The sequence below is a fragment of the Flavobacterium sp. 120 genome (genome assembly GCF_003633605.1).
Lineage (GTDB): Bacteria > Bacteroidota > Bacteroidia > Flavobacteriales > Flavobacteriaceae > Flavobacterium > Flavobacterium algoritolerans.
In genome coordinates, this window is record NZ_RBKZ01000001.1 from 3,287,276 (window position 1) to 3,517,961 (window position 230,686).

205 protein-coding genes and 2 tRNA genes (2 of these 207 cut by a window edge) are annotated in these 230,686 nt (G+C 34.6%); 95 read left to right on the forward strand and 112 right to left on the reverse strand.

From position 1 onward, the window contains the following. Both C8C87_RS14095 and uvrC read right to left on the reverse strand, forming a co-directional pair. Nucleotides 1-1,054, reverse strand: partial view of a patatin-like phospholipase family protein gene (locus C8C87_RS14095; RefSeq protein ID WP_121343019.1) — the start only. 1,145 nt of this gene lie to the left of the window's left edge; only the first 1,054 of its 2,199 coding nucleotides appear in the window; its start codon is at nucleotides 1,052-1,054; its stop codon lies off the left edge, out of view. 74 nt (nucleotides 1,055-1,128) lie between these two features. Next, nucleotides 1,129-2,928: an excinuclease ABC subunit UvrC gene (gene uvrC / locus C8C87_RS14100; protein WP_121343020.1), complete on the reverse strand. Its 1,800-nt coding sequence runs from the start codon at nucleotides 2,926-2,928 to the stop codon at nucleotides 1,129-1,131. A 127-nt stretch (nucleotides 2,929-3,055) separates the two neighbouring features. Between uvrC and C8C87_RS14105 the strand changes: the two genes are divergently transcribed. The 3 genes from C8C87_RS14105 to C8C87_RS14115 are packed head-to-tail and all read left to right on the forward strand — an operon-like array spanning nucleotide 3,056 to nucleotide 4,833. Continuing rightward, on the forward strand, nucleotides 3,056-4,039 hold the full coding sequence (locus tag C8C87_RS14105) for a succinylglutamate desuccinylase/aspartoacylase family protein (protein WP_099714112.1): 984 nt from the start codon (nucleotides 3,056-3,058) through the stop codon (nucleotides 4,037-4,039). Then, entirely contained in the window at nucleotides 4,029-4,595 is a 567-nt protein-coding gene (locus tag C8C87_RS14110) for a 5-formyltetrahydrofolate cyclo-ligase (RefSeq protein WP_121343021.1), read from the forward strand. Before C8C87_RS14105 ends, C8C87_RS14110 begins: the two co-directional genes overlap by 11 nt. Before the next feature lie 43 nt (nucleotides 4,596-4,638). Then, nucleotides 4,639-4,833: a hypothetical protein gene (locus C8C87_RS14115; RefSeq protein ID WP_099714110.1), complete on the forward strand. Its 195-nt coding sequence runs from the start codon at nucleotides 4,639-4,641 to the stop codon at nucleotides 4,831-4,833. Between the two features lie 70 nt (nucleotides 4,834-4,903). On the opposite strand, the gene C8C87_RS14120 is transcribed toward C8C87_RS14115, so the two are convergent. The 6 genes from C8C87_RS14120 to gdhA all read right to left on the reverse strand — a co-directional run bounded on the left by C8C87_RS14120 (nucleotide 4,904) and on the right by gdhA (nucleotide 14,262). Continuing rightward, nucleotides 4,904-5,500, reverse strand: coding sequence for a lipoprotein signal peptidase (locus C8C87_RS14120; RefSeq protein ID WP_099714109.1), 597 nt, complete (start codon nucleotides 5,498-5,500; stop codon nucleotides 4,904-4,906). An 85-nt stretch (nucleotides 5,501-5,585) separates the two neighbouring features. After that, a complete protein-coding gene (locus tag C8C87_RS14125) occupies nucleotides 5,586-5,966 on the reverse strand; it encodes a TraR/DksA C4-type zinc finger protein (protein WP_099714108.1) in 381 nt (126 codons plus the stop codon). Nucleotides 5,967-5,973: 7 nt separating this feature from the next. After that, nucleotides 5,974-9,432, reverse strand: a complete 3,459-nt coding sequence (gene ileS / locus C8C87_RS14130) for an isoleucine--tRNA ligase (protein WP_121343022.1) — start codon at nucleotides 9,430-9,432, stop codon at nucleotides 5,974-5,976. A gap of 129 nt (nucleotides 9,433-9,561) precedes the next feature. Then, nucleotides 9,562-10,275, reverse strand: coding sequence for a DNA repair protein RecO (gene recO / locus C8C87_RS14135; RefSeq protein WP_121343023.1), 714 nt, complete (start codon nucleotides 10,273-10,275; stop codon nucleotides 9,562-9,564). 57 nt (nucleotides 10,276-10,332) lie between these two features. Continuing rightward, nucleotides 10,333-12,621 (reverse strand): T9SS type A sorting domain-containing protein, encoded by a 2,289-nt coding sequence (locus C8C87_RS14140; RefSeq protein WP_121343024.1) that lies wholly within the window; start codon nucleotides 12,619-12,621, stop codon nucleotides 10,333-10,335. A 297-nt stretch (nucleotides 12,622-12,918) separates the two neighbouring features. Next, nucleotides 12,919-14,262, reverse strand: a complete 1,344-nt coding sequence (gdhA, locus tag C8C87_RS14145; RefSeq protein ID WP_099714104.1) for an NADP-specific glutamate dehydrogenase — start codon at nucleotides 14,260-14,262, stop codon at nucleotides 12,919-12,921. Between the two features lie 276 nt (nucleotides 14,263-14,538). Here gdhA and C8C87_RS14150 point away from each other — a divergent pair, with 276 nt between their 5' ends. Then, a complete protein-coding gene (locus C8C87_RS14150) occupies nucleotides 14,539-15,342 on the forward strand; it encodes a glutamate dehydrogenase (RefSeq protein WP_099714103.1) in 804 nt (267 codons plus the stop codon). Nucleotides 15,343-15,431: 89 nt separating this feature from the next. On the opposite strand, the gene C8C87_RS14155 is transcribed toward C8C87_RS14150, so the two are convergent. Beyond that, the gene (locus C8C87_RS14155; protein WP_121343025.1) at nucleotides 15,432-16,577 is read right to left on the reverse strand and encodes a cystathionine gamma-synthase; all 1,146 of its coding nucleotides are present in this window, start codon (nucleotides 16,575-16,577) and stop codon (nucleotides 15,432-15,434) included. Nucleotides 16,578-16,680: 103 nt separating this feature from the next. Here C8C87_RS14155 and C8C87_RS14160 point away from each other — a divergent pair, with 103 nt between their 5' ends. After that, nucleotides 16,681-17,424 carry a DUF3298 and DUF4163 domain-containing protein gene (locus tag C8C87_RS14160; RefSeq protein ID WP_121343026.1) on the forward strand — a complete coding sequence of 248 codons (744 nt, stop codon included), beginning with the start codon at nucleotides 16,681-16,683 and terminating at the stop codon, nucleotides 17,422-17,424. 161 nt (nucleotides 17,425-17,585) lie between these two features. Here the strand turns inward: C8C87_RS14160 and C8C87_RS14165 are convergent, their stop codons facing one another. After that, on the reverse strand, nucleotides 17,586-18,044 hold the full coding sequence (locus tag C8C87_RS14165) for a DinB family protein (protein ID WP_199716386.1): 459 nt from the start codon (nucleotides 18,042-18,044) through the stop codon (nucleotides 17,586-17,588). 77 nt (nucleotides 18,045-18,121) lie between these two features. Here C8C87_RS14165 and C8C87_RS14170 point away from each other — a divergent pair, with 77 nt between their 5' ends. From C8C87_RS14170 to C8C87_RS14200, 7 genes are all read left to right on the forward strand, one after another. Further along, nucleotides 18,122-18,478: an arsenate reductase family protein gene (locus C8C87_RS14170; protein WP_099714098.1), complete on the forward strand. Its 357-nt coding sequence runs from the start codon at nucleotides 18,122-18,124 to the stop codon at nucleotides 18,476-18,478. Further along, entirely contained in the window at nucleotides 18,471-19,358 is an 888-nt protein-coding gene (locus C8C87_RS14175) for a DMT family transporter (protein ID WP_121343028.1), read from the forward strand. The genes C8C87_RS14170 and C8C87_RS14175 overlap by 8 nt, the downstream gene beginning before the upstream one ends. A 175-nt stretch (nucleotides 19,359-19,533) precedes the next feature. After that, nucleotides 19,534-20,394 (forward strand): YicC/YloC family endoribonuclease, encoded by an 861-nt coding sequence (locus C8C87_RS14180; protein ID WP_121343029.1) that lies wholly within the window; start codon nucleotides 19,534-19,536, stop codon nucleotides 20,392-20,394. Between the two features lie 116 nt (nucleotides 20,395-20,510). Next, nucleotides 20,511-21,086, forward strand: a complete 576-nt coding sequence (gene gmk, locus C8C87_RS14185) for a guanylate kinase (protein WP_121343030.1) — start codon at nucleotides 20,511-20,513, stop codon at nucleotides 21,084-21,086. A 35-nt stretch (nucleotides 21,087-21,121) separates the two neighbouring features. Beyond that, on the forward strand, nucleotides 21,122-21,487 hold the full coding sequence (locus tag C8C87_RS14190) for a four helix bundle protein (RefSeq protein WP_121343031.1): 366 nt from the start codon (nucleotides 21,122-21,124) through the stop codon (nucleotides 21,485-21,487). Between the two features lie 32 nt (nucleotides 21,488-21,519). Further along, nucleotides 21,520-22,131 (forward strand): nicotinate (nicotinamide) nucleotide adenylyltransferase, encoded by a 612-nt coding sequence (gene nadD / locus C8C87_RS14195; protein ID WP_121343032.1) that lies wholly within the window; start codon nucleotides 21,520-21,522, stop codon nucleotides 22,129-22,131. Then, the gene (locus C8C87_RS14200; RefSeq protein ID WP_121343033.1) at nucleotides 22,132-22,836 is read left to right on the forward strand and encodes a hypothetical protein; all 705 of its coding nucleotides are present in this window, start codon (nucleotides 22,132-22,134) and stop codon (nucleotides 22,834-22,836) included. Here C8C87_RS14200 and C8C87_RS14205 read toward each other — a convergent pair whose 3' ends face one another. Next, nucleotides 22,837-23,733 carry a LysR family transcriptional regulator gene (locus C8C87_RS14205; protein WP_121343034.1) on the reverse strand — a complete coding sequence of 299 codons (897 nt, stop codon included), beginning with the start codon at nucleotides 23,731-23,733 and terminating at the stop codon, nucleotides 22,837-22,839. 86 nt (nucleotides 23,734-23,819) lie between these two features. Here C8C87_RS14205 and C8C87_RS14210 point away from each other — a divergent pair, with 86 nt between their 5' ends. From C8C87_RS14210 to C8C87_RS14230, 5 genes are all read left to right on the forward strand, one after another. After that, complete coding sequence (locus C8C87_RS14210; protein WP_199716387.1) at nucleotides 23,820-24,584, forward strand: type 1 glutamine amidotransferase domain-containing protein; 765 nt, start codon at nucleotides 23,820-23,822, stop codon at nucleotides 24,582-24,584. Between the two features lie 4 nt (nucleotides 24,585-24,588). Continuing rightward, the gene (locus C8C87_RS14215) at nucleotides 24,589-25,752 is read left to right on the forward strand and encodes an iron-containing alcohol dehydrogenase (protein WP_121343035.1); all 1,164 of its coding nucleotides are present in this window, start codon (nucleotides 24,589-24,591) and stop codon (nucleotides 25,750-25,752) included. Between the two features lie 313 nt (nucleotides 25,753-26,065). Further along, complete coding sequence (locus tag C8C87_RS14220; protein WP_099716241.1) at nucleotides 26,066-27,061, forward strand: NAD(P)H-dependent glycerol-3-phosphate dehydrogenase; 996 nt, start codon at nucleotides 26,066-26,068, stop codon at nucleotides 27,059-27,061. A gap of 37 nt (nucleotides 27,062-27,098) precedes the next feature. Continuing rightward, nucleotides 27,099-27,317: a hypothetical protein gene (locus tag C8C87_RS14225; RefSeq protein ID WP_121343036.1), complete on the forward strand. Its 219-nt coding sequence runs from the start codon at nucleotides 27,099-27,101 to the stop codon at nucleotides 27,315-27,317. Nucleotides 27,318-27,321: 4 nt separating this feature from the next. Continuing rightward, on the forward strand, nucleotides 27,322-27,570 hold the full coding sequence (locus C8C87_RS14230) for a hypothetical protein (RefSeq protein ID WP_121343037.1): 249 nt from the start codon (nucleotides 27,322-27,324) through the stop codon (nucleotides 27,568-27,570). Here C8C87_RS14230 and C8C87_RS14235 read toward each other — a convergent pair. The 3 genes from C8C87_RS14235 to C8C87_RS14245 all read right to left on the reverse strand — a co-directional run bounded on the left by C8C87_RS14235 (nucleotide 27,541) and on the right by C8C87_RS14245 (nucleotide 29,594). Beyond that, a complete protein-coding gene (locus tag C8C87_RS14235) occupies nucleotides 27,541-27,948 on the reverse strand; it encodes a hypothetical protein (protein ID WP_099714088.1) in 408 nt (135 codons plus the stop codon). The genes C8C87_RS14230 and C8C87_RS14235 overlap by 30 nt on opposite strands. Before the next feature lie 109 nt (nucleotides 27,949-28,057). Further along, nucleotides 28,058-29,077 carry a phenylalanine--tRNA ligase subunit alpha gene (gene pheS, locus C8C87_RS14240; RefSeq protein ID WP_099716240.1) on the reverse strand — a complete coding sequence of 340 codons (1,020 nt, stop codon included), beginning with the start codon at nucleotides 29,075-29,077 and terminating at the stop codon, nucleotides 28,058-28,060. A gap of 160 nt (nucleotides 29,078-29,237) precedes the next feature. Continuing rightward, entirely contained in the window at nucleotides 29,238-29,594 is a 357-nt protein-coding gene (locus tag C8C87_RS14245) for a hypothetical protein (protein WP_099714087.1), read from the reverse strand. Between the two features lie 143 nt (nucleotides 29,595-29,737). Between C8C87_RS14245 and C8C87_RS14250 the strand changes: the two genes are divergently transcribed. Then, nucleotides 29,738-30,241: a CvpA family protein gene (locus tag C8C87_RS14250; protein ID WP_121343038.1), complete on the forward strand. Its 504-nt coding sequence runs from the start codon at nucleotides 29,738-29,740 to the stop codon at nucleotides 30,239-30,241. A gap of 21 nt (nucleotides 30,242-30,262) precedes the next feature. Here C8C87_RS14250 and C8C87_RS14255 read toward each other — a convergent pair whose 3' ends face one another. The 8 genes from C8C87_RS14255 to C8C87_RS14290 form a co-directional block, all read right to left on the reverse strand. Next, nucleotides 30,263-31,006, reverse strand: coding sequence for a tetratricopeptide repeat protein (locus C8C87_RS14255; protein WP_121343039.1), 744 nt, complete (start codon nucleotides 31,004-31,006; stop codon nucleotides 30,263-30,265). 79 nt (nucleotides 31,007-31,085) lie between these two features. Further along, nucleotides 31,086-32,840 carry a BatD family protein gene (locus C8C87_RS14260; protein WP_121343040.1) on the reverse strand — a complete coding sequence of 585 codons (1,755 nt, stop codon included), beginning with the start codon at nucleotides 32,838-32,840 and terminating at the stop codon, nucleotides 31,086-31,088. A gap of 20 nt (nucleotides 32,841-32,860) precedes the next feature. Beyond that, nucleotides 32,861-33,601 carry a tetratricopeptide repeat protein gene (locus C8C87_RS14265; protein WP_099714083.1) on the reverse strand — a complete coding sequence of 247 codons (741 nt, stop codon included), beginning with the start codon at nucleotides 33,599-33,601 and terminating at the stop codon, nucleotides 32,861-32,863. A gap of 71 nt (nucleotides 33,602-33,672) precedes the next feature. Beyond that, nucleotides 33,673-34,710 carry a VWA domain-containing protein gene (locus tag C8C87_RS14270; RefSeq protein ID WP_121343041.1) on the reverse strand — a complete coding sequence of 346 codons (1,038 nt, stop codon included), beginning with the start codon at nucleotides 34,708-34,710 and terminating at the stop codon, nucleotides 33,673-33,675. A 99-nt stretch (nucleotides 34,711-34,809) separates the two neighbouring features. Beyond that, a complete protein-coding gene (locus C8C87_RS14275; RefSeq protein WP_099714081.1) occupies nucleotides 34,810-35,811 on the reverse strand; it encodes a VWA domain-containing protein in 1,002 nt (333 codons plus the stop codon). Beyond that, complete coding sequence (locus tag C8C87_RS14280; protein WP_121343042.1) at nucleotides 35,811-37,442, reverse strand: hypothetical protein; 1,632 nt, start codon at nucleotides 37,440-37,442, stop codon at nucleotides 35,811-35,813. The genes C8C87_RS14275 and C8C87_RS14280 overlap by 1 nt, the downstream gene beginning before the upstream one ends. Nucleotides 37,443-37,459: 17 nt before the next feature. Next, nucleotides 37,460-38,323 (reverse strand): DUF58 domain-containing protein, encoded by an 864-nt coding sequence (locus tag C8C87_RS14285; RefSeq protein ID WP_099714078.1) that lies wholly within the window; start codon nucleotides 38,321-38,323, stop codon nucleotides 37,460-37,462. Nucleotides 38,324-38,403: 80 nt separating this feature from the next. Beyond that, on the reverse strand, nucleotides 38,404-39,408 hold the full coding sequence (locus tag C8C87_RS14290) for a MoxR family ATPase (RefSeq protein ID WP_121343043.1): 1,005 nt from the start codon (nucleotides 39,406-39,408) through the stop codon (nucleotides 38,404-38,406). Nucleotides 39,409-39,620: 212 nt separating this feature from the next. On the opposite strand from C8C87_RS14290, the gene C8C87_RS14295 reads away from it, so the two are divergent. Genes C8C87_RS14295 through C8C87_RS14310 form a run of 4 tightly spaced genes read left to right on the forward strand, consistent with a single transcriptional unit; the run spans nucleotide 39,621 to nucleotide 42,923 of the window. Next, nucleotides 39,621-40,493, forward strand: coding sequence for an aldo/keto reductase family oxidoreductase (locus C8C87_RS14295; protein ID WP_099714076.1), 873 nt, complete (start codon nucleotides 39,621-39,623; stop codon nucleotides 40,491-40,493). Nucleotides 40,494-40,542: 49 nt separating this feature from the next. Then, the gene (locus tag C8C87_RS14300) at nucleotides 40,543-41,295 is read left to right on the forward strand and encodes an SDR family NAD(P)-dependent oxidoreductase (protein WP_121343044.1); all 753 of its coding nucleotides are present in this window, start codon (nucleotides 40,543-40,545) and stop codon (nucleotides 41,293-41,295) included. A 46-nt stretch (nucleotides 41,296-41,341) separates the two neighbouring features. Continuing rightward, the gene (locus C8C87_RS14305; RefSeq protein ID WP_121343045.1) at nucleotides 41,342-41,731 is read left to right on the forward strand and encodes a four helix bundle protein; all 390 of its coding nucleotides are present in this window, start codon (nucleotides 41,342-41,344) and stop codon (nucleotides 41,729-41,731) included. 52 nt (nucleotides 41,732-41,783) lie between these two features. Then, nucleotides 41,784-42,923 carry an ATP-binding protein gene (locus C8C87_RS14310; protein ID WP_121343046.1) on the forward strand — a complete coding sequence of 380 codons (1,140 nt, stop codon included), beginning with the start codon at nucleotides 41,784-41,786 and terminating at the stop codon, nucleotides 42,921-42,923. A gap of 20 nt (nucleotides 42,924-42,943) precedes the next feature. Here the strand turns inward: C8C87_RS14310 and C8C87_RS14315 are convergent, their stop codons facing one another. Further along, a complete protein-coding gene (locus C8C87_RS14315; RefSeq protein WP_121343047.1) occupies nucleotides 42,944-43,720 on the reverse strand; it encodes an alpha/beta hydrolase in 777 nt (258 codons plus the stop codon). A gap of 419 nt (nucleotides 43,721-44,139) precedes the next feature. On the opposite strand from C8C87_RS14315, the gene C8C87_RS14320 reads away from it, so the two are divergent. Together C8C87_RS14320 and C8C87_RS14325 are read left to right on the forward strand one after the other, a co-directional pair. Next, the gene (locus C8C87_RS14320) at nucleotides 44,140-44,865 is read left to right on the forward strand and encodes a metallophosphoesterase family protein (RefSeq protein WP_121343389.1); all 726 of its coding nucleotides are present in this window, start codon (nucleotides 44,140-44,142) and stop codon (nucleotides 44,863-44,865) included. Nucleotides 44,866-44,908: 43 nt separating this feature from the next. Next, on the forward strand, nucleotides 44,909-45,406 hold the full coding sequence (locus C8C87_RS14325) for a DUF6646 family protein (protein ID WP_099714072.1): 498 nt from the start codon (nucleotides 44,909-44,911) through the stop codon (nucleotides 45,404-45,406). Between the two features lie 94 nt (nucleotides 45,407-45,500). Here the strand turns inward: C8C87_RS14325 and C8C87_RS14330 are convergent, their stop codons facing one another. From C8C87_RS14330 to C8C87_RS14340, 3 genes are all read right to left on the reverse strand, one after another. Next, a complete protein-coding gene (locus tag C8C87_RS14330) occupies nucleotides 45,501-47,048 on the reverse strand; it encodes an aldehyde dehydrogenase family protein (RefSeq protein WP_099714071.1) in 1,548 nt (515 codons plus the stop codon). Nucleotides 47,049-47,279: 231 nt separating this feature from the next. Further along, nucleotides 47,280-47,819: a 3-hydroxyanthranilate 3,4-dioxygenase gene (locus tag C8C87_RS14335; RefSeq protein ID WP_099714070.1), complete on the reverse strand. Its 540-nt coding sequence runs from the start codon at nucleotides 47,817-47,819 to the stop codon at nucleotides 47,280-47,282. A gap of 40 nt (nucleotides 47,820-47,859) precedes the next feature. After that, nucleotides 47,860-48,969, reverse strand: a complete 1,110-nt coding sequence (locus C8C87_RS14340) for an endonuclease/exonuclease/phosphatase family protein (protein WP_121343390.1) — start codon at nucleotides 48,967-48,969, stop codon at nucleotides 47,860-47,862. Nucleotides 48,970-49,236: 267 nt separating this feature from the next. On the opposite strand from C8C87_RS14340, the gene C8C87_RS14345 reads away from it, so the two are divergent. The 10 genes from C8C87_RS14345 (at nucleotide 49,237) to C8C87_RS14390 (ending at nucleotide 63,480) form a co-directional block, all read left to right on the forward strand. After that, nucleotides 49,237-50,133: an LD-carboxypeptidase gene (locus C8C87_RS14345; RefSeq protein ID WP_199716400.1), complete on the forward strand. Its 897-nt coding sequence runs from the start codon at nucleotides 49,237-49,239 to the stop codon at nucleotides 50,131-50,133. 69 nt (nucleotides 50,134-50,202) lie between these two features. Further along, nucleotides 50,203-50,562, forward strand: coding sequence for a YraN family protein (locus tag C8C87_RS14350; protein WP_099714068.1), 360 nt, complete (start codon nucleotides 50,203-50,205; stop codon nucleotides 50,560-50,562). A 116-nt stretch (nucleotides 50,563-50,678) separates the two neighbouring features. Further along, nucleotides 50,679-51,335: an aspartate kinase gene (locus C8C87_RS14355; RefSeq protein ID WP_099714067.1), complete on the forward strand. Its 657-nt coding sequence runs from the start codon at nucleotides 50,679-50,681 to the stop codon at nucleotides 51,333-51,335. 438 nt (nucleotides 51,336-51,773) lie between these two features. Beyond that, nucleotides 51,774-52,337 (forward strand): RNA polymerase sigma factor, encoded by a 564-nt coding sequence (locus C8C87_RS14360; RefSeq protein ID WP_121343049.1) that lies wholly within the window; start codon nucleotides 51,774-51,776, stop codon nucleotides 52,335-52,337. Nucleotides 52,338-52,578: 241 nt separating this feature from the next. Then, nucleotides 52,579-53,748, forward strand: coding sequence for a FecR family protein (locus C8C87_RS14365; protein WP_121343050.1), 1,170 nt, complete (start codon nucleotides 52,579-52,581; stop codon nucleotides 53,746-53,748). A gap of 132 nt (nucleotides 53,749-53,880) precedes the next feature. Next, entirely contained in the window at nucleotides 53,881-57,150 is a 3,270-nt protein-coding gene (locus C8C87_RS14370; RefSeq protein WP_121343051.1) for a TonB-dependent receptor, read from the forward strand. 9 nt (nucleotides 57,151-57,159) lie between these two features. After that, nucleotides 57,160-58,653: a RagB/SusD family nutrient uptake outer membrane protein gene (locus C8C87_RS14375; protein ID WP_121343052.1), complete on the forward strand. Its 1,494-nt coding sequence runs from the start codon at nucleotides 57,160-57,162 to the stop codon at nucleotides 58,651-58,653. A gap of 12 nt (nucleotides 58,654-58,665) precedes the next feature. Beyond that, a complete protein-coding gene (locus tag C8C87_RS14380; RefSeq protein ID WP_121343053.1) occupies nucleotides 58,666-59,742 on the forward strand; it encodes a SusE domain-containing protein in 1,077 nt (358 codons plus the stop codon). Nucleotides 59,743-59,866: 124 nt separating this feature from the next. Beyond that, complete coding sequence (locus C8C87_RS14385; RefSeq protein ID WP_121343054.1) at nucleotides 59,867-61,243, forward strand: alpha-amylase family glycosyl hydrolase; 1,377 nt, start codon at nucleotides 59,867-59,869, stop codon at nucleotides 61,241-61,243. A gap of 56 nt (nucleotides 61,244-61,299) precedes the next feature. Next, nucleotides 61,300-63,480, forward strand: a complete 2,181-nt coding sequence (locus tag C8C87_RS14390) for a glycoside hydrolase family 97 protein (RefSeq protein WP_233550041.1) — start codon at nucleotides 61,300-61,302, stop codon at nucleotides 63,478-63,480. A 70-nt stretch (nucleotides 63,481-63,550) separates the two neighbouring features. On the opposite strand, the gene C8C87_RS14395 is transcribed toward C8C87_RS14390, so the two are convergent. The 5 genes from C8C87_RS14395 to C8C87_RS14415 form a co-directional block, all read right to left on the reverse strand. Continuing rightward, nucleotides 63,551-64,318, reverse strand: a complete 768-nt coding sequence (locus C8C87_RS14395) for an SDR family NAD(P)-dependent oxidoreductase (RefSeq protein ID WP_121343055.1) — start codon at nucleotides 64,316-64,318, stop codon at nucleotides 63,551-63,553. 101 nt (nucleotides 64,319-64,419) lie between these two features. Next, entirely contained in the window at nucleotides 64,420-65,349 is a 930-nt protein-coding gene (locus C8C87_RS14400; protein ID WP_121343056.1) for an AraC family transcriptional regulator, read from the reverse strand. 86 nt (nucleotides 65,350-65,435) lie between these two features. Then, the gene (locus tag C8C87_RS14405; RefSeq protein WP_121343057.1) at nucleotides 65,436-65,795 is read right to left on the reverse strand and encodes a VOC family protein; all 360 of its coding nucleotides are present in this window, start codon (nucleotides 65,793-65,795) and stop codon (nucleotides 65,436-65,438) included. Nucleotides 65,796-65,886: 91 nt separating this feature from the next. Beyond that, complete coding sequence (gene mfd / locus C8C87_RS14410; protein ID WP_121343058.1) at nucleotides 65,887-69,252, reverse strand: transcription-repair coupling factor; 3,366 nt, start codon at nucleotides 69,250-69,252, stop codon at nucleotides 65,887-65,889. Beyond that, on the reverse strand, nucleotides 69,245-69,850 hold the full coding sequence (locus C8C87_RS14415; RefSeq protein WP_121343059.1) for a hypothetical protein: 606 nt from the start codon (nucleotides 69,848-69,850) through the stop codon (nucleotides 69,245-69,247). The genes mfd and C8C87_RS14415 overlap by 8 nt, the downstream gene beginning before the upstream one ends. A 313-nt stretch (nucleotides 69,851-70,163) precedes the next feature. Between C8C87_RS14415 and C8C87_RS14420 the strand changes: the two genes are divergently transcribed. Next, nucleotides 70,164-71,102, forward strand: coding sequence for an L-threonine 3-dehydrogenase (locus tag C8C87_RS14420; RefSeq protein ID WP_121343060.1), 939 nt, complete (start codon nucleotides 70,164-70,166; stop codon nucleotides 71,100-71,102). 72 nt (nucleotides 71,103-71,174) lie between these two features. Here C8C87_RS14420 and C8C87_RS14425 read toward each other — a convergent pair whose 3' ends face one another. From C8C87_RS14425 to C8C87_RS14435, 3 genes are all read right to left on the reverse strand, one after another. After that, a complete protein-coding gene (locus tag C8C87_RS14425; RefSeq protein ID WP_121343061.1) occupies nucleotides 71,175-73,049 on the reverse strand; it encodes a M1 family metallopeptidase in 1,875 nt (624 codons plus the stop codon). Between the two features lie 62 nt (nucleotides 73,050-73,111). Beyond that, entirely contained in the window at nucleotides 73,112-74,740 is a 1,629-nt protein-coding gene (locus C8C87_RS14430; protein WP_121343062.1) for a S8 family peptidase, read from the reverse strand. A gap of 76 nt (nucleotides 74,741-74,816) precedes the next feature. Continuing rightward, a complete protein-coding gene (locus C8C87_RS14435) occupies nucleotides 74,817-75,677 on the reverse strand; it encodes an MBL fold metallo-hydrolase (protein WP_121343063.1) in 861 nt (286 codons plus the stop codon). 168 nt (nucleotides 75,678-75,845) lie between these two features. On the opposite strand from C8C87_RS14435, the gene C8C87_RS14440 reads away from it, so the two are divergent. From C8C87_RS14440 to sufD, 4 genes are all read left to right on the forward strand, one after another. Then, entirely contained in the window at nucleotides 75,846-76,175 is a 330-nt protein-coding gene (locus tag C8C87_RS14440) for an iron-sulfur cluster assembly accessory protein (protein WP_099714058.1), read from the forward strand. Between the two features lie 89 nt (nucleotides 76,176-76,264). Next, the gene (gene sufB / locus C8C87_RS14445) at nucleotides 76,265-77,713 is read left to right on the forward strand and encodes a Fe-S cluster assembly protein SufB (protein WP_121343064.1); all 1,449 of its coding nucleotides are present in this window, start codon (nucleotides 76,265-76,267) and stop codon (nucleotides 77,711-77,713) included. A 32-nt stretch (nucleotides 77,714-77,745) separates the two neighbouring features. After that, nucleotides 77,746-78,498 (forward strand): Fe-S cluster assembly ATPase SufC, encoded by a 753-nt coding sequence (sufC, locus tag C8C87_RS14450; protein ID WP_099714056.1) that lies wholly within the window; start codon nucleotides 77,746-77,748, stop codon nucleotides 78,496-78,498. An 81-nt stretch (nucleotides 78,499-78,579) separates the two neighbouring features. Beyond that, the gene (gene sufD, locus C8C87_RS14455; protein WP_121343065.1) at nucleotides 78,580-79,896 is read left to right on the forward strand and encodes a Fe-S cluster assembly protein SufD; all 1,317 of its coding nucleotides are present in this window, start codon (nucleotides 78,580-78,582) and stop codon (nucleotides 79,894-79,896) included. A 93-nt stretch (nucleotides 79,897-79,989) separates the two neighbouring features. Here the strand turns inward: sufD and C8C87_RS14460 are convergent, their stop codons facing one another. After that, nucleotides 79,990-81,336: a serine hydrolase gene (locus C8C87_RS14460; protein WP_121343066.1), complete on the reverse strand. Its 1,347-nt coding sequence runs from the start codon at nucleotides 81,334-81,336 to the stop codon at nucleotides 79,990-79,992. A 232-nt stretch (nucleotides 81,337-81,568) separates the two neighbouring features. Between C8C87_RS14460 and C8C87_RS14465 the strand changes: the two genes are divergently transcribed. The 7 genes from C8C87_RS14465 (at nucleotide 81,569) to C8C87_RS14495 (ending at nucleotide 86,377) form a co-directional block, all read left to right on the forward strand. Further along, nucleotides 81,569-82,783 (forward strand): aminotransferase class V-fold PLP-dependent enzyme, encoded by a 1,215-nt coding sequence (locus C8C87_RS14465; RefSeq protein ID WP_121343067.1) that lies wholly within the window; start codon nucleotides 81,569-81,571, stop codon nucleotides 82,781-82,783. A gap of 96 nt (nucleotides 82,784-82,879) precedes the next feature. After that, nucleotides 82,880-83,314 (forward strand): hypothetical protein, encoded by a 435-nt coding sequence (locus C8C87_RS14470; protein ID WP_121343068.1) that lies wholly within the window; start codon nucleotides 82,880-82,882, stop codon nucleotides 83,312-83,314. Beyond that, the gene (locus C8C87_RS14475; RefSeq protein ID WP_121343069.1) at nucleotides 83,315-83,734 is read left to right on the forward strand and encodes a SufE family protein; all 420 of its coding nucleotides are present in this window, start codon (nucleotides 83,315-83,317) and stop codon (nucleotides 83,732-83,734) included. Nucleotides 83,735-83,853: 119 nt separating this feature from the next. Then, entirely contained in the window at nucleotides 83,854-84,180 is a 327-nt protein-coding gene (locus tag C8C87_RS14480; RefSeq protein WP_121343070.1) for an SUF system Fe-S cluster assembly protein, read from the forward strand. Nucleotides 84,181-84,247: 67 nt separating this feature from the next. Next, a complete protein-coding gene (locus C8C87_RS14485; protein ID WP_121343071.1) occupies nucleotides 84,248-84,760 on the forward strand; it encodes a DUF2480 family protein in 513 nt (170 codons plus the stop codon). 50 nt (nucleotides 84,761-84,810) lie between these two features. After that, entirely contained in the window at nucleotides 84,811-85,659 is an 849-nt protein-coding gene (locus tag C8C87_RS14490; protein WP_099714047.1) for a DUF3078 domain-containing protein, read from the forward strand. 172 nt (nucleotides 85,660-85,831) lie between these two features. Then, nucleotides 85,832-86,377, forward strand: a complete 546-nt coding sequence (locus C8C87_RS14495) for a nuclear transport factor 2 family protein (RefSeq protein ID WP_121343072.1) — start codon at nucleotides 85,832-85,834, stop codon at nucleotides 86,375-86,377. Nucleotides 86,378-86,637: 260 nt separating this feature from the next. Here C8C87_RS14495 and C8C87_RS14500 read toward each other — a convergent pair whose 3' ends face one another. The 7 genes from C8C87_RS14500 to hflX all read right to left on the reverse strand — a co-directional run bounded on the left by C8C87_RS14500 (nucleotide 86,638) and on the right by hflX (nucleotide 94,061). Further along, nucleotides 86,638-87,537 (reverse strand): S9 family peptidase, encoded by a 900-nt coding sequence (locus C8C87_RS14500; protein ID WP_121343392.1) that lies wholly within the window; start codon nucleotides 87,535-87,537, stop codon nucleotides 86,638-86,640. A gap of 212 nt (nucleotides 87,538-87,749) precedes the next feature. Then, entirely contained in the window at nucleotides 87,750-88,271 is a 522-nt protein-coding gene (locus tag C8C87_RS14505) for a hypothetical protein (protein WP_121343073.1), read from the reverse strand. 188 nt (nucleotides 88,272-88,459) lie between these two features. Next, nucleotides 88,460-89,935: a serine hydrolase domain-containing protein gene (locus tag C8C87_RS14510; RefSeq protein WP_121343074.1), complete on the reverse strand. Its 1,476-nt coding sequence runs from the start codon at nucleotides 89,933-89,935 to the stop codon at nucleotides 88,460-88,462. 234 nt (nucleotides 89,936-90,169) lie between these two features. Further along, nucleotides 90,170-90,682 carry a hypothetical protein gene (locus C8C87_RS14515; RefSeq protein ID WP_121343075.1) on the reverse strand — a complete coding sequence of 171 codons (513 nt, stop codon included), beginning with the start codon at nucleotides 90,680-90,682 and terminating at the stop codon, nucleotides 90,170-90,172. 161 nt (nucleotides 90,683-90,843) lie between these two features. Continuing rightward, on the reverse strand, nucleotides 90,844-91,257 hold the full coding sequence (locus C8C87_RS14520) for a hypothetical protein (protein ID WP_121343076.1): 414 nt from the start codon (nucleotides 91,255-91,257) through the stop codon (nucleotides 90,844-90,846). A gap of 256 nt (nucleotides 91,258-91,513) precedes the next feature. Then, entirely contained in the window at nucleotides 91,514-92,455 is a 942-nt protein-coding gene (locus C8C87_RS14525) for an NADP-dependent oxidoreductase (RefSeq protein WP_121343077.1), read from the reverse strand. Nucleotides 92,456-92,819: 364 nt separating this feature from the next. Next, on the reverse strand, nucleotides 92,820-94,061 hold the full coding sequence (hflX, locus tag C8C87_RS14530) for a GTPase HflX (protein WP_121343078.1): 1,242 nt from the start codon (nucleotides 94,059-94,061) through the stop codon (nucleotides 92,820-92,822). 314 nt (nucleotides 94,062-94,375) lie between these two features. Here hflX and C8C87_RS14535 point away from each other — a divergent pair, with 314 nt between their 5' ends. Together C8C87_RS14535 and C8C87_RS14540 are read left to right on the forward strand one after the other, a co-directional pair. Continuing rightward, entirely contained in the window at nucleotides 94,376-96,022 is a 1,647-nt protein-coding gene (locus C8C87_RS14535; protein WP_121343079.1) for a DUF6377 domain-containing protein, read from the forward strand. Nucleotides 96,023-96,336: 314 nt separating this feature from the next. Further along, nucleotides 96,337-98,454 carry a glycoside hydrolase family 97 protein gene (locus tag C8C87_RS14540; RefSeq protein ID WP_121343080.1) on the forward strand — a complete coding sequence of 706 codons (2,118 nt, stop codon included), beginning with the start codon at nucleotides 96,337-96,339 and terminating at the stop codon, nucleotides 98,452-98,454. Nucleotides 98,455-98,513: 59 nt separating this feature from the next. Here the strand turns inward: C8C87_RS14540 and C8C87_RS14545 are convergent, their stop codons facing one another. From C8C87_RS14545 to C8C87_RS14570, 6 genes are all read right to left on the reverse strand, one after another. After that, nucleotides 98,514-98,975 carry an FKBP-type peptidyl-prolyl cis-trans isomerase gene (locus C8C87_RS14545; protein ID WP_099714037.1) on the reverse strand — a complete coding sequence of 154 codons (462 nt, stop codon included), beginning with the start codon at nucleotides 98,973-98,975 and terminating at the stop codon, nucleotides 98,514-98,516. 60 nt (nucleotides 98,976-99,035) lie between these two features. After that, on the reverse strand, nucleotides 99,036-100,385 hold the full coding sequence (locus C8C87_RS14550) for a DUF5689 domain-containing protein (RefSeq protein WP_121343081.1): 1,350 nt from the start codon (nucleotides 100,383-100,385) through the stop codon (nucleotides 99,036-99,038). 10 nt (nucleotides 100,386-100,395) lie between these two features. Then, nucleotides 100,396-103,233, reverse strand: a complete 2,838-nt coding sequence (locus C8C87_RS14555; RefSeq protein WP_121343082.1) for a carboxypeptidase-like regulatory domain-containing protein — start codon at nucleotides 103,231-103,233, stop codon at nucleotides 100,396-100,398. A gap of 485 nt (nucleotides 103,234-103,718) precedes the next feature. Then, nucleotides 103,719-104,930 (reverse strand): MFS transporter, encoded by a 1,212-nt coding sequence (locus C8C87_RS14560; protein WP_121343083.1) that lies wholly within the window; start codon nucleotides 104,928-104,930, stop codon nucleotides 103,719-103,721. Nucleotides 104,931-105,111: 181 nt separating this feature from the next. Further along, entirely contained in the window at nucleotides 105,112-106,152 is a 1,041-nt protein-coding gene (locus C8C87_RS14565; protein ID WP_121343084.1) for a Gfo/Idh/MocA family oxidoreductase, read from the reverse strand. Between the two features lie 103 nt (nucleotides 106,153-106,255). Beyond that, a complete protein-coding gene (locus C8C87_RS14570) occupies nucleotides 106,256-107,326 on the reverse strand; it encodes an NADH:flavin oxidoreductase/NADH oxidase (protein ID WP_121343085.1) in 1,071 nt (356 codons plus the stop codon). 198 nt (nucleotides 107,327-107,524) lie between these two features. Here C8C87_RS14570 and rseP point away from each other — a divergent pair, with 198 nt between their 5' ends. The 3 genes from rseP (at nucleotide 107,525) to C8C87_RS14585 (ending at nucleotide 110,185) form a co-directional block, all read left to right on the forward strand. After that, nucleotides 107,525-108,868, forward strand: coding sequence for an RIP metalloprotease RseP (rseP, locus tag C8C87_RS14575; protein ID WP_121343086.1), 1,344 nt, complete (start codon nucleotides 107,525-107,527; stop codon nucleotides 108,866-108,868). Nucleotides 108,869-109,007: 139 nt separating this feature from the next. After that, nucleotides 109,008-109,081: transfer RNA gene (locus C8C87_RS14580), tRNA-Asn, on the forward strand. 150 nt (nucleotides 109,082-109,231) lie between these two features. Further along, the gene (locus tag C8C87_RS14585; protein WP_121343087.1) at nucleotides 109,232-110,185 is read left to right on the forward strand and encodes a sugar phosphate isomerase/epimerase; all 954 of its coding nucleotides are present in this window, start codon (nucleotides 109,232-109,234) and stop codon (nucleotides 110,183-110,185) included. Nucleotides 110,186-110,331: 146 nt separating this feature from the next. Here C8C87_RS14585 and C8C87_RS14590 read toward each other — a convergent pair whose 3' ends face one another. Then, complete coding sequence (locus C8C87_RS14590) at nucleotides 110,332-110,676, reverse strand: helix-turn-helix domain-containing protein (RefSeq protein ID WP_099714018.1); 345 nt, start codon at nucleotides 110,674-110,676, stop codon at nucleotides 110,332-110,334. 99 nt (nucleotides 110,677-110,775) lie between these two features. Between C8C87_RS14590 and C8C87_RS14595 the strand changes: the two genes are divergently transcribed. The 7 genes from C8C87_RS14595 (at nucleotide 110,776) to C8C87_RS14625 (ending at nucleotide 118,126) form a co-directional block, all read left to right on the forward strand. Further along, entirely contained in the window at nucleotides 110,776-111,297 is a 522-nt protein-coding gene (locus C8C87_RS14595) for a DinB family protein (protein WP_121343088.1), read from the forward strand. 12 nt (nucleotides 111,298-111,309) lie between these two features. Further along, nucleotides 111,310-112,173 (forward strand): alpha/beta fold hydrolase, encoded by an 864-nt coding sequence (locus C8C87_RS14600; protein ID WP_121343089.1) that lies wholly within the window; start codon nucleotides 111,310-111,312, stop codon nucleotides 112,171-112,173. 11 nt (nucleotides 112,174-112,184) lie between these two features. After that, complete coding sequence (locus C8C87_RS14605; protein WP_121343090.1) at nucleotides 112,185-112,880, forward strand: hypothetical protein; 696 nt, start codon at nucleotides 112,185-112,187, stop codon at nucleotides 112,878-112,880. Between the two features lie 262 nt (nucleotides 112,881-113,142). Next, nucleotides 113,143-114,201 carry a sensor histidine kinase gene (locus C8C87_RS14610; RefSeq protein WP_121343091.1) on the forward strand — a complete coding sequence of 353 codons (1,059 nt, stop codon included), beginning with the start codon at nucleotides 113,143-113,145 and terminating at the stop codon, nucleotides 114,199-114,201. Next, the gene (locus tag C8C87_RS14615; RefSeq protein WP_121343092.1) at nucleotides 114,198-114,950 is read left to right on the forward strand and encodes a LytTR family DNA-binding domain-containing protein; all 753 of its coding nucleotides are present in this window, start codon (nucleotides 114,198-114,200) and stop codon (nucleotides 114,948-114,950) included. Before C8C87_RS14610 ends, C8C87_RS14615 begins: the two co-directional genes overlap by 4 nt. A gap of 149 nt (nucleotides 114,951-115,099) precedes the next feature. Then, entirely contained in the window at nucleotides 115,100-117,586 is a 2,487-nt protein-coding gene (locus tag C8C87_RS14620) for a TonB-dependent receptor domain-containing protein (protein WP_121343093.1), read from the forward strand. Nucleotides 117,587-117,733: 147 nt separating this feature from the next. Next, nucleotides 117,734-118,126 carry a Dabb family protein gene (locus C8C87_RS14625; RefSeq protein ID WP_199074759.1) on the forward strand — a complete coding sequence of 131 codons (393 nt, stop codon included), beginning with the start codon at nucleotides 117,734-117,736 and terminating at the stop codon, nucleotides 118,124-118,126. A gap of 108 nt (nucleotides 118,127-118,234) precedes the next feature. Here C8C87_RS14625 and C8C87_RS14630 read toward each other — a convergent pair whose 3' ends face one another. Together C8C87_RS14630 and C8C87_RS14635 are read right to left on the reverse strand one after the other, a co-directional pair. After that, complete coding sequence (locus C8C87_RS14630; RefSeq protein WP_121343094.1) at nucleotides 118,235-119,302, reverse strand: SDR family oxidoreductase; 1,068 nt, start codon at nucleotides 119,300-119,302, stop codon at nucleotides 118,235-118,237. Between the two features lie 95 nt (nucleotides 119,303-119,397). Beyond that, entirely contained in the window at nucleotides 119,398-119,961 is a 564-nt protein-coding gene (locus C8C87_RS14635) for a Crp/Fnr family transcriptional regulator (protein WP_121343095.1), read from the reverse strand. A 293-nt stretch (nucleotides 119,962-120,254) separates the two neighbouring features. Here C8C87_RS14635 and C8C87_RS14640 point away from each other — a divergent pair, with 293 nt between their 5' ends. The 4 genes from C8C87_RS14640 to C8C87_RS14655 all read left to right on the forward strand — a co-directional run bounded on the left by C8C87_RS14640 (nucleotide 120,255) and on the right by C8C87_RS14655 (nucleotide 125,431). Then, nucleotides 120,255-120,995, forward strand: a complete 741-nt coding sequence (locus tag C8C87_RS14640) for a DUF1080 domain-containing protein (protein WP_121343096.1) — start codon at nucleotides 120,255-120,257, stop codon at nucleotides 120,993-120,995. Between the two features lie 326 nt (nucleotides 120,996-121,321). Then, a complete protein-coding gene (locus tag C8C87_RS14645; protein WP_121343097.1) occupies nucleotides 121,322-123,652 on the forward strand; it encodes a glycoside hydrolase family 3 N-terminal domain-containing protein in 2,331 nt (776 codons plus the stop codon). A gap of 207 nt (nucleotides 123,653-123,859) precedes the next feature. Then, nucleotides 123,860-124,984 carry a PQQ-dependent sugar dehydrogenase gene (locus tag C8C87_RS14650; RefSeq protein ID WP_121343098.1) on the forward strand — a complete coding sequence of 375 codons (1,125 nt, stop codon included), beginning with the start codon at nucleotides 123,860-123,862 and terminating at the stop codon, nucleotides 124,982-124,984. A gap of 3 nt (nucleotides 124,985-124,987) precedes the next feature. Further along, nucleotides 124,988-125,431 (forward strand): cytochrome c, encoded by a 444-nt coding sequence (locus C8C87_RS14655; protein ID WP_121343099.1) that lies wholly within the window; start codon nucleotides 124,988-124,990, stop codon nucleotides 125,429-125,431. Nucleotides 125,432-125,452: 21 nt separating this feature from the next. Here the strand turns inward: C8C87_RS14655 and C8C87_RS14660 are convergent, their stop codons facing one another. Beyond that, complete coding sequence (locus C8C87_RS14660; RefSeq protein ID WP_121343393.1) at nucleotides 125,453-127,531, reverse strand: TonB-dependent receptor domain-containing protein; 2,079 nt, start codon at nucleotides 127,529-127,531, stop codon at nucleotides 125,453-125,455. Nucleotides 127,532-127,838: 307 nt separating this feature from the next. Between C8C87_RS14660 and C8C87_RS14665 the strand changes: the two genes are divergently transcribed. From C8C87_RS14665 to C8C87_RS14685, 5 genes are all read left to right on the forward strand, one after another. Beyond that, nucleotides 127,839-128,864 carry a hypothetical protein gene (locus C8C87_RS14665; RefSeq protein ID WP_121343100.1) on the forward strand — a complete coding sequence of 342 codons (1,026 nt, stop codon included), beginning with the start codon at nucleotides 127,839-127,841 and terminating at the stop codon, nucleotides 128,862-128,864. A gap of 14 nt (nucleotides 128,865-128,878) precedes the next feature. Next, a complete protein-coding gene (locus tag C8C87_RS14670) occupies nucleotides 128,879-129,727 on the forward strand; it encodes a polysaccharide deacetylase family protein (protein WP_121343101.1) in 849 nt (282 codons plus the stop codon). 404 nt (nucleotides 129,728-130,131) lie between these two features. After that, a complete protein-coding gene (locus C8C87_RS14675) occupies nucleotides 130,132-131,568 on the forward strand; it encodes a circularly permuted type 2 ATP-grasp protein (protein ID WP_099714003.1) in 1,437 nt (478 codons plus the stop codon). A gap of 41 nt (nucleotides 131,569-131,609) precedes the next feature. Continuing rightward, nucleotides 131,610-132,563 (forward strand): alpha-E domain-containing protein, encoded by a 954-nt coding sequence (locus C8C87_RS14680; RefSeq protein ID WP_099714002.1) that lies wholly within the window; start codon nucleotides 131,610-131,612, stop codon nucleotides 132,561-132,563. A 5-nt stretch (nucleotides 132,564-132,568) separates the two neighbouring features. Continuing rightward, nucleotides 132,569-133,540: a transglutaminase family protein gene (locus C8C87_RS14685; RefSeq protein ID WP_121343102.1), complete on the forward strand. Its 972-nt coding sequence runs from the start codon at nucleotides 132,569-132,571 to the stop codon at nucleotides 133,538-133,540. Between the two features lie 98 nt (nucleotides 133,541-133,638). Here the strand turns inward: C8C87_RS14685 and C8C87_RS14690 are convergent, their stop codons facing one another. The 20 genes from C8C87_RS14690 to C8C87_RS14785 all read right to left on the reverse strand — a co-directional run bounded on the left by C8C87_RS14690 (nucleotide 133,639) and on the right by C8C87_RS14785 (nucleotide 152,998). Further along, nucleotides 133,639-134,856: a murein hydrolase activator EnvC gene (locus tag C8C87_RS14690; RefSeq protein WP_233550042.1), complete on the reverse strand. Its 1,218-nt coding sequence runs from the start codon at nucleotides 134,854-134,856 to the stop codon at nucleotides 133,639-133,641. A gap of 59 nt (nucleotides 134,857-134,915) precedes the next feature. Further along, nucleotides 134,916-135,704 carry a DUF4292 domain-containing protein gene (locus C8C87_RS14695; RefSeq protein ID WP_121343104.1) on the reverse strand — a complete coding sequence of 263 codons (789 nt, stop codon included), beginning with the start codon at nucleotides 135,702-135,704 and terminating at the stop codon, nucleotides 134,916-134,918. After that, the gene (locus tag C8C87_RS14700; protein WP_121343105.1) at nucleotides 135,704-137,053 is read right to left on the reverse strand and encodes a tetratricopeptide repeat protein; all 1,350 of its coding nucleotides are present in this window, start codon (nucleotides 137,051-137,053) and stop codon (nucleotides 135,704-135,706) included. The genes C8C87_RS14695 and C8C87_RS14700 overlap by 1 nt, the downstream gene beginning before the upstream one ends. 53 nt (nucleotides 137,054-137,106) lie before the next feature. Further along, complete coding sequence (locus C8C87_RS14705) at nucleotides 137,107-138,117, reverse strand: sugar phosphate nucleotidyltransferase (RefSeq protein ID WP_121343106.1); 1,011 nt, start codon at nucleotides 138,115-138,117, stop codon at nucleotides 137,107-137,109. A gap of 183 nt (nucleotides 138,118-138,300) precedes the next feature. Continuing rightward, nucleotides 138,301-138,735 (reverse strand): dUTP diphosphatase, encoded by a 435-nt coding sequence (dut, locus tag C8C87_RS14710; protein WP_121343107.1) that lies wholly within the window; start codon nucleotides 138,733-138,735, stop codon nucleotides 138,301-138,303. 182 nt (nucleotides 138,736-138,917) lie between these two features. Further along, complete coding sequence (locus tag C8C87_RS14715) at nucleotides 138,918-140,384, reverse strand: lipopolysaccharide biosynthesis protein (RefSeq protein WP_121343108.1); 1,467 nt, start codon at nucleotides 140,382-140,384, stop codon at nucleotides 138,918-138,920. Nucleotides 140,385-140,507: 123 nt separating this feature from the next. Next, nucleotides 140,508-140,969: a hypothetical protein gene (locus tag C8C87_RS14720; protein ID WP_121343109.1), complete on the reverse strand. Its 462-nt coding sequence runs from the start codon at nucleotides 140,967-140,969 to the stop codon at nucleotides 140,508-140,510. A gap of 10 nt (nucleotides 140,970-140,979) precedes the next feature. Beyond that, nucleotides 140,980-141,423, reverse strand: a complete 444-nt coding sequence (locus tag C8C87_RS14725) for a GNAT family N-acetyltransferase (protein WP_121343110.1) — start codon at nucleotides 141,421-141,423, stop codon at nucleotides 140,980-140,982. Between the two features lie 90 nt (nucleotides 141,424-141,513). Then, nucleotides 141,514-142,374 carry an ATP synthase F1 subunit gamma gene (atpG, locus tag C8C87_RS14730; protein ID WP_099713993.1) on the reverse strand — a complete coding sequence of 287 codons (861 nt, stop codon included), beginning with the start codon at nucleotides 142,372-142,374 and terminating at the stop codon, nucleotides 141,514-141,516. Nucleotides 142,375-142,446: 72 nt separating this feature from the next. Then, on the reverse strand, nucleotides 142,447-144,024 hold the full coding sequence (atpA, locus tag C8C87_RS14735; RefSeq protein WP_099713992.1) for a F0F1 ATP synthase subunit alpha: 1,578 nt from the start codon (nucleotides 144,022-144,024) through the stop codon (nucleotides 142,447-142,449). Nucleotides 144,025-144,062: 38 nt separating this feature from the next. Further along, the gene (gene atpH, locus C8C87_RS14740; protein ID WP_099713991.1) at nucleotides 144,063-144,596 is read right to left on the reverse strand and encodes an ATP synthase F1 subunit delta; all 534 of its coding nucleotides are present in this window, start codon (nucleotides 144,594-144,596) and stop codon (nucleotides 144,063-144,065) included. A gap of 5 nt (nucleotides 144,597-144,601) precedes the next feature. Then, nucleotides 144,602-145,102: a F0F1 ATP synthase subunit B gene (locus tag C8C87_RS14745; RefSeq protein ID WP_099713990.1), complete on the reverse strand. Its 501-nt coding sequence runs from the start codon at nucleotides 145,100-145,102 to the stop codon at nucleotides 144,602-144,604. A gap of 116 nt (nucleotides 145,103-145,218) precedes the next feature. Next, nucleotides 145,219-145,410 (reverse strand): ATP synthase F0 subunit C, encoded by a 192-nt coding sequence (gene atpE / locus C8C87_RS14750; RefSeq protein WP_073353856.1) that lies wholly within the window; start codon nucleotides 145,408-145,410, stop codon nucleotides 145,219-145,221. A gap of 102 nt (nucleotides 145,411-145,512) precedes the next feature. Further along, complete coding sequence (atpB, locus tag C8C87_RS14755; RefSeq protein WP_121343111.1) at nucleotides 145,513-146,646, reverse strand: F0F1 ATP synthase subunit A; 1,134 nt, start codon at nucleotides 146,644-146,646, stop codon at nucleotides 145,513-145,515. 120 nt (nucleotides 146,647-146,766) lie between these two features. Continuing rightward, nucleotides 146,767-147,159: a hypothetical protein gene (locus C8C87_RS14760; RefSeq protein WP_121343112.1), complete on the reverse strand. Its 393-nt coding sequence runs from the start codon at nucleotides 147,157-147,159 to the stop codon at nucleotides 146,767-146,769. 105 nt (nucleotides 147,160-147,264) lie between these two features. Beyond that, nucleotides 147,265-147,492: an AtpZ/AtpI family protein gene (locus C8C87_RS14765; RefSeq protein WP_121343113.1), complete on the reverse strand. Its 228-nt coding sequence runs from the start codon at nucleotides 147,490-147,492 to the stop codon at nucleotides 147,265-147,267. Next, complete coding sequence (locus tag C8C87_RS14770) at nucleotides 147,458-147,868, reverse strand: polymer-forming cytoskeletal protein (protein WP_121343114.1); 411 nt, start codon at nucleotides 147,866-147,868, stop codon at nucleotides 147,458-147,460. Before C8C87_RS14770 ends, C8C87_RS14765 begins: the two co-directional genes overlap by 35 nt. A gap of 2 nt (nucleotides 147,869-147,870) precedes the next feature. Then, a complete protein-coding gene (locus C8C87_RS14775; protein ID WP_369869813.1) occupies nucleotides 147,871-150,498 on the reverse strand; it encodes a tetratricopeptide repeat protein in 2,628 nt (875 codons plus the stop codon). A gap of 286 nt (nucleotides 150,499-150,784) precedes the next feature. Beyond that, entirely contained in the window at nucleotides 150,785-151,480 is a 696-nt protein-coding gene (locus C8C87_RS14780; protein WP_099713984.1) for an ABC transporter ATP-binding protein, read from the reverse strand. A gap of 48 nt (nucleotides 151,481-151,528) precedes the next feature. Then, nucleotides 151,529-152,998 carry a DUF5687 family protein gene (locus C8C87_RS14785; RefSeq protein ID WP_121343116.1) on the reverse strand — a complete coding sequence of 490 codons (1,470 nt, stop codon included), beginning with the start codon at nucleotides 152,996-152,998 and terminating at the stop codon, nucleotides 151,529-151,531. 125 nt (nucleotides 152,999-153,123) lie between these two features. Between C8C87_RS14785 and C8C87_RS14790 the strand changes: the two genes are divergently transcribed. Then, nucleotides 153,124-154,176, forward strand: coding sequence for a ferredoxin--NADP reductase (locus tag C8C87_RS14790; protein ID WP_121343117.1), 1,053 nt, complete (start codon nucleotides 153,124-153,126; stop codon nucleotides 154,174-154,176). Nucleotides 154,177-154,427: 251 nt separating this feature from the next. Here C8C87_RS14790 and C8C87_RS14795 read toward each other — a convergent pair whose 3' ends face one another. The 4 genes from C8C87_RS14795 to C8C87_RS14810 form a co-directional block, all read right to left on the reverse strand. Next, complete coding sequence (locus C8C87_RS14795; RefSeq protein WP_121343118.1) at nucleotides 154,428-155,189, reverse strand: GLPGLI family protein; 762 nt, start codon at nucleotides 155,187-155,189, stop codon at nucleotides 154,428-154,430. A 169-nt stretch (nucleotides 155,190-155,358) separates the two neighbouring features. Beyond that, nucleotides 155,359-158,139: an outer membrane beta-barrel family protein gene (locus tag C8C87_RS14800; protein WP_121343119.1), complete on the reverse strand. Its 2,781-nt coding sequence runs from the start codon at nucleotides 158,137-158,139 to the stop codon at nucleotides 155,359-155,361. A 246-nt stretch (nucleotides 158,140-158,385) separates the two neighbouring features. Beyond that, nucleotides 158,386-159,396 carry a glycosyltransferase family 9 protein gene (locus C8C87_RS14805; protein ID WP_121343120.1) on the reverse strand — a complete coding sequence of 337 codons (1,011 nt, stop codon included), beginning with the start codon at nucleotides 159,394-159,396 and terminating at the stop codon, nucleotides 158,386-158,388. Nucleotides 159,397-159,444: 48 nt separating this feature from the next. Further along, the gene (locus C8C87_RS14810; protein ID WP_099713978.1) at nucleotides 159,445-160,050 is read right to left on the reverse strand and encodes a DUF4254 domain-containing protein; all 606 of its coding nucleotides are present in this window, start codon (nucleotides 160,048-160,050) and stop codon (nucleotides 159,445-159,447) included. A gap of 87 nt (nucleotides 160,051-160,137) precedes the next feature. Between C8C87_RS14810 and upp the strand changes: the two genes are divergently transcribed. After that, nucleotides 160,138-160,791, forward strand: a complete 654-nt coding sequence (upp, locus tag C8C87_RS14815; RefSeq protein ID WP_121343121.1) for a uracil phosphoribosyltransferase — start codon at nucleotides 160,138-160,140, stop codon at nucleotides 160,789-160,791. On the opposite strand, the gene C8C87_RS14820 is transcribed toward upp, so the two are convergent. Beyond that, nucleotides 160,786-161,715 carry a DUF6427 family protein gene (locus C8C87_RS14820; RefSeq protein ID WP_099713976.1) on the reverse strand — a complete coding sequence of 310 codons (930 nt, stop codon included), beginning with the start codon at nucleotides 161,713-161,715 and terminating at the stop codon, nucleotides 160,786-160,788. The genes upp and C8C87_RS14820 overlap by 6 nt on opposite strands. Nucleotides 161,716-161,859: 144 nt before the next feature. Between C8C87_RS14820 and C8C87_RS14825 the strand changes: the two genes are divergently transcribed. Continuing rightward, on the forward strand, nucleotides 161,860-162,090 hold the full coding sequence (locus tag C8C87_RS14825; protein WP_099713975.1) for a uracil phosphoribosyltransferase: 231 nt from the start codon (nucleotides 161,860-161,862) through the stop codon (nucleotides 162,088-162,090). 31 nt (nucleotides 162,091-162,121) lie between these two features. Here the strand turns inward: C8C87_RS14825 and purD are convergent, their stop codons facing one another. Beyond that, entirely contained in the window at nucleotides 162,122-163,396 is a 1,275-nt protein-coding gene (gene purD, locus C8C87_RS14830) for a phosphoribosylamine--glycine ligase (protein WP_121343122.1), read from the reverse strand. 132 nt (nucleotides 163,397-163,528) lie between these two features. Between purD and C8C87_RS14835 the strand changes: the two genes are divergently transcribed. Beyond that, complete coding sequence (locus C8C87_RS14835; RefSeq protein WP_121343123.1) at nucleotides 163,529-164,839, forward strand: phenylacetate--CoA ligase family protein; 1,311 nt, start codon at nucleotides 163,529-163,531, stop codon at nucleotides 164,837-164,839. Here the strand turns inward: C8C87_RS14835 and C8C87_RS14840 are convergent. From C8C87_RS14840 to C8C87_RS14860, 5 genes are all read right to left on the reverse strand, one after another. Continuing rightward, the gene (locus C8C87_RS14840; RefSeq protein ID WP_121343124.1) at nucleotides 164,823-165,596 is read right to left on the reverse strand and encodes a glycosyltransferase family 2 protein; all 774 of its coding nucleotides are present in this window, start codon (nucleotides 165,594-165,596) and stop codon (nucleotides 164,823-164,825) included. The genes C8C87_RS14835 and C8C87_RS14840 overlap by 17 nt on opposite strands. Before the next feature lies 1 nt (nucleotide 165,597). After that, complete coding sequence (locus C8C87_RS14845; protein WP_121343125.1) at nucleotides 165,598-166,965, reverse strand: undecaprenyl-phosphate glucose phosphotransferase; 1,368 nt, start codon at nucleotides 166,963-166,965, stop codon at nucleotides 165,598-165,600. Between the two features lie 51 nt (nucleotides 166,966-167,016). Further along, nucleotides 167,017-168,000, reverse strand: coding sequence for a UDP-glucuronic acid decarboxylase family protein (locus C8C87_RS14850; RefSeq protein ID WP_121343126.1), 984 nt, complete (start codon nucleotides 167,998-168,000; stop codon nucleotides 167,017-167,019). Between the two features lie 148 nt (nucleotides 168,001-168,148). Further along, nucleotides 168,149-168,877 carry a class I SAM-dependent methyltransferase gene (locus tag C8C87_RS14855; protein WP_121343394.1) on the reverse strand — a complete coding sequence of 243 codons (729 nt, stop codon included), beginning with the start codon at nucleotides 168,875-168,877 and terminating at the stop codon, nucleotides 168,149-168,151. Nucleotides 168,878-168,912: 35 nt separating this feature from the next. Next, nucleotides 168,913-170,028, reverse strand: coding sequence for a glycosyltransferase (locus C8C87_RS14860; protein ID WP_121343127.1), 1,116 nt, complete (start codon nucleotides 170,026-170,028; stop codon nucleotides 168,913-168,915). Nucleotides 170,029-170,257: 229 nt separating this feature from the next. On the opposite strand from C8C87_RS14860, the gene C8C87_RS14865 reads away from it, so the two are divergent. Further along, nucleotides 170,258-170,644, forward strand: coding sequence for a hypothetical protein (locus C8C87_RS14865; protein WP_121343128.1), 387 nt, complete (start codon nucleotides 170,258-170,260; stop codon nucleotides 170,642-170,644). Between the two features lie 29 nt (nucleotides 170,645-170,673). Here the strand turns inward: C8C87_RS14865 and C8C87_RS14870 are convergent, their stop codons facing one another. The 7 genes from C8C87_RS14870 to C8C87_RS14900 form a co-directional block, all read right to left on the reverse strand. Further along, nucleotides 170,674-171,798 (reverse strand): O-antigen ligase, encoded by a 1,125-nt coding sequence (locus tag C8C87_RS14870; RefSeq protein WP_233550043.1) that lies wholly within the window; start codon nucleotides 171,796-171,798, stop codon nucleotides 170,674-170,676. A 130-nt stretch (nucleotides 171,799-171,928) separates the two neighbouring features. Next, nucleotides 171,929-172,999 (reverse strand): hypothetical protein, encoded by a 1,071-nt coding sequence (locus tag C8C87_RS14875; protein ID WP_121343130.1) that lies wholly within the window; start codon nucleotides 172,997-172,999, stop codon nucleotides 171,929-171,931. 76 nt (nucleotides 173,000-173,075) lie between these two features. Continuing rightward, entirely contained in the window at nucleotides 173,076-174,326 is a 1,251-nt protein-coding gene (locus tag C8C87_RS14880) for an MATE family efflux transporter (protein WP_233550044.1), read from the reverse strand. Between the two features lie 148 nt (nucleotides 174,327-174,474). Next, nucleotides 174,475-175,461 carry a hypothetical protein gene (locus C8C87_RS14885; RefSeq protein ID WP_121343132.1) on the reverse strand — a complete coding sequence of 329 codons (987 nt, stop codon included), beginning with the start codon at nucleotides 175,459-175,461 and terminating at the stop codon, nucleotides 174,475-174,477. Nucleotides 175,462-175,470: 9 nt separating this feature from the next. Beyond that, nucleotides 175,471-177,150, reverse strand: coding sequence for a hypothetical protein (locus C8C87_RS14890; protein ID WP_121343133.1), 1,680 nt, complete (start codon nucleotides 177,148-177,150; stop codon nucleotides 175,471-175,473). A 36-nt stretch (nucleotides 177,151-177,186) separates the two neighbouring features. Further along, entirely contained in the window at nucleotides 177,187-178,698 is a 1,512-nt protein-coding gene (locus tag C8C87_RS14895) for a GH3 auxin-responsive promoter family protein (RefSeq protein WP_121343134.1), read from the reverse strand. A 37-nt stretch (nucleotides 178,699-178,735) separates the two neighbouring features. Next, the gene (locus C8C87_RS14900; protein WP_121343135.1) at nucleotides 178,736-179,233 is read right to left on the reverse strand and encodes a peptidase; all 498 of its coding nucleotides are present in this window, start codon (nucleotides 179,231-179,233) and stop codon (nucleotides 178,736-178,738) included. A gap of 212 nt (nucleotides 179,234-179,445) precedes the next feature. On the opposite strand from C8C87_RS14900, the gene tatA reads away from it, so the two are divergent. Then, nucleotides 179,446-179,622, forward strand: a complete 177-nt coding sequence (gene tatA / locus C8C87_RS14905; protein WP_099713958.1) for a twin-arginine translocase TatA/TatE family subunit — start codon at nucleotides 179,446-179,448, stop codon at nucleotides 179,620-179,622. Between the two features lie 38 nt (nucleotides 179,623-179,660). Here tatA and C8C87_RS14910 read toward each other — a convergent pair whose 3' ends face one another. Next, nucleotides 179,661-181,784: a Tex family protein gene (locus C8C87_RS14910; RefSeq protein WP_121343136.1), complete on the reverse strand. Its 2,124-nt coding sequence runs from the start codon at nucleotides 181,782-181,784 to the stop codon at nucleotides 179,661-179,663. Between the two features lie 64 nt (nucleotides 181,785-181,848). Here C8C87_RS14910 and C8C87_RS14915 point away from each other — a divergent pair, with 64 nt between their 5' ends. Next, nucleotides 181,849-182,118 carry a DUF1294 domain-containing protein gene (locus C8C87_RS14915; protein ID WP_099713956.1) on the forward strand — a complete coding sequence of 90 codons (270 nt, stop codon included), beginning with the start codon at nucleotides 181,849-181,851 and terminating at the stop codon, nucleotides 182,116-182,118. Here the strand turns inward: C8C87_RS14915 and C8C87_RS14920 are convergent. The 3 genes from C8C87_RS14920 to C8C87_RS14930 all read right to left on the reverse strand — a co-directional run bounded on the left by C8C87_RS14920 (nucleotide 182,097) and on the right by C8C87_RS14930 (nucleotide 184,775). Beyond that, nucleotides 182,097-183,239, reverse strand: coding sequence for an ATP-binding protein (locus tag C8C87_RS14920; RefSeq protein WP_099713955.1), 1,143 nt, complete (start codon nucleotides 183,237-183,239; stop codon nucleotides 182,097-182,099). The two genes, C8C87_RS14915 and C8C87_RS14920, sit on opposite strands and share 22 nt — an antisense overlap. Before the next feature lie 129 nt (nucleotides 183,240-183,368). Next, a complete protein-coding gene (rpiB, locus tag C8C87_RS14925; RefSeq protein WP_099713954.1) occupies nucleotides 183,369-183,797 on the reverse strand; it encodes a ribose 5-phosphate isomerase B in 429 nt (142 codons plus the stop codon). 744 nt (nucleotides 183,798-184,541) lie between these two features. Continuing rightward, nucleotides 184,542-184,775, reverse strand: a complete 234-nt coding sequence (locus C8C87_RS14930) for a hypothetical protein (RefSeq protein ID WP_099713953.1) — start codon at nucleotides 184,773-184,775, stop codon at nucleotides 184,542-184,544. Nucleotides 184,776-184,893: 118 nt separating this feature from the next. Here C8C87_RS14930 and rnr point away from each other — a divergent pair, with 118 nt between their 5' ends. Genes rnr through C8C87_RS14945 form a run of 3 tightly spaced genes read left to right on the forward strand, consistent with a single transcriptional unit; the run spans nucleotide 184,894 to nucleotide 188,527 of the window. Next, complete coding sequence (rnr, locus tag C8C87_RS14935; protein WP_121343137.1) at nucleotides 184,894-187,086, forward strand: ribonuclease R; 2,193 nt, start codon at nucleotides 184,894-184,896, stop codon at nucleotides 187,084-187,086. Nucleotides 187,087-187,091: 5 nt separating this feature from the next. Then, complete coding sequence (locus C8C87_RS14940) at nucleotides 187,092-187,808, forward strand: head GIN domain-containing protein (RefSeq protein WP_233550045.1); 717 nt, start codon at nucleotides 187,092-187,094, stop codon at nucleotides 187,806-187,808. Between the two features lie 41 nt (nucleotides 187,809-187,849). Further along, nucleotides 187,850-188,527 (forward strand): LysE family translocator, encoded by a 678-nt coding sequence (locus tag C8C87_RS14945; protein WP_099713951.1) that lies wholly within the window; start codon nucleotides 187,850-187,852, stop codon nucleotides 188,525-188,527. A gap of 475 nt (nucleotides 188,528-189,002) precedes the next feature. Here C8C87_RS14945 and C8C87_RS15820 read toward each other — a convergent pair. Both C8C87_RS15820 and folB read right to left on the reverse strand, forming a co-directional pair. Continuing rightward, nucleotides 189,003-189,073: transfer RNA gene (locus C8C87_RS15820), tRNA-Cys, on the reverse strand. Nucleotides 189,074-189,177: 104 nt separating this feature from the next. Continuing rightward, complete coding sequence (folB, locus tag C8C87_RS14950; RefSeq protein WP_099713950.1) at nucleotides 189,178-189,537, reverse strand: dihydroneopterin aldolase; 360 nt, start codon at nucleotides 189,535-189,537, stop codon at nucleotides 189,178-189,180. 124 nt (nucleotides 189,538-189,661) lie between these two features. Here folB and C8C87_RS14955 point away from each other — a divergent pair, with 124 nt between their 5' ends. From C8C87_RS14955 to C8C87_RS14970, 4 genes are all read left to right on the forward strand, one after another. Then, nucleotides 189,662-191,764, forward strand: a complete 2,103-nt coding sequence (locus C8C87_RS14955) for a glutamine--tRNA ligase/YqeY domain fusion protein (RefSeq protein WP_121343138.1) — start codon at nucleotides 189,662-189,664, stop codon at nucleotides 191,762-191,764. A gap of 304 nt (nucleotides 191,765-192,068) precedes the next feature. Next, complete coding sequence (locus C8C87_RS14960) at nucleotides 192,069-192,398, forward strand: YtxH domain-containing protein (protein ID WP_121343139.1); 330 nt, start codon at nucleotides 192,069-192,071, stop codon at nucleotides 192,396-192,398. A gap of 40 nt (nucleotides 192,399-192,438) precedes the next feature. Next, entirely contained in the window at nucleotides 192,439-192,789 is a 351-nt protein-coding gene (locus C8C87_RS14965) for a phage holin family protein (protein WP_099713947.1), read from the forward strand. Nucleotides 192,790-192,792: 3 nt separating this feature from the next. After that, nucleotides 192,793-193,047 (forward strand): DUF6327 family protein, encoded by a 255-nt coding sequence (locus C8C87_RS14970; RefSeq protein WP_099713946.1) that lies wholly within the window; start codon nucleotides 192,793-192,795, stop codon nucleotides 193,045-193,047. A gap of 26 nt (nucleotides 193,048-193,073) precedes the next feature. On the opposite strand, the gene C8C87_RS14975 is transcribed toward C8C87_RS14970, so the two are convergent. Continuing rightward, nucleotides 193,074-194,063 carry an SPFH domain-containing protein gene (locus tag C8C87_RS14975; RefSeq protein WP_121343140.1) on the reverse strand — a complete coding sequence of 330 codons (990 nt, stop codon included), beginning with the start codon at nucleotides 194,061-194,063 and terminating at the stop codon, nucleotides 193,074-193,076. Between the two features lie 79 nt (nucleotides 194,064-194,142). On the opposite strand from C8C87_RS14975, the gene C8C87_RS14980 reads away from it, so the two are divergent. Then, complete coding sequence (locus C8C87_RS14980) at nucleotides 194,143-194,784, forward strand: outer membrane beta-barrel protein (protein WP_099713944.1); 642 nt, start codon at nucleotides 194,143-194,145, stop codon at nucleotides 194,782-194,784. A gap of 49 nt (nucleotides 194,785-194,833) precedes the next feature. Here the strand turns inward: C8C87_RS14980 and C8C87_RS14985 are convergent, their stop codons facing one another. Genes C8C87_RS14985 through gltX form a run of 3 tightly spaced genes read right to left on the reverse strand, consistent with a single transcriptional unit; the run spans nucleotide 194,834 to nucleotide 197,579 of the window. Further along, a complete protein-coding gene (locus C8C87_RS14985; RefSeq protein ID WP_121343141.1) occupies nucleotides 194,834-195,133 on the reverse strand; it encodes a hypothetical protein in 300 nt (99 codons plus the stop codon). A 56-nt stretch (nucleotides 195,134-195,189) separates the two neighbouring features. Continuing rightward, the gene (locus C8C87_RS14990) at nucleotides 195,190-196,074 is read right to left on the reverse strand and encodes an ATP-binding protein (protein WP_121343142.1); all 885 of its coding nucleotides are present in this window, start codon (nucleotides 196,072-196,074) and stop codon (nucleotides 195,190-195,192) included. After that, nucleotides 196,071-197,579: a glutamate--tRNA ligase gene (gltX, locus tag C8C87_RS14995; RefSeq protein ID WP_121343143.1), complete on the reverse strand. Its 1,509-nt coding sequence runs from the start codon at nucleotides 197,577-197,579 to the stop codon at nucleotides 196,071-196,073. Before gltX ends, C8C87_RS14990 begins: the two co-directional genes overlap by 4 nt. Before the next feature lie 154 nt (nucleotides 197,580-197,733). Between gltX and C8C87_RS15000 the strand changes: the two genes are divergently transcribed. The 6 genes from C8C87_RS15000 to C8C87_RS15025 all read left to right on the forward strand — a co-directional run bounded on the left by C8C87_RS15000 (nucleotide 197,734) and on the right by C8C87_RS15025 (nucleotide 207,825). Next, nucleotides 197,734-201,036 carry a hypothetical protein gene (locus C8C87_RS15000; protein ID WP_121343144.1) on the forward strand — a complete coding sequence of 1,101 codons (3,303 nt, stop codon included), beginning with the start codon at nucleotides 197,734-197,736 and terminating at the stop codon, nucleotides 201,034-201,036. Further along, the gene (gene ybeY, locus C8C87_RS15005) at nucleotides 201,033-201,452 is read left to right on the forward strand and encodes an rRNA maturation RNase YbeY (protein ID WP_121343145.1); all 420 of its coding nucleotides are present in this window, start codon (nucleotides 201,033-201,035) and stop codon (nucleotides 201,450-201,452) included. The genes C8C87_RS15000 and ybeY overlap by 4 nt, the downstream gene beginning before the upstream one ends. A 142-nt stretch (nucleotides 201,453-201,594) precedes the next feature. Beyond that, nucleotides 201,595-203,466, forward strand: a complete 1,872-nt coding sequence (gene mnmG, locus C8C87_RS15010; RefSeq protein ID WP_121343146.1) for a tRNA uridine-5-carboxymethylaminomethyl(34) synthesis enzyme MnmG — start codon at nucleotides 201,595-201,597, stop codon at nucleotides 203,464-203,466. Between the two features lie 218 nt (nucleotides 203,467-203,684). Beyond that, on the forward strand, nucleotides 203,685-204,533 hold the full coding sequence (locus C8C87_RS15015; RefSeq protein WP_121343147.1) for a bifunctional 2-polyprenyl-6-hydroxyphenol methylase/3-demethylubiquinol 3-O-methyltransferase UbiG: 849 nt from the start codon (nucleotides 203,685-203,687) through the stop codon (nucleotides 204,531-204,533). A 244-nt stretch (nucleotides 204,534-204,777) separates the two neighbouring features. Beyond that, nucleotides 204,778-205,389 carry an OmpH family outer membrane protein gene (locus C8C87_RS15020; RefSeq protein WP_233206852.1) on the forward strand — a complete coding sequence of 204 codons (612 nt, stop codon included), beginning with the start codon at nucleotides 204,778-204,780 and terminating at the stop codon, nucleotides 205,387-205,389. A gap of 168 nt (nucleotides 205,390-205,557) precedes the next feature. Further along, the gene (locus tag C8C87_RS15025; protein WP_121343148.1) at nucleotides 205,558-207,825 is read left to right on the forward strand and encodes a helix-turn-helix domain-containing protein; all 2,268 of its coding nucleotides are present in this window, start codon (nucleotides 205,558-205,560) and stop codon (nucleotides 207,823-207,825) included. A 56-nt stretch (nucleotides 207,826-207,881) separates the two neighbouring features. On the opposite strand, the gene C8C87_RS15030 is transcribed toward C8C87_RS15025, so the two are convergent. Then, a complete protein-coding gene (locus C8C87_RS15030) occupies nucleotides 207,882-208,829 on the reverse strand; it encodes an SPOR domain-containing protein (RefSeq protein WP_121343149.1) in 948 nt (315 codons plus the stop codon). A gap of 199 nt (nucleotides 208,830-209,028) precedes the next feature. On the opposite strand from C8C87_RS15030, the gene dprA reads away from it, so the two are divergent. After that, nucleotides 209,029-210,129, forward strand: coding sequence for a DNA-processing protein DprA (gene dprA / locus C8C87_RS15035; RefSeq protein WP_121343150.1), 1,101 nt, complete (start codon nucleotides 209,029-209,031; stop codon nucleotides 210,127-210,129). 425 nt (nucleotides 210,130-210,554) lie between these two features. Here the strand turns inward: dprA and C8C87_RS15040 are convergent, their stop codons facing one another. The 4 genes from C8C87_RS15040 to trpS form a co-directional block, all read right to left on the reverse strand. Beyond that, the gene (locus C8C87_RS15040) at nucleotides 210,555-211,166 is read right to left on the reverse strand and encodes a hypothetical protein (RefSeq protein WP_121343151.1); all 612 of its coding nucleotides are present in this window, start codon (nucleotides 211,164-211,166) and stop codon (nucleotides 210,555-210,557) included. Continuing rightward, nucleotides 211,142-211,588 carry a hypothetical protein gene (locus C8C87_RS15045; protein ID WP_121343152.1) on the reverse strand — a complete coding sequence of 149 codons (447 nt, stop codon included), beginning with the start codon at nucleotides 211,586-211,588 and terminating at the stop codon, nucleotides 211,142-211,144. The genes C8C87_RS15040 and C8C87_RS15045 overlap by 25 nt, the downstream gene beginning before the upstream one ends. Before the next feature lie 174 nt (nucleotides 211,589-211,762). After that, complete coding sequence (locus C8C87_RS15050; protein WP_147402382.1) at nucleotides 211,763-212,341, reverse strand: hypothetical protein; 579 nt, start codon at nucleotides 212,339-212,341, stop codon at nucleotides 211,763-211,765. 170 nt (nucleotides 212,342-212,511) lie between these two features. Next, entirely contained in the window at nucleotides 212,512-213,486 is a 975-nt protein-coding gene (gene trpS / locus C8C87_RS15055; protein WP_121343154.1) for a tryptophan--tRNA ligase, read from the reverse strand. 137 nt (nucleotides 213,487-213,623) lie between these two features. On the opposite strand from trpS, the gene C8C87_RS15060 reads away from it, so the two are divergent. Further along, nucleotides 213,624-214,385 (forward strand): 1-acyl-sn-glycerol-3-phosphate acyltransferase, encoded by a 762-nt coding sequence (locus C8C87_RS15060; RefSeq protein ID WP_121343155.1) that lies wholly within the window; start codon nucleotides 213,624-213,626, stop codon nucleotides 214,383-214,385. Here the strand turns inward: C8C87_RS15060 and C8C87_RS15065 are convergent. From C8C87_RS15065 to C8C87_RS15095, 7 genes are all read right to left on the reverse strand, one after another. Continuing rightward, nucleotides 214,369-215,814, reverse strand: coding sequence for a hypothetical protein (locus tag C8C87_RS15065; RefSeq protein ID WP_121343156.1), 1,446 nt, complete (start codon nucleotides 215,812-215,814; stop codon nucleotides 214,369-214,371). The genes C8C87_RS15060 and C8C87_RS15065 overlap by 17 nt on opposite strands. Continuing rightward, nucleotides 215,811-216,353, reverse strand: a complete 543-nt coding sequence (locus C8C87_RS15070; protein ID WP_099716227.1) for an RNA polymerase sigma factor — start codon at nucleotides 216,351-216,353, stop codon at nucleotides 215,811-215,813. Before C8C87_RS15070 ends, C8C87_RS15065 begins: the two co-directional genes overlap by 4 nt. An 18-nt stretch (nucleotides 216,354-216,371) precedes the next feature. Then, nucleotides 216,372-216,782: a lipoprotein gene (locus tag C8C87_RS15075; RefSeq protein WP_121343157.1), complete on the reverse strand. Its 411-nt coding sequence runs from the start codon at nucleotides 216,780-216,782 to the stop codon at nucleotides 216,372-216,374. Between the two features lie 135 nt (nucleotides 216,783-216,917). Next, complete coding sequence (gene recA / locus C8C87_RS15080; RefSeq protein WP_099716226.1) at nucleotides 216,918-217,925, reverse strand: recombinase RecA; 1,008 nt, start codon at nucleotides 217,923-217,925, stop codon at nucleotides 216,918-216,920. Nucleotides 217,926-218,124: 199 nt separating this feature from the next. Continuing rightward, the gene (locus C8C87_RS15085; RefSeq protein WP_099713930.1) at nucleotides 218,125-218,634 is read right to left on the reverse strand and encodes an acyl-CoA thioesterase; all 510 of its coding nucleotides are present in this window, start codon (nucleotides 218,632-218,634) and stop codon (nucleotides 218,125-218,127) included. Nucleotides 218,635-218,682: 48 nt separating this feature from the next. Then, complete coding sequence (locus tag C8C87_RS15090) at nucleotides 218,683-219,066, reverse strand: DoxX family membrane protein (protein WP_099713929.1); 384 nt, start codon at nucleotides 219,064-219,066, stop codon at nucleotides 218,683-218,685. A gap of 4 nt (nucleotides 219,067-219,070) precedes the next feature. Further along, nucleotides 219,071-220,219 carry a DNA polymerase III subunit delta' gene (locus C8C87_RS15095; RefSeq protein WP_099713928.1) on the reverse strand — a complete coding sequence of 383 codons (1,149 nt, stop codon included), beginning with the start codon at nucleotides 220,217-220,219 and terminating at the stop codon, nucleotides 219,071-219,073. 467 nt (nucleotides 220,220-220,686) lie between these two features. Here C8C87_RS15095 and C8C87_RS15100 point away from each other — a divergent pair, with 467 nt between their 5' ends. From C8C87_RS15100 to C8C87_RS15120, 5 genes are all read left to right on the forward strand, one after another. Next, nucleotides 220,687-221,130 (forward strand): hypothetical protein, encoded by a 444-nt coding sequence (locus C8C87_RS15100; protein WP_099713927.1) that lies wholly within the window; start codon nucleotides 220,687-220,689, stop codon nucleotides 221,128-221,130. Nucleotides 221,131-221,328: 198 nt separating this feature from the next. Further along, nucleotides 221,329-222,618, forward strand: coding sequence for a hypothetical protein (locus C8C87_RS15105; RefSeq protein ID WP_099713926.1), 1,290 nt, complete (start codon nucleotides 221,329-221,331; stop codon nucleotides 222,616-222,618). 104 nt (nucleotides 222,619-222,722) lie between these two features. Further along, nucleotides 222,723-224,174 (forward strand): gliding motility-associated C-terminal domain-containing protein, encoded by a 1,452-nt coding sequence (locus C8C87_RS15110; protein WP_121343158.1) that lies wholly within the window; start codon nucleotides 222,723-222,725, stop codon nucleotides 224,172-224,174. A gap of 1 nt (nucleotide 224,175) precedes the next feature. After that, complete coding sequence (locus tag C8C87_RS15115; RefSeq protein ID WP_121343159.1) at nucleotides 224,176-227,049, forward strand: type IX secretion system membrane protein PorP/SprF; 2,874 nt, start codon at nucleotides 224,176-224,178, stop codon at nucleotides 227,047-227,049. Between the two features lie 155 nt (nucleotides 227,050-227,204). Beyond that, nucleotides 227,205-230,686 carry the 5' portion of a T9SS type B sorting domain-containing protein gene (locus C8C87_RS15120; RefSeq protein WP_121343160.1) on the forward strand. It continues 10,537 nt past the right edge of the window, so the window shows 3,482 of its 14,019 coding nt (coding positions 1-3,482); the start codon lies at nucleotides 227,205-227,207; its stop codon lies off the right edge, out of view.

Sequence of the window (230,686 nt, forward strand, 5' to 3'; positions counted from 1 at the left end):
CTGGCTTAAACCTTAATTTACCAATCACATATTCTTTGGTATAATTATCTAATTCATTGCTATTGATATCTACAATTTGTAAGCTGTCTGATGCTAATTTTAGATTCGGTTTCCTGTACGGATTGGAATCATCAACCAATAATTTAATTTTTTCATAAACAGAGAACGTAGCTTCTTCTCCTTTCCTAATGATTTCCTTTCCTTTATCGAAAGATACTACGCCATAATTTTTAATATCCGGTTTTATATAGACATCCGTTTGTTTTACATTTTTCTTCATCCTTTCAATGGATTGAAGATTTGTAATTTGAACCAAAATTCTCGTTGCATCTTTAAGCTGGTTTCTGTCTAATAAATCATCCTGAACATCAACTCCTATGATAATTTCTGCGCCTAATTTACGAACTTCCTCAATTGGATAATTATTAATCACACCACCATCTACAAGCAATTTCCCGTCAATTTCCACAGGAGAAAACAAAGATGGAAACGCAGAACTCGCAATCATAGCCTGCGCCAGATTTCCTTTATTCAGTAAAACCTGTTCTCCAGTTTCTATATTAGTTCCAATGCACAAAAACGGAATTGGAAGTTTATTAAAATCCCTTATGTGCCTGACATTTCTTGTAATTCTGCTCAATAAATTATAATTGTACATCCCTTTTGACAATGCTTCCGGAATACCTATTTTGAGTTTGTTAAACGGCAAAACGAGCGCGTATAATTCGTCATTTCTTTTTTCGTAAAAATTTTTAGAAGATCTAGGAATGAAATCGTTTAGTAATTCATTGAAATTTGTGGCTTGAAAAATGGAATCAATTTGGCTGGCATTATAACCTGATGCGTAAAGACCGCCGATAACGGCTCCCATACTTGTTCCGCCAATGTAATCGATCTTGACACCCGCTTCTTCCAATACTTTCAAAACACCAATGTGCGCAAATCCTTTTGCTCCGCCGCCACTTAAAACTAAACCAATTTTTGGTTTCTTTTGCTCTTGCGAAAACACAGACAAACTAGCAAAAACAATCAGTAACAGCATGATTTTCTTCATAAATAGCAATTTGGTGGTAATAGAATTTAGCAAGATCAAATATCATTTGCCCAAATATCAATAATCTAAATTAATCATTCATTTGTAGCCTTGTAAAATTCGGTAATTTTTTTGGCTTTAGACATACCTATAACGTCCGAAATTTCTTTTTCTGACGCTAATTTCAATCTTTTAACACTTTTAAAATGCTGAATTAAAGTCAGCATCGTTTTTTCTCCAATGCCAGGAATGCTTTCTATCGAAGAATTCAGTGCTGCTTTACTCCTTTTATCTCTGTGATGTGTAATCCCAAAACGGTGTGCTTCGTTCCGTAATTGCTGGATTACTTTCAAGGTTTCTGATTTTTTGTCTAAATACAACGGAATAGAATCTCCCGGATAAAAAAGCTCCTCCAGTCTTTTGGCAATTCCAATTATAGCAATCTTTCCTCGTAATCCCAATTCATCAATACTTTTCAACGCTGATGACAATTGCCCTTTCCCACCATCAATAATTATCAAATTGGGCAATGGTTCGTTTTCATCCAGCAATCGTTTGTATCTTCTGTAAACTACTTCGGTCATCGAAGCGAAATCATCCGGTCCTTCGACCGTTTTTATATTAAAATGGCGGTAATCTTTTTTGCTTGGTTTTCCATCTTTGAAAACCACGCAGGCCGCAACAGGATTTGTTCCTTGAATATTTGAGTTATCAAAACATTCTATGTGTCTTGGCTCCACCGGCAATCGCAAATCTTTTTGCATTTGCGCCATAATCCTTTTCGTATGTCGATCCGGATCGACAATTTGCAGTTGTTTCAACTGTTCGATTCGGTAAAATTTAGCATTCCGAATAGACAAATCCAAAATTTGCTTTTTGTCTCCCAATTGAGGAATCGTAATTTTTATGTTTTCACCCAAGTCAACGTGAAAGGGAACAATCACTTCTCGTGACAACAATTGAAAACGTTCTCTCAACTCGACAATCGCCAATTCTAATAATTCTTCGTCGGTTTCGTCGAGTTTCTTTTTGATTTCCATCGTGTGCGAACGAATAATCGAACCGTGAGAAATTTGCAGGAAATTCACATACGCCGCACTTTCATCCGAAACTATCGAAAAGACATCAATATTGGTGATTTTTGGATTTACTATTGTAGAACGCGATTGGTAGTTTTCAAGAACTTCTATTTTCTCTTTTATTTTTTGGGCTTCCTCAAAATGCATATCGGCGGCCAGATTGGTCATGACACGCTTGAAATCTTTCATGCTTTCCTTGAAATTTCCTTTCAAAATTTCGCGAATCGCATCAACTTGCTTTTGGTAATTTTCTAAGGTTTCGTGACCTTCACAAGGCCCCATGCAATTCCCAATATGGTATTCGAGACAAACCTTGAATTTCCCACTTTCGATATTGCTTTTACTCAAATCATAGTTGCAAGTTCGCAGCGGATACAATTCTTTTATCAGCTCCAAAATAGTGCTTACGGTTTTGAAACTGGTATACGGTCCAAAATATTCTGATCCGTCTTTGACCATTCTTCGGGTTGCGAAAATGCGCGAAAAAGGTTCTTTCTTGATACACAACCACGGGTAACTTTTATCATCTCGCAACAAAACGTTATAACGCGGTTGCAAGGTTTTTATCAAGTTGTTTTCCAATAAAAGGGCATCGGTCTCCGTAGGAACCACAATGTGTTTTATGGTGACAATTTTCTTTACGAGCACATTGGTTTTGGCCGTATCATGAATTTTATTAAAATACGAAGCAACTCTTTTTTTTATGTTTTTGGCTTTGCCCACATACAAAATCTTCCCTTCCTTATCGTAATATTGATATACGCCGGGACCATCCGGCAAGGTTTGAATTTGTAAGGCTAAAGTTGTTGGATTCATGTAACAAAGTTAATCTCTAAAATCCCGAAATACAAATCAATATTCTTGAAATCTTTCTGGCAAAATTTTTATCAGAATTTTAGTTTCTAATTCGTTATTATCGTTATTTTTATCTTTTCAAGAATCTATGATAAAAACCAATACCACACCAATCGTAATTTTCGGCGAAAGCATTATTCCCGGAGAGAGCAAAACTATCAATGTCGAAATTGCCAGACTACACACCACAACAAAACTGAACATCCCCGTTATTGTTAGACGGTCTAAAATTGATGGTCCCGTGGTACTTTTCTCAGCAGGAATTCATGGAGATGAAATTAACGGCGTCGAGATCGTAAGACAACTCATTCACAAAAAAATAAACCGACCAAAAAAAGGTACAATCATTTGTATTCCAATAATAAACGTGTACGGATTTGTCAACAAATCAAGAGAATTTCCAGACGGAAGGGATTTAAACCGTGTTTTTCCGGGAAGTAAAACCGGTTCATTGGCCAGTCGATTTGCGTTCCATATTTTAGCCGAAATCATGCCAATTGTGGAATATGCCGTTGACTTTCACGCCGGTGGTGCGAGCCGTTTCAACGCACCACAAATTAGAATAGCTCATAGCAATGCCGAATTAAAAATACTGGCAGATGTATTTAATGCTCCATTTACCTTATATTCCAGAAATATAATCGGGTCATTTAGAAGTTCAAGCGAAAGAATGGATGTCAAAATGTTACTTTTTGAAGGCGGAAAATCACTTGACATTAATAATTCCGTTGCCGATGAAGGGGTTAATGGCGCAAAACGCCTATTGTCTCACCTTGGTATGTTAGATCCAAAACATACTGTAATCAAACCAAAATCGCCTTCCATCTATATTGAAAAATCAGGCTGGATTAGAGCCAAATGTTCCGGATTGTTGCACGATTATAACACTATTGGTAATTTTGTAAAAAAGGGAACAATTCTAGCCACCATAACTGATCCGTACGGAAAGTTTGAGCGAAAAGTTAAAGCACCAAATGATGGTTACGTAATCAACGCCAATCATTCCCCTATTGTTTACGAAGGCGATGCTATTTACCACATGTCAAACACTAATGAAGAGGATGAAGAATAAAAAAGAATTGCGACTCAAATCCAAAACCTTACGAAATGCACTTTCCGAAAATGAAATTGAGGAAATGAGTTTGGCTGTAGCCAATAAAATACTGACACTGCCTATTTGGGAGAAAACCTATTTTCATATTTTCTTACCTATTACAGAACAAAAAGAAGTCAATACCGAATTCATTCTTCACTTATTATCCGGAAAAGACAAAGAGATTATTGTCTCCAAAGCTGATTTTGAAACCCGAAACATGACTCATTTTCTATTGACTGACAACACCCGAATCAAGAAAAACGCATACAATATCCCAGAACCCGTAGATGGCATTGAAGTTCCTTCGCATAAAATTGATGTGGTTTTTGTACCGCTTTTGGCTTTCGACAAAAAAGGACATCGCGTGGGGTACGGCAAAGGGTTTTACGATAAATTTTTATCAGAATGTAAACCGGATGTAATCAAAATTGGTCTTTCCTTTTTTGACCCCGAAGAATTGATTACCGATGTTTTTGAAGGTGATGTAAAACTGGATTATTGTGTGACCCCGGATGAAGTTCACTCATTTTAATTTTTAATCCGTACTTTAGCAACAGATAAAATCTAATCAAGTTATGAGAACATTTAAAAATTCAAGATTTGCCGTAAGCGTTATGGTTATTCTATTTGCAGTTTCATTTTCAAACTGTAGCATTCACACCGGAACCAGCAGATCTACTTATAAAGCTAAAAAACTTCCTCCGGGTCAAGCTAAAAAAATATACGGCGGAAAAAGCGCTAAACGTTATGCTCCTGGGCAAAACAAATAAATCCAATAAAAGAAAAAGACCTGTTCAAATTATGAACAGGTCTTTTTTTATATTGTGAATAATTTTGAATCTAATTGTGATGAAATGCTTTTTTGTTGAAAAAAATTAAGATTCCAACTCCTGTAGAAATTGCCATATCGGCAACATTGAAGATAGCGTTGAAGAAAGTAAATTCTTTTCCGCCCCAAATAGGCAACCAACTTGGTAAAGTTCCATGCCAAAAAGGGAAATAAAGCATATCAACTACTTTTCCATGAAACCAAGTTCCGTAAGGTTGATCCGAAAACAAAGTAGCTAATTGTTGTTGACTGTCATCAAAAATAACTCCGTAAAAAACAGAATCGATGATGTTCCCGAAAGCTCCAACGAGAATTAAAGAAATAGCAACAATTAAATAATCTGAACTCTTCTTTTTCACTGAATCCCACAACCAATATCCAATTCCGCCAACAGCGGCGATTCTAAATAGAGTTAAAAACAACTTTCCATAAGCTCCCGGGATTTGAACCCCCCAAGCCATTCCCTCATTTTCAATGAACAGAATTTTGAACCATTTGAATACTTCAACTTCTTCTCCTAAAATAAAGTTAGTTTTAATATAAATTTTAGAAACTTGATCAACAAGCAATAAGATAAAAATAAGGAGATACGCTTTTCGTAATGACATTTTATAAATTTTAATGGCGCAAAAATAACAATTTAATCAAAAAAAACGCTCCCAATGGAGCGTTAAATCTTGTTTAACAAGAGGTTTATCGTTGCAAGTTCTTTGCTTCGATACTCATTGTTGCATGAGGAACGATTTTTAATCTTTCTTTCCCAATTAATTTGCCTGTAACTTTACAAACTCCGTATGTTTTATTTTCTACACGGAAGAGTGCATTTTTCAAATCACGGATAAACTTCTCCTGACGAATCGCCAGTTGTGAGTTTGCTTCTTTTGACATTGTTTCGCTTCCTTCTTCAAAAGCTTTGAATGTTGGCGAAGTATCGTCAGTTCCGTTATTTAAATCATTCATATACGCACTTTTTATCAAATCTAAATCTAATTGTGCTTTTTGAATTTTGTTAAGGATTATCTCTTTGAACTCTGCTAAATCAGCTTCAGAGTATTTTGTAGCTTCATCTACCATCTTTGTATTATTTTGAAATTAATATCATTGTTTTTATATCGTCAAACTCAATTTCTGTACCGTTTTCTATTTCATCTACAAAAACCAAATCGCTGGTTAATGTTTCTGATTTTATATACGCTTCATTTTTAAGAATCGCCTCTTCTAGAATTCCATTTCTTTTCAATTGAACTTTAATTTTATCAGTAACTTCAAATCCGGAATCTTTACGGATATTCTGAATTCTGTTTACTAATTCTCTGGAAATTCCTTCTTGTTTTAATTCTTCAGAAATTGTAATGTCAAGCGCAACCGTTATTCCGTTTGAGTTGGCTACTAACCAACCTTCAATATCCTGTGATGTTATTTCTACATCTTCTAAAGTTAAAATTACGTTATTTCCTGCAATAACAATATTCAGGCTTCCTTCCTTATCCAACTGACTGATTTGCTCTTTCGAAAACCCTTGTATTTCCTTAGAAATCAAGCCCATATCCTTTCCAAAACGGGGTCCTAGTGTCTTAAAATTAGGCTTAATCTGTTTCACCAAAACACCGGAAGCATCGTCCAAAAGTACGATTTCTTTCACATTTACCTCTGCTTTTATAAGGTCAGAAATAGCCTCAATTTCAGCTCTTTGATTGTCGTCAAGTACTGGAATCATTACCTTTTGCAACGGTTGGCGTACCTTTATCATTTCCTTTTTTCGGAGTGATAAAACCAATGATGAAATGGTTTGTGCTTTCTGCATTTTGCTCTCTAACATTTTATTAACATAGTTTTCAACCGAAATTGGAAACTCCGCCAAATGTACACTGTCATATTTTTCCGACTGTGTTGCTAAAGTTAAGTCTCTGTAAAGTTTGTCCATAAAGAACGGAGCGATTGGCGCACCTAGTTTACTTATGGTTAACAAACAGGTATATAAAGTTTGATATGCCGCGATTTTGTCTTGTGCATATTCCCCTTTCCAGAAGCGTCTTCTACACAAACGAACGTACCAGTTACTCAAGTTTTCCTGTACAAATTCAGAGATTGCACGAGCTGCTTTTGTTGGTTCGTAATCCGCGTAATAACTGTCAACGTCTTTTATCAAAGTATTCAATTCTGAGATAATCCATTGGTCAATTTCCGGTCTTTCGTTTAACGGAATTTCCGCTTCTTCAAATTTGAAACCATCAATATTAGCATACAAACTAAAGAACGAATACGTGTTGTATAAGGTTCCAAAGAATTTTCTGCGCACCTCAGTAATTCCTTCTAAATCAAATTTCAAGTTGTCCCAAGGATTCGCATTGGAAATCATATACCAGCGCGTCGCATCTGGACCGTATTCTTTTAATGTTTCGAATGGATCTGCGGCATTCCCTAAACGTTTGGACATTTTTTGTCCGTTTTTGTCCAAAACCAATCCATTAGAAACTACATTTTTATAAGCTACTTTATCAAAAACTAATGTTCCAATAGCGTGCAACGTATAAAACCAACCACGCGTTTGATCTACTCCTTCTGCGATGAAATCAGCAGGGAAATCTTTGTTTTGATCAATTTTATCTTTATTTTCAAAAGGATAATGCCATTGTGCATAAGGCATGGAACCTGAATCAAACCAAACGTCAATCAAGTCCGCTTCACGTGTCATTGGCTTTCCAGAAGCTGAAACCAAGGTAATTTCATCAACTACATTTTTATGTAAATCAACTAAATCATAATTGGATTCTGCCATATTTCCAATTTCAAAACCTTTGAAAGGATTTTCTTTTTGGAAACCTGCAGCGATTGATTTTTCAATTTCGTTGTATAATTCTTCTACTGAACCAATCAGAATCTCTTCGGTTCCTTCTTCGGTTCTCCAAATTGGCAATGGAATTCCCCAATATCTTGAACGCGATAAATTCCAGTCATTGGCATTTTTCAACCAATTCCCAAAACGCCCTTCTCCAGTCGCTTTTGGCTTCCAGTTGATGGTTTCGTTCAAGTCAAACATTCTGTCTTTAACTTCTGAGATTTTTATAAACCAAGAATCTAAAGGATAGTATAAAATAGGTTTGTCTGTTCTCCAGCAATGCGGATAACTGTGGACATATTTCTCTACTTTAAATGCTCTGTTTTCTTCTTTTAATCGAATGGCGATTTCAACATCTACGGAACGTTCCGGAGCTTCACCTTCGTTATAATATTCATTTTTCACATATTTACCGGCATATTCCCCTACATGCGAAGTGAATTTTCCTTGCAAATCTACTAACGGAACCGGAGTTCCATTTTCGTCCAAAACTAACATTGGCGGGATTTCTGGTGTAGCTTCTTTAGCCACTTTTGCATCATCAGCACCAAAAGTAGGTGAAGTATGCACGATTCCCGTTCCATCTTCCGTAGTTACAAAATCTCCTGAAATTACTCTAAAAGCATTTTCAGCATTTTGATACGGAAGCACTAAAGGCATTAATTGTTCGTAACGAATGTCAACCAAATCAGCTCCTTTACATTCGGCTAAAACCTGATACGGGATTTTTTTATCACCTTCTTTGAAATTTTCAAAATCAGCAGGTTCTGTACTTTCGAAGAAACCTTTTCCGAATTGTTTTCCAACTAAATTCTTAGCCAAAATCAATGTTGCCGGACGAAATGTATATTGATTGAATGTTTTTACTAAAGCATATTCGATTTTTGGACCTACTGTCAAAGCAGTATTACTTGGCAATGTCCAAGGTGTTGTTGTCCAAGCCAAGATAAAAACTTCGTCTAAATCCAAAGCTTCTAACTTATAATGCAGTAAATTATTCGAACTGATGTAATCATAAAACTTAGAAAATAACAGCTCTTTGTGCGCATCAATCACTTTAAATTGTGCCACAACAGTCGTGTCCGTTACATCTCTATAACTTCCCGGTTGGTTTACTTCATGCGACGATAATCCTGTTCCTGCTTTTGGAGAATACGGCTGAATGGTGTAACCTTTGTACATCAAATCCTTGTTGTAAATTTGTTTCAAAATCCACCAAACCGTTTCCATATATTTGGATTTGTAAGTCACATACGGATCTTCCATATCTACCCAATACCCCATTTTTTCAGTCAAATCATTCCATACATCCGTATAACGCATTACGGTTTTTTTACACGCTTCGTTATATTCTTCGATAGAAATTGATTTTCCAATATCTTCTTTGGTAATTCCTAATTCTTTCTCGGTACCTAATTCCACAGGTAAACCATGTGTGTCCCAGCCCGCTTTACGCTTTACTTGAAACCCTTTTTGAGTTTTATATCTGCAAAAAATATCTTTAATCGCACGCGCCATTACGTGGTGAATTCCAGGCAATCCATTTGCCGAAGGCGGACCTTCAAAAAACACGAATGGTTGGTTTCCTTCGCGAGTGGTTACGCTTTTCTCAAATATATTTTCTTTCTTCCAAAAATCAAGTACTTCTGACGCTACAGTTGGTAAGTCAAGTCCTTTGTATTCAGTAAATTTTGTGCTCATTTTATCCTTTTCTAAATCGAGGTGCGAAAGTAAGGAATTTTGAATAAAAGAAAGAAAAGAAGAGAAAAAATAGACGAAATTGGTCAGATAATTCGATAAAATGGAATCAAAATATCCTTTTATTGCTTTCTAAGAGAAAACTTCTTTCAAAACGTCTAATGATTTTGGTTTTTTAAAGCCGTCCAAGTGAAAACTATAGTAATCAATCAGTATTCTTAAAACAATTTGTCTTTCAATGACATGGAATATTTTTTGATTGTTATCGAATTTCAAATCAATCAGTTTTTTGAATAAATTGCTTTCATGTTCCGTGAGTGAACTGATGGCATGAAAGGGTGTAAAAATACCTTCGGTCATTTCAAAAAAAGGCATATACATATCAGAAATATCAGGATAAAAACCCAAATATTTTGTGGTTTCCAATAATAAAATCAAATGAAAATTGGCAATTTCATCATGATTATCCAACCAATGCAATGCTGTTTCCAGAAAGGTAAAAAGATGCTCATTCGTTTCTTCTTCGTGAATAGAATGGTGCAACATTTCTGAAATGAACATCACAATCGTACTCTTATAAATATCCGAATGTATCGAATGAAAAGCCGAGGCAATTTTTATTTCCTTGAAATTTTCTAAAGTACCTTTGTTTTTGTGAACCGCTTCAATTTCGAGAATGGTCAACGGTTGAAAATAGGCGATTTTCTGATTCGCTTTTCGGCTCGAAAAAGCATCCCGAACGAAGTATGATTTCAAACCATGAGACAGCGTAAAGCATTTCACAATCAGACTTTTTTCCTGAAATTTTAAGGATGAAAGGACAATGGCTTTGGTTTTTACTAACAAGTTTAGGTTTTTAGATTTTTAGACTTCTTAGATAATTAGACTTCAGAGAACTGACCACTATCTGATTATCATTACTTTTTTAACTTTGGTTTCCACTCCGTCTTGTGCCGAAATAAAAATCATATACACGCCCGAAGCGACTTTATATTTCCCAAAAGCGGTGGTATCCCATTCTATTGTTCCGCCTTCGGAAATGGTTTCATATACCAGATTTCCTTCGATATCTGTAATTTTAATATTGGCTTTATCCAGTAATCCGGCAATTTTAACCGTTCCTTGGTATTCCGGCCGCACTGGATTTGGATACACATACGCGTTACTTAAATCATCATTTGGCGCAGTCGCAGTTCCTTTGAAAGAAACCAAACCTTTGGCAGTAGCTATAAAAACTTCGCCCGTGGCGCTATTAATACCAATATCATTTATAACATTGCTAGGCAACGGCGAATTATTTATCGTAAAATGATATTTGGTTTCCTGACCGTTTGGCGAGACCAAAAACAAACCTGAATCGGCAGTACCAATCCATTTATTGTTTGCACCATCAACAGCAATATCAGTAATAAATTGTTCATACAAAAGCTCTTGCGCCAGATTATCCTCTAAAATAATGATGGGATTCGTGGTCATTTGGTCATCTGTTTGAAAACTGCCTACATTCGGCAAAACCCGCAATCCTTTTGTGGTTCCTATCCAAAGCTGGTTTCTATTATCCACCGCAACTACTTTTACATTTGAAACAGGCAAATTCCCGGCATCAGAACCAGTTGTTATTTTCTTGAATACATTGGTACTTTCATTAAAACCAACAACCCCATCTTCACTTGTAGAAAGCCATTTCGTTCCATTTTTATCAATGGCAATTGTACCAAAATTATTATCAATAGCCGAATCCAGGATATTTTCCATAACATAACTTTGCCATTGACCATTGGATTTAAACACTTTCAGTCCATTTTTTATTCGGCTGGTGGTAACCCAAAGATTTCCTGATTTATCAAATGCCGTTCCATTAACCCTTATGTCTATATAAGTAGGACCCACAAAGATCAAAGACTCTAAGCCACTATTGGTTTGATTGTATAAAATTGTAGGAATGTCATTTTCAATTTTTAGTAAACCCGAAAAAAAAGAACTCGCATATACTTCGTTTTCATTGCTTGGATTTACCGTAATTCTGGTCATCGATTGTGCTCCTAAAACTTCTTCATACGGAATATTCAGCCATCCTGTTTCACTAAATTTACTGATACCATAATTGTCTAAAGGATATGGATTATAATCTGCTGAATAATCCCCATAAACTGTCCAAAGTACACTTGTCGTGGCTTGAAGCGCAAATATATTGTTACGCGAAGGACCAATAGGCGTTATGTTTTCGAAAGTTACTGTCGAAGAAAGCGAAGCAGTAATCAATCCATTTTCTTTTGTTCCAATAAAAATTGCATCCCCTATTATTGTGGCACACGTAAAACTTGGGTTACTGTCCGGGATTTGATTTGTATTTATTTGGCGCACCAATACCATCTGATTGTTGTAAATATAAATACTGCTTGAAGTCGTTACAATTACATAATCTGCTGTTGCTCTCATATCCAATGAAGGCTGAGAAAGCTGGATAAATCCTGTAAAGGAATTAGACCCAGAATTAAATTTATGAATGTATCCCGCAGCATTAATGGCATACAAATCTGTACCAAAAGTCACTACACTTGACCAGTTTCCCGTAGCAATTGTTCCCCATTGATTGTAATCGATTAGGTTTTTATTAGAAATATCTGCTCTTCTTATCCCGTTATTTGTAGCGGCATAAATAAATCCGTTAAAAAGTGCTGTTTGGTTCACTCTGATTTCGGCTCCATTGTCGCCAATAAAATAAGTGTCTCCAAATTGCATGGTAGCCAGATTAAATTGAACAATCGCAAAATCACAGGAGACATAGGCAATACCTTCAAACTCCATGAAGTGATTGACTTTTTTTATATTAGGAGGAAGTTGTTTATTAATAATATCGACTACATTCAGGATGCTTCCATCGGCTTCGTTAATCACGATTATCAGTCCGTTTTCGTATCCTACAATTGTTTTATTGAATGTTGCACTGTAGTATAGCGCCGAAATTGTTTGTCCGGAAAGCCCGTCAATAGTATTCGTTGTTTTAATTACGTTTGTCGCTAAATTTTTTGAAAACAGAGCATTTTCGGAAGCAGCAAAAACAGCCGTTCCAGATTCTGATACATCTTTAATTTCATTGTAAGAGAAATAACCTTGCCACGACAAGTTGCTTTGGGCAAAACCCATTTGGATAAAAAGTAAAAGCAAAAAATATAAAACGCTCTTTTTCATTATTTGCATTAATATTGGTTTACAAATATAGAACAAACGAAAGTCTTAGCATTTTGTTACGCAAAAAAAAGCCTTTCATCCAATCCCGAGCTTCGGAATGGTGAAAGGCTTTTAAGTAAGAGATTTTTGAGTGATGATTAACGATTTTTGATTTCAGATTTATTTTAAAATTAACGAGCCATTTTATTATAAAAATTAAATTTTTAAATAATTCCATCTTTTTGCAAATCTGAAATCAAAAATCGTTAATCAAAAATCTTAAATATAAAGTATCAAAATTCCTTAATCAAAACAATATTACACCACTCCTTGAGCAAGCATAGCATCAGCTACTTTTACAAATCCGGCAATGTTTGCACCTTTTACATAGTTCACATAACCTTCTTCGTCAGTACCGTATCTTTTACATTGATTGTGTATTCCAACCATGATTTCTTTTAATCTGGAATCCACTTCTTCACTGGTCCAGTTTAAACGAATAGAGTTTTGTGTCATTTCTAATCCTGAAGCTGCTACACCTCCAGCATTTGCTGCTTTACCTGGAGCAAAAAGTACTTTCGCTTTCAAGAACAATTTGATCGCTTCTAAAGTACATGGCATATTTGCCGCCTCAGTTACACAAATAACTCCATTAGCAATTAAATGTTTGGCATCTTCCTCGTTCAACTCATTTTGAGTAGCACAAGGTATTGCAACATCAACTTTTACTTCCCATACGCTTTTTCCTTTGTGGAAAACTGCATTTGGATATTTTTCTAAATAAGCCTCGGCTCTATTATCTCCTCTTGCTCTTAATTCAAGCATAAAGTCAATTTTATCTCCTGAGATTCCTTCTTCATCATAAATATAACCATCAGGACCAGAAATAGTAACTACTTTCCCTCCAAGATCATTTACTTTCAAGGCTACACCCCAAGCAACGTTTCCAAAACCAGAAATAGATACTCTTTTTCCTTTGATGTTTTGACCAATAGTATTCAGCATTTGTTCTGCAAAATAAACTACTCCGTAACCTGTTGCTTCCGGTCTGATTAAAGAACCACCATAAGCCAATCCTTTTCCAGTTAAAACTCCGGTAAATTCATTTCTTATTCTCTTGTATTGACCAAATAAATATCCAATTTCTCTGGCTCCAACTCCAATATCTCCAGCAGGAACGTCTAATTGTGGACCGATGTGTCTGCACAATTCAGTCATGAAAGACTGGCAAAAACGCATCACTTCCCCATCAGATTTTCCTTGTGGATCAAAATCAGATCCTCCTTTTCCTCCACCCATTGGCAAAGTAGTCAAACTGTTTTTGAATACTTGTTCAAAGGCTAAAAATTTAAGTACTGATAAGTTTACAGTATGATGAAAACGAATTCCACCTTTGTAAGGTCCAATTGCTGAATTCATCTGAATTCTGAAACCTCTATTTACCTGAATTTCCCCTTTATCATCTACCCAAGGAACACGAAAAATAATAGAACGCTCCGGCTCGGCTATTCTAAGAAGCAAATTTTTTCCGTCGTATTTTTTTTGCTCTGCAATAAATGGAATTACAGTCTCTGCAAATTCCCTAACAGCTTGAATAAATTCAGGTTCATTTGGATTCTTGGCCTCAACTTGAGCCATAAAATCATTTATTTTTAGTAACATAGATTATAAATAATTAATTAAGAAAACGATTTCGTTATAATTTACAAAGATACATTTTATAAAAATATTCGGACTCTGTTTTTTCTAATTTCTAAATAGAATTATCTTTTTATTAAGCATTTTTAGACAATAGTGTTTATGATATCCTCATTTAAACCAAATGGCTACCACTTTCGTAAGTAAATAAGAATTTGTCTGATTATTTTTAATTTTCATTTTATTTTTATATGTGTATGATGTTTTTATATATTTGTCAAGATTAGAAAAACAACCCTAATGGTCAAACAAACAATCCTCTTTTTATTAATCTGTTTTGGATTTTCACCTGATTCTAATGCGCAATTCGGTGGTTTTTCGCATGAAATAGGGGTAATAGCGGGACCTGTTGCTTTTCAATCTGATTATGGGGAACGTCATGATCTTTCTACAAACTCAGGGAATACGGGAATTGGAATCGGAATTATTCATTATCTCAACTTTTCGTACAAAGCAGAATGTAACTGCTACACTCCTGAAACTTATTTTAACGACCATTTTAAATTAAGATCGGAACTCTCTTATAATAAAACCGAATTAGAACATTTTGGACAATGGACTGAAGGCAAACCTTCGCTAGGAAAAGAGCAATTGAAAGCAATGACAGGAAGTACAGCCGTAACTAATATCGGGATGCAACTTGAATTTTTCCCTTGGAGTATTCGTGATTTCACTGCAAGAACAGGAAGTCTTGGGCCCTTTGTCAGCCTTGGAGGACAGTTCAGTTATTACAATGCCGAAGCTTCATCAACACTAGGGCCATTAGGAACTCCATTGACTACCTTTCCGAAATATTTAACTCCAACGGACGGACGTCCTTATGGTTTTTCTACCGAAAGTGGAACCGTTTGGTCTGTAATAACCAGTGTGGGAACTCGCTATAAATTAAGTCCATTACGCGATTTAATGGTTGATTTAAGATTTCAATACTTTTTCTCCAATTGGGTAGATGGTTTAAATCCTAATCCGGAACTTTACAAAGAAAACAAAGCAAACGATTGGTTGGTTTGGTTCAATGTGGGTTATATTTATTACTTGCAATAGCATTTAAACAACCGTTATGAAAATAAAAAACCCCCAATTCTAATCCCGACACTTCGGGATAGAATTGGGGATTTTATTTTTATATTAATTTATGCTAATGCTTGTTTCAAATCTTCAATCAAATCATCAGCATCTTCTATACCTACGCTTAATCGAACCAAATCGTCAGTGATTCCAACTTCTTTTCGTTTGTCTTCCGGAATAGATGCATGTGTCATCAAAGCCGGATGATTCGCTAATGACTCCACTCCGCCTAAAGATTCAGCCAAAGTGAAAACTTTTAGTTTTTCCAGAAAATCAATTGCATCTTCTTTTTTGCCCGAAACAAAAGTAAAGGAAACCATTCCTCCAAAACCGCTCATTTGCTTTTTGGCAATTTCATGATAAGGATGGCTTGGTAATCCCGGATAATATACTGTTTTAACTTTTGGGTGGTTATTCAAAAACTCCACCACTTTTCCTCCATTTTCACAATGTCTTTCCACGCGAAGATGCAAGGTTTTAATCCCTCTTAACACCAAGAAACTGTCCATTGGTCCCAATGTTGCTCCTGTCGCAAATTGTTGAAAATGCAATTGTTCTCCCAGCGCTTCGTCTTTTACAATCAAAGCACCGGCAATAACATCAGAATGGCCTCCCAAATATTTCGTCGCCGAATGCATCACGATATCAGCTCCTAAGTCTAATGGTTTTTGTAAATAAGGCGTTGCAAAAGTATTATCAACTGCAAAAAGGATTTTATTTTCCTTTGTAATTTTGGCAATTTCTTGAATATCTGCCAATTTCATCAAAGGATTCGTTGGTGTTTCTACCCAAACCAGTTTCGTGTTTTCATTAATTAATGACTTGAATTTCTCGATGTCATTCATATCCACAAAATGGAATTTTATACCTGAATTTTTATAAATACGGGTAAACATTCGATACGTTCCACCATACAAATCATCCATAGCAATGATTTCATCACCCGCTTTAAAAGAACGCAAAACACAATCTGTAGCTGCTAATCCTGATGAAAAAGCCAATCCTCGCGTTCCATTTTCAATACTTGCTAATGCATTTTCAAGTGCGCTTCTGGTAGGATTTGCGGCTCTACTGTACTCATAATCTGGATTTATAGGTTGTCCCGGGCTGGTTTGTACAAATGTTGACGTTTGATATACTGGTGGCATAACTGCTCCCGTACTTGGATCATGATGCTGACCTCCGTGAATAACCTTCGTATTGAATTTCATATCTTTTTAATTTTAAATGCTAAATAACTTCACAAATTTACCCTTTAATTTATTTTAACCAAGCCACAAGTTGATACCTTTGTATATAATTAACAATTTTGAGATGAAACACTTTATAATTTTTGCGGCATTCCTTTTTTTACTAACGGGTTGTTCGAACGAATTGGCTTTTAAAGACCAATCTTTTCAGAAAAAAACAACGTTACCCTGCAAAGAAAATTGTCCTGAAATAACCGTAAAAATTCCTGTTGCAAAAAACGATCCTATTGTAGCGGACAGCATCAATAAAAAAGTGTTTTCAGTATTGAAAGAGATTATTTATTTTGGCGAAAAACCATATACATCAACAGATTATAATGGATTATTAACCTCTTTTATTGATTCCTACGAGAAACTCCAAAAAGAATTTCCGAATGACACCTTTGGCTGGGAAGCGAAAATCAAAGGAAGCATAAAATACCAGTCCGAAAGTGTTTTGAATATAGAAATCAACCATTACACCTATACCGGTGGCGCTCACGGATACCAAGGATTGCGTTCACTACTTTTTGACCCAACTACCGGAAAATCTATTCCGAATGCCGAATTGTTCAATGATAAAGAGGCTTTCAAGGCTTTCGCCGAAAAAAAATTCAGAGCCAAATATAAAATCCCTGCAAACAAATCGGTCAATGCAACCGGATTAATGTTTGAAGACGAAAAATTCAGTCTCCCCCAAAATATTTTCTATACCGATAAAGGATTACTGCTTTATTACAATTCCTATGAAGCCGCATCGTATGCTGACGGACCTAAAGAATTGTTATTGCCTTATACTGAAGTGAACGAATATTTGGCGGTTAAATAATAGATGGTCTTTAAAAAATGAAACGTTATTTAAAGACCAAATAATTTTTTAACGAATCGATAGCCCCGATGGAAGCGGATATCCTTTTACTTTTTTCTTTAAAAAGGAAAAGATATGAGCAAATAGCGGGATTAAGCTCCTAAATATTTATAGGCATTAACCTAAATAAATTTTCGGATATTCATCATAATCCCAATGTGAAGCCCTTCATGAAAATTACTGAAAGCCATTGCATCCTCGGCGGTTCTTAAAACGTGATCGCCAGTTGAAGTGGTATATTCCATATAATTTTTGAAAATTTTATTGTCATAATCTACTTTGGTCTGGCTGATTGTTTCAAACAACAACGATTTTATTTCGTCCACTTCGGCTTGTGTGGCAATGTGTTCCGGCTTGGTTCCCTTTTTGTATTTCTCTACCAATTCATCAGAAACCATCATGGGCAAACCAGAAAGCTTGTACACTAACATTTGTTGTGACACGATAATATGCCCGATGTTCCAAATCAAATTATTGCTAAATCCTTCCGGAATCGTGTTGAGTTGGTCAAGATTGTATCCCGATAGAAATTTTGAAACCATATTTCTGCTTGTAGTGCTAACGTCGAATAATTGATTCATTTTTTTATTTTTTTTGATAAAAATAATCATTTTCCGTATCAAATGATTTTTCTTTGCACAAAGAAATTGCTATTTACATGGACAAAATATACTATCTCGCTTCTTGCGATACCTGCAGAAAAATCATAAAATCATTACCAAAAGATCATAACTTGAAGTTTCACGACATCAAACAAGATCCAATTACAGTAGAAGAACTGGAACAAATGCGTGAACTTTCCGGAAGTTACGAAGCGCTTTTCAGCAAAAAAGCACAGTTGTATAAATCGATGGATTTAAAGAATAAATCGTTAACCGAAGACGATTACAAAAAATACATTTTAGAACATTACACGTTCTTAAGTCGTCCCGTTTTTATTATTAAAGGCAAAATTTACATTGGCAACACCCAACAAAACATGCATCAAGTAATGCTTGCTTTTGCAAATGTCTAGAAGGAATCTCGCACTTATTGCCGCTACAATTGTCTCCATAATTTACGGAGTTACGTTTACCATTGCCAAAGATGTCATGCCATTATACATTGACGCCTATGGCTTTATCTTGTTGCGCGCCGGCGGTTCGATGCTTTTATTTTGGCTGGTTTGGTTGTTTACACCGAAAGAAAAAATTGCGCTGAATGATTTCCCTCGAATTATTGCGGCTGCTTTCTTTGGCGTGGCATTTAATATGCTTACTTTTTTCAAAGGATTAAGTCTTACTTCTCCCATTAGCGCTGCGGTAATCATGGTTTCAACACCAATGATTGTTTTGACACTTTCGGCATTAATCATGAAGGAACGCATGCAAAAACGAATGGTTTTTGGGATTATCCTTGGGTTAATCGGGACTGCTTTTCTCATTCTGTATGGAAAATCCATTGGCAGCGCCACAAATGCCGGATTAGGAAATTTTCTGGTTTTGGTCAACGCCATTTCCTATGGTTTTTACCTGATTATCGTCAAGAAATTAATGGACAAATACAATGCGTTTACGTTTGTAAAATGGATTTATTTGTTTGGATTTATTATGGTTTTGCCTTTTGGCTGGAGCCAATTTCAAGCTGTTGAATGGGCTTTGGTTCCCATCGATATTTGCTGGAAAATAGGATTTGTGGTTGTTTTTTCGACTTTCCTGACGTATTTGCTGAATTTGCTTTCGATGAAAGAATTAAAACCAACCACGGTTGCCGTTTTTATTTATTTACAACCGCTATTCGCCACTATTTTTGCGATAAGCTTGGGCAAAGACGAATTGAGTTTGGTGAAAATTGGTTCGGCAGTTTTGATATTTGTCGGCGTTTATTTGGTGACACAGAAGAAGAGTGCTCAGTAATCAGCTAGTAGTGTTCAGCGCACAAATCGTAGATTATAGTATTCATTAAACTTATTATTAGGAATGCAAAAATTAAAATCTGATTACTAAACATTTACTTATACCGAGTCACTGAATACTAAAAACGGACCACTGACCACTTTTTTATTATCTTTGACCTCTTTTAGAAAATTATATGATACAATCAATGACGGGTTTTGGTAAAGCGACTTTGCAATTACCAACCAAAAAAATCACGGTAGAAGTAAAATCTTTAAACAGTAAAGGTTTAGATTTAAATGTGAGAATGCCTTCGCTGTACCGCGAAATGGAATTGGGTTTACGCAACCAAATTGCACTAAAACTGGAAAGAGGAAAAGTAGATTTTTCTATTTTTATCGAAAGTACCGCCGAACAAACTTCTACGAAAGTGAATGTGCCGATTGTAAAAGCATACATCAGCCAGTTAAGAGAAGTCTATGCCGATGCTGATGAAACTGAACTTATGAAAATGGCTGTTCGCATGCCGGACACCATGAAAATAGAACGTGATGAAATCGATGAAAACGACTGGGTACAAATCCAAACCGTTATCGAAGAAGCGTTGCAAAACATCCTGAACTTTAGAAGAGATGAAGGCGCTTCACTTGAAAAAGAATTTCAATTGCGAATTGGTAATATTCGTCAATACATGACCGAAGCTTTGGCACTTGATCCAGAACGCGTTCAAGCGATAAAAGACCGTTTGCAAACTGCAATTTCAGAACTTAAAGTGAATGTAGATGAAAATCGTTTTGAGCAGGAATTGATTTATTATTTAGAAAAATTAGACATCACCGAAGAAAAAGTACGTTTAACCAATCACTTGGATTATTTCTTGGAAACCATCAACGGAACCGAAGCTAACGGTAGAAAATTAGGTTTTATTACCCAAGAAATGGGACGCGAAATCAACACGATGGGTTCTAAATCCAATCACGCACAAATGCAAAAATTAGTCGTTCAAATGAAAGACGAATTGGAAAAAATCAAGGAACAAGTATTAAACGTATTGTAATTATCAACCTGCACTGTTTTTAACTTTGCAGGTTTATTAATTTTACAACATACCTACAAGGTTTTTGAAACCTTGCAGGAAAACATAAACAGATACTGAAATAAATTCAGCATAAAATGAGCACAGGAGGAAAATTAATCGTTTTTTCGGCACCATCAGGATCAGGGAAAACTACTATCGTTAGACATTTATTAAGCAAAGAAGATTTAAATCTTGAATTCTCAATTTCAGCAGCTTCCCGCGCACCAAGAGGCGAAGAAGTAAACGGAAAAGACTATTATTTCATGTCTACTGAAGAATTCAAAAAACACATCAAGAACGAAGACTTTTTGGAATGGGAAGAAGTGTACCGAGATAATTTCTACGGAACCCTGAAAAGTGAAGTGGAGCGTATTTGGGCCAAAGGCAAAAATGTAATTTTTGATATTGATGTGTCTGGCGGATTGCGTATCAAACATAAATTTCCTGAAGAAACTTTAGCCGTTTTCGTGAAACCACCAAGCGTGGATGAACTAAAAAGAAGATTAAAGGAACGCTCTACCGAAAGTGATGACAAAATCAATATGCGTATTGCAAAAGCTTCTGTAGAACTGGCAACAGCACCACAATTTGATGTGATTATAAAAAACTACGATTTGCCTATAGCTCTTGAAGAGGCATATCAATTGGTAAAGAATTATGTGAAAAAATAGTAATTAGTAAAAAGTTACTAGTAATTAGCTTAAAAATGGGTGAGATAAAATCATACAAAGATTTATTGATTTGGCAAAAAGAGATTAAAAAAGTCTGTTTAGTTTATCAATTCGTAAAATCATTTCCTCAAGAAGAATTATATGCTCTGTCAAGTCAGTTAAAAAGAGCTTCAGTATCTATTCCTTCGAATATTGCTGAAGGCTATGGAAGAAATACGGATAAATCATTCAGTCATTTTTTAGATATTTCAAGAGGCTCATTATTCGAAATTGAAACTCAGTTATTAATTGCTAATGAACTTGGCTTTATAACAAGCAAGACTTTGTATACAGAAATTTTAAGTCAAATTGAGGAAGAATCCAAAATGATTAATGCTTTCTCTAAAACCCTCAAAAACTAATTACTTTTTACTAATCACTAGTCACTAAGTCAATGAAAATAGGTCTGTATTTCGGAACGTTTAATCCCATTCATGTTGGGCATCTCATTATTGCCAATCACATGGCGGAGCATGCCGATTTAGACCAAGTATGGATGGTCGTTACGCCTCACAATCCTTTGAAGAAAAAAAGCACCTTGCTCGATGATTACCATCGCTTGCAAATGGTGCATCTTGCTTCAGAAGATTTTCCTAAAATCAAACCTTCGGATATTGAGTTTAAATTGTCGCAACCCAATTACACCGTGAATACTTTAGTTCACTTACAGGAAAAATATCCCAATTACGATTTCTCTTTAATCATGGGCGAAGACAATCTCAGGTCGTTGCACAAATGGAAAAACTACGAAGCTATTCTGGCGCATCATGAAATTTATGTCTATCCACGACTCGAGACCAAAGGCCGAACAGGTGAAGCAACTGCTTTGGAAACAGAAAATACAACTTTCAATAATCACCCAAAAATCCATATGATTGACGCTCCAGTTGTAGAAATATCGTCGACATTTATTCGGGACAATATAAAAAAAGGAAAAAATGTGCAGCCGTTATTGCCAGCAAAAGTTTGGGAATACATTGATCACAATAACTTTTACAAGAAGTAAATGACACTGTACTTTAGAATTTTTCATCCTATAAAAAAGAAAGGTTGGAATCTGACTTTTTCAGAAAAGCTTTCAAATTACTCCTTAGCTATAGCTTTCTGTCTTGGAACAGCACTTTACTTTATCGAAGACAAATGGAATATAAAGATACCTTACTATTTTAGCTGGATTTTATTAACTGCTTTTTTTGGCCATATTATAAGTTTTATAATTCGATTAAAAGAACATGAAAACGTAAATGGTTTTTTTGAAGGAAACATACGATTTGAGAGCGAATATATAGAAACCGATAATACACGTTTTTTTTATAAAGACATTTCTAATTTAAAAGTTTCTGTTGGCGATTATTATGGAAAGCCCACAGGAAATTATAAATATGGACCAAGTTATACAAATGGACTCTCCAATTTTATTTCTTTTACTCTTGATAATGAGTACAAGGAATTTTATTTTGAAATAAATACTGAATATTATGTTGAATATTTTTACGATAATTTAGTTAACATCATCTGTATGGAAAAAATAAAATACAATAGAAATTATTTAGATTTTATACCAAGTAGTCATAGAGATAACACTCAATTTCGAAACTTCATAACAAAGTTATTACAAGAAAAAAAGATTGGTTGCACTGAAGGATTACTCATCATGGGATATTCTTCAGATGAAGAAGCCAAAGAAATGAGAGCAAAATATTGTTCTTAATTACCCCAAAATTCTTTTCAATTCTACTTCAATATTTTCAAAAATAATATTCAAATTATCGTTTTTACCGGATAATAAAAACACTTCGGTACTTGGCATTTGCTTGCTGTTCCACAACAATTGAATTTTATTTTCTACTATTAAACTTTTTACATTGCAATCCCAAACGACAGCGATTCCGGTGTTTTTCGAAATTATTTCGAGCATTTCATATTCAGATGGAATGATATAATTCGGAATCATCGAAGGTCGTTTTTTATTAAAAACATGCAGCCAGAACAATTTAATATGCGGAATTTGCGCATTGTGGCTGAACCATTTTTGGTCGTTCAACCAATGCTCAATTGCTGGGAAATCTTTTATTTTGATATTGGATTTTAATTCAGAAGCACCAATATTGTTTGAACCAACAATCACTTGTTTAATTTCTCCTACCTTTTTCTGAATGGTGTCAAACGTATCATATTGCTTGGTGACAATTGCAAAATCTAATTTTTTAGAATCCACCAATTCAAAAAGTGTGTCATTTTCATGAAAACTAAAATCGATAAATTCAAATTTTGAAACTAGGGCACTTCCCAAACTGCTCATCAAATGTTTGGAGATTCCAATTGAAATTAATCGATTGGCATTGAACGCCTTGGCACGAAAACCATTCTCCACATTTTCCAATCGGTCTAAAGCCTCAATGATTAAATTATTGAGTAACTTAGCGTATTCCGTTGGCTCCACGCCTTTTGACTTTCGATTGAAAAGCTTATACCCTACATGCGCTTCCAACATGGATATTTGCTGACTAACAGCAGGTTGACTGATAAATAATTCTTTGGCAGCCAAAGAAAAGTTACCATTTTTATAAACGGATTTAAACGTTCGGTACCATTCGAGATTGACCATGATATAAATATATTTATCACAAACATAATTTAAATTATTTTTACTAATAGCATATTCGCCCTAAATTTGTACAAACAAAATTAGAAATGAAAAAAACAGCACTATTTGCCATTATAGCATTAACCGCAAGTTGCATTACTGCAACTGCACAAAATAAAAAAAATATGAAAAAGGTATTATTTGTTGTTACCAGTCACGATAAATTAGGTAACACGGGAGAAAAAACAGGATTTTGGACAGAAGAATTTGCTGCACCTTATTACGAATTATTAGATAAAGGAGTAACTATTGATGTTGCTACTCCGCTAGGTGGACAACCGCCGATTGATCCAAAAAGTGAAGATCCATCAGCTGCAACGGAGGATACTAAAAGATTTGATGCCGATACTGAGTTATTGGCAAAACTGAAAAACACAAAAAAATTAGTGGATGTAAAAGAGTCTGACTATGATGCGGTTTTTTATCCTGGAGGTCACGGTCCGTTATGGGATTTGACCACTGATGAAACTTCAATTGCTTTAATCGAAGCATTTTATACAAACAAAAAACCCGTTGCTTTTGTTTGTCATGCGCCTGCCGTTCTTAAAAGTGTGAAAGCAAATGGAGAATTTCTAGTGAAAGGTAAAAAAGTAACCGGTTTTTCTAACACCGAAGAAGCTGCTGTAGGTTTAACTGATGTCGTTCCATTTTTATTGGAAGATGCTTTACAGGCTAATGGCGCAACCTATTCAAAAGGTGCAGACTGGCAGCCGTACGCAGTGGAGGATGGTTTATTGATTACAGGTCAAAACCCGGCTTCGTCCAAATTAGTTGCCGAAAAATTATTAAACCAATTGAATTCAAAAAAATAAAAACATGTTAAATTTCGAATTATACAATCCTACCAATTTAGTTTTTGGAAAAGGACAAATTGAGAAACTTTCCACACTAGTTCCACAAGGAGCAAAAATTCTTCTCGCGTATGGTGGGGGAAGTATTTTTAAAAATGGAATTCACGAACAAGTAATCAATAATTTAAAAGGTTTTGAAATCGTGGAATTTAGTGGAATTGAACCAAATCCACATTTTGAAACATTGATGAAAGCAGTTGCGATTATCAAAGAACAAAAAATAGATTTTATCCTTGCCGTAGGTGGTGGTTCCGTAATTGATGGGGTAAAATTCATTTCGGCTGCCGTACATTTTGACGGAAACCCAATTGACATTCTTCAAAAAAGAGTATTGACCAAAGATGTCTCTAAAATTATTCCTTTTGGAACTGTTCTGACATTACCGGCAACTGGGAGTGAAATGAATTCCGGTGGAGTTGTTACTATTGAATCTACGCAAGAAAAATTATCATTTGGCGGTAGCGCTTTGTTTCCAAAATTTTCTATTTGTGATCCAACCGTAATTGAATCTTTGCCAAAAAGACAATTGCAAAACGGAGTTGTTGATGCCTACACCCACGTTTTAGAACAATATTTAACGTATCCGCACGAAGGATATCTTCAAGATAGAATTGCCGAAAGTATTCTACAAACCTTGATTCAAGTAGGTCCTGATGTTGTTGAAAAACCTACTGATTATGCTTTGGCGTCTAACTTTATGTGGAGTTGCACCATGGCTTTGAATGGATTAATCCAAAAAGGAGTTCCTTCTGATTGGGCAACGCACATGATTGGTCATGAATTAACTGCTTTATACGGAATTGATCATGCCAGAACTTTAGCAGTTGTGGGTCCAAATTTATACCGAGTGATGTTTGAAACTAAAAAGGGAAAATTGGCACAATACGGAAAACGTATTTTCAATTTAACTGGAACTGAGGACGAAATTGCAAATGAAGCTATCAACAAAACGGTAGAATTTTTCCATACGATGGGGATGGAAACCAAATTATCCGATTACACTAAAGAGTTTGACAAAACGGCTGATTTCATTGTAAATCGTTTTGAAGAAAGAGGTTGGTTAGGATTGGGAGAAAAACAAAATATTACTTTAGAAAAGGTGAAATCTATTGTTGAAATGAGTTATTAATTCAAATCACCAGATAACTGATAGAGTCAGTATAAAATAAAAGGCGTTCTCATTTTATTGGGAACGCCTTTTAAAATTCTAAATTATAACTAACTAACTCAATTCGCATTATTTTGTTAAATTATTAAACAATAAGTAACAAGAACGAAATAGCGATACTTATATTGTGTTAAAAAACAAAAAAAATTAAAATTATTTTTTGCTTGTTAGAATTGTAATATTTCCAACACGTTTAAAAATCAACCTTCTTGTTCTAATTTTATTTGTATAATCAGTACTTTTTTAAGTACTTTTGATTAAATTCAATAAAAAAATGGCTGAAAATATAAAATTCGCAGTAATAGGTGGTGGAAGTTGGGCGACAGCGATAGCAAAAATGTTATGTGTAAATCTTACCGAAATTTCATGGTATATGCGCAATGAAGCTGCTATAGAACACATTAAAGCATACAAACACAATCCAAACTATTTGAGTTCTGTAGAATTCGACATCAATAAACTGAAACTGACCAGCGATATCAATGAAGCTGTAGCGTATGCAGACTACATCATTTTTGCAATTCCATCTGCTTTTTTGGATGGTGAGTTAGAAAAATTAACGGTTTCATTAAAAGATAAAATCATTTTTTCAGCGATTAAAGGAATTGTTCCGGAAACGAGTTTAATTGTAGGAGAACATTTCCATGTAAAATATGATATTCCTTATTACAACATCGGTGTAATCACTGGTCCTTGTCACGCAGAAGAAGTAGCTATGGAGCGTCTTTCTTACCTTACCATTGCGTGTGGCGATCCCGATAAAGCAAAAACTGTAGCTAAAAATTTATCCGGAAATTACATCAAGACTAAAATTACAGATGATATTATAGGAACGGAATATGCAGCCATGCTTAAAAACATTTACGCTATTGCAGCGGGAATTGCCCATGGTTTAGGTTATGGTGATAATTTCCAGTCGGTATTGATGAGTAATGGGATTCGAGAAATGAAAAAATTCATCAAGAAAGTTCATAGAATGAAACGCAACATCAATGATTCTGCTTATTTAGGCGATTTATTGGTTACGGGTTATTCTATATTCTCCAGAAATAGAATGTTTGGAAATATGATTGGTAAAGGCTACACCGTTAAATCAGCAATGATGGAAATGAGTATGGTTGCCGAAGGATATTATGCTGCAAAAAGCGCGTATAAACTCAACCAGGCTTATGGTGCCAAAACGCCAATTATAGATGCCGTTTACAGTATTTTATACGAAGGACAGGATGCCAAGTCCGTGTTTAAGAAACTTACTGATAAACTAGATTAATTCAGCTACAGATTTAATAACCAAACACAATCACTTCATGAGCGAAAGATGGAAATACCAGATTAAAACTGGTGGGATTTGGGGTCTATTTATGACGGTTTTCAATGTATTATTCGACATTAAAGAAATTCCTTTTTCAGAACAGGTTGCTACACCTAATTTTTATATTCGCGCAGCTGCTTATATCCTTGTAGGGATATTTGTTTTAGGGTATTTTACCTGGAAATCCAAAGTTAAACAACAAGCCGCTAAATAATTTTATGAATGAAAGATGGAAATTCCAACTTAAAAATGGGCTGATTTGGGGATTTATGGTTTCTTTTATCATGGCCGCATTTGACCTATCCGAACTGTCTTTCAAAGATGCTTTTTTGTCCAAAGAAAATCTATTCCGAACACTTTATTTTGTTTTGGCGGGAATATTTATTGTTGGATATTCGAATTGGAAGAAAAAAATAAAAAGAGAAAATAGTGTTGAATTATCTCACGATAACCCCGTCAACAAATAGAATAGGCACTTCTTCAACGAAATCCTCATGGATGGAATGTGCCTTGAAAATGAACTTTTTATCGTATAATTTGTCTCCAATAAAAAACGTTAGCATGAACTCATTGTTAAGTGCTAAAACACTTTTTTCAATCATTTCAATTTTCACCACTGAAACCGCTGGCACTTCTACAAAAGCATGGCGCAAAAGCGATGTTTTCTTCATTTCGCCGTCAATAGTTCCAAAAGCTTTGGAAACCACCATAACACTTTCGATTAAGTAATCGCTATCATTTACTAAATAAGCATACCACACTTTTTCCATGAAATCGTCACTCCATTCTTGAACTACAGCAAGAAATACGTTTTCTACTTCGGGGATGATGATGTCGGCTTTCATTTATTTGATTATTGATTGATGATTAACGATTTTTGATTGCAGATTTAAACTTCTAAAATGCTTCGCCAGTTCGCTCTCGCTTGGGTCAAAAATCGCTAATCTTAATTTTTTATATGCTTGATTTGAATTGCTCTAAGAAACGAACGTCATTTTCGTAGAACATACGGATATCGCCGATTTGATACAACAACATGGCAATTCTTTCGATTCCCATCCCGAATGCAAAACCGTTGTATTCGTCAGGATTGATGCCACAGTTTTTCAAAACATTAGGATCTACCATTCCGCAACCCATGATTTCTAACCAACCAGTTCCTTTGGTGATTCTATAATCGGTTTCTGTTTTCAGACCCCAATAAATATCAACCTCAGCACTTGGCTCAGTAAATGGAAAATAGGACGGACGCAAACGGATTTTTGATTTTCCGAACATCTCTTTGGTGAAATATAAAAGCGTTTGTTTTAAGTCGGCAAAAGAAACGTCTTTGTCAATATACAAACCTTCCACTTGGTGAAAAATACAGTGTGAACGTGACGAAACAGCCTCGTTACGGAATACTCTTCCCGGAGAAATGGTACGAATAGGTGGTTTGTTGTTTTCCATGTAACGCACTTGCACTGATGATGTGTGCGTACGCAACAAAATATCAGGATTTGTTTGAATGAAAAACGTGTCTTGCATGTCACGTGCCGGATGGTATTCCGGTAAGTTTAATGCGGTGAAATTATGCCAGTCATCTTCGATTTCCGGACCTTCAGAAACGTTGAAACCAATGTTTGAAAAGATGTCAATAATTTGATTTTTTACCAATGAAATAGGGTGACGAGAGCCAATAGTTATTGGTTCAGCCGAACGCGTCAAATCACCATAAAAACCTTTAATTTCTTCTTTACTTTCTAAAGCTTCCTGTATGGTTTTTACTTTGTCTTCGGCAGAAGTTTTAAGCAAATTGATTACTTGTCCAAATTCCTTTTTTTGGTCGTTAGGAACGTTTTTAAATTCAGCGAAAAGGTCTTTTAAAAGTCCTTTGCTTCCCAGAAATTTAATTCGGAATGTTTCTAATTCTGCTGCATTTTGCGTTGAGAAAGCTTGTGCTTCACCAATATATTCTTTTATCTTATCTATCATTTTCATCCAATAATTGAGAGTGCAAATTTAGGAAATTTGTTCCAAGTATACTCTTTAAAGTTTAAAGTTTCCATTCTAAATTGTTAGATTCCTTTTTACCGCTGTTATGCTTCTTTTTAAATCCTAAAAGTTCGTTTAAGCCGAGTATTTTTACTGAACACTATTCAATAAGTTCTCTTTCGAGGAAATAATTCACAATGGCTTCTTTCATTAAAACCGACTGTTCTCCAGCTTTTAAAGGTGGTAATTCCTCTTTTACTTTGTAATGTGGCCAGCCTTCTTCGTCAAAAAACTCAAATTCATAGAAACCATAAGGCTCTAACAACCTGCAAATCGCAATGTGCATCAGGTTTAATTTTTCGTCTTTTTTGTATTCACTGTGTACTTTTCCAAGTTCTTGTACGCCAATTAGATAAATAATAGCGTCGAGATCTAAATCCTCACCTTGAGAAAATTGATTGGAAAGTATATTTACAAGCTGTTCCCAGCGTTCTTTAAGTTGTGTGTCTCTTGACATTTCTTTAATTATGAGTGACAAATTATGAACTATGAGTCCATAATCTATGAAATTATTTTGAGCAAAGATAAGAACTTGAAAATTGGCAATGGTAAAGAACAATTCTTTTATATTTGCACTTTTATTTTTCTTAATTAAGTATCATGGGATTTTTGGATATTGTTTTGGGCGTACTACTTGCTTTTGCTTTATATAAAGGCATTAGAAATGGTCTTTTTGTGGAATTAGCTTCTTTGGTTTCGTTATTGGCAGGGATTTATTTTGCCATAAAATTTTCGTCATTTATCAAAGAAATCTTAGCCGGATTTGTGAAATGGAATCCCAATACAATCCAGGTAATTGCTTTTATACTCACATTTATACTCGTAGTAATTGGAATATCCCTTTTGGGTAAATTCCTCACCGGAATCGCTGATTTTGCCTTTTTAGGATGGCTAAACAAACTAGGTGGTGGCTTCTTCAGGGTGCTAAAAACAATTTTGATAATAGGAATTGTTTTCAAGGTTTTCGAAAAAATAAACTACCATAATTTTTTAGCCAAAAAAGAAACCTTAGACAAGTCTCTTTTTTATAATCCAATCCAAAAAACAGCAGGATTCATGTATCCTTCGATAGAAAATTGGTATGACGGTTTGAAGAAGAAGTAATCAGTGGTCAATTGAACACTATTATTTCACTTCCTTAATTGCATTGCTTTCAATCCAGCCTTCGGTTCCATCCGTTAGTTGTACTTTTTTCCATTTTCCAATGGTTTCCCCCACATAGACTTTTGTTCCTTCGTGCAACACAAATATTGGCTGACCGCCATTTCTGGGTTCGCTCTTTACATTGGCCATTTCGGCAAAAACAATAGCCGGTTTTTCAGTATCAAAATGACTTTTCTCAAAAATGGTAGACGAAACACTGATTAGAATTAGAAAAAAAAGCACAAACATTCCAAAAAAGAAAATCCTTTTTGAAAGTGTAATTTGTGAAAAATAATACCCAATAAAAAACAACAGGAACGCCGTTGCCAGTCCAACAGAAATCCATGCCCACGTATTGTAATGATAGATTCCCGTAAAATCACGAATCAGCTTTGCAAAACCTACTTTTGGGATTACTTTGATTTCATCGATAGTTCGTTTTTGAGCGAATTTCAAGTTGTTAATAGCATCAGTATTATTTGGATTTAAAACCAATGCTTTTTCATAATTATAAATAGAAGGTGCTACTTTATTCAATTTATAATACACATTCCCTAAATTAAAATACAATTCAGAAGAGTGTTTGCTCTCTGTCAAAACACTTTCATAAGCCGCAACCGCTTCATTATATTTCCCTTTTTGATAATACTCGTTTCCTTTTTCAAAGCCACTTTGGGCAAAGAAAACTTGGGTTGTCAATAATAATATATAAAGTATGTTTTTCATTTTAATGTTATAAGTTGTCGATTAACCATTCTTGCAAATCTACATGAGATTGCTTCGTTCCTCGCAATGACATCGTTGGTTAAGCAATTTGTTTTTCTAAATCTGAAATAATCACTACCGCTTTATCAAAATCCTTTTGTATCGTAACACTTGATGATGGTGCATATCGAGCGATTTCACAGTTTTCCGTAAGTGCAATAAAATCAGTCACCGCTTCAGGATTTGCATTTCTTGACAATAACAATTCTTGAATATTATCCTTACTCATTTCTGAAGTTTCAATATGCAACTTGGCTTTCAAGAAATTATGCATTGCTTTCTCCAGCGCAATGTAAAACAGTTCTTTGTTATTGATTTGTTTCTTGGCTTCCGATAAATATTTCTTTGCCAATCTATTATTCATTCGAATTCTGTTTCCGGTAATATCACCATCAATAGCTTCTTTTTTCTTTTTAAATAATACAATTAAAGGCAACATTAAAAATGGAAAAAAGAACAATCCGTAAAATAAATTAGACCCAAAGAAGTCTTTCTTATTCATTGTCAAAAGATTGCTTTTTAACTTTATGAATTTGAATTGCTCTACTTTGTCTATTTTATTCTTGTTTGTATCCGCACCAGAAGCTATTGTTGCATCAGTAGGAGAAGGACCGTCAAGAACATTAATCATGATCTCTTGAGAACTTAGCGTTTTATAGGTTTTGGAACCCAAATCAAAATAGGTAAATTTTAATGGTTTTATTGGGTAATTCCCTTTGTATTGCGGAACGATGGTGTAGCTGTCCGAAATTTTTCCGGTCATTCCTGAAAGTGGCGTGTTTACTTGTTCGCTATGAACAGCTTCATACATTTCCAGCGCATTGGGAGCTATCGGTTTTGGTAAACTGAATAATTTCAGATTTCCTTTTCCGGTTACACTTACTACTAAGTCCAGGCTTTCTCCGTTTTTTAAATTAGTTTTGGTTGGTGTTACTTTGAAATCAAAATTTCCAACAGCACCCGAGAAATCTTCCGGTTTCCCAGCTTCGGGAAGAGCTTTTACATTTATGGTTTTAGCTCCTGCAGAAACTCTCTTGCTGCCCTCGGTGACAACCATTCGACCAAACATATCCCTGCGATTCGACGGCAATTGAACATCAATATCTAATGACAATGGTTCAATGACCAACTTTCCTGATTTTTGAGGGTACAAAACTATTTTTTTAAGCACTATAAAACGGTATTGTTCCCCTTTAAACATGCCTTCTTCAGCAACAAATCGTTTTATATCAATGTTCTGACTCCAGAAATCATTGTATTTTGGCTTACTAACTTCGTTAGAATTTGTGATTCCGATATTGTTAAAATACAATTTATAAACCACCGTAATGGGCTCGTTTATATATGGATTTGTTTTAGAAATATCAGCAACTAAATAGAGATTTCCATCTGCAGAAACACTGGTATCATTTGGATCTCTAGGCTGTTCCGTTGCTGCGGTAACATTTATTTTTATAGGCGATGTTTTATAGATTTGCCCGTTGTATTCTATAGCGGCTTGCTTGATAACCAACGTCCCTTTTTGATTTGGCAAAAGAAAATAAGAATATATTTTCTCAAAAGAGCTTCTTCCGTTCACCCAAGATTGACTCACTTGCTGACTTGGTCCGGCAATAATTCTAAATCCTTCAAAAGACGGTTGGACAAAATTATCTCCGTCTACATTCATCATAAAATCGATACGAAGTCTCTCGTTTATACCTAGCGTAGCTTTACTCACTCTAGCCTCAAATTGTACTTGAGCACTAAGTAAATTGCACACCATTAAAACTAGTACTGCTATAAATTTTTTCATTTTCAAATTATCTAATTCAACTACCAATCTTTCTCCGTCTTAACTGGTTTTCCTTGTACTTTTTTGGCGTTTACTTTATCCTGTACCTTCTTCTCTTCTTTATTCACTGCATTCAACAAGTTTTCCAGACGTTCTTTAGAAATTCCTCCGGGAGCTGGTTTTGGCTCTCCATTTTCATTTGGCTTAGGATCTTTATTTTGCTTGTCTTTATCTCCCTTATCGTCTTTCTTTTCTTTATCCTTATTGTCTTTTTTATCTTTTTCTCCGTCTTTCTTATCGTCCTTCTTGTCTTTATCGCTCTTTTTGTCGTCTTTTTTATTGTCATCCTTTGGAGGATTTTCTTTCAGCATTTTTTTTGCCAAAGCATAATTATAACGCGTTTCCTCATCTGTTGGATCGTTCCTTAAGGCATTTTTATAGGCTTCAACTGCTTGCGTATAATCCTTTTCATTCATGAAAACATTTCCTAGATTATGAAAGGCTCTATGTTTTTGTGGTCTTGTTTTTGAATTTTTTAAAGATTTAGCGTATGCAAATTTTGCTTCCGAAGATTGTTTTTGTTTATAAATAGTATTTCCAAGATTGAAAGGTGCAGTTGCTTTATTAGGAAATTTTGAATCCGAAATTCTATAATTAGCTTCGGCATCTACAAATTTATTTTCGGCATATTCCTCGTTTGCTTTAGGCAATATTCTATCTTTCTGTTGTGCGTTTGCAACAAAAGAAAAAAGCAATAACAGATATAAAATTATGTTTTTCATTGTGTTTTTAAATGTAAGTGTCAAAGTATACTTAGTGTTTTTGTTCCAATAATGGAGCGCAACTTTATACTTTAAACTTTTTTATTCTCGTTAAATAAATTCAATTTGTTTACCCAACTTGTTTTTCGTTCCAAAAGGAAAATATCCAGAAATAAGAAAACAAAAGCAAAACCTAAAAACCATTGAAATTGCGATTGAAAATCAGCCATTTCTGTCGCTTCAAATTCTGTTTTTTGAATATTATTCAATGCATTCTTAATATATTCAAGCACTTCTTTAGTGTTGTTTCCGTTTACATAACCGCCTTTTGTCGCTTTAGCAATCGCCGTCAGGCTTTCTGGAACTCGTTTCGTTATAACAACCTCATTGTTATTATCTCTTTTGAAACCTTCGACAATTCCATTTCTTTTCAATGGAATCGTACCTCCTTTTTCAGTTCCAACACCAATTGTAATAATTTTAATTCCTAGTTTATTGGCCTCTTCCGCTGCTTCTTCTGCACCTTCATTATGGTCTTCACCATCAGAAATCATAATCAAGAGCTTGCTCGTTTTTTTATCATCAAAATACGTTGATGATAATTTGATGGCCTCGTTGAATGACGTTCCTACCGAAGAAACCATATCCGTATTCATGCTTTGCAAAAACATTTTTGCAACACTATAATCCGTAGTAATCGGCAATACCGGGAAAGCGCTTCCGGCATACGCCACAATTCCTATTCTATCGCTTCCCAATTGATTGATAATTTGCGAAACAATTTGCTTGCTTTTATCCAAACGATTTGGCGCTACATCTTCGGCCAGCATACTTTTGGACACATCCACTGCAAAAACAATGTCGATTCCTTCCCTTTTTACGGTTTCCATTTTGGTACCAATTTTTGGATTTACCAATCCAAGAATTAATCCGGTCAATGCCAAAAGCAATACTCCTAATTTCAAAACCGGTTTAAAAACAGAACTTTCCGGGCTCAGTCTTTTCACCATTTCTAAATCCCCAAATTCGCGCTGTTTTTTTCTTTTCCAATATAAATTAGCCAGAAAAACCAACACCAAAAGTGGCAGTATAAAAAGGAGGTATAAATATTTTTTTTCGTCTAATTCCATAATTTTTTTTAACCGCTAAGTTCACAAAGAAGGCGCAAAGTTTACTAACTATCTAAACTCATTCCCTTAAAGACTTCTAGTCTTTTTTGTTTTTAAATATTATATAAAGCTTTTAAAAACTGTATTTCGCAATCCTAATTCAAACAATAATAAAAAACCGGCTAACCATACAAATGGCCTGAATTTTTCATCATAATCATAAAATTTCAATTCTTCGATTTCAGTGGTTTCAAGCTTGTTTATTGTTGCATAAATTTCGGCTAATTTGCTGTTGCTCGTTGCTCTAAAATATTTTCCACCAGTATTATTAGCAATTTTTCTCATCATTTGCTCATCAATCTCCACTTTCATCATTTGGAAAAGAAATTTTCCATTTGGCGCAATAGCATAAGGAAACATCGCCATTCCGTTTGTCCCAATTCCTATTGTATATACTTTTATTCCGTATTGTTTTGCAATGTCAGAAGCTGTATCCGGTTCAATAAATCCGGCATTATTTACCCCGTCAGTCATCAAAATAACTACTTTACTCTTTGCTTTACTGTCTTTTAATCGGTTTACGGCCGTGGCCAATCCCATTCCTATTCCCGTTCCGTCCACTAAAACATTATCGTATTTTATACTTCTGATAGCATCCAGAATAACTGCTTTATCGCTGGTTACCGGTGTTTTTGTATACGCTTCCGAAGCATACACCACAAGCCCAATTCTATCGTTTGGTCTTTCTTCAACAAAGTCTGACGCCAGTTTTTTAAGTGCTTGCATTCGATCCGGTTTCAAATCTTTAGCAAGCATACTTCCAGAAACGTCAATTGCCATAACAATATCAATTCCTTTGGTCGTTTTTGTTTTATTACTTACATCAACTGTTCTTGGTCTTGCCATAGCAATAATCAAAGAGCACAAAGCCAGAATTCTAAGTACATTCAACATCGGCTTTAACTTTGTCAAATACGATTTCGAACCTTTAAATCCTTGTAACGAACTTATTTTTAATGTGGCTGATTGATGGTTCTTTTTCCGTAACAACCATACAATTGCTACTGGAATCAGAAGAAACAACCAAAAAAACTCTGGGTTTAAAAAAGTTACTTTAGTCATTATTTACTTGCTTGTTTTAATTCGACAGAGTTCAAAACTCGTTCTGATATTTCATTTGCATAGGTATCTCCTTCTTCATGAAAAAGTAAAATCTGTTGTAATCCACCTTCCTGACTAAACAGTAATGCTTCATAATACATTTTTGTACTTGACTTATCATCTCCATTAATTTGCGAAAAAGTACCATAGGCTTTAATGCCTTTAACCCCTTCTTTGGTTTCAAATTCCTCTTGCTTCACAATCATATTTTGGGCGCCTTGAGCTTCCATTGATTGCAATATTCCATCCATAGATTTAGCCAAATCTATTTGTGTCTCCTGTTTAAATTTTAAAGCAGAAACCATCAGATAAAAAGGATCCAAAGCACTTCCATACGCAAAAGACTGCATTTCTTTGATCAAAGCCATTCCATCTTTAGGAAGTGTTTTTGTCAAATCTACTCTCTTAAGCACTTTTGGTGTTTCTATAATAACTCCCGGATTTCCATAATCACTTTTTACCCACTCTCCTTCCAATAATTCTTTGGTAGGATGACCAATGATATTGTCTTTTACATAACTAAATCCTTTGGTTACAACGAAAAAAGTTGTTGTTGCTGCCAATAAAAATACAACAGATGCTACGGCAGTAACAATACGTTTATTTCTTTGTTTGCGCAATTGAATTTGTATCTGCTTTTGTCTTTGCGCTTCATTCAACAACACATCTTCTTCAACTGGTACTTCCACAGGAATTGAATTGTCTAATGTCAGAATTGCTTTTTGAATCTTATTTCGATCCTCGGTAATTTCAAAATCCAGTGGTTTTGACTTGGCAAATTTCACTAAATCGGCTTGTTTCAAAACACGTTCCAGATTTTCGATGATTTCCTGTGAAAGCGTCATTTTCTTTTTGACAGAAGCCGCTCTAAGTCCTTGAATCAATTCTGAAGTCGTACTTTCCATTGCTGGAATTTCTATCGCTTCTTCGATATAATTTCTGGCGATATCCGTCAATTCACTATAATAGGCTTTGACTTCGCCTTTTTGCCAAAGTTCTTTTTTCTCTAAAGTATCCAGCAAACTAGTCGCTTTCTCGATTGGCGTTTTATAAATTTCTTCCTGTAGTTTCTTTTCTTGGCGTTTTTTAATGAACCAATAAACAAACGCTCCAATACCAATAATCAAAGCAAAAATTAACAGGTATTTCCACCAGTCGCCTATTGGATTATCTGCTGGTGCAATGTCCTTAATGTCGAACATTTTTTGTTTCAAAGTATCCACTTGAACATTTGCCACTTCAACCAAAAGCGAATCCGTCATAAACGGCTTGCTGTCGATAAAAATCTTGATACTTGGAACAACATATCTACCGGAATCAAATTGGGTTAAACCGTATTTTTTGATTAACTCATAACGACCATCCATTTTTACAGTATCAATAGGATATGACTGAATCACCTCTAAAGCACCAAAGTTTTTTAGTTTTGGAAAAATCACTTTTGAAGCAGTATCTACCGTTGTTTTTATAGACAGTTTAAACTCGGCACCAATTTTATTTTTAGTTGTATCAATGCTCGTAACTACTTGTTTTTGTTGTGCAAAAACAGCTGTAGAAAGCAGCAATAGTAGTAGGTATAATTGTTTTTTCATCTTTTATTATTGAACCCTTATCTCGATTTAAAGTAACTCAGCAATTTTGTCACATAACTTTCGTCAACTCTAGTGTTTACAACACCTGAACCTGATTTGCTGAATGTTTCTTTAAAATAGTTGACTTTATCGTGGTACTGTTTTTCATAATTCATTCGCACTGCTTTCGAACCGGTATTTATCAATTCGATTGCTCCGGTTTCGGCGTCAAGCATAGAAACCATTCCTAAATCCGGCATTTTTTCTTCTCGAATGTCGTACACGCGAATTCCAGTTATATCGTGTTTTTTAGAGGCTATTTTTAATGTTTGCTCGTAATCTTCTGACATGAAATCAGAAATTACAAACACAATCGCTTTCTTTTTTTGGGTTCCTGATAAAAATTTCAAGGCTTGGGCAATATCTGTCTTACGACTTTTAGGCTGAAATTCTATTAATTCCCGGATGATTCGCAACACGTGTGATCTTCCTTTTTTTGGCGGAATGTATAATTCGATTTCATCCGAAAACAAAATCAAACCTATTTTATCATTGTTTTGAGTTGCCGAAAAAGCCATCGTTGCAGCAATCTCCGTAACAATATCTTTCTTGAATTGATTTTTTGAACCAAAACTTTCTGAACCCGAAATATCAACCATTAACATCATGGTCAATTCGCGCTCTTCCTCAAAAACTTTTACGTGCGCTTCGTTGTAACGCGCAGTTACATTCCAATCAATCGCACGAATATCATCTCCGTACTGGTATTGACGCACTTCACTGAACGTCATTCCACGTCCTTTGAAAGACGTATGATACTCTCCCGAAAAGATGTGATCGCTCAATCTTCGGGTTTTGATTTCTATTTTCCGTACTTTTTTTAAGAGGTCTTTTGTATCCATTTCTTTAGTAATTAGTAATTAGTGAATAGTGAATAGTAACCAACCAAGGCTAATTACTATTCACTTATTACTATTCACTTTTAGGGTACTTCTACTTCGTTTACGATTTTGTTGATGATGTCTACTGAAGTAATATTTTCTGCTTCTGCTTCGTAGGTAACTCCAATTCTGTGACGCAACACATCATGAACTACAGCACGAACATCTTCTGGAATTACATAGCCACGACGTTTGATAAAAGCGTAGCATTTTGCGGCATTCGCCAAATTGATACTTCCACGTGGCGACGCTCCAAAACTGATTAATGGTTTCAAATCAGCCAATTTATATTTCTCTGGGTAACGAGTGGCGAAAATGATATCAAGTATGTATTTTTCTATTTTTTCATCCATATAAACCTCACGAACTGCTTCTTGAGCACGTAAAATTTGTTCTACTGAAACCACAGGATTTACTTTTTCATAACTCCCTTTTAGGTTTTGACGAATCACTAAACGCTCGTCTTCCATTTTTGGATAATCAATAACTGTTTTCAACATGAAACGATCGACTTGAGCTTCAGGCAATTGGTATGTTCCTTCTTGTTCAATTGGATTTTGAGTAGCCAAAACCAAGAATGGTCGGTCTAATTTGAAAGTAGTATCACCAATAGTCACTTGCTTTTCCTGCATGGCTTCCAGTAATGCCGATTGTACTTTGGCAGGCGCACGGTTAATCTCATCGGCAAGGACGAAATTAGCGAAAATTGGTCCTTTTTTTATCGAAAATTCATTGGCTTTAATGTTATAAATCATAGTCCCAACAACATCGGCTGGCAATAAATCCGGGGTAAACTGTATTCTGCTGAAAGATCCGTGTACCGCTTGTGAAAGAGTGTTTATCGCTAATGTTTTTGCTAATCCGGGAACTCCTTCCAGCAGAATGTGCCCCTGACCCAAAAGTCCAATTAACAAACGCTCCACCATATGCTTTTGACCCACGATAACCTTGTTCATTTCCATTGTGAGAAGGTCTATAAAAGCACTCTCTCTTTCTATTTTTTCATTGATTGCTCTGATGTCTAAAGTCGCTGTATTTTCTTCCATTTTATTATTTTTAAAACCTTGAATTTAATGCCCTCGTTTTGATGGTGCAAATTGAATTTTTTTTTAGAAGTAAGATGTTAAAAAATGGTTAAAACTTCGACAAAAGCCCTAATTTTAAGGACGAATTATGATACAATTTTTATATTTTTAAGAACTTTGAAAAATATACCTTGAAATAGCAGATTAATGAATTTCAATAAAAAATAAAAACCATGAATAAAACAAAATTATCACCTATTGTAGCGGGTGTCATGAATTGGGGAATATGGGATAAAAATCTCAATACCAAAGAAATGGAAAACATGATTAATGTATGTTTGGAAAACAAAATTACTACTTTCGATCATGCCGATATATATGGTGATTATACCACCGAATCTGATTTTGGAAAAGCCTTTGCCTCTAGTAAAATTGCCAGAGAAAAAATACAATTAATATCCAAATGTGGTATTCAAATGGTGACGGAAAACCGCATCAACACTATAAAACATTATGAATATTCGAAAGATTATATTATCTGGTCCGTTGAAAATTCATTAAAAAATCTACACACTGATTATCTGGATGTTCTTTTACTCCACAGACCCAGCCCGTTAATGCAAGCGGATGAAATTGCCGAAGCAGTTTTGAAACTAAAATCAGATGGTAAAATCATTGATTTTGGTCTTTCTAATTTCACGGCTTCACAAACCGAATTGATCCGTCAAAAAACAGAAATTTTGTACAATCAAGTGCAGTTTTCGGCCACTAATTTTGAGCCTATGGTGGATGGAAGTTTTGATTATATGCAAGCAAACAACATTCGCCCGATGTCTTGGAATCCGCTTGGATCCGTTTTTAGAGAAGACATTCCACAAACCAGACGTTTGAAAAAATTACTGGCGACCTTAGTTTCAAAATACCATTTTGGGTCAGATACTATTTTGCTTTCCTGGATTTTAAAACACCCTGCTAATGTGATTCCTATTGCCGGAACGGTAAATGTAGCCCGAATTCAATCGCTGATGAAAGCGGTCGAATTAGAACTAGACAAAGAAGATTGGTTTGCCATTTGGGCAGCAAGCATGGGAAATGATGTAGCCTAGAATTAGTGTTCATTTCAGCAACTTTAGAATCTAAAATAGAAAAAAACTCATGACTAAAACAGCCTTAGTGACTGGAGCAACCAGCGGAATTGGTAAAGCGACTGCACAAATATTAGCTAAAAACAACTATAAAATTATTCTTTGCGGACGCCGTGAAGACCGGTTAATCGCTCTTGAAAAAGAACTTTCAGCATTTACTGAAGTGCATACTTTGACCTTTGATGTTCGGGATAAAAAAGCGGTTTTTGAGAGTATCAATTCCATTCCGGAAGCTTTTTCTAAAATTGATGTTTTAATTAATAATGCCGGAAATGCCCATGGTTTAGATCCCATTCAAAACGGAGATTTAGACGATTGGGACGCCATGATTGACATCAATGTAAAAGGGCTTTTATATGTTTCAAAAGCTATAATCCCACAAATGATTGAACTAAAATCAGGTCATATTATCAACATTGGTTCCATCGCCGGAAAAGAAGTATACCCAAACGGAAACGTTTATTGTGCTTCCAAACATGCGGTTGATGCCTTGAACCAAGCCATGCGCATGGACTTAAATCCTTATGGAATTCGGGTGGGAGCAATTCATCCCGGCGCAGTAGAAACCGAATTTAGCGAAGTGCGTTTTAAAGGCGATGCAGACAGAGCGGCCAATGTTTATAAAGGTTTTGAGCCATTACATCCAGAAGATATCGCTGATATTATTCATTTTGTAGTTTCCAGACCGTATCATGTAAATATTGCCGATTTGATGGTCTTGCCAACAGCACAAGCCGCTGCTACAATTTTAAAAAGAGATTGATTATTGTTAATTTTTTATTTCTATTATTATTTATAAACCTTTAAATATGGCGAATTACAATTCTTTTGAGGAAATGGGAATCTATCAATTAGCTAGAGAACAAAGTAATCACGTTTGGCATTTAATTCAAAACACAACTCTTGGTCAAGATTATAAATTAAGGGATCAAATCAATGGTTCTTCTGGGTCAGTTATGGATAATATTGCTGAGGGTTTTGGCCGGGGAGGAAACAAAGAATTTATTACTTTTTTGAGTTATTCAAGAGGTTCATGTTGTGAAACAAAAGCACAATTACAAAGGTCCTTCGATAGAAAACATATCAACGAAGAAAACTATTTGGAGTTAACTTTAAAATCTCAAATTATAATCGACCAAATTTCAAAATTCATGAATTTTTTAAAAAGTTCTGATAGAAAAGGATCAAAATATGATTAATAAATATGTCTTAACAACAATAAAAAATAGAAATAAATAATAAACAATACCAATGATCAACAAACGCATTCTTATTAAAAACCTGCTCGCTCACAATGATGAGAGTAGTTTTTATGATAAAAAGCGCCAGTTGAATTTGCATACACGGGAAGGAAAAGCCAAGTTTTTAAAACACATTTGCGCGCTGTCCAATTCAAATCCCACGAACAATTCCTATATCGTTGTGGGTGTTGAAGATCAAGATAACACTATTGTGGGCGATGACTTTTTTGACGATAGTCGGATTCAGAATTTAGTGAATGCCTATCTGGAAAATCCTCCGAAAATTCAGTACGAAAACGTGCCTTTCCCAAACTTGCCAAAAGATAAAGTTATTGGGCTGGTTACGGTCAAGCCAAAAAGCAAAACTTCCCATTTCAAAAAAGGAATTCACACGATTCCTGCCAACAGTATTTTTATACGGCGAGGCAGTAACACGATGCCTATTGAAGGCGAAATTGAAAAGAATTACCAGAATACGGAAACCGTAATTGGCATCGAAAACAACTCTCGAAACAGCATCGAATACACACTCGATGGCGTGATTGATTTTATGAATTTTCGCCACAAGGATATGGCGCCAAAGTATAAAGTATTCAAAGAATTATTTGTGATTTGCTGGGCAGGAATTGCAAAAAAATCGCGGGACAAAACCTATTTATCACGTGTGGATATTGAATTGATCAATGAACAAATCAAGCTGTTTTATTCGGCTCAGGATGTAGTCGAAATTGTTTATAATGAAGATACTTTCACTATTATTGAATATGTTCCTTTGGGTTTGAATGACAAAACAAGCTATTATCCTTTAGAAAAACAAACGATTCATTTTCATGATAATGGCTATTATAAAATAGAAAGAGAGATGCTTTTTCAGCCGCCGGAATTCAACAAAAAAATGTTATTTCATATTTACAATGCCAATATTACTTTGCTGAACAAACTCCAAAAAGGACTTTCATTATCTGAGCGGGAACACAAAGATTTAGAAAACTTGCCCTCAACATTTATGATTTGTTACCTCAACGGTTTTGAAGAAGCCAAACAAAAACTGATAGATGCAAAAACACTGATAAAACCTTTCAATCAAGTGTATTTATCGTTTAAAGAAGCATTACGGATTTTGAGAAAGATGAAATATGATGTACAGTAAATACACTTATTTTATAGATTTTACTCGGCAAGAAAATCCAATATATAAGCATTAATTTCTTTTTTCTGCCTTTTATTTCCTCTGTCATTCATGTCATTATGAATGGTATTGGGGAGTTTAATAATTTTTATTCCGAACTTTTTCTGCTCTTCAACAGTAGGTAAAACTCCCTCGTCAGCAGGCTGGTCACTAGAACGAAGCGAGTAGATTTTAGGCTGAAAAGTTCTGGGTAATTCCATTCTGCGGTTGTCCAATGAAATTATTTTATTGGCCAAATTTGGGTATTTATGAGCAAATAAAACCGTCAAATCACCTCCATTGGAATGTCCAACTAGGTTTACATGTTTGAAATCTAATTCTGGTTTTATTCTTTTCAGTTCATTAAAAACAAACAGGATATTCTCTGCTCCTCTTTCCCAATTTGATCGTCGTACCACTTGAGGAATTCCTGTCAAAGGCAACAAATCATCAGTTGGTAATTCATGCTGAATACTCACTACAAAATAGCCTTTGGACGCTAATTTTTTCGTCAGATAGGAATACGATTTATTTGCGCTTGGTTTATTTTCTCCATAACCGTGACTCACAATTACCAATTGTTGATTTGAAATTTTATCCTTTACAATTGGGGAATAAAACGCAACCGGAATCAACCTGTTTCTGGAACTGTCCAACCAACTGGCACTATCTGATTTGACCTCAAATGCTTGGTTATTGAGTTTGGTATTGGTTGTGTTTTTATGGGATGTACAACTTAACAAAAAGAGACAAAATAGTATTTGCAGGTATATTTTCATGTTAATTTGGAGCATTTATCTGATTGAAAAATGGTTTTTAAAATGACAGTATTGATTTATTATTCTAAATCAAAGCCAACAATTCTTTTAAAACCTGACTGATTATTTTAGCCAAAAGTAACGATAACGCAAGAAGTGCACTCATTTTATAGCGGTTTATTTTTTGTAAAGTTAATCTTAAAAAATAAAAAAAACATCACCTAAAACAGTGATATTTTGTTCCCTGATTAAAACAGCATTCTGAAGAAATTCCTATTCTGTTTTTCATAAAAATTACAATCTTTAAAATACCGTTTCTTTTAATTTATTTAAAAAAATAAGTTAAAGTAGCATACTTCATCACTCTTTTACTTAATTTTATGACTTGGAAACAGCGTTATTTTTTGGCTGTTTTTACACTAATAAAGAACATTTTGTACATGAGAACACTTGTTATAGGCGATATCCACGGTGGTTTACGAGCATTACACCAAATTATGGAGAGAGCCAACGTTACTAAAAACGACACTCTGATTTTTCTGGGAGATTATGTTGATGGCTGGAGCCAATCCCCTCAGGTACTCGATTTTATAATTGATTTAAAAACCAAACAAAATTGCGTTTGCATTCGCGGGAATCATGATGATTTATTGCTGGAATGGCTTGACGAAAGTAAAGACAATCTGTTGTGGTACAAACATGGTGGTGAAGCGACTGTTTTGGCCTACGAATCCGTTAGCGCTGAAACTAAGCAAAAACATATTGAATTCTTGAAATCATTACAAAATTTTTATCTGGACGAGCAACGCCGTTTGTTTGTTCATGCTGGTTTTACCAATATGAACGGTGTCGATTTTGAATATTTTCCAGGGCTTTTTTATTGGGATAGAACCTTATGGGAAACAGCTTTGGCATTAGACAAAACTCTGAAAACGGATGACATTTTCTACCCAAAACGTCTTACGCTATACAACGAAATTTATATTGGTCACACGCCCGTTACGCGAATAGGCGAAACAACCCCAATTCAAAAAGCAAATATTTGGAATGTGGATACTGGCGCTGCCTTCAAAGGTCCATTAACCATTATGGATGTTGACACCAAGGAATTCTGGCAAAGCGAACCCTTGAATCAATTGTATTTTGACGAAAAAGGAAGAAATTAGGTTTTATTGCGCTACTTTTGCACCCACTTAAAAAATTAAAAGTATGAAAAAGATTACCACATTAGTATTGCTATTGACAGTTGGTTTGATCAATGCACAGGCTTTCAAAGGAAAAGGAGATGTTAAATTTGATGTTGGAGGCAACTTTCAAAACGGAGGATCTGGAATTCGTGTTTCTTCTGATTTTGGAGTTGGAGAAAACATGTCTTTCGGATTTGTGACTTCTTATTTGTTATCCGTTTCTAATGATGATTTAGGAAACAAACCTGATTTTGGAGACAGAGTAGATATTAAAGGACGATTCAATGCAAACTTGGGAAATGTTTTTCAATTTGATCCAAAAATGGATATTTACCCGGGATTGGATTTAGGGCTACGAAATTTTGGTGCGCATTTAGGATTCCGTTATTTCTTTACGGAAGGTTTTGGTATTTTCTCCGAAGCTGGAATTCCAATCGCAACTTATAAAACGGATGCCGTAGGTTTTGATAAATTAAACAACCAATTTACGTTTAATATTGGCGCTTCTTTCAATCTGTAAAAAAGATTATTTGCAACGTTTACGAAGCAATTTGAATAAAAAAAGGCAATTTGAATAGTTCAAATTGCCTTTTTTAGTTTGTTCTATTTTGTTTCTACAAATCAAATTTGATTCCTTGTGCCAATGGCAATTGGGTTCCGTAATTGATCGTATTAGTTTGTCTTCTCATGTAGGCTTTCCAGGCATCAGAACCAGATTCGCGTCCACCACCAGTTTCTTTTTCACCACCAAAAGCACCACCAATTTCTGCTCCTGAAGTACCAATATTTACATTGGCAATTCCACAATCAGAACCCGATTGAGAAAGGAACAATTCCATTTCTCTCATGCTGTTTGTAAAAATAGAAGATGAAAGTCCTTGTGGAACTCCGTTTTGCAATGCAATCGCTTCTTCAATTGTGCTGTACTTCATTACATATAAAATAGGGGCAAAAGTTTCTGTTTGAACGATGTCAAAGTGATTCTCAGCTTCAATGATACATGGTCTTACATAACAACCACTTTCATATCCTTCGCCTTCAACCAATCCGCCTTCAACGATGATTTTTCCGCCTTCTTTTTTGGCGCTTTCAATCGCATCCAAATAATCCTTAACAGCTCCTTTATCGATAAGTGGCCCAACGTGATTATTCTCATCTAATGGATTTCCTATTTGCAATTGACCGTACGCGTTTTTCAATACGCTGATGGTTTTGTCATACACACTTTCGTGAATGATTAAACGTCTGGTCGATGTACAACGTTGTCCTGCTGTTCCTACCGCTCCAAAAACGGCTCCAACCAATACCATACTGATATCCGCATGTTCCGAAACAATAATCGCATTGTTTCCTCCTAATTCAAGGATGGTATTTCCAAAACGTTCTGCAACGGTTTTTGATACGTGACGTCCTATTCTGGTTGATCCTGTAAAAGAAACCAACGAAATTCTTTTGTCATTATTGATTAAATCTCCTGATTCGTTACCTGTTACTAAACAACTAACACCTTCGGGAACGTTATTTCTTTTTAAAACTGTTTTGATAATATTTTGACAAGCCACTCCACATAAAGGTACTTTTGAACTTGGTTTCCAAATCGCAACATCACCACAAACCCAAGCAATCATTGCGTTCCAACTCCAAACTGCTACCGGAAAGTTAAACGCCGAAATAATTCCAACCGTTCCTATTGGATGGTATTGCTCATACATTCTGTGCAAAGGTCTTTCAGAATGCATGGTTAATCCGTACAATTGACGGGATAATCCCACCGCAAAATCACAGATATCAATCATTTCTTGTACTTCACCATATCCTTCCTGAAGACTTTTTCCCATTTCATAAGAAACTAGTTTCCCAAGAGGCTCTTTGAATTTTCTTAATTCATCTCCCATCTGACGAACGATATCACCTCTTTTAGGAGCTGGAACCATACGCCATTCTAAAAACGCTTCCGAAGCTTTTTGCATTGCTTTTTCATAATCTTCTTTAGAAGACGTTTTTACTTTTCCAATTAAAGTCCCATCTGCTGGCGAATAACTTTCGATGATTTTTCCGTTGGCAAAATTAGCTGCTCCAGTTGATGTTCCTTCATTTATCTCCTCAATCCCTAATTGCTTAAGGGCTTCTTTGATTCCGAATTGATCTGCTATTGTTATCATTGTAACTTTTTTATTAAAAATTGTTATATTTTTTTACAAATATATTGATTTAAGGTGAAAAACTAAACATTGCTACTTTTATTTTACGCTTTTTAGCCGCAATAGTAGTGGCATCCTTTTGTAGTTTCGTTTTTTTACGAGACCACAAAAGATAAAACGGATAGCGGGGCACGAGCGAAGCGAACTGACGAAGTAAATAGCTCCTAAAACTGAAATAAATTCAGCATTAAATTATTTCTTGGCAACAAATCTTGGATCTGTTTCCATTACACTGCCACATTTTTCGCAGGTTCTCAACTTTTCTGAATTGTAAAAATGTTCAAAATGAGGCAAGAAATCATTCTCGATATTATGCAGTTCAAAATAAACCTCATGTAGCTTGTGATTGCAGGTATCACAAAACCACAATAACCCATCCGTATATCCTTTTCCGGCTCTTTTTCGTTCGATGACAAGTCCTATAGAACCTTCGGAACGTACAGGAGAATGCGGAATTTTAGCAGGATTAAGGTACATATCACCGGCACGCAATTCCATTTCTTTGCGCACACCATCTTCTTGAATAATCACTTTGATGGTGCCTTCAAGTTGGTAAAATAACTCTTCGGTTTCGTTGTAATGATAGTCTTTTCGGGCGTTTGGACCCGCAACAATCATAACGATATAATCACCGGATTCCCTGTACAAGTTTCTATTACCAACTGGTGGTTTTAGGAGATGACGGTTTTCGTTAATCCATTTATTGAGGTTGAAAGGTTTTGCAATTGCCATGATTTTTATTTTAAATGTAAAGTTATGAAATAATAAATCGTTATTTTTTTTCCTTAATCAAATAAATATACACCGGAAAATGGTCGCTAAACCCTATTTCGGTGTTAGAATGTCGCAACGGATACCCTTTATATTGTCCGCTGGTTTGAATCAAAAATGACTTATTATAAATTCCGGCTTTCCAATATCGAAAGCTCGAATAATCTGATTGCAGTAAAGTTTCGGAAACCATTATTTGGTCAAAAACATCCCATGCATCCCGAAATGCGATGGTTCCAAATCCTTTTTTGGCCATTTCTTCGAATGGATTGTAAATCCCAAAAGGAAGTACTTCTGCTTTTTTTGCTTTGGCTCCAAGCCCAATTTTGACACTTTTATTATACGGACCGTCATTTAAATCGCCCAAAGTAATCACTTTTGCATTTGGATTTATACGTTGCAACGAATCGACTATTTTTCGGTTTAATGCTCCGGCGGCTTCCCGAAACGGACTTGATTTTTTCTCTCCGCCAGAACGGGATGGCCAGTGATTGACAATAATATTGATTTCCTCGCCGTCCAGGAATCCGGTTACCAACAATTGATCTCGTGTATAGACCCGATAATTTTTCGTGCTTATTTGCAATTCATCATCTGTTTTTTCTTCGAAACTGGCTTTCGAACTTTCATTCGTATTTCCGCTTTCTTTATAAATGTATAACGGAATATTACTGTAACTCGTGGGTTGAAATTTCTTTTTTTGATACAACAGCGCCACATCAATTCCTCTTTTGTCAGGCGAATCAAAATGGATGATGCCGTAGTCTTTCTCGATTAATTTGGGCTGTTTGACTAAATCTTCCAAAACGCTTCTGTTCTCAATTTCGCAACCGCCAATAAAAGTGGGCGAATCAGTATTTTCAGCAGAACCAATCTCAGATAAAACGCGGGCTAAATTTCCCAGTTTCTTTTCGTATTTATCAAATGTCCAGCGTTGCAAACCTGTTGGCGTCCATTCTTCATCAAAAGTGGCAGGGTCATTTATAGTGTCAAAAAGGTTCTCGAAATTATAAAATGCGACGGTATGAATGACGTATTTTTTCTGTTGTGCAGTAGATTTTACTATTGGAAAAAATAAAAAAAGAACAGGAATCCAGTACGTAATTCTCATAGGCATCATTTATTTCCAGTAGTTGATTAGATTCCTTTTTGAATCTCTTTATTGTAAAAATAGTCATTTGGGCGTGAACTTAAACTTATTTTCTAATTGTCTATCTTTGTTTTTGTCTTTTAAGACTCCATGATTCCAATTATTTTAGAAAAACAATAAAACATGAATGCAAACCGATTTACTTTTACACTACACCATTCTGTTTTATATAAATTTCTATTCCTTATTTTTGTTTTACAATCTTTCAACAGTCAAGCCCAATACAAAATGATTACACCACCAAGTTTACAAAAAGGAGATACCGTAGCAATTTTGGCAACTGCCAGAAAAAATATAGATGACAACTTGAAACCCGCCATCGATTTGTTGCACAGTTGGGGACTGGAAGTTGTTATTGGCAGCACCATAGGTTTAGACAACGATCAATTAGCCGGAACTGACGAACAACGCGCTGCCGATTTTCAGCAACAACTGGACAACCCAAATATCAAAGCCATTTGGTGTGTAAAAGGCGGATATGGAACTGTACGAATGATTGATTTATTGGATTTTACTGCGTTCAAAAAAAATCCAAAATGGATTGTTGGATTTAGCGATGTCACCGTTTTACACAATCATTTGAATACTATGGGTTACAAATCCATTCACGGAATCATGCCAATAACCGCTCCTAGAGCAACTCCTCAAGCCATAGAAACACTGCGAATTGCGTTATTTGGCGAAAAATTGTCGTACGAAATAGATCCTTTCCTGATGAACAGACCCGGAAAAGCTACCGGAGAATTAGTGGGCGGAAATTTATCGATTCTATACAGTTTGTTTGGCTCACCATCAGCGATTGACTGCGCTGATAAAATCTTGTTTATAGAAGATTTAGACGAATATTTGTATCATATTGACCGCATGATGATGAATTTAAAACGAAACGGTTGTCTCGAAAGCATTAAAGGAATTGTTGTGGGTTCCATGACAAAAATGAAGGATAATGATATTCCATGGGGGAAAAATGCCATTGAAATTATCGAGGATGTTACCAAAAAATACAATATTCCTATCTTGTATAATTTTCCAGCCGGTCATATTCAAGACAATAGAGCTTTAATTTTAGGGAATAATGTCACTATTAATGTCAATGAAAAATGCAGTACGGTGGTTTTTGAATAATGGCAATTTGATTTTTGATTGCAGAAGTTTATAAACTGAATAATGCAACTGAACACTGAAAACTTTTTTATGGCAGAACACAACGAGCTCGGAAAACTTGGAGAAGAAATGGCAGTTGAATTTCTTAGGAAAGACGGCTATACTATTTTAGAAACCAACTGGACCTTTCAAAAAGCCGAAATAGACATTCTCGCCCAAAAAGAAAATACACTCGCCGTTGTCGAAGTCAAAACACGTTCCTCTTTGGAATTTGGTTTGCCTCAGGATTTTGTAAAACCAAAAAAAATTCAGCTACTTGTAAAGGCCGTAGACGCTTTTGTAAACGAAAGAAATTTAGATGTTGAAGTCCGTTTTGACATAATTGCTATCCATAAAGAAGGTAAATCTTTTGTAATTGAGCACCTTATAGATGCTTTTTTTCATTTTTAAGTAATTTTTTGAATGTTATATTTGTAACAAATTGTTTTTTTATTTACATTTGCCATGTTTTTAACACACAACTAACTAAACTTACAAATCTAACTAACTAAAAAAACTTAGAAATTATGAAAACTGTTTCTTCTATTGTAGAAAATTACATCAAAACAAAGCCTTTCTTGTTGAATGCTTTATCACTTGGAATTATCAATTTAACGTCATTATCCAGAAATATAATGACCGAATTAGAAAGTGAATTTGGCAAAGAAGTAAAACAAGGCGCTGTTGTAATGGCTTTAAAAAGATTAACGGAAGAATTAGACTTCAGGTTAAACCATAAAATTAATAAAGTCATTAAAAATATTGGGGAAATCACCGTTCGTTCTGCTTTGACTGATTATACTTATGCTGCATCAGAAACCGTTTTGAACAAGCAAGCCGACTTAATTACTGACATCAATGCTTTTCCGGATATTTTTTACACTTCCTCCAGAGGTGTGAATGAAACTAATATCGTGGTAAGCAATAGCATCAATCACTTAGTTGACAAGCATTTTGCAAATGAAAAATTGATTCAAAAACTAGACAATCTGGCTTCGATTACGGTAAAATTACCTAAAGAAAATATTGTCGTTCCAGGGATTTACTATTTCATTTTTCAACGTTTGGCTTGGGAAGGAATCATCATCAATGAAGTAATTTCGACTTCTAATGAGTTTACCATTTTAGTAAGCGAAGAACAAGTGGATGTAGCTTTCAAAGTTATTAAAGACCTGAAAAATTAGAATACTTTCAGTAGTAATTTAAAAATTTGCTCCTAGAATAGCTTTAAATTTAAAAATAATGAAATCTCTTTGTCTAATTTAATGGAAATTAAGACCAAAGGGATTTTGTGTTTTAAATACTACTTTTAGCAATTCAGGTCCTGAAAAATCAATTCTAACCTAGAATCAAGAGCCGTCAATTCTATAACAAAAATTAAATTTTTAGTTATAAAGTTTGAATTAGCAAACCTACAATTCAAGCTCATTTACAGCCATTTACAAGGGTTTTACAGGATTATTTAAAGCTGGTATTTTTAATAAAATGAGAATCAAGTTTTTTGTCAAAGAAAAGAATGCGAATAATATTTTTATATATTTGCCAACTCTTCAATAAATTAAGATACTCTAATTGTGGTTATCATAATTTTATCAACTGTAAATTAAAGGGTAATCAAATTAATGTCAGAAACAAAAAATTATAGCGAGCAATTATTAGTTAGTGAACTTAAAAGTCACAACGAAAATGCTTTTCGTAAACTTTTTGATCTTTATTACCAAGACATTTATGGATATAGTATTAGCCTTCTTAAATCCAAAGAGCTTGCCGAAGAGAATGTACAAGAAGTCTTTTTGAAAGTTTGGTTGCACAGAGAAAATCTTAACCTTGATCAATCTTTTAAATCCTATTTATTTACGATCGCCAGAAACCAAGCGTTCAATTCTTTGAATAAAGCATCTAATGATGAAATTCTGAAAGAAGAAGTTTTTTATAGAAGTCAAAAATCATACGACGAAGGCGATTACTCTATTCGGGAACTTGATTGCAAAAAATTAAAAAAAGAAGCTCTAAAACTACTTCCGCCAAAACGCAAACAAATTTTTAAAATGTCGCGTAAACAAGGCAAAACTTACGAAGAAATCAGTCAAGAATTAGGAATTTCGGTAAATACGGTCAAAAGCCAAATGAGTAAAGCACTCGAATCATTACGGCTTTTTTTTCAGCTTCATGATCGTGTATTATAAATCATAGAACTATTTGAAACAGCAATCACTCACTATTGGGTGATTTTTTTTGCATTTATTTTAAAAAATAATACAGCATCACAAAAACCATTTAAAATACTCAATAACAAAGTTTTACGTTTATAAATTCAAATTTTTAAAATTATTTTATGTTAAAATTTAAAAATTTACAACGTTTGAGTAGTAGTCAACTCCACTTCAACTGTATTATATAGTACAGGATCAAAAAACCCAATTCAGAATGAATGAAAATTCAGAAATACAAAAGTTACTTCATAAATTTATTTTAAATAAATGCAATTCGGAGGAAAGCAATGAGGTCGTAGCATACTATAGACAAAACAAGCTTACTGATGATTTTCCAACAGTTGAAGACATACAATTATTGGCAGATGAAGTTCCTGAAATGGATAAAGCCAAAGCTGACGCCATTTTTTCTAAAATTTTGATTGATGCAAAAGAAGCAAAGGAAACAACAATCGAAACGAAAAAGATTCCACTAGTACGATACCTTTCTATTGCGGCATCAATTCTAGTTTTAGTATCGCTTGGATGGTCTTATCAGCAGGGATTTTTCCAAGAGAAAAACAATGTGGTTATAGACCCTAATGCAATCACTTTGCAGTTAGCAAATGGAGATGTTCAAGTTATTTCAGAAACTAAAAAATCTCAAGTAACCGATTCTAAAGGAAATGTTGTAGCAAGCCAAAATGGAAATAAGATTGTTTATGATACTCAAACAACTTTGGAAAATCTGGTTTACAACACTATCAAAATCCCATACGGAAAGCGATTTGAATTGCAATTATCAGACGGAACAATAGTACACCTAAACTCAGGTACCACGATGAAATATCCAGTGAAATTTATAGCTGGTGAAAACAGACAGGTTTTTCTGGATGGAGAAGCTTTTTTTGACGTATCAAAAGATAAAAAACATCCTTTTGTGGTTCATGCAGACAACTTGAATGTTTGTGTTTTAGGAACTCATTTTAATGTTTCTAATTATCCTGAAGATGATTTAACGGATGTTGTTTTAGTAGAAGGTTCTGTAGGGTTACAAACCGCAAATGAAAAATTTGACTCTGAGAAAAACACCATTCTAAAACCTGGATTCAAAGGTAGTTTTAGTAAAAAAGACAACCGCATTGAAACCAAGCCTGTGCTTACTGAAGTTTACACGTCATGGATACAAGGCGGCTTGACGTTTAGAAACATGACTTTTAGAAACATAACCAAAAAACTGGAAAGACGCTACAATGTTACGATTGAAAATCAAAACAGCAAACTGGCTGATGAAAAATTTAATGCCAGTTTTGGAGAAGAACCAATAGAAAAAGTACTGAGTTACTTTAACGACATTCACGGCATTAATTACACTATAAAAAACAATAAAATACTAATTAAATAACCACTAAAAACCAATGAAACAGCATGAAAAATTGAAAGCAGGAAAATAAAAAAATCGGAAAGAGCTGCGAACAATTTCCGATTGAATAAGTGATTGAACCTAACAGATTAAATACAATCAATTAACAAAATTATGAAAAAAAAATCAAAGAATAGCGGAAGACAATTTCCGTTGTTCCAAAATGACCTAAAATTGAAACTAACTACTCTACTTCTTTTGGTCGCCATGTTTACTATTCGAGCCAATACTTCTTATGCCCAAAAAACAAAAGTAAGTTTGGAATTGAACAATACTACCGTGGAAAAGGTTATCGAGACCATTGAACAAAAAACAGATTTCCGATTTATTTACAAAATGAGCGATATCGATTTAGATCGTGTTATTTCAATTCGTGTAAAAAATCAAATGATTGGTGTTGTTTTAGATAAAATATTTAAAGGAACAGCTACTGACTTTAAAGTTCGTGATACTCAAATTATTTTGAAGAGACCACTTGTTACAAAAACAGAAACTATTGTCTCTGTACAACAAACCATAAAAGGTAAAGTTATGGACGAAAACGGCTTGCCTTTACCAGGCGCATCTGTACTTGAAGAAACTACCAAGAAAGGCGTTATTACTGATTCTGATGGGAATTTTGAAATTTCTGTTGAAAGTAAAAATGCTGTCCTTGTCATTTCCTACATTGGCTATAAAGATCAAAAAGTATCTGCTAACAGTACTAATTTCAACATTCGATTAGTGCCAGATTCTACAACATTAGCAGAAGTTGTGGTAATAGGATATGGCTCTACAACTAGGAAAGATGTTACTGGAGCCGTTTCTTCGATTGCTGCAAAAGACATGAATCAAGGTGCTGTTGTCAATCCATTACAATTAATTTCGGGTAAAGCAGCCGGGGTAAATATCACACAAATTGGTAGTGAGCCGGGTTCTGCCCCAAGCGTTAGAATACGTGGAGTATCTTCTTTAATTGGAGGAAGTGATCCTTTAGTGGTTGTTGATGGTGTTCAGGGAAATATGGATTTATTAAACCAAATTCCGCCAAGTGAAATTGCCTCGATTGACATCTTAAAAGACGCATCAGCTACTGCTGTTTACGGTTCAAGAGGTGCGCCAGGTGTTATCATTGTTACTACAAAGAAAAACAAAGCAGGAAGAACATCTATTGAATATGCTGCCTCTACTGCTATCGATTATATTCCAAAAAAACTAGACATGCTTAATGCAAGTCAATGGTGGGAACAAGCACAACTAGTAGGAGTACCAGCTTCTGCAAATCATGGCTCAGATACGGATTGGTTTGGAATTCTTACTAAAAATGGCGCTACACAAACGCATACTTTATCTTTTGGAGGAGGAACGGACAAATTTAGCTACAGAGCTTCCATAAGTGCCATTTTACAAGATGGTGTGGTGATTAATTCAAGTAATCAAAAATACATTGGAAGAATCCAAGCGACACAATCGGCTATGGATGATAAATTAAAACTAAACTTCAATCTTAATACGGGTATCACAAATGCTACTAACAGTATTGGAAGCATAGGAAGAGCTGCATTTACTTCTAATTTAATTACAAATTCTTACGTAATGCGTCCTACTGATCCAGTCTATAACACCGATGGAAGTTATTATACTGATCCAAATGTTTTTCAATATTTAAATCCTTATGCAGCTGCTCAAACGGTTACAAACGAAGGGCAATATGACAACTTATTTGGTAGTCTTAAAGCTGATTTAGATTTATATGAAGGATTGACGGCTGGCTGGTTTGGAAGTTGGAGAAAAACGAATGGTACAAACGGATTCTATCTTCCGGCAGAATCAACAAATGCTTCAGCAATTGACCAAAAAGGTTTTGCAAACATTAGCAACAGCAAGCAAAATGAAAGGTTAATGAATATTAGCCTTACGTATAAAAAAACATTTGGAGACCACACTATAAATGCACTCGCATTATACGAATGGCAAAACCAGTTATACCAGGGTAATTATGCGCAAGTTAGAGGGTTTATCAATGACATTGCCACTTACAATGCATTACAATTAGGGGATTTATCAAAAGTACAGCCCGGTGATTTTTCTTCGTATAAAAATGACCGAACTTTAGTTTCTTATTTAGGACGTGTAAATTATTCATTTTTAAACCGATATTTATTTACCGCCAGTTTAAGAAGAGATGGTTCTTCAGTATTTGGAGCCAATAATAAATGGGGAGATTTCCCATCTGCATCTGTGGCTTGGCAAATAGACCAAGAATCTTTTATGGCAAACCAAACCATTATTAACGAATTAAAATTACGAGGAGGATATGGTGTAACCGGTAACCAGCAAGGTTTAGGACCACAAAACTCGATTTCATTAGTTGGTGGATCTGGAGTAACTTATTTTGGAGGTTCACAAATCACTAACTTCAATGTGATTCAAAATGCCAATGCTGATTTACGTTGGGAAACCAAAAAACAAACGAATATTGGTTTAGATTTTGCCCTTTTGAATAGCAGATTGAGAGGTTCTGTAGATGTTTATACTGCAACTACTGATAATTTATTATTTGACTATACGGTACCTCAACCTCCTTTCCCGTTTAATAACATCAAGGCCAATGTTGGAAGTTTATTAAACGAAGGATTAGAAGTTTCGTTAGGTTATGATTTGATAAAATCAGAAAACACAACACTTACACTTGCCGGTAATGTATCCTTATTAAAAAACAAAGTATTGAACTTAAGCGGAAGCATTAACGGAGTACCATTAAACACAAATTATGTATCCTGGGGAACCGGCGCATACTTGATAACTGGGCAACCTATTGGTACATTTAACATTTTACACCACACCGGGAAAGACAATGCTAATTCTGAAACCGTACTTGATGTGGACGGAAATGGCATTATAGATCAAGGAAATACAAGTCCTGACCGTATTATTCAAGGTTCGGCTTTACCAACTTACACCTATGCTTTTAATCCAACTTTCCAACATAAAAATTTAGACATTTCTATGCTGTGGAGAGGATCAGGAGGAAATAAAATTTACAATGGCTTGAGATCAAATTTAAGTTATTTGGAAAACATTGGTAAGTCAAATGTTTTAGAAAGTGCTATTCCTTTAGGATTGTATACGTCTAAATACGGTTCTGACTTATGGCTTGAAGATGGTTCGTTTTTGAGATTAGAAAATGTAACTGTGGGATACAACTTTCATTTTGAAAAAGTTAAATACATTGAATCAATCCGCCTTTCTGTTACCGGAAATAACTTACTGCTCATTACTCCTTATTCAGGAATGGACCCTGAGTTGAATATCAGTGGAGGTGGTGATAACTTTGGAGGCGATAATGGTATTTATCCACGTACCCGAAGTTTCGCATTAGGTTTGAATGTAAAATTTAAATAGTAAAAGAAAATGAAAATCAAAAATATAGCAATAATAGCAAGCTTAAGTTTGCTGTTGTTTATTGGATGTACCAATATCGATGAGAATGTTTACGATAAATATCCTGCTGATGACTTTTATGGATCAGCTGAAGGTGCCGATATTGCTCTTGCTGGTGTATATGCACAAATTGGCGGGAACTGGGGCGGTGTTGGATATGCCGGGGCTGATAATGGCTGGTACGATTTAAACTCCATGAGTGCTGATGAGCAAGTAATCCCACATAGAAACACAGGGGATTGGCAATTAGACTTTGCCCGTTTATACAAACATGAGTGGTTGCCTACTGACTTAATGATTAACAACACTTGGAACTGGTTGTACAAGTCAATATTCAATGCGAATTTAGCAATAGATCAATTACAAAAATCAAATGCTGAAGCTTCAAAAATTGCTGAAGCAAAAGTATTAAGAGCCTTTTTCTATTATTTACTGATCGATGATTATGGAAATATTCCTTTTTATACCGATAATAATATTACTGTGGATAAAATTCCACAAGCAAGTCGTCAGGAAGTATACACTTTCATTGTAAAAGAATTAACGGAGAATGTTGAATCACTTTCAGCTTCTAAGGGAGGAAATTATTACGGACGCTTTAACAAATGGGCAGGTTACACTTTATTAGCCAAAGTATATTTGAATGCCGAAGTGTATACTGGTACACCTAAATGGCAGGAATGTCTTGCTGCTTGCGAAAAAGTAAGCCAAGGAGGATTTACACTTCATGCCGGCGGAGCCAATGCTTCAAGTCCATTGGGATATAAGTACTATGAGTTATTTGGTGATGTACTTCCGGAAGACGAAACTATTTTAGCCATGTTTGCTACTGCAAATGTAGTGTCGCGTAACATATTTACCGTTCGTAGTTTATATGGTCCGCATGCACAAGCTTTATTTGGTTACAGCGGATGGAATGGTACAATTGTTCCTAAAGACTATTTCTTGAAATTCAACGATGCTGACATTCGAAAAAAACAATTCCTTTATGGAGAACAACCGGGAGGCTTCAATTACACTATTGATGTAGCTTCATTAGATAATCCGGGTGCTGCACCACAAGCTGGTGTTCGTAATACTAAATTTTACCCTGTTACACCTATGAACGGTGGCGGAGCATCAAATGATTTTCCTATTTACAGGTATGCCGATGTGTTGCTAATGACCGCAGAATGCAATGTGCGTCTTGCTAATCCTGCCGCTGCAAAACCAATAGTAGATGCAGTAAGACAACGTGCCGGACTTGGAATATTAGCCGCAAACCCAACACTTGATGATATTTATAATGAAAGAGGATTTGAGCTAAGCTGGGAAGGACACCGCAGACAAGACATGATTCGTTTTGATAAATTCTTATTATCAAATGATTTCAGAGGTGCTTCAGCTGCATACAGAAAATTGTTTCCGATTCCAACAGCCGCTTTAGATGCAAATAAAGGACTAAAACAAAATCCAGGTTACTAAAATCGAACTATCATGAAAAAATATATAAATAAGTTACTCGTAATTTGCACTTTGCTAATCCTTAGTGCCTCCTGTGAAAATGATGCTATACTAACCACTTTAAAAGAAGTTAGTTTTTCAGGACCTATCGAAGCTTCGCCAAATACTGTAGTACTTTCTACAGACAATGAAAATGAATCTGTGGTAACTATTTCTTGGCCCGCAGTTGTATATCCTGTTAATGCTCCTGTGAGTTATGCCATACAATTTGATGTTGCATCAGATACTATTGGCGCAACCGCTTGGGAAAAATCTGTGCGTGTTGAAGCGGGAGAAGAGGTTTTAAGTAAATCATTCTTAGGGACTGACCTGAATAAAATGGCAATTAAACTAGGGCTTCCAGTAGATGTTGCGGGGAAAATGGTGGTTCGTGTCGAATCTACTTTGGATAGAAAAATCTATTCAAAAGCAATCGCTTTAACTGTTACTCCTTTTGCAAAACAAGTAGTCTTTGGACAAATCTATATGCCTGGAAGTTACCAAGATTGGGACATCAATACGGCAGCAGCTTTGGACGCAGTCAGCTCTGGAATATACCAAGGCTATGTAACGTTTCCGGAAACGAAAGGATTAGGCTTCAAATTTAATACCGAAAGAAATTGGGCTCAATTTTACGGGGCTGATGCCAATGGGAATCTGATGGACCATAGCGATACTGATTTTCAAATTGCTGCGCCTGGGTCATATCAAATGACCGTAAATCTAAACACATTGAAATGGACCGCAGTTGCTTTTTCTTGGGGCGTTGTTGGGGATGCAACTGACGGAGGTTGGGATAATTCTACCAATATGTCTTATGACCACCAACTAAAAATATGGAAATTTAAAGGCGCTTTGAAAGTTGGAAATGTAAAATTCAGACTTAACAACGCTTGGACAATAAATTATGGACCAAAAAACAATGATGAAGGAAAAGTGTATCTGGACAATCCGGGCGCTCATTATATAAGCGAAGCCGGCACATACGAGATAATTTTTTCTATACAGGAAAAAGATCCTACAACCGGTATTTATCCTGCTACTGCCATTTATACTGTTAAAAAAATCTAACAAATAGAATACTTGTTTCGCTTATAAAATGGTTTAGTCAATACTTAAAAAAGCATCCCTCTTCATTCAAAAACGGAGGGATGTAACTATTCCTAAAAAACATTTATTACTAAAAAATAAAAAAATGAAAATATATATCAACATTGTTTTTGTACTGATCTTCTCTTCAGTATTAGCTTCGTGCAGTTCATCAGATGACAATTCGAAATCAGATTCGATTTATCAACAATACGGAACCCCATTTGAAAAAATGCCCAGTAAAGAAGATGCCATAATCTATCAAGTTAATATCCGTGCTTTTAGTTCAGAAGGAACGCTGAAAGGAGTTCAGGCAAGACTTGACGCTATTAAGGAACTTGGAGCTAATGTTATTTATTTAATGCCTGTATTCCCTGTTGGGTCAGTTCGATCAGCAGGCGGATTAGGTTCTCCGTATGCGGTTAAAGATTACAAAGCAATTAATCCTGATTTTGGAACTTTAGAAGACCTGCGTGTTTTGGTGGAAGAAGCCCATAAAAAAGATATGGCTGTTGTATTGGATTGGGTTGCAAATCACACCGCATGGGATAATGCATGGATTACCACGCATCCAAACTGGTACCAAAAAGATGCTAGTGGAGCTATAATTATTCCTCCTGGAACTAATTATAATGATGTGGCACAACTGGATTTTAATAATATTGAAATGCGAACTGCCATGATTGATGCCATGTCGTATTGGGTTTACAATGCAAACATTGATGGGTTTAGATGTGATTATGCTGATTTTGTCCCTCAAAATTTTTGGTCAGATGCAATTACCGCTTTAAGAAAAATTAAAAACCAAAAAATATTAATGCTTGCCGAAGGTTCTAAAGTGAATCATTTTGCGGCTGGTTTTGATTATACTTTTGGTTTCAACTTCTTCAGTGCTATGGAAAAAGTATTTAGCGAAAGCAAGCCCGCAACTAGTTTACAAGATTCGAATGCTATTGAATATACTAACAATTATGACAATTCACAACGAGTAGTACGCTATACTAGCAATCATGATGTCAACCTTTCGGATGGAACACCTTTAGAGTTGTTTGGCGGAAAACAAGGTTCTATTGCTACATTTGTAGTCGCAGCTTACATGAAATCAGTCCCTATGATTTATAACGGACAAGAAATAGGGTACAACAAAAGAATCGACTATTTCAGACGCACACCTATTGATTGGAGTACCGCAGACGCAAGTATGTTAGCAGAATATAAAAAGATAATCGCTTTTAGAAATACAAGCAATGCCATAAAAAAAGGAACTTATAAAGGATATAGCAGTGATGCCGTAAGTGCTTTCACGATGGAAACTGAAACCGAAAAAGTCTTGGTTCTTTCTAATCTAACAAATGCTACGGTTAAATACATTGCTCCTTCTGCATTGAAAACAACTTGGAAAGATGCTTTTAGCGGAGCTGCAACAACAATAACTGCCGAAATAAGCTTAGCCCCTTTTCAATACATAATCTTGAAGAATTAACAATAGAATAATTTTAAAATTAAACTTTAGCTTTGCAAAAACTAAAACTAAAAACAATGAATTTTCAATCCACAAAAATGTTGCTTAGACTTTCTGTAAGCAAAAAAATAGCACTTTTGCTGTTTGTATGTGCAAGTCCGTTATGGATACAGGCGCAAGTGATGACTTCTCCAAACAAGAATCTCACTTTTCAATTTGAGCTTACTGCAAACGGAACACCTACTTATCAATTAAGCTTTAAAGGAAAACCGGTTGTAAAAACCAGTACTTTAGGATTAGAAATAAAAAATGCTCCATCGTTTATGGATGGTTTTAGCATCACGAATTCGGCACAAAAATCAGTTGACGATTCTTGGAATCCTGTTATGGGTGAGGAAAAAACAATTCGTAATACTTATAATGAGCTGGTTGTTACTTTAGCGCAAGCCAAAAACAACAATCGATACATTCGGATTCGTTTCCGCTTATTTAATGATGGTTTAGGTTTTCGATATGAATTTCCAAAACAAAATGATTTAAACTATTTTGTAATTAAGGAAGAGCATTCTGAATTTCAATTGGCTGGAGATCATAAAATTTTCTGGATTCCGGGCGATTATGACACCAATGAATATGCGTACACCACATCTAAGATTTCCGAAATTCCTTCGTTGATGAAAAAAGCGACTATCGAAATCAATTCGCAATTTCCTATCAAAAACTTGGCGGTACAAACACCTTCCATGATGAAATCTTCAGATGGATTATACATAAACATTCACGAAGCGGCGTTGATTAATTATCCTGCAATGTCTTTGAACCTTGATGCCACTACTTTCAAAATGAGCAGTCATCTTACTCCTGATGCCGTAGGAAATAAAGGATACATGCAAACAGATGCGCAAACACCGTGGAGAACCATTGTGGTAAGTGATAAAGCAACGGATATTTTGGCTTCAAAATTAATCTTAAACCTTAACGAACCGACGAGTTATAAAGATGTTTCTTGGATAAAACCAGTAAAATATATTGGGATTTGGTGGGAATATTTTGTGGCCGGAAAAAGCACTTGGGCGTATGGTAAAGAAAACAATGTAAAGCTAGATCAGGATTTTACAAAGCTTACGCCAAATGGAAAACACGGAGCGACAACAGAACACGCCAAAGAATACATTGATTTTGCTTCTGCAAATGGTTTTGATGCCATTCTTATCGAAGGATGGAATATTGGTTGGGAAGATTGGATCAACAACTGGAAAGAAGAAGTTTTTGATTTTGTAACTGCTTATCCTGATTTTGATGTAAAAGCAGTACAAGCATACGCTGCTTCCAAAGGAGTAAAAATCATCATGCACCATGAAACTTCAGGAGCCGCCACAAATTATGAGCGTCGTTTAGACCGAGCTTTCGAATTCATGAATGAAAATGGCTATGATGCTGTAAAAACAGGTTATGTAGGTCAGATTATTCCACGTGGTGAACACCATGACGGACAATGGATGGTGAATCATTACATACACGTAGCCAACCGTGCTGCCGATTATAAAATAATGATAAACAGTCACGAAGCCGTTCGCCCGACTGGATTAAACCGTACGTATCCAAACTGGATTGCACAGGAATCTGCCAGAGGAACTGAGTTTGAGGCCATGGGCGGATTAGCACCGGAACATACAACAATCCTACCATTTACCCGATTGATGGGCGGACCAATGGATTATACGCCTGGTATTTTTCAAACCGATCTTACGTATTACAAAACAGGTGGAAATCAACGCGTCAATACCACTTTGGTAAAACAATTGGCGTATTACGTGACTATGTACAGTCCGTTGCAAATGGCAGCAGACCTTCCGGAGAATTACAACCGTTTTCCAGATGCTTTTCAGTTTATAAAAGATGTTGCCGTGGACTGGGACAACAGTTATATCCTGGAAGCTGAGCCGGGAGATTATATCAGTATTGCACGTAAAGCAAAAGGTAAAAATGAATGGTTTGTAGGTGGAATCACCGATGAAAATTCAAGAACAGCAACCCTTACTTTTGATTATCTTCCTAAAGGCAAAAAATTCATCGCTACAATTTATGCTGATGCAAAAGATGCAAACTGGAACGAGAAACCACAAAACTATACCATTCGTAAAGTTGTTGTAACTTCAAAAAGTGTGTTGAAACAATACATCGCTCCGGGCGGTGGTGTTGCAATAAGCATCAAAGAAGGAACTGCATCTGATATGAAAGGTCTGGGTAAGTTATAAAACATATTTTTGCATAAAAAAAGGGCTTGGTTTACTGAAAACCAAGCCCTTTTTTTATGCAAATAATTAACTATAAATTCGTTCCTCCCGAAACTTCTAAGCGTTGTCCATTCACCCATTTAGCATCGTCTGTACACAAAAATGCTACAACGCTTCCAATGTCATCCGGCAAACCTACTCTTCCTAAAGCCGTTAATGAAGCTATCAATTGGTTTAATTGTTCGTTATCACGAACGGCACCTCCGCCAAAATCAGTTTCTATTGCACCCGGAGCCACAATATTGACTCTGATTTTTCTTTCGCCCAATTCCTTTGCCTGATATTTCGTCAAGGTTTCCATTGCTCCTTTCATACTCGCATAAGTTGAATATCCCGGAAATGAAAAACGGGTCAATCCTGACGAAATATTTACAATTCCACCACCATCATTCAATACTTCCAAAGCTTTTTGAGTCAGAAAAAAGGGTCCTTTGAATTGAATATTAACCATATCATCAAATTGAGCTGTACTTGTTGTCGCAAAACTTTCGTGAAGTCCAACACCCGCATTGTTGATTAAAAAATCAATTTTTTCAGCACCAAAAGTGCTTTTCAAAGCGCTCGCTACATTTTGAAAAAACAAATCAAAACTACTCACATCAGCAACATTCAATTGAATGGCTGCTGCTTTTTGTCCCAGTTTTTCGATTTCGGCAACAACATCATCCGCTTCGGCTTTTTTGCTGTTGTACGTTAGGATAACATCAAGCCCTTTTTGGGCAAGATTCAAAGCCATATCTTTTCCTAATCCACGGCTTCCTCCGGTAACTAATGCTATTTTATTGTTCTTGATTTCCATGTTTATTATTGTTTTAAATTAATACCACAAAATTAATTCAGATGTAAAGCTTGCCAATTGTAAATATCAATCCAGAGTTTGCGAAATTCAAATCAATCTCTTTATACTCGAAAAGCGATAGGTGTCAACGTTGTTTGTTTTTTGAAAAAATTAGAAAAATGTGCCAACTCTTCAAAACCGAGTGAATACGCAATTTCCGAAATATTCCAATCGGTTTCTTTTAAAAGAATCTTGGCTTCATGTATTAATCGGTCACTGATTAACTCAGTAGTCGTTTTACCTGTGTTCTCTTTTAAAACTTTATTCAAATGGTTGACATGAATGGACAATCGAGTGGCAAAATCTTTGGCAGATTTCAATTCCAACCGTTGTCGAGGCGACTCTATCGGGAATTGTCTTTCGAGTAATTCCACAAATAAGGAAGAAACTCTGGCTGCCGAATTGTGTTTTGAATATAAGGCAGTTACCGGTTGTAGTTTCTGTCCAAAGTGTATTAACTCCGCTACATAATTCCGAATCAAATCGTATTTATACACATAATCAGAATTGATTTCTTTATGTATCTTTTTGAATATCAAATCAATTTCTATTGCCTCTTCATCAGAAAGCTCAAAAACAGGATAGCCGTCTGATTTAAAAATAGGAAGCTCGTCAAGTACAATTCCGCTTTTATCTTTTGTTAAAAACTCGCTCGTAAAAACACAAAAATTTCCCGATTGCTGCGTGTCTTGCGGTACATAATGATAGGGAATTTTTGGCGTAGCAAATAAAAGGGCATTCTTTTCAATGTCAATTACTTTATCTGCGTATTCCGCTCTGTTTTTTCCTCGTATCAAGCTTATTTTATAATACGCTCTCCGATCATAAGGCATAAAAGACTTGTCCTTTAGCCTTTCATAAAGTTCTTTGATATTAAAAACATTGAAATGACCAATCTCTTTTTGGATGCCTTTAGGTAATAATGTATTTGGTTCCGTACCCGAGTCTCCAGAGATTTCCTGGTAAAACTCGTCTATTGATTTTAATTTCATTGAGAATGAATTTGTAAAAATCAAATATACAAATTAAAACCAAAGCCTTCATCCTCTAAAAGGTTAAACGCTTTCGCCAAAATAATTTAGTATATACTCTGCCCAAAAGTCAGCAGATTATTGTCTGGATCAAGTAATGAAAATTCTTTTTGTCCCCAAGGTTTAATCTCTAAAGGTCCATTTGGGTGGATGCTTGTTTTTTTGTCCAATAATGATTGGTACAATTTGTCAATATCATCCGTTCTGATATAAACTTGTCCGTAATTTTCTTTTGGATCAAGTTCTTTAAATTCAAAAAAATGAATTTGAATACTGTCTTTTTGCACCATAAGGTAGCCGTCAAAATCAGCATTCCCATATTCCTCAAAACCCAATTCGTTCAAATAGTAGTCTCGCGTAATCGCTTTATTACGCATCGGCAGTTTTGGATTAATATCTGTAAGCATATCTATTTGGATTTAATTTGTTCAATGCAAGTCAAATTTAAAAATAACTCTTCTTTTAATTTCAGTCACTGTCAAATTGAATATTTATCCTCTATTTTCCCAACAACTCCATCAATTCCAAAGCAGTTCTGGTATTCTTTACATTGTCAAAAGTCAACAAAAGTCGTAACCCTGCTGGCGTTTGTTTTTCTTTCATTTTACAAATAGAACTGTGTTTTTGCACAAATTGTAGCACCTGATGAAAACGATTGGACTGGTAATAATCTGATTGTTGATCAGATACAAAATAACCAATCATCTTGCCTTGTTTCATCACTAATTTCTCGATTCCAATGCGAGTCGCAATCCATTTAATACGAATGCTATTCATCAAAGCATTGGCTCGTGGTGGCATTGGACCAAAGCGGTCAATCAATTTATTTTGGAAAATGATGAGTTCTTCTTCATTTTTTACAGCACCTAATTCATTGTACAAACTCAATCGTTCCGAAACGTTATTGATGTATTCATCTGAAAATAATAACTCAAAGTCGGTGTCAATTTGCAGGTCTTTTACGTATTCTTTGGTTTCCAAATTATTTTCTTCCGGATACAAATCCTTAAATTCATTTTCCTTTAATTCATCGATGGCTTCGTTCATGATTTTTTGGTACGTATCAAAACCAATTTCGTTGATGAAACCACTTTGTTCGCCACCCAATAAATCTCCGGCACCACGAATCTCCAAATCTTTCATCGCAATATTAAAACCACTTCCCAGTTCACTAAACTGTTCCAAAGCCTGAATTCTTTTTCTGGCATCATCCGTCATGGCAGAATACGGTGGACAAATAAAATAACAAAACGCTTTCTTGTTGCTACGCCCTACTCGACCTCGCATTTGATGCAAATCAGACAATCCGAAATTATTCGCATTGTTGATGAAAATCGTATTCGCATTAGGAACGTCTAAACCGCTTTCGATAATGGTTGTTGCCACCAAAACATCAAATTCTCCGTTCATGAAAGCCAACATTAATTCTTCCAATTTCTTGCCGTCCATTTGACCGTGACCAATTCCAACTCTGGCATTTGGCACCAAACGCTGAATCATTCCGGCAACTTCCTTGATATTTTCGATTCGATTATTAATGAAAAAAACCTGTCCGTTACGCTGAATTTCATACGAAATCGCATCCCGAATCAACTCTTCACTAAAACCTACTACATTCGTTTCAATAGGATATCTGTTAGGCGGAGGCGTTGTAATTACTGATAAATCGCGCGCTGCCATCAACGAAAACTGCAACGTTCGTGGGATTGGCGTTGCTGTCAATGTCAAAGTATCGACATTCGCCGCAATGGTTTTAAGTTTGTCTTTTACGTTGACACCAAATTTTTGTTCCTCATCTACAATCAGCAATCCAAGGTCTTTGAAAACTACATTTTTGTTGACTAATTGATGTGTTCCAATCACAATATCTAGTTTTCCTTCGGCTAATTGTTTTAGTGTTTCTGCTTTTTGCTTTGCTGTTCTAAAACGGTTTAAATACCCAATAGAAACCGGCATGTCTTTCAATCGTTCCGTGAAAGTGCGGTAATGTTGGTACGCCAAAATTGTCGTAGGAACCAAAATGGCCACTTGCTTACTGTTGTCTACCGCCTTGAAAGCGGCACGAATAGCAACTTCGGTTTTCCCAAAACCTACATCACCACAAACCAAGCGATCCATCGGGCGGTCGCTTTCCATATCTGCTTTGACTTCTGCAGTTGATTTGGTTTGGTCCGGCGTATCTTCGTAAATAAACGAGCTTTCTAGTTCGTTTTGCAAATAACTATCAGGCGCAAACTGGAATCCTTTTTCCAGTCTTCTTTTGGCATACAACTGAATCAAATTGAATGCAATATGTTTGACACGCGCCTTGGTTTTTTGTTTTAAAATCTTCCAAGCATTCGAACCCAATTTATAAATTTTGGGCGGCGTTCCGTCTTTTCCGTTGTATTTTGAAATTTTGTGCAGCGAATGAATACTCACATACACAATGTCATTATCGGCATACACGAGCTTTATGGCTTCTTGTGTTTTACCTTCGACTTGTATTTTTTGTAATCCTCCAAAACGTCCGATTCCGTGATCGATATGCGTCACATAATCCCCAACGGATAAAGTGGTGAGTTCTTTTAAAGTGATATTCTGTTTTTTTGAATACCCATTTTTGATGCTGAATTTATGGTAGCGTTCAAAAATTTGATGGTCGGTGTAACAGGTTATTTGGTTTTCCTCGTCGATAAATCCTTGGTACAAAGGCAAAACAACGGTATGGTATTGCTTGCGGATATTCTCAGAATTGGCCTCATCCAAGGTTTCGAAAATATCATGAAATCGTTTGGCTTGAGCATCATTGGAACAAAACAAATAATTTTTGTAGCCGTTGAAATGATTTTCATTCAGATTATTCAACAACAAATCAAATTGTTTGTTGAACGACGGTTGCGGCTGAATGTGAAATTCGAATTTTTTGCTGGTTCTAAAAATAGCTTTCGAACTCAATTCTACAATGGAAAAATCCAACGCTCTTTTTACAAACTCGGTTTGATTCAAGAACAATTTTTCTGGAGATGACCGTTTTATTTCCTGCGACAATTTTGCGAAAGCTTCTTCGGCTTTGCCAAATTGTTTGTCTAATTGTGCTAAAAAATCTTCGGTGTTCTGAATAAAAATTACCGTTTTCTCCGAAATATAATCCAAGAAACTTTCTCGGTTTTCCTGAAAAACTTTATTTTCCACATTTGGGATTATCGTAATCTTTTTTTGCGTTTCAATGGACAATTGCGTCGCTACATCGAAGGTACGAATGCTCTCCACCTCGTCTCCAAAAAACTCAATTCGGTACGGATTATCATTCGAAAATGAAAACACATCGACAATTCCTCCACGAACCGAAAATTCTCCGGGTTCTGTAATGAAATCAACTCTTTTAAATTCATATTCGAATAAAACTTCGTTGATAAAATCGATGGAAATCTTGTCACCAACAGCAACTTTCAACGTGTTTTTATCCAATTCTTTTCGGGTAACCACTTTCTCGAATAAGGCTTCGGGATAGGTGACAATAACGGCTGGTTTTTTACGGGAATTGATTCGGTTTAACACTTCGGCGCGAAGCAAAACATTGGCATTATCGGTATCTTCGATTTCGTAAGGGCGACGAAATGAACCGGGATAAAAGAGCACATCTTGTTCCCCAATCATTTGTTCCAAATCATTCAAATAATACGCCGCTTCTTCTTTATTGTTTAGAACAATCAAAAAAGGAAGTTCTGCTTTCTTGAAAACAGATCGAATTACAAACGAAAGTGCTGAACCCAAAAGTCCCGACAGTTGCATTTTGACTTGGTTGTTTTCCAATAAACGAGCAACAATTTGCTGGGTTTTTGGCGAATTATCGTAGGTATTGTATAAGGCTGTTTTACTCAACGCGTGGCAGATTTGGGTCGATAACTGGTGTATTAGGAATGGCTCTTGTGGTGTCCATCATTTTCAATAAATCAGATTCCCCTTCTTCAAGCGGAATTCTACTTTTCTCCACAATTTTGTCCATCTGTCTTTGTAACGAAACCAATTCCAAGTTGATTTCTGATACTAATAATATCACTTTTTTATCTGGAATATTATCCAAATGAATGAATAAATCCAACAAACGTACTTTTGTGATTAAAGTCGAAATCCTACTTTTTATTTGAGGTTTATTGTATTCATACGGAATATTAGTGTTCAAAGCCATTACTTTTTTAGAAAGTGCTTTCGATTTTTGCTGAAAAGCGCCAATGGTTTTTTTAGGTTTCAAGGCTAGTTCAGCCAAAAAAATGCGCCATTCATTCCAGGATGCAATGCTTTTTTCAGAAGCTTCCGTTACAGGTGTGTCATAAAAAACCCAACCTTTCTCTATGTTTTTGAAAATGACTTCTCTTTTTTGCATCTCTTTTTTATTTTCGGCAATGCGTTTTTGATTGTCATTTTTACAGGACAACAAAAGAAAAACCAGAGAAAAGAAAACTGCTATTTTATATTTCATGTGTGGCTATTTATCGTTTTTTTAATGGCTGAATGTAATTCACATACGCTCTTAATTTTATAAATTAGAACGAGTTATGCTCCTTTAAAAATTTCCATTATTTAAGCTACAAAGTTACAAAGTAAATTTACAATTACGAATTACCGCATAGGAATAACAATCTAATATTCTTGAAGCAGTTTTTGTGTTTAAAAAGTCATAAATTAAGAAATAAAACTCCTTTTTAAATACTATTTTAAGAAATTCACATTGTTTTTAATCAAAATTATGTTATTTGCGAAAACGTTATCTTTGTTTTTCAAAACAGACAAAAATGAGTACTAAAATATTGATTATTGGAGCTTGCGGACAAATTGGAACGGAGCTTACCCAAAAGCTGCGGCAACTACACGGAACAGAAAATGTAATTGCTTCGGATATCCGAAAGTTAAATATTGATGTTGTCAATTCTGGTCCATTTGAAGTGGTGAACGCTTTAGATTTCAATCAAATTGAACATTTGGTAGAATTGCACCAAATTGATGAAGTGTATTTGATGGCGGCATTATTATCGGCTACAGCCGAGAAAAACCCGGCATTTGCTTGGGACTTAAATATGAATTCGTTGTTTCACGTTTTGAATTTGGCGAAAGCCGGAAAAATAAAAAAAATATTCTGGCCTTCGAGTATTGCGGTTTTTGGACCAACAACTCCTAAAGAAAATACGCCACAATATACCATTATGGAACCTTCAACGGTGTACGGAATCAGCAAACAAGCGGGCGAAAGATGGTGCGAATACTACCATAATATTTTTGGTGTAGATGTAAGAAGCATCCGTTATCCGGGTCTAATCAGCTGGTCATCGCCTCCTGGTGGCGGAACTACGGATTATGCAGTAGATATTTTTCACAAAGCACTTTCGGATAAAACATACGAATGCTTTTTATCTTCAGAAACTAAAATGCCGATGATGTATATGGATGATGCCATTGCTGCGACCATTCAAATTATGCAAGCGCCGGTAGAGCAAATAAAAATTCATTCTTCGTATAATCTAGCTGCAATGAGCTTTACGCCAACAGAGATTGCTGCCGAAATCAAGAAACACATTCCTGAATTTACCGTTACTTACAAGCCGGATTTCCGTCAAAAAATAGCCGACAGCTGGCCAGCAAGTATTGATGACGCTGAAGCCAGAAAAGACTGGAACTGGAAACATGAATTTGATTTGGAAAGCATGACGGTTGATATGCTGGAGCATTTGAAATAGTTTCCTTAAAAATAAAACCAAAAAAAAGTCTAGTTCAAGAACTAGACTTTTTTTATGGAGTTTCGATAAATTTTACTTTATCTCATAAGTGTTATTTTCCATTTTTAAATCGGCCATTAACCCACTTGGATCAATCGTTATTTTCTTGATGGAAGCTTTTGATTTCGCAATGTTGAATTCAAAAGTTGGATACGCCCAAGCCCAATCATTCAAAACCGTTCTTTTTACTGCAGGATTTGGGTTTTCTTTTTCAAAACTCATCATTCGCAACGGGATGTAGAAACTTTCTGTTGTTCCGTCCGTATATTCCACTGTCAAATCTATCGGCATTGGCATTCTTCCAATTCTTTCTAGAGTAACGGTTGTTTTATCCGCATTTTCCTTTACTTCTTTGATCCCATAATCAATAGTATTGGTAGTTTCAGTCCAATCCACTAAATACCAATCCAGATTTGCTCCAGAAACTCTTTCGGCAGATCTTTTGATATCATTTGGCGTAGGATGTTTGAATTTGAAATCGCTGTAATATTTTTTCAACGTTTTAAATAAATTTTCTTTACCTATTAAGTATATCAATTGTGCTAAGAAAATTTCACCTTTACTGTAGGAAGTAACGCTGTAGACTCTGTTTTCATCAAAACGATCTGCATGAGTTCCTTGTGGCAATTCTTTTCCTGAATTTACCATTGCAAAATACCCTTTATATGCTGCTGCAAATGGGTTTTCTACTTTTTTATCGGCAATTTCATTAAGTCCAAAATCTTCCAGGAATGAGGTAAATCCTTCATCCATCCATCCGTGTTTTGATTCATTGGAAGCCAAAATATGCTGGAACCAAGAATGTGCCATTTCATGTGCGGTTACACCAAGCAATCCGTCAAATGTACCTTGACCTAAAATCAACGTACACATTGCATATTCCATTCCACCATCGCCACCTTGAATCACAGAATATTGTTTGTACGGATAATCACCAACCGTTTTGTTGTAAATTTCCATTAACTGAACCGTTTTTGGTTGCAGGTTTTTCCAGTTTTGAATGTATTTTGGATTGTTTTTATACAAGAAATGCAAGTCAACACCATTAGGTGCTTTTACTACATCATGAATATAATTCTTATCAGCAGCCCAAGTAAAATCATGAACCATTGGCGCATTAAAATGCCAAGTCAATGTTTTTGTTTTCTTTGGAACAGACACAACAACACCTTGGTCTTGATAACCGTGACCAATTTCGTTTTTATTTTGCAAATAACCGGTACCTCCTAAAACATAATCTTTATCAATAGTAATGTTTACGTCAAAATTTCCCCAAACGCCATGAAACTCTCTGGCGATATAAGGATCAGCATGCCAACCTTCAAAATCAAATTCAGCCAGTTTTGGATACCATTGCGCCATTGATAATTCTACGCCTTCGGCATTATTTCTACCGGAACGACGAATCTGAATGGGAACCTGACCATCAAAATCTAATGTGAATGTAGTTTTTGAATTTGGTAGAATTGGCTTAGCCAAAGTCACTTCAAGGATAGTTCCAATCTCTTTTGCACTAGCAACTGCTCCGTCTTGCTTGAAATTAGAAATTCGCAAGTAACCAATTTCGTTTGGTTTCAAATTTTTAATGCGGCTTTCTTTGACTTCTTTATCACCAACTTTTACTTTGGTGACCATTCTGCCGTCTGGATCTTTGATGCTTTGGATTCTGGCATCCATTTCGCTTCCGGGCTGAAAGGCATTATTAAATAGGTGATAATATACTTTTCTCAAAGTATCAGGAGAATTATTGGTGTAAACCAATTCCTGTTTTCCTTTGTATTGGTATGTTTTTACATCCATGGACACATCCATTTTGTAATCGACATGCTGCTGCCAATACGTACCGTTTTGAGCCAAAAGACTTCCAAAACTTAAGGATAAAATAGAAACTAAAAGTAATTTTTTCATGTAGGTTAAAATAAAAATGGAAGGGCAAATTGCCCTTCCAAAAGTAATGAATTCTTAAAATATTATTTAGACATTTTTTCTGCCATCAGTAAAGCGTTGTATGCATTTACTATTTTTCCTGATTTAGACAGAGCAGTAAAAGAACGTGTGTCATTTGCTTTTCCTCCTACAATAACATCCGTTGTAATTGCAACTCCTGAATCCATCAAAATATGCTTCACTTGTTGAGCAGATAATTTTGGATAGTACGAACGAATTAAAGCGGCAACTCCGGCAGCATTTGGCGCAGCCATTGATGTTCCTTGTAAATATTTATAAGTATTATTTGGAGTTGTAGCGTAGATTTTTACTCCAGGAGCAAAAACGTCAACATTAATTTTTCCAATGTTAGAAAAACGAGCCACCACTTTATTTCCGTATTCAAAATTCAACGCACCAATTGTGATTAAATTATCGGCAAACTCTGTTACTTTATCTTCAGAATCGTTAGGGAAATTTTCTGCATAATCAATGTCTTTTGCATCATTACCAGCTGCATGAACGATTAATACATCTTTTTTCTCAGCATATTTTATCGCATCATAAACCCATTGCTTGTGTGGAGAAAAGCTTTTTCCAAAACTTCCGTTGATTACTTTGGCGCCATTATCTACTGCATAACGAATTCCAAGTGCAATATCTTTATCATACTCGTCACCGTCTGGCACTGCACGAACGGTAAGAATCTGAACATTATTAGCAACACCATCACCACCTAATACGTTGTTTCTAGTTTGAGCAACAATTCCGGCAACGTGCGTTCCATGAAGAATTTCGTTCTTGTCTGGTCCCATCACATTATTGTTTCCGTATTTTGTATCAGTGATATCATTTGGATTATCTCCTACTACTTTACGGTAATCTGTTTTCAGATTGTCTCCGTTTATAAGTGCAACCTGATCCTCTAGTTGTTTTTGAACAGCAACTTTTAGTTCCGCTATTGGCAATCCATAAGAAAGCATTTGTTGCATAGCTGCTTTGCTCTTTTGTGTTGCCGGTTCTTGCGAAACAATTGCATTTACCTCCTCAATTGTGTAAACTGGTTTACCAAAATGTTTTGCCAAAACAGCATCACTTGCAGCAATAGTCTCTAACATTTGCTCTGAGCGTGTTTTTCCTGCAACTGCATCAGCAATTTTTTTATCATTCAATGCTTTAGCCTCTTGATAAGTAGCACCATCAACTAAGGTTTTATCTTTAATGATTCTTTCATATTCCAGATTCTCTTTGGTACTATCTCCAAGAAAATTCCATCCATGAATATCATCGATATATCCGTTTTTGTCATCGTCAATTCCGTTTCCGGCGATTTCTTTTGTATTGGTCCAAAGTACCGATTTCAAATCTTCGTGTTCGATATCTACACCAGAATCTACAATTCCAACAATAACTGGAACGCCTTTTTTGCCTTTCAATAATTCAGCATAAGCCTTGTCAACACTCATTCCAGGAATAGTATCAGTTACGATATCCAGATGACTCCAACGTTTCAAGTCATTTTCAGCAATTGGTGCCTTTTTTTTAATGTTTAAAGGTGCGCTTATGGCAACTAGATCAGAATTAGTGGTATTTGAAACTTGTTTTGAAGCGCCACATCCTACTAATGCTAAAAGAGCAAAAGCAGAAATGTAAATAGGTTTAATGGTATTCATCGAAAATGTTTTTGTTAATTTTTGAAATATTTGTCTAAAATAATTTTTTTTGTTACAAAAGGAGTTATGATTAACACTATGTTAAGATTTGTTCGCAAGTAAAAACTTCTGCTAACCGAACGCCTTTTTCTGTTTTTTGTACGGTTATTATTTCATTATGCGCGTCGTGCTCCAAGAACAAATAATAATTATTATCAGCCGCCGCATTCATGAATTTTTCTTTTTCTGGCATGGTCAATAAAGGTCGGGTGTCATATCCCATCACATACGGAATTGGAATATGCCCGGCTGTTGCCAATAAATCAGCGCAAAAAACGATGGTCTTATCCTTATATTGAATGTGCGGAATCATTTGCTTCTCGGTATGTCCATCTGCAAAGAAGATGCCAAAACCCAGTTCTGATGTTGTCAAAAAATCTCCTTCCGGTCTTTGGATAAAATGCAGCTGCCCACTCTCCTGCATCGGTAAAATGTTTTCGGATAGAAAAGACGCTTTTTCTCTGACATTGGGTTTTGTTGCCCATTCCCAGTGATTTTCATTAGACCAGTATTTAGCATTTTTAAACGCCGGTTCGTAACCGGTTTTATCAGCGTTCCATTGAACACTTCCTCCGCAATGGTCAAAATGCAAATGCGTCATAAAAACATCGGTGATATCGTCACGATGAAAACCATATTTTGCCAACGATTTATCCATGGAATGTGTTCCCCAAAGCGAATAATAACCAAAAAACTTCTCTGATTGTTTGTTTCCCATTCCGGTATCAATCAAAATCAATCGGTTGCCATCTTCAATCAATAAACAGCGTGCCGCAATATCAATCAGGTTATTTTCATCGGCTGGATTGGTTTTATTCCAAATAGTCTTTGGCACTACGCCAAACATTGCGCCACCATCTAGTTTAAAATTTCCGGTTTCTATAGGGTATAGTTTCATTTTTTTTATTTTTTTCGAGAGGAACCAAAGTTAAGAAATTCAAACGCTTTTACTGGTCGCAAATAGCTTTTTTCTATTTTTGCATTAGTTATAATAATGTTATCAATTATGGAAAAAGCTTTTTATACACTATCTTTGTGCTTAATTTAGACAAAATCAATATAAGCTATGATAAAAGTTTCTGACACAGCAAGAAAAAAAATCATCGATTTAATGAAAGATGATGGTTTTGACGCTGCAATTGACTACGTAAGAGTGGGTGTAAAAAGCGGCGGATGTTCTGGATTGTCTTATGATTTAAAATTTGATAAAACAAAAAGCGACGACGATAAAATTTTCGTAGACAACGATATCACTATTGCTGTTGAGAAAAAATCTTTTCTATACCTAGCCGGGACAATTTTAGAATTTTCAGGTGGAATAAACGGAAAAGGATTTGTTTTCAATAACCCAAACGCAAACAGAACTTGTGGTTGCGGAGAGAGTTTCTCTTTATAACCAAATAAAAAAGATTTAAACCATTAAGAAATTAAGGTAATTAAGCCTTAATAAACCTTAATTTCTTAATGGTTTTAAAAAATAAAATTATGTCAAAATACACAGAAGACGACTTAAAAATCGAACTCGAAAACAAAGAATACGAATACGGATTTTACACCGAATTAGAATCAGAAACGTTTCCTATTGGTTTAAATGAAGATATCGTTCGCGCCATTTCGCACAAAAAAGGAGAGCCAAAATGGATGACTGATTGGCGTCTGGAGGCTTTTCGTGCTTGGAAGCAAATGACAGAGCCAGAATGGGCAAATGTGCATTATACCAAACCTGATTTTCAGGCTATTTCCTATTATTCCGCTCCAAAAGCGGTAGATCCTAATAAAACATTGGACGATGTAGATCCGGAACTTTTAGAAATGTATAAAAAGTTAGGTATCTCTGTCGATGAGCAAAAGATGATGAATAATGTGGCGATGGATATTGTAGTGGATTCGGTTTCTGTAGCCACTACTTTCAAGAAAACATTAGGCGAAAAAGGAATTATCTTCATGAGTATTTCTGAAGCCATCAAAGAGCATCCAGAATTAGTTCGTAAATATTTAGGAACGGTTGTCCCACAAAAAGACAACTTTTATGCTGCTTTGAATTCGGCTGTTTTCTCTGATGGTTCTTTCTGTTATATTCCAAAAGGTGTTCGTTGCCCAATGGAACTTTCGACATATTTTAGAATCAATCAAGCAGGAACAGGACAATTCGAAAGAACATTATTGGTTGCTGACGAAGGTAGTTATGTTTCTTACCTTGAAGGTTGTACTGCTCCAAGTCGTGATGAAAATCAATTACACGCTGCTGTAGTGGAACTAATCGCTTTGGACGATGCCGAAATCAAATATTCAACCGTACAAAACTGGTATCCTGGAAACAAAGAAGGAAAAGGTGGGGTTTATAATTTTGTGACCAAAAGAGGAATCTGCGAGAAAAACGCAAAAATTTCTTGGACTCAAGTTGAAACTGGTTCAGCAATAACTTGGAAATATCCTTCGGTTATTTTAAAAGGAGATAATTCAACAGGAGAATTTTATTCAATTGCTGTTACCAATAATTTCCAACAAGCCGATACAGGAACCAAAATGATCCATTTAGGTAAAAACACTAAATCGACTATTATTTCTAAAGGAATTTCGGCCGGAAGATCACAAAACAGTTATAGAGGTTTAGTTCGAATTTCACCAAACGCAGATAACGCTAGAAACTTTTCACAATGTGACTCGTTGTTAATGGGGAATAATTGTGGCGCACATACTTTTCCTTATATCGAAAGTAAAAATCCATCGGCAAAAATAGAACATGAGGCTACGACAAGTAAAATTGGCGAAGACCAAGTTTTCTATTGCAACCAACGTGGAATTCCAACTGAAAAAGCAATCGCTTTAATCGTAAATGGTTTCAGTAAAGATGTATTGAATAAGTTGCCAATGGAATTTGCAGTAGAAGCACAAAAATTATTAGAAATTTCGTTAGAAGGTTCAGTAGGATAACCTTTTTAAGACTTTATAAAAACAAGACGTTTATGTTATCAATAAAAAATTTACACGCCTCCATTGGGGACAAAGAAATATTAAAAGGGATTAACCTTGAAGTAAAAGCGGGAGAAATTCACGCGATAATGGGACCAAACGGTGCTGGAAAAAGTACGCTTGCTTCTATCATTGCTGGAAACGAAAACTACGAAGTAACCGAAGGTGAAATCTCCTTAGACGGAGAAGACCTTTCTGAATTGGCACCAGAAGAAAGAGCACACAAAGGAGTTTTTCTTTCGTTCCAATACCCAGTGGAGATTCCAGGAGTTTCAGTAACGAACTTCATGAGAACTGCCATCAACGAAACGCGTAAAGCAAACGGTCAGGAAGAAATGCCTGCAAACGAAATGCTAAAAGTGATTCGTGAGAAATCAGAATTATTAGAAATTGACCGTAAATTTCTTTCTCGTTCTCTAAACGAAGGTTTTTCTGGTGGAGAGAAAAAACGTAACGAAATTTTCCAAATGGCAATGCTAGAACCAAAATTGGCTATTCTTGATGAAACCGATTCCGGACTTGATATTGATGCCTTACGTATTGTTGCAAATGGTGTTAACAAACTAAAAAGTGACAAAAATGCAATCGTAGTGATTACGCACTACCAAAGATTATTAGACTATATCGTCCCTGATTTCGTTCACGTATTATACAACGGAAAAATTGTAAAATCCGGTGGAAAAGAACTAGCGCACGAACTGGAAGAAAAAGGATACGACTGGATTAAACAAGAACAAGAAGCTTAAAATTTTGTTTGAAGTTTAAAGTTTAAAGTTGCCTCGAGATAACTTTAAACATTTAAACCTTAAACTTTAAACAATCAAAAAATGGAATTGAAAGAAAAATTACTATCGTCTTTTATGGCTTTCGAAGAGCGTGTAGATGTTCACTCTGAACTTCATGACGTGAGAACTGCCGCCATAAAAAACTTTGAAGATAAAGGTTTCCCAACCAAAAAAGACGAAGCTTGGAAATACACTTCGCTAAATGCCATCTTAAAAAATGACTTTACCGTTTTTCCAAAACAAGAAAATGCAGTTGAATTCAACCACGTAAAAAAATACTTTTTACACGAAATAGACACCTATAAAGTAGTGTTTATTGATGGTGTTTTCAGTTCGCATTTGTCGTCAACAACACACGAAGGAATTGATGTTTGTTTGATGTCTTCGGCATTGACCAAACCAAAATACAAAATGGTTATTGATACTTATTTTAACCAAATTGCCAATAAGGAAGAAAGTTTGACTTCATTGAATACGGCGTTTGCTATTGAAGGAGCGTATATAAACATTCCGAAAAGTAAAGTAGCGGATAAACCAATTGAGATTATGTATTTCTCAACAGGAAATGAAGCGGCACTTTTGGTTCAACCAAGAAACTTAGTGATTGTGGGTGAAAATTCACATGTTCAAATTATTGAGCGTCATCAAAGTTTAAACGAAAACCCGGTTTTAACGAATTCTGTTACCGAGATTTTTGCTCAAAAACGCGCGATTGTTGATTATTACAAAATTCAAAACGATACGCTTGAAGCGAACTTAATTGATAACACTTATGTTTCCCAGCAAAAAGAAAGTCACGTTTCGGTTCATACCTTCTCTTTTGGAGGAAACTTAACGAGAAACAACTTGAATTTTTATCACTTTGGCGAACGATTGACAAGCACCTTAAACGGAATCACAATTATTGGCGAAAAGCAACACGTAGATCATTATACTTTAGTGAAGCATTCAGCTCCAAATTGCGAAAGTTTCCAAGATTATAAAGGAATCTATGCTGATCGTTCTACAGGAGTTTTCAACGGAAAAGTGTATGTGGAAAAAGATGCTCAAAAAACAAATGCGTTCCAAAAAAGCAATAATATTTTATTGAGCGACAAAGCGACAATAAACGCAAAACCGCAATTAGAGATTTTTGCTGATGACGTAAAATGTTCTCACGGTTGTACTGTTGGACAATTAGATGAAACCGCAATGTTCTACATGCAACAACGCGGAATCCCTAAAAAAGAAGCCAAAGCATTATTGATGTATGCATTCTCGAATGCCGTTATAGAAAACATCAAAATACCGGAACTTAAAAAACGAATTACCACAATCATCGCCACAAAATTAGGTGTGAAATTGGGATTTGATTTGTAGTTTTTAGACACAAGGTTCGCAAAGATTTACGCACAAAGGGCGCAAGGTTTTTACTAAACTTTGTGCCTTTTGTTTTTTTATTTGAGCTTAAATTTATTTTTTTATTGATGATATTATCCCTCTCAACATTCCGTTAAAATCAAAATTAGATTCTTCTTTCAAGCCCATTCTTACAATAACTAAATCAAGAGACGGAATAATCGCCACCATTTGTCCTTGAAAACCGCTGCAGTAATACATATCTCTTGGGACATCCGGGAAATGTCCGCCAGCATTGAGCCAAAAGTGTCCGCCATATCTTCCATTGGAAGTATTCGTGGGGGCTGCAGTGTATTTCGCCCAGCTTTCGTTAAAAATTTGTTCTCCGTTCCAATTGCCTTTGTGCAAATACAATAACCCAAATTTTGACCAATCACGTGTTGTAGCCCAACCGTACGATGAACCTACATAATTTCCCGCCATATCCGTTTCGATTACCATCGAGTTCATTCCTATTTTATCAATCAAAGCTGAATACCAAAAATCTAAATATTCCTGATGCGTTTTGAACTGCTTCCGCAAAATTCCGGAAAGTAAATTCGTCGTTCCAGATGAATAATTCCATCGCGTATTCGGTTTATGCTCCGCCGGTTTTTCTAATTGCGCGCTGGTCATATCTTCGGCCTGAAAAAGCATTTTGGTCGCATCAGAAATAGTCGCGTAATCCTCTACCCATTGTAAACCGGAATTCATGTGCAGCAAATCGCTTGTTGTAATCAATTTTCGGTTGTCATTCGCCCATTCTGGAACTGGAGCAGGATCATCAATATCAAATTTTCTTTGTTTTTCCAAAATTCCAAACATGGCGCTAGTGATACTTTTAGTCATAGACCAACCTAATAATTTACTATTTTTATCGAAACCGGTATCGTACTTTTCAGCAATGATTTTGTCTTTATAAATTACCAAAAGGGAGCGCGTTCTTTTGTCAATAATACCTTTTTTATCAAAAGCATTGGCTACAGCCGCATTCAATTTAGTATAATCAACATTTGTAAAAACCGTGTCTTTTGGTTCATTAATTCCATACGGAAAAGGCAAATCATTGTTCAATTTTGTTCTTTTTGGAACCAAATACGGTTTTGTCACATCAAAATCATCGTTGATTAAGGTCGCGCCCAAACCTTCGCGGTAAATTGCTTTTCGTTCCTTCAAACCATAAACTGAAGCAACGGCAAACTTTCCGGCGTCTTCAATTTTGTTTTTGGCCAAATCAATCATGTCGATGTCATTGTCACCTTTCTCAATCATTTCCTGCGAACGATTATCAATAAAATGTCCCGAAGCAATACTTTTGGCTGAAAAGCCAGAAATTAAATCCAGTTTTGGATAAGTGGTGAAGCCAAAATAAGAAACACCAATGAAAGAAACGAAACCAAATAATCTGAAAACTTTTTTCATAGAGAATTAATTTGAAGCAATTTAATAAAAAAGAAGCATACATTTTTTTAACTGTTACCACATTGATTATTATTAACAAGTGTTTGCCGAAAATTAATTTCAATTTCATTACTTTTGTATTTAGAAAAATTCTAAATAATGAAGCCCAAACAACAAATTGGGTTATCTAAAAAATGTTACTTATTGGCGTTCTATCTAACCAATAAAAAAACAATAAAAACAGGCAGATTACATGTTAGATATTAATAAAATTAGAGCCGACTTCCCTATTCTTTCCCAGAAAGTAAACGGAAAACCATTGGTTTATTTCGACAACGGGGCTACTTCGCAAAAACCACAAGTTGTGATTGATGCAATTTCAAAATATTATCAGGAAATCAACGCTAATATTCATCGTGGCGTGCACACGTTGAGTCAACTGGCAACTGATGCGTATGAAATTTCACGCGGTAAACTTCAAAATCACATCAATGCAAAATTTGCTCATGAAGTACTTTTTACTTCGGGAACAACGCATGGAATTAATTTAGTTGCCAATGGATTTGCTTCGATTTTGAAACCAGGCGATGAAGTTTTAGTTTCGGCATTGGAACACCACAGCAATATAGTGCCTTGGCAAATGTTATGCGAGAAAACGGGTGCGACTTTGCGCGTAATTCCTATGAATGAAGATGGTGAATTGATCATGTCAGAATATGACAAATTGCTTTCGAATAAAACGAAGATTGTAACCGTAAATCATATTTCGAATGCTCTTGGGACTGTCAATCCAATTAAATACATGATTGACAAAGCGCATGAAGTTGGTGCGGCGATTTTGATTGACGGAGCGCAAGCCGTACCGCATTTGAAACCAGATGTTCAGGAATTAGATTGTGATTTTTATGTTTTTTCAGGACATAAAATGTGTGGTCCTACAGGAACTGGAATTTTATACGGAAAAGAAGCGTGGTTGAATAAATTACCGCCGTATCAAGGTGGAGGCGAAATGATTAAGGAAGTGACTTTCGAGAAAACTACTTATGCTGAATTGCCTCATAAATTTGAAGCTGGAACACCAAATATTGCCGGAGGAATTGTTCTGGGAACTGCGGTTGATTATATGAATGAAGTTGGGTTTGAAAACATTCAACAACAGGAAAAAGAATTATTAGAGCACGCAACTTCACGTTTATTAGAAATTGAGGGTTTGAAAATTTTTGGCACAGCTAAGGAAAAAACTTCTGTAGTTTCGTTTAATATTGAAGGCATTCATCCGTACGATATTGGTACGATAATTGACAAATTAGGAATAGCCGTAAGAACTGGTCACCATTGTACCCAGCCTATCATGACTTTCTTTTGTATTCCGGGAACAATACGAGCATCATTTGCTTTTTATAATACCAAAGAAGAAATTGATGTTATGGTTGAAGCCATTAAAAAAGCGCAACTCATGTTGTCGTAAAAATTTAAAATTATGACATCGCCATGATTCAAAATCGTAAATGGTATTATCGAATGGCGATACCATGTTCCTATAAAAAACAAATATTATCTACATATGAAAATACTATCTTTATTGTTTCTGACCATTTTTCTTGGGAAAGGGTGTAACAGTGCTCAAGCGCAAGAAATCAGCAATGCTGTAATTGAATATGAAGCCAACACCAGAGGTTTTTATCAAAAAATAATGGTGAAGAATCAGATGGTTACTATTTCTAAGGATAGAGATGGAAATGACAAACCGACACCAACAAAAATATCGGATGCCGACTGGAAAGAACTCGTAGACTGTTTTGAAACGATGGAATTGGATAGTTTGTCCAAATTAAAAGCACCTACCGAAAAACGTTTTCATGACGGTGCGGCTATTGCCAATTTGAAAATCACCTTCAAAGACAAAACCTATGAAACGACTAGTTTTGATCATGGTTTTCCACCAAAAGAGATTAAGAAATTCGTAAATAAAATAAATTCATTTGCTAAAAAAGAATAAATGAAAATTAAGGATATACAAGAAGAAATTGTTGATGAGTTTTCTATGTTTGACGACTGGATGGAACGTTATGAATACATCATCGAATTAGGAAAAAAACTTCCTATGATTAAAGAAGAATTCAAAACAGAAAACAATCTGATCAAAGGCTGCCAATCAAAAGTGTGGTTGCAGGGAGAAAAAAAAGACGATACAATTGTTTTCACTGCCGATAGTGATGCCATTTTGACAAAAGGAATTATTGCGATATTAATTCGTACTTTTTCGAATCAAAGTGCCAAAGATATTTTGGATGCCGATATGGATTTTATTGATAAAATTGGTCTGAAAGAACATTTATCACCAACGCGCGCCAACGGATTAGTATCGATGATAAAAAATATAAAAATGTATGCTTTGGCGTTCAACGCACAGAATTAATTTATAAACCGAGTTTTTTAACCATATAAGGCATTTAAGAAAATCAAAGAGCTCTTACTAATTAAAACATTTTGAAGTGCATTTTGCAACTTTAAACCTTAAACTTTAAACTAAAAATAATGGAAGAAACAATTATAGACACCACTGAATTAGGAGAATCAATCGTAAAAATATTAAAGACTATTTACGATCCAGAGATTCCTGTAGATATTTACGAATTAGGATTGATTTATGACGTAATGGTCAATACCGATTATGAAGTAAAAATCCTGATGACACTTACTTCTCCAAACTGTCCCGTTGCAGAAAGCCTGCCAAGAGAAGTGGAAGAAAAAGTAAAATCGATTACTAATGTAAAAGATGCTGAAGTAGAAATTACTTTTGATCCGCCTTGGAGCAAAGATTTAATGAGCGAGGAAGCAAAATTAGAATTGGGAATGTTGTAAAATTTGTTTCAGGTTTAAAGTTTAAGGTTGAGCAACTTTAAACTTTAAATCTTTTAAACTTGTTCAAATGGAAGAAATAATAAATAAAGTTGCGAATAGTGTTTTGGAAGTTTTCGATCTCGAAGATTATTATCCAAAAGGAATTCGTACGCAAATCGATATTTCGCAATGGCTTTTGGAAGGTTTTTTATTGAAAGAAAAAGACTTTAGAGAAGAGCTTAAAAATCAGGATTGGTCACAATACCAAGATCAGTATGTTGCTATTCATTGCAGTACCGAAGCTATTGTTCCGGCTTGGGCTTCTATTCTGGTTGCGATTCAATTAGCGCCATTTGCAAAGAAAATCATCAATGGAACATTAGAAGATTTAGACGCTTCGCTTTACGAAGAATTATTGCCTAAAATTGATTATTCCGTTTATAAAAATAAGCCCATTATCATAAAAGGGTGCTCCAGAAAACCGGTTCCGATGCGGGCCTATGTATTAGCTGCGCATTACTTGCAACCTTTTGCACGAAGTATTATGTATGGCGAAGCATGCTCTGCCGTTCCATTGTACAAAGCGCCTAAAAAGGAGTAATATATTGCATTTATTTTATACTTTAATAGTGGAATTTAAAATATAAAGTCATGAAAAAAATAGCTTTTTCTATCGTATTACTTTTTGCGATAATCTCTATACATGCGCAAGAAACTTCAAAAGACACTACAAAACTTTGGACAAAAAAAGGAAATATCTCCTTACTTTTTAGTCAATCTGCTTACAATAAACAATGGCTGGGCGGAGGGACTTCAAACGTTGCCGGGAATTTTAGCCTTAATTATGATTTTAATTATAAAAAAGGAGATGTGGTCTGGGATAACAAATTCATTCTAGGCTACGGTTTAAGCAAAATAAAAGGAGACGAAAAAACGGCAAAGACGGATGACCGTTTAGAATTGAATTCCCTTTGGGGTAAGAAAGCCAAAGGCGATTGGTACTATTCTGTTTTTTTTAATTTAAAAACACAAATGGATTCTGGTTTTGACAAAAATGGAGTCAGAATTTCTCATTTCTTTTCACCTTCCTATTTTCAATTTGGACCCGGAATGTTATGGAAAAAAAGCAACAACCTAAGTGTTAACTTTTCTCCGGCTACAGCAAAATTAATTTTGGTTGACGATCATTTTACTGAATTTGGCCCTTCTTTTGGAGTCTTGCAAGGCGATACTTCCAGATTTGAATTTGGTGCCAGTATTCAGGGATATTACAAATTAAATATCATGACAAATGTATCTGTAGAAAACCGATTGAATTTATATTCTAATTATTTAGATAATCCGCAAAATATAGATGTCGATTATCAAATGAATGTCATCATGAAAATCAATAAATACTTGTCGGCAAATGTAGCGGTACAAGCCATATATGATGACAATTCCGTAAAAGCCGTTCAGGTGAGAGAAGTATTTGGTTTAGGCGTTACTTACGGTTTCTAGAAAATACATTTTTAATCACTTTGTATTGACAATCAGATACTTGTAAAAAATATTTATCTAAAAAAATCGAAAACGCACTATCTTTTTTAGTACATTTATTCTCCTATTTAACCTACTAAGACATAATGGTAAGCATTTTAAACTAACACTAATTGTTTTAAAACTTCACCTTATGAAAAAATTACTTTTATTCGTCCTGTGTGTGACCCTTTTTGTAGCATGCAAAAAAGAAGCTACACCAAAAGCAGTATCAACTTCTGAAACACCTGATACACCAACACCTCCAACAGAATTTGCCGATAGCAAATATTCCGATATCGGAAAAAAAATGTTAGCAGATTTATCGAAAAACGACATGGATTCCTGGACAGACAGCTTTGCCGAGGATGCCAAGTATTACTGGAATAGCGGAGACAGTCTGGTAGGAAAACCAGCCATAGAAAAATACTGGAGAGACCGAAGAGGTAACGTTATTGAAACCATCACTTTTGAAAAAGAAATTTGGTTGCCAGTCAAAGTAAACGAGAAAGGCAATATTCCGATGGATGGCATCTGGCTTCTTAGTTGGTACAAAACCACCGCAAAATACAAAGGAGGCAAGAGCATGACACAATGGATTCATTCCACGTATCATTTTAATTCGGAGGATAAAATTGATATGGTCAACCAATATCTGGATCGAGTGCCTATCATGGAAGCAATGCCACCGAAGAAATAAATTTTTAAGTCCCAGTTTGCAGAACTCAGAATGTATCTCATAAAAAACGGTACTCATTTAGGGGTGTCGTTTTTTTATGTTTTTATTTAAGTAGATATTTGTCGCAGACGATCACCAGAGATTTAAGACTAAATTAAGCCCTATTTTCGGATTTGCCACACGAGCGAAGCGACTTCCGAAGCAAATCATCCCAAATACAAACCTACTTTCCATTAAGCCAATTGCACAAATCCGTTGTAGTAACTGTTCTAGGCAGTGCTTTATTTTGATGCTTTAGACTTCTTAATGTTCAAAGTTTTCTGTTTTATCCATTGAATTGAAATGTCAACAGGTGCTGTAATATTGTCAGAAACAGTATTGTGTCCTAATGTTGAAAACAAGGCATATTCGAAAGGTTTGCCTTGAGCTTTCAATGTATTTAATTGCTCCATACACAACTTTACTGGAATCTGTATATCTTTCTCACCAAAAAGCCAAATTCCTGGAATTGAAAGTGTATTCAAGGAAATTTTTGGGTCAGTAGCTGTAAATTGATACCTGTCAGAATCATTTTTGATATGTTCACGAGCATCTGATTCTGTATGGTTTTCCCAAAAACTATTGTTCCCATTAGTATAAAACTGAAATCGAAGTTGTTCTAGGGTTGTAATTGTAGGGCAACTAAATAAAACCATAAATTCAATTTGTGGATTTTTGCTTGCAGCAATTGGGATTATCCATCCTGCTTGACTGAAGCCAACTAATCCTATAGGTGTTTTTTTATCTTTCAAATAGGTTCGAAATGTATTTACTGCTGCACTTGCATCATGAGATAATAAATTAAGATTCGTAGTGTCAATATTATTCGTGCCAACAGATGGCCCTACATATACACCACCAGATTCTCCAACTCCACGTTTATCATATGTCAATACAGCAACCCCTTCTTTGGCAAGACGTTTAGCAAAATCCATTTCTCTTTTTACAGGATCAGACCCATGAACAATTACAACTGCTGCCAATGTTTTTTTAGGTGTTAAAATTGAGCCTGCAAGAGTGATGCCCTGACTTTCAAACTTTACCTCTTGAATGGTAAAGTCGGTCGATTGAGAAAATACTATTTCTGGTAAAATTATTAATAATAACCAAAGAAGTGAATTAGAAAAAAAGTTAATATTCATATTAGTATAATATAAAAAATTGTTTTGAATGGTCATCGTTAGCATTGTCTACAACGTCCTGGTACTACAGCGGGTTTGTGGTTAAATTAATCCTTATTTTCGGATTTGCCTCCCCAGCGATAGCGAACAGGCGAAGCAAATTATCCCAAATACAAAACCATCTTTCCATTAAGCCAATTGCCCAAATCTGTTGAATTAACTGTTAGCGTAGTTTATTTGAATATGTTTTTTAATCTGTTCCAAAATGTCGTTTCTGTCTGCTTGTTTGTTTGATTAGGCTTAACAACTTCTTGATGTTTTATATTTGTTTGTTTATTTAATTCTGCAAGAAATTGTGGTGTGTCTGCGATCAACATTTCTCTTGTGTATTTCATTTGATCGTCCATATAATAAACCAAAGCATTACTCAGGTCGGTCAATGCTATCGAAATAAGTCCGATACAAGCACCTGCTGAAAAGTCTGCACCCCAAACAAATGAAATAGCAGTGTCTTGATTTGTTAAGTCAGGTTTAATCCATTCCGCTTCTGTTTCTGATATTACATTATTCGCTTCGTCAAGGTAAGTCTCAAAATATGTTTCATGTCCATTTATGCTACATTCAAGACCACCTTCGCCAATCTGTTTTTCAAGGTCATCAAATATTTTAAAGTCATAGCCAAGCTTTTGAATAACTTCTTGAATTTGTTTGTTTGTTGGTAAGTCTGCTTTTCTTATGAAAGCTATTTGTGTCATTGACATAGTTTTGGTTGTGTTAAATTACACCTAACATTCTGGTAATACAGCAGTTTTGGTACTAAATTAAGTCTTATTTTCAGATTTATAACCCAAGCGATAGCGAACAGGCGAAGCAAATCATCCCAAATACAAAACCAACTTTCCATTAAGCCAATTGCCCAAATCCGTTGTAGTAGCTATTGCCATTAGTTATTTTCTTCAGTTTCTTTTCCTATACGTTCAATCATTACCTTTGCATTCTTGTTTTCGGGATTTAATTCTAATGATTTTTGATAATTTTCTTTTGATAAATTAAATTGTTTACTGGAAAAATATGCTTCTGCTAAACTATCAAAAGCATTTGCTGATTTTGGATTTAATGCTGTATTAAGTTTGAAAACTTCAATCGCTGTTTTTGTTTGATTGTCTCGAAGGAATGTGTATGCAAGTCCATTTATGCTACTTTCATCAATACTATAGTCATTTGGATTTTTATCGATCACATCCTTAAGGTTACTTACCAAATTTAATGAGCCATTCATTTTTAACTCCATTAGTATTTTGTTAGCAATAGGAATCTTTGGTTTTTGATATTTGGATAGCTCTAGTATGGCGTCAATTGAATTAGTCAACTCATTCATTGCGAGTTTAGCGCCCTGATTTGTCAGGAATATATAATCGTAACCATCAGTTATATTTTTCTTTATTAAAGATCTGTAACTTTCTACATATCCATCGTGTTGAACGTACGTTTTTCCATTCTTTTGGTAGGGCATCCAACCAAAACCATAACCATATTCCTGACCGTTCATATTAATAGCTATAGAACCTTCATTTAATTTTCCATTTTTAAATGCTTCGTTAAGAGTTTTCTCTGATATCAATTTATTTGTATTCAATGCTTTGTTCCACTTTTCTAAATCGTTTAATGTGGAATAAATGCCACCTGGTCCAATTACGGAAGATTTATACTCTATCTTGGAACCAATTAGATTGTAGCCATTAACCTTCTTGAAAAATTTTTCTACCGCAGTTTTAGTCGCTGTAGTATTTTGCATTTTTAAAGGTTCAAAAATTTCTTGATTAAAGAATTGGTCGATTGGTTTTTTCGAGATTTTTTCAATTATCAAAGCGAGCAATACATAACCCGAATTACTGTATCGAAACATTTTTCCATTTTCCAGTTCAAGAGAATTTTGTTTCATAAGAGTTTCAAGTACATCATTATTGCCTGGGTCAGTCAATTTATAATATTCCGTGTCCGTAAGTCCTGAAGTATGGTTTAAAAGTTGTCTTACACTTATATTTTTTAGATATTCTGGATAGTTTGGGAAAAAATCTTTGATTTTATCTTCGTAAGATAATTTGCCTTGTTCTTGTAATATCATAATTCCCATTGCTGTAAATTGTTTGGAAACTGATGCGATATAAAAAACTGATTCGGGAGTAATTTTTTCTTTCGTTTCTTCGTTAGCGAATCCAAAAGATTTTTTGTAAATAACAGAGTCGTGTTTTGCAACCAAAACAGCTCCATTAAACATTCCATTTGAATGGCTGAAATTGAACAATGAATCGAGTAGTTGGGTCTGAATATTTTTTTTGTCAGTTTGTGTTTTTGAAATACTAGAACAGGAAGTTAAAATTGATAAGACAATTAATAAACTGTAAAATTGATGTTTCATTTAATATATTTTTCTCTAAAGACGATAAATTTCGTTAATTGTGTCGATGTTTCTTATAACTAATGGCAACGTTCTCGCGCTACAAGCAGTTTGTGATTAAATCAGCGTTATTTTTCGGATTTGCCACCCGAGAGATAGCGAACAGGCGAAGCAAATCATCCCAAATACAAAACCAACTTCCCATTAAGCCAATTGCCCAAATCCGTTGTAGTAGCTGTTGTATGCCGTTTATGTTTAATGTGTTTCGTCAGCTTGTTTAAAAATAAATTTTGTTACTGCTTTACTATTTGTGAAAAGTAAATAACCAATTAATGATTTTAGAAAATAAGCAACAATCCATTTTGAATTTTCGAAATCTATAAATAATGATTTTTGTCTGAAAAATTCGAAAAGAGTTTCACATAGCATTGGTATACTGCCAGCCAACATTAATCCTCCAATCACGGCGACTGAAATATTAAGAATTGTTGAAGCTTTGATATTCAAATCAATCTTTTCCTCAATGTTTTTTTCAAGTTTCAGTTTTTCAATTATCCATTCAGGTTTAAAGACAAATAATCGTAGGATCAATAAATATATTAGCAAGCTAAAAATTAAAAAGAATGATATTTCTAGATGGTTATTATTTCCATCCTCGAATGTTGCGTAAAGAGTTGAGAAGAATTGTGGAATAACAGTTAAACTTGAAAATAATATTGATATTCCCAAAATCTTTATCAGTATTGTCCAAAATGTTTTTGTTTTCATATTGTTTGGTTAAATGTCACACAACGTTCTGGTACTACAGAGGGTTTGGGACTAAATTAAGCCCTATTTTCGGATTTGCCAAATTATCCCAAATACAAAACCATTTTCCGATTAAGCCTAAAACCCCAATCTCGCCAAACGGCTGTTAGTGGCTGTTATTGTCACGCAAAATATTCAACCACTTCTTTATCTTCAACAACAATATGGTCTGTAATATGAAATACTTCGCTTATCAAATGATGTTTCAGCGCATCTTTTCTGTCCAATATTTTTCCAAGTAAACTTTGTTTCCATGGCGACTCATCTTTATCGATTAGTCCGACTTGAAAATTGTCACTATTCGTCCAAATTCTAAATGGAAATGAGAATCTATTTTTAGCTTCTTCATCAGTTCCCCAATCTCCAATACTGATTATTCCAGTAGCAATTTTTTCTTCATGATCTTTGGTGAACTTTATGTAATAAATTGCAAAAGCATCATCATCTTTATAAACAAATCTTGTCAGTTTCGTTGTTTCCTTTCCGCAACAGTCGCAAGTTTCTATATTCGGTTTTTCAAATTCTATTTTAATCATGATTTTCTTTGAGCATATTTTCGATATAATAGCCACTAACGTCCTGGTACTACAGCGGGTTTGGGACTAAATTAAGCCTTATTTTCGGATTTGCCACCCGAGCGATAGCGAACAGGCGAAGCAAATCATTCAAATACAAAACCAGCTCTCCATTAAGCCAATTGCCCAAATCCGTTGTAGTAGCTGTTGTGCGTTCGTACTATTTTAGGCATATTTTATAATTTAGTAAATTCTCTTTTCGCAATACATAAAGTCCTCATGGTTTAACTATAATTTTTCCAACTGTTTTGCCTGTTTCCATTTCAATATGGGCATCACCCATTTTATCAAGTGAAAAGCATTTTGAGATATGAGATTTAATAATACCTTTTTCTAAAAGTTCTGCAATTGCTTTCATGTCCTTACCATCTGATTTCACAAGAGAATAATATACCGTTACATTTTTTTCCTTAGCTTTTTCCAATAAATCGTCACTAATCATTGGCAAAAGACTCAAAATTGTCCCACCGTTTTTAACAACTTTAAGCGATTGATACAAACTATCTTTTGCAAACGCATCAATTACATAATCTACCTCGCTCACAACATCTTGAAATTTTTGTTCGTCATACGCTACATGTTCATCAGCGCCTAACTCCAATACAAAATCTTTGTTTTTTGCAGAGGAAACACCAATTACATAAGCTCCAAAATATTTAGCTATTTGAACTGCATAATGCCCAACTCCTCCTGATGAAGCTTGTATCAAAACCCTATCTCCTCGTTTTATTTTTGCATAATGAACCAACAATTGCCAGGCAGTTAATGCAGATAGTGTTGCACCACCAGCTTCCTCGTAGCTTATGTTTATCGGTTTATGGGCGATTTGATCTTCAGGTGCTACTACATATTCTGCATATCCTTTCCCGTGTCCTAAAAAATTAATCAATCCAAAAACAGCATCGCCCTTCTTAAATTTTGTGACTTTTGTGCCTATATCCGTAATTATTCCAGAAATATCCCACCCTAATATTAAAGGCATATTGTCTTTGAGGTACTCAGCCATGGCTGAACCACTTCTTGTTCTTACATCCACCGGATTTATACTGATTGCTTTAACTTCAATTAATACCTCATTTTCCAAAACTTCTGGTAACGGTAATTCCGTCATTAATAGCTTGTCTATATCTCCAAATTCATTTATTATAATTGCCTTCATTTTTATTTATTAAGTTAGGTAATGAACTTTATTTACGGGGTATTGTAAGTATGACGCACAACTTATATATATGTATGACATAATCATACAAAGCCACCCAATTTTAGGTAGATAGGTATGACAAAAAGCATACTTTATTTATTCTCAAATATATTTAATTTTTCTTACAAAGCGATAATGAATAACAGAAAAGGAATTAATACCACCAGAGCTCACATGATGGATAGCAGTGAAAATCCTTTTATGTAGTCCCGAAGCCTCGGGGTCCTGACGCAGCTGTAACGCAGAGGAAGCTGGGACATGCCCAAAAAAAATCCCTCTTGAGAATGTCAAAAGGGATTGTGTACTTTATGTTTTAGAGAAATTATTCGTTTTCTTCGGCGTCTTTCTCCACCGCGTCTTTATAATCCGGATATAAAAACTTATTGTACGGAAAACGGGTGATGTGAATGTGTCGTACGGCTTCGTAAACGCGTTCTCTGAATTCCTCGAAATTTTCTTTGTTGGTTGCCGAAATAAACAAGGCATTTTGCTCTCCTACTCGACTCATCCAAGTCGATTTCCATTCTTCCAGCGTGTAATGTCTTGGCGTTTTTTCGGTCATTAAATCATCTTCATCAATAGTCAAATGCTTATACGCATCAATTTTATTGAAAACCATAATAACGGGTTTGTCATTAGCCTTGATGTCCAATAACGTTTGGTTTACGGATGCAATATGATCCTCAAATTCAGGATGCGAAATATCAACTACGTGCAATAACAAATCAGCTTCGCGAACCTCATCCAGCGTACTTTTGAAAGAATCAACCAGTTGCGTTGGCAATTTCCTGATAAATCCTACGGTATCCGAAAGCAAGAAAGGCAGGTTTTTAATCACTACTTTTCGAACGGTCGTATCCAAAGTTGCAAAAAGTTTGTTCTCTACAAAAACATCACTTTTCCCAACAGCATTCATCAAAGTTGATTTCCCCACATTTGTATATCCCACCAAAGCCACACGAACCATTGCGCCACGATTACCGCGTTGCACTCCCATTTGCTTGTCGATGGTTTTTATTTTTTCCTTCAATAAGGCAATTCGGTCACGAACAATACGTCTATCAGTTTCAATCTCCGTTTCCCCAGGTCCACGCATTCCAATTCCCCCTTTTTGACGTTCCAAGTGTGTCCACATTCCGGAAAGTCTTGGTAATAAATATTGGCATTGCGCTAATTCTACTTGCGTTCTTGCATACGAAGTTTCGGCACGTTGCGCAAAAATATCCAGAATAAGGTGCGTTCTGTCCAGGATTTTACATTCCGTAATGATTTTAGATATATTTTTTTGCTGTGAAGGCGATAATTCATCATCAAATACCAAAGTTGAGATATCATTCTCTTTTACAAAAAGATGAATCTCTTCAATTTTTCCAGTTCCAACAAAAGTCTTGGGATTAGGACGTTCCATTTTTTGCGAAAAACGTTTCACCACTTCTCCACCTGCGGTAAAAGTCAAAAACTCCAATTCGTCAAGATATTCGTTAAGTTTCTCTTCACTTTGGTTTTGAGTTACAATACCAACAATAGCCGTTTTTTCGAAATTTATTACTTCTTTTTCTAACATGTCTTTGAATAAGCTACAAATTTAATGATTTGTCAGGGACTTATCTAGTTATGGGTTTATAAAAAATTAGAAGCCGTGAATAATGATAGTTTTTGGGTCGAGACGGAAATAAGACCAAAAAAAACTTTTGCCACGGTTTAATCTTTACTTTTTAAAAAAAATTAGTCAAAATTCAGGTAATTCATGGCTAAAAAATTTATACAACAGAAATCAGCTAATTTGCGGTTATTTTGAAAACTCTTGCTTTTGCACGAACGACTTTAGGAGTTCCACTGGATTTTTAATTATTTTTACACCAATATAATCCCATTTGAATGAATCGCTTTTTGACATTCCTTATTGCATTCTTGCTTCCCGTTTTTCTTTTTGCCCAAAATAATTCTGAGGAATTATTGGAGGAATTGGATCAAACGGTAGCTGATTATGCTGTTTATTCCAATAAAAAAGAAGGCGAAATAAACAAACTCAAGGAACTGCTTTCCTACACTTCTGCCGATATTCAAAAATACGACATCTATGGAAAATTGTATGCGGAATATAAATCGTACCAGTCGGATTCTGCATTGATTTACGCCCGAAAAAGTTTTCAAATCGCCGAAAAACTAAATGACATTCAAAAGCTAAATCACGCCCGATTAAATCTAGCTTCCATCATGGGAACCTTAGGGATGTACAAGGAAGCAACCGATATTCTTAATCAAATCAACATCACTACTTCGCCCGAACTAAAAGGTTATTATTTTACGGTAAACAGTGTCGTTTATGGGTATATGTCAGATTATGCGGCTTCGCTTCAGGAAAAAGAAAAGTATATTGTACTGACCAAAAAGTACCGTGATTCCTCCTTAAATTGCTACAAACCGCAATCAAGTGCTTATATTATGGCGAAGTCCAGCACACTTCTTGATGCCGGAAAACACGATGAAACACTGGCTTTGTTGCTGAACTATTTTCCGAATATTGCTCAGAACAGTGATGATCGAGCGGTGATTGCCTATATTATTTCGCAAGCATATCGCCAAAAAAAAGACGTTAAACAGGAGAAAAAATGGCTGACTATTTCTGCTATTTCCGATTTGCAATTGGCCAAAAAAGAATATATTTCGTTGCGTTCGTTGGCTTTTCTAATGTACGAAAGCGGAGCTATTGACCGCGCTTATACCTACATAAAACGCTCGCTGGAAGACGCCCTTTTTTGTAATGCGCGCTTACGAACCTATGAAATATCGAAGATGCTGCCCATTATCAACGAAGCGTATCAAAAACAAAATGAAACCAATCGATTTCAGTTGATTCTGTTTTTGATAAGTGCCAGTATATTATCCGTGTTCTTGTTGGCGGTGCTTTTTTTACTTTTTAAGCAAATGAAAAAACTGTCTAAAGCAAAGCAGGATTTAAGTTTGGCTAACGGCAAGCTTTCGGAACTGAATACCGAATTAAATACTTTCAATGAAAAATTGAATGAGACGAATTATACGCTGACCGAAGCCAATCTTCTAAAGGAAATATACATTGGACGTTACATGGATCAGTGTTCCGATTATTTAGGCAAGTTAGACGAATACCGCCGAAAACTGAATGTCATGGCAACGACAGGAAAAATGAACGACCTCATCAGTGCCGTAAAATCGAAACAATTTGTCGAAAATGAGCTTAAGGAATTCTATACTAATTTCGACAAAACATTCTTGCAACTCTTTCCTAACTTCATACCGGAATTCAGGGCTTTGTTGCTTGATGACGAAGCAACACAATTGAAGGAAGGCGAACTGCTGAATACGGAACTAAGAATCTTTGCACTCATCCGTTTGGGCATCAAGGACAGCGCAAAAATTTCGACTTTTCTTCGGTACTCGGTATCTACAATTTACAATTACCGCTCACAACTTAAAAACAAAGCAGCAGGTCCACGAGAAGATTTTGAAGCTAAAGTAATGCGGATTGGAACCCATTTAAAATAGAAAAATTCTGTTTTTAAAGGAGGTGTTCGGGATTAAAACAATCTCGAACACCTCTTTTTTATTATAAATTCACCACTTTTTTTAAACGATAAATTTACACAATACACAGTTATTCAGTATCTTGCATATAAAAAAGAGAAACACAATCTACTTTTTTAGAATGATAAAAATATGTAGTGTGTAAAGCGTTTACTTTTACTTCCTCGAAATCTGAAAAACTTTGGTTTTTTCAATAAATCGATTTCGTGAAAATCATGTTTATCACAATCTATTACCAAACCTGAAAAATTAATTTATCAAATTCTATTTAAAAAATGAAGCAATTTCTTTTCACAGCCCTAATGTGGCTCGCGTTTTTTAGCCCTGCAAAATCGCAGCAGTTAAAATCACCAAATGGAAAATTTGTAATGGAGTTTACATTACAAAATGATGGAACTCCAAGTTACAGTTTAAATTACAAAAATAAAGCAGTTGTAAAACCAAGTAAATTGGGTCTTGAGTTAAAAAATGATAAAAAATCGTTGTTAAATGACTTTACGGTTGTTGACTCGAAAGCGACAACTTTTGATGAAAACTGGCAACCCGTTTGGGGAGAAGTAGCCTCCATTCGCAATCATTATAACGAACTCGCAGTAACCTTAAATCAAAAAGAAACTGATAGAAAAATTCTTATACGCTTTCGTTTATTTGACGATGGTTTAGGATTTCGCTATGAATTCCCTTCGCAAAAAAACCTTACTTATTTTGTAATCAAAGAAGAAAGATCCCAGTTTGCCATGACTGGCGATCATACAGCGTTTTGGATTCCGGGTGATTATGATACCCAAGAATACGATTATACTACCTCAAAGTTGTCTGAAATTAGAGGTTTATCAGAAAAAGCAACTACTGCAAATGTTTCTCAAAAGTCGTTTTCTACAACAGGAGTTCAGACTTCGTTAATGCTAAAAACAGCAGATGGATTGTATATCAATTTGCATGAAGCGGCATTAATCAATTATTCTTGCATGCATTTGAATCTGGATGATGCAACCATGGTATTCGAATCTTGGTTGACACCAGATGCCAAAGGCGACAAAGGATATATGCAGGCTCCAAATCATTCGCCTTGGCGTACCATAATTGTCAGTGATGATGCAAGAGAAATTTTGGCTTCAAAAATGACCTTAAACTTGAATGACCCGTGTAAAATTGAAGATACTTCATGGATAAAACCAGTTAAATATGTAGGTGTTTGGTGGGAAATGATTACTGGAAAAAGCTCATGGGCGTACACGGATGAATTTCCAACGGTACAACTTGGCGTTACTGATTTTGCAAAAGCGAAGCCTAATGGAAAACATGGTGCAAACAACACTAATGTGAAAAAATACATTGATTTTGCAGCTAAACACGGTTTTGATGCCGTTTTGGTCGAAGGCTGGAATGAAGGTTGGGAAGACTGGTTTGGTCACTCCAAAGATTATGTTTTTGATTTTCTGACTCCTTATCCGGATTTTGATGTCAAAGGATTGCATGAATATGCTAAATCAAAAGGCGTAAAAATGATTATGCACCATGAGACTTCGGGTTCTGTGCGTAACTACGAACGTCACATGGATAAAGCGTATCAGTTTATGAAAGACAATGGTTATGATGCCGTGAAAAGTGGTTATGTAGGAGATATTATGCCAAGAGGCGAAAACCACTACAGCCAATGGATTGTCAATCATTATCAATATGCTTTAGAAAAAGCAGCTGATTATAAAATTATGCTGAATGCGCACGAGGCGGTTCGTCCAACGGGAATTTCCAGAACATATCCGAATTTAATTGGTAACGAAGCAGCAAGAGGAACAGAATATCAAGCTTTTGGAGGTTCTAAACCAAATCACGTAACGGTATTGCCTTTTACACGTTTAGTAGGTGGACCGATGGATTACACGCCGGGTATTTTTGAAATGGATTTAAGCAAATTGAATCGTGATAATAATTCTCATGTGAACAGCACAATTGCAAATCAACTGGCATTGTATGTAACGATGTACAGCCCGTTACAAATGGCAGCTGATTTAACAGAAAACTATGATCGCTTTCCGGATGCTTTTCAGTTTATTAAAGATGTAGCCGTAGATTGGTCGGACAGCAAATACCTTGAAGCAGAACCTGGTCAATATGTTACCGTTGCGCGTAAAGCAAAAGTGACGAATAACTGGTTTATCGGTAATGTAAACGGAGACAATTCTCGTACCTCAACAATCAAATTTGATTTCTTGGAAAAAGGAAAAAAATATGTAGCCACGATTTATGCTGATGCCAAGGATGCACATTATAAAACCAATCCGCAAGCCTATACGATTCGCAAAATGACAGTGACTAACAAATCCAAACTGGCACAGCTGAGTGTTTCGGGAGGAGGTTATGCCATTAGCATAGTTGAAATCAAAAAGTAAATAACTAAGAAAAGGCTGTCCAAATAGACAGCCTTTCTTGATTTTATCATAGCCTTAAACTAATTCACTGAAATAAGTTTTACCTCAAAAATAAGTACAGAACCTCCGGGAATACTACTGTAATCATTACTCCCATAACCAAGATGAGAAGGTACCAAAAGGATTCCGCTTCCGCCTTCTTTAAAATAAGGGATTCCTTCCGTCCATCCTTTTATCACTTGGTTTAAACCAAATGAAATTCCTGAAGCATTACTTTGATCAAAAACATTTCCATTAGTAAAATACCCTTTGTACGCAACTGTCACATTAGAGGTTGCGGTAGGTTGTTCTCCATCACCAGCTTCATTAATCACATAATACAATCCTGAATCGGTTTTTGTGGCAGTCAATTTATTTTTGGCAACGTAATCCACGATTTCTTTTTCGTTTTGAACGGTGTAATCAACAGGTTTAGATGCTTCATTATCTGATAAACAAGAAACAAATAATAAAGAAATTAGGGCTAATAAAGTAGATTTCATAATTTAATTTAAATGTTAAGGCTGCAAATATAGTAATTCAAGTAAAGCCTTTAATAAAAATTATTTGTCTCCAAAAACCTGAACATCATCTACTTGAAAAGCACCATCCAAAGCCAGGTTTTTACCGGAACCCGTATATTTAAAAGCAATGTTGATTTTACCTTTGTACGAAGATAAATCTACAGCGCCGCTTCCTACAAATTGATACCAAGGCGTAGCCTGTTTAGGCAAATTAACAACTAACGGAGTCCAAATTGCGGTAGTAATATTCAACCCGTCAAAATTACTGGAAACATAAACTTCCAAAGAATTTAACTGGGAATCAACATCTAAGTGATGCTGAGCAGTTCTAAAAGTCAAGACTTCTTTCGTATGAACCTCCATATCTATTTTTGGCGAAATCAACCAAGCCACATTCGAAACGACTTTGGTTCCTGTGATATTAAATTCGGCATAACCGTTTCCGGAATAAACAGTGCCTTTCCAGAAAAGCGTTCCCTTTTGGACAATATTAGCCCAGCCGGGAAGATTTAGTTTAACATTGTTTTCAACCGTTTCAAAATCTTGGGAGAAAAAAGGAGTCGCTCTGCTTCCGGTCATTACCACATCCTTTTCGGAACGCGGTAATAATTGGTAATCACTTCCGTATTTCGTCAAAATTCCTCTTACTTTTCCGCTGCCATTAGGGACTAATTTAGTCGCAAAATCAGAAAAACTACTCGTTCTAAAATACACTTGATTCCCTAGTTTATCCACCAAACTCCAATTTGTCGCACCGCCAACATTATTCGTTTCTTCAAAATAATGGCGTCCTATTGCGGCAGCTGAAAACTGAACATCAGATAACTCAACCAACGTATTCAAGTTAGAATCATTCAGTAATTCTGACATAGTCAGAGACCGAACCAAAACCTCCTCTTTTACATTCGTACACGACGCATTCAGCACTTTTTTATACTCATTTTGAGAAAGCCGCCCCACTCCGCCTTCATTATAGGAATTCACAAAAATGCTTCCTATGCGCATCCCTCCAAACGAAATATCCGTGTATTGGTCTTTCAACTTTATGTATACTTTATTGCCCAATCGGTAATCAATGTACAAATTTGTAGCATCCACGGGAACACTAAATCCTATCGCAGGTGTTGTGGCTGTTGCCAAAGTCTGAAAGGAAATCGACTTGAAAAAATTCCCCGATTCATCGCTGGAAACCACATACGCCTCGATAATGTCATCGTATTTATATTGGGTTACAATCGCATTTGTAACCGCGTGAACTTCGCTTACCGTTGTATTAGTAATTAAATCCGGTTGCGTACAAATGAGTTGTGGAGCGGCAACCTCATCCGTTACGCAACTGCTGAAAGTAATTGTCAACAGTAAAAATAATTTACAAAATGTTGATTTCATATGCTTTAATTTAAAGATTGATATAAAGATTCACGAAATACGTTCTTCCGTATCCGTAGAAATATTTTGGTCCAAAAGAAGGCGTACCACTGGAAACATCCTGATTGATTTGTCTGAAATTAGCATTTCGGGCTTGTTCATAACCGCCCGTTTTATAGGTAACATCCAGCACATTATTGATGCTGGCAAAAATTCCAACATTCTTTCCATAAATGCGCCATGATTTTCCACCAACAAGATTGAGCAACATCGTTGGGTCAAATTCTTCTTGTTTTAATAGTGTTGCTGCACGTTCCTCGGTTGCCTCCGGGAAATTAAAACCGCTTGCAGGATTTTTATAAAATATTTCAGTTCTGGAAATAGGCGAAATATCAATGTAACTATTGGTGAGGTAATTCATATTGGCACTAATCCACCAATATTTTGGATCTCGATATTCAATTCCCACGGAATACGCTCGCTGTGGCATTCCTGCTTGTTTGTAATTTTTGAGTGAGGCTGTTCCAAAATCAAAAACCGGACTGGTGTTTTCCAATGAAGCTTCGGCATCGTTTGTCAACGTCACATGTGGATTATTGTCATACGTATATTCCCCAAAAGCCGCTGAAAAAGTAGTTTTAAACGTTTGGCTTAATTGGTATTCCAAACTGAATTCTGCACCCATATTCTTCTTGTTCAATTGCGTTAAAGTCTGACTCACAAAAGCATCAGTGTTTAAATAACCCGCGCCATCATCAAAAATCCCTTCGGCATAAAAAAAGGAAATTTGAGTCGCATTTTTAATCAGGGAATAATAGGCTGTCAGTCGGGCTTTTAGTTTTGGAGAACGATAGACATAACTGGCATCCAAACTGCTGATGTTCTCACTTTCGAGTCCGTCAACAATTGAATTATTCAATCGGGAATTTGCAAAAGTATTTCTCAGAGAAGGTGCTTTGGTCAAATGCGCCGCATTGAAAGTCACCAACTGTTTTCCGGAAATTTTCAAGTTAAACCCGGCTTTGAAGCCAAAGTTTTCAAACGCTACTTTCTCACTTTTCCCGAAGGAATTCGTTTCGTAGATTCCGTTTTTGTACAAACCTTCCCTCTGATAATTTACAGTGGAGAAATTTTGAGCCAGATAAAAATCTAGTTTATTGTACGTGAATTTAAATTGCGTGAAAGCCTCTAAAGTATTGGCAAAATAATTATAATTGTACCCATACGTATCCCCAACAACTACTTGGCGGTCTGGATTATTCAAATCCGATTGGGATTGGTTTCCGCTGTAAAAAGCGTCGATATCTTCAAAATAGGAACCACCAAGCAAGTCCAACAATTTTTGTGAGTTATGCGATTTCAATTTTTTGAATGATGCTCCAGCATTCAAAAAAATGTTTTCTGACAGTTGCGCACTCAAATTTGTTGTGGCAACCGCCATTTGGTCTTCCACTTGATCTTCATACAAAACGTACTTGCTTTTTGTGGGTTCATAACCTGAAATTGTACCGTTGGAATCCAAAACTGGATTTTGATTGGCTTGGTACAAAGCCGTCCAATCGATTTGCGAATGGGCTAAAAATTCTGCTTTGCTTTTCTCCGCATTTTCATAATCTGGAGTAAATGCTCCCGAAAATTCTCCGTTATCCGGCGCATAAAGTGAGCTGTAATAACTAGGCATTTTTCTGTAATACGTGGGGTCTGGACTATTGGCATTTTGATAATCGATGTTGCTGTTGGCAATTTTTCCAAATTGATACATCACACTCGAATTCAGATTGGTTTTATCATTGATTTTAAAATAATGATTTAGCATTATTGTGGGCTCTTCAATGGTTTTTATGCGGGCATTTCTCTTTTCACCATCTTGAAAACCCCAATACGAATTGTATTTCACACTGGTCAATTGCATAACTTCGGCAGTGTTTGGAGAGTTTTTGGCTCTGGAATTAGGGGTATACATTGCCGTCAGATTCAACGAATGATTCTCGTTTAATTTTTTTTCGAGACTTATAAAAAAGGAATTCGCATCATAATTTGTCCCTTCAAAGTAGCCTTCTTGCGCCCAGCGCTTTCCTGCCGAAACTACAAAAGCCCAACCGCGGGAATTCATTCCGGAAGCATACGTTCCCATGGTGCGCCAACTGTAATTAGTATTGGTTGATGAAAATGAAATTCGGGAACCCGGTCTGTAAATAGAGGCTCGTGTGTTAATTTCCTGTGTTCCTAAAATACCGCCAAACGTATAATCCGAAGGTGCTGTTCCCAATGTAAATTCCTGATTGCGAAGCGCATCATTCAATCCGCCCCACTCGCCCCATTGCGGTCTTCCATCATAAATTTTATTCATGGAAACGCCATTAATCATCATCGTGGAATGTTCGCTGTCTAATCCTCGAACTCTAAAACGGGCTTGCCCCCAATTGAAAGCGGCGGCTTGCAAAAAAGCATCGCGGGACGATTGTAAGAGCCCGGAAGTGCTTTCGGAACTGCTGTTGTCATCGCTAAAATCACTTTCGATAAGTGTGATGATACTATTTTGTTGTTCTGTGGATTGATCTTCTTCTAAAGTTATGGTTCCTAAATCCAGCATTTTCCCTTCGATAATTTCTATAGGATACAAGCCATCTTTGAAACCTTGACTGTGAATAAGCAGCAATATATTTCCCGAAGGAGCGGTTTGAAAACTGAAATTACCATCGGCTTTGGTGAGTTGCATTAAAGTAGTGTTTTGAACACTAACGACTACAAACCCTAACGGATTTTGTGTTTTGGACTCGATAACTTTACCGAAAAATCCCGTATTATTTTGTGCTATAACGCATCCTACTTGAACGATAAAGAAAAAACCCATGTAAAATTTATTCATATATTCAAATGTATGGTGATGGTATATAGTCACTAAAATTGCGGTCGAGAGGATTTTCTTTTTATTATTCCTAGCAAGAAGTTCAACCGTTGAAATTTGTTTTCAACGGTTGAACAAAAAGCATAGAAAGCGTCATCCAAAATGAGACAACAGCTTAAAATAATTAAAAATGGATTTTGGAAATATGGGACGTAAATCCCAATGGGTATACTTATAAAGAGTGGTATTTGAAATTTCTTATTGAAAGAATTATAATGTTAAATATACAAAAAAATAGTATACAATTGATTTTTAAATAAAATTTTTCTTATAAAAACAAAAAAAGTAGTAATTAGCCCCGATGGAAGCAAGTATCCTTTTTTATAAACGCTTTGAATTCATTCATCGTTTGGAATGCGAATGGGTTGCGTTTAAAAAAAGATACTGCGCACAGCGGGAGGATGTGTTGTTATGGAAACAAAATGTAGTGCTCCTAATACTTCTATTTACTCAATTGCTTTGATTCTCGATACCATAATTGCGATGAAAATCCCAAAAATACCAATAAAAGCAAATGAAAACCTTAGACTCGACAACTCAGCGATGTAACCGATAATAGGCGGTCCCATAAGAAAACCCAAGAAACTGACACTGGAAACTGTCGTTAACGCTACACTGGGAGAAACGTTCGGGTTTTTTCCGGCAACGCTGTAAACGGTAGGCACAATCGTGGAAACTCCCAAACCAACAAACATAAATGCAATGGTTGCGGGGATGACAAACGGGAAAAATACTGCTGTAAAAAGCCCTGCGGAAATCATGATTCCGCTGATTTGCAAAACGGTTTTTCGACCAAATTTATGGATAAGACCATCTCCCAGGAATCGTCCGCCCGCCATCATAATCATAAAGGAAGTGTATCCCAAAATCACTAATGGTCCGGGTGCTTTGATGACATCTTTGAAATAAACACCGCTCCAGTCAAACATAACTCCTTCACTTGCCATGCAACAAAAACCAATGATACCAAGCCAAATTAAGGCACTATCCGGTTTTGAAAAGAGTTTTTTCTTTTCGGTTTTGACGGTTTCTTTCGCTTTTATTAAAAATTTATAATTGAAAGCAATCATCAAAAGCACGATTCCCGCAACGATTAAAAAATGTTGGTATGGATTAAGTTCCAAAGCCAGCATTCCTAAACCTACTAAAGCTCCAGTGAATCCGGCAAAACTCCACATTCCATGAAAAGAAGACATGATGGTTTTTTTGAAAAGGACTTCGGTATAAACACCTTGTGTATTGACAGCGATATTCGATAAATTACCAAAAATCCCAAATAAAAACAAACCCAATGAAAGTTGCCAAGCCTGAGCAGCCAAGCCCAAATTAGTCAAACATAAAACATAAAAAAGCAGGGATGCTATAAGAATACGATGGCTTCCAAAACGAGTGACCAATTTACCGGAAAAAGGCATAGCAACCAGTTGTCCTAATGGTAATGCAAATAAAATACTTCCTAAATCTCCTTCACTTAACTGTAATGCTGTTTTAATATCCGGAATGCGGCTTGCCCAAGTGGCAAAACACAAACCCATTGCAAAATAAAACATGGAAACTGCCCAACGCGTTCTTTTCAAATAGGAAATCTTAGCGTCTTTATATGTTTTTTTAAATTTTGCTTTGGTTCTAAATCGGGATATAAAATTTAAGTCTATCAAGATAATTGGATTTTGAAATTTGATTTATCAAAATTACAAAATCCAATCATTGGTTGTGTCAAAACAACACATAAGAAAAAAAATACATCGTTATTGTTTATAAAAATACAGATTACTGCTATAAAAAGTGATGGCCGCGAATTCGCGAATTCCTTTTATACTTGGTAATTGATAGTTGATTTTACAAATCAATCCCTTTTTTCTGAGCACTGCTTTGAATGGCTGCTTCAATAATTTGCATCACATGAACGCCATCTTGAGCCGTTACAGGTTCCATAGCATCCTGTGTAATTGAATTGTAAACGCCGTCAAAAAAGTCATAATAATTCCCCTGAAGAGTTGGGATATATTCTTTTACAATTTCGCCATTTATTTCTGTGTGTAAAAGTCCTTTTTTATCTGAAGATTCCGTTCCCCAAGTATCCAAGTTCGGTTTCATTCCTAATTTTAATTCGTCTTCTTGTACATCGCCACGCGCTTTTAGGAAAGAACCTTTCTTGCCATGAACCACAAAAGACGGAATGGCTTCGCGAACAAAAAAACCAGCTTTTAATCGGACACGGAAATGGGAATAATACAGTAAAATATCAATGTAATCATCTACCAAAGAATGTTCCCGTGTGATGCGAATATCCGCAAAAACCGATTGAGGCAAACCAAACAAACACAACGCCTGATCAATTAAATGTGGTCCTAAATCCTTCAGAATTCCAGCACCCGAATTCGCCGTTTCCTTGTGTTGTTTTGGACTTAAAATCGGATTGTAGCGATCAAAATGGAATTCGGCTTCCACAATTTCGCCAAGCACATTATCTGAAATGATTTTTTGTACCGTTTTGAAATCGCTGTCCCATCTTCTATTTTGGAAAACGGACAGTTTCAATCCTTTTTCTTTGGCCAAAGCCGCTAATTCCTGCGCTTGGGCAACGGTTGTGGTAAATGCTTTTTCGACCAAAGCATGTTTTCCAGCCAACAGCACTTTTTTGGCATATTCATAATGTGTATCTACGGGCGTATTGACTACCACTAAATCAACATCATCTTGCAATAACTCTTCTATCGTGGCGTAACTTTTCACCGAAGGATAATCCTGATGAATTAATTTTTTACTTCGTTCCCAAGAACCAAGCAGTTCAAATCCGGGATGAAAATTTAAAAAAGGAGCATGAAATACTTTTCCGGACATTCCGTAGGAAAGCAAAGCAGTTTTTATTTTTTGCATGGTATTATTTTATAAAATACGAATTTATACTTTTTAATCTTAAGACTTATACTCAAATTTTAATCACTTAACGAATATAAGTTCATCGAAAAAATGGGTTTTGTTATTTAATTTTAGCCCTTTCGTATTGTTTAGGCCATTGAATATCCGCCTGAAGTTCCTCGGCAAATTTCAATCCTAAATTTGGGTTTCTAAGGGATTCTCTGGCGAACAAGACCAAATCTGCTTTTCCAGAAGCAATAATTTCCTCGGCTTGAGCGGCTTCGGTGATTAAACCAACTGCGCCAGTCAAAATTTCGGTTTCTTTTTTTATGCTTTCCGCAAAAGGAACTTGGTAGTTTGGTCCCAACGGAATTTGCTGGTGTGAGACTAATCCTCCCGAAGAAACATCGATTAAATCCACTCCTTTTTCTTTTAATATTTTCGAAAGTTGCACTGATTCTTCAGCATTCCATCCGCCTTCTGCCCAGTCTGTTGCCGAAATTCTAACGAATAACGGTAAATTTTCCGGCCATTCCGATTGAACTGCATCCACAACTTCGAGTGTCAAACGGATTCGGTTTTCAAAACTTCCACCGTAAGTATCCGTTCTAAAATTGGACAAAGGCGAAAGAAACTGATGCAACAAATAGCCGTGAGCTGCATGAATTTCCAGCACTTGAAAACCGGCTTGAACCGCTCTTTTAGTGGATGATTTAAAGTCGGAAATTACTTTTTCAATTCCCGTTTTATCTAATGCTATAGGTGTTTTTTCATTGTCATGATACGCTACAGCACTTGGCGCAACAGTATTCCAACCATCTTGTGAATCGTCTAGTTTTCTTCCGCCTTCCCAAGGAGCCGCAGCGCTTGCTTTTCTTCCAGCATGCGCCAATTGGATTCCGGGAACGGATTTCTGACTGATAATAAATTGATTAATCTGCTGCATTTTTTCGATTTGTTCGTCTTTCCAAAGTCCTAAATCACCCGGAGAAATTCGACCTTCGGGAGAAACTGCAGTCGCTTCCTGAATAATTAATCCTGCTCCACCGGTAGCACGACTTCCCAGATGTACAAGATGCCAATCATTGGCAAAGCCCTCTTGAGCAGAATATTGACACATGGGAGAAATTGTAATTCTATTTTTGAGCGTAATGCTCTTTATTTGGAGTGGTGAAAACAATTGAGATGACATACCTTTTATTTTAATATAATTTAAGTGAAGATAAAGGAAATTTCCTTTTTGGAAAAGTAAAGTTAAGGGACAACTACCAAACTAGGAATTGAATTTCTATTAATTAACAAACATTTAAAATGGTATGGAACAATTATTGTAAAATAAACAAATAGAAAACCTTACTTTTGTGAGTTGTAAAAGAACTAAAATTAAAAAATGGACATAGTTATCAAGCTTTCTCAATTTTTATTGAGCTTATCATTACTTATTATACTTCACGAATTAGGACATTTTATTCCTGCTAAACTGTTTAAAACCAGAGTCGAAAAATTCTACTTGTTTTTTGACGTTAAATATTCCCTTATAAAAAAGAAAATTGGCGAAACTGAATACGGTATCGGTTGGTTGCCTTTGGGCGGTTATGTAAAAATTTCCGGAATGATTGACGAGAGTATGGACAAGGAGCAAATGGCTTTACCTCTGCAACCATGGGAATTTCGTTCTAAACCGGCATGGCAACGTTTGATTATTATGTTGGGTGGTGTTACCGTCAATTTTATTTTGGCTTTCATTATATATATCGGAATGGCATTTGCTTATGGCGATACTTATATTGCTAATGAAGATTTGAAAGACGGACTTTTGATTGAGAATCCAGCAATGAATAAAGTAGGTTTTCAAACTGGAGATAGAATTATTGCTATTGATGGTGAAAAAATCATCAAGTATGACAATGAGATGAATATCAAAATCATCATGGCTAAACAAGTCTTGATTGAAAGAAATGGAATAGAGCAAACTATAAAAATACCGGTTGATTTTGTGGATCAATTGTCTAAGTTAGAAAAAGGTACTTTGGTTTCGATTAGAAAACCATTTGCCATAACTTCAATTTCTGAAGGATCATTGAATACTAATTTACAACCAAAAGATATTATTTTGTCTTTAAATGGACAATCGACCAAATATTATGATCAGGTAACTTCGGTTTTGGAAAAGAATAAAAACAAAACTATTTCGGCTGTTGTTTTAAGAGATGAAAAACAAGTTCCGTTGCAACTTATTGTTTCTAAAGATGCAACATTAGGCATTGGCATCGGAAGCTTAGGAATGGAATCATTAAAGAAACTGGGATACTATAAAATCAGCAAACAGGAATTTAGTTTCATGGAATCTATTCCGGTTGGGATTACTAAAGGAAAAGATCAATTATTAGGATATGGAAAACAATTGAAAATGATTTTCAGTCCAAGTACGGGCGCTTACAAACAAGTAGGTGGTTTTAAAGCGATATTTGATATTTTTCCTAATACTTGGAGCTGGGAAGTTTTCTGGAACATCACCGCTTTATTATCCATTATGCTTGGTGTAATGAACTTATTACCTATTCCGGCACTTGATGGTGGGCATGTAATGTTTTTATTATATGAAATCATCAGCGGTAAAAAACCAAGTGATAAATTCTTAGAGAATGCGCAAATGGTTGGTTTCGTATTACTTATAACACTGTTATTATTCGCTAACGGAAACGACATTTACAAGTCAATTGTAGGGAAGTAAAAAAAATTAATTTTTTTTTAATTTTTGCTTGCGAAAATCAAATTAAGCCCTATCTTTGCACCGCTTTACAAGTGAAACACACTTCACCAATAAGCAACAAAAAAACGTTCATTCATTATCAGAATAAAAATATACAGTTTCCTTCTTAGCTCAGTTGGTTAGAGCATCTGACTGTTAATCAGAGGGTCCTTGGTTCGAGCCCAAGAGAGGGAGCTTTAAAAGCCTGACAGCAATGTCGGGCTTTTTTTATGTCCAAAAATTAGTGATTCCTGATTTTTAAATTTCGAAAAAAGACATCACTTTTATATAAAATAATTTTTATTACCAAATAATTGATAAATTAGAGGTTCTAAATTATTTACTATGAAACGACGTCAATTTCTTCAAAGTACTGCCCTGTTTTCTGTGGCCTCTTTAGTAAACGCAAATGAACTGTTTGCCAAAACTCCATTAATCAATAAAGCAGGCTTAGGTTTATTCTCTATACCAAAAATGTTAGAGAATGACTTTGATGGTGCTTTTGCTATGTTAGCTAAAATGGGATACAAAGAAGTGGAATGTTTCGGTCCTTATGAATTCAGTACTGAAAAAGCAAAAGCTTCATGGAATGCCGTTACACCCCAACTAGGATTTAAAGGGAGCGGCTTCTTCAACAAAACTGCTGCTGATTTTTTTAAAGCAGCGAAATCAAATGGCATTAGTATTCCTGCCATGCATACTGATTTAGATACACTATCAAATAATATGGGTCCATTGGCGGAAGCCGCTAATTTAATCGGCGCAAAATATGTGGTACTACCTTCCATTCCAGATGCTGAAAGGAAAAACTTGGACGATTATAAACGAGTAGCAGAAAAATTCAACTCGATTGGTGCTGAAGCCAAGAAAGAAGGAATTCGTTTTGCCTATCACAATCATGGTTATGGTTTAAACAATGTGAATGGCGTAATGCCGTTAAATATTATTTTTGACCAAACTGACCCTAGCATGGTTTATTTTGAAATGGATCTTTATTGGACAATAGCCGGCGGAGCAGATCCTGTAGAATTATTTAAAAAGCACAAAGACAGGTATAAAATGGTCCATATAAAAGACATGAAAGAAGCTAAAAGATTTGCAGGAGATGGTGGCGATGCATCACAATGGATTAGTCTTTTTCCATACATGACTTCTTGTGGTGAAGGTGTGCTAGATTTGCCTACAATACTTACTGCTGCAAAACAAAATGGTGTGGAGCATTTCTTCGTGGAACAAGATATGGTACAATCACCTGAAATAGCATTGAAAAAAAGTATTGATTATTTAAAGTCACTTTAAATTTATATAGGCTTTTTTCTTAGAAAGAGAACTGTAAAGCCTGACAACAATGTCGGGCTTTTTTATGCACAGAAATTAGGGATTCCTGATTTTTCAGGGATTGAAATTTTAAAGAATTTGTTGACCGCAATTATGGATTGGGTTTTCTACTTCACCATTTCGGTAACAATCTTTTTTGCTTCATTCGAATTACCCCAGCTTGCGATTTCATGCAAAACAGGCATCAAACTTTTCCCCGAATCAGACAATGTATATTCTACTCTTTGCGGGCTTTCTTTAAACTCTTTTCGTTCAATTAATCCTAAAGTCTCTAATTCTTTTAATTCATTAGAAAGCACTTTGTTAGAAATAGCAGGCATTAATTGGTTCAGTTTCCCGAACCGCAATGAACTTTCACCAATACAATTCAATATTATAGGCTTCCATTTACCGCCAAAAATGGACATGGCTCTTGTTACAGGACAATCATAAGGGTTTTCTATATATCTCATATAATATGTAGTAACCTACTGGTTACCGGTATTTAATTTGTTGGTTACAAATATACACTAATGATTGTAAATTTGTAAAGAACTATAAAAACAAGAAACATGAAAAAGATTGTATTACTTCTGACCGTATTTTTATCTATGAGCAATTTAAATGCACAAACAACAACAGCTGATATCCTTAAAGACTGGGAAAGAGCCAAAGCCTATACTAAAGAATATCTGGATGCAATGCCTGAAAGCGGCTATTCCTTTAAGCCAACGAAAGAAATGCGTTCTTTCTCAGGTCAAGTTTTACACTTGAGCGATGCGATATATGGTTTTGTGGGTTCCGCAACCGATGAGAAACCCCCAGTAGGTTTCGGAGATTTAGAAAAATCCGGTGATGAGAACAAAGCAAGCGTTACCGCCAAAGTAATGGCTTCTTATGATTTTGCTATTAATGCTATCAAAAAATATCCTAATGCAAAACTTTCGGAGCCTATTAAATTGTTCGGACAATTTGATATGAACAGAGAGCAGGTTTTAAACAAATGTTTTGAACATCAAACCCATCATAGAGCTCAAACAACGGTTTATTTGAGATTAGTAGGCGCTACACCTCCCGCTGAAAAATTATTTTAATTTATTTATAAAATGAAAAAATTAATACTGGTATTTTTAGTAAATGTAGTTTTTTGTTGTGGTGCGTTTGCACAAAAACCGTTACGACATTTTATGCAGCCACCAAATGTAATTAATACCATTCCCTATGGTAATAATCCACAGGCAGGGCATTATGTACAATCTAAAGATGCCAAAATTTACTATGAAGTATACGGCAAAGGGCAACCCATTGTAATATTACATGGCGGATTGTTTGGTTCAACCGTAGAAATGGCAAAAATCATAGATAGTCTTTCAGTTGATTTTCAGATAATCGCTGTTTCTACCCGTGGGCATGGGAAATCGGAAATAGGAACCGAACCATTGACATTAGAACAAAGAGCGAATGATGTACTGGCAGTAATCCAAAAAGCAACTTCAGAAAAAGTAATGATTCTTGGATTTAGTGATGGCGGATTTACCGCTTATAAATTTGGCTCGATGTATCCTGATAAAGTTAAAAAAATGATTGTGATAGGTGCCGGTATTTTATATCCCGGATTAAGAGATTTTAGTTTCAACTTCAATCAAGCGATGGAAATGGATGCGGAATTTTGGGCACAACAACGTGCCTTAATGCCCGAACCGAATCGACTGAAAGAGGTGTTTCAGCAAATTGCAACTTGTTATAGCCAACTTACTGTAGGAGCTGAATTATTAGGCGCTATCCAATGTCCCGTTTTAGTGATGGCGGGCGACCGAGATGAGGGCAACTCCGTACAAAATGTTTTAAATGCCGCATTGCTAATTCCCAATCATCAGTTAGCGATTATTCCAAATGCAGGACATCCTGCTTTTATTATAAATTTTAACGCCACCTGGGCAAGTATAGTTCCGTTCATAAAAGAAAACTAAATCCGTTCAAAATGAAAAAAGCACTTTTATTGAGTACCCTTATTTTACAAATCACGGGACTATTTGCTCAAAAATTTATCTGGGATAAGCACGAATTTGAAGCTGTAAATACCAAAGCTGAAATCGTAAATATGGACGGTGTTCAAGTCTTAAAAGTGGAGCGTGATTTAATTGCTTTTCCTTTTGATGAGAAAAACTTGGATGCTTCAACGGATGGTCCTACATACGTTAAATTAACGAATGTTGCTATGGAGAACGGGACGATTGAAGTTAAAATGTTAAGCCGAATCATGGAAAATTCTCCTTTTCCTGCTGCGCGCGGATTTATTGGCGTAGCATACCGCGTAGATCAGGAAAATAAAAATTTTGATGCTATTTATCTTCGTCCAAGTAATGGGAGAGCCGATGATCAATTGAGGCGCAACCACACCATTCAGTATTTTTCCTATCCGGGAAATACCTTTAGCCGATTGAGAAAAGAAGCGAACGGTTTATATGAAACCTATGCTGATATTGGTTTAAATGAATGGATTGATGTGCGTATTGAATTTCAAGATGAAAAGGCAGTTTTATACATCAATAACCAAAAATCGCCTTCATTTATCGTTACTAAAATGCTGGGAACTTCTAAAACTGGCAGTATTGCACTTTGGGTTGAAATAGGAACAATAGGATATTTTAAAGATTTAAAAGTGACGAAGAAATGATTGATTCTTAAACCTGATGATTTTTGGATAAAAAAGCCCGACAGTACTGTCGGGCTTTTTTATGGCTGAAAATTTGCAATTGCTTTTTATGTTTTCCACAAATTCGTTGACCAGATTAAATTTGTACTTTTCAACTATTTATCTCAATACATTTATTTTTTCTCAGATGAACTAGAGCTATCTGTCGATATTCTATAGGAAACTGCCGATTTCGATTTTAGGACTTAATATATTCCGTACATTTATTTTTAAATTGTACCGGATGAAACCATTTTCAGTCAAAGACATTTCGATTTTTTCAAAAGCTTTACTCTTTCTTGGGTTGCTTATAGTCCAAAGTATGCCGCTATACATGAATATTAGTTTTCCAATGGAATTTTGGATCAAACAAATCTTCATGTATGTTTTATGGATTTCCGTATTTTATCTTACCTATAAAATAATCATCCCTACTCTTTTATTTCAAGGTAAGAACGGCTTTTTCTTTATTGCAATATGTATTCTTATAGTATCTGTTCTTTACATTAGTGACACTTTCAACTCACTCATAAACCTTGATGCTATTTTAAATCAGCATTTTAAAATTTCGAAAAAAGATAACTTGCAAGGTGCTTTGATATCAAATTTAAGCGAAATCATAATAACCTTATTAATTGTAGGAGCCAGCACAGTCATAAGTGTTGCCAAAAAACTGCAAGTGGAAACCCAAGTGCGACAAAATCTTGAAAAAGAAAAAGTCACTTCGGAATTATCATTCCTGAAATCCCAAATCAATCCTCACTTTTTTTTCAATATTCTGAACAGTATTTATGCTTTGGCTGGTACCGAAAATCAACCGGCACGGGAAGCCATATATACCTTGTCACACATGATGCGCTATGTGCTTTATGATACTAAAAACAACTTGACAACGCTGAGCAAAGAAATAGGTTTTGTAACCGATTATCTTAAACTTATGGAATTGAGAATAACAGATAAAGTGCAGGTAATATTTGAAAAACCTACAAGTATCAAGGATGTGGAAGTAGCGCCAATGTTGTTTTTACCTTTTATCGAAAATGCCTATAAACACGGAATAAGCGGTATTTATCCAAGCTATATTTACATCGGAATTGAGCAGTCCGAAAAATTTCTCCAAATTGAAGTCCGCAATTCTATATTTGAAAATCAAACCCTAAGCAAAGAAGAAAGCAACGGAATTGGTTTAATCAATACCCGCCGAAGACTCGATTTGATTTATCCTGGCAAGTATGAATTATCCACTAATGAAGATACCCTTCAAATGGAATACACGGTAATCTTAAAATTACAAATCTCATGATATTAAAATGTATCGCGGTTGATGACGAACCGCTGGCGTTACAGATTCTAGTTTCTTATATAGAACAAACGCCGTCCTTATTATTAGTGGGACAGTTTTCGAATGCCATCGAAGCATTAAAAGCAATCCATGAACAGGATATTGACCTAATTTTTCTTGATATTCGAATGCCGGACATAAACGGAATTGAACTGGCAAAAATTGTCGAACAATACCGTGTAAAAGGGAATTTAAGAATCATATTTACAACGGCTTTTGACCAGTACGCGCTTGATGGTTACAAGGTTGATGCGCTTGATTACCTTTTAAAACCTTTTAGTTTTGTTGATTTCAGCAAATCAGTTGCAAAGGCGCTGGGTTATTTTGAGCTCATCCGAAACCCGGAACAGGAAATACAAAAACTCAGTCCGCCAATTCCCGAAACTGAAGTTGCTTACATTTATCTAAAATTTGAATACCAGCTCGTTAGAATCGCAGTCGATGATATCATTTATGTAGAAAGCATGAAAGATTATGTAAAAGTATTCCGCCTCAGCGAAAACAAGCCTTTATTGTCACTGACAAGTATGAAATCACTGGAAGAAAAGCTTCCTGAAAATAAATTTATGCGCATCCACAGGTCCTATATTGTATCGCTTGATAAAATAAAATCCGCTACAAAAAACTCCGTCCAAATTGACAAAATCACCATTGCTGTCACTGACCAATACAAAGATAATTTTATGAAATTTTTCCAAGACTGGGCTTAAAAATTTGAATTGTAAAAATTCCGTCGACGTTCTCCGCCTCTCTGTCGAATGTGCTGGTATATGTTCCTCTTAAGATGTTGCTTTGTACCGTAATCCAAACGAATTTATTGAAATAATTCTAGTGGATTTGGAACTTAAAATATCTTGAAATGAAAAAAATCATCCTTATTACCGTAATGCTTTTTGCTGTTTTATCAGTAAAATCCCAAAATTTTACCGGAACGAACAGTTTAAAAGGAAAAATTTCTGGTACCGTAATCGATTCGATAACTCAGGCACCAGTAGATTATGCTTCGGTAAGCCTTTTCAAAATTAACTCAACGAAACCTGTAACAGGCGTTTTGACCGATGCTACCGGAAATTTCAAATTGAGTGAAGTTGAAGCTGGAACCTATACTGTCACCATTTCGTTTATTGGCTACAATGACAAAACTATTACATCCGTAATTACAACAGATGCAAAACTGGATCTTGAGATTGGGAAAGTAATTCTAAGTCCGGAAACAAACACATTGAAAGAAGTTGTCGTGGTTGGAAAAACGCAACAAGTAACAAACAAGATTGATAAAATTGTTTACAACGTAGAAAAAGATTTGACGGCAGGTGGCGGTAATGCTACAGATGTTTTGCAAAAAGTTCCTATGGTAAATGTGGATATTGACGGCAATGTATCCATTCGTGGAGATGCAAATGTACGTGTGCTTATCAACGGAAAACCATCGGGAGCAACTTCTGCCAACCTTGCGGATGTGTTGAAAACAATACCGGCTGACCAAATCAAAAATATCGAAGTGGTTACTTCGCCATCTGCAAAATACGATGCCGAAGGATCTGCCGGAATCATAAACATTATCACCAAACAAAAAAGTGTTTCAGGAGTAAGTGGGTCCGTGAGTGGCGGTATTGGGACGAGACAAAATAACCTTAATGCCAATATTAATTATAACAAAAACCGTTTTAGCCTTTCGGCAAATGTTGGATTCAACAATGGTTGGCCACAAGAATCCGATTCCGAATCGAATCAAATTTTGAACAACAGTACGGCCAATAGTTTACAGACAACCAAAGGTACTAATGAAGTGCAGCGTAGTGGCGTAGTAGCATCTGTAACGGCAGGATATGATTTTAATGCTTTCAACAGTTTAAGCACAACCTTTAGATATAATGACGGAGGATTTGAACGAACAGGTACAAATGAAAATCAGTTTACTGATTATATGAATCCTTCAAATAGTACTGTTTATACGGGACAAAGCAGCGCAAAAAACTCTTTTGGAGGATTTGACTGGAACCTGAATTATGCCCGTAAATTTGCAAAGGAAGGACACGAACTTACCTTTTCATCACAATGGAGTCACAATATAGTGGAAACCAATTACCAAAATATCTACTCTGGTTTTTATACCAATCAAAAAGCAAATAATGACGGAAATAATGATGAATACACGCTTCAATTGGATTACACCTTGCCGGTAACTGAAAAATTCAAACTGGAAGCTGGTGGTAAAACCATCATCAGAAAGATTTCAAGTGATTTTCAAAATTATGTTCCTGATGCACAAAATGCATTTGTGTTTGACCCAATAAGTTCTAATTTATACAATTACGATCAGGATGTTGCGTCGCTTTATACAGTAGGAACGGTTACTTTACCTAAAGGTTTTACTGTAATGGCGGGTGCGCGTTTTGAAAACACAGCTATCAAAGGTGATCCTACAAATGCACTGCAAACCGATTTAAGCCCATTCAAAATTGACTACGGGACATTTATCCCAAGTTTTACAGTACAGAAAGCATTATCAGAATCGTCATCTTTAAAATTAACGTACAGCAAACGTATTTCGAGACCAAGCTTTACGTACCTCAACCCATTTATCAATAAATCAAATATTCAAGCACAAACTCAAGGAAATCCAACCCTTGATCCTGAAGTATCACAAACTGTAGAATTTGGATATTCCACATTTTCGCAAAAGCGCACGCTGAATATTTCGGCCTATTATAAATATACATCAGACTTAATTGAAGGTATTGCAACACCTTTGTCGGATGAGACAGGAACAATCACTAATTATCAAAATATTGGAAACAATAAATCGTTTGGAATGAGTCTTTTCGGTTCTGTAAATCCATTTAAAATATTGACTTTACGTGGAAATTTTAATGCCTTTACCTACAAACCAGATCCAACAGGATTATATAACCTGGAACAATCTTCGAATGGTACATCGATACAATATTCTGCATTCGTGAGTGGGACACTTCAATTTAAAAATGACATTTCTGCGGAAGCTTTTGTAATCCAAAATTCTTCTAAGAAAACGCTGCAAGGCACCAGTCCAGCTTTTAATTTAATGGTTTTTGGAGTTAAAAAACAATTGTGGAAAAAAACAGCATCCTTTGGATTGAACATGGTATCGCCATTCAAAAAGGATTTAGAATTTAAACAAAATTCAAGTGGACAAGGCTTCAGCCAAAGCAGTACTTTTAAATTTCCAATTCGTTCTTTTGGAGTTACATTCAGTTATAATTTTGGTTCAATGAATTTCACTGGCGCTAAAAAGAAAGGGGTTAATAATGATGACCTTAAAGAAGGAGATCAAAACAATCAAGGTGGTATGCCTGCCATAAAATAAGACTGTAGAAATAGAACACAATTCCAAAAGGTTTCAAGATACTCTCTTGAAACCTTTTTTTATGCAAGGCTATTCAAACAAATAAAAAGAGTTATTTTTCTTTTATATTTTTAAAATTTCGATATTTACCTTATTAAAAATAAATTAATGATGATACGAAGAAGATTTATAGGTTCCGCAGCTTTATTTGGAGTTGCCGGTATTATGGGCTTTGCAATGCGTCCAAAGAAAAAATTCTTGTTGCACCATGTATTTTTTTGGTTAAAGAACCCACAATCAGAAGCTGATAGACAGCAATTGATTACTGGTTTGAAAACTTTGGCGGGAATTCCAACGATTCGTCAAATTCATGTGGGCGTTTTAGCTTCGACCGAGAAACGAGAAGTTGTAGACACTTCTTGGGATGTTTCAGAGCTGATGTTTTTTGATGATGAAGCCGGACAAAAAATATATCAGGACCACCCTATTCATCAGGATTTTATAAAGAACTGTTCTCATTTATGGGAAAAAGTAGTGGTTTATGATGCTATAGATGTATAAATATTGAAGGTGTTGGCTGTTGCCAACACAAGAAAAACAAAACTAAAAAGGGTTTCAAGAAATAAATCTTGAAACCCTTTTTTATGTGCACTACTTTAGTTTCGATAACTACGGAATTAATCGGTCAATACGAAGCTGTTCAAACAAATCGTAAAATGAATCTTCCGTTCTTTGAAAAACAGGAAATCCGAGTTTACGACTTTTAGACATATCTGTCATGACTTCAATTGGTCGCCCTAAGTCAAGATCAGTATGCCACGGAGAAGCCAATTTATTTAAATCAGACTCTTGAAGCGCATATTGAACGGCAATATTTTTCCAAACCGGAGCTTCATTTACCATTTGTTCTTCAAGTGGATGAATTGTGCCATCATACCCTATTGCTTCAATCCCGAATGATGCCGCTAATTTTTTCCAAAGCCATTTCCAACGAAAAAAATCTCCATTTACTACATTGAATGCTTCGTTACGAGCCGCTTCTGTAGTGGAAGCCCATATTAAATGTTCTGCCAATACTCTGGCATCCGTAACATCTGAAAGTCCATCCCATTGTGCTGCTGAACCCGGCCACTGAAATGGCTTTCCTGTTTCTTTACAAATACTGGCATACACCGCGAGCGTAGTTCCCAGATTCATTAAGTTGCCTACCGCTTTTCCTATAACCGTATGCGGGCGGTGGATGCTCCATGTAAAACCATCTCGCGCTGCAGCGGCATACACTTCATCTTCTTGAGCATAATAAAAATTCTCTATTTCAAGACGCGGTTGCTCTTCTCTAAGTGGAGTTTCAGGCAAAAATCCTTCTTTAGCGTAAGCCTCAAACGGCCCAAGATAATGTTTCAGTCCCGTAACAAGCGCTACGTGTTGCACTGAATTTTTAGGCGATAATGCTTCGAGAAGATTTCTGACCATTAAGCTGTTCACGCGTATGTTTTCGGCTTCAGAGTCCTTACGCATCCAACTTGTAATGTAAATGTGTGTGGGAGAAATATCTTTTAAAGCTATTTTTAAATTCTCCAAATCCAAAAGATCTGCAGCAACTGGCTGAAGATTTTCAATGTCTTTTCTTGGGTTTCTGGCTAAACCGAAAGTCGTCCAGCCTTTGGCAATAAGTTTTTCTGCGAGATTGCTACCCGTTATTCCGGTAGCTCCAACTACTAACGCTATATTTTCCATAATTCTATTTTAAAATTTTATGAAGTACAAAATTCGAAAACATTCAATGGATTATAAAGGACATACCTCACAGAAAACTTGTGACCTATATCACATCAATGCGACAAGCGACTCAATGTTTCTCTTGAAATACCAAGATAAGATGCTATCAAAGTTTTAGGAATGCGGTGAATCAAATCTGGATATAACTGGATAAATTGCGTGTATCGTTCCTCTGAATTCTTGCTCATTAGTGATAGAATTCGGTTTTGAAGCGCAATATTACCAGCGGTCATTTTTTGCAGAAAGAAGAATTCCATTTTCTGCAACTCGGCACACAGCTTTTCTCTGTTATCAAGAGTGATATAATAGGTTTGTGCATCTTCTAAGCAGTCAATATTGAGTGTGGCATTCTGGTTATTATAAAAACCCTGATTATCCGTTATCCACCAATCTTCCATGGCAAATTGCAAAATATGGCTTTTACCTGATTTGTCTATATAAAAAGATTTCAACAGCCCTTTTACAACAAAATGAACATACGGAACAGGATTTTCCTGCTGAACAATGTATTGATGTTTTTTATACTTACCAACAGAAAAGTGAGAGAGCACCAATTGAAATTCATCATCTGTTAATGGTACAATTTTCTCAATTTGTCTTCTTAAAATTTCTTCCATACCTCCTTTTATTATTACACGGATAAAAATACGATTAAAAAAGAATGATTAAAAGGCTTCCATTTAATTCGGTATAATTCGAAAACCATCAGCTTTCATTAAAAAGTAAAATCTCCCGTTAAAAGGTTTGTTTTTAATGAGTTCTAAAAAATTTTATACTGATTTAAATATTCTTTGTGTTTTAACGACGCATTATTTTTTTATATTTGGAAATGGTTTTTTTAAGTTGTTTTTCTAAAAAGCAGTTTTGAAAAGAGAATATCAATTTTATAAATAATTTTTAAGGTAAAAGAATGAAAGAAAACAATCTCTCCGTTTGGTCTGCTATTTTATTGTGTTCAATAAGTTTGCTGTCCTATTCCCAGAAAATAGAAAATCAAAATACGCTGACAGAAGAAGAAAGCAAAGAGGGTTGGGCACTGCTTTTTGACGGAAAAACAACCAAAGGATGGCACCTTTACAATGAAGGAAATATCCAATCGGCTTGGTCAGCTGCAGGAGGAGAATTGGTATGTGACCCAAATACAGAAAAAGTTGTTCGTGGAGATCTGGTTTCAGATAAAGCATATGATAATTATGATTTGACTTTTGAGTGGAAGATTACCAAAGGAGGAAATAGCGGTGTATTTATCAATGTTCAGGAAGCAGCCGAGTTTCCAACAGCCTGGACAACTGGTCCTGAGTACCAACTGTTGGATAATGCAAATGCCTCAAGCCATAATTTGAAAGATGGAAAGCGCTTATCCGGTTGTATTTATAGTTTGTCTCCATTAAAAAATAAAGTACAGTCAAAAAAATTTGGTGAATGGAATACTTCTCGAATCCTTCAACAAAATGGCCAAATTACATTTTGGTTAAATGGTGTTTTAACGGGTCAGGAAGATATGAAGAGCAGTCGTTGGAAGGAGTTAGTTGCAGAAAGTAATTTGGGAAAATTTCCGTCTTTTGGAAAAGCAACTAGCGGTAAAATTGCATTTCAGGATTGGGCAAATGGAGTATCTTTAAGAAATATCAAAATAAAAGAGTTGAATTAAGCATTCATAATTCATAGAAAATAATACGTAAAAGACTATCGGTACTGATGGTCTTTTTTGTTTTTGTCTCATAATCAAAATGCCTTTTACTTATTACAACCATCGTAAAACCTATATTTTGAGTTAGTTATAGCTGTATTTTAACAATGTTTTTTTATATCATTGTGTTGATGTGACACATTATTTATTATATTTGAAATCGTTTTCGTAAATTTAACGGAAACAGAAAAGGGTGTCAATTACAATTTTGCCTTTTAAAAACCAGATTAAAAAATATAAACCACTATAATTTAGCTAATTTAATTACCAAAAACAAGAACCAAGATATGAAAAAAAGAATTGTATTACCTGCGTTACTTTTACTTGTTGGAACGCAAACGTATGCCCAAAAAAAATGGACAGAAACACCTAAAAACTCCCATAACATTGTTCAAAACCAAGGAGGACAAACATTAGGATATTCTCCAAAATCAGGAATTAAAATCATACAAGCAGACGGCTTGGCTTTTAAAGACCTCAACAAAAATGGGAAGTTAGATATTTATGAAGATTGGAGAAAACCGGTAGCGGAACGTGCCAAAGATCTTGCCTCTAAAATGACGGTAGAGCAAATGGCCGGATTAATGTTATACAGCAGGCATCAAGCTATTCCGGCACAGGAAGCAGGAATGTTTACCGGAACCTATAATGAAAAACCATTTTCTAAAAGTGGTGCAAAATCATCTGATTTGTCTGATCAGCAAATTGCATTTTTAACCAAAGACAATTTACGCCATGTACTAATGACATCTGTTGAAAGTCCAATAGTTGCGGCAACATGGAATAATAATATACAAGCATTAGTGGAAGGTATTGGAATGGGAATTCCTTCCAACAACAGTTCTGATCCAAGAAATGGAGCTAATAAAGATGCCGAATACAATGCAGGTTCGGGTGGAGCTATATCACAATGGCCGGAAGAACTAGGATTAGCCGCTACTTTTGATGCCGCTATCACGGAACAATTTGGTGCAATTGCTGCCAAAGAATACAGAGCTATGGGAATCACCACAGCGCTATCGCCACAGATTGATTTAGCAACAGAACCAAGGTGGAATCGTTTTGTGGGTACTTTTGGCGAAGACCCGAAACTTGCGACTGATATGGCAAGAGCTTATGTAGACGGATTTCAAACATCTCCAAAATCGATTAATGCGTATGAAGGATGGGGAAATCAAAGTGTCAATGCGATGATTAAGCACTGGCCAAGTGGTGGTCCGGAAGAAGGAGGTCGTGATGGACATTTTGCTTATGGAAAATTTGCAGTATATCCAGGAAATAATTTCGAAACCCATTTAAAACCCTTTACAGATGGTGCTTTTCAGTTAAAAGGAGCTACTAAAAAAGCCTCTGCAGTCATGCCATATTACACTGTTTCGTATGGTCAGGATAAAAAATACGGTGAAAATGTGGGTAACGGATTCAGTAAATACATCATTACAGATTTGTTAAGAGACCAATACGGGTATGATGGAGTGGTTTGCACCGATTGGTTAATTACTGCTGATGAAGGCGCTAAGCCAGATATCTTTTCAGGGAAATCTTGGGGTGTTGAAAAATTAAGTGTTGCCGAAAGACATTATAAAGTCCTGATGGCGGGTGTGGATCAATTTGGCGGAAATAATGATATCAATCCAGTGCTGGAAGCATATCAAATGGGTATAAAAGAACACGGAGAATCATTTATGCGCAAGCGTTTTGAGCAATCAGCAGTTCGTTTGCTTTTGAATATTTTCAGAGTGGGATTGTTCGAAAACTCCTATTTAGATCCTAATGAGACCAAAGCTATTGTGGGAAAACCTGATTTTATGAAAGCAGGTTATGACGCGCAATTGAAGTCTGTTGTGATGATTAAAAACCAAAATAAAACGTTGCCAATTGCCAAAGGTAAGACGGTATACATCCCAAAAAGAGTTACTCCGGCAGGAATCAACTTTTTTGGACAACCATCACCAGAAAAAATTGAATATCCGGTTAATCTAGAATTGATTAAAAAATATTATACGGTAACGGATGAGCCTGCTAAGGCGGATTTTGCAATTGTATTTATCAAAAGTCCGATAAGTGGCGGATACAGCAGAGCCGATAGAGAAGCTGGTGGAAATGGATATGTGCCCATTAGTTTGCAATTAAAAGACTATACCGCAGTCGATGCCAGAGCACAAAGTATTGCTGCCGGAGATCCTGTAATTGACCCAACGATTACCAACCGTTCGTATTTGAATAAAACGTCAAAATCAAATTCGTACCCAGATTTAAACACCATTCTGGAAACGAAGAAAGCGATGAATGGAAAACCGGTATTGGTGTCTGTGAATATTTCTAATCCGATGGTTTTTGGAGAATTTGAAAAAGAGGTTGATGCAATCGTGGGAGAATTTGGCGTACAAGTAGAAGCTTTATTAGATATTGTTTCGGGTAAAACAGAACCTTCCGGATTGTTACCTTTACAAATGCCGTTGAATATGACTACCGTTGAAAAACAAATGGAAGACGTTCCTCACGACATGACACCCTATAAAGATGCTACTGGAAATGTGTATGATTTTGGTTTTGGATTAAACTGGAAAGGGGTAATCAAAGATGCCAGAACTGCAAAATACAGCGTCAAGAAATAAACAAATTATATTTAAACCACCTAGCTATTTAGGTGGTTTTTTTATGTCCAATTCCGAATTTGAATTTGAATTCTGACGATAAAAAAGAGATCCAATCGCTTTGTTTTGTTAATTCTACGCAAAATTAAAGACTTATTTGTCTTTTTAAATCCGCTTTTACTACCTTTAAAAAAGATTTCTTTCTTTAAAAGATTAAAAATTATACTCATGAAAAAAATAATAATAGTCTCCCTCTCGATTCTTTCATTTCTCTCTTTCAGTTGCGAAGCACAAGTAAAGCCAAATGATATTTCTATAAAAGACGAGGTAAAAAATTATACCATTGAAACCGTAGCTTCAGATATTGCAATTCCGTGGGGAATGACTTGGTTGCCAGACGGAACAATGTTAGTTACTGAAAAAAGTGGTATTCTGTATCATATCAAAAACGGTATAAAAACCGAAATCAAAAATGTTCCCAAAGTATATTCTCGTGGACAAGGCGGATTGTTAGATGTCGTTTTACATCCTGATTATGCTAAAAATGGTTGGATTTATATGACGTATGCTTCCGATGAAGGTGAAGGTACCGGCGGTAATACTAAACTTATTCGAGCAAAATTATTGGACGAAAGTCTGACACAAATCGAATCGCTTTACAAAGCCACTCCCAACACTACAAAAGGACAGCATTTTGGTTCCCGAATTGTTTTTGACAACGATGGTTATTTGTATTTCTCTGTTGGTGAGCGTGGCGAACATTTCGTAAATCCGCAAGACATTAAACGCGATGGTGGAAAAATATACCGTTTAAATGACGACGGAAGCATTCCTAAAGACAATCCGTTTGTCGGTCAGGCCGGAGCCAAAGAAGCTATTTACACTTATGGGAATCGCAACCCGCAAGGAATGGCAAAAAACCCCGTAACAGGAGCAATTTGGGCACATGAACACGGTCCTCAGGGTGGCGATGAAATCAACATCATAAAAAAAGGAGTCAATTACGGATGGCCTATTGTTACTTATGGAATCGATTATGACGGAACAACCATTAGTAAAGAAAACGAAAAACCAGGCATTGAAAAACCCATTTATTATTGGCTGCCTTCTATCGCTCCAAGCGGAATGACTTTTGTGACCGGTGATAAATATCCAGACTGGAAAGGACATTTGTTGGTTGGTTCTTTAAAATTCCAATATCTTGAATTGCTAAAATTGAAAGGCAATGAAGTTATAGGCAGACAAAAAATTGCTACCGATATTGGTCGTGTACGTAATGTCGTGCAAGGTCCGGATGGCTATATTTATATGGGCGTTGAAGGAAAAGGAATACTCAAAATTATACCGAATTAAATTATGTTGACAACGAAATTATTTTTAGGATTTGGAATATTTATATTGGGAAGTTTCTCTTTCGAAAACCCATTTTCCCAAGACAACTATATTGAATTGAATAAAGAAACCGCTGTTGTTTCAAAATTTCAGTCACCAGGAAAAGAAATCTATGCTGATTTTTGCATGCAATGTCATGGTGCAAATGGCAAAGGAGATACTAAAAACTTCCCTCCTCTTGACGGTTCTGACTGGTTAAAAACCAAAAGAAATCAAAGTATTGCTGCTGTGAAATTTGGACAAAGTGGCGAAATTGTTGTCAATAAAATCAAGTACAATAGCAGCATGCCGGCCATGGGACTTACGGATCAGGAAGTTGCTGATGTGATGAATTACATCATGACTTCTTGGAGCAATAAACAACCCAAAATCGTTACTGAGAAAGAAGTCGCAGCCATTAAAAAATAAATTCAGGCTTAGGATTTCTATCTAAAAAATATACGATACCGAAAAACCACCATAAAAATTTACGGGATTTCCGGGGTAAAAATAACGTGGTGCAGCAGTGCCAAAACCAACTGCGTTAGGCAAAATATTAGCCGCATATTTGGTGTCCAATGCGTTATTAACTCCGGCATTCAGCTCTGTTTTTAGGATTTTAAGAATAGTAAAAACATACGTCGTTTTAATATCGAGCAACGAATACCGCTCACTGTATTTTGTATTGGAATCATTTAACGGAATTTTACCCATGGTTCGGAAAGACGTGTTTACACTAAATCCATTTTTGGTATTTAAATCCACTCCAAAATTAAATTGCTTTTCGGGAACGCCTGTAAGTTGGTTTCCCGAATAATCAGCATCACCATCCAAGAATTCTTTGAATTTAAAATTATTCACCGCACCTGAAAAATAAGGCTTAATTTGAAGTTGGGTCAGTTCTAAAAGTGTATAATTAACCAAGAATTCTAAACCCGTATGCGAACTGCTGCCCGCATTAATCCCTACAAATTGATCATTGTCAGTGCGACGTGCCACCAATAAATTTTTAATTTGTGTGGTGTAAAAAGTTACTTCGGTGTATACTTTATTTTCAAGCCAATTCCCTTTGAAACCCAGTTCATAATTCCAACCTATTTCTGGTTTTAAATCGGTGTTTATTTGACCTTCGGGAGTCAATGTTTCAGCCACTGATGGAACCGAAAATCCTTTGCTGACGGATGTAAATATGTTTTTTCCATTGCTTATTTTATACGAGAAACCAACTCGTGGCGACCAAACATTTCCAAAAGTAAACGGCATCTTTTTACCGCCAGAATTATTTTCGAAAACATCTTCTAACGAATATTTGGTTGTGTTTAATGCCACTCCGGTTTCCATATGCAGCTTTTCTGAAATCCAAAGTTCCATTTGTAAAAAGTAGTTGGTGTAATTCCGATTTTGTTTGATAGCGCTGAACTCATCGCCTTTTATACTTCCTTGTCCCGGTTGCGATTGGTATAAATTTTCAAAAAGCGAATACGCATACTTTTCCGTTAATAATTCGGTTCCTAAACTCAGTTCAAACGGCAAAGAAAACAATCGGTCTTTATAATTTACATTGGAACGAAAACCTGCTGCACTTGTTTTTTCATCCAAAATATCAAACGGTCTGGGCTCGTAAGCATCTTTAAAATTAGAAAAAACACTGGTTTGTAGGGACCATTTTTCAGAAAATTGATGGTCGTACCCTAATCCGAGCATGAATTTATCATACGACTCAAAACCTTGTGCCGCAGCCCAAGTAGCAGCTGCTTTTTCAGGATTGTTTTTTAAATCCGTTTCATTGATAGAACTCGGAATAAAAGCTTTCAATCGAGTGAATGCTCCCAAAAATGACAAACTTCCGTTAGAAGCGATTTTTTGTTTGCCGTGGAGATTAAATGATTTTCTGTTATAAGAACTATTTGCCCTAAATCCGTCACTTTGTAAATTAGTATAACTTGTGAATACATTCGTTTTGGAATCACTGTATCCTGCCGAAAGTCGGTTTTGCAACAACCCAAAACTTCCAAAAGTGACCGTAGATTTTCCAAATGATTCCAGCAAAGGAGTCTCTCTTGAAAACAGCTGAATCACTCCGCCCAAACCGGAACCAAAACTGGTGGAATTTGGTCCTTTTATAATTTCTATTTTTTCGATTGAAGCCAAATCAATATCATCAATAGTAGTTTCGCCTTCACCGGAACTCAATGGAATCCCATCAAAATAGGCTTTTATTTTATTGGTCCCATATTGAGATCGCGCGCCAATGCCACGAATAGTAATCCTGTTGGTATTGAAAGCACCTTGTTGCATCGTAACGCCAGGGATCTTGTTTAAAATTGGAGTCAATATAATTCCGTCACTTTTATTAATGTCAGCTGTAGTAATCACTGAAACGGAGGAAGCAACATTTTGAAGCACATTCTTGATAGGCGAACCTTTCAAAGTGATTTCTGAAAGTGCAATAGTATCTTTTTTTATTTGTCCAAAAATAGCAGTGGCACTGCATAAAAAAAGAAGAAAAGAAAGGAATTTTTTGAACAATTGTTTGGTATTTAGATGAGTAAAAACTTTTATAAAGTTAGCCTTTTCTTTGTATTTCCCAAAAGCTATTCTGAAATTGTGATAAAAGTAAACTGCCTTTTTATAAAAATTAAAAGCCAAACAATTAACTGATGTACATTCCGTTTGAATATTAAATTGAAAGAAGCTTGAAGATCGAATTCGGGTAGTTTGAAAAAAATTAAAATCCGTGAATTATATAAAAAATAGCCCGTTGAAACACTATTATAATTGATATCACACTTCTAAAATACTTTATCTTTACATTGAAAATAAATAGAATTAATTTATGAAAAAATCAGCTATTGCATTTATTACACTTCCTTTACTGCTTTTAAATATTTCTTGTGAAAAAGGAAAAGCGGCTGATGCTGTAAATGGTACAGAGAAATCAGATACCGTAAAAACGGATACTACAGAAAAAACGAAAACCCTTACCATTGATACTGTTGACTATAACAAAAGAATGGTGGCATTAAGCAATAATGACACTACCGGGAGATGGCCTGTAAAAGCGCCCTATCCTTTGCCCGGCGCATTGTTACCGTACAATAGAATTATTGCGTATTACGGAAATCTATATTCTACCAGAATGGGAATATTGGGTGAACTTCCCCGAAAAGAAATGCTGGCAAAACTACAAGGCGAAGTCGCCAAATGGCAAGCAGCTGACTCTACTGTGAAAGCAATTCCTGCTTTGCATTACATTGCTGTAACCGCTCAAGGCGCTCCGGGAAAAAATAATATGCACCGCATGCGAATGCCTTTTAAACAAATAGACACTATTATAAGTTGGGCTAAACCAATCAATGCCTTGGTTTTTTTAGATGTACAAGTAGGACACAGTACCGTTAAGGACGAAGTGGAACAACTGGAACAATATCTTGCTTTGCCAAATGTTCATCTAGGAATTGACCCTGAATTTTCGATGAAAAACGGAGAGCGTCCAGGATCCAAAATTGGTAGTTTTAATGCTGAAGATATTAACGATGCTATTGATATTTTGGCAAACATAGTGCGCAAAAACAAGTTGACTCCAAAAGTGCTCGTAATACACCGCTTTACTCAAGGAATGGTTAAAAATTACAAAGCGATTAAAACCGTTCCTGAAGTTCAAATTGTAATGGATATGGATGGTTTTGGTAGTAAAATTCTAAAAAAATCCACTTACCTGAGTTATATTTATAGAGAGCCCGTACAGTTTACCGGTTTTAAATTGTTCTATAAAAATGACAACAAAAAGGATTGGAAAATGTACAGCCCGGAAGAGTTAGTGAAATTCACTCCAAAACCAATTTACATTCAGTACCAATAATTACTATTTGATTTATGAAAAATATCTTATGTCTTATTTTTGGTGCATTTATAATATTAGTTGGCTGTCAATCAGAACCTCGTAAAATAGTCCCTGAAACACCACTTATTGCAGTGCCCGTAAAAAAAGTTGTGACCAAAAAAGTCATGGCAGATGCAGCGACTATTCTTTCGAAAAAAGAAGTACCCATTTTATGTTATCATAACATCAGGGATTTTAGCGCCAGTGCGAGCGGAAACATAAAAGTGTACACCGTAAAACCTCCCGCTTTTGCAGAACAAATGAAAGCTTTGGCCGATGCCGGTTACGAAACTATTTTGCCGGAACAATTGTATGACTACTTAGTCTATGATGTCCCATTGCCTGCAAAACCTATTATGATAACCTTTGACGACACGAGAGAAGAACAGTTCAGCATTGGTGCAGCCGAAATGAAAAAATACGGTTTCAAAGGCGTGTTTTTTATCATGACAGTATCAATTAACCGTCCTGGATATATGAGCAAAGAACAAATTAAAAGCTTATCTGACAACGGGCATGTTGTAGGCGCTCATACTTGGGATCATCATATGGTTACAAAATATGCCGGAGATGACTGGAATATGCAATTGGTAAAACCAAAAGCAAAATTGGAAGATATAATAGGAAAACCGGTTAAAGATTTTGCATATCCGTTTGGTTTATGGAATACAGCCGCAATTCCTGAAATAAAAAAGAGCGATTATAAAATGGCCTATATATTGTCTACCAAAAGGGATTCTGTAGATCCATTGTACACCATCAGACGCATCATCGTCTCTGGAACTTGGTCTACTGAAGGAATGATGAAGGCTGTTAATTCTTCCTTTAATAAAAATCCATAAAACAGTATTTGTTCAAAAACACAAACAATCTCAATTATTAAATCATCTTAATAATTGAGACTTTTTTTGTTCGAAAAATAAATTGAATCTTTTTTATTTTTAATTCTACACCCCTACTTTAATCTCTATTTTGATTTATTTTTTACAACAATTGACACCAATACTCCTTTATTAACAGGGTTTTTTATTTCAATAAATATTTTTCACTGCGAAATCACAAAAAACAACATTGCAAAAAATAAGAATTATCAAAAAAGAATTATCAAAAAAAGAATGCTGTAAAAATTATTAAATAGTCACATAATCATCATTTACATCGCTTTAAAATTGGTATTTTAGCTACTATAATGCGTTTTAAATAACAAAATGCTGTTAAGTTTAATTATTTAATAATGGTGTAAAATATGATGAAGTCGATACCTAATTTAAACCCGAACGGCTGGGACGAAATGTTTTCTAATGAAGGTGTTCGGGAATCTTACCGTCAGGTACTACAAACATTACAAAACCTAAACCACGATAATCTGAACGACAAACACCGACAGGCTTCTGATTTTTTTATGAATCAAGGTATCACTTTTACGGTTTACAGTGACGACAATCAAGGTATCGAAAGAATTTTTCCTTTTGATATAATCCCAAGAATTATTACCCAAAGTGACTGGAACGAAGTAGAATCTGGAATAAAACAAAGGCTGAAAGCACTCAATTTATTCTTGGAAGATATCTATAACGAGCAGCATATTATAAAAGACGGTATAATTCCCGGAGCATTAATTGCCTCTTGTCCTCATTACATTCAAGAAGTTCACGGGATTAAAGTTCCTCACAACATTCATGTACACATTGCAGGAATTGATTTAATTAGAGGTGCCAAAGGAGAATTTTATGTGCTCGAAGATAATCTGAGGTGTCCAAGCGGTGTGAGTTACATGCTTGAAAACAGAGAAATAACCAAACGTATTTTTCCTGAAATGCTTACTTCAAACCATGTCAGTATGGTGAGCAATTATCCGATGATTTTTCATAATATTCTGGTTTCACTTTCTCCAAGAAGCATTTCCAACCCAAATGTAGTTTTACTAACACCGGGAGTGTACAACTCGGCGTATTACGAGCATACTTTTTTAGCAAGGCAAATGGGAATCCCTTTAGTCGAAGGAAGAGATTTAGTCGTGAATAACAATAAAGTTTATATGAAAACCACTTCGGGACTTCATCAGGTAGATGTTATTTACAGACGACTGGATGATGAATATCTTGATCCTTTGGTTTTTAAACCAGACAGTACTTTGGGTGTTCCCGGACTTATAAGTGCCTATCGACAAGGAAATGTAGCACTTGTGAATGCTGTGGGAAATGGCGTTGCTGATGACAAAGCTGTATATGCTTACGTGCCTGACATGATAAAATATTACATGAACGAAGAGCCGATTCTAAAAAATGTTCCTACGTACAGAATGGAAAATCTGGACGAAAGAGAAATGGTTTTTGCCAATATGGAAAACATGGTAATCAAGGAAACCAATCAAAGTGGTGGTTATGGAATGATAATGGGAAACAAAGCAACCCAACAAGAATTAGAAGATGCAAAAATTGCCATTGTTGACAATCCGCGTAATTTCATTGCACAACCCATCATTCAACTCAGCACCGTTCCTTGCCTTATCGACGGCGAACTAAAACTGCGTCATGTGGATTTGAGACCTTATGCTTTGTGCGGTCCGAATGGTGTAAAGATAGTTCCGGGCGGACTAACCCGAGTGGCGCTTACCGAAGGTTCATTAGTCGTTAATTCTTCCCAAGGAGGAGGAAGTAAAGACACGTGGATTGTAAAATAAATCACAGAATTAACTCTACACTCTCTTAAAAAAATAACAGAATGAAAGTAAATATGCTCAGCCGGGTTGCAGACGGAATGTTTTGGCTTAACCGATATATGGAAAGAACAGATGGAATGTTACTTACCCTAAATACTTTTTATATCTTATCTTTTGATAAGGAAATGAACGATTCTCAGGGTTACAAACCGTTATTGGAATACTATACTGATTTGCCTATGGAACAAATAAATCAAGTGCAATACGACACTAATTTTGTTCTAAAGTATATTATTTGCGACAGCCCAAATTATAATTCAGTGAAAAATCTAGTTATCAAAGCACGAGAAAATGCGAGAGGTTCACAGGATAAAATTACAAAAGAACTTTGGGAACATATCAATTCTTTGTATCACTTCATGAATTCACCTGATTTGCCAAAAAAATTAGAAACATCTGATGCGAGTAATATTATTTCTAAGCTCAATAAAGATTTTTTGCTGTATAATGGTATTTTGCAAGTTACAATGCCCAGAGGATTGGGCTGGTGTTTTTCCAGCATTGGCAAACACATCGAAAGATGTTTACAAACTATTTCTTTAACCCAAGCGTACTACGCTCCTATTGATTATAATCTGGACGGTGAAGAAGATTTATTGTATTGGAGACGATTATTACTATCTCTTTCGGGCTATGAACTGTATTTAAAAAGCTACAGTAATATTCCGCACAATCGTAAAGTGGTGCAACAAGTCATCTTCAACAGAGATTTTGCACACTCGGTGATTTACACATTAGAATTAATAGACACCTATTTAAACAGCTTATTTAAAGACAATAATCTGAGCGAAGCGAGAACATTGCACAATCAATTTGGAAGACTCAAAAGTTATGTTGAATTTACAGATTATCATCATCTTACCAACAAAGAACTGGAAGACATTCTTAACAACACAAGAACACAACTGATTCAATTTTCGACGGATTTTTCAAAATTATTTTTCTCTTACACTTAATAAAAATGGCGATTTTCAAAATAGTACACATCACAAAATACCAATACAACTGGCCTATAAAAGAAAGCATTAATGAAATTCGTTTATTTCCACATCATTTTGACAACCAAGATGTGCTTCAATATCAGCTATTGATAACAAACAATCCCGAAGTTGAGATTTCGCAGGATTACTACGGCAATCGCGTGGGGAATTTCAATACTTTGGAATCCCATACCGAAATGACTATAGAATCCAGAATGTTAGTACGTGTCAATCATTCGCTAAAAATTCCCGAAATAGATCACACAACGGTAAAAGATTTGGTCAAGGAAAAAGAAAAAAGTATTTCTTTACTCCGACTTTGTTATCCCGAAACGATTAAAAAACAAGACGAAATCAATGCGATTCTGAATGAAATAAATTGTTCCGATAAACCCATTATAGAAATTGCCCAACAATGCAATCAATATATTTTTACAAATTTTAAGTACACCAAAGGAATCACTAATATTGAAACCACAGTAGACGAGATTTTAGAAATTAGAAAAGGAGTTTGCCAAGACTTTGCACATGTCTTATTACAACTTTTACGAACGGCAGGAATTCCTTCCCGATATGTGAGCGGTTATATTTGCCCTAACGAAAGTGGTCTTCGAGGCGAAGGTGCCACACACGCTTGGGTTGAGATTTACACTCCAAAACAAGGTTGGCTTGGCTTAGACCCCACCAATAATATCTGGACGATGGACAATCATGTAAAACTTTCCGTTGGTCGTAATTTCTATGATTGCACTCCCGTGAAAGGAACTTTCAAAGGTCTTTCCAGGCAAACGCTTTCCGTTTGTGTTTCGATTGGCTATGAGGATGGACGACAATTTGAAGACATAAATGATGTACAACTCGAAGAAGTTTCAATAGAAATTCAACAACAATTGGATTATATTGAACAACTCCAACAGCAGCAGAAGCAACAGCAACAACAGCAGCAGCAATAATTAATGCCACTTAGTATGTTCTAAAATTTCATAACAAAAAAAAGCACTATTTATTCGAATGAATTAATAGTGCTTTTGCTTTATGTAAAATAACCGTTTTATCTTGGTGACAACCAACCTTCAGGATTATTGTAAGTTGTATTTTGAAGAATTAGGAATTTAATTACTGTTTTTCCTGTCTCGCCATTGGTTCTTACTTTTCCAATGCTTTGTTTAATACTTACTTTATCACCTTTACTAACATTCACAGAACTCAAATTTTGATATACGGTGAAGAAATCCCCGTGTTGTATCATTACCGCCTTGTTTACAGGTGACAAAACAATAACACTAGTTACTTCTCCGCCAAAAACAGCTCTTGCATTTGCACCACGGTCTGTTGTAATTTCAACACCACTATTGTGAACCGTTATGGTGTTGAATAATGGATGCGTCTGATTTCCATAACCAAGTGATATAAATCCTTTTTCCACAGGATAAGGCAACCTTCCTCTATTGGCTCTGAAATTATCTGCAATTATTTTAGCCTCTGGTGTTAATTCTATTTTTGATGATGAAACCGCAGCTTTTGAAACTGGAGCACTTGGATTTGCTTTTGCTTTTTCTAAGGCTGCTTTTCTATTGGCAGCCGCAATAGCTTCACGTATTAATTTATTGATTTGCCTGTCGATTATTCTGTATTCCTGTTGTCTTTGCTTAATTTCTCGGGCAATCTTATTTTTGTCTTTTTTTATGGAATTGACTAGCTTTTGTTGCTCTTGCTTCTCTTTTTCTAATGCCAATCGCTCTTTTTCGTTCTCAGCTATCAGTTTTTGTTTCGCTTTTTTCTGAACATTTAATTTCTCGTTATAATCCGTAAGCTGATTAGATTTCGATTTTATTTCTTCGCCTTGCATTTTTCTGAAACCAGTATATTGTTTCATGTACTGCGCTCTTTTATACGCTTGTAAAAAATTCTCAGAGGACAACAAGAACATGGCACGACTTTCTTCGGAACGGCTTTTATATGATTTTACAATCATTTCAGCATAATCTTCCTTGAGTAAAGCCAATTCTTTTTTTAGCTTATTAATTTGCATTTGATTGATATACATATCATTTCCAAGCAATTTAGTTTGCTTTTCGGTAGTGTTTATCAATTTTTCTTTAAGCTTTATTTTAGTGCTTTGAATCACTATTACATTCACAGCAGATTTTTCTTTTTTCTTAACGGTTTGTAATAACCTTTCATTTTCTCTAATTTCTTTTTGAATTTGAGCTTTACGTTCTTCTAATTTTTCTTGTTGGGATTCCTGACTCCATAGTAATGAAGTCATACAGATAAAGATTAGGCTAAGGAGAAATTTTGGCATATTAAAAAAATATTTTTGCTAATTTACTTAATTATAATTCTTTTGTACCCATTTGGAACACTATATGGAAAAGAAAGTTCTTCATTGAAAGTTACCGTGTTGTAATCCAGATTAATTTCGGTATTGCCTTTCTTCTGAAAAGTATTGATCAGAACACTTGTAGGCAACGTTGCCTCATTGTACACTTTACTGTCAGCATAAGCCACTTTAATCATTCGTTCTTCAGCAGTTTGTGTGATTTCTTGTTTTTGAACCAAAAAATTATCGGCATCTAAAAAGAACGATTTTTTCGTATTTGAATTTGAAGCATCATCTAATCGATACGTTTGTTCCAATAATGATTCAAGATATTTCCCTTTTGTCAAATCATCAATTGCTTGTCCCAATAACATGTTTTGAATTTTATTGTAATCCAAATCAGTTCCCAGCCATTGACTTAAACTGCTAAAATCCCCTTCAAAATAACTACCGTTTATCTTTTCATAATAGTTCACTGATTTTGGCGTAATCAATGCTTTCGCCATTGTAATTCCAAGAAAACGAATGCTTACCAAAATTTGTTCGTCCTTCTTGATCCTAATTTCGGCCGTAACATTTTGAGTTTGTTTGTTGTCAGCATAACGGGCGCTTGACTTAATATATAATGTAGAAAATTGATTTTTATTGTTGTAGTGATTTTCTATTATTTTTTTGGACGTCATATAACCCGCCGCCTCCGTTGTTGGCGCATTACTGGCCGCAACCGCAATGGCTTTCGATTTACAGGAAACCACAAAAAGAGCGAGTACTATTATTATTGCTATTTTTTTCATTATTTTTTTTCTTTTAATAATTGATTGGCTTTAGAAAAATACATTTCTTTTTTCTTGAAATCTCCTAAACCGTTGTATGCTTCTCCCAACTGAATGTTGAAATTTATTTCTAATGCTCTGTCCTCTACTAAATAATCCAAGCCCATTTCCAGCATATCTTTGGCTTTTTTAAATTGTTGCAATTGATTATTTGCCATCCCTGAATAGTAGTAAAACTGAGGCTGTGTTGGAAAAGTATCCACCATTGCGGAGGCTTTTTTGGCAACTAATTCAAATTGCTTTGTCTCTGTATAGGTTTGAAGCAAAAGCAAATTGGTTTCGATATCATCTCCTGAACCGTTTTTCAATGCTTGCTCATAATACTTTGTCGCTTTTGCCCATTGCTTTTTAGCGTGGTAAAACTTTCCTATTTCCTTAGCGACATTAACCGCTGCGTCATTATCAAAATACGAAATCGCTTTTTCTAAATCAGCTGTGTATTGCGGATTTTTATCTGCAAAAATCAAAAACTCATTCAGTATTCGGTGCTTTATTTTAGCATCTATTTTGGTACTGGCCAAAACCACATTCATGGCGTTTATTGCTTTTGGAGCGTCATTACTATCCAAATAATTTTTGAATAATGTTACTTGAGCCCATTCGGAATTTGGTAAAGCTTTTTCGAGTTTTTTGACAATTTCAAATGCTTTTTCTTCCTCATTATTTTTAGAATACAAAACAATCAAACTGATATAATTAGATTCTTCTTTGGGGTTCTTTTCAATTTGCCCTAACAAATTTGAAGCTTCCATATTCTGAAATTTCCCTTCCGATAAAATCTGGCTTTTGTATAAATCCCTTCTGTCCGTTTTTCCAAATGTTTCGTTTAACTCGTTAATTAAATCCAAAGCTTTGTCAAACTGTTTGGTTCCCATATAAAGCGATGTCAAATCTTCTTTATACTTCTCATCAAATTCTATCAATTTATTGATAACCATTATTGCCTGTTTATAATCGCTCGTTTCATAACTCACATCATACATTCCCACCCAGAACCATTTGTTTTTTGGATCAATTTGTGAGGCTTTTTCAAATGAAAAATAGGCATTTTTATATTCCTTTAATGCTAAATAATTTTTCCCTAATTCATAATACACAGCGGCATCATTCGGTTTAATCTTGATACATTTATCCAAAGCCACTACTGCTTTGTCATAATTTTCGATTCCTTTTTGAAGCAATGATTCATAAAAAAATTCCTGAAACTGATCTGCATCGAGCTTAATTTCTTCGGGTTCCGTTTGTGCCAATAGCAAAGCTGAATTGCATTGCAAAACCAGAAATAAAAGTATTAAAGCGCTTTTTTTCATTCTATTTTTTTAATCCCGAATCTATCTTATATATACAAGAATTGAACCATTTTTTATTCTAAAACCGAATAGTCTCCAATACTGATACTTGTAAAGTTACCATCAAAACTGGCATGATTACCAATCATCGCATTATCCAAATTCGCGTTTTTTATGTTAGAGTGCGTTTGTATCAAACTGTTTTTAATACTGCTGTTTATTACATGACATCCTTTTCCTAAAGAAACATTAGGACCAACAGTTGCGTTTATCAACACTACATCTTCCCCAATATAACATGGCGGAATAATTGTGGAGTTCTCTAACTTGACATCAAAATCTACCAAATGTGTCCCGTCATTGTGCAAGAAACCTAACATTCTGGAATTTGTTTCTACCGTAACGTCTTTGTTTCCACAATCCATCCACTCATCGACTGTTCCTGGTACAAATTTCATGCCTTTTGCCATCATTTGCTTGATTCCGTCGTTAATTTGATATTCTCCACCGTGAATAATATTATTATCTAATACTAATTGAAGTTCGTTTTTTAAAACGGCAACATCTTTAAAATAGTAAATTCCAATAACGGCAAGATCCGAAACAAAATCCTTAGGTTTCTCTACCAGTTCTACAATTTCATTCGCTTCGTTTAGGTTTATCACACCAAAAGCCTCTGGATGATCTACTTGTTTTACCCAAATAACACTATCGGCATTTTGATCTAAATCGAAATCGGCACGAATTAAGGTGTCGGCATAAGCAATAACAGCTGGTCCACTCAAGGAATCTTTGGCACACATAATCGCGTGACCGGTTCCTAAAGCTTCATTTTGATAATAAATAGTGCCTTTGGCGCCTAATTTTTGTGCGATAGCAAGTAATTCTTCTTCTACTTTTTTACCAAAACTTTCGTGAATAATAAAGGCTACTTCTTCAATATCTTGATTCAATACGCCAGCAATATCTTCTACCAGACGATGAACGATTGGTTTTCCAGCGATAGGAATTAATGGTTTAGGAATAGTTAATGTATGCGGGCGAAGACGTGATCCGCGTCCTGCCATTGGTACTATTATTTTCATTTTTATTGGTTATTTAACCGCAAAGTCGCGAAGTTTTTCGCAAAGTTCACGAAGATATTACTGTTTTATTTTAGCCACAGATTAAACGGATTAAACCGATTCCCACAGACTTTTAATTAATTTTATTACATGTTTCTTGACCGCTACACTAGGACTGAACACTAAAAACTGAGTACTGAATACTTACTTCACTCCTGTACTTCCAAAACCACCTTCACCTCTGGACGTTTCTGTTAATTCCTGTACTTCAATCCACTCGGCACGTTCGTGTTTTGCTATGATAAGTTGTGCGATACGTTCCCCGTTTTCGATTACAAAATCTTCATTGGATAAATTTACTAAAATCACACCAATTTCACCACGATAATCTGCATCTACTGTTCCTGGAGAATTCAGGACTGTAATTCCTTTTTTGGCCGCCAGACCGCTTCTTGGACGTACTTGTGCTTCGTAACCTATGGGTAATTCTATAAAAAGACCTGTTTTTACAATGGTTCTTTCCAATGGTTTTAGGGTTATCGATTCTGTTAAGTTTGCTCTTAAGTCCATTCCTGCCGATGCTATGGTTTCATAGTTTGGCAAGTCGTGTTGTGATTTGTTGATTATGTTTATTGTCATTGTCTTTTTATTTTAAATATGTAGGGACAAATCGCGACTTGTCCCTTCTTGTCTGTAACTATGTTTCGATTATTTTGAGTTATAGCCCTGATAATAGTGAAAATCCTTTTCCTTTTTTCTTTAAAAGGGAAAAGATTGCAACGAATAGCAGGAAATAGCTCCTAAAAATTTAAATTTAAGCTCTAACTCTTTTTTCGGTTCAAAATTTTGATTAATAATTCTTTTTCGTTGTGGTATATGAAATACATGAACGCGAGTAATAATGTGATTCCTACATAATAATTTTCCCTGAAGCCATAAAATGAAACTGCCGAAAATCCTATTGAAATCAATAGATACATGGCTATTTTGTTCGTATCATACGGAATGGGGTAATATTTATTTCCAAAATAGTAGGAGATAAACATCATGCTTCCATAAGCCGCAATCGTGGCAATTGCTGAGCCGTAATAGCTCATTGTTGGGATTAGCAGGTAATTTAACGCCAGTGTAATTATTGCGCCAATAATGGAAATATAAGCGCCAATATGGGTTTTGTCTATCAGTTTGTACCAAACGGAAAGATTGGTGTAAATGCCCAGGAAAAAGTTAGCCAGAATGATTAACGGCACCACTTTCATCGCTTCCCAATACGACTCATCTTGAATCATGATGTATTTTAAAACATCGGCAAAAACGATTACTGACAACAGAATAAAAGAACCAAAAATGACAAAATATTTGGTAATCGTAGCGTAGGTTTGAGGCGCATCCTCCTTATCAGCGTGGCTAAAAAAGAACGGTTCGATTCCTAATGTGTAGGCCGTACGATACAAAACCATAAATAATCCCAGTTTATAACACGCCGAATACACTCCTACTTCGGCATCTGCAATATTAGCAGGCAGTAATTTACCCAATAAAATTTTGTCGAACTGTTCGTTGATGGCAAATGCAATTCCGGCCACCATAATAGGCAAGCCATACTGCATCATTCGTTTCCAGAGTTTATAATCAAAATGCCATTTCAGCAAAAGGTAATTAGGGGAAAGTATTAAGAATGTAACTAAACTCGCAACGATATTAGACACAAAAATATAGCCTATTTGAAAATCTTCTAAGTAAAAAGAACTTAAAAAACTATCTGGGTTGGATTGTGCAATTACTGGTAAATAACTTAAAAAGAAAAGGTTTAAAACTAGATTGATTGCAACATTTCCAATTTTGATTATAGCATATTTTATGGGTTGCTGATTGACCCTTATTTTAGAAAAAGGAACAATCACCAAGGCATCAAGGACTAAAATCCAGATGGTGTACGTAATGTACTGCGCATCAATTCCAGACCAAATGGCCAATTTATTTCGGAATAATAATGCTATAAATAAAAACGAAAGTGAAGTCCAAAAAAGGGAAACAGATGTTGTTTCCACAACCGATTTCTTATCTGTTTCTTTATTGTAAAACCTAAAGAAAGCAGTCTCAAATCCGTAAGCCAGAATTACATTAAAAAAGATCATCCAGGCAAAAATGATGGAAACCTTACCATATTCGGCTTTTGGAAGCAAATCTGTGTATAATGGAACCAGTATAAAACTGAACATTCTTGGTATGACCGTAGCCAATCCATAAATGGCAGTCTGTTTAAAAAGATTTTTATATAATCCCAAAATGATATGTCTATTACTATTTATAAAAACAAAAATAACGAATTCTTTGGTTTAATCATCTGAAGTGAATATTTGTTTTAGAACAGAAATACCACGACAAGAACTGATTCATTTTCACCAAATTTATCTTAATGGCTTTTCTATGGGATTTATTATTTTGAAAAAATAGGTTTTATCATCTTTCTTGTATTCTAACACCGCTTCATTAGGTTTCAGATCAAATTTAGTTTTTTGAATTACCGGCGCTTTATTCCCATATTCTTTTGAAGGGTCTTTGTGCAGAATGAAATCTTCCTTTTTATTTTCTTTGTAAAAATGGGCTGTAAAAGTATTTTTTACAATTCCTTTTAAAGCTAATTCCTGATTTTGAAAATAGATTTTCTCCAGCTTAATGTTTGCCGCAAGCGATTTTTTGAATTCTATATAAAAATCAATTCCACTACTTTGCTTGTCGTCTACCCATTTCTGGTAAAAAGCAGATTGTATTTCTTGAGGAAATTCCGTTTGAAATTCTGGTTTCATGGCACAAAAAGTCAGGCTGATTGCAATAATAAATAAGGCAACAATTCTTTTATATCCTTTCATATTGTTCTATTTAACTTAATCCTTCTTCGTTTAAAATCTTAAGAAAGTGGAATCCTTTTGGGACATAACCTTGATTGTAATAGAAACGATGTGCCGTAAAATTCCCGGTAAAAGCGTCCAAAACAATCATTGTACAGCCGGTTTCTTTGGCCAAAACATCAACATAATCGGTCATCATTTTGCCCAAACCTTTGGAACGATGCTCTGGATGAACAATGAAATTATCAATCTCGATATATTTTCCCGACCAAAGTTTTGTTCCTGACCAAAATCCGGAAACCGCCACACAAACCTCATTTTCAAAAACGGCTACCTGCTTGTAATTATGCGGAATCATTTCGACCAAATACGATTCATACTTTTCTACCGTAAATGTGGGATATAAAAACCGCATTACTTCAATGTTACTAAGCATTTCTTCTACTGTAGTCAGTTCTCTAATTTCTAATTTCATTCTTCCTAGTATTGTTTTAAACTATAAAATTAAACAAAAAAAGAGCCAACATCTGTTGGCTCTTAGAATATATTTTGAATCAATAATGTATTACCCATTCAATGCTTCCGCTCCACCAACAATCTCTAAGATTTCATTAGTAATGGCCGCTTGACGTGCTTTATTATAAGTCAGTTTCAATTGATTTCTCAACTCAGTTGCGTTATCAGTTGCTTTGTGCATGGCAGTCATACGCGCTCCGTGCTCTGAAGCAAATGAATCACGAATTCCTTTATACAATTGTGTTTTCAATGATTTTGGAATCAAAGTCAACACGATTTCTTCTTTTGAAGGTTCAAAAATATAATCTCCAGTCGAAACTGTAAGATCAGATTTTATAGGTGCTAATGGCAAAAATTGTTCTGTTTGAACGATTTGTGTCGCAGCATTTTTAAATTGATTATAAATCAACTCAATTTTATCGTATTCACCAGAAACGAATTTCTCTGTTAACAGGTCAGCAATTTTAGCTACATTATCAAAAGTCAAATCGTCAAAAACAGTACTTTGATTATCTACTACTGACAATGTTTTGCTCAAAACATCATTTCCTTTTTTACCAATAGCAAAAATATCAACTTGTTTTCCGGCATAAACTTCCGAACGGCTTTTAGCTTCTTTGATAACATTTGTATTAAATGCACCACACAAACCTCTATTTGAAGTTATGGCTACCACTAAAACTTTTTTAATCTCACGTTGTGTTGTAAACTCTCCACCTGCATCACCTTCAAGTGTAGCAGAAAGATTTTGCAATAATTCCGTTAATTTTTCGGCATAAGGGCGCATTGCTGTGATTGCATCTTGTGCTTTCTTTAGCTTTGCTGCAGAAACCATTTTCATTGCCGATGTAATTTGCATCGTAGATGAAACGGAAGTAATTCTATTACGGATTTCCTTTAAATTTGCCATTGTTTTCTTGTAATTAGTAATAAGTAAATAGTAATTAGTTCTTCACTAATCACTATTCACTATTCACTTATATTAATTATATTTTGCTGATAATTCTTTTGCTACAGTTTCGATTACATCTGTAATTTCGTCTGTTAATTTTCCTGCTTTCAAAGCATCAAGAGTTGCTCTGTGTTTGTTGTTCAAGAATTCCAAGAAATCTTTCTCAAATTCTCTTACTTTATTCACAGGAACATTTCTCAATAAGTTTTTAGAACCAGCATAGATAATCGCAACTTGATCTTCAACAGTATAAGGATCGTTCAAACCTTGTTTCAAGATTTCAACGTTTCTTTTTCCTTTTTCAATTACGTTTAAAGTAACAGCATCTAAATCAGAACCAAATTTAGCAAACGCTTCCAATTCACGGAATTGTGCTTGATCCAGTTTCAAAGTACCCGCTACTTTTTTCATTGATTTAATTTGTGCATTTCCTCCAACACGAGATACCGAAATACCTACGTTAATTGCTGGACGAACCCCAGAATTAAACAAATCTCCATCTAAGAAAATTTGACCATCTGTAATCGAAATTACGTTTGTTGGGATATATGCAGAAACGTCACCAGCTTGAGTTTCAATAATTGGCAAAGCAGTCAATGAACCACCACCTTTTACAATTGATTTGATAGAATCTGGTAAATCGTTCATGTTTTTAGCAATTCCATCATCTGCAATTACTTTACAAGCACGCTCTAATAACCTACTGTGTAAGTAGAAAACGTCTCCAGGATATGCTTCACGTCCCGGTGGTCTTCTTAATAAAAGAGAAACCTCACGATACGCAACAGCTTGTTTAGATAAATCATCATAAACAATTAAAGCCGGGCGACCTGAATCTCTAAAATATTCTCCAATTGCAGCACCTGCGAAAGGAGCATACACTTGCATTGGAGCTGGATCAGAAGCATTAGCAGCAACAATAATAGTATACGCCATTGCACCTTTTTCTTCTAACATTTTAGCAATTCCTGCTACAGTTGACGCTTTTTGTCCAATTGCAACATATATACAGAATACTGGTTTCCCAGCATCATAAAATTCTTTTTGATTTAAGATAGTATCGATACAAACAGTTGATTTACCTGTTTGACGGTCACCAATAACTAGCTCACGTTGTCCACGACCAACTGGAATCATAGCATCTACTGCTTTGATACCTGTTTGTAATGGTTCAGTAACTGGTTGACGGAAGATAACTCCAGGAGCTTTTCTTTCCAAAGGCATCTCGTATAAATCTCCACCGATTGGTCCTTTTCCATCAATTGGAAAACCAAGAGTGTTTACTACACGACCTACCATTTGTTCTCCTACTTTAAGAGAAGCAATACGTTGTGTTCTTTTAGCAGTTGAACCTTCTTTGATTCCTGTTGATGGTCCTAAAAGTACCACACCCACATTGTCTTCTTCAAGATTCAAAACAATAGCTTCTAATCCATTGTCAAATTCAACTAACTCTCCATATTGAACATTAGAAAGCCCGTAAACACGAGCAATACCATCTCCAACTTGAAGTACTGTTCCTACTTCTTCTAGTGTAGCACCAGATTCAAAACCTTCTACTTGCTTTCTTAATATTGCTGAAATTTCAGCAGGTTTGATTTCCGCCATCTTAATTTATAATTTAGACACTTAAATGTGCAATAAAACTAATTACTTAACTCTCTTTTTAATACTTGTAATCTGTTAGCAACTGAAGCATTGTATTGCTTGTCGCCTATTCTTAGAATAAATCCTCCAATGATTGAAGCATCTACTATATTTTCTATTGTGATTTTTTTATCCGAAAGGGTTGCAATTTTAGCCAAAACTTGTGCTTCTAATGCTGCATCCATAGGAATTGCTGTAGTAACCTGAGCTACTTCAACACCATTCATAATATCAGATAATTTACTGTATTCTATTGCAATTGCTTCTAGAATTTCGAATCTTTTGTTTTCAAATAACAAATGAAACAACCCTTGAGTTACGCCATTGATACCTGCAAAAACTTCTAACAGTGCTTTCTCTTTTACTTCAACTTTAGTAGTTGGATTTTGAATAAAAGTACTCAATTCCAAATTACTGCTAATTGTTGAAGCAATCAATTTCATGTCGTTATTTACAACTTCGGCAACACCTTTTGAGTTTGCTAAGTCTAGAATTGCTTTTGCATAACGAATTGCTGCTCTTGTACTTGCCATAATTGTTAGTTTAACTTTACGTCACCTAACATTTTCTCAACTAATTTAGTTTGAGCTTCTTTGTTAGATAATTCGTCTTTCAATATTTTTTCTGCGATACTCAATGATAAAGTTGAAACTTGTAATTTCAATTCTGCCATAGCTGCATTTTTTTCGCTTTCAATTGCTGCTTTCGCTTGCTCAATCATTTTCAATCCTTGAGCTTGCGCTTCATTTTTAGCATCAGCAACCATTTTCTCTTTCATTTCACGAGCATCTTTAAGCATGTTGTCACGCTCTAATCTTGCTTCTTGTAAAATACGTTGGTTGTCAGCTTGAAGATTTTGCATTTCTTTTCTAGCATTTTCAGCAGAAAGTAATGCATTTTTAATTCCTTCTTCTCTATCATTAACTGCATCAAGAATTGGTTTCCAAGCGAATTTTTTTAACAAGAGTATTAATCCAACAAATATTGCTATTTGCCAAATAAACAAACCAAACGAAAAATCATTTATTAACTTATCCATTATATCTAATTATAAATTTTAAAGTATGAATTGCTTTTAATCGCAATTTGTAATGTTTTAATTTTAAAAACAATAGTTACAACCAACCGTTGTAACTATTGTTTTTTAAGTTTTAATTACGATGCGAATAACGCAGCGAAACCAATACCTTCAATAAGTGCAGCTGCGATAAGCATAGCTGTTTGGATTTTTCCAGAAGCTTCTGGCTGACGAGCGATAGCGTCCATTGCTGAACCACCAATTCTACCAATACCTAAACCTGCTCCGATAACAATCAATCCTGCTCCTACAATAGTTGGAATTTCCATAATATATATATTAAAAATTAAACATTCTTTTTTATGGTTTAATCGATGATTTGTTTATTCGTTGAAACGGTTAAACAAATTAACGGCTAAACGGTTAACCTATTAATGATGAGCTTCGTCGTGATGATGCTCTTCGTTTCCTGCTCCAAAATAAAGTGCAGATAACATGGTGAAAATATACGCTTGTAAAAACGCAACTAATATTTCAAGTATAGAAAGTGCGAATGCCAATCCAAATGACAAAGTACTTCCAATCCAGCTTTTAAAGATAAACATTAAACCAATAATACTCATCAATACAACGTGTCCTGCTAAAATGTTAGCGTACAAACGTATCATTAATGAAAATGGTTTGATGATTGTTCCCAATAATTCAATTGGAGCCAAAATAAATTTCATTGGAGTTGGCACACCTGGCATCCAGAAAATGTGTCCCCAGTAATTTTTATTAGCAGTAAAAGTTGTGATTAAATACGTCAACAAAGCTAGTGATGCAGTAATAGCAATATTTCCAGTTACGTTAAATCCTAGCGGAGTTAATCCTAATATATTTAAAAAGAAAATAAAGAAAAATATAGTCAATAAATAACTCATGTATTTTTTATATCCTTTTTCTCCAATGTTTGGAATGGCAATTTCGTCTCTTACATAAAGAACAAGCGGCTCAAAGAAACGACCAGCTCCTGAAGCTATACCGCCATTTTTAGCATACGATTTTGCTAAACTTGTAAACAATACAAACATTAAGATTGCTATTCCTAAAATACCGATTACACTTTTTGTAATAGATAAATCTAGTGGAGTTGTATTTGTTGGGTGACCGTGCTCTTCTGTTAAAGTTCCAGAAGCATCCGTTTTGTATATTTTTTCGTGGTGTAATACGTAGAAGTTTCCATTGTGTTCAGCAACTTCTTCACCATGGTGAAATTTTGAAGAAGAAAATACTTGCAAACCATTGTCCCAAAGAATAATTGGCAATGAAAAACCATAATGCGCGCCTGTTTCTTCATTTGCTGAAAAGGTAAAATCATGCGCATCCAAAAGGTGATGATTAATAAATGCCTTAATTTTAGATTTTACATCTGTTGGTTCAGCATGAGCTCCTTCGGCTGCCTCATGGGCAACTTCTGTTTTTACTTTTACAGTATCCTGTTCAGGATTTGCAAAACTAATTAAAGGAAGACACGCTACTAAAGTCGCTAATATAAATCTAAGTGGTTTGTTTGAAATCACCATAACAGTTAATTATCTTAATTTATTACGTTTCTGAAATTTGGTGCAAATGTACATCTTTTATTAATATTCAAAAGAATATAAAAAATTATTTTTGATGGATTTGTTCCTTGAATAACATATTTATTGCTTTTCGTTTAATATACGTATTGTTAATATGGTTTCAATTGCTAAAAAGAGAATAAACATCATAAAAAAATTCTTTTTCTCTATTGCATTGTTTTGTGCTGTAACCTGCAATATAGGCTTTAAAATCAGATAACAAACAATCATTTTAATACTGGTACTCAAAAGAAATGACATACCCACATTATCAAAACTGCGTTCTTTGACTTTTAACAAAACTACAAATACCATAATAGACAAAACCAGAAATACCATATAAAGGGTTTCTATCGAATAATAAAAAGTCACATCATTTATATCTAATAGATGAAAAGCAACTCGATGAACCACATAAGCCAATCCCGCAAGTGCCAATAAAGGCAGAAGCGGTTTGTAATTTTTTAAATTCATTGTATTTATTTTTACCGCAACGGCACTAATGCGCAAAGTTATTCTAATTTATTCGACCATCCGGACGCTTACAGCTCGTTTGTACTCCTTTTCCCTCTTGAAAAATTACTGCATTTTATTGATTTCGGTTACCTGTCGTATCACATTATACAAAGCCAGTGCAACGCCTACCATTACTAAAATTTTACTGTAATATACTTTTGGGTGCGGATGACTCTCGTCTAACCAGTCTCCCAGATAGGAAAACAAAAAGATGATGGCCCCCATTTGAATCGGAATATTAATCAGCGCAAGCCATTTATTCGCTCTTTTTTTGTTGGGATTGTTGTCCATCGTTCTGGATTAGATTTTTTACATTAGTCTTCATTGTACAAGAAGCGCTAAAATCAGCTCCTGGCTCCACAGATAATTTTCCAGTGGTAACTTCTCCATGGATACTGGCTTTTGATTTTACATTCAGCACTTCGGTTACTTGAATTTTTCCATCAAATTTTCCTTCAATATCTGCATTTTTACATACAATATCTCCAGTAACGCTTCCGGCCGGACCAATAACAATTTTCCCGCCAGACTGAAAATTACCTATCAAGTTTCCGTCTAATCTAAAATCAGCATGCGAAATAATATCACCTTTTATAATAGTACCTTCAACAATTCTATTGGTTTTACCCAAAAGATCAGTGTATGATTTTTGCTTTTTATCAAACATATTTATGGGTTTTTTGGTGCTAAATAAGTGTCCATATTTTTCTTGATTTGAATCACTTTGTAGTTCTCACCCGAAACCACAATAGCAGGATCGACCAATTTATATTTTACATTATCCTTCAATACAAATACAATGTCTTTAGCATAAAGTTCTGATTTTATTCCGTGAATCGTGATGAAATTTTCTTTTTCAGTATAAATATCATAGGAATAATATAGTTTCTGAGGGCTTTCTGCAGCAACTAACATTTTGATTTTTTCCTCTATTGCTTTTGTATTTTTATCCTCTCGTGAACCTACTCGATATAAAATTTTCCAATTATTTGAGTTTGTTGTACTCAACTCCATTTTCTCTAAAAACGGAATCTGACTCGTCAGGATTTCTTGTGCATTTTTGCCTTCTTCACTGTTCGGATAATTATCAGCTACTACTTGCAATGCATTTTTATAAGCTGTTACTCCTTTTAGTTTTCCAATGGCATTTGCTTTAAGCAGTTCAAATTTTGATACAATTTCATCTCCCGAAAACTGATTAATCAAAGCGTCTGAGTTCTCCAAAACCGAAACAAATTGTTCTTGTTGGTATAATTTATACCATTTAGTATAGGCACTTTCCGGTGTCTCATTTACTGAAGCCGCATTAGAGCTTGTGTTGTTCATAATTTGTGCATAACGAGAATCCGGATATTGAGCCGATATTCTTTTTCTCATCGCTTCCGCTTTGCTTGCATCTGTAATTTGATATAGTTTATACAAATTATACATCGATGGCAGCACCAGTTTTTCCTCTGGATTATTGTTTAATAATTGTTCCAGTTTAGCGATGGCCAAATTATTTTCTTTGAATTTTTCTTTATAAATAATTCCTAATTGGTAATACGCAAAATTACGTTCTTTACCTATGCTGTCTATCTCCGTTTGTGCTATGGGAAGTTGTTTCAAATAAAAATCTGTGGTGTATTGCTCCACTATTTTCTCTGCTGTTGAAACCTCTTCAACAGTTTCTTTATCATCATTCAACGGATCAGCCGAAGTTGAATTTACAGCACTGGATGATATTCTCCAATTGCCATTCAGGGTTCTGTCGCCCCACGTTTTTTTGAATTCTATTTTTCCAAAAGCTACGGTTGTAGGATTATAAAAATAGAAAATACTACCTGCTTGTTGTGAGGAAACATTTGGAATAGCCGGCGGCATCAATGCTGATTTTTTGGCCGGTTTTCCCGGTTCCTGACTAGAAGCCGGATCAATAGAACTGGTTGTACTATTCCTTTCTATGTTTTCTTGTTTTTCTTTTCGTTTTTCTTCTAAAACTCTTTTGATTTCATCCTCTTCTTTTAATTTGACGATGTACTTTTCAAAATAAGCTATTTTATCGCTCTCATTTAATGAAACAACATTCAAAATACTGTCATTTCTTTTTGCAAGAGCCTCATACAAAATCACCTCATCCAGATTAGTTCTAATTTTTTTAATTTTATTATGCTCTCTGGTTTTGTCATTGAGTTTTACCAATGTACTGTCATAGTATTTTGCAGCAGCAGGATATTCTGAATTTCTAAAATACATATTTCCTAAATTTCGGTAATTTGAAGCTACTAAATACGAGTCTTTAGAATCTGTTCTTAAGGATAAGTTGTAAAAATCTAAAGCTTTCTTCTGGTCGTTTTTTTGATCATAAAAAACTGCCATGTGATGAAAAATTAAATCTTTATATGGTCTATTTTCTCTGTCTTTTGACAGCTTATCAAATGTTTTTGTAAAGGAATTGAAATCCCCGTTTTGATAATCAAACAATTCTGCTTTTTTAGCATGCGCCTGAATAACAAATTTCCTGTCCGCTTTTCGGTTCATGTCAATCACTGATTGATACGAAGCTACAGCACTGTCCTTGTATCCCAATTGCTGATACAATTGTCCCAAAACAAAACGATATCGTGCTCTTTCCTGATTTACTTTGGTAAACTCAATGGCTAATTTTAGTTTAGCAACTGCGCTGTCTTTTTCTTCTAAGTTCAAAAAAGACTCTGATAAAAGCGCATTTGCATCCGCAAAAACTTGTTTTTTTACTTCGTGATCTTCTAATAATTTACTTATGTTTTTTATTACCAAAGCGTCATTTCCTAAACGCATATTTGTTTTTTCACGCCAAATTTTAGCTTCATAAATCTTGCTGCTGTTGGGATATTTGTACAAAATATAATTGAATGCGTCAAGTGCAGGAACAAATCGTTGGTCGTAATAACGGGACTTACCAAGCATCAGATACGCTTCGTCAATTTGAGTGTTTTTCTCTCTTCCGCCAATGTTCATGGAATGTTTCTGGATGGCTTTGGTCGCTTTGGCTTCAGCCAATTCAAAATTTGTGTTTTTAGGTTTTGTTGTGGAAGTCAAGTCTTCTACAATTTGCATTTTTTCTATTGGCAGACGTTTCCAGAAATCGTCATCGCTGTTGGATTTTATTTCCTTAACTCCTTTGTCCAAACCTACTTGACCGTTGTATAAAATATTATATTTTGTACTTAAGGCGTGGGAATTTCTGGCCATAAAAGTATCTCTCTTAGTAGAACAAGCTACTAAAAAACCGAAGAATAAGAAGAAAAATAACTGTTTAAATCTATTGACTTTCAATGGAAAACGTTTTTATCAATTAACTTTTAAATATGCTTTTTAGTATACTGACTGGTAAAAATACGTTTCTTTTTGATATCGTGAAAATTATCAGGGTTTATTTGAGTCTCTTGTGCGCGTGAGGGATGTAACGGAAATCCTTTTTTATTCTTTTTTTTAAGAATAAAAAAGATTGAGAGTGAAAGCCCGACCCGGATTTTTTTCCGGGTCACGCCCAAATTAAACTCTTATTGGCATTTGAAAGACTAAAAATAAACTGCGAATTAGCGGTTGAGTTACATTCTGTTTAAACCGCAAAAAATGCTTCTAATTCCTTTAATGTTTCCTCAGAAGTTTGAATATCTTTGACCACTTCGCCTTTATGTAAAGCGACAATCCTGTCACTTACCTCAACGGTATGCAACAAATCGTGGCTGGAAACCAGTACGGTAACATCTGGATTATCAGCTAAATCCTTGATGATTTTCTTTAATCGAAATTGTGTCGTTGGATCTAAATTAGCAAACGGTTCGTCTAGAATAATAACTTCCGGATTCCCGATTAATGTGGCGATGATGCCCACTTTTTTCTGATTTCCTTTGGATAAATCGCGTAAATATTTTTTGTTTTTAAGGATTTCGCCGTTGAAAAATTCTTCGTGTGTGGCCAATAAAGCATCGACATCGGCTTTATTTTGTCCGCGTAAATCGCCTATGAAATAAAAATATTCTTCGGGCGTTAAGTAGCCAATCAAGAAGCTTTCGTCCAGAAAGGAAGCCGTGAATGGTTTCCAGTTTTCGCTGGTGTTTACTTGTACCTCGTTGTTGACAATATTCCCTGTTGAAGGCTGGATTAAATCCAATAAAAGGCTGAAAAAAGTGGTTTTTCCGGCTCCGTTATTCCCCACTAATCCAAAGCTTTCGCCTTTTTTTATTTCTAAAGTATCTATTTTTAATACGGTTGTTCCGTTGTATGTTTTCGAAAGGTTGTTTACTTGTATCATTTTTGAAAAAGTTTATTCGGTTATTTGTTGATTTCGTTAATCGCTTGATTATCCTTTTTGTTTGTATGCAGCAATGGTCGCGTATTTCTCTGATTTGTAAATTTTCTCAATCAAGGAGAAAACTTTGTTTTTTAATGCAAATCCGATCACTCCCATCGACGCTACTAATGCTAATCCAACATTGGGATTGCCTAATTTAGCACCTAACCAATACATTAAAACGGGTAACCCTAATTGCGGCAGTGAAATTAGCATGGTTTTTACGTTGAATGCTTTTTTATCTCCAAAAGCGCCTTTACCGGAACTCAAATCGATTGGCGTTTTGGTATACGCGCCACCCAACAAAACCAAATGGGAATTGACTCCAATATTATAAATCGCACCTACAACAATGGTTAAATACACCTGCCATCCAAAATAAAGGTAGAAAGAAGCAATTGTTGTGGTCACTATTGTAGCTATTACCATCAACCACCATTTAGAGCTCAAATAGCCTTTGTAAGGAATATTTTGCGTCATCATTAACTGATAATAGGCGCTGTCCCAGCTCGGTACAAATTGTCCGAAAGTGATTAAGAATCCTCCCGAAACGAAAATCCCGGCAAAAATGTGCATTACAGGATTGTTGTACACTTCAATTGCATTGGTAAAGAAAAGAAAACCATAAAAAAGGAACATTATGCTCAGTCCTACAGTGGTTTTTGAACGCTTGTTTCTTTTGATTAATTTAATGTCATTTTTCAAGAAAGTTCCAATGGTTCCAAATTGGTTTAACCAAGTCAACTCCTCCGTTTTGGCCTCATCGTGTTTGTTAGACAATCCCGCATCCAGGTATAAATTCTTTTTAAAATACTGGAATGTGATATAATATATAGCGATTAAAGCCAAAACCGGAATGGCAAAAGCCCAATACGTATTGAAAATAGCATCAAAAAATGGAGCGGTATAATCCGTAACATTAAAGAATCCATAATAGTGTAATCCTCCTAAAACGGCTGCTATTGCTAAGAAAATAGCAAATAAATTGTCTTTATTACTCAGTAGAATGTTTAGAAAATTATTGATAAAGATCAAAGAAGACAGCGCGGCATACCAAAGTACCACTGACACTATATCATAACCTTCAATAATCAAAACAACACTGAACGGAATCAAGAAAAAACCATGCACCAAATTAAAGAAGGACAAAACGGTTTTTCCTAAAGAGAAATGAACAATTGTGGATTTTTTTATGGGGAAAATCAACATCGGACGAATGTTCATCACGGGGATTTTTTGCAACAGCAGTCGGATGATTAAATCCATCAATACATAATAAATCATGAATTTGTTTACCGTTACAATTGGGTCTAAATTCATTTTCTTCAGAATATAAAATGCCCCGACTCCTAACGCTAAGAAAATTAAAATGAAATAAGCGGCCACGAAACCCATCAGGATTTTTAAAGCCAAATTAGTTGCGAAGGAAGCCGATCTAAAAAATGCTTTCCATTCGAGATAAAGAAATTTTTGAATCATAGTTTGGTTATTTTGGTTTTATAGTATGTAGTCAAAATAAGAAAACGTTACATCAAATATAAAAAAACACTTATTTATAATCTTCATTTATTTGCCATTTCCTACTTTTGTAAAAAAATAATCACATGCCATCTTTTTTAAAACTAATAATAAAAGAAGTAAAACGCGAAACCAAAGACGCTGTTTCCATACTTTTTAACGTACCTGAGGAATTAAAAGCGAATTATACTTTTGTTGCAGGTCAATATATCAATTTAAGATTAACCTTGGACAGCGAGGAAATTCGTCGTGCGTATTCTATTTGTTCGGCTCCTGACAGCGGAGAATTGCGTATTGCAGTGAAAGCTGTGAAAAACGGTGCTTTCTCTCAATTTGCTAACACAAAACTCAAAGCTGGAGATGTTCTTGAAGTAGGAAAACCGGAAGGAAAATTTACTTTCGAACCACAAGTTGGCCGACAAAAAAACTACGTCGCTTTTGTAGCCGGAAGCGGAATTACACCAGTACTTTCCATCTTGAAATCAATATTAAAAAATGAACCTAAAAGTTCTTTTGTATTGGTTTACGGAAACAAATCTCCCGAAGAAACCATCTTTCATCAAGAATTACACGATTTGCAATTGCAATATGTGGGTCGCCTTTTTGTACATTATGTTTTCAGTCAAGCCAAAGCAGAAAATGCTTTATTTGGGCGAATTGAAAAATCGACTGTGAATTTTGTTTTGAATAACAAACACAAAGAATTAGAATTTGATAAGTTCTATTTATGTGGACCGGAAGAAATGATCAATACTGTTTCTGGCGTTTTGAAAGAGCATAATATTAAAGAATCAGCCATAAAATTTGAATTATTTTCTTCTTCTACCAAAGAAAACAAAATAGAAAAATCATTAGAAGGACATTCTAAAATCACTATAATGGTAGATGACGAGGAAACGACTTTCGAAATGTCACAAAAACAAACTGTTCTTGATGCTGCTTTAAAACAAGGCATTGATGCTCCGTATTCTTGCCAAGGCGGAATCTGTAGCAGCTGTCTGGCTCGCGTTACCTCAGGAACTGCCGAAATGACTAAAAACTCTATTCTTACCGATAAAGAAATAGCCGATGGTTTGATTCTTACCTGTCAAGCGCATCCAACATCAGAAACTATTTATGTAGATTATGATGACGTTTAGGAAACTGTTTCATTCTTGGTAGCGGTGTTCAATTAAAAAAAAAGAGTTTGTAATGTGCAAACTCTTTTTTTTAAACTAAATGTTGTAAAAACATCTTGTGATATATAATTTAAGACTTAATTTTTCTAAATTCCTTAATGGTTCGAAACACTTTAAATTTTTTAAACAATCGCTTCAACAGCAATCCTTCGCATTGCATCTTGATTACTGATGAGTTGTAGTACCAAATTTAAAATCAACTTATTAACCCATTATAAAAAAGCATTCCACAAGAAAAGATTTTTTTGTCTTTTGTTTTCTTCTTTATCCTCTCCATATTTGAACCAATCCTTTGTTTTTTCTTCTATCATCGATTTCAGACCCACTAAATCATAGGTTTTTTTGGCTGTGATTGGTTTTATGTCAGATGGGTTACTGATTTTTAAATCTATTTTGGTCGCTATAAACGAAGTATATAATCTTGGTATTGAAAGCCCCAAAATCATACCCGGTAAACCATTTATTGAACATGGACCGCCAGAAATGGTGATGTCATCCGTGTAAAAAGCAAACACATATACGTCATCCATTATTTTTCCAACGGCTTTTCGGCAATTATAACCTGCTATTTCTCTATGCTCATTGGTGATTTTCCATTGTATATTTGGTATGCTGTCATCTATTACAAAATTAGTTCCTACTATTTGCTTTTGCATATTCATTTTTCTTGTCGTAAAATCAGAATACCAGATGTTTTCTTCATCTGCATCTTTTTCGTGTTTTGGTATTCTTGTTTTTGGACTCCATCTGTCAAATTTGTAGATGCTTTTGTTATCCGAAAAAGTATAGGTGAAATAGGATATTTTTAGGTCGGACAGGTTCTCTTTCATCATCTCATCCCAACTGTCATTGCTCATCGTTTTTTTGAGATTAGTATTTACTTCATATTCAATTACAGCTTCATTTATAAATTGCTGTGCTTTTGATGTAGTTGTAAAAAGTAGTGCTGCTATAAAAAAAAGTATTGATTTCATATGTTGATATTTATTGTTTTTTATCTGTCACATGTAATTCGCATATCATCATTGGTGTTTGCGACCCAATTACAGTCATGCTCATTTCATATGTTGATAATTAGATTTTTTGAATGCTCATTATTGCAATTCCTTGAACTTCGTTCAGGACAGTTGCTAATTTATTTCTTTACTGTTTCTCCTTTTCTCCTTTGTTTTTAAAATTCCAGGTAAAGCCTATCATAGCATATCTTTTTAGCCTGTCGTTTCGTTCCTCACCTATTATATTTTCATAAACATATCTATTGATGCCTACATTTTGATTCAAAATATCCCTTACGAGAATATAAGCCGTAAACTCATCGTTTTTGAAAGTGCGTTGCAACCTTGCATTCCACAATTGATTGGTAAGATTGGTTTGGAAGTCGGTCGTTTTTTGACGAGAATTTAAATTGTAGTCGGTGGACAATTTCCATTTTTCTCTAAAATAAACCCCTATATTCAGATCCAAATTATTAGTGTTAAATGATTTTACTTCATCGTTTTGAGAAGTACTGTTTCTGTTATTTGAAAATCTATTACTTAAACTAAATTCGTATTTCTTATCTTTTGATTTATTTAAATAAATTGAAAATCCTGAATTTAAAGTACTGGAATTATTGATTTTGCTATTAATACTAAGTACCGATTTGTTATAGCTAACAGATGGATTAAGATTAACCTGTAAATCTATTTTTTTTACCTTAAATCCATATCCAAAATAAAAATTTCCAGAAAAATTACCGTTTGTGTTTATAGGTGTGGTAATCGTTTTAGCACTTTCTGGATCTATATCTTTATTGTAAGAAATTAAATTGGAAGTCGTTCTAAAAAAAATATTTTGGTAAAAATGCGATTCTGTCAAAATACTATAAGTATTGTGTGATATGCTTATACTATTGGTAAAGGATTGCTTTAAATCCGGATTCCCTAAAGTTTGATTAAAAAAATCCTGATTGTTTCTCAAAGGCTGTAATTGATCTATAGTAGGCTGTTTGGTTGCCCCTTGATAATTGAAACGTAAATTACTGTTGCTTTTGTACTTATAGGAGAAATTTGCAGTTGGGAAAAAGTTGGTATAGCTGCGCTTGTATTCTTTGTTTAAGGTTTGATCTTGCAAATCAAACGAAGTAAAACCAAAGCCACTTCCTAAGCTATAATTTATTTTTTTGGCATTATAACTCAATTTTATATTGGGCTTGTTCGTTGTTATTGTCTGTTTGAACTGGTTTGATAAGGAATCTACAATCACATCATACTTGCCTGTAACATCTGAATAATCGTAGGTTAAATAATTGCTTTCGCCAGTGTTATGAGTAATTTGATAGGCAAATTGCAATGCAAATTTCTTACCAATAGGCTCTGTATAATTAACGTTTACAGCAAGATTTTGATTTGTTTTTTCTCCTATTTTGTTTTGGTCCACATCATCTCTGGAGGAAAAAACACCTCCTTCATAACTTTCGTTGGAAGACTTTAAAAAATTATTTGCATCCGTATTCAACGTGTTCCAACTACCGTTTGCGGAAAATGTACGACGGGCTTTGGTAAATTTATGTTTGAACAAAACACTGGCAAACAACGATTCTTTATCCGATTTTGTAATGAATGTTTTTTCCTGTTTGTTTTTTAACAATCCGTCACCTCCTGTGGTACTTCCGTTTGTAAATTCATCGCTCTCCGTATCATAAAAATTGGTTTTGGCGGTAAATTTTATCGAGTTAACAGAATCTAATTTTACGTCGTAAGTAGCATTCAATTTAAAATTACTTCTGTTTACATTACTTACCGTGGATGTAGAATTGTTTAACTGGGTTTCTCCCACTTGTGTTTGAGTAATCCTGCTATTATTGTTGGTGTAAATTTGCTTATTATATTTTGGCGACAGATTCAATGTTTGCTTATCATTCCACTTGTTGCTGTATTGCAATCCTGCGTTGGTGTTTTTGATAAAACCATTTTGAGTATCAACATACGGTTCTTCATCAGTATTGCCGCCCGTCCATTCATAACTTACATTTCCATCGTCATCCATGTTCATGCTTATATCATCCCGTGCTCCAAATTTTTCACTGTCTTGCCAATCAAGTCCATCCTGACCTGTATTCCCATTTAATAAAAAAGCGGATAGTTTTCTTTTGCCTTTAAAAGAGCTAAACATAAGATTGCTATTGTATCTGGAATCCATATTTGCTAATGGTCCGTTTGCAGCATCTACTTTACCAAAATAGCCTTTCTTTTTATCCTCCTTTAATTTTAGGTTAATTGTTTTTTTTGTGTCGCCATCATCAATTCCTGTAAACTCGGCTTGATCACTTTTCTTATTAAAAACTTGTACTTCTTTTACCGCATCTGCCCGTAAGTTTTTTACCGCCATGCCGGGGTCGTCACCAAAAAATTCTTCGCCATCTACCAATACTTTTTCTACCGTTTCGCCCATGGCTTTTATGGTTCCATTTTTATCTACTTGTATTCCTGGTAGTTTTTTTAGCAATTCTTCTACATTGGCATTGGCATCTACTTTAAAATCACTTGCCCTATAACTGGTCGTATCTCCTTTAATTTTAATAGAACCTGTCTTTATAATTACTTCTCTAAGCGCATTAATTTTGCTTATCAATGCAATTGTCCCCATTTTTTTTTCGCCTTCTTCAACAGTTATGGCATCTACATAATCAGCATATTGGCTATGAGCTGTCATCAGTATATAATTTCCTGCTTTTACATTTTTGAGATTAAAGTTTCCGTCTTTATCCGATCGGGTAAACTTATATAAAATAGAGTCTTTGGGGGTTAATAAAGCAACAACCGAATTGTAAATGGGGGTTTTTTCGCTGCCTTCCTTTAAAACACCCGAAAGGTTTGCTTTTTGAGAAAACGCCGATAAAGAGAATAAGAACAAAATTGCAGTTGTTACAGTAATTTTTAGCATAAATAGTTTCTATTTTTATTGTATTAGCATTTCAGGATTTCTAAAAGCAACTTGATTAAAAAAGCGCCTCTTTCTCCTAATTGAAACTTGATTTGTAAGGTCTAACTCACAGCAAGCCAAAGTAGTATTTTTAATACTAATAATTTAAAACCTATTTGTTAAATAATTTATAAAATTATTCCTTCAAATAAATAGCTAAAAAACAATAAACCTAACTATGAATTTGATTAAACTCACTTGTTTACACTAATTTAAAACCTTTATAATAGAGTCGACAGTAATCGTTCGCATGACATCTTCATATCCTTCTACTTTTTTATTTCCATAAACTGAAGTGGGTAGTTTTGGAAACTGATTTCTATCCGAAACCAACGCATTTTCTAAAGGCTGATTAAAGGGAGAAAATCCCGCATACGGATGCGTCGCGCCCCAAAGTGAAATGACTTTAACCCCAAGCATAGCTGCTATATGCGCATTCCCGGAATCCATGGAAAGCATTACATCAAGATTACTAATGAGTTGCAATTCCTGTTGGAATTTAATTTTGCCCGCCATATTGATGACGTTTTCTTTATTAGCAGAAAACGAATCCAGGATTTCGATTTCCTTTTTTCCACCACCAAAAAGTAAAATTTTATAGTCTAAATTTTTCGATAATTGATTGATGACTTCCTGCATCAAATCCAGCGGATATACTTTAGAATCGTATTGTGCAAAAGGAGCGATTCCAATTAGTTTTTGACTTTTCTCTCCAATTACTGCTAGAATTTCCGGACTCAAAACTGCTTTTTCAGGAAAAACTGTCCCGACACTTCGGGATGATAAATCAACCGTAAAACCGAGTTGTTCAAAAACTTTTACGTGTCTTTCAAACATTGTTGGCAGTTGCTTAAAAACTTTATTTTCGGGTTGTGTTAATGCTTTTTTTTCTGCTCTTCCCTTATCAACCGAAGCTACTTTTTTTCCGCTTAAAGCAAAAAGGTTTCGAATGATTTTAGAGCGCAACACGTTGTGTAAATCGGCAAAAGCATCAATATTTAAACCTTTTAAATCTTGGAACAAACGCAACAACCCCAGAAATCCTTTGTGTCGTTCTTTTTCATCGAAAGCAAAAAAAGTAATATTAGGAATCCCTTCAAAAAAAGGTTTGAAAAAAGGTCTGGAAATCATCGTGATTTTAATTTCCGGATACTGGTTTACAAAAGTGCGTAAAACAGGAACCGTCATGGCGACATCTCCCATTGCGGAAAGTCTCATGACGGCTATATGCTTTATTTTATTTGACAATTTTAAGGTTGTCAAAAATTACTTCTTGTTTTGATACAAAACAGGATTCAAATCATCATCGTTGTACATTTTCATTTGCTTGTACACTTTCATGAATTTATCTCCATTTTCAATGTCTGTCAATAAATCATCGATAGCCAGAGACAAATCTGTTCTTTGTTCCAATAAAATATTCAACTTCGCTTGACATTTATCTCTATGATCTTGTGAAGCTTCGGCACGAGTAGCTTCTTCTTGCATGTGATAAATTTTCAATGCCAAAATAGACAATCTGTCAAAAGCCCAAGCCGGACTTTCTGAGTTGATTTTTGCATTCTCTTTTACTTTTACATGACTGTATTTTTGAAGAAAATAACTGTCAATATATTCCACCATATCAGTGCGTTCTTGATTAGAAGCATCGATTCTTCTTTTCAAAGTCAAAGCAGCAACAGGATCAATGTTTGGATCACGAATAATATCCTCAAAATGCCATTGAACGGTATCAATCCAGTTTTTGTGATACAACAAATGCTCAAATTTATCTTTTGGGAAAGGGTTATTAATCGGTTGGTCTACATTATCAAACTGATGATAATCTTTAATACTTTGTTCGAATACTGAATAAGCTAATTTTGAAAACATATCTTTATATTTTAAAGGACAAAGATACTTTTTTATACTTTTATAGATTATAAAAATATTTATAAGTTTAATAGCAAAAATAAAAACATGCAAATTCATTATTTATCAGAAGACAATAGCATCCTAAATCATTTTTTAGGACAAATACGAAATGTAAATGTTCACAATGACAGCATGCGTTTCCGAAGAAATATTGAACGAATTGGCGAAATAATGGCGTATGAATTAAGTAAAAAATTACACTACAAAAGTGTCGAAATCCAAACCCCTTTAGGTATAAAAACAACAACTGAGATTAAGGATCAATTGGTTTTATGTTCCATTTTACGCGCTGGTTTACCCTTGCATTTAGGGTTTTTGAATTATTTTGATAATGCCGAAAATGGTTTCGTATCTGCCTTTAGACACCATCCAAACAATGACGATTATTTTGATATTTTAGTGCAATACCAAGCTATTGCTGCTATAAATGAAAAAAACCTAGTATTAGTAGATCCCATGCTTGCAACCGGTCAATCTATTGTTGCCGTTTTCAATAAATTAATGGAAAGAGGGACTCCAAAAGAAATTCACATTGCTGTTGTAATTGCCGCACCGGAAGGTATTGCTTATCTTGAAGAACATTTGCCGGAAAACTGTCATCTTTGGGTTGCTTCTTTGGACGAAAAACTCAACGAGCACAGTTATATTGTACCAGGATTGGGAGATGCTGGAGATTTAGCGTACGGTGAAAAATTATAATTGGGAGAAAAAAGCAAAAAAACTGCAGGCAGTCAGCACATACATCACTAATTCCTGATTTAATTTTTCTTGAGGAATTTCAATATGGCTGGTTGCCATCATGGCCAAAGGCGCAAATGTAAACAGCAACAAATCATTACTTTTATTAGCCGAAATGAGAAAAATCACAACTCCGATGAAGAAAGAGGCGATGATTTTTTTGAAAGAAGTATGTAATAATTGTGGTCTGTTTGATAATGTGGCAAACATAGAAACCAAGAAAAATAAAGCTACAGTGGCGTAAATTGATAAAGCTCCGTTTTGATAATTATTCGTAAAATAGTCAATTTCAAAATTGATTTGTACACTTTTAATGATGTATTCAAGAACATCCAAATCGAAAACTGTTGCATAAATCATGAACAGAATTCCAACAATAAAAAAAGCGATAAAAGGTAGTATCCAGTTTCTATAATCTCTGGAAACATGGAAAATTATGGATATAAAAACCAGCACTATGAAAATTATACTCCAAAAATGAAATAATGCCGCTAAAAAAACCCATAAAGAGGCATCAAATATTTTTTCTTTGGAAGCTTTCAGGGATTGCAATGAAATCAGTCGGCGAAGCGCCAAAAGAATGAAGAAATTAGACAATATCAGGTTTAAATTATCTAATACTGAAGGAAAAAAAAGTAGAAACAAAAAGTAAAAAAAAACTGTGTAGCTGCTGTCTTTACTCAATCCGTTTTTCTTTACAACAAAATTCGTGATAAAAACAGATGCCAATAAAACACAAAACAACATTCCCTTTTTTGAAATTAATACAAAGGAATTCATCCAGGATAAATCTTGAAATTGGTATATAGAAAAGAAAACCAGCATTAAAATTACGACCAATGAAAAATTTAATGGTGTAGATTTTCTAAAAACACTTGTTATCATAAGGATATTTTATACTTTTGTGTTCGTAAATATAATACTTGTTTAAAAAGTAAGCCCTGCAAGTTCAAAAAGATTCTTCTAAATAAGAACTTTTTAATTCCCAGAGTTCCTCAAAAACAATTAATAAAATTAATTTTATACATTATGAAAGCATTTTTCGAAGGAATACAATACTTATTTGTAAATATTTTATTTGCTCCTCTAGACTTTTTACGCTCATTAGAGCTATCATCATGGTTTGCTGCTAATACAATCAATTGGATTTTCATGATTATTTGTGCTTCGGCAATGGTATATTGGATCAAACAATTGAAAATTTTTGAAGACGCCGGAACAGAGAAGCAAGATACTACCGCTCACTCTTTCTTAAAATAAGAGTTAAAAAAAAGTGAACGATAATTGGAAACTATTTTAAGTCGTTTCCAATATCTTTTCTAAAATACATCTTATCAAAATTTAGTTTATCTATGTTTTGGTAAGATTTTTTTATGGCCTCTTCGAAATTATTTCCATACGAAGTTACGGTTAAAACCCTTCCTCCGTTTGAGACTACGTTTCCGTTATCGAGTTTAGTTCCTGCGTGAAAAACAATCGAATCTTCAATGGTTTCTAATCCTGAAATTACTTTTCCTTTTTCGAAATCTTCAGGATATCCGCCAGAAACAACCATAATTGTAGTCGCACTTCTTTCGTCAACTTCCAGATTGATTTCGTCCAGTTTTTCATTGGCTACAGCCAAAAACAACTCTACTAAATCCGTTTTTAATCTCGGGATAACCACTTCGGTTTCCGGATCACCCATTCTCACATTGTATTCAATTACGATTGGCTCGTTTTTCACATTAATCAACCCAATAAAGACAAAACCTTTGTATGGAATTCCATCTTTTTGAAAACCATCAATAGTAGGTTTTACAATACGTGTTTCTATTTTTTCCATCAAAACAGCATCAACATAAGGAACCGGAGAAACAGCTCCCATTCCGCCTGTATTTAATCCTGTGTCCCCTTCGCCAATGCGTTTGTAATCTTTAGCCGTTGGCAATATTTTGTAGTTTTTTCCATCGGTAAGAACAAAACAACTCAATTCTATACCGTCAAGAAATTCTTCGATAACGACTTTTGAACTGGCATCACCAAATTTTTGATGCACCAACATGTTTCTTAATTCTTCTTTGGCTTCTGCCAAATCCTGAATAATCAAAACTCCTTTTCCTGCGGCTAAACCGTCTGCTTTCAAAACATACGGCGGTTGCAATGTTTCCAGAAATTTACAGCCTTTTTCTACCGTTTCTGCAGTAAAACTATCGTAAGCGGCAGTTGGTATTTTATGTTTGATTAGAAATTCTTTGGCAAATTCTTTACTTCCCTCCAGTTGCGCACCAATTTTTGAAGGACCGATAACAGGAATATGACTTAATGCAGCATCGTTTAGAAAGAAATCATAAATCCCTTTTACCAAAGGATCTTCTGGTCCTACCACAACCATTGCTACTTTTTCCTGAATAACAAACGTTTTTATAGCTTCAAAATCAGTTGGGCTGATAGCAACGTTAGTAGCTATTGAAGCCGTTCCAGCGTTTCCTGGCGCTACAAAAAGTGTGTCACAAAGCGGACTTTGAATCATTTTCCATGCAAAAGCATGCTCTCTTCCGCCCGAACCCAGTAGTAAAATTGTCATGTGTAGTTGTGTTTAGTTGTGGTGCAAAAATAATTGCTTTTGAACTTAAAAAATAATTAATTTTCAAAAAGTTGTTGGTTCTCCGTCATTAGTTGTTGGTAAATATTATTTTTGGTGAAATATACCTTTAAAATGTTTCGACTATTCGACTTATCGTTGCAGATAAATGGCTTCCAAATGAAGGAAGCTAAAGCCGAATTGCGGAAAATTGTAGCCTTTTCTGAAAAAGAACACGCTGTTTTCGTGGAAAATAAAAAATTGGAAATTGTCCATTTTCATTTGCAAAATAATGCTTTCTATAAAGATTTAACAGGAACGACAACTTTTACAAACTGGGAAGATTTACCGGTTTTAAATAAGAAAAACTTGCAAAAACCATTGCTTGAAAGGCTTTCCGTAAATTATTCTTCTAAAAACTGTTACATCAATAAAACATCCGGTTCCAGTGGGACTCCTTTTATTTTTGCCAAAGATAAATACTGTCATGCGTTGACTTGGGCTTCAAACATATACCGTTTTGGTTGGTATGGAATTGATTTTAATACTTCCTATCAAGCACGTTTTTATGGTATTCCGATGGATTTTATCGGAAACAAAAAAGAACGTTTCAAGGATTTTTTGAGCCATCGGTTTCGGTTCTCCATTTTTGATTTATCGGATGACGTTTTAGAAAAGATTCTGGAAAAATTTCAGAATAAAAAGTTCGATTACATCAATGGATATACCAGTTCGATTGTTTTGTTTGCTAAATTTTTACAAAAGAAAAATATCATATTAAACGCAATTTGTCCCACTTTGAAAGTATGCATGGTCACTTCTGAAATGCTTTTTGAGGAAGACAAAATCCTTTTAGAAAAACAATTTGGTATTCCTATTGTCAATGAATATGGTGCTTCGGAACTGGATTTGATTGCTTTTCAAAACCCTCAAGACGATTGGCAAGTCAATTCGGAAACGTTGTTTGTAGAGATTTTGGATGATAATAATAAAGCCGTTACAAATGGCACAGCAGGTCGAATTGTGATTACTTCCTTGTTCAATAAAGCGCATCCGTTCATACGATATGACATTGGTGATATTGGAATTTTGGACGAAAAAAGCACCTTACAAAAACCGATTCTCAAAAAATTAATAGGCCGTACCAATGATGTTGCTATTTTACCCAGTGGGAAAAAATCACCCGGACTTACCTTTTATTATGTTACAAAAAGCATCATTGAAGACGACGGAAACGTAAAAGAATTTGTGATACAACAAACCAAAATAGATACTTTTGAAATTGAATATGTGAGCGATATCGAATTAAATTTGGCACAAATTAAAAAAATTGAAGAGGCGATAGCTTTATATTTAGAACCTCATTTAATCTTTAGCTTTACCCGAAAAAAATCTTTAGAAAGAAGTAACAGAGGCAAATTGAAGCAGTTTAAATCAATGATTTAACGTAACGTGGTTTTATGATTAATTGAGTGAATAAAAATCCTGTCATACAAAGTATCGAAACAACTAAATTAAAGCGGTGAAACGTCCTGTAAACGGCAAAATTATGTCTTAATAGCTCATATTTAGAGGCCGAAATTGAGTTTTCTCTGATTCTATAAAAAGCTAAACTTTCCGGGACGGGTTGCGCGGTTTTTATTTTTTTGAGAATTGTAAGCCAATGCACCCAATCCTGACGTTTACGAATAGAAGAAATAGGGATTTTCCCAAAGTAGTTTACATCGTAGATTCCCGTTAAATTTCCAACATAATTACAAAAAAACAACTGACGATAAGAGAGGTTTATTGGTGCTTCTACTCTTCTGTTGATTGATTCTCCAGCTTCATTAATGCATTCGTAAAAGGAAAAAGTAAACGGTAGCTTATGTTTTTTGAGAAAATCAATTTGCAATTCTAACTTAAGCGGCTTCCACAAATCATCTGCGTCTAAAAAGGCTATATATTTTCCAGTTGCTTTCTCCAAAGCAGTGTTTCTTGCAATTCCAGTTCCCGAGTTTACATCGAGTTGAAAAAATTGAATTCTATTATCTTGACTGGAAATTTCTTTTATTATTGAAACCGTTTCATCGGAAGAGCAATCGTCTACAATAATCATTTCCCAGTTTTTATAGGTTTGATTCTGTACGGACAGGATTGTTTTTGTGATAAATTTTTCACAGTTAAAGGATGGCGTTATTATGGATACAAGGGGTTTTTCCATACTAATACGCTTTTTCTTCTCCTTTAAAAATATTGACAACTGTTTGAGAAATTATTTTTAAATCTAAAATTAAGGACCAATTTTCAATATAAAAAACATCAAATTTTATTCTATTAATCATATCGGCTTCTGTCTCGATTTCGCCACGAAAACCGCTCACCTGTGCTAATCCGGTAATCCCTGGTTTAACATAATGGCGTACCATGTATTTTTTAACTTTATTTCCATAGGCTTTATTTTGAGCCCAAAGATGTGGCCGCGGACCTACAACTGACATGTCTCCGAGTAGAACATTTAAGAATTGAGGCATTTCGTCTAAACTTGTTTTTCTCATAAACTTCCCTATTTTGGTAACACGCGGATCGTTTTTTGAAGCTTCTTTTTCTGTTGTTTTATTGATTTTCATCGAGCGAAACTTATAACAGAAAAATTCATTTTCATCAATTCCTGGTCTTCCTTGTTTGAAAAAAACCGGACCTCTGGATTCTAACTTTATTAAAATCGCCAATAATGGAATTAACCACGATAAGAGAAATACAATAATTATACTCGAGAAAACAATATCAAAAATCCTTTTAAAGATCATTGTAGCAGGCTCATGAAGCATGGTTTTTTTTAAGGAAAGTACCGGGAAAAATTCGTAGTAATCAATTTTCAAATTTTTCGAAAAAATCTCTTTTGTATCCGGTATGAATTTTATCGTTTTATTGTTTTCATCTGCAAAATCAATTAAATCTTTCAAATGCTCGTTGGAAATTTCGTTTAATGAGCAGTAAATTTCATCTACACAATTTTCAATTACAAAAGGTTTCAAATCTGCTAATTTCCCTTTAATATTTTGATTTGATTTTTTATCTGAAAAATAGCCTAAAAAGCGATATCCGTAATCATTTCTGGTTTCAAAAAGATTTTTTAATTCTATCGCCTCAGGAGTATATCCAATAATGACAGCACTTCTATAATTACTTCCGGTTATAATCCTATATTCTTTTAAATAGTAAAACAACAAAAATTTTGAAATAGTAATTAGTAACATCACTGAAGATATAAATAGGGCAATCACTACTCCGTTAAACACGACTTGTTTTGAAAACGGAAAAAAAGCAATGGTTATTAAAAGAAACAAAACGCCCTGTTTTACTAGTTTTGATATTATTTCAAGCGGAGTTGTAAAGCGATATATTCCGTAGAATCTTACAAAAAAAGCAACTGTACCCCATCCAAGTATCTGATAAATAAGAAAGTGCTCAATCTTAAAATTAAGATCTTTGAAAAAGAAAAAACCAAGAGTCAAAATAACCATTAGATCTATTGAGATACTAATGGGTCTAATGTACTTTGAATATCTTCCTGTTCGAGATGCACTCATAATTAACGAATATAACCTGGTTGGTTTTTTATCGGTTTAAAAAAATTCCTGTTACTTTATATAACTGGAAAAATCTTTGTGTTCTTCTTTAGAAAGTTCCTCTTTAGATAACGATTTGAAATAATCATAGGTGATTTTCATTCCTTCAGCACGACCTATTTTAGCTTCCCATCCAAGCAATTCTTTTGCCTTCGTGATATCTGGCTGGCGTTGTAAAGGGTCATTTACCGGTAATGGATGATATACAACTTTTTGATTAGTTCCTGTCAATTTTATAATTTCTTCCGCAAAATCCTTGATGGTGATTTCATCTGGATTTCCAATATTTACCGGATAAACATAATCGGAATGCAGTAATCTGAAAATACCTTCGACTTGGTCATCCACATAACAAAACGAACGGGTTTGCATTCCGTCTCCAAAAATGGTTAAGTCTTCCCCACGAATTGCCTGACCAATAAAAGCAGGAATTACGCGGCCATCATTAAGACGCATTCTTGGTCCGTAAGTATTGAAAATTCTAACAATTCGGGTTTCTACACCATGAAATGTATGGTACGCCATAGTTATAGATTCCTGAAAACGTTTTGCTTCGTCATAAACACCTCTTGGTCCAATCGTGTTTACATTTCCATAATACTCTTCCGTTTGTGGATGAACCAATGGATCTCCGTACACTTCAGACGTAGATGCAATAAGAATTCTGGCATTTTTTACTCTTGCCAAACCTAAAAGATTGTGCGTCCCAAGAGAACCCACTTTTAAGGTTTGTATCGGGATTTTTAAATAATCTATTGGACTTGCAGGCGAAGCAAAATGAAGAATATAATCTAGTTGACCCGGAACATGAACAAATTTTGTAATATCATGATGATAAAATTCAAAATTCTCCAGTTTGAACAAATGTTCTATATTTTTTAAATCTCCCGTAATGAGATTATCCATTCCAATAACAGAATAGCCTTCTTTAATAAAACGGTCACAAAGATGTGATCCTAAAAATCCAGCTGCTCCGGTGATAAGTATTCTTTTCATATAGATTTTATAGTTTAGAACTATTCTTGACCTCATAAAGAGGTTTCTGTCAAAAATAAACTTATCATTAGGATTGTGAAAGAAATAAGGCAAAATATTTTTTTAATAACCTTTTATTTATGTCCCGTTATTGGTGAAACATTTCAAATTATCCTATTTTTTCTAAAACAAACACGTTGTTGAAATAAGCTGTTTTATCAATTGGCAATACAAAACTGAAAAGCATTCCAAAAAAATTAAAAAAGACAATGAAAGGAATTAGGAAAACCTGTCTTACGTTTTTATTGTTTGGCAGAATATTCTTTATATAATTTAAATTGAATTGAAAAATAACTTCTATATAATTTCCTGTTTTAAAATTGTCAACCACCTTGAAACCATTTTTTTGATACAAATGTTGTAACGCTGGTGTTGTATACCTTGCAAAATCATATGGCATTTCATGTTCTTCCCACATAAATGGAGTCGTTATTAAAGCCGTCCCATTTTTCTTTAATACTCTATTAAATTCCTTTAATAATTCATCAATATTAAAAACATGTTCTAAAACTTCGGTACACAAAAGAGAATCAAACCGTTCATTTTCAAATGGAATTTCTTTTCCATCATAAAATTCATCTACTTCATTATAGTTTTGTTCTCTCCCTTCAATCTTATAATCCACACCAATATATTCCTTTACATTTACAAATAGATTTTTATAAGGCTTTGTTCCACAACCAAAATCCAACAAAGAACCATTGAGTTTATGAGCATTATTTTTTATGGCGCTTTGAATTGATTTTCGAATAAGAAAATTATAATTAATGAAAAACCCAATAATCCCGGGATGAAATTTTTCTTTCTTGATCTTTTGTTTGATGAACTCTTTATGCATTAAAATTCTTTTTTTCAATATTAAATAAACAGCATTTATTCCAAATAAATAGATTCTAGTTCGAAAATATTTTTTTTAATATCATAGTTTTCGGAATAAGAAGTAAACGCATTTTTTGACAATTTATCCAATAATTCTTTATCACTCAATAGCTTCAAAATTTTATTTTTAAAACCTTTTAAATCCTCATTTTCAATAACAAATCCATTATAATTATCAATAATTAAATCTTTATTTCCATCGCAGTTAGTAACTACACAAGCTTTAGATAATGCCAAACTTTCAATAATAGAATATGGCATTCCCTCATATCTGGACGTTGAAATATAAAATTTAGATTGATTAATTATATTAAAAACATCGGTTCTTTCTGTCCACTTTATAAGTGTGACATCATTAGTCATGTCTAATTCCTGAATCAACTTTTTAACGGATTCTAACTGTCCTGATACTGGACCAACTCCCATTACGATTAAATGAATTTTAGCTTCTTTATTAACTTCATACATTACCCGTATCATTTGTTCAATGTTTTTTTGATAAGATGGACGCCCAACGGTACAAATATAATCTTCAGGCCAAGTTTTAGTAATAAGTAAGGGTTGAGTTTTAGTTATTGGCTCAATACAATTATTGAATACCATTACACTTTTAGGTTTATAACCAACGGCTTCAATCGCTCGCTTTTTTTCGGATGCTGACGTGGCCAAAAGTAGACTATTCCCATTGGCAAGAACCTTTTCAATACTCAAAAAAAGGTTTCTTTTCACTCTATTTTGTGTGCTTAAATACGAAAAAGCATGTGGCGTATAAATGACTTTTATTCCTAATAATCTGCCGGTAATTCTACCTATAATACCTCCTTTAGCACTGTGAGCATGTATTAAATTTGGTTTTTCTTTTTTTAGAATTTTATACGTTTGAAATAATGATTTAATATCATTCAGTATTGAAATGTCCCTAAAAATAGAAACTTTATATTCTTTTACCTCATGGCCATTTTTATCAAAAAAAGGTTTGTTTGTGTCTTTGGTCCCATGAACAACAATGTTTTCAAACAAATCAGTATCCATATTTTCTAAAACAAGTCTCAAATATACATCGACTCCACCTATAGAATGTAATACATGAACTATCTTTTTTTTTGCCATTTTTATGATGTAAAAGAATAATAATCTTCACTTATTCCTTGTGAATTTAGTATCACAAATCAAATGTATCACAAATTTAATGATTACAAAGTATTGATTTAAATTATCTCATGAGCACCTATTTTAAAAAATAATCCTACCTATATATAACATCTATTAAGTTTCTCCGATTAAAAAAAATAACGATATTTACGGAAATTTTTATTTCTATCATTTAAAATAAATTCAAATGAAAAATACGTTTATGATTGCGACTCTAGTTGCTTTATTTTCATTGTCTTGTGGAAACAAGAAAGAAGAAACGACACAACAAGATGCCATTCAAGAGGTTGCTCCTAAAGCGTCTAATGAAGTAAAAGTTGAAGTTACTGACTTTGATCGTTACGAAGGTAAAATTGTTTTGGGAACTAATGGTCAATGGTATTTAATAAAAGAAGGGGTTCGCTGGAGAACTAATTCTATAGCCGCAACAGATGATTATATTAAAACACTACCTCCCGGAAAAGATTATGTTGTAAAAAATGTACCTATTGAAACATTACAACAATTTTCAGAAGTTGGAGAAATTTATCCAAATTTAGAATTCAAAAAAGATGTAATTAAAACCGCTAAATAAGCGGTTTTTTTTATGTCATTTTAAAATAATTATGCAACAGGCCGCTTATTTTTTTGTTGAAGCCAATAACTGGCAAATATAGAAATCCATAATCCGCTGAAAACAATTCCATCAAAGCGAAGCAGGAAATCATCTGTAAGGTTTGAAGTAAAAAACAAAAAAAAGAAAGAAATTATAACTGCATTTTTTGTCTTAATTCCTAAATAAGCAATAAATCCAATATAGAATAAGGCTGTAATAGGTCCCAATATTCCAAATTTTAATAAATAATCTAAAAATTGATTGTGTGTGGGGAACTCATATTTTGCCAAAAATATTTGATTCGTTTCTTTAAAATACTTTACTAATTCTATCTTTCCATCCGATGCTCCCACTCCAAAAGGAAGATTTTTAAGGGACAATTCCCATGCTGATTTCCAGATGGATAATCGGGTTACAAAAGAACTGTAAACCGCTATTTCGGGATGATCTATCTCATCTAATTTTCCCACTTTATCCATATTCGAAAAAATTTGAGTCGAATACTTTTCCTTCATGAAAGGATTCTTTTGTATGAATAAAAATAAAACGGAACCAATTAAAAGCAACATAATAACTGCTCTTTTGAAGATAACTTTAGAACTATATCTTTTGGAAATTTGAAAATAACCCACCGTCATAAAACCAAACAAAGTGCCTAATAATGCCATTCTGGTATTCACGTATAAAACAAAAAAGAAAGAGCTGATAAAAAGCATTAAATCTCCTATTTTATACCATTTAGTATAATGTACTTTAGACGTTTCAAGCAAAAAATAAAGATTAGAAAACGCTACAAAAGCCAAGTGCATATTGAGTGCCGGTGCATGAATACCAATACTTTCAGAAAACACATAACCCATTTCCCAAAGATGAATCCCATTCAGATATTTAAAAAAATGTTCCGGATACAACAGTATAAAACGCCCAAAAAAGAATGCCATAATAAAGGTTGTTCCAATGCAATAGGCTTTCAAAATTTTAAGAAATTGAATTCGTTGATAATTTCCAATTATAAATATTGGAAAAAAAAGTAATGAAAGACTTTTCTCCAATGATTTTAAACCCAACACATAAAAGTCATTATTTACAAAAAACAACATTTCCATCAAAAATGGAGCTGCTATTACCAACATAATTGGCAATTGGCTTTTTGAAAATTTTATTTTTTTTAAAAACAACAAATTGAAAACAACAAAAACGATCAAAAAAACAGTACATAGTTTTCTGAAAATTAAAGTGATAGCAATTAAAAATAAAAATAAATTAAATACTTTGTTGAATGTCTTTTCTGAAATGTTCATAATACAATGCAAAATATATTAAAGGGAAAAGGCCTATTTTATGTCTAATGGAAGTCCCTAAATCAGGCTCAAATATACCTTGAACTATGAAATAAGCGAATAAAATTAGTAATATCCACAACTCAAATTGATATTGTTTTCTGTTTTTTAAACATCTGGAAAACCGAACAAATAAAATATAAAAAATCAATAATTGCCATAGCACAAAAGCCAATACTTGAGGAGATAAAATATGCTTAATTGCTTCAACTATAGGCACATTTACTGCCATAAAACCATAGACAATACCAAATGCTTCACCATACCAGGTGTCTTGTGATATTGGTGATACTATGGCCGTATTTATATTGTTTTTATTGATATTATTAATCACATAATTCTCCCTTGTTAGTTTAGAAATATACTCTCCTCTTACAACTCCATGACTCAGTGATAAAAAAATGGCAATCAGTAATCCATAAAAAATAGTAGAAAATGTTTTGTTCTCAAATTTGATAAATGACAATACATACATCCCTATTGCAAATATTGGCAGCAATATATAATAGGGTCTGAAAAACGAAAAACAAGCAATTAAAATAAGTGAAAAAATGATTTTAAATCTTGGCTTTTTATTGGATTGGAATATAAAAGGAATTGTACAAAACATTAAAAAAGTTATAAATTCCTTAGTAGGCATAGACATGTATATACCCGTGAGAAGTAAAGCAACATACACTAAACCATTTTTCACATTTAACTTATGGAAGTTAGATGGCACACCAATTTTATAATATATATATGTTACTATAGGAAATTGAATTAAGGCAATAAGAAAAAAAGGAAGATGTCGCAGACCTGTAAGCTTATAAAACATGATGGCAAACGGGTAACTGCCAAACCAGCCTATTTCATGGAACTTGTCAAATACTATGATTACAGTATCGTTAAAATATCTTTCCGGTAAAATATAAGGCGTCAGAAAGGCTACTATTAAATTACAAAAAAACAACCCTATAAATACCGCTTTGTTTTTTTTTATTAGTGTTTTCATCAATGCTTTATTATATAAAAACCTTACTTAGTCTGTGAATAATTATATTAAAATGGTGTTATTTTTTCACCGTATTTTAATGGAATACAATTAATAATTTATCTTTTCTATAAACAATTATTGCTGTAACTGCATTCCAAAAAAGTAAGCTTGAAACAAAAGCAATTGCTGCTCCTGTCATGGAATACATCGGGATTAATATAATATTTAGAATTAAATTAAGCAATACCGCAAAAATTAAAACGATTTGGAAAACACTCTGTCTTCCTGTCATATTCAAATATATAGCAGATACTCCAAAAAAAGAAGCAAACAATTGACCTGCCATTAATATCAAAAGTGCTTGTTTGCTTTGCGTATAATTTTCTCCAAAGAAATATAAAATATTTTCGGAAAACAAACAAACAAATAAAACAACCGGTAATGTTAGCGCAACAATCATCCTGGCACTTTGTTTCAATGCCTTTGATAGTTCTTTTTTATTGTTGTCCGTGTAAAGTTGTGCGATTTTTAAAGAAACAGAAATATAGACTGAATTATTAATCATAAATAAAATAGAAACTAACTTCATTGCAATGGCATAGTATGCAACTGTTTCATCCCCTTTAAATTTTTTCAAAAACACTATATCAAAAGTCATCATCAAAAAAATGGCTAAACTACTAATAGCCATTGGGTATGATTTATGAGCAATAAAGCTATACGAAAAAGAATTCGTATCATTTGATAGTATTAAATCTCCATTTTGTTTTTTGAAAAGTCGAAAAATAATAATCGTAGTTATAATTGCAAGTGCAACAAATCCTATCAAAAAAGTATCTACTAAGTAGGCTTCTTGGTGATAATAAAATAAAATAATAGCTCCAAAAATAACGGAAACATACTTAAACGTGTTTCTAAATAATTCAGCAATATAAACTTTGTCTAATGCTCGGATTGTTTCAGTATTAAACAAGGTTATCGAATAAAAGAACAAAGCAATAATTGCCTTAGCCATCAAAACATAAGTGCTTTTATCGTTGAAAAATATATTAATGCTATTTTGACCAATAACAAAAAAAACAAACAACATCAGCAAACACAATGCAAAAATAATCACGACAATTTTTTTATAAATCGCCTTTAATTTTTGGATTTCATTTCTACTTTTTAAAATGCCTGTGAAATATAATATGGATTGATCAGTACCAAGAACGCAAATACTGCTTAAAACTAATAAAACCATTCTTATAAAGTCGAATTGACCAATGATTTTTGGGTCGTAATTATGCGTTAAAAACAATGAAAATCCAAAAAGGGTAACTACACCTATAATTCTTAAAAACATCGTTTTTAAACTCTGTAAAACAAATGGATTTTTTTTTATTTTATTGAAACCCATATTGATTTTTTCAAAAATTTAAGGAAATGATAGTATCTGATTAATTAAAACCCTACTCGTCTGTATTTAGTTTTAAAAAGAAAGTGAAAAACAATTAAATCATTTTTGATTTTCCCAACTGAATTTTATAATACGCTAAAAATAAACGAATTAAAATAAATGAAAGTAAAAATAAAACTGGCAAAACCAATTTTAACTTTCCATTGACTGAGTTTGTATTTTCAATATTTAATGTTGAACTATTGTCTTTTATAATTTTATCCAATCCAACTAATTCTATTCTATGAATTCCTTGTTCATTAATTAAAGTCTCTTTCGTTTTAATGACATCGTTAAGCTGTGTATTCTCATTATAGTAAACAAGTTTATCGCTTTTTTGAGCCCCATTTACCATATTAGAAAACCCATTCAAAACACCATTTATTTGTGAAATAATAGTGTCATTTTGAATCATTTTTATTTGAATATTATTTACTGTTTCTTTTTGGACTTTTTTATAGTAATCCGTTTCGTTTAAATAGATTAAAATAGGTTGAACAGTTTCAGTAATGGCTGTTTGTTTTTTAGTTTTGAAAGTAATCGTATGTAAGCTGTAATTCTTACTGGTCAAGTTATCTTCAAGGATTTTTTTTATATCTCCACCCTCAGCCATCAACTTGATTAATTCAAAGTTCTCTGTCTTGTTTTCAATAAATTTATAAACGTCCGTTATGGGTTTGATTTCAATTTTAATTATTTCTTTAGGATTTTTAATCCCTACAATTTCTTTCAGAAAAACGGTATCCCGCTCTTTGATTTTAGATTCAATCAAGTCAATTTTTGAATATAAATAATCCGTGCTTTCAAAATTTGGGGTAACTATAATTTGATGATCATAGGTTTTTTTTGTCACATCAAAATAAAACCCTAATCCAACTCCAATTACCAGCAAAATCAAAATTACAATAGCATTTTTTACAAAAAACTGAATACATCTAAACAAAAAGGTATTAATCCATTCAAATAATCTTCCTATTTTTTTAGAAATTTGTGTCAAATCAATCTCCTGATCTTCTTGGTTATTGGGTTGGTTTTTGTTCATCCTATATTTTTATTTTACGTTGAAAATTTGTTCCAATATCTTTATTGTAATCAAATAAGTAGGTTTTACTCCCGTAGTACCTAGTCCGCCTGAAGCCAATGTGCTTCCGGTTTCCAGAGGATTATCTGATGCATAATATGCGTATCTCACTTTGATATCATGAGGAACACTCTTTCTGATTTTTGAAGCAGATTGGATGGCTTTTTGGTAATATGAACCTTCCATTTCCAATCCTATAACTCCCCAAGTTGATTCATGGAAAAATTTTAATAAATCTCGGTTTTGTAATGAAGTCCCCAAAACGGTGACCATTGGTCCGGCAAAAACAGCAATATCATTTCCTTCAAACATATCGGCGGTTAATTCATTTTCGAAAAAATAATTGTCCGCTGTTCCTTCATTGATGTGTGCGTTCGGAATCATAATGTCTCCTTTTCCGCCTTCCAGAATTCCCGCTTTCCCCATGATAGAAACTGATTCCACATTAAGCAAAGTCGCTTTTTTATACGGTTTTAATAACTCATCAATGGTTTCATAAGCTTGCTCCCCAAAAGCATAATCCATAACAATAAGCACCGGTTTTTTATCTCCAGTATTTGCTTTTTGAAACGATGTTTTGGACCAATCAATTTTAGCGGTATCAAAAATTTGTACATCTATATTTGTTCCGGAAGTATCCAGTAACGAAATCATTCCGTGTTTCAAAGCTACTGCTGAAACCTGATTGCGAACTTCGTTCGCACCCGATTTGCTTAATTCTTCATAAATAAAGAAATCCGATTTGTCTTTAAACCTCGTTTTTAAAACCTCTGTGGCAAAAATAGAGTTCATCACACTGTGCATGTTCGCGCTAATCACGTGAATTGGTCGGTCCAAAAGTTGGTTTTCTTTCAAAACCTCCTTAATGTTTGTGGCCCAAATTTCGCCGTGAATATGATGTCCCAAACGTTCCCTTAAAATAGGACTGAAAGTTATCGTTCTCTTATTATCGTCAACTATTTCTTCAATCGCCAGTTTTCCTAACCAAAAAATAACGTGCAAAAATCGATCTGGCGCCGCTGTTGAACCGAATGCATCATAAATATCCAATACTTCCTCAAATGTTCTTCCCAGGATATTTGCAGCATGTGAAATGGCTTTTTCTTTTTCTATCTGTGTCAGCTTTTTCTTTTGAGAAACTGCTTGTTCCAGTTTGAACCAATCGCGGGAAACTTCGCCGGCATCATCCAGTAAAACTCTGTTTCTAATTTTGTGGGATTCGATGAAAATAAACGTCAAATGCGTCAAAATATCATAAATATCAGAGCGTCCGCGGGTGATTTCCACGTTCATTTGTTCTTCGTCAATACGGTAACAATTTCGTCGTCTTTTTGGTGGAACAATCGCTTGAAAATGAGATTTTGAATACCCTTCTTCCGAAGTTAAATTGATGAATCGACACTCTTCAATTCCTACCGGAAGACGCTCTATAACATACAAAAGTCCATTTAATTCTACTTTTTCATCTGCAATATTTCCATATATTTCTGGGCTTAATGCCAATAATGCTTCTCTTAATGTATCTCCGGAAACTCCCATTGGCTTATAAAATCCTCTATTGAAAAGATGACGCATGGTGATGTACATTTTTTCAATTGCCGCCGATGATTCTTGCGCTCTGGAGCGTGATATATTTTTAGTCTCTTTCATTTTCTAATTATTTTCTAACCTTCAAAGGTAACTCTTTTATTTATTTTTTAATAAATCTACTATATTTCTGTCATTAGAGAGTCTCGGAATTTTATTTTGTCCTCCCAGTTTGCCTATCGATTTCATATAATCCTGAAACCCATTTTTAGCCACTTTGGTGACAACCACTTTACGCAACACTTTGCCCACAATCAAATCGTCATAATACACATTTTGTTTGCGCATGGCGGTATCTATCGCTTCCGCAAAAGATACGCTGTCTTCCGGTTCGTTCTCAAATTCGATGAACCATTCATGATACGGCAATCCTTCTGCCGGCGTGATTTGTGGCGCAACGGTAAATTCATTGATGCGAATATTCGTTCCAATAATTGCTTCCTGCAACGCACTTTCCACTTCCTTGCCAATAACATGTTCTCCAAAAGCCGAAATATAATGTTTGATTCTTCCGGATACTATAACTCTGTAAGGTTTTAAACTGGTAAACTGAACGGTATCTCCAATGTTGTATCCCCAAAGTCCCGCATTCGTCGAAATAATTAAAACGTAATTTACGCCCAATTCTACTTCGCCAATCGTATAACGTCTTGGTCCCGTCCCGAAACTTCGGGATTCGGGATCAGAATAGAATTCGTCACTTTTTATAAATTCATAGAAAATTCCGGAATTCAAAAGCAGTAACATTCCCTTTTCTTTTTGCGAATCCTGATAGGCAAAAAAGCCTTCCGAAGCCGGAAATAGCTCAATACTGTCTACTTTTCGTCCAATAAGATTCTCAAATTTGGCGCGATACGGTTCATAATTCACACCACCGTAAATAAACAAATTGAAGTTTTTGAAAATGTCTCCTACGGGCTTCCCTCCTTTTTGATTCAGTTTTTCAAAATACATTTGAACCCAAGACGGAATTCCAGAAATAACTCTCATGTCTTTATTAAAAGTTTCCTCTACAATCGCATTTACTTTGGTTTCCCAATCTTCGATACAATTGGTTTCCCAAGAAGGCATTCTATTTTTTTGAAGGTATTTTGGAACAAAATGAGCAACAATTCCAGACAATCTGCCTAATTTAACTCCGTTTTTTTCTTCTAATATTGGGCTTCCTTGCAAGAAAATCATTTTCCCATCTACAAAATCAGCATTTCCAGTTTCATGAATATAATGTAGAATTGCATTTCGAGCCGCTTCAATATGAAAAGGCATGGATTCCTTAGTCAACGGAATGTATTTTGCCCCAGAAGTAGTTCCTGAAGTCTTGGCAAAATAAAGCGGTTTTCCTTTCCAAAGTATATTTTCCTGGCCTTTTACCACCTTATCAACATAAGGTTTCAATCCTTCATAATCTCTTACTGGAACTTGTTTCGCAAAATCCTGTTGAGTTTTTATTTGGTCAAAATGATGGTCAATACCAAATTGTGTTTTCTTCGCTTCTTTGATTAATTTTTGCAAAACCTTCTTTTGAGTTTCAATAGGATTATTGGCCCAAAGTTGTGTTTTCTTGTATATTTTTTGTGCAAATAATTTTGCAGCCGTAGATTTTATTGACATTTTTATTTTTGTTCTTTAAAAGATAAAAGTTGTTTTTTTACTCTTTTTTTGATTTTTTAGAAAGTGCTTTTTTTTCTTCTTTCGCCACTTGTTCTCTCAGTTCCAGTTCTTGTTTTGATGCAGATAAATCAGCTTGAGAAGGCACTTCATCCGCAGCAGAAAGTATCGAATCTTTATTGAATTTTGCATATTCTAACTCTCCTGTCAACACTTTTTGAATCGACTGGATGTACGCTTCATTTTTCTTTAAAGCTCGTGTCAAAGAATCTGATTTTAAAGCCAGTTCCATTGCGTCCTTCTTTAATTTTGAGGAAGAATAGCCAGGTATAAATTCTCGTAATGGGGTAAAAGCAATAATAAAAGTAGTAACAAATGTAATTATTATCGCTCCTAAAGTCGCTACCACAAAAACATTCATTAAAGTAAGTTTCAAAGAAAATGTCTCTTCAAAAGTATCTTCGTTAAGTATTATTAAACGTCGTTTATTGAATAAATTTTCCTTGAGTTTGCGCCGTTTTAGTCGTTTTTTTGACATACTTTTTTATTATTGAACAAATATAACAATTATTGTCGTTGATTGTATTCGCTTGTTTTTGTTCACTTTTTTTAACCTAAATTTATTTTTAATAAATTTTTAACGCTTTTGAAACCAAATAAATGTACCAAAATGAGTTTCCGTTAACTAATTCTATATACCTTTGTCGTTAGAGTTATTACAAATTTGCTTAAGCAATAAATTATTCAATCATGGGAAGATTAGGTGTTACAGAAATCCTTGTTATATTGGCGATTGTTTTATTACTTTTTGGAGGTAAAAAAATTCCAGAATTAATGAAAGGTCTAGGAAGCGGAATTAAAGAATTCAAAAACGCAGCCAAAGACAATCAGCCAGCTGATAAAAAAGAAGAAGAAGAAACAAAATAAAAAAAAGGCTTTTCAATTGAAAAGCCTTTTTTTTTGTTTTAAAGTATCATACTCAACTGAATCCGTTTTCTATCCTCATCGACTTCAGTCACTTTTACCTGAACGTGTTGGTGTAATTTTACCACTTCATTCACATCACTTACAAAACCTGCTTTCAGTTGGGAAATGTGAACCAAACCACTTTCTTTCACTCCAATATCTACAAAACAACCAAAATTGGTAATGTTATTTACAATTCCAGGTAAGACCATTCCCGTTTTTACATCTTTTATCGTTTTTACATTGGGGTCAAATTCAAATACTTTCGCAGATTTTCTTGGGTCTAATCCCGGTTTTTCGAGTTCTTTTATAATGTCTTTCAATCCCAATAAACCTATTTCTGGAGTAATATAATTTTCTGGTTTTATCAAAGCGGTTTTTTCTTTGTTAGCAATCAAATCATTCACCGTCAGTTTCAAATCTTTTGCCATTTTCTCCACAATTCCGTATGCTTCTGGATGCACAGCCGAATTATCCAACGGATTTTTCGCATTCGAAATTCGGATAAAAGCAACGCCTTGTTGGTACGCTTTCTCGCCCAAACGCGGCACTTTTTTAAGTTGTTTCCTGTCTTGAAAAGGGCCGTTTTCTGAACGGTATTGCACGATGTTTTCGGCCAGCTTCTCTCCTATTCCACTCACATAACTCAACAAATGTTTACTCGCTGTGTTGATATTTACACCAACGGAATTCACGCAACGAATCACCGTACTGTCTAATTCTTCTTTTAATTTATTTTGATCCACGTCATGTTGATATTGGCCTACGCCAATGGCTTTTGGGTCAATTTTCACTAACTCCGCCAATGGATCGCTTAATCGTCGTCCAATAGAAACCGAACCACGAACCGTCACATCAAAATTAGGAAATTCGTCTCGAGCGATTTTTGAAGCTGAATATACCGATGCTCCGGCTTCGGAAACAATAAAAACCTGAACCGGTTTATCGAAAGCTATTTTCTTGATAAAAAATTCCGTTTCTCGTGAAGCCGTTCCGTTTCCTATTGAAATAGCATCAATTTTATACGAATTCACCATTGAACGGATTTTTTTCATCGCCATGGCTTCCTCTTTTTGAGGCGCATGCGGATAAATGGTTTCGTTATACAATAAATCCCCTTTTTCGTCCAGACAGACGATTTTGCAACCGCTTCTAAATCCGGGATCAATCGCCAGAATTCGTTTTTCTCCCAAAGGCGGAGCCAACAATAACTGTCCAAGATTATTCGCAAAAACCTGAATCGAATTGGCGTCAGCCTTCGCTTTTGCTTCTTGCAAGGCTTCATTTGAAATCGCCGGATTCAACAATCTTTTGTAACTGTCTTCAATTGCTAATTGTACGTGTGGCGTGGTTTTATTTTGACCTTTTAAAACTAACGCATCAATAATATCATACGCTTCATCAATATCAACTTCTACTTTAAACTTGATAAAGCCTTCATTTTCGGCACGAAGCATCGCTAATAACCGATGCGATGGTGCTTTAGTCAACGATTCTGACCAATCGAAATACTGATTGAATTTCTGCGCCGCTTCGTCGTCTTTCTTCGTTTTTACTACTTTGGTGGTAATGGTTGCTTTGCGTTCGTACAATCTTCGGAGTTGCTTTCGAACATAAATATTTTCATTAATCCATTCGGCAATAATGTCTCTTGCTCCTTGCAAAGCTGCTTCTTCATTGATTACATTTTCATTCAAATATTGTGTTGAAATGAAATCGACATCATCATTATTTTGCGCCATGATGATTTTTGCCAACGGTTCTAATCCGTTTTCACGGGCAACATCGGCTTTCGTTTTTTTCTTCTTTTTGAATGGCAGATAAAAATCTTCCAATTCTTGTAAATCGAAGCTCTGTTGGATTTTTTTTTCTAATTCTGGACTAAGTGAATTTTGTTCCTGAATCGATTTTAAAATCGCTTCTTTACGTTTTACAATAACCTCGTATTCTTTTTGGAGCTTTGCAATTTGTTCTATTTGTACTTCATCCAGATTTCCTGTTGTATCTTTTCGATACCTCGAAATAAACGGAATCGTACAATCCTCTTGTAATAATTGAACGGTTTTTTCAATGTTTATTCCTGCTGTAGCAACGATTTTTGATATGAATTGTATGTTAGTCATTTTAAATTTAAAATTATAAAATCATGTTGCTAAAATAGTATCTTTGAGTCAAAACTCCTTATTTATGTCTTTTTTATTCTGGTATTTTCCACTTATTAATTTAGTTGCTTTTTCAATAATAGGAGTTGACAAACGGCTGGCCATACAGCAAAAAAGGCGCATTTCTGAACGTAATTTATTGCTTACGAGTCTAATCGGCGGAACAATTGGTTCCGGTTTAGCGATGCTTTTTTTTCGACACAAAACCTCTAAAATGTCTTTTTTATGGAAGTTTTTTTTAATTGGGATATTGCAACTTTTTATAGTGTATTTCTATGTTATAAAATCTAAATAATTACTCTTGTTGATTACTTCAAAAGTAGCTTCCGGATATGCTTTTGCGAAAGCAGCAGGAATTTTAACTTTTTTGGTTTCACTCCACTTAAACTCAAATCCAGCCAGTTCTTCGCCTTTTTCCTCAAGCCAGTCAAGTTCTTGCTGATCATAAGTACGCCAGAAATAATTATTCGTTTTTATTTTTAGGTAATTTTGCTTTTTAACGCGTTCTACTGCCAAGTAATTTTCCCATAAATCACCCACATCTGTTCTAGAATCCAATCGGTTGAAATTATTAATGATGCCGTTTCTAATGCCATTGTCATAAAAATACCAACGGCTGGATTTCACAATTTCTTTTCGAAGATTGCGACTGAACCCTTCTACTTTGAAGATAATAAACACTTTAGAAAGCAAATCTAAATAGTTAGCAACTGTGTTTTTAGACATTTGCAACTGATTTGCTAATTCCTGCAACGAAACTTCTTTTCCTAATTGATAGGCTATCAAACGCAGCAAATCATATATTTTATCGGCGTGTTTTATTCCTTCAAAAACTAAAATATCTTTCAGTAAATACGAATTGATGATTTCATACAAATACTCTTTTTTATCCTCCCAATCTGAATATTGAATCAGTTCCGGATAACTTCCAAAGAGTAATCTTTCCTCTAATTTTTCTGTAGTTTGTTTATAATTTTCGTACTGGGAATATTCCATTTGTGCCAATGGAAAAAGATACAACGTGTTTTTTCGTCCTACTAATGGTTCACCAAGATTGTTGTTTAAATCAAATATTGAGGAACCTGTAGCAATGATTTTGATTCCATCAATAGCATCCACAATCAATTTTAGAATCAAACCAATATCAGGAATCGTTTGGGCTTCGTCTATAACCAGTAAATCAATATTGAGTAATAATCGCTTGTAATTTGCTACGGAACGTTCTTTGAGCAGATTAGCGTCATTAATATCTTCCCCGTTCAGTTGCAAATAACTTCCATCAGGAATAGTTTGAAGGTAATTTTTTATTAGTTCGGTTTTTCCAACACGACGAGCACCTAGTAAAATCAATACTTTATTAGGAAGTACTTTGTTACCAAAATCTTGAAACACTGCTCTTTTTAAATAATTTTCCATTCTATTTGATTTAGAAATCTAAACCAAATATAATCAAAAAATAGTAATTCAGTCAGTACGTTGACTAAATTAATGTAAATTCAGTCAACGTACTGACTGAATTAATGTAAATTCAGTCAATAAAAATTTCTAACAAGAAATTTTATCTACTCTATTTTGGTGTCTTCCACCTTCAAATTCGGTGTTTAAGAACGCTTCTACCATTTCTACTGCTTGTGGAATTGAAGTAAAACGAGCGGGAATACTAATAATATTCGCATCATTGTGTTGACGCGCCAAAACTGCAATTTCTTTCATCCAACATAAAGCAGCGCGAACTTTAGACTGTTTATTCACTGTCATAGAAATTCCGTTTCCGCTTCCGCAAATAACGATTCCAAAATCAGCTTTTCCCTCAGCAACATCGGTCGCAACCGGATGACCAAAATCAGGATAGTCCACACTGTCTGCTGAATCTGTTCCGTAATTAGTTACCTCATGTCCTTTTGCTTTAAGCATTTCAACAATTGCTTTTTTGTAATCTGGTCCTGCGTGATCGTTTCCTATGGAGATTTTCATCTTATATGTATTAAGTTGTGTGGTGCAAATTTAAATAAAGAAATCTAGTTTTGCAGAATTTAAATTTCGCTTCTTTAATTGATTATTACAATTGATATAAGTCCGGAAAAATATAAGTTAACAGGATATTTTATAACTATCAGATTGCTATCATATTAGCGGTTATCAACAATTCTAATAAATCTATAAATAGCTGTAAATCAATGTGGATTTTATATTTAAAATGTTAAAAATTTACATTGTTAATAGTAAAACGCAATTGCTTGATATTCAGTTAACTTTAAATTAACATACAATGTTCATAACTTTAGATAGAATATTAGAAGTTTTTTATGGTTGTATCCAAAAAATAAGTAATCCAAAACCCACATTAGAAATCCAAATTAAGTTCGTTGAATTTTTAGAATAGTTATCAATATTAAAAAGTAGTTTATCAACAAATTTTAAAAAAGTACTTATTTACAAAATCAATTCTTTTTAGATTATTAACCATTGTTAATTAAAATTAGAAAAGACTTTAAAACGAAGACTTTAGTATAAAATAACTATGTTGATAAGTCCGTATAACATCTTTTAACTTGATTTCAATACATTTTAAAATAAATTTATTGCCACTATTAACACACTATAATAACAACCAAGAAAGAATTTAAATTTAATTTTTCTTTTTGTTTATTTAAATATATGTTGACAACTTTGAAAAAATTAAAATTTAAAAAATAGATTTTACTGTTCTAATTTCCTTTAAACGATTTTTAGATTGTTATTCAAGTCATCAAGAAATTCTTGCACTTTTTCAAAATCATTGATGTGAATTTTAAGTTTGATTCCACCGTAGGCAAAACTCCCAAATGGATCAACTGAAACCAAGGTTTCGTTTTCAAAAAAATAATTAATTTTTTCTTGTTCCAATAAATGCTTCAGCACTACAATTTCATGTGAATAATTAAAAATCGCAATTGTTTGAAAGTCTTCCATTTTAATTGTTTTTATAAAGATACAACTATTCTTTAAAGTTATATTTTCTTTAAAACTGTTAGCTCTTTACCGAAAACAGTTAAGTATTTTGTAATTTTAAACTTTTAAGAAAAGATATATGAGTAAAAGATTAAGAAAGCCGATAAAAAAAGAGAAAGACTACTCTGATAAAATATTAAAAATATTATCGCAAAGTGCTAATAAAGCATTCAATTATAAACAAATAGGAGCAAAGCTGGAACTCGATGATACCCAAAGCAGAAATCAAATTATAAAAGATTTGAAGATTCTGGCTTCTCAAAATAAAATTATAGAATCTGAACCTGGAAAATATTTAGTAAAAGCAATAAGCAAAGATTATTACGAAGGTAAAATTGACATGACGGGACGTAAAACAGCTTATTTTGTTTGCCCAGATTTAGAAGAAGATGTTTTTATTCCCACCAATAATTTGAACCATGCTTTAGACAAAGATATTGTCAAAGTATATGTTTACAATCGAAGAAAAGGGAAAAGACCTGAAGGTGAAGTCATTGAAGTGATTGAAAGAAATAAAACTGACTTTGTTGGTGTAATAGACATTCAAGCTAATTTTGCTTTTGTTTCTACTGCAAATCCAAAAATGTATACTGATATTTTTATTCCAAAGGATAAAATAGGTGAGGCAGAGCAAGGTGATGTAGTTTTGGTTCACATCGAAGATTGGCCAGCCAGAGCTGATAGTCCTTTTGGTTCCGTAATAAAAGTTTTAGGGAAACCTGGAGAGCACGATACAGAAATCCATGCGATTCTTGCTGAATACGGATTGCCATCAGAGTTTCCTATTGAAGTAGAAACGTTTGCACAAAAAATTGATACTTCCATAGAGGAAAGTGAAATTGCCAAACGTCGCGACATGCGCGATACATTGACTTTTACCATTGATCCAAAAGATGCAAAGGATTTTGATGATGCTTTATCATTTAAAAAATTGGAAAATGGTAATTACGAAATTGGTATTCACATTGCCGATGTTTCCCATTATCTTCAAGAAGGAACAATACTGGATGATGAAGCCTATCAAAGAGCGACATCGGTTTATTTAGTGGATAGAGTAGTGCCAATGTTACCGGAAGTATTATCAAATTTTGCGTGTTCATTGCGTCCAAATGAAGAAAAATATACGTTTTCGGCTATTTTCGAAATTACCGAAAAATCTCAAGTGGTCAATCAATGGTTTGGAAGAACTGTAATTTATTCAGATCAAAGATTCTCCTACGAAGAAGCGCAATACATCATAGAAACGAAGGACAATGTGATTCCGGAAGAAATTTCTATAACTGGAAGTTCGTATCAAGTTTCAGCAGCAATTGTTGCTGCGACGCTAAAAATGGATGAATTAGCTAAGATTTTCAGAAAAAGAAGAATGGCTGATGGAGCGATTTCTTTTGATAAAGTAGAAGTGAAATTCAATTTAGATGAAGCTGGAGAACCTCAAGGTGTTTATTTTAAAATATCAAAAGATGCGAATCATTTGATTGAAGAATTCATGCTTTTGGCCAATAAAAAAGTAGCAGAATATATTGGAAAACAAAAGAAAACCTTCATTTACAGGATTCATGATGAACCAAATGAAGATAAATTAATTGCCATGCAAACGGTAATTGCAAAGTTTGGTTACAAAATTGATTTCCGAAACAAAGGTGATATTTCAAAATCATTGAATGCGTTGATGGAAGAAGTGAATGGTAAAAAAGAGCAGAATTTAATTGATACGCTTGCGATTAGAAGTATGAGTAAAGCCAAATATTCTACGGATAACATAGGACATTATGGTTTGGCTTTTGAATATTATTCTCATTTTACATCGCCAATTCGTCGTTATCCGGATGTAATGGTGCATCGATTATTACAACATTATTTAGACGGTGGAAAATCAGCTGATGAAGAAACGTATGAAACAAAATGTTTGCATTCATCTACAATGGAAGGTTTAGCAACCAATGCCGAGCGTGATTCTATCAAATACATGCAGGTAAAATACATGCAGGATCATCAGGATCAGGAATTTTTAGGTGTAATTTCTGGTGTGACAGAATGGGGAATTTATGTAGAAATCATCGAAAATAAATGTGAAGGAATGTGTAGAATACGTGATATAAAAGACGATTATTACACTTTTGATGAAAAACAATATGCATTAACAGGCGCAACTTCTGGTAGATTATTACAATTAGGTGATGAAATTTACGTTAAAGTAAAAAATGCCGATTTAGTTAAAAAACAACTGGATTTTAATTTTTTAAGAAGAATTGAAGAACCAATTAAATAAAAAAAATGAAATCAAAGATTCACGAATACCAAAAAAGCAATATTAGAAATATGAGTAAAAAATTAGTGATTATTGCCTTTGTATTGTTAACTCAAATTACAAATGCTCAGGTAAGCAGAAACTTAGGAGATTTTGATGAAGTAAAAGTATTTGATAAAATCAATGTAAAATTAATTCCAGCTTCAGAAAATAAAATAGTTATCACTGGAGACCGTGCAGATGAAGTAGAAACAGTAAATAAAAATGGCGAATTGAAAATCAGAATGCCATTTCCACAATTGTTATCTGGAGATGATATTACAATAAAATTATATTTCAAAAATATTGAAAGTATCAGCGCCAGTGAGGGAAGTTATGTATCAAGTGAAACTGATTTCAAACAAACTATGTTAGATTTAAATGCAAAATCAGGAGCAGAGATTAACATTGAAATTGATGTTGATAAAGTGAATATAAAAGCCAGTGCCGGCGGAATAATTGATGTTTCTGGTAAAGCAACAAATCAAGATGTTGTTATTACTTCAGGCGGAATTCTAAAAGCAATTGATTTACATACAAAACAAACAACAATAAGCGTTGCTGCTGGAGGAAAATCTGAAATTCATGCAACTACATTAGTTGATGCAAAAGTGAAAGCAGGAGGCTCTATTTTTATCTACGGTAAACCAAAACAGATTAATAAGGAAGTTTTCATTGGCGGTACTATTTTAGAAAAAAATTAGTACTTTGGTTTAGATTTTATGGTAATAAATTTAAATTTTTAATGATAAACGATATTTTATCTGGTATTCCTTGGGGAATTTTCTTGAGTTTTATGATTGGTCCTGTTTTTTTTATTTTACTGGAAACAAGTATTATAAAAGGGTTTAGAGCTGCTTTAGTATTTGATTTAGGAGTAGTTTCAGGAGATATTGTTTTTATTGGAATTGCTTATTTAGGAAGTTACAGGTTGATTCAAAGTTTAAAAGATCAACCGGCACTTTTTATTTTTGGAGGTGTATTGATGCTGGTTTATGGTATAATTTCCTTCATACAATTAAAAAAAGAAGAAAAAATAAATACTGATATTATTGACAGGGAAATAGTCAAAAAAAACTATTTAAGTCTTTTTATAAAAGGGTTTTTGTTAAACATTATCAATATTGGTGTTCTTGGTTTTTGGTTGGCTATTATTATTTCAGTAGGACCAAAACTAGAAATGCAAACCTCCAGAATGATAACTTTTTTTACATCAGTGGTGGTTTCATATTTACTTATTGATTGTATTAAAATATTATTAGCCAAGCAATTAAAAACAAAATTAACACCGGTAAACATTCTTAAAATTAAAAAAGGAATCAGTATTGTGATGATGGTTTTTGGGATGGTTTTAATAACTCAAGGTTGGTTCCCAGAAGAAAAAGCAATGGTTAAAAAAGCATTTGATAAGATTGATAATTAAAAGAATATAATTTCTATAATAATAAAAAAAGCCTTGATTCTAATTAATTTAGAGCCAGGGCTTTTTTATATTTAAAAAGTTAAGTCATTTTTTTTTAACCATTAAGGAATTAAGAAAAATTAAGTCTAAATCTTAATGAAACTTAATTTCTTAATGGTTAATAATTTAGACATAAAAAAACCTCCAAATTGCTTTGAAGGTTTTAGATTTTTCTGCGGATTCGAACTATATCTTTATTTAATTTTTCTTAAAAATTAGCCATAAAAAAACCTCCAAATTACTTTGAAGGTTTTAGATTTTTCTGCGGATTCGAACTATATCTTTTATTTAATTTTTCTTAAAAATTTAGACATAAAAAAACCTCCAAATTACTTTGAAGGTTTTAGATTTTTCTGCGGATTCGAACTATATCTTTATTTAATTTTTCTTAAAAATTAGATATAAAAAAACCTCCAAATTACTTTGAAGGTTTTAGAGGCATCGTCCGGATTCGAACCGGAGTAGGAGCTTTTGCAGAGCCCAGCCTAGCCGCTCGGCCACGACGCCATTGTTAAACGGATGGCAAAAGTACTTAAAAAGTTTAAAGTTTAAAAGCTTAAAGTTTAAAAGTTTCAAAAAATATTTTTTTATCCTTTTCAAACATTTCTTATTTAACTTCTATATTCTTCCATTTCTATAGTAACTGCTTCAACATCACCACCAATAGGAGGATTGAGTTTAGAAACTGCAACAATAATTCTGGAAACCTCAGGAATTTCCTCAAAAATTCTAGTTATGATTCGGTGTGCTACATGTTCTAATAAGTCCGAACGAATAGCCATTTCTTCTACAACAATGCGATTTAAAAGCACGTAATCCACAGTATCTTTCAAATCATCCGTGATACTGGATTTTCTCAAATCAGTCTTAACTTCTAAATTTACGGTATAATCAGACCCTATTTTTCCTTCCTCGATTAAACAACCATGGTAGGAGTAGGTTCTTATATTTTTAAGTTTTATGATTCCCATTATTTTATTTTTTTGTTTAAAGCGTAAAGTTTAAAGCGGAATTGCTAACTTTTCATAGGTTTCTATGGAAACAGTAAACATTAAACCTTAAACTTTTTTACCTTTGCTAAAATAAAACAAAAAAATGTCAACTGAAGAAAAATCACTCCATTTTATAGAACAAATCATAGAAGACAGTTTATCAAACGGTTTTCCCCAAGATAAATTACGTTTCCGTTTTCCACCAGAACCTAATGGGTATTTACACATAGGTCATGCCAAATCGATTTGCTTGAATTTTGGATTGGGATTAAAGTACAATGCGCCAGTTAACTTACGTTTTGACGATACAAATCCTGCCAAAGAAGAGCAGGAATATGTAGATGCTATAAAAGAAGATTTACAATGGTTGGGCTTCAATTGGGCCGAAGAAAGATATGCATCGGATTACTTCCAACAATTATACGATTGGGCTGTAAAAATGATTAAAAACGGTAAAGCTTATATTGACAGTCAATCTTCAGAGGATATGGCTGCGCAAAAAGGAACACCTACACTACCTGGAGTTGATGGACCTTACAGAAACCGTTCTATCGAAGAAAATCTTACTTTGTTCGAAGGAATGAAAAATGGAGATTTTGAGGAAGGAAGCCATGTTTTACGTGCTAAAATTGATATGACTTCGACTAATATGTTGATGCGTGATCCATTGATGTATCGTGTTTTACACCGTCATCACCACAGAACAGGAAACGATTGGAAAATCTATCCAATGTATGATTTCGCACACGGAGAAAGTGATTATATAGAACAAATTTCACATTCTATCTGTACGTTAGAATTTGTCATGCACAGAGAATTATACAATTGGTTTTTGGACCAAATTTATGATGACTCAAAAGTAAAACCGCATCAATATGAATTTGCGCGTTTGAACTTGAATTACACCGTAATGAGCAAGCGAAAACTGTTGCAATTGGTACAGGAAAACATAGTAAATGGTTGGGATGATCCAAGAATGCCAACTATTTCAGGATTAAGAAGAAGAGGGTATACAGCCAATTCTATTCGTAAGTTTTGTGATATAATTGGTGTTGCCAAAAGAGAAAATATAATCGATTTTTCACTTTTGGAATTTTGCTTGCGCGAAGATTTGAATAAAACTGCTCCAAGAGTTATGGCGGTTTTAGATCCGATAAAATTAGTAATTACGAATTATCCGGAAGATAAAGAAGAATGGCTGGAAGCCGAAAATAATCAAGAAGACGAAAGTGCAGGATTTAGAAAAGTTCCTTTTTCAAAAGAATTATTTATTGAAAGAGAAGACTTTTTAGAAGATGCTCCGGCTAAGTTTTTCCGATTGAGTTTAGGCAGAGAAGTACGTCTTAAAAACGCGTATATCATTAAAGGAGAAAGTGTTGTAAAAGATGCTGCTGGAACAATTACAGAGATTCATGTAACGTATGATGAAGATAGCAGAAGCGGAAGTGGGAGTGAAGCCAGTCAACGGAAAGTAGCTGGAACCTTGCACTGGGTTTCTATACAACATGCTTTAGAAACAGAAGTTCGTCTCTACGATCGCTTGTTTATTGATGAAGCACCAGACAGTCATAAAGAGAAAAATTTCTTAGAATTCATGAATCCTAGTTCGTTACAAATTGTAAAAGGATTTGTAGAACCAAGTTTAGCAACGGTTCAATCTGGAGAGAAATTCCAGTTTCAACGTTTGGGTTATTTCAATGTGGATAAAGATACAACCGAAGGTAAAATTGTCTTTAATAAAACCGTTGGATTGAAAGATGCTTGGGAAGAAAAAGGCAAAAAAGAGGAAAATTTATTGATGAACACTCAAAAAGAAATCAATAAATATGTAAAAGAAAAGGATGAAAACAACGCGATTTTGATTTTAAACAGCATTGTTGAAAACATAAAAAGTATTGATAATTACAGTTTAATTATTCAGACTATTGTCAAAAATATCAAGAATGATAATAACTCCTTGTTGTTTTCTAATTTAATTTTACATCATTCAGATAAAGTTCAAGTAAAAGACATTGAAGAAGAAGCTTTGACAAAATTATACACGATGTCGTTAAAAAGTCAAATGGCAGCCGTTAGAATTTTAGCTGTTGAAAATTTACAAAATGATTTGAATAATTTTAGTCTTTTCGAAACACAACTTTCAGAATTAAAAACGAACGAGAAAAACGAGAAAGTGTTACAATTATTAAATGATCTTAAATTTTAAGACTTATTTTTTAAATAGATTTTATCAATTAAAAGCTCTCTTCTTAGAGGGCTTTTTTTTATTATTGTAATTTCTTATAAAAAAAGTATTTTTAATAATTATTTCCAATTAAAAACGAGGCTCATAAATTGATTTTAAGACAGTTTTTTAAAACAAATAACAATCAATATAGAATTCAAACAAACAGTAAACAGCTCGCTTTTATTTGCTTTTTGCCTTGTAAAATTACACTTTAACGAGTTGTTAACGGGTTGTTGTTAATAAATCCGTATCTTTATGAAACAAACTTTTAAAATTAAGAATCATGTCGAATAATACGGGAAATACATTATTGGCTCTTTTGACAGGAGCAGCTATTGGAGCTGGAATCGGAATTTTATTTGCTCCGGATAAAGGTTCTAAAACAAGAGGAAAAATTAAAGATGGTTTTGATGATGTTAAATGTGAATTAAAAAATAAATTGGACAACGCATCTTTAGAATTGAAAGATAAATTCACAAGTGCAAAATATGACTTAGAGGAAACTTATGAAGAACTGGTTTCAAATATGAGTCACAAGACCGAAGATGTAATTTCATTCTTAGAAGAAAAATTAGCGGAGCTAAAGAGGCAGAACGCAAAACTTCAAAAATAATTTTGATTTACCTATTGTATCAAATCCTAAAAACAAATCCATGGCCTTTGAAGAACTAAAAGAAAATACAGAAAACATTCAAGAACAAGCCAAAGCTTATTTAGAAAGTACTGTGGCGTATTATAAATTGTGGGGTTTCAAGGTTGCAATGAAATCAACAACGATGATCATAAAATTTTCATTGATTTTATTGTGTTTCAGTATGGTTTTATTGTTTTGTTCTGTTGCCGCTGCGTTAGCTATAGGTATCGCTTTAGATAGTTACGCTTTGGGATTTTTAATCGTTGGAGGAGTTTATCTTGTGATTACAGGAATTTTATTTTCTATAAAAGATAAAATCGTTGAAGGACCAATTTTAGAGAAATTTTCAGAAATATTTTTTAACGACTAACTTATGGAAACCAAAAAATATTCTTCGTATGCTCAAATTGAAAGGGAACTTGAAATTTTAAAGATTGAACAAGAAATCAGTTATCAGAAATTGGCTTATGGTTTTCAAAAAACAAAAGAAAGCATAACACCAATGAATCTAGTAAGTGGAGTTGTTGGTTCTTCTTTATCGGCCTTTTCAGGGTCTTACGGAACAATCTTAAACATTGCATTACCGTACGTAATCAAATGGATTAAAAAAATAAAAAGAGGCAATTAAGCCTCTTTTTTATGAATTCTAGTAAATTATTCTTCTGTTTCCGGGCTTTCTGGAGCTTCTGGTTTTTCAGGAATTTCTATATTTTTTTCTCTTCTTGAAGTTCCTTTTTCACCTCTTTTTTTCATCAATTCACCCACTTGATTCGAAGCACTGAACGAAGCAATCATATTGTTGAGCATGTCACTTCCAGCTTGTGGAGAATTAGGCAATAAAATCAGATTTGAATTTGCGTCAGCGCCAATAGCTTGCAGTGTATCATAATGTTGTGTCACTACAATCAATGCCGAAGCTTCCTGAGAATTTATCCCAACTCTGTTCAAAACATCTACACTTTCTACTAAACCTTTGGCAATTTCTCTTCTTTGGTTCGCAATACCTTGTCCTTGTAATCTTTTGCTTTCGGCTTCAGCTTCGGCTTTGGCTACAATTCTAATTCTTGATGCTTCAGCTTCAAATTCAGCTACCGTTTTTTCTCTATCAGCCGCATTAATTCTATTCATGGCATTTTTCACTTGAATATCCGGATCAATATCTGTTACCAAAGTATTGATAATTGTGTATCCGTAAGTAGTCATGGCTTCATTCAATTCTCTTTTTACAGCAATGGCAATATCATCTTTTCTTTCAAAAACATCATCCAATTTTAATTTAGGAACTTCGGCACGAACGACATCAAATACATAAGAAGTAATTTGATCGTGTGGATATTCCAGTTTATAAAAAGCATCATAAACGGTCTCTTTAATAACCATAAATTGAACTGAAACTTTAAGCTTAACAAAAACGTTGTCTTTAGTTTTTGTTTCAATGATAACGTCTAATTGTTGAATTTTTAGATTCACACGTCCTGCAATTCTATCTATCAAAGGAATTTTTAAATGCAAACCGGATTGTCTGATACTTAAAAATTTTCCAAATCGTTCTACAACAACAGCTGTTTGTTGTTTTACCGTAAAAAAAGAAGACAGTAAAATAAAGAACCCAAAGACTAGTAGGATAATTAACGCAATATTCATAATATTTTTTGTTTTTAGTTAAAAATTATCTCACAATTTACAAAAAAACTTTAGGTTTGTCTTTGTAAATTTCAATTATATGAGAAAGATATCGTTTACTTTATTTTTTGTTTTCATTTCCATAACAGCCTTTTCCCAATATAAATACAGGGATTCAAATAGGATAGGAATCAGTTTTGGAGTCAATCAATTTACCCTGAACACTGATAATTTCCAAACTAAACCTGAATTGGGTTGGAATGCCGGACTTTCTATGCGGGGAAATTTCTATAATAATTGGGACATGGTGTATAACATTCAATTTAGCGAGAATAATTTTTCTGTTGCAACAAACACTTTTACTTTGGCTAAAGAAGATGTTAACTATAAATTGGCGTCAGCTCAAGTGTCTTTACAAGTGAGTTATAAACTTGTTGAAAATCATTTGAGTATTGAGTTTGGACCCATTGTTCAAGTAAATGGAAAATTAAATATTGATAATACAGATGAAAATAATGTTATATCTGGTACAACGTTGTTAGCTAAAGATATTAGAGAAATTTCAAATTTTAATTTTTATCCAACGGTTGGAATCACGTTTGGTGTTCGTCATTTCAGAGCAAATGTTTCCTATCAATATGGTGTCAATAACATGCTTGAAAACTTGAACAACAAGAATTTAGGAGTAAATTTCAAAGGGAATCCAGGAATACTAAACGGGAATTTGATTATTTATTTGTAAAAAAAAGCTCCCAACTTGGGAGCTTTTTAGTCTTTATTTAAAATTTAAGTTAACTATGGTAAGCATTATTATACTTATTTAAATAGGTATTAATTCTTTCAAATTGTGTTTTAGTTGTTTGAACTTTCAAGTATGTTTTTAAAATACCTAAATTGTAATTATCAATCACTTCTCCTAATGATGAATTCAAAAAAGATGATGATAAAGTCATATTAGAATCAATTTCTAGAAGTATTGATTCTTCATTTCTAATTGCTTTTGTAATAACACAAAACAATTTTACACCTTCAGAGTTCGTTTCTGTATTAGAAACAATACTACTTAATAATATTTTTGTTTGAGTTTTCATAGTGCAAAGTTATATAAAAAGAATGTTATATTGTTAAAAAAATTGTTAATAAAAAATTACCAATCAAATATTTCGTCTTCTTCATCAATTTTTTCTAGTTCTAATGTATTAATTTCTACTTTAATTAATGTGCCTAAAAAATTAAATTCAGTTTCTATTAAATCATATTCTTCACCAAATATTTTACATAAATAACCATTGTTTGAAAAAATAGTTAATGCTCCTTTATAATTCTCGGTAAAATCTAAAACATTACCTAATCCAAAACCTCTATTTTGCGGAGTTGAGTGTGATGAAACGCCTGTTATTAGAGCACCTTTGATTGCGATACTATCCTGAGTTTGCATTTTATTAATGGATTTATTATATCTATTCATTGATTCTGCTATTCCGATACCAAAATCACAAACAGAAAAGGATAATATGTTTTTTTTAGGAAAATATTCTGTTATAATGTATCCATTTACACTTGAATAAGAATGATCGAATATATTGTTAAAAACTTCTGTTAAATTAAGAGATAATAATACTAAATCTTTATCTTTAAATATCCCTTTATAATATCTAGTAGCGTATGTTGTATAGTCCACTATCATTTCTTTAGATATATGCCATAAGCATAAAGTTGTATCATTATTTGTAACTGTAAATCTATCTCTATTAAATTCAGGATTCCAATAATTTTTGAATTTTATATTTTCCAAATAAGTTAATAATGAATCATCACCATTTTCAAACTTAATAGTTTTTCCGCTATTTGCAAATGAGTCTAATAAACAAGCTAAAGCTACTATGTCGTCAGTATCTAAAAAAGTGATTGTATTTAAATCTATTATTATATCATCAAAATCCAAATTTACTAATTTAAGTGAATCATTTATAAATGAAAACCAAGATTCAGAAGTATGATCATTTGGTACACAAATTTTTAATTTCGTCATAGTATTTCACTTATTGCTTTTTGAATTCTGTTAATCGTTTCGTCTTTTCCAATTACTTCAACGATATCAAATAGGTGAGGACCTTTCAGCGCGCCAACCAAACTCAAACGAAATGGTTGCATTACTTTTCCCATTCCAATTTCGTTTTTCGTCATCCAATCTTTGACAATGGTTTCTATATTCATCGAAGTGAAATCAGTGATTTCTTCCACAACAGAAATTAATTCCTGCATTAACGCCGGAGTTTCTGCTTTCCAATTTTTGCTTGCTTTTTCATCATAAGCAGTTGGAGCTACAAAAAAGAAATCGCTCATTTCCCAAAATTCCGAAACAAAATGCGCGCGTTCTTTGATTAAAGAAACCACTTTTGTTAAGACACTTTCATCAACAGAAAATCCTTTTTCAGCCAAAATAGGAGCATAAGCTTTCGCTAAAGTTGCATCTTCTTGCTTGATTAAATACTGGTGATTGAACCATTTGTTTTTTTCCGGATCAAATTTAGCTCCAGATTTATGAACTCTGTTCAAGTCAAATGCTGCAACTAATTCTTCCAGCGAGAATAATTCTTTATCGGTTCCGTCATTCCAACCTAATAATGCTAAAAAGTTGATTACTGCTTCCGGGAAAAATCCTTTTTCTCTGTAACCTGATGAAACGCCTTCTGCGGTTTTCCAATCCAATGGAAATACTGGAAATCCCATTTTGTCACCATCACGTTTGGATAATTTTCCGTTTCCAACAGGTTTCATAATCAATGGTAAATGTGCAAATTCTGGTGCTTCCCAACCAAATGCTCTGTACAATAAAACGTGCAATGGCATTGATGGCAACCATTCTTCACCACGAATTACGTGAGATGTTTCCATTAAATGATCATCCACAATATTAGCCAAATGATAGGTTGGCATTCCGTCACTTTTGAATAATACTTTATCGTCTAATAGATTTGTTTCAAATTTCACGTCACCCCGAATAATGTCATGCAAATGCAACGTTTCGTTCACCGGAGTTTTAAAACGAATGACATAATGTTCTCCAGCAGCAATTCTTTTAGCAGTTTCATCTGCAGAAATCACCAAAGAAGTGTCCAGTTTTTCTCTGTTAGTATGATTGTATATAAAGGTTTTTCCTTGTTCTTCTTCTAGTTTTCTTGCTGCATCCAAAGCTTCTGCTGTATCAAAAGCATAATACGCATTCCCGGAATTGATTAATTCAGCAGCATATTGTTGGTACAAATCTTTTCTTTCGCTTTGACGATATGGACCAAATTTTTCATTTTTACCAATGGTTTCATCTGGCGCAATTCCTAACCATTCCAGCGCTTCCATGATATATTCTTCGGCACCAGGAACAAAACGGTTTTGGTCTGTATCTTCAATTCTAAGGAAGAATACACCATTGTTTTTTTTGGCAAACAAATAATTGAATAATGCGGTACGAACTCCGCCAATATGTAAAGGTCCAGTTGGACTTGGTGCAAAACGCACCCGAACTTGTTTAGACATTGCTGTAAATTTTTTGCGAAGATACAAATTCGATTACTCAATTGGATTATCTGAAAATGAGATAATGTAAGATTAATGAGTTTGATGATTTTTAACATTTCTTTATTCATATAAATTATTACTTTTATTGGTTACAAAAAACAAAGCATAAATTTTGGAAAATCAGCAATTTATTTATCAAAAACTAGAAGCTTTCATCAGGAAGTTTTATACGAACGAATTGATACGAGGAACTATTTTCTTTATCGGTTTAGGATTGTTGTATTTTCTATTTACGCTTTTTGTCGAATATTTTCTTTGGCTCAAGCCAATGGGAAGAACCATTTTGTTTTGGACTTTTGTTGGAGTAGAAGTGTATTTGTTGTTTCGTTTTATTTTGTTTCCAATTTTTAAATTATTCAAACTTCAAAAAGGAATCGATTACAATCAGGCTTCGGCAATTATTGGAAATCATTTTACAGAAGTGAGCGACAAGCTGACTAACTTTTTGCAATTGGCGGATTCTGATATTCATCAGAATAAATCGGAACTATTGGCCGCATCGATTGAACAAAAAGCGAATGCGTTGCAACCAATTCCTTTTGGGAATGCCATTAATTATAACCGAAACAGAAAGTATTTTCCTTTGGCTTTAATTCCAATATTATTGTTTGCTTTCTTTTATGTCTCGGGTAACAGCAACATGATTTCTCAAAGTTTGAATAGAGTAGTACATTTCAATTCGGCTTTTCTGCCGCCGGCTCCTTTTAAATTTGTAGTTCTTAATTCGAATTTACAAACGGAGCAAGGAAAGGATTTTATCCTTCGAATAAAAACCGAAGGAAAAATTGTTCCTGAGAATGCGATAATTTTTATTGACGACGAAAGTTATTTTATGGAATCATCTAAAGCTGGAGAATTCCAATTTAAGATGGCGAAGCCTTCAGAAAATATTTTGTTCCACGTGGAGGGAAATGCTATTTCTTCTCCAGATTATGAATTGAAAGTGATTACGGTTCCGTCGATAGCTAATTTTGAAATGCAGTTGAACTTTCCTTCGTATTTGAATAAAAAATCAGAAACTATAAAAGGAACAGGAAATGCCGTTATTCCGGAAGGAACGCGTGTGACTTGGAAAATGAATACGCAAGCCACAGAAAATGTAGCGTGGATGGATGGAATTTCAAAAGCTACTTTTTCGAAAACTGAAAACACCTTTGTTTTATCTAAAAATATAGTTCAAAATACAGATTATCAAATATTTACTTCAAATGATAAGGTAAAAAACTACGAAAAACTTAATTATCAGCTTACTATTGTCAAAGATCAATTCCCAATGATTAATGTGAACAACGCACCGGACAGTTTGAAGGTGGCTAAGAACTATGTTTTAGGTCAAATCTCGGATGATTATGGTTTGTCTAGACTTCAGATTGTGTATTACGAAAGAGAGAAACCACAAACTGCCAAACGTGGAACAATTGCTATTAAGAAAAGTGCTTTTGACCAATTCGTATTTTCGTTTCCAAGTAATCTTCCGGTGGAGCAAGGCGTGTCTTATGATTATTATTTCGAAGTTTTTGATAACGATGCCATCCATAATTTCAAAAGTACAAAGTCTTCCGTTTTCTCTAATCGTGTTGCTACAAATGAAGAAAAGGAAGATCAAATTTTGCAGCAGCAAAATGATAACATTAACAGTTTAGAGAAGTCTTTAAAAAACCAAGATAAGCAAATTTCTGAAATGGAGAAGTTACAAAAAACTGGAAAAGAAAAAGAAAATCTGGATTTTAAAGATCAGCAAAAAGTAAATGATTTCATCAAGCGTCAAATGAAACAGGATGAGATGATGAAAGAATTCACTAAAAAAATGAACGATAATTTGGAGCAATTCAAAACCGATAAAAAGGATGAGTTGAAAGAAGAGCTTCAAAAGCGAATGGACAAAGCCGAAAAAGAATTGGAAAAAAACCAGAAGCTTTTGGATGAATTGAAAGAACTGAACGATAAAATTCAGAATGAAGAACTGCTGTTTAAGTTGGATAAATTCAAACAAAACAGTAAAAACCAAACTAAGAATTTAGAACAGTTGGTGGAGTTGACAAAGAGGTTTTATGTAGAAAAGAAAGCAGAACAATTAGGTGACAAACTGGACAAGCTTTCTGATAAACAAGAAAATTTATCTAATGATGAAAAGGAAAACAAACTGGATAAACAAGAAGACATCAATGCTGATTTTGATAAAATCCAAGAAGATTTAAACGATCTTGAAAAAGAAAATAAGGAATTGAAATCACCTTTGGATTTACCAAAAGATGATGCTAAAGAAAAAAGCATTGACGAAGATTTAAAGAAAGCGTCTGAGGAATTGAAGAAAGACAAAAAGGACAAAGCCAAACCAAATCAAAAAAGCGCTTCTAAAAAGATGAAAGAGATGGCGCAAAAAATGGCACAAACTTTGGAGCAAGGTGAGATGGAACAGTTGCTGGAAGATGTGGCCATGTTGCGACAAATTTTAGATAATTTATTAGCGTTTTCTTTATCACAAGAAGACTTGATGAATCAGTTTAAAAAGCACAAATCAGGGTCTCCGGCCTTTAATAAAAATATCAAAATCCAACAGGATTTAAAGCAACAGTTCAAGCATGTTGATGACAGTTTGTTTGCAATGTCGTTGCGTAATCCAAAAATTGCTGAAGACATAACCAAAGAAATTGGCAATGTAGTTTACAATGTAGATAAGTCTTTATCTAGTTTAACCGATGCTCAAGTTCCAAAAGGATTGTCACACCAACAATATACTGTTTCTGCGGCTAATAAACTTGCAGATTTTCTAAGTGATATGCTTAACAATATGCAAATGCAGATGTCTGGAATGGGTTCTGGGAAACCGAAGCCAGGACAAGGACAAGGAATGCAATTGCCTGATATTATTAAAAAGCAAGAAGGTCTTGGCGAGAAAATGAAAGATGGAATCAAAAAAGGGGAGAAACCTGGAGTAGGTCAAAAAGGACAAAATGGCAAGCAAGCTAAAGCTGGAGAATCCGGTCAAGAAGGCGAGGGTGGAGAAGGCGATGCACAAGCTATAATGGAAATTTATAAAGAGCAAAAGCAATTGCGCGAAGCATTGCAAAACGAATTGAATAAACAAGGATTGGGGGGTAATGGACAAAGCGCTTTGGAACAGATGAAGCAAATTGAAAAGCAATTACTGAATAAAGGTTTTAAGAACGAAACACTTCAAAAGATACTGAATGTAAAACAGGAATTATTGAAATTGAATTCTGCTATACAACAACAAGGAGAGGAAAATAAGCGCCAATCTGAAACCAATAAAAAGGAGTTTAATAATCAATCTAATGCGCTGCCAGCTGCTTTATTAGATTATTTGAATAGCATAGAAATATTAAATAGACAATCCTTACCTTTGCGCTCGAATTTTAATCAAAAGGTTCAAGAATATTTTAATAAAAAATGATCAATTTTAATTACGAAACCGACTTTAATTTAGACAACGAAGAAGCCATTGAGGCTTGGTTGGGAAATGTTATTACTTCAGAAAACAAGAAAGAAGGAGAGATAAATTACATCTTTTGTGATGATGAATATCTGCACAAAATCAATGTTGAGTATCTCGACCATGATACATTAACAGACATTATCAGCTTTGATTATTCTATGGGTAATGAATTGCACGGAGATATTTTTGTTTCTGTTGAAAGAGTAAAAGACAATGCCGCTGATTTCAATGTTTCTTTTGAGGAAGAATTAAAGCGCGTTTTAGTTCACGGGATTTTACACTACTGCGGTTATAAAGACAAAGGGGAGGCTGAAGAGTTCCTAATGCGTTCTAAAGAGGATGAAAAAATAGCTATGTTTCACGTGGAACAATAGCACTGTTTTTGTTTTTTAAATCTAAAGTGTTTCACGTGGAACATTTAGTATTGGTTTAAAAATAGGTTTATAATGTTTCACGTGGAACAAAATACAGATTTCAAAATTACAATCCTGAATAAGGATTAAATTATAAAAGAAGATGTTTCTAAATGAATATGATGTAATCGTTGTGGGTGCAGGGCATGCTGGTTCAGAAGCTGCAGCCGCTGCCGCAAATTTGGGTTCAAAAACCTTGTTGGTTACAATGAGCTTGCAGAATATTGCGCAGATGTCATGTAATCCAGCGATGGGTGGAATTGCCAAAGGACAAATTGTGCGTGAGATTGATGCGCTTGGAGGATACTCGGGAATTGTTTCGGACAGGACTGCAATCCAGTTCAAGATGCTGAACAAGTCCAAAGGTCCTGCAATGTGGTCGCCGCGTGTTCAAAGTGACCGTATGCGTTTTGCAGAGGAGTGGAGAATGATGTTGGAAGGAACTCCAAATCTTGATTTTTATCAAGAAATGGTGAAAGGTTTGATTATTGAAAACGGAAAAATAAAAGGAATCCGAACTTCGCTTGGAGTAGAGATTCGGTCTAAATCGGTTGTATTGACCAATGGAACTTTCCTGAATGGTTTGATTCATATTGGTGAGAAACAATTCGGTGGAGGAAGAGCAGGCGAGAGTGCCGCGTATGGAATTACCGAAGATTTAGTTGCAGCTGGTTTTCAATCAGGACGAATGAAAACGGGAACGCCTCCAAGAGTTGATGGACGTTCTTTGGATTATTCAAAAATGAACGAAGAAAAGGGAGATGCTAAACCGGATAAGTTTTCCTATTCGGATGTGACTTCTCCGTTGATTCATCAAAAGTCTTGTCATATGACGTATACGTCTCTTGATGTTCATGATATTTTGAGAGAAGGTTTTGATCGTTCACCAATGTTCAACGGAAGAATAAAAAGTCTTGGACCAAGATATTGTCCATCGATCGAAGATAAAATTAATCGCTTTGCTGATAAGGAAAGACATCAGTTGTTTGTAGAGCCAGAAGGATGGAATACGTGCGAGGTTTATGTAAATGGATTTTCCACATCGCTTCCTGAGGATATTCAATTCAAAGCATTGAGTTCTGTTGCTGGATTTGAGAAGGTGAAATTCTTTCGTCCGGGTTACGCAATCGAATATGATTATTTCCCGCCGACACAATTGAAACATACTTTGGAAACAAAACTTGTTGAAGGTTTATATTTTGCCGGACAAATAAACGGAACTACAGGATATGAAGAAGCAGCATCTCAAGGATTGATGGCTGGAATAAATGCGCATTTAAAAGTGCATGAAAAAGCACCATTAATTTTAAAAAGAGACGAAGCCTACATCGGGGTTTTAATTGATGATTTAATTACCAAAGGAACTGAAGAGCCATACAGAATGTTTACCTCTCGTGCAGAATACAGAACGTTGTTGCGTCAGGATAATGCCGATTTCAGATTAACACCAATGTCACATGAAATAGGTTTGGCTTCTGAAGCGCGTTTGCGCAGAATGGAACACAAATTAAATGAGTCAGAAAAAATGGTGGCTTTCTTCAAAGAAACGAGTGTTTCGATTGCGGAAGCAAATCCTATTTTAGAATCAAAAGATACGGCGTTGATTACGCAAGGAGATAAAATGTTTAAAGTATTCTCTCGTCCGCAAATTGATTTGGAAGATATCATGAAATTTGAAAAGGTTGCAGCTTATGTTGCAGAAAATGATTTGGACCAAGAAATTTTGGAACAAGCCGAAATTCAAGTGAAGTATTCGGGTTATATCGAGAAAGAAAGAAACAATGCGGATAAATTGACAAGATTGGAAGATGTAAAGATTCCAGAGAACTTTGACTATGAAAAAATCAAATCGATGTCAATTGAAGCCAAGCAAAAATTAAGCAAGATTCGTCCGGTAACCATTTCTCAAGCATCAAGAATCAGTGGTGTGTCGCCAAGTGATGTTTCGGTGTTGTTGATTTATATGGGACGATAAGATTTAAGATTGTTGATATAGGATTAACGATTTTTGATTTAAATCTGCAATCACAAATCGTTAATCAAAAATCTTAAATCAACTGTTCCACGTGAAACTACGTTGTGAAGCCTTGTTATAATTGAAGAATCACAAAAATAAATAATTCAGCCCTGAAAGCATCCGTTGGTGTTTTCAGGGTTTAGTTTAAAATTAAAATATAAAAGCACTATTAATTAATGGACATTTCAAACCAACAGCCTTTTTTAACCGTTAAAGATTATTCTGTTTCTCAGGAAATTTTCGAATTGTATCATGATGATAAATTGGAAATGCTGATTACGTCTCCGCAACCCAGCTTAGAAAATTTAGGAAAGTATTACGAAAGCGTGGATTATATTTCGCATACTGACAGCAAAAGGTCTCTGTTTGAAAAAGCATATCATTTTGTAAAAACTATTGCGCTGAAAAACAAATTGAATTTAATCAATTCACTGCAATCGAATAAAGGAAGCATTTTAGATATTGGTGCCGGAACAGGTGATTTTTTATCTGTGGCCAAAGAAAACGGATGGCATACGATAGGAGTAGAGCCAAGCGAAAAAGCAAAAGCGATTGCAAAAAAGAAAGGCGTTTCATTTGTTGGAGCAACCAGCGAATTAGACAATCATTCTTTTGATGTGATTTCGATGTGGCATGTTTTAGAACACGTTCCTAATTTAGAAAACCAAATCAAAGAACTGAAACGATTATTAAAACCAAATGGAACTTTAATTATTGCTGTTCCAAATTTCAAATCTTTCGATGCAAAACATTACGGAAAGTTTTGGGCTGCTTATGATGTGCCAATTCATTTTTGGCATTTTTCTAAAACGGCAATAAAATTGCTTTTCGAAAAAGAAGAAATGAAATTGGTAAAAGTGCTTCCAATGAAATTTGACTCTTTTTATGTGAGTTTACTTTCGGAAAAATATAAAACAGGTAAAATGAATTATATAAAAGCCTTTTTTGTTGGATTACAATCAAATTGGGAAGCGAAGAAGAATTTTGAGTATTCTTCACACATTTACATCCTAAAAAACAACTAAAAATCATTTTAAGCGCATTTAAGCGCGTTTTTTGATGAAATCGAGGGTGATTATCGGATTTTTAGACTGATTAGTTTATTTAAAAGATATGAACGTCACTTTTGATAGTCATAAATTATGTGTTCATTAATCACAATAATAAAATCTTATATCATAAATATGTAGCATTTTTTAAACTTTATGTCAATGCTGTCTATTTTTTTATATTTTTGTCACCAATACTTAAAATTAGAAATTAACCGAAATGAAATCGAATATTCAAGAATACCAAAAAAGTAATATTAAAAATATGAGTAAAAAAGCATTAGTAATTATCGCACTTTCAATTTCACTTGTTGCTTGTAATAAACCTGCAGAAGTTAAAGAAGTAAAAACAGCTTACGTAGACACTTCTGAATTAATGAAAGAATATACAGAGGCAAAAGACCTTGAAGCAAAATATAAATCAAAAGCAGAAGAAAAAGGAAGACAATTAGAAGCTGAAATTGCAAGATTTAAGCAAGAAGCAGCAAGTTTTCAATCTCAAGCACAAGCAAACGGTCAAGCTTGGGCACAACAAAAAGGTGCTGAATTGCAAAAAAGAGAGCAACAATTAGGTTATGCACAACAAGCATTGTCTCAAGAATTGCAACAAGAAAGCGGAAAAGAAATGGATTCTTTAGTAAGCGGAGTGAAAAAATTCATCAAAGCTTACGGTAAAGAAAAAGGATATGCATACATCTACGGTACAGGTGACGCTGCTTCAATTCTATACGCTGAAGACAAATTTGATATCACAAAAGAAATTATCAAAGCCTTGAACGACAAGTATAAAGCTCCTGCTAAAACAGAAGAAAAAGCAGAAGCTAAAAAATAATTTTTTTATATTAATTCAAAAAATTGCCTTCGTCTACCCTTAGATTGAAGGCATTTTTTTTGAAGCTATCGGGGCTAAAAAACATTGGAATTATTAACATAAAATGTTTTCCAAAATTAAAATAGTATTCCTAATTTTCAATACTTTAGCTTTACATATACACGCCTAATGCAAACCATTTCAGAAGCCGCCGCTTACACCTTACGATTCATCAATCAAACCCATCGATCCGTTTTCCTGACAGGGAAAGCAGGAACGGGAAAAACTACCCTTTTACGGGAAATTATCCAAACCACACACAAGAACACTGTAGTTGTGGCACCAACGGGAATTGCTGCGCTAAATGCTGGTGGTGTAACGATTCATTCCATGTTTCAGTTGCCGTTTGGAGGGTTTATTCCGGATAATTCATCGCCTCAATTTTCTGAAAGCACTAAATTTGAAACCAAAGCAACGCTGCGCAGGCATTTCAAAATGAGCGGTTTGAAGAAATCAGTAATCCGCAATATGGAATTGCTGATTATTGATGAAGTGAGTATGCTTCGTGCTGATTTACTGGATGCTATGGATTATATGATGCAAACGGTACGTAAAAAAAACAGTGCTTTTGGTGGCGTTCAGGTCTTGTATATTGGCGATTTATTGCAGTTGCCACCGGTAATTCGGGACGAAGAATGGCGTACGCTGAAAACCTATTACAAAGGAAAATTCTTTTTCCATTCGCATGTCGTGCAGCAACATCCGCCTTTATACATTGAATTGTCCAAGATTTTTCGTCAAACTGATGATACGTTTATTTCGGTTTTGAATAATCTGCGCAACAACCAGATTTCCCAGCAAGACATTCAAACGTTAAACCAATACGTAAAACCTGATTTTGATTTAAAAGCAAACAAAGGATACATCACATTAACCACGCACAACAACAAAGCCGATTCTATGAATGCGCAGGCTTTGGAAGATTTAGAAGGAAAGTTGGTGACGTACAAACCGGAAATAACGGGAGATTTTCCAGATAAGATATTTCCCGTGGAACAACAATTGCAGTTGAAAGTAGGCGCGCAAATCATGTTTGTAAAAAACGATTTGTCGTTTGATAAGCACTATTTCAATGGAAAAATGGGTGTTATCAAATCGCTTTCTAGTCAGGAAATCCTGGTTCATTTTCCTGAAGAAAACAAAACCATAGAGGTCGAAAAATACGAGTGGCAAAACATCCGCTACAAAGTAGATGAAACCACCAAAGAAATTGAAGAAGAGGTTTTAGGGACTTTTGTGCATTATCCCATCAAATTAGCTTGGGCAATTACGGTTCATAAAAGCCAGGGATTGACATTTGATAAAGCTGCGCTTGATGTTTCGCAAGTTTTTCTTCCCGGACAGGCTTATGTCGCGTTATCGCGTTTACGCTCCTTAGAAGGGCTTATTTTGCTTTCTCCGCTGCGCATGAACGGTATTTCAAACGATCAGGATGTGATGGATTATTCGTTAAACAAAGCTTCGGATTCGTTTTTAGAGAATGCCTTGCATTTTGAAACCAAAAATTTCATCCATAACTATCTGATAAACACGTTCGATTGGAGTGATTTGGCTCAGGAATGGCGCAATCATAAATTCAGTTACAACGAAAAATCAGAAATATCAGAGAAATCCAAGCATGCCGTTTGGGCCAAAAAACAAACGGAAGTCATCGAACAGCTTTTGGATCCATCCAAAAAATTCATATCGCAATTGAATAAACTTTTTGGTCAGGAAACAGTCGATATGAATCATGTTTCGGAACGCATTCAAGCCGCTTTCAGTTATTTCCTAAAACCAATGGACGATTTGGTTTTTGAAATCCTTTGGAAAATAGAAGAAGTAAAACGCATCAAAAAAGTAAAAGCTTTTTACGATGAATTAATCGTGCTGGAAGAATTGCAAACCAAGGCCGTTCTGCGCTTAATGAAGGCTAAATTATTGATTGAAACCGTTGTTGCAGGAGAAACCATTTCGAAAGAGAAATTGACTTCCTCAGAAATAAAAAAATACATCAGCCGAAAAACGGAAGCCATACAAAATCAATTCAAGGAAGTAAATATAACACTGATTGAAGACGAAAAAGACGTGGAACGTTATACTTCGAAAAAATCAAAAATAGCAGCGCCTAAAAAATCAACGGTCCAGGAAACCTATGAATTATGGGTAGAAAAGAAATCAATTGAAGATATTGCGACAATCAGAGTGTTGACGAAACAAACGATTTACTCGCATTTTGTGAAGTTGATACAAACCAAAGCGGTATCCATTTCAGAAGTTTTACCGGAGGATAAAATGCAGGATTTGGCAGCTGCTTTTGCCGGATACAAAGAAGAATCACTGAATACCATGATGGAAAAACACGGTCATAAATTCTCTTGGGAAGAAGCGAGGATGTACAAAGCGAGTTTGAATTGAAGCAATAAAGCGCTAAAAATAAAAAACCCTATTCGGTAAGAATAGGGTTTTTGTTTTTATAGTGATTGAATCAATATCCAAGCCTCTGGATTGTGCTTTTCATTAATTTCTTTTTTTGCTTTTTCTGCTTCAGCAAATGTGGCGTAACTGCCATATAAAACTGGAAAATAACCATTTTTATTAGGAGCGATTCGTTTGGCATCATATCCTAAACGATTTAAAATTCGCAACGTTTTGTCTGCATTTTTTTCTTCTCTGTAGACTCCAGCCATAATGTGATACGGCATTTTTATTTCGGCAGTCGATTTTACGGAAAGTGTAACAGCAGGAACCGGACTTTCGATGAAGAAAGTGGCTTGCTGAATTTTATTTTGAACTTGTTTTTGAACGGCAGTTTCAACAAGAATCGTTTCTGAGGCGATTTGGTTTTGATACATTGGATAACCAACGCTTCCTGCAAGTCCTAATCCTAACACAAAAATAGCAGCGTATTTCAAATATGGATTTGCTGTTCTAGTATGTTCAGGAACCATTGTGATGGTTGCTTTTTCTTCGATTGCTTCTACTTCTTTTTCGAAGATTGCTCTTTTTACAAGTGGTGAAACAAAAGGAGCCAATCCAAAAGAACTGGTTAAATAATTCGTTTGATCATAAGGCGTGAAAACGATATTATGATCCGCGTTCAAACGAAGGTCACCTACATTTTTTATAGAAAAAAGTTGGTTTTCTTCTAATGCTTTTTTCCAATTAAAAACCTCATATTGAATCGCGCTTACCGCATACTCATAAGACGTTTTCTCTGCTAAAGCGATATGACTGGCCAATAAACCATCATTGTTTTTTAGATTAGCATTGAAAGCAATCATTTTTTTGGGTGGAGAAAATGAATTTGTACTTTCGTTTAGTTTAGCCGATTGAATTTCGGTCAAAAAAGCTCCGAAACCAGGAACGGTAACACATTGATAACGGTATAAAAGCTGCGCGATGTATAGTTCGATTTTCATACTTACAAAGTTATACAACCAAAATAGTTATCAAAATTTTATTCACAATTTTTATTAACAATCCGCATAAAAATTTATACATTTCACTCTCAAATAATTAGCATGAAATAGCCATGTTTAATCGTTATACAAACATAAATAAAGATTTTTTTAAACTGGCGTGTTCCATATTCCAATAAAAAACAAGTATTATCTACATATGAAAGAGCAGGATTTATTTTATTTATTGGCATTGCAAAGAATTGAAGGCGTGGGCGACATAATGGCCAAAAAACTGCTTACCCATTTTGGAACTGCAGAAGCGGTTTTTAATACAAAGGCTTCGCAACTTGCTGCTATTGATGGAGTAGGCTCTGTTTTACTGAAAAATTTAAAGGACAAATCGGTTTTCGAAAAAGCAACTCAAGAACTGGAGTTTATAAAAGCGAATGAAATCAATGTAGTTTATTTTCAGGACGAGGATTATCCGGAACGCTTGAAACATTGTATTGACGGACCACTTTTATTATTCACCTCTGGAAATATCAATTTAAAAAACAGAAAAATAATCAGTATTGTAGGAACGCGCCAAATTACCTCGTACGGAACGGAATTTTGCAGAAAATTGATAGAAGATTTAGCTCCGCTAGATCCTATAATCGTCAGTGGTTTTGCGTATGGCGTTGATATTGTCGCACACCAATTGGCAATGGAACATAATTTACAGACGATAGGAGTTGTAGCGCACGGTTTAAACCAAATTTACCCGAAAACCCATAAAAAATATGTGTCTAAAGTCGAGCAAAACGGTGGTTTCATGACTGAGTTTTGGAGTTCTTCGAATCCCGATAAAGAAAATTTCGTTCGAAGAAACAGAATCGTCGCAGGAATGTCTGAAGCGACCATCGTAATTGAATCAGCCGATAGAGGTGGTTCATTGATTACGGCAAATATGGCAAATGATTACAATCGTGATGTTTTTGCGGTTCCGGGACGTGTTACGGATAAGTACAGCCAGGGTTGCAACAACCTGATAAAAACCCAAAAAGCAAATGTCTTGACAAGTGCCGCCGATTTGATTTATATCTTGAATTGGGACTTGGAGAAAGAAACTAAACCAGTACAAAAACAATTGTTCGTTAGCTTAGATGATGACGAGCAAAAAGTATACGATTACCTCCTTAAAACTGGAAAAGAATTGATGGATATTATTGCTTTGCGCTGTGATTTCCCTATTTATAAAATCTCAGGAATGCTGTTGAATATGGAATTGAAAGGCGTGATACGACCATTGCCGGGGAAATTATTTGAGGCGATTTGATTTAATTCTACCAGGGTAGGAAACCCTGATAGAATTGTAATTATTTTTTACACCTCAAATCCTAATTTTTCTCTCACTCTCGATAGAAAGTTAGCTAGGATAATTTTATTTTTCTATCTGAAAAATAGGACCTACTTTATAGAAAAAACGATAGAATAAATATATGTTTTCATGATTAATAGTTTTATTCAATCTCAAAACCTGATTCGACATGAATATATTCTGTTTTTCTATGATTATTTTTAACTGAAAGAACTACATAATCATTAAAATATTCACAAAGCTTGTAATCATTTAATTTTTGTTTTTATTATAAAACTTCGAAGAGCGTATAAATTTTTTAAGGGAGGATGAGTGTTTTTTTTAAATGTTTCATTTTTTTCTATTGAATCTTTGGCTATATATAGTTTTGGTTTATTAAATCTTTATAAACAACCACTGCAGTTATAATCACCAATTTTTTCGACAAGAATCCATTTTCTTTTATCTCTTTTCATAACTACAACTATTTGCGGTTTAGAGCTATTTGCTATAACATCAATGCTATATAAAAACAGTATGTACTTTTTATTGTGATAATAAATAGGTTCTGATATAACTATTACTTTTTCTATCTTTGGATACCTTATTAAAAAATTATAATTAAAGAGTTCTATTCGATTTTCATTGATGAATTTAAATCCTGGTAAATCTTCTTCTTTCCAATACTTTTGGATAGTATCCTTAGAATAACTATGAAATAATTTATTCCAATATTTTTGTTCAAATAGAGTACTAGTATAATCTATTTCGTTTGGATAAACAACATGCTTTTTGCCTTTTCCTCTATTAAAAATTCTTAATGTCTGTATATTATTTTCTTTGTTTCTTAAAATATAGTATTCCTTGTTAGAAATATTTTCTGATTTCAAAAATATATTTATTGGTTCATAATCGACAAGATATGGACTAGTAGCACAAGAAGAGATAAAAAATGGAAAGAGTATAATTAAGATATGTAAATTTCTCATATTTAATTCATGGTGAATGTTTTCCATTTTAAATATGTACCATCTTTCAATTTATGAATAACATAAGTTGGGCTAGTAGTTTTGTAGCCTTTTTTTATAAACTGGTTAACAGTCATGTATTTAATGCAATCTAAATATTTTAATTTCGTTGGTTTGCTATTAAAAGAATATAAATTTACTGAAAAACTAGGGATTCCTACACTATTTCTATCTATCGGGTCGTTGTAGTAAGTAGTAGTAGCTTTATCTCTTGCTTCTTTAGTTTGGTATTTTTCAATATAGATAACAAAAGAAGCAGATGTTGTATCATTATTTATGGAATACTCCCCTGTTTTTTGGTCATTAAAATCTACAAAAATAGTTGTTTTCTGATTCTTTGATTCCTGTGCATAAGCAAAGAAGCACAAGGTTAAAGATAAAAACAAGATAGTGTTCTTTATTATTGACATGGCGTATTGTTTGCGTTATAGTTATTGTATATTTCCAAAATTCTCAGCCTTTCTGCTTGTGGAATAGCTACCCATGCTGCCGTTGGTTGTGGGGGCATTCCTGTATTGTAATTTATATCTCCTTGACCCATTAGTCCTATCCAAGCCAAAGCGTTGTAAACTTCCTCATTTTAATTAGTTAATTTCTTTGATATTATTGTAGTGATATAACTCTATCCACTTTCCATTTACTTTTTTTAATAGAACTGCTTTTTCGGTACTAAAACCAATCTCAACGGCAAAAGACTTGTAAAATAAAAAAGCATGTTTTTTATCAGTAGTAATTAATGGTTTTGATAAATAAATGCCATATCCTCCTAATTCATGACTTCCTCGTTTTTTTATTGTTTTATATGGAACTATCTTTAATTTATGTTTTATTAAATCTGAATTTTCCCATTTATACAGTAAAGTGTCATTTTTATATTTCTGCTTTAAATTAATTATTTCAATTGAATCGATTTCCCATTTATAAGGGGGGTATCCATTTGGAGCAAATCGTATTTCTCCTTCGTAAAGATTTCTGTCATTATAAGCATTCTCATAATATTGTAATGCCTTTGTCTTAGGTATAGCTTCCTCAACTAAAACACTAATGTATTTATCTGTTATAAATTCCTTTTTCAAAAAATCATCAATGATTTTTTTTTCTGTTCTTGAAGAGGAACAGGAAACAAAAAATGTGCAAAGAATTAGTGGTATAATTTTTTTCATGATACTATTATTTTGGGCAAGGAGTTCCTTTTGGGGTAGAATTAGAAATGGTTTTTTCATTGCTTCTTTCCGCTCTATAATTATCCATTATTCTTCTGAATTCTGCAGTCCCTTCAGGGTTTAATTTAATCCTGTAAGGGTTTCAAACCTTGACAGGATTGTAATTATTTTTAACCCTCAAATCCTAGTTTTTCTCTCACTCTTCCTAAAACGCCATTCGCAACAGTAGCAGCTTTTTGAGCACCAATCTTTAAAAGTGCATCAACTTCAGGAAGGTTATTGATGTAGTAATTGTATTTTTCTCTTTCGGTTTTGAAAGTTTCTGTAATCAATTCAAACAACGCTTGTTTGGCGTGACCGTAACCGTAATTTCCGCCAAGGTAATTGGCTTTCATCGCTGCGATTTGTTCTTCATTTGCTAGTAAGGAATAAATAGCAAAAGCATTGCACGTATCTGGATTTTTAGGATCTTCCAGCGGTGTGCTGTCGGTTTCAATGCTCATAACTTGTTTGCGTAATGCTTTGTCGTCTAAAAAGATATTGATAATATTATTGGCTGATTTACTCATCTTTCCGCCATTGGTTCCTGGAATAAGCATACTGTCTTCCTGAATTTTGGCTTCGGGAATTACAAACGTTTCTCCCATTTGATGGTTGAAACGAGATGCTACATCACGAGTGATTTCAAGGTGTTGCAATTGGTCTTTTCCTACGGGAACAAACTGTGCATCGTATAATAAAATATCAGCAGCCATCAGCATTGGATACGAAAACAAACCAGCGTTTACATCTTCGAGTCTATCAGCTTTGTCTTTGAAAGAATGTGCTAATGTCAAGCGTTGAAAAGGAAAAAAACAACTCAAATACCAAGATAGTTCCGCTGTTTGCGGCACATCCGATTGTCTGTAGAAAACTACTTTGTCTACATTCAAACCACACGCCAACCAAGCAGCAGCGGTACTGTAGGTATTGGTTCGTAAGGTTTCTCCGTTTTTTATTTGTGTTATCGAATGTAAATCGGCAATGAAAAGAAAGGATTCGTTTTCAGGTTTATTTGATAATGCTATTGCGGGAATGATTGCGCCAAGTAAGTTTCCTAAATGTGGTGTTCCTGTACTTTGAACGCCTGTAAGTATTTTTGCCATTATTTCTTTTTTCTTAACCGCAAAGTTCGCAAAGATTTTCGCAAAGTTTGCAACGATTGTAAAGTTTTTCTAATACTTAGCTTTCCAAAGCAATTTCTTTTATTATTATTCGCCTACGATTTCTTACTTTTGAACTTATGAGAGGATTAAAAATTATTTTTTGGGTTTTGTGGCGCGTATGGTTTTATATTTTGATGGCCATTCCCATATTGGTGATGTTTCCTTTTCTGGTATTATCTATTTTGACAGAAAGCGGCTATCCCTATTTTTTTAAAATGGCTCGTATTTGGGCAAAATTTATTCTTTTCGGAATGGGATTTTATTATAAAATAGATAAAAACCAAGAAATGGAATACCAAAAAAGTTATATGATAGTTGCCAATCATACTTCCATGGCCGATATTATGCTGATGCTTGCACTGACTAGAAATCCGTTTGTTTTTGTGGGTAAAAAAGAACTTTCAAAAATTCCTTTGTTTGGATTTTTCTATAAAAGAACCTGTATTTTGGTAGACAGAAGTTCTTCAAAAAGCAGAATGGAAGTCTTTAATCGCGCTCAAAAAAGAATCAATCAAGGATTGAGTATTTGTATTTTTCCTGAAGGCGGCGTTCCAGATGATGAATCTATTTTGTTAGATACTTTCAAAGACGGTGCTTTCCGCTTGGCGATAGAACACGAAATTCCTATTGTTCCCATTACTTTTGCTGATAACAAGAAGAGATTTTCGTATACTTTTTTTAGCGGAAGCCCAGGAATTATGCGTGTAAAAATGCATTCACACATAGAAACTTTAGGAAAAACCGGCGTTGATCGAAAAGAAATTCGTGAAGAAGTACGCGAAATAATATACAATCAACTAGTAGCTTTCGATTCTGATCCAATTAAAAGCTATAGCTAATACCAGAATACAATCCGATAAATAGCGGTTTAAAGTCGCCCGAGTTGTTTGAAAATGTATTCAGTTGATATTTTACCATTGGTTCCACATTAATTTGGAATGATTTTATAATCTGGTACTTAAATCCTAAACCCACATTAGTACTGAAATGGACTTGATTCAAGTTTTTTGCTTCACCTAATTTCACATTGGTTTCAGATGAAACTAACGATATTTTATTTTGGCTGAGAAACAAAGTACTTACACCACCAATAACGTTAATTCCAAATTTTTTATCCAAAACAGCATAGGAAACCTCCAAAGGAACTTCATAATAACCCATTTTTTGATTGATAGCGCCTGTATTGGTTTTTTGTAGGTCTTTTTCAAAAGCGATTAAGCCGTTCAGAGCTGATTGGTTTTTAATCTCAATTAATGCATTTGAGGAATAATTAATATTTGCCAGATTATTATTTGCCAAACCTGTCGAGTAGACTACGTTATTCGTGTTGTATCCTAACGAGAGCTTGTTAATTCCGCTTCGTAAGGCCACTTTTTTAGAAACAGCATAATTTACCCCAACACCAAAACTTAAGCTGTTATCGCCTGTTTTTTGATTTTCTGAAAATTGAGGGTCAATGGCTGAACCGCCTGAATTCGAATTCAGATATACAGCCGCAATATTTGGCGTAATTTGCCACTTGTTTTTTTGATTGAGAACCACAGCCTCTTTTTCTTCTCCTTTTTTCTTTTTAAGAATTTCTTCTAATTCATTTGGAGTTTCAGCAGGACTTGAAGGCTCTTTTTTAGTGTCTATTGCTGCAATTTTAGCGTTTTCATTCTCTTTTAAATTGCTTTTTTCCAGTGTTTGATTTTGTTGAATGTTCTCAAACGGATTATAGTTTTTTGTATTGTTTTTTTCAGCAGTAACAACCCTAGCGTTTTGGTTGTCATTATTTGCTGTTGTTTGTTTTAGCGGTGAATTATTTTTTTGGAAATAAACAACAGAACCGTTCTGATTCTTCTCTTTGTTCGAATTGATTTTAAATCTATCAGAAGATATAATTTCTTTTTCATCTGTTTTTCCTGTTTTAATTTTGTTAACTATGACCTGAGGAATTGTTTTCACTTCTAAAGGATTACGCGCTCTTTTTGTTTTTTCAAGAGTAGAATCCTTTCCTTCAAACGAATTTTTTAAAACTTTCGTGTCTATAACGACACCATTTTTTATTTCAAATTTATTGTTTACAATGGTGTTCAATGCAAAAAAACCTAAAAGGAAAGCGGCGGCTATCCCAGAAGATTTCATCCAAAAAGGAATTACTTTTCGGCCCTCCTCTTTTTCTTTTAAAGAGGCCTGGATATTTATCCAAACTTGTTTACTGGGCTCTGATTCAAAATCTTTGAATCGCTCTTGAAACAATCGGTCTATATTTTTTTTATCGTTCATTTTGCCAATGAATTTATTTTAGTTTTTGTATGATGATCAATTTTTTCTTTCAAAATCCCTCTTGCTCGCGCCAGATTTGATTTTGTGGTCCCGGTACTGATTTTAAGCATCTCGGAAACTTCTTTATGAGAATATCCATCAAGTACATAGAGACTAAAAACTAATCTATACTGATCTGGTAACTCTTGAATGATTTGCATTAGATACTCGATAGAAATATTTTCGTCTTCAATTTCGACCTCTTCCTCAGGAATATTGTCGTTTATAACTTCCATATATCTTACGCCTCTGAATTTTTGAAGGGCATTGTTAATTAATATTCTCTTTGCCCATCCTTCAAAAGAACCTTTAAAATTATACTGCTCAATTTTATCAAAAATGATCAAAAACCCATCCTGTAGATTGTCTTCGGCATCTGCATAATCAGTGGAGTATTTTAAACACACCCCAAAGAATTTTTTAGAAAACAATTGGTACAATTGCTCTTGTGCCTTGGGGCAGTTTTTTTTACATTGATTAATTATTTGATCTAATACCACAGTTTTTAAGGACATTAATTAATTAGTCACTGGAATTTCAACCTCTTCAAAAATATTTTGACCATTGGCGTCCTCACCTTTGTAGAACTTAAAAATATAGGAACCGGTATTGGTTACATAAAAATTGAAAGAAACCTCAATGGGCTCCGTAGTTAAAGGTGTGCAATTTGTAGTTTCAAGAACGGAGGTTTGTATACCAATTGTTCTTACGTTCAAATTTTTATCGTAATAGATTCCTTGAAAAGAATGGCAATCAGAAGGTTTTTTGTACTTCAATTTTATCTCATAGGTTTGCCCTAAGGTGAAAGATTGAGGCACTGTGTAACTGTCTACCGGAAGTACTTCATAGCTGTAATTGGGTTGGTCATCGTCAATACTACAGCCCGTCAGGGTCAATAAAAACAGGGTGAGTAAAACAATTTTTTTCATCTTTACTAATTTAAAAGTTAATACTATTCCGTCAGTTTAAAAGTTTTTATTGACGGTTTTCTTAATAGATGAAATTTTTTAAAAAGGTTGCGTTGTAAATTAAAAAAACCCGATATTCTCGGGTTTTTAGTTCTTTTATGCTTCAGCTAGTTCTTTTATTCTGGCTTTAATTTTTTCTTCAAGTTCATCCGCTAATTCCGGATTGTCTTTTATTAAAGACTTAACAGCATCACGGCCTTGTCCTAATTTGGTTTCACCATAACTGAACCAAGATCCCGCTTTTTTGATGATTTCAAATTCTACAGCTAAATCTAAAATTTCCCCTGTTTTTGAAATTCCTTCACCATACATGATGTCAAATTCAGCAATTTTAAAAGGCGGAGCAACTTTGTTTTTCACCACTTTTACTTTGGTTCTGTTTCCAAGGACGTTATCACCATCTTTAATTTGTGTGGAACGACGAATGTCTAAACGAACCGAAGCGTAAAACTTCAATGCATTTCCTCCAGTTGTTGTTTCTGGATTTCCAAACATTACACCAATTTTCTCTCTTAATTGGTTAATAAAGAAAACAGTACAATTTGTTTTGCTGATGGTTCCTGTTAATTTACGCAATGCCTGAGACATCAAACGAGCGTGAAGACCCATTTTAGAATCTCCCATTTCTCCTTCAATTTCACTTTTTGGAGTCAAAGCGGCAACCGAGTCAATTACTACTATGTCAATCGCTCCTGAACGAATTAAGTTTTCAGCAATTTCTAAAGCTTGTTCTCCGTTGTCTGGTTGCGAGATGATTAAGTTTTCGATATCTACACCTAACTTCTCTGCATAATTTCTGTCGAAAGCGTGTTCCGCATCAATAAAAGCTGCAATTCCACCCGCTTTTTGAGCTTCGGCAATAGCATGAAGTGTTAAGGTTGTTTTTCCAGAAGATTCCGGACCGTATATTTCAATAATTCTACCTCTTGGATACCCGCCAACGCCTAACGCTAAATCAATTCCTAAAGATCCTGATGAGATAGTTTCCACTTCTTCAATGGCTTTATCCCCCATTTTCATCACTGTTCCTTTTCCGTACGTTTTGTCTAGTTTGTCAAGCGTAAGTTGTAGCGCTTTTAATTTGGATTCTTTCTCTGTACTCATCTTCTCTTTTACCTTTTCTTTCATCTATTTGTATTATTTTATAACTCTAAGAAACTGACAGAATGACTAATTATCCTGAAAATTTCATTTATATGCAAAGATTTATTTTCGTAAAAATACTTCTTTTTTTAATGTAAATTTTCTCTTTCAAGAATATTTTAAATCTAAATTTCAATAAAAAATAAGTTGCTTATATGTGTTACTGAAACAATGCCTTCAATTCAGTAGCTTCATGAGGATTTAATTTTCCTGCTAAAACTAAACTGAGTTGTTTGCGTCTCAATGCAGCATCAAAACGTTGTTTTTCCAGCTCTGTTTCTGGAATTAATTGAGGTACTTCTACCGGTCTTCCGGTATCATCAACCGCCACAAAAGTATAAATTGCCTCATTAGCTTTGGTACGGTTTCCTGATTGTCTGTCTTCAACCCAAACGTCAATATATATTTCCATTGAACTTCTAAATGATCGGGAAACTTTGGCCTCTATAATAACCACGCTTCCAAGAGGGATAGCTTTATTGAAAGCTACGTGATTTACTGATGCGGTCACGCCAATTCTTCTAGAATGTCTTCCTGCGGAGATGCTGGCTGCGCGATCCATTCGGGCCAATAATTCACCACCAAAAAGATTGTTTAAAGGGTTGGTCTCACTTGGTAAAACCAAATCAGTTAATATAGTCAGGGATTCTGAAGGATGTTTTGGAGTCATGTTTTTTTATGTAAAAAGGAATCGTTGTTTTTAAATAATAATTAGGTTTTAGTTTAACCAATAAACCGCCAATATAGCTGGTATGAAATAGATAACAATTGTTCTGGCACCATCGTAATCTTTCGCCAATCGCTGTCCGAAAAGCAACATTAATAAAGTGATACAAGAGAAAACTGCTCCATAAAAACCGAATATTCTACCATTATTTACGAATAATTCAATGCAGCCCACTACGCATAAAATACCAGAGATTAATTCTAATATTAAAATGTTAAGCAATGCTAACGGCACATGGTTTTTTAATGGTGTTTTAGAAAAATGACCTTTCAACCAGTCCACATTATCTTTCCAATAAAACAGTTTGTCGTAACCGGATTGCAGGAAAGTAATGGCCAGAAAAATTAAAATTAAAATCGAAGTAATGTTGTTCATTTTTTTATTTTTTGTGAATTAAACGGGTGAGTTTTATAGATAAATCGGTTAAAATAATTTTTGCGTTTCCGTTGCGCTCAATGTGATACATGGCATCCGAAAGTTCTTTGAAAATATCATTTATGTTGTTGCCATTTACAAAAGGGGCAAAATTCTCCAGTTTGAATTTTTCCACTTTCGGCTCCATATAAACCAAGCTTTCCGTTTGGTAATTGAGCAACAAAGCCTGACGGAACATATCGATACAAAAATGTAAAAACTTCTTTTGGGTTTCTCTTCCTAAACTGGCAATTTGCTCGCTCCATTGAATCAAATCCTGAATGGCAGCTGCATTTCCTTTGGCTCTAAAAGCAGCACGAACCCAATCAACAAACCACTTTTCAAAAAAAACCGATTCGCTGTCCGGTTGTAATAATTGCAGTGCTTTGTTATAATTTCCCTGTGCTTGATGTGCTATTTTTAAAGCTTCTTTAGGCTCTGTATTTTCTCTTGAAACTAAAGCTTCAGCAATTACGGTTTCATTTAATCCGTTAAAATGCAGGACTTGACATCGGGAACGAATGGTTTGTATTATATCTTCTTCGTTTTCTGAAATCAAGATAAAAACCGTTCTGTCCGTAGGTTCTTCGAGTAATTTCAATAGTTTATTGGAAGCGGCAATATTCAATTTATCAGCCATCCAAATAATCATGACTTTGTAACCGCCTTCATAAGATTTTAATGCGAGAGATTTTAAGATTTCCTGTGCATCATCAACCCTAATTTCTCCTTGTTTGTTTTTAACGCCAAGAGTTAAATACCAGTCAAACAAACTTCCGTACGGATTTTGAGTCAAAAAGGCTCTCCATTCGGTGATAAAATCAATACTTTTTGGTTTGGTTTTTACATCTTCGGTACTTACGGTTGGGTAAATAAAATGTAAATCGGGATGCGAAGTTTTCTGGAATTTGATATTGCAGGCTTCGTTTGAACCCGAGTTTTCGGCGTTTTGATTGCTGCAAATAATGTATTGTGCATAAGCAATTGCCATGGGTAAAGTACCACTTCCTTCAGGGCCAACAAACAGTTGCGCATGTGGAATTCTTCCCAAATCAGCACTTCTTGTCAAATGACTTTTAATGTGTTCTTGTCCTAAAATTTCTGAAAATTGCATAAAGCAAAGATAGAAGAAAATGGTTTAGTCTAAAATTTTCGATAGCAAACTTTCAGGAAAAGTAACGGTATAAATGATATGGAGCGCGTGCCTTTTTTAAGATGAAAATTTAACTTTTTTTAGGGAAAAATAGGCTTTAAATAGATAAAAAACGTCATTATTTATGATAATTTAACATTTTGAGTTTACTGAACTGTAGGTTTAATATTAATAAACGAATTTTTTTTTGGTGAGAATTAAATTTTCTTTTCAGAAGCTATGTCCAATAGAATGAAACAGTGTTAAACCCAATAATATCACTTGTGTAGTGAAAAATCAAAGCATCCGACGAAATGCAAATATGTTCGATATAATACGTTTTTTTTTACAATTTGTAATCTTTTGTAGTCAAAAAAAATATTGACAAAGTTGCATTTTGAGTTTTATTGTATATTTTTGTTAGATAAACTAATTGGTAAATTCAAATTATGAAAGGGAAAATTATTTTTTTCAGTGTGTTTTTTTTGTTAGCGACAGGCGTGGTTTCAGCACAGGATAAAAATGCTCCTAAAAGTATTATTAGTACAAATGCGATAATAAAAAAATACCACGTTAAGGAAGAGTTGGAAGGAATGAAAAAAGGGGAATTATTAGAACTTTATATTGAACGTATAAAAGTTTTGGTAAAAACACTACCCTACATTGCCTTGGCTACAAAACCAGGAGTTACTATGAATGATCTAGGAATTCCTAATGATGCCGATAATAGAAAAATATTAGCGGGACAAGATGAAAGTACTACAAATTTCCTGGATGTAACTGTTGCGTTTCAAAGAAGAATGGTGCCTTATTCAGATACAGACAATTTAGTAAAAGCAATTTTATTTTATGAAAACACATTGAAATCATTACATGAGTTCAATGACATGTAATAATTTGTGAGGCTTAGTTTAATTTCTTTTCTAATTTTTATTAACAAGTAATTTTATAAGAGTATTGTAGCGATAATCGAATATTAATTTAGAAAAAACTCGTTATCGATACATTCTGAAATAATTCAGAAAAATCGTAATGAGTTTTTTTATTAGTACCAAAGCATTTTTAATATAAATTTTATATCTTTTTATCTCATGAAAACAATTACTCAAATTGTATGGATTCTCTTTTTTGGAGTTTTCAGTGTAAATGCACAGCAAGAAAAAGGAATAACAGGTTCAAACAACTGGCTAAACAACTGGACGGAATTTAAACCTAATAAAGTTGATTATGGTCAAGCCAATCAAATATTGGCGGGAAATATTACCGTAAACACAAAATTGTTCAAGAAAAATGTCTACATATTGCAAGGCAGTGTTTTTGTTACTAATAATGCAACGCTGACCATTGAACCCGGAACAGTAATAATAGGCGATTATGAATCCAGTGCTTCTCTTGTAATCACAAAAGGTGCTACGATAATAGCCGAAGGTTTAGAGACTGACCCTATCGTTTTCACTTCAAACAGAAGCTCCAGAAAAGCGGGAGATTGGGGAGGAATTGTAATACTGGGCGATGCACCTACGAATAAATTTGGGAATGCTTCCTCTGTAAATTTTGATTTGGATACTTCGTTAACATCGTATGGAGGTAATAATGTAAGCAGCAATTCAGGTATTTTAAAATTTGTAAGAATCGAATTTGCAGGAAAAAAAATTAAAGGTTTAGGGAATTTTAATGCATTGTTACTGGCAGGTGTTGGAAACAAAACAGTTTTAGAAAACATAATGATCAGTTATGCTGCAGGTGATTCTTTTGAAATATATGGCGGTGAACTTACTTTGAATAAACTGGTTTCTTTTAAGTCAAGCAGCGATGATTTTAAATTCAACTTTGGGACGCAATGTCGAATTGATAATTCTCTTGCCATTCGATCTTCTTATTTAACCAGCAACTTAGGTTCAAGATGCATAGATGTGGCTTCTTATGACAAAAAAGAAGAGGTTGATTTCACTAAAAAACAAACCTCAGTGATTGCAACAAATCTAACGTTGATTAACAATAGCGAAAACATAAATGTTGATATTCAATCAGGTTTAGTCAAAGAGGCAGTATATGTATCTCAGAATACGTCTCTTGATCTTAAAAGAACGGTAATTTCTGGTTTTAATCCCGCAGTTTTATTGGATAATAAGATTGAAATTAATGGTGAAAATCTTAAGAAAATAAAATTCGAACAGATGTATTTCAATTTCTGTAAGGGAAATATTTTTACGGAACATAACTCAGACAATGAGGATTTAGAAAATTGGTATGGCAATAGTGCCTTTTCTAATGTGTATTCTCAAAGTGATAATAAGGAAACATTCATAGACCTTTTCAATGAAAAAAAACCTGATTTTAGATTGCGAATAGCTAAAATTACAGCATCAAATGATCACTAAAACAATCATTTGTTGTAACTGATTTTGATTTCAGGTGTGAAAATGTAACGATATACAATTGTAAATTATTTTTATGAATTGGATAAATAAAGATTGAATGCGGAATGACTACTATTATAAATAAATATTTTTATTTTCTTTTATTACTGGTTTTTCCTTTAACTAATAGTGTTTATGCTCAAATAGTTATAGGAACACCAACATTATCTTTTAGTCAAATTTGCGCGAATCCATCTTTTAATACTTTTAATGTAACGTTTCCCTTTTCACCGGTTTCCGGGTTAAATGCCTCCAATCAGTTCATTGTAGAATTATCAGATCCAAATGGAAGTTTTGTTACTCCAACCACAGTTTTTACTTCTACTGCAGGAGCTATAACAGTCTCACCGGCAACAGTAACTTTTTCAGTGCCTGTTACCACTGCTGGTGAACAATACAGGTTAAGGGTAAAAAGTACAAGTCCATCAGCGACAAGTCCTAATTCTATCGCTTTTGCTGCTTATTATAAAGTGCAAGATACTCCGTTTTCCATCAATAATTTTATCCCAACGGCTACCTATTGTACTGGTGGAAGTTATGTTTTAAACATAGATAATCCCGGAGCGGCAACTAATGATTCTCCTTTAAAATATCCTTCGTTAACCTACAAATGGTTTAAAGAACCAAGTTTAGCTCCTATTGCTACCGGAAAAAGTTTAACGGTAAATCAACCCGGAAAATACTATGTAGAGACAAATTATGGTACTTGTACCTCAAATTCATACTCTAACCGAGTTACAGTAAGTGAGTCTAATTCTTCGGCTGCTACGACAATCACATCCAGCCTTGGAAATCCTTTTTGTTCGAGCGCCAGTGCAACAACTTTAAGTACTGTGGCGGGTAATAGTTATCAATGGTCTAAGGATAATGTTGCTATAGCCGGAGCTACGAGCCAAACTTACGTTACTAACCAACCAGGACAGTATTCAGTAACTGTAAGCTTTGGAAGTTGTGTGGCGAATGCCTCTATCAACTTACAAGGATATCAATTTGCAAGCACTATCAATGTCCCGGATACTAACACCATTGCTCCAGATGAAACTCTAGAAGTAATCGTAACAACAGCGGCTTCGAGTCCGGAATACAAATGGTATTTAAACGGAACAATTATTTCGGGCGCTACAACAAGTACGTATGATATACAAACAAAAGGGAATTATAAAGTTGTAATCACTCAAACTACAGGCTGTGTCGCATCAAAAGAATATTCTTTTGTAGTCAACTCCTCAATTGATCCCAATCCATTTCCTAATGTTACAAACATACCTAATTTAGTAAGCCCAAACGGTGACGGTATCAATGATACTTGGATTATTCCGCAAGAATATGTAAGCGGAACAAATACAAAAGTACAATTGATAAGTTCCTTGGGGGAAATAGTGCTCGACACAAATGACTATCAAAATAACTGGCCCGAAAACGGGAACGATTTCAAGAATATAAACCCAGTTTATTATTATATTATCACTACTCAGGATCAAAAAGTGAATAAGGGATCGATAACTATAGTGAAATAACATGAAAAATATTTTTATCGTTATAGCTCTTTTTTTCGGTACACAACACCAGCTTTATGCTCAAGAAGATGGAGTGGTTTCATTTAATCTACCCGTCCGAAATTCGTTAAAGTTTAATAGATTCCTGATCAATCCTACCTTTAGTTTTGTTAGAGAACAAAGCACTATTGTCAGTTTTTATAACAAAAGGCAATGGGTTCAATTTGACAATGCGCCTCAGACCTATTTAGTGAGCTATTCTGGAAGATTCAGAGAAAATGAAGGGATTTCTGTTGGATTATTCCAGCAGAATTATGGTGTGCTTACCACCTTTGGGGCTGTGGCAAACTTTGCTCATAATGTCATGCTTCAAGAGGATAGTAATCTAACTTTTGGAATGAATGTAGGATTTTATAAAAGCGGCTTAGATAAAGGCAAGGTTATTACAAACTATCCTGATCCATCATTAGAAAGTATACCCTCAAATGCTTTAATAACGGTAAATCCGGGTATCAACTATGGAACTGCCTTTCTTGATTTTGGACTTTCTGTAAATAATCTGATTTTATACAATCTTAAAACTTCTAAAGTAGTCGAAGACGATCCTGAACAAAGCATTCAAGCTCACATTATGCACACGGGATATTTAGATACTTATGGTTTTTTTGACAAAAGTAAATTTTCGGCTTTGCTTAAAACAGAGGTTAAAAAAGATAAAACTGTTGTTTCAGGATTAATGATGTTTGCTATTCCCAAAGGAATTTGGGCTCAAGCGGGTTATAATAGCGTATACGGGATGTCCGGCGGAATAGGGTTGAATATTACTCCAAAAATTTCTTTAGAGTACAATTATGAAAAAGGTATAGGGAATTTATCCAATTTTGGCTCTTCCCACGAAGTTGTTTTTGCTTATAAATTTAAGAGTAATTCATACTATTATGGCGACGATGAGGAAGAAGGAGCTATTATTCCTCCCGCAGATGTTAGAAAATCAGTTCCGGCACAACCAAAAGAATCTAGCATTTTATCTCCTGAGGATGCTCAAAAGTTGAAGGAACTTAAACTTGCTTTGGCAGCTCAAAAAGAGGAAAGAAGATTGCAAAAATTAAAAGAAATTGCTGATGCTGCAGCTAAAGCTAAAGCGGATTCACTTAACCAAACCAAATTGGCAGCAGATGCCAAGGCTAAAGCGGATGCACTTGCTCAAGCAAAACTTGCTGCTGATGCCAAGGCTAAAGCAGATGCGCTTGCTAAAGCAAAAATAGCAACAGATACTAAACCTAAACCTAAACCTGATGCAGTTGCTCAAGCGAAACTCGCTGCGGATAATAAAGCTAAAGCTGATGCACTAGCTCAGGCAAAAATCGCTGCTGATGCAAAAGCCAAAGCTGATGCACTTGCTCAGGCAAAACTTGCTGCCGATGCAAAAGCCAAAGCCGATGCACTAGCTCAGGCAAAACTGGATACTGATAATAAAGCCAAAGCAGACGCCCTTGCTCAAGCAAAACTTGCTGCGGATAATAAAGCTAAAGCTGATGCACTTGCTCAGGAAAAACTTGCTGCAGATAATAAAGCTAAAGCTGATGCACTCGCTCAGGCAAAACTTGCTGCCGATGCAAAAGTCAAAGCTGATGCACTTGCTCAGGCAAAACTCGATGCAGATAATAAAGCTAAAGCTGATGCACTTGCTCAAGCAAAACTCGATGCAGATAATAAAGCTAAAGCCGATGCACTAGCGCAGGCAAAACTTGCTGCTGATGCTAAAGCGAAAGCTGATGCCCTTGCTCAGGCAAAACTTGCTGCCGATGCTAAAGCCAAAGCAGACGCACTTGATCAAGCGAAACTAGATGCTGATGCAAAAGCTAAAGCCGATGCACTTGCTCAAGCAAAACTTGCTGCCGATGCTAAAGCCAAAGCTGATGCACTAGCACAGGCAAAACTGGATGCAGATAATAAAGCCAAAGCAGACGCTCTTGCTCAAGCGAAACTCGATGCGGAGAATAAAGCTAAATTAGCAGCAACACCAAAGGATGCCACTACAAAATCGATGGATGATTTAAGCAAATTAGTAGAAGAATCTAAAAACACACAGCAACAATTATTAATGCGATTAGGTGAAACGGTTGCTAATAAAGAAAAAGACCTTAAAGAATTAAAAGAAGAGAATGATTTAAGTGAGAAAGGTATTTTCAAAGAGCCGAAGCCTTTCAAAAGCGTGTCTGCGGAGAATAATGCATTAGAAGCTTTAAAATTAGAATTAGTTGAGGTGAATAAAACTCAAACCGTAAAAATTAGAGAGTTAGAGAATTTATACAAAGAAAGGCTGAAAAAAGTGCCGAATAAAGAGGACGAAACGAATCAATATTATTTGAAAGCCATAGAAACATTAAAGCAAGAACAATTAAAAGTATTGCAGTCAAATACGAATCTGATTGCATCATTAGAAAAAATTAAAACAGATACTGAAATTGAGAAAAAAAGAAGAATTAAACGCGCCGGTTTTGAGAATGATCAAAGTAGGTATTTGAAAGATAAAGCGACATTAAGCTTAATAAAAGAGAAGACTGCTTTCAGTTCGGTTCCTTTAAAAGCAGAAGATTTTGACTCAGGTGATGAGCAGTCTAATATGCAAATTTTGAAAAATATTAAAAATGTGGAAAGTGGTTATTATTTAGTGGTTGCAGTACATGATAATGTTGCTAAAAGAGATGAATTTTTAACAAAAGCAGTTGCTGCAGGACAAACAAACATAGATTTCTTCTACGATATTAATACCAGTAAATATTTCATTTACTATAACAAATTTGATAACATAGAAGAAGCCAAAAAAGCATTAGAGTCAAAAGGCAGTAAACCTTATAACGGTAAAATGTCTCTTGCTAAAATTGAAAATTAATTAATAAAATCAGTTATGGAAAAACAGTAATAATTTGTTCTAAATATTAAATTCAGTTTTGCACATTTTTGGATTAATTCCCAAGGCCCCTAAGAGTTAATCCGGAAAAATAAAAACCATCAGGCAATGTTGCCTGGTACAATAATTTTACCCCAATGAAATTAAAAAACTACCTACTAATTGCTGCATTATTTGTGGCAAATAATTATATTGTATTAAGGCAATCTGCCCTTTCTTTTGCGTCTCTATTTTTCACTCATACGATTAAATCAGAAAGGATTTCATTATTGAATGTGTTCAAAAAGTCTGTTGTTTTAAAAACAGGTTTTGTACTGCTAATGCTATTGCTGAGTGAGACATCCTATACTCAAACCTACAAGACATTTGCTATACGAAAAAAGATAGATATCAGAGGAAGTATGGTTGTGGCGGGAAATAATATTTTGGGCCAAGACAATCTTCCCTTTAACGATAATACAAAATCCAATCAGGATATATCGATGAAGTATATCGATATTGATTCTGATGCCAGTACTTTCAGTTCCAGTAGTGCAGACCTTTCAGTTCCGACACAAATAAACGGAACATTAAGCACCTGTTATAGGGTTTCCTATGCTGCTTTGTATTGGGGAGCAATGCTTCAAAGCGGTAGTAGGACAGACATCAATAAGGTAAAGCTAAAATTGCCGGGGGCTTCCACATATAGCGATATTAATGGGACACTCATTTATGATGCCAACAGTTCTCCCATAATTCCGGATGCGAATAAACCGTATGCCTGTTATGCTGATGTGACCAGTTTATTGAGTGGTTTGTCAAGTGCAGGGGGAACGTATACGGTGGCTAATGTAATTGCCAGTGAGGGTTCTAATGGCTCTACCGGATTATCAGCCGGATGGACTCTTTTTGTGGTTTATGAAGACCCAAGTCTTCACATGAAATCATTTAATGTTTTTGATGGATTTAGCCATATTTATGATTCACATTTTGAAAAAATTCCGGTTACAGGTTTTATAACTCCTCCATCAGGTCCTGTAGATTTACAGTTTGCTTATGCTGCTTTGGATGGAGACAAACCTAAAGGGGGAACAAAACTGGAGTTTGGCACTAAGGAAGTTACGACTCCCCTAAGATCTGCCAATAAGTTTTTTAGCTCTACGATTGAAAATACCAATGGAGTTCAAACGCCAAGAAATCCTTCTGGATCCAATACCTTGGGATATGATACCGGTGTATTGGAAGTGGTAGGAGCAAATCCGGAGTATATAAAAAATAACCAAACATCAACCGATTTTACACTGCAAGTGGCCAGAGGTCAAGCGGATCCGGTATTTCTATTTTTCTCTGCTTATGCCGTAGATATCATTGCGCCAAAAATAGACCTGACCAAACTGGTAAAGAATACTTCGGGAGTTGACATTGGTGGAACCAATGTTACTTTGGGACAGTCTTTAACGTATGAGATTAGCTATCAAAATGTTGGTAATGATAATGTGAATAATTTTACAATAAAAGATGTACTGCCGGAGAATATAGTCTTTAATCCTCTAACCAATATCGATTATACTAATTCAGGAGGAGCAACATTACAATCCTATGATCCAGCTACAAGGACCATTATTTTTACAATTCCAAACAGTTCCGTATTAGTCAATGGAGCCCTTTATACCATACGCTTAAACATACAGGTCGTACCCAATTGTAACATGTTGAGTGATGCTTGTTCGAATGTGATCATGAACCAGGCGTTTGCAACTTATAGCGGTATTATTAATACCAATACATTTGAAGAAGAGGGGAGTTTTGCTTCGACCGCTTGTAAATTAGGTTCGCCTGAATCAACTAATTTTTTAGTAGATATTTCCAATTGTACCTTTGAGAGAACCGAAGTCTTGTGTGGAGCCAGTGTAGTATTATCTGCCTCAGATGGATATGCCAGCTATTCTTGGTCAACAAGTCCAACAGGAACACCGGTTATTGGAACCGCTCAAACCTATACAGCCACTCAAACTGGGGTTTATTATGTGAAAAATACCCCTTCGGGTACCTGTTTGCCAATTAATGAAAAGATTACCGTTGTTCCTTATGGTAACACCATTACGAATCCAGTTATCCCTTTTGCAGATTTATTGCCTATTTGTCCGAACAACGGAAAAGTACTGCCTAATATTTTCCTGTGTGGTGCCAATGCTACCCGTGCAATTACTACTGGGATTAGTGATGCGGCATCGATTGTTTGGCAAAAATTAAACGAGGCAAGCTGTCCAGCCGTTACTGTTGATAATTGTGCGAATGAAAGTTCAGCATGTACCTGGAACCAAGTTGGTACGGGTCCGGATTATACGGCAAATACTGCCGGACAATATAGGGTTACCATAAATTATGTAGGAGGCTGTTACAGTGTTTTTTATTTTAATGTGTATCAAAACCTTTTAAGCCCAACAGTTACCACCAGAGATATTATCTGTAGTACCCTTGGAGAAATAACCGTTGGAGGTGTTCCTGCAGGATATGAATATAGTTTGAATGCTGCCGGTCCTTATCAAACCTCAAACGTGTTTTCTATTGCTACGCCCAATTCCTATACGGTATATATTAAACAAGTTGGGGTAGTTACCAATCCATGTATTTTTACTGTTCCTGATATTCTTATCCGAAATAGAGTTTTTACGGTTTCAAAATTTGTCACTCAACCACTTTGTAATGGAGATAAAGGAGCGATAAAATTGGCGGCTAATGACGCACGTCCACAATATTATTTTAGCATTCACCAAGGGGGAACATTGGTCAACAGTGTAGGTCCAATAATGGCTAGTGAATATGAATTTTCGGGTTTAAATCCGGGAATCTATACAGTGAGGGTTCGGACTGAAGATGGTTGTGATTATTCGGAAAATATTGAAATAATAGAACCACCTTTATTAACAGCAACTTCGGCACTGACTAAACCATTGACTTGTACAGATGGGCAAATTACAGTATATCCTGTTGGAGGAACGCCACCATATACGTATTATGTAAATAGCACAACCGATTTCCAAAACACGTCACAAATTACGGTTACAAATCCATTGCCTCCGGGAGGTGTTTATACTATAGACGTTTTTGACAGTAAAAACTGCAAGACCACAACTACAATTACGGTAGCTGCTATTCCGCCGCCAGTTTATACGGTTAGTCAAACTAATATTCTATGTTACAATGACACTACGGGAGAAATTAAATTTAATGTTACAAATGCCAATGGGTATACTTTAGCCTATAGTATTGATAATGGCGTTACCTATGTGGCAAATCCAACTTTTTCTAACCTTAGTGCAGGAACTTATACGGCGATTCTTAAATATTCATTGTTGGGTGCAGACTGTTTTTCTACAGCTGAAGTTATCACGATAACACAACCGACAACAGCTTTAACGGCTTCTGCGGGAGTTTCTGAATTAGCCGGTTGCGGACCTTTGGGGGAAGGGAAAATAAGAATCACTAACCCACAAGGAGGAACGCCTTTTCCAGCACCGAATTATTATTTATATAGTTTTGACAATCAAGCTACTTGGGTAACCAGTAATGAAGCGTACTTGGCTCCGGGAACGTACACGGTGTATATTAAAGATGCCAATGGTTGTATTTATGCCAT

What these genes read in the sequence shown, in the direction of transcription:
- uvrC (WP_121343020.1), bottom strand. Translation starts at nt 2,928, where the DNA reads ATGAATCCAACAACTTTAGCCTTACAAATTCAAACCTTGCCGGATGGT.
- C8C87_RS14105 (WP_099714112.1), top strand. Translation starts at nt 3,056, where the DNA reads ATGATAAAAACCAATACCACACCAATCGTAATTTTCGGCGAAAGCATT.
- C8C87_RS14110 (WP_121343021.1), top strand. Translation starts at nt 4,029, where the DNA reads ATGAAGAATAAAAAAGAATTGCGACTCAAATCCAAAACCTTACGAAAT.
- C8C87_RS14115 (WP_099714110.1), top strand. Translation starts at nt 4,639, where the DNA reads ATGAGAACATTTAAAAATTCAAGATTTGCCGTAAGCGTTATGGTTATT.
- C8C87_RS14120 (WP_099714109.1), bottom strand. Translation starts at nt 5,500, where the DNA reads ATGTCATTACGAAAAGCGTATCTCCTTATTTTTATCTTATTGCTTGTT.
- C8C87_RS14125 (WP_099714108.1), bottom strand. Translation starts at nt 5,966, where the DNA reads ATGGTAGATGAAGCTACAAAATACTCTGAAGCTGATTTAGCAGAGTTC.
- ileS (WP_121343022.1), bottom strand. Translation starts at nt 9,432, where the DNA reads ATGAGCACAAAATTTACTGAATACAAAGGACTTGACTTACCAACTGTA.
- C8C87_RS14140 (WP_121343024.1), bottom strand. Translation starts at nt 12,621, where the DNA reads ATGAAAAAGAGCGTTTTATATTTTTTGCTTTTACTTTTTATCCAAATG.
- gdhA (WP_099714104.1), bottom strand. Translation starts at nt 14,262, where the DNA reads ATGTTACTAAAAATAAATGATTTTATGGCTCAAGTTGAGGCCAAGAAT.
- C8C87_RS14150 (WP_099714103.1), top strand. Translation starts at nt 14,539, where the DNA reads ATGGTCAAACAAACAATCCTCTTTTTATTAATCTGTTTTGGATTTTCA.
- C8C87_RS14155 (WP_121343025.1), bottom strand. Translation starts at nt 16,577, where the DNA reads ATGAAATTCAATACGAAGGTTATTCACGGAGGTCAGCATCATGATCCA.
- C8C87_RS14160 (WP_121343026.1), top strand. Translation starts at nt 16,681, where the DNA reads ATGAAACACTTTATAATTTTTGCGGCATTCCTTTTTTTACTAACGGGT.
- C8C87_RS14165 (WP_199716386.1), bottom strand. Translation starts at nt 18,044, where the DNA reads ATGAATCAATTATTCGACGTTAGCACTACAAGCAGAAATATGGTTTCA.
- C8C87_RS14170 (WP_099714098.1), top strand. Translation starts at nt 18,122, where the DNA reads ATGGACAAAATATACTATCTCGCTTCTTGCGATACCTGCAGAAAAATC.
- C8C87_RS14175 (WP_121343028.1), top strand. Translation starts at nt 18,471, where the DNA reads ATGTCTAGAAGGAATCTCGCACTTATTGCCGCTACAATTGTCTCCATA.
- C8C87_RS14180 (WP_121343029.1), top strand. Translation starts at nt 19,534, where the DNA reads ATGATACAATCAATGACGGGTTTTGGTAAAGCGACTTTGCAATTACCA.
- gmk (WP_121343030.1), top strand. Translation starts at nt 20,511, where the DNA reads ATGAGCACAGGAGGAAAATTAATCGTTTTTTCGGCACCATCAGGATCA.
- C8C87_RS14190 (WP_121343031.1), top strand. Translation starts at nt 21,122, where the DNA reads ATGGGTGAGATAAAATCATACAAAGATTTATTGATTTGGCAAAAAGAG.
- nadD (WP_121343032.1), top strand. Translation starts at nt 21,520, where the DNA reads ATGAAAATAGGTCTGTATTTCGGAACGTTTAATCCCATTCATGTTGGG.
- C8C87_RS14200 (WP_121343033.1), top strand. Translation starts at nt 22,132, where the DNA reads ATGACACTGTACTTTAGAATTTTTCATCCTATAAAAAAGAAAGGTTGG.
- C8C87_RS14205 (WP_121343034.1), bottom strand. Translation starts at nt 23,733, where the DNA reads ATGGTCAATCTCGAATGGTACCGAACGTTTAAATCCGTTTATAAAAAT.
- C8C87_RS14210 (WP_199716387.1), top strand. Translation starts at nt 23,820, where the DNA reads ATGAAAAAAACAGCACTATTTGCCATTATAGCATTAACCGCAAGTTGC.
- C8C87_RS14215 (WP_121343035.1), top strand. Translation starts at nt 24,589, where the DNA reads ATGTTAAATTTCGAATTATACAATCCTACCAATTTAGTTTTTGGAAAA.
- C8C87_RS14220 (WP_099716241.1), top strand. Translation starts at nt 26,066, where the DNA reads ATGGCTGAAAATATAAAATTCGCAGTAATAGGTGGTGGAAGTTGGGCG.
- C8C87_RS14225 (WP_121343036.1), top strand. Translation starts at nt 27,099, where the DNA reads ATGAGCGAAAGATGGAAATACCAGATTAAAACTGGTGGGATTTGGGGT.
- C8C87_RS14230 (WP_121343037.1), top strand. Translation starts at nt 27,322, where the DNA reads ATGAATGAAAGATGGAAATTCCAACTTAAAAATGGGCTGATTTGGGGA.
- C8C87_RS14235 (WP_099714088.1), bottom strand. Translation starts at nt 27,948, where the DNA reads ATGAAAGCCGACATCATCATCCCCGAAGTAGAAAACGTATTTCTTGCT.
- pheS (WP_099716240.1), bottom strand. Translation starts at nt 29,077, where the DNA reads ATGATAGATAAGATAAAAGAATATATTGGTGAAGCACAAGCTTTCTCA.
- C8C87_RS14245 (WP_099714087.1), bottom strand. Translation starts at nt 29,594, where the DNA reads ATGTCAAGAGACACACAACTTAAAGAACGCTGGGAACAGCTTGTAAAT.
- C8C87_RS14250 (WP_121343038.1), top strand. Translation starts at nt 29,738, where the DNA reads ATGGGATTTTTGGATATTGTTTTGGGCGTACTACTTGCTTTTGCTTTA.
- C8C87_RS14255 (WP_121343039.1), bottom strand. Translation starts at nt 31,006, where the DNA reads ATGAAAAACATACTTTATATATTATTATTGACAACCCAAGTTTTCTTT.
- C8C87_RS14260 (WP_121343040.1), bottom strand. Translation starts at nt 32,840, where the DNA reads ATGAAAAAATTTATAGCAGTACTAGTTTTAATGGTGTGCAATTTACTT.
- C8C87_RS14265 (WP_099714083.1), bottom strand. Translation starts at nt 33,601, where the DNA reads ATGAAAAACATAATTTTATATCTGTTATTGCTTTTTTCTTTTGTTGCA.
- C8C87_RS14270 (WP_121343041.1), bottom strand. Translation starts at nt 34,710, where the DNA reads ATGGAATTAGACGAAAAAAAATATTTATACCTCCTTTTTATACTGCCA.
- C8C87_RS14275 (WP_099714081.1), bottom strand. Translation starts at nt 35,811, where the DNA reads ATGACTAAAGTAACTTTTTTAAACCCAGAGTTTTTTTGGTTGTTTCTT.
- C8C87_RS14280 (WP_121343042.1), bottom strand. Translation starts at nt 37,442, where the DNA reads ATGAAAAAACAATTATACCTACTACTATTGCTGCTTTCTACAGCTGTT.
- C8C87_RS14285 (WP_099714078.1), bottom strand. Translation starts at nt 38,323, where the DNA reads ATGGATACAAAAGACCTCTTAAAAAAAGTACGGAAAATAGAAATCAAA.
- C8C87_RS14290 (WP_121343043.1), bottom strand. Translation starts at nt 39,408, where the DNA reads ATGGAAGAAAATACAGCGACTTTAGACATCAGAGCAATCAATGAAAAA.
- C8C87_RS14295 (WP_099714076.1), top strand. Translation starts at nt 39,621, where the DNA reads ATGAATAAAACAAAATTATCACCTATTGTAGCGGGTGTCATGAATTGG.
- C8C87_RS14300 (WP_121343044.1), top strand. Translation starts at nt 40,543, where the DNA reads ATGACTAAAACAGCCTTAGTGACTGGAGCAACCAGCGGAATTGGTAAA.
- C8C87_RS14305 (WP_121343045.1), top strand. Translation starts at nt 41,342, where the DNA reads ATGGCGAATTACAATTCTTTTGAGGAAATGGGAATCTATCAATTAGCT.
- C8C87_RS14310 (WP_121343046.1), top strand. Translation starts at nt 41,784, where the DNA reads ATGATCAACAAACGCATTCTTATTAAAAACCTGCTCGCTCACAATGAT.
- C8C87_RS14315 (WP_121343047.1), bottom strand. Translation starts at nt 43,720, where the DNA reads ATGAAAATATACCTGCAAATACTATTTTGTCTCTTTTTGTTAAGTTGT.
- C8C87_RS14320 (WP_121343389.1), top strand. Translation starts at nt 44,140, where the DNA reads ATGAGAACACTTGTTATAGGCGATATCCACGGTGGTTTACGAGCATTA.
- C8C87_RS14325 (WP_099714072.1), top strand. Translation starts at nt 44,909, where the DNA reads ATGAAAAAGATTACCACATTAGTATTGCTATTGACAGTTGGTTTGATC.
- C8C87_RS14330 (WP_099714071.1), bottom strand. Translation starts at nt 47,048, where the DNA reads ATGATAACAATAGCAGATCAATTCGGAATCAAAGAAGCCCTTAAGCAA.
- C8C87_RS14335 (WP_099714070.1), bottom strand. Translation starts at nt 47,819, where the DNA reads ATGGCAATTGCAAAACCTTTCAACCTCAATAAATGGATTAACGAAAAC.
- C8C87_RS14340 (WP_121343390.1), bottom strand. Translation starts at nt 48,969, where the DNA reads ATGAGAATTACGTACTGGATTCCTGTTCTTTTTTTATTTTTTCCAATA.
- C8C87_RS14345 (WP_199716400.1), top strand. Translation starts at nt 49,237, where the DNA reads ATGATTACACCACCAAGTTTACAAAAAGGAGATACCGTAGCAATTTTG.
- C8C87_RS14350 (WP_099714068.1), top strand. Translation starts at nt 50,203, where the DNA reads ATGGCAGAACACAACGAGCTCGGAAAACTTGGAGAAGAAATGGCAGTT.
- C8C87_RS14355 (WP_099714067.1), top strand. Translation starts at nt 50,679, where the DNA reads ATGAAAACTGTTTCTTCTATTGTAGAAAATTACATCAAAACAAAGCCT.
- C8C87_RS14360 (WP_121343049.1), top strand. Translation starts at nt 51,774, where the DNA reads ATGTCAGAAACAAAAAATTATAGCGAGCAATTATTAGTTAGTGAACTT.
- C8C87_RS14365 (WP_121343050.1), top strand. Translation starts at nt 52,579, where the DNA reads ATGAATGAAAATTCAGAAATACAAAAGTTACTTCATAAATTTATTTTA.
- C8C87_RS14370 (WP_121343051.1), top strand. Translation starts at nt 53,881, where the DNA reads ATGAAAAAAAAATCAAAGAATAGCGGAAGACAATTTCCGTTGTTCCAA.
- C8C87_RS14375 (WP_121343052.1), top strand. Translation starts at nt 57,160, where the DNA reads ATGAAAATCAAAAATATAGCAATAATAGCAAGCTTAAGTTTGCTGTTG.
- C8C87_RS14380 (WP_121343053.1), top strand. Translation starts at nt 58,666, where the DNA reads ATGAAAAAATATATAAATAAGTTACTCGTAATTTGCACTTTGCTAATC.
- C8C87_RS14385 (WP_121343054.1), top strand. Translation starts at nt 59,867, where the DNA reads ATGAAAATATATATCAACATTGTTTTTGTACTGATCTTCTCTTCAGTA.
- C8C87_RS14390 (WP_233550041.1), top strand. Translation starts at nt 61,300, where the DNA reads ATGAATTTTCAATCCACAAAAATGTTGCTTAGACTTTCTGTAAGCAAA.
- C8C87_RS14395 (WP_121343055.1), bottom strand. Translation starts at nt 64,318, where the DNA reads ATGGAAATCAAGAACAATAAAATAGCATTAGTTACCGGAGGAAGCCGT.
- C8C87_RS14400 (WP_121343056.1), bottom strand. Translation starts at nt 65,349, where the DNA reads ATGAAATTAAAATCAATAGACGAGTTTTACCAGGAAATCTCTGGAGAC.
- C8C87_RS14405 (WP_121343057.1), bottom strand. Translation starts at nt 65,795, where the DNA reads ATGCTTACAGATATTAATCCAAAACTGCCGATGCGTAATAAAGCGATT.
- C8C87_RS14415 (WP_121343059.1), bottom strand. Translation starts at nt 69,850, where the DNA reads ATGAAATATAAAATAGCAGTTTTCTTTTCTCTGGTTTTTCTTTTGTTG.
- C8C87_RS14420 (WP_121343060.1), top strand. Translation starts at nt 70,164, where the DNA reads ATGAGTACTAAAATATTGATTATTGGAGCTTGCGGACAAATTGGAACG.
- C8C87_RS14425 (WP_121343061.1), bottom strand. Translation starts at nt 73,049, where the DNA reads ATGAAAAAATTACTTTTAGTTTCTATTTTATCCTTAAGTTTTGGAAGT.
- C8C87_RS14430 (WP_121343062.1), bottom strand. Translation starts at nt 74,740, where the DNA reads ATGAATACCATTAAACCTATTTACATTTCTGCTTTTGCTCTTTTAGCA.
- C8C87_RS14435 (WP_121343063.1), bottom strand. Translation starts at nt 75,677, where the DNA reads ATGAAACTATACCCTATAGAAACCGGAAATTTTAAACTAGATGGTGGC.
- C8C87_RS14440 (WP_099714058.1), top strand. Translation starts at nt 75,846, where the DNA reads ATGATAAAAGTTTCTGACACAGCAAGAAAAAAAATCATCGATTTAATG.
- sufB (WP_121343064.1), top strand. Translation starts at nt 76,265, where the DNA reads ATGTCAAAATACACAGAAGACGACTTAAAAATCGAACTCGAAAACAAA.
- sufC (WP_099714056.1), top strand. Translation starts at nt 77,746, where the DNA reads ATGTTATCAATAAAAAATTTACACGCCTCCATTGGGGACAAAGAAATA.
- sufD (WP_121343065.1), top strand. Translation starts at nt 78,580, where the DNA reads ATGGAATTGAAAGAAAAATTACTATCGTCTTTTATGGCTTTCGAAGAG.
- C8C87_RS14460 (WP_121343066.1), bottom strand. Translation starts at nt 81,336, where the DNA reads ATGAAAAAAGTTTTCAGATTATTTGGTTTCGTTTCTTTCATTGGTGTT.
- C8C87_RS14465 (WP_121343067.1), top strand. Translation starts at nt 81,569, where the DNA reads ATGTTAGATATTAATAAAATTAGAGCCGACTTCCCTATTCTTTCCCAG.
- C8C87_RS14470 (WP_121343068.1), top strand. Translation starts at nt 82,880, where the DNA reads ATGAAAATACTATCTTTATTGTTTCTGACCATTTTTCTTGGGAAAGGG.
- C8C87_RS14475 (WP_121343069.1), top strand. Translation starts at nt 83,315, where the DNA reads ATGAAAATTAAGGATATACAAGAAGAAATTGTTGATGAGTTTTCTATG.
- C8C87_RS14480 (WP_121343070.1), top strand. Translation starts at nt 83,854, where the DNA reads ATGGAAGAAACAATTATAGACACCACTGAATTAGGAGAATCAATCGTA.
- C8C87_RS14485 (WP_121343071.1), top strand. Translation starts at nt 84,248, where the DNA reads ATGGAAGAAATAATAAATAAAGTTGCGAATAGTGTTTTGGAAGTTTTC.
- C8C87_RS14490 (WP_099714047.1), top strand. Translation starts at nt 84,811, where the DNA reads ATGAAAAAAATAGCTTTTTCTATCGTATTACTTTTTGCGATAATCTCT.
- C8C87_RS14495 (WP_121343072.1), top strand. Translation starts at nt 85,832, where the DNA reads ATGAAAAAATTACTTTTATTCGTCCTGTGTGTGACCCTTTTTGTAGCA.
- C8C87_RS14500 (WP_121343392.1), bottom strand. Translation starts at nt 87,537, where the DNA reads ATGAATATTAACTTTTTTTCTAATTCACTTCTTTGGTTATTATTAATA.
- C8C87_RS14505 (WP_121343073.1), bottom strand. Translation starts at nt 88,271, where the DNA reads ATGACACAAATAGCTTTCATAAGAAAAGCAGACTTACCAACAAACAAA.
- C8C87_RS14510 (WP_121343074.1), bottom strand. Translation starts at nt 89,935, where the DNA reads ATGAAACATCAATTTTACAGTTTATTAATTGTCTTATCAATTTTAACT.
- C8C87_RS14515 (WP_121343075.1), bottom strand. Translation starts at nt 90,682, where the DNA reads ATGAAAACAAAAACATTTTGGACAATACTGATAAAGATTTTGGGAATA.
- C8C87_RS14520 (WP_121343076.1), bottom strand. Translation starts at nt 91,257, where the DNA reads ATGATTAAAATAGAATTTGAAAAACCGAATATAGAAACTTGCGACTGT.
- C8C87_RS14525 (WP_121343077.1), bottom strand. Translation starts at nt 92,455, where the DNA reads ATGAAGGCAATTATAATAAATGAATTTGGAGATATAGACAAGCTATTA.
- hflX (WP_121343078.1), bottom strand. Translation starts at nt 94,061, where the DNA reads ATGTTAGAAAAAGAAGTAATAAATTTCGAAAAAACGGCTATTGTTGGT.
- C8C87_RS14535 (WP_121343079.1), top strand. Translation starts at nt 94,376, where the DNA reads ATGAATCGCTTTTTGACATTCCTTATTGCATTCTTGCTTCCCGTTTTT.
- C8C87_RS14540 (WP_121343080.1), top strand. Translation starts at nt 96,337, where the DNA reads ATGAAGCAATTTCTTTTCACAGCCCTAATGTGGCTCGCGTTTTTTAGC.
- C8C87_RS14545 (WP_099714037.1), bottom strand. Translation starts at nt 98,975, where the DNA reads ATGAAATCTACTTTATTAGCCCTAATTTCTTTATTATTTGTTTCTTGT.
- C8C87_RS14550 (WP_121343081.1), bottom strand. Translation starts at nt 100,385, where the DNA reads ATGAAATCAACATTTTGTAAATTATTTTTACTGTTGACAATTACTTTC.
- C8C87_RS14555 (WP_121343082.1), bottom strand. Translation starts at nt 103,233, where the DNA reads ATGAATAAATTTTACATGGGTTTTTTCTTTATCGTTCAAGTAGGATGC.
- C8C87_RS14565 (WP_121343084.1), bottom strand. Translation starts at nt 106,152, where the DNA reads ATGCAAAAAATAAAAACTGCTTTGCTTTCCTACGGAATGTCCGGAAAA.
- C8C87_RS14570 (WP_121343085.1), bottom strand. Translation starts at nt 107,326, where the DNA reads ATGTCATCTCAATTGTTTTCACCACTCCAAATAAAGAGCATTACGCTC.
- rseP (WP_121343086.1), top strand. Translation starts at nt 107,525, where the DNA reads ATGGACATAGTTATCAAGCTTTCTCAATTTTTATTGAGCTTATCATTA.
- C8C87_RS14585 (WP_121343087.1), top strand. Translation starts at nt 109,232, where the DNA reads ATGAAACGACGTCAATTTCTTCAAAGTACTGCCCTGTTTTCTGTGGCC.
- C8C87_RS14590 (WP_099714018.1), bottom strand. Translation starts at nt 110,676, where the DNA reads ATGAGATATATAGAAAACCCTTATGATTGTCCTGTAACAAGAGCCATG.
- C8C87_RS14595 (WP_121343088.1), top strand. Translation starts at nt 110,776, where the DNA reads ATGAAAAAGATTGTATTACTTCTGACCGTATTTTTATCTATGAGCAAT.
- C8C87_RS14600 (WP_121343089.1), top strand. Translation starts at nt 111,310, where the DNA reads ATGAAAAAATTAATACTGGTATTTTTAGTAAATGTAGTTTTTTGTTGT.
- C8C87_RS14605 (WP_121343090.1), top strand. Translation starts at nt 112,185, where the DNA reads ATGAAAAAAGCACTTTTATTGAGTACCCTTATTTTACAAATCACGGGA.
- C8C87_RS14610 (WP_121343091.1), top strand. Translation starts at nt 113,143, where the DNA reads ATGAAACCATTTTCAGTCAAAGACATTTCGATTTTTTCAAAAGCTTTA.
- C8C87_RS14615 (WP_121343092.1), top strand. Translation starts at nt 114,198, where the DNA reads ATGATATTAAAATGTATCGCGGTTGATGACGAACCGCTGGCGTTACAG.
- C8C87_RS14620 (WP_121343093.1), top strand. Translation starts at nt 115,100, where the DNA reads ATGAAAAAAATCATCCTTATTACCGTAATGCTTTTTGCTGTTTTATCA.
- C8C87_RS14625 (WP_199074759.1), top strand. Translation starts at nt 117,734, where the DNA reads ATGATGATACGAAGAAGATTTATAGGTTCCGCAGCTTTATTTGGAGTT.
- C8C87_RS14630 (WP_121343094.1), bottom strand. Translation starts at nt 119,302, where the DNA reads ATGGAAAATATAGCGTTAGTAGTTGGAGCTACCGGAATAACGGGTAGC.
- C8C87_RS14635 (WP_121343095.1), bottom strand. Translation starts at nt 119,961, where the DNA reads ATGGAAGAAATTTTAAGAAGACAAATTGAGAAAATTGTACCATTAACA.
- C8C87_RS14640 (WP_121343096.1), top strand. Translation starts at nt 120,255, where the DNA reads ATGAAAGAAAACAATCTCTCCGTTTGGTCTGCTATTTTATTGTGTTCA.
- C8C87_RS14645 (WP_121343097.1), top strand. Translation starts at nt 121,322, where the DNA reads ATGAAAAAAAGAATTGTATTACCTGCGTTACTTTTACTTGTTGGAACG.
- C8C87_RS14650 (WP_121343098.1), top strand. Translation starts at nt 123,860, where the DNA reads ATGAAAAAAATAATAATAGTCTCCCTCTCGATTCTTTCATTTCTCTCT.
- C8C87_RS14655 (WP_121343099.1), top strand. Translation starts at nt 124,988, where the DNA reads ATGTTGACAACGAAATTATTTTTAGGATTTGGAATATTTATATTGGGA.
- C8C87_RS14665 (WP_121343100.1), top strand. Translation starts at nt 127,839, where the DNA reads ATGAAAAAATCAGCTATTGCATTTATTACACTTCCTTTACTGCTTTTA.
- C8C87_RS14670 (WP_121343101.1), top strand. Translation starts at nt 128,879, where the DNA reads ATGAAAAATATCTTATGTCTTATTTTTGGTGCATTTATAATATTAGTT.
- C8C87_RS14675 (WP_099714003.1), top strand. Translation starts at nt 130,132, where the DNA reads ATGATGAAGTCGATACCTAATTTAAACCCGAACGGCTGGGACGAAATG.
- C8C87_RS14680 (WP_099714002.1), top strand. Translation starts at nt 131,610, where the DNA reads ATGAAAGTAAATATGCTCAGCCGGGTTGCAGACGGAATGTTTTGGCTT.
- C8C87_RS14685 (WP_121343102.1), top strand. Translation starts at nt 132,569, where the DNA reads ATGGCGATTTTCAAAATAGTACACATCACAAAATACCAATACAACTGG.
- C8C87_RS14690 (WP_233550042.1), bottom strand. Translation starts at nt 134,856, where the DNA reads ATGACTTCATTACTATGGAGTCAGGAATCCCAACAAGAAAAATTAGAA.
- C8C87_RS14695 (WP_121343104.1), bottom strand. Translation starts at nt 135,704, where the DNA reads ATGAAAAAAATAGCAATAATAATAGTACTCGCTCTTTTTGTGGTTTCC.
- C8C87_RS14700 (WP_121343105.1), bottom strand. Translation starts at nt 137,053, where the DNA reads ATGAAAAAAAGCGCTTTAATACTTTTATTTCTGGTTTTGCAATGCAAT.
- C8C87_RS14705 (WP_121343106.1), bottom strand. Translation starts at nt 138,117, where the DNA reads ATGAAAATAATAGTACCAATGGCAGGACGCGGATCACGTCTTCGCCCG.
- dut (WP_121343107.1), bottom strand. Translation starts at nt 138,735, where the DNA reads ATGACAATAAACATAATCAACAAATCACAACACGACTTGCCAAACTAT.
- C8C87_RS14720 (WP_121343109.1), bottom strand. Translation starts at nt 140,969, where the DNA reads ATGAAAGGATATAAAAGAATTGTTGCCTTATTTATTATTGCAATCAGC.
- C8C87_RS14725 (WP_121343110.1), bottom strand. Translation starts at nt 141,423, where the DNA reads ATGAAATTAGAAATTAGAGAACTGACTACAGTAGAAGAAATGCTTAGT.
- atpG (WP_099713993.1), bottom strand. Translation starts at nt 142,374, where the DNA reads ATGGCAAATTTAAAGGAAATCCGTAATAGAATTACTTCCGTTTCATCT.
- atpA (WP_099713992.1), bottom strand. Translation starts at nt 144,024, where the DNA reads ATGGCGGAAATCAAACCTGCTGAAATTTCAGCAATATTAAGAAAGCAA.
- atpH (WP_099713991.1), bottom strand. Translation starts at nt 144,596, where the DNA reads ATGGCAAGTACAAGAGCAGCAATTCGTTATGCAAAAGCAATTCTAGAC.
- C8C87_RS14745 (WP_099713990.1), bottom strand. Translation starts at nt 145,102, where the DNA reads ATGGATAAGTTAATAAATGATTTTTCGTTTGGTTTGTTTATTTGGCAA.
- atpE (WP_073353856.1), bottom strand. Translation starts at nt 145,410, where the DNA reads ATGGAAATTCCAACTATTGTAGGAGCAGGATTGATTGTTATCGGAGCA.
- atpB (WP_121343111.1), bottom strand. Translation starts at nt 146,646, where the DNA reads ATGGTGATTTCAAACAAACCACTTAGATTTATATTAGCGACTTTAGTA.
- C8C87_RS14760 (WP_121343112.1), bottom strand. Translation starts at nt 147,159, where the DNA reads ATGAATTTAAAAAATTACAAACCGCTTCTGCCTTTATTGGCACTTGCG.
- C8C87_RS14765 (WP_121343113.1), bottom strand. Translation starts at nt 147,492, where the DNA reads ATGGACAACAATCCCAACAAAAAAAGAGCGAATAAATGGCTTGCGCTG.
- C8C87_RS14770 (WP_121343114.1), bottom strand. Translation starts at nt 147,868, where the DNA reads ATGTTTGATAAAAAGCAAAAATCATACACTGATCTTTTGGGTAAAACC.
- C8C87_RS14780 (WP_099713984.1), bottom strand. Translation starts at nt 151,480, where the DNA reads ATGATACAAGTAAACAACCTTTCGAAAACATACAACGGAACAACCGTA.
- C8C87_RS14785 (WP_121343116.1), bottom strand. Translation starts at nt 152,998, where the DNA reads ATGATTCAAAAATTTCTTTATCTCGAATGGAAAGCATTTTTTAGATCG.
- C8C87_RS14790 (WP_121343117.1), top strand. Translation starts at nt 153,124, where the DNA reads ATGCCATCTTTTTTAAAACTAATAATAAAAGAAGTAAAACGCGAAACC.
- C8C87_RS14795 (WP_121343118.1), bottom strand. Translation starts at nt 155,189, where the DNA reads ATGAAATCAATACTTTTTTTTATAGCAGCACTACTTTTTACAACTACA.
- C8C87_RS14800 (WP_121343119.1), bottom strand. Translation starts at nt 158,139, where the DNA reads ATGCTAAAAATTACTGTAACAACTGCAATTTTGTTCTTATTCTCTTTA.
- C8C87_RS14805 (WP_121343120.1), bottom strand. Translation starts at nt 159,396, where the DNA reads ATGAGACTTTCCGCAATGGGAGATGTCGCCATGACGGTTCCTGTTTTA.
- C8C87_RS14810 (WP_099713978.1), bottom strand. Translation starts at nt 160,050, where the DNA reads ATGTTTTCAAAATTAGCTTATTCAGTATTCGAACAAAGTATTAAAGAT.
- upp (WP_121343121.1), top strand. Translation starts at nt 160,138, where the DNA reads ATGCAAATTCATTATTTATCAGAAGACAATAGCATCCTAAATCATTTT.
- C8C87_RS14820 (WP_099713976.1), bottom strand. Translation starts at nt 161,715, where the DNA reads ATGATAACAAGTGTTTTTAGAAAATCTACACCATTAAATTTTTCATTG.
- C8C87_RS14825 (WP_099713975.1), top strand. Translation starts at nt 161,860, where the DNA reads ATGAAAGCATTTTTCGAAGGAATACAATACTTATTTGTAAATATTTTA.
- purD (WP_121343122.1), bottom strand. Translation starts at nt 163,396, where the DNA reads ATGACAATTTTACTACTGGGTTCGGGCGGAAGAGAGCATGCTTTTGCA.
- C8C87_RS14835 (WP_121343123.1), top strand. Translation starts at nt 163,529, where the DNA reads ATGTTTCGACTATTCGACTTATCGTTGCAGATAAATGGCTTCCAAATG.
- C8C87_RS14840 (WP_121343124.1), bottom strand. Translation starts at nt 165,596, where the DNA reads ATGGAAAAACCCCTTGTATCCATAATAACGCCATCCTTTAACTGTGAA.
- C8C87_RS14845 (WP_121343125.1), bottom strand. Translation starts at nt 166,965, where the DNA reads ATGAGTGCATCTCGAACAGGAAGATATTCAAAGTACATTAGACCCATT.
- C8C87_RS14850 (WP_121343126.1), bottom strand. Translation starts at nt 168,000, where the DNA reads ATGAAAAGAATACTTATCACCGGAGCAGCTGGATTTTTAGGATCACAT.
- C8C87_RS14855 (WP_121343394.1), bottom strand. Translation starts at nt 168,877, where the DNA reads ATGCATAAAGAGTTCATCAAACAAAAGATCAAGAAAGAAAAATTTCAT.
- C8C87_RS14860 (WP_121343127.1), bottom strand. Translation starts at nt 170,028, where the DNA reads ATGGCAAAAAAAAAGATAGTTCATGTATTACATTCTATAGGTGGAGTC.
- C8C87_RS14865 (WP_121343128.1), top strand. Translation starts at nt 170,258, where the DNA reads ATGAAAAATACGTTTATGATTGCGACTCTAGTTGCTTTATTTTCATTG.
- C8C87_RS14870 (WP_233550043.1), bottom strand. Translation starts at nt 171,798, where the DNA reads ATGTTGGTAATAGCAGCTCCATTTTTGATGGAAATGTTGTTTTTTGTA.
- C8C87_RS14875 (WP_121343130.1), bottom strand. Translation starts at nt 172,999, where the DNA reads ATGAAAACACTAATAAAAAAAAACAAAGCGGTATTTATAGGGTTGTTT.
- C8C87_RS14880 (WP_233550044.1), bottom strand. Translation starts at nt 174,326, where the DNA reads ATGTTTTTAAGAATTATAGGTGTAGTTACCCTTTTTGGATTTTCATTG.
- C8C87_RS14885 (WP_121343132.1), bottom strand. Translation starts at nt 175,461, where the DNA reads ATGAACAAAAACCAACCCAATAACCAAGAAGATCAGGAGATTGATTTG.
- C8C87_RS14890 (WP_121343133.1), bottom strand. Translation starts at nt 177,150, where the DNA reads ATGAAAGAGACTAAAAATATATCACGCTCCAGAGCGCAAGAATCATCG.
- C8C87_RS14895 (WP_121343134.1), bottom strand. Translation starts at nt 178,698, where the DNA reads ATGTCAATAAAATCTACGGCTGCAAAATTATTTGCACAAAAAATATAC.
- C8C87_RS14900 (WP_121343135.1), bottom strand. Translation starts at nt 179,233, where the DNA reads ATGTCAAAAAAACGACTAAAACGGCGCAAACTCAAGGAAAATTTATTC.
- tatA (WP_099713958.1), top strand. Translation starts at nt 179,446, where the DNA reads ATGGGAAGATTAGGTGTTACAGAAATCCTTGTTATATTGGCGATTGTT.
- C8C87_RS14910 (WP_121343136.1), bottom strand. Translation starts at nt 181,784, where the DNA reads ATGACTAACATACAATTCATATCAAAAATCGTTGCTACAGCAGGAATA.
- C8C87_RS14915 (WP_099713956.1), top strand. Translation starts at nt 181,849, where the DNA reads ATGTCTTTTTTATTCTGGTATTTTCCACTTATTAATTTAGTTGCTTTT.
- C8C87_RS14920 (WP_099713955.1), bottom strand. Translation starts at nt 183,239, where the DNA reads ATGGAAAATTATTTAAAAAGAGCAGTGTTTCAAGATTTTGGTAACAAA.
- rpiB (WP_099713954.1), bottom strand. Translation starts at nt 183,797, where the DNA reads ATGAAAATCTCCATAGGAAACGATCACGCAGGACCAGATTACAAAAAA.
- C8C87_RS14930 (WP_099713953.1), bottom strand. Translation starts at nt 184,775, where the DNA reads ATGGAAGACTTTCAAACAATTGCGATTTTTAATTATTCACATGAAATT.
- rnr (WP_121343137.1), top strand. Translation starts at nt 184,894, where the DNA reads ATGAGTAAAAGATTAAGAAAGCCGATAAAAAAAGAGAAAGACTACTCT.
- C8C87_RS14940 (WP_233550045.1), top strand. Translation starts at nt 187,092, where the DNA reads ATGAAATCAAAGATTCACGAATACCAAAAAAGCAATATTAGAAATATG.
- C8C87_RS14945 (WP_099713951.1), top strand. Translation starts at nt 187,850, where the DNA reads ATGATAAACGATATTTTATCTGGTATTCCTTGGGGAATTTTCTTGAGT.
- folB (WP_099713950.1), bottom strand. Translation starts at nt 189,537, where the DNA reads ATGGGAATCATAAAACTTAAAAATATAAGAACCTACTCCTACCATGGT.
- C8C87_RS14955 (WP_121343138.1), top strand. Translation starts at nt 189,662, where the DNA reads ATGTCAACTGAAGAAAAATCACTCCATTTTATAGAACAAATCATAGAA.
- C8C87_RS14960 (WP_121343139.1), top strand. Translation starts at nt 192,069, where the DNA reads ATGTCGAATAATACGGGAAATACATTATTGGCTCTTTTGACAGGAGCA.
- C8C87_RS14965 (WP_099713947.1), top strand. Translation starts at nt 192,439, where the DNA reads ATGGCCTTTGAAGAACTAAAAGAAAATACAGAAAACATTCAAGAACAA.
- C8C87_RS14970 (WP_099713946.1), top strand. Translation starts at nt 192,793, where the DNA reads ATGGAAACCAAAAAATATTCTTCGTATGCTCAAATTGAAAGGGAACTT.
- C8C87_RS14975 (WP_121343140.1), bottom strand. Translation starts at nt 194,063, where the DNA reads ATGAATATTGCGTTAATTATCCTACTAGTCTTTGGGTTCTTTATTTTA.
- C8C87_RS14980 (WP_099713944.1), top strand. Translation starts at nt 194,143, where the DNA reads ATGAGAAAGATATCGTTTACTTTATTTTTTGTTTTCATTTCCATAACA.
- C8C87_RS14985 (WP_121343141.1), bottom strand. Translation starts at nt 195,133, where the DNA reads ATGAAAACTCAAACAAAAATATTATTAAGTAGTATTGTTTCTAATACA.
- C8C87_RS14990 (WP_121343142.1), bottom strand. Translation starts at nt 196,074, where the DNA reads ATGACGAAATTAAAAATTTGTGTACCAAATGATCATACTTCTGAATCT.
- gltX (WP_121343143.1), bottom strand. Translation starts at nt 197,579, where the DNA reads ATGTCTAAACAAGTTCGGGTGCGTTTTGCACCAAGTCCAACTGGACCT.
- ybeY (WP_121343145.1), top strand. Translation starts at nt 201,033, where the DNA reads ATGATCAATTTTAATTACGAAACCGACTTTAATTTAGACAACGAAGAA.
- mnmG (WP_121343146.1), top strand. Translation starts at nt 201,595, where the DNA reads ATGTTTCTAAATGAATATGATGTAATCGTTGTGGGTGCAGGGCATGCT.
- C8C87_RS15015 (WP_121343147.1), top strand. Translation starts at nt 203,685, where the DNA reads ATGGACATTTCAAACCAACAGCCTTTTTTAACCGTTAAAGATTATTCT.
- C8C87_RS15020 (WP_233206852.1), top strand. Translation starts at nt 204,778, where the DNA reads ATGAAATCGAATATTCAAGAATACCAAAAAAGTAATATTAAAAATATG.
- C8C87_RS15025 (WP_121343148.1), top strand. Translation starts at nt 205,558, where the DNA reads ATGCAAACCATTTCAGAAGCCGCCGCTTACACCTTACGATTCATCAAT.
- C8C87_RS15030 (WP_121343149.1), bottom strand. Translation starts at nt 208,829, where the DNA reads ATGAAAATCGAACTATACATCGCGCAGCTTTTATACCGTTATCAATGT.
- dprA (WP_121343150.1), top strand. Translation starts at nt 209,029, where the DNA reads ATGAAAGAGCAGGATTTATTTTATTTATTGGCATTGCAAAGAATTGAA.
- C8C87_RS15040 (WP_121343151.1), bottom strand. Translation starts at nt 211,166, where the DNA reads ATGGAAAACATTCACCATGAATTAAATATGAGAAATTTACATATCTTA.
- C8C87_RS15045 (WP_121343152.1), bottom strand. Translation starts at nt 211,588, where the DNA reads ATGTCAATAATAAAGAACACTATCTTGTTTTTATCTTTAACCTTGTGC.
- C8C87_RS15050 (WP_147402382.1), bottom strand. Translation starts at nt 212,341, where the DNA reads ATGAAAAAAATTATACCACTAATTCTTTGCACATTTTTTGTTTCCTGT.
- trpS (WP_121343154.1), bottom strand. Translation starts at nt 213,486, where the DNA reads ATGGCAAAAATACTTACAGGCGTTCAAAGTACAGGAACACCACATTTA.
- C8C87_RS15060 (WP_121343155.1), top strand. Translation starts at nt 213,624, where the DNA reads ATGAGAGGATTAAAAATTATTTTTTGGGTTTTGTGGCGCGTATGGTTT.
- C8C87_RS15065 (WP_121343156.1), bottom strand. Translation starts at nt 215,814, where the DNA reads ATGAACGATAAAAAAAATATAGACCGATTGTTTCAAGAGCGATTCAAA.
- C8C87_RS15075 (WP_121343157.1), bottom strand. Translation starts at nt 216,782, where the DNA reads ATGAAAAAAATTGTTTTACTCACCCTGTTTTTATTGACCCTGACGGGC.
- recA (WP_099716226.1), bottom strand. Translation starts at nt 217,925, where the DNA reads ATGAGTACAGAGAAAGAATCCAAATTAAAAGCGCTACAACTTACGCTT.
- C8C87_RS15085 (WP_099713930.1), bottom strand. Translation starts at nt 218,634, where the DNA reads ATGACTCCAAAACATCCTTCAGAATCCCTGACTATATTAACTGATTTG.
- C8C87_RS15090 (WP_099713929.1), bottom strand. Translation starts at nt 219,066, where the DNA reads ATGAACAACATTACTTCGATTTTAATTTTAATTTTTCTGGCCATTACT.
- C8C87_RS15095 (WP_099713928.1), bottom strand. Translation starts at nt 220,219, where the DNA reads ATGCAATTTTCAGAAATTTTAGGACAAGAACACATTAAAAGTCATTTG.
- C8C87_RS15100 (WP_099713927.1), top strand. Translation starts at nt 220,687, where the DNA reads ATGAAAGGGAAAATTATTTTTTTCAGTGTGTTTTTTTTGTTAGCGACA.
- C8C87_RS15105 (WP_099713926.1), top strand. Translation starts at nt 221,329, where the DNA reads ATGAAAACAATTACTCAAATTGTATGGATTCTCTTTTTTGGAGTTTTC.
- C8C87_RS15110 (WP_121343158.1), top strand. Translation starts at nt 222,723, where the DNA reads ATGACTACTATTATAAATAAATATTTTTATTTTCTTTTATTACTGGTT.
- C8C87_RS15115 (WP_121343159.1), top strand. Translation starts at nt 224,176, where the DNA reads ATGAAAAATATTTTTATCGTTATAGCTCTTTTTTTCGGTACACAACAC.